The 224,346-nt window shown below is 73.4% G+C and carries 214 protein-coding genes, 6 tRNA genes, 1 other RNA gene and 1 riboswitch (2 of these 222 cut by a window edge); of the genes, 105 read left to right on the forward strand and 116 right to left on the reverse strand.

Annotated features, from left to right (window positions below; all coding sequences use genetic code 11):
- Both AC3X7R_RS10255 and AC3X7R_RS10260 read left to right on the forward strand, forming a co-directional pair.
- Positions 1-737, forward strand: partial view of a sigma-70 family RNA polymerase sigma factor gene (locus AC3X7R_RS10255; RefSeq protein WP_489965537.1) — the 3' portion only. 166 nt of this gene lie to the left of the window's left edge; only the last 737 of its 903 coding nucleotides appear in the window; its start codon lies beyond the left edge, outside the window; its stop codon occupies positions 735-737.
- Positions 738-813: 76 nt separating this feature from the next.
- Positions 814-1,050, forward strand: coding sequence for a hypothetical protein (locus AC3X7R_RS10260; protein WP_489965538.1), 237 nt, complete (start codon positions 814-816; stop codon positions 1,048-1,050).
- 20 nt (positions 1,051-1,070) lie between these two features.
- Here AC3X7R_RS10260 and AC3X7R_RS10265 read toward each other — a convergent pair whose 3' ends face one another.
- Both AC3X7R_RS10265 and AC3X7R_RS10270 read right to left on the reverse strand, forming a co-directional pair.
- On the reverse strand, positions 1,071-2,837 hold the full coding sequence (locus AC3X7R_RS10265) for a thiamine pyrophosphate-requiring protein (RefSeq protein ID WP_489965539.1): 1,767 nt from the start codon (positions 2,835-2,837) through the stop codon (positions 1,071-1,073).
- 125 nt (positions 2,838-2,962) lie between these two features.
- Positions 2,963-3,832, reverse strand: coding sequence for a hypothetical protein (locus AC3X7R_RS10270; RefSeq protein ID WP_489965540.1), 870 nt, complete (start codon positions 3,830-3,832; stop codon positions 2,963-2,965).
- Positions 3,833-4,001: 169 nt separating this feature from the next.
- Between AC3X7R_RS10270 and AC3X7R_RS10275 the strand changes: the two genes are divergently transcribed.
- The 6 genes from AC3X7R_RS10275 (at position 4,002) to AC3X7R_RS10300 (ending at position 9,022) form a co-directional block, all read left to right on the forward strand.
- Positions 4,002-4,835: a hypothetical protein gene (locus AC3X7R_RS10275; RefSeq protein ID WP_489965541.1), complete on the forward strand. Its 834-nt coding sequence runs from the start codon at positions 4,002-4,004 to the stop codon at positions 4,833-4,835.
- A gap of 77 nt (positions 4,836-4,912) precedes the next feature.
- Positions 4,913-5,137 carry an amphi-Trp domain-containing protein gene (locus AC3X7R_RS10280; RefSeq protein WP_489965542.1) on the forward strand — a complete coding sequence of 75 codons (225 nt, stop codon included), beginning with the start codon at positions 4,913-4,915 and terminating at the stop codon, positions 5,135-5,137.
- A gap of 47 nt (positions 5,138-5,184) precedes the next feature.
- Positions 5,185-6,465, forward strand: coding sequence for a hypothetical protein (locus AC3X7R_RS10285; protein WP_489965543.1), 1,281 nt, complete (start codon positions 5,185-5,187; stop codon positions 6,463-6,465).
- Entirely contained in the window at positions 6,462-7,667 is a 1,206-nt protein-coding gene (locus AC3X7R_RS10290; protein ID WP_489965544.1) for a hypothetical protein, read from the forward strand. The genes AC3X7R_RS10285 and AC3X7R_RS10290 overlap by 4 nt, the downstream gene beginning before the upstream one ends.
- The gene (locus AC3X7R_RS10295) at positions 7,664-8,320 is read left to right on the forward strand and encodes a hypothetical protein (protein WP_489965545.1); all 657 of its coding nucleotides are present in this window, start codon (positions 7,664-7,666) and stop codon (positions 8,318-8,320) included. The genes AC3X7R_RS10290 and AC3X7R_RS10295 overlap by 4 nt, the downstream gene beginning before the upstream one ends.
- A 39-nt stretch (positions 8,321-8,359) precedes the next feature.
- Complete coding sequence (locus tag AC3X7R_RS10300; protein WP_489965546.1) at positions 8,360-9,022, forward strand: GNAT family N-acetyltransferase; 663 nt, start codon at positions 8,360-8,362, stop codon at positions 9,020-9,022.
- A 62-nt stretch (positions 9,023-9,084) separates the two neighbouring features.
- Here AC3X7R_RS10300 and AC3X7R_RS10305 read toward each other — a convergent pair whose 3' ends face one another.
- The 3 genes from AC3X7R_RS10305 to AC3X7R_RS10315 all read right to left on the reverse strand — a co-directional run bounded on the left by AC3X7R_RS10305 (position 9,085) and on the right by AC3X7R_RS10315 (position 11,522).
- The gene (locus AC3X7R_RS10305; RefSeq protein ID WP_489965547.1) at positions 9,085-10,137 is read right to left on the reverse strand and encodes an NAD(P)-dependent alcohol dehydrogenase; all 1,053 of its coding nucleotides are present in this window, start codon (positions 10,135-10,137) and stop codon (positions 9,085-9,087) included.
- Positions 10,138-10,149: 12 nt separating this feature from the next.
- Positions 10,150-10,632, reverse strand: coding sequence for a GNAT family N-acetyltransferase (locus AC3X7R_RS10310; protein ID WP_489965548.1), 483 nt, complete (start codon positions 10,630-10,632; stop codon positions 10,150-10,152).
- Positions 10,633-10,730: 98 nt separating this feature from the next.
- Positions 10,731-11,522, reverse strand: coding sequence for a class I SAM-dependent methyltransferase (locus AC3X7R_RS10315; RefSeq protein ID WP_489965549.1), 792 nt, complete (start codon positions 11,520-11,522; stop codon positions 10,731-10,733).
- A gap of 82 nt (positions 11,523-11,604) precedes the next feature.
- Here AC3X7R_RS10315 and AC3X7R_RS10320 point away from each other — a divergent pair, with 82 nt between their 5' ends.
- The 5 genes from AC3X7R_RS10320 to AC3X7R_RS10340 all read left to right on the forward strand — a co-directional run bounded on the left by AC3X7R_RS10320 (position 11,605) and on the right by AC3X7R_RS10340 (position 16,228).
- On the forward strand, positions 11,605-12,003 hold the full coding sequence (locus tag AC3X7R_RS10320) for an MmcQ/YjbR family DNA-binding protein (protein ID WP_489965551.1): 399 nt from the start codon (positions 11,605-11,607) through the stop codon (positions 12,001-12,003).
- Between the two features lie 42 nt (positions 12,004-12,045).
- The gene (locus AC3X7R_RS10325; protein WP_489965552.1) at positions 12,046-12,792 is read left to right on the forward strand and encodes a GAF and ANTAR domain-containing protein; all 747 of its coding nucleotides are present in this window, start codon (positions 12,046-12,048) and stop codon (positions 12,790-12,792) included.
- 213 nt (positions 12,793-13,005) lie between these two features.
- Positions 13,006-14,277 carry a GAF domain-containing sensor histidine kinase gene (locus AC3X7R_RS10330; protein WP_489965553.1) on the forward strand — a complete coding sequence of 424 codons (1,272 nt, stop codon included), beginning with the start codon at positions 13,006-13,008 and terminating at the stop codon, positions 14,275-14,277.
- Positions 14,278-14,327: 50 nt separating this feature from the next.
- Positions 14,328-15,263 carry a hypothetical protein gene (locus AC3X7R_RS10335; protein ID WP_489965554.1) on the forward strand — a complete coding sequence of 312 codons (936 nt, stop codon included), beginning with the start codon at positions 14,328-14,330 and terminating at the stop codon, positions 15,261-15,263.
- A complete protein-coding gene (locus tag AC3X7R_RS10340) occupies positions 15,257-16,228 on the forward strand; it encodes a methylenetetrahydrofolate reductase (protein WP_489965555.1) in 972 nt (323 codons plus the stop codon). Before AC3X7R_RS10335 ends, AC3X7R_RS10340 begins: the two co-directional genes overlap by 7 nt.
- 33 nt (positions 16,229-16,261) lie before the next feature.
- Here the strand turns inward: AC3X7R_RS10340 and AC3X7R_RS10345 are convergent, their stop codons facing one another.
- Positions 16,262-17,407 (reverse strand): AI-2E family transporter, encoded by a 1,146-nt coding sequence (locus AC3X7R_RS10345; protein ID WP_489965556.1) that lies wholly within the window; start codon positions 17,405-17,407, stop codon positions 16,262-16,264.
- 161 nt (positions 17,408-17,568) lie between these two features.
- Entirely contained in the window at positions 17,569-18,603 is a 1,035-nt protein-coding gene (locus AC3X7R_RS10350) for an LLM class flavin-dependent oxidoreductase (protein ID WP_489965557.1), read from the reverse strand.
- 170 nt (positions 18,604-18,773) lie between these two features.
- Here AC3X7R_RS10350 and AC3X7R_RS10355 point away from each other — a divergent pair, with 170 nt between their 5' ends.
- The gene (locus AC3X7R_RS10355; RefSeq protein WP_489965558.1) at positions 18,774-19,025 is read left to right on the forward strand and encodes a hypothetical protein; all 252 of its coding nucleotides are present in this window, start codon (positions 18,774-18,776) and stop codon (positions 19,023-19,025) included.
- A 19-nt stretch (positions 19,026-19,044) separates the two neighbouring features.
- Entirely contained in the window at positions 19,045-19,599 is a 555-nt protein-coding gene (locus AC3X7R_RS10360) for a DsbA family protein (RefSeq protein ID WP_489965559.1), read from the forward strand.
- Positions 19,600-19,630: 31 nt separating this feature from the next.
- Here the strand turns inward: AC3X7R_RS10360 and AC3X7R_RS10365 are convergent, their stop codons facing one another.
- Complete coding sequence (locus AC3X7R_RS10365; RefSeq protein ID WP_489965560.1) at positions 19,631-20,479, reverse strand: SDR family oxidoreductase; 849 nt, start codon at positions 20,477-20,479, stop codon at positions 19,631-19,633.
- A gap of 116 nt (positions 20,480-20,595) precedes the next feature.
- Between AC3X7R_RS10365 and AC3X7R_RS10370 the strand changes: the two genes are divergently transcribed.
- A complete protein-coding gene (locus tag AC3X7R_RS10370; protein WP_489965561.1) occupies positions 20,596-20,772 on the forward strand; it encodes a helix-turn-helix domain-containing protein in 177 nt (58 codons plus the stop codon).
- Here AC3X7R_RS10370 and AC3X7R_RS10375 read toward each other — a convergent pair.
- Positions 20,754-21,227, reverse strand: a complete 474-nt coding sequence (locus tag AC3X7R_RS10375; RefSeq protein WP_489965921.1) for a GNAT family N-acetyltransferase — start codon at positions 21,225-21,227, stop codon at positions 20,754-20,756. The genes AC3X7R_RS10370 and AC3X7R_RS10375 overlap by 19 nt on opposite strands.
- 64 nt (positions 21,228-21,291) lie before the next feature.
- Here AC3X7R_RS10375 and AC3X7R_RS10380 point away from each other — a divergent pair, with 64 nt between their 5' ends.
- Positions 21,292-21,891 (forward strand): GNAT family N-acetyltransferase, encoded by a 600-nt coding sequence (locus tag AC3X7R_RS10380; RefSeq protein ID WP_489965562.1) that lies wholly within the window; start codon positions 21,292-21,294, stop codon positions 21,889-21,891.
- A gap of 31 nt (positions 21,892-21,922) precedes the next feature.
- On the opposite strand, the gene AC3X7R_RS10385 is transcribed toward AC3X7R_RS10380, so the two are convergent.
- Both AC3X7R_RS10385 and AC3X7R_RS10390 read right to left on the reverse strand, forming a co-directional pair.
- On the reverse strand, positions 21,923-23,629 hold the full coding sequence (locus AC3X7R_RS10385; RefSeq protein ID WP_489965563.1) for an alpha/beta-hydrolase family protein: 1,707 nt from the start codon (positions 23,627-23,629) through the stop codon (positions 21,923-21,925).
- A 34-nt stretch (positions 23,630-23,663) separates the two neighbouring features.
- Entirely contained in the window at positions 23,664-24,188 is a 525-nt protein-coding gene (locus AC3X7R_RS10390; protein ID WP_489965564.1) for an acyl-CoA thioesterase, read from the reverse strand.
- 129 nt (positions 24,189-24,317) lie between these two features.
- Between AC3X7R_RS10390 and AC3X7R_RS10395 the strand changes: the two genes are divergently transcribed.
- Together AC3X7R_RS10395 and AC3X7R_RS10400 are read left to right on the forward strand one after the other, a co-directional pair.
- Positions 24,318-24,680, forward strand: coding sequence for a YciI family protein (locus AC3X7R_RS10395; RefSeq protein ID WP_489965565.1), 363 nt, complete (start codon positions 24,318-24,320; stop codon positions 24,678-24,680).
- Between the two features lie 44 nt (positions 24,681-24,724).
- Positions 24,725-25,996, forward strand: a complete 1,272-nt coding sequence (locus AC3X7R_RS10400) for an RNA polymerase sigma factor (RefSeq protein ID WP_489965922.1) — start codon at positions 24,725-24,727, stop codon at positions 25,994-25,996.
- Between the two features lie 59 nt (positions 25,997-26,055).
- On the opposite strand, the gene AC3X7R_RS10405 is transcribed toward AC3X7R_RS10400, so the two are convergent.
- On the reverse strand, positions 26,056-27,411 hold the full coding sequence (locus AC3X7R_RS10405; RefSeq protein WP_489965566.1) for a DUF222 domain-containing protein: 1,356 nt from the start codon (positions 27,409-27,411) through the stop codon (positions 26,056-26,058).
- A 211-nt stretch (positions 27,412-27,622) separates the two neighbouring features.
- On the opposite strand from AC3X7R_RS10405, the gene AC3X7R_RS10410 reads away from it, so the two are divergent.
- The 4 genes from AC3X7R_RS10410 to AC3X7R_RS10425 are packed head-to-tail and all read left to right on the forward strand — an operon-like array spanning position 27,623 to position 32,025.
- Complete coding sequence (locus AC3X7R_RS10410) at positions 27,623-28,282, forward strand: ABC transporter ATP-binding protein (protein WP_489965567.1); 660 nt, start codon at positions 27,623-27,625, stop codon at positions 28,280-28,282.
- The gene (locus AC3X7R_RS10415) at positions 28,279-29,787 is read left to right on the forward strand and encodes a DUF6297 family protein (RefSeq protein ID WP_489965568.1); all 1,509 of its coding nucleotides are present in this window, start codon (positions 28,279-28,281) and stop codon (positions 29,785-29,787) included. The genes AC3X7R_RS10410 and AC3X7R_RS10415 overlap by 4 nt, the downstream gene beginning before the upstream one ends.
- Positions 29,788-29,806: 19 nt before the next feature.
- Entirely contained in the window at positions 29,807-31,180 is a 1,374-nt protein-coding gene (locus AC3X7R_RS10420; protein WP_489965569.1) for a cytochrome P450, read from the forward strand.
- A 56-nt stretch (positions 31,181-31,236) separates the two neighbouring features.
- Positions 31,237-32,025, forward strand: a complete 789-nt coding sequence (locus AC3X7R_RS10425) for an MBL fold metallo-hydrolase (RefSeq protein ID WP_489965570.1) — start codon at positions 31,237-31,239, stop codon at positions 32,023-32,025.
- Between the two features lie 81 nt (positions 32,026-32,106).
- Here AC3X7R_RS10425 and AC3X7R_RS10430 read toward each other — a convergent pair whose 3' ends face one another.
- Positions 32,107-32,526: a VOC family protein gene (locus tag AC3X7R_RS10430; RefSeq protein ID WP_489965571.1), complete on the reverse strand. Its 420-nt coding sequence runs from the start codon at positions 32,524-32,526 to the stop codon at positions 32,107-32,109.
- A gap of 114 nt (positions 32,527-32,640) precedes the next feature.
- On the opposite strand from AC3X7R_RS10430, the gene AC3X7R_RS10435 reads away from it, so the two are divergent.
- Positions 32,641-33,111 (forward strand): VOC family protein, encoded by a 471-nt coding sequence (locus AC3X7R_RS10435; RefSeq protein WP_489965572.1) that lies wholly within the window; start codon positions 32,641-32,643, stop codon positions 33,109-33,111.
- Between the two features lie 296 nt (positions 33,112-33,407).
- Positions 33,408-34,343 (forward strand): hypothetical protein, encoded by a 936-nt coding sequence (locus AC3X7R_RS10440; RefSeq protein WP_489965573.1) that lies wholly within the window; start codon positions 33,408-33,410, stop codon positions 34,341-34,343.
- A 458-nt stretch (positions 34,344-34,801) separates the two neighbouring features.
- Here the strand turns inward: AC3X7R_RS10440 and AC3X7R_RS10445 are convergent, their stop codons facing one another.
- Positions 34,802-35,731 carry an LAPAL motif-containing putative phage structural protein gene (locus AC3X7R_RS10445; protein WP_489965574.1) on the reverse strand — a complete coding sequence of 310 codons (930 nt, stop codon included), beginning with the start codon at positions 35,729-35,731 and terminating at the stop codon, positions 34,802-34,804.
- 189 nt (positions 35,732-35,920) lie between these two features.
- Positions 35,921-36,538 carry a TetR family transcriptional regulator gene (locus tag AC3X7R_RS10450; RefSeq protein WP_489965575.1) on the reverse strand — a complete coding sequence of 206 codons (618 nt, stop codon included), beginning with the start codon at positions 36,536-36,538 and terminating at the stop codon, positions 35,921-35,923.
- Positions 36,539-36,632: 94 nt separating this feature from the next.
- Here AC3X7R_RS10450 and AC3X7R_RS10455 point away from each other — a divergent pair, with 94 nt between their 5' ends.
- Positions 36,633-37,673 carry an NAD(P)-dependent alcohol dehydrogenase gene (locus AC3X7R_RS10455; RefSeq protein ID WP_489965576.1) on the forward strand — a complete coding sequence of 347 codons (1,041 nt, stop codon included), beginning with the start codon at positions 36,633-36,635 and terminating at the stop codon, positions 37,671-37,673.
- A 390-nt stretch (positions 37,674-38,063) separates the two neighbouring features.
- Here AC3X7R_RS10455 and AC3X7R_RS10460 read toward each other — a convergent pair whose 3' ends face one another.
- The 9 genes from AC3X7R_RS10460 to AC3X7R_RS10500 form a co-directional block, all read right to left on the reverse strand.
- Positions 38,064-38,804: a hypothetical protein gene (locus tag AC3X7R_RS10460; RefSeq protein WP_489965577.1), complete on the reverse strand. Its 741-nt coding sequence runs from the start codon at positions 38,802-38,804 to the stop codon at positions 38,064-38,066.
- A complete protein-coding gene (locus AC3X7R_RS10465) occupies positions 38,804-39,373 on the reverse strand; it encodes a SigE family RNA polymerase sigma factor (RefSeq protein WP_489965578.1) in 570 nt (189 codons plus the stop codon). Before AC3X7R_RS10465 ends, AC3X7R_RS10460 begins: the two co-directional genes overlap by 1 nt.
- Before the next feature lie 215 nt (positions 39,374-39,588).
- Entirely contained in the window at positions 39,589-40,821 is a 1,233-nt protein-coding gene (locus AC3X7R_RS10470; protein ID WP_489965579.1) for a CoA transferase, read from the reverse strand.
- Positions 40,822-40,832: 11 nt separating this feature from the next.
- Positions 40,833-41,507 (reverse strand): class I SAM-dependent methyltransferase, encoded by a 675-nt coding sequence (locus tag AC3X7R_RS10475; protein WP_489965580.1) that lies wholly within the window; start codon positions 41,505-41,507, stop codon positions 40,833-40,835.
- 24 nt (positions 41,508-41,531) lie between these two features.
- The gene (locus tag AC3X7R_RS10480; protein WP_489965581.1) at positions 41,532-41,885 is read right to left on the reverse strand and encodes a VOC family protein; all 354 of its coding nucleotides are present in this window, start codon (positions 41,883-41,885) and stop codon (positions 41,532-41,534) included.
- A 62-nt stretch (positions 41,886-41,947) separates the two neighbouring features.
- Positions 41,948-42,529: a TetR/AcrR family transcriptional regulator gene (locus tag AC3X7R_RS10485; protein WP_489965582.1), complete on the reverse strand. Its 582-nt coding sequence runs from the start codon at positions 42,527-42,529 to the stop codon at positions 41,948-41,950.
- Entirely contained in the window at positions 42,516-44,045 is a 1,530-nt protein-coding gene (locus AC3X7R_RS10490) for an MFS transporter (protein ID WP_489965583.1), read from the reverse strand. Before AC3X7R_RS10490 ends, AC3X7R_RS10485 begins: the two co-directional genes overlap by 14 nt.
- A gap of 89 nt (positions 44,046-44,134) precedes the next feature.
- The gene (locus AC3X7R_RS10495; RefSeq protein ID WP_489965584.1) at positions 44,135-45,049 is read right to left on the reverse strand and encodes an NAD-dependent epimerase/dehydratase family protein; all 915 of its coding nucleotides are present in this window, start codon (positions 45,047-45,049) and stop codon (positions 44,135-44,137) included.
- A 102-nt stretch (positions 45,050-45,151) separates the two neighbouring features.
- Complete coding sequence (locus AC3X7R_RS10500; RefSeq protein ID WP_489965585.1) at positions 45,152-46,522, reverse strand: glycoside hydrolase family 6 protein; 1,371 nt, start codon at positions 46,520-46,522, stop codon at positions 45,152-45,154.
- 244 nt (positions 46,523-46,766) lie between these two features.
- Between AC3X7R_RS10500 and AC3X7R_RS10505 the strand changes: the two genes are divergently transcribed.
- Together AC3X7R_RS10505 and AC3X7R_RS10510 are read left to right on the forward strand one after the other, a co-directional pair.
- Complete coding sequence (locus AC3X7R_RS10505) at positions 46,767-47,054, forward strand: hypothetical protein (protein WP_489965586.1); 288 nt, start codon at positions 46,767-46,769, stop codon at positions 47,052-47,054.
- Positions 47,055-47,229: 175 nt separating this feature from the next.
- Positions 47,230-48,756: a S8 family peptidase gene (locus tag AC3X7R_RS10510; RefSeq protein ID WP_489965587.1), complete on the forward strand. Its 1,527-nt coding sequence runs from the start codon at positions 47,230-47,232 to the stop codon at positions 48,754-48,756.
- A 100-nt stretch (positions 48,757-48,856) separates the two neighbouring features.
- On the opposite strand, the gene AC3X7R_RS10515 is transcribed toward AC3X7R_RS10510, so the two are convergent.
- A complete protein-coding gene (locus AC3X7R_RS10515) occupies positions 48,857-49,657 on the reverse strand; it encodes a class I SAM-dependent methyltransferase (protein ID WP_489965588.1) in 801 nt (266 codons plus the stop codon).
- A 28-nt stretch (positions 49,658-49,685) separates the two neighbouring features.
- Positions 49,686-50,717: a methylenetetrahydrofolate reductase gene (locus AC3X7R_RS10520; RefSeq protein ID WP_489965589.1), complete on the reverse strand. Its 1,032-nt coding sequence runs from the start codon at positions 50,715-50,717 to the stop codon at positions 49,686-49,688.
- Between the two features lie 228 nt (positions 50,718-50,945).
- Between AC3X7R_RS10520 and AC3X7R_RS10525 the strand changes: the two genes are divergently transcribed.
- A complete protein-coding gene (locus AC3X7R_RS10525; RefSeq protein WP_489965590.1) occupies positions 50,946-52,280 on the forward strand; it encodes an HNH endonuclease signature motif containing protein in 1,335 nt (444 codons plus the stop codon).
- Positions 52,281-52,322: 42 nt separating this feature from the next.
- Positions 52,323-53,540: an MFS transporter gene (locus AC3X7R_RS10530; RefSeq protein ID WP_489965591.1), complete on the forward strand. Its 1,218-nt coding sequence runs from the start codon at positions 52,323-52,325 to the stop codon at positions 53,538-53,540.
- 134 nt (positions 53,541-53,674) lie between these two features.
- Here AC3X7R_RS10530 and AC3X7R_RS10535 read toward each other — a convergent pair whose 3' ends face one another.
- The 4 genes from AC3X7R_RS10535 to AC3X7R_RS10550 all read right to left on the reverse strand — a co-directional run bounded on the left by AC3X7R_RS10535 (position 53,675) and on the right by AC3X7R_RS10550 (position 56,736).
- The gene (locus AC3X7R_RS10535; RefSeq protein ID WP_489965592.1) at positions 53,675-55,201 is read right to left on the reverse strand and encodes a hypothetical protein; all 1,527 of its coding nucleotides are present in this window, start codon (positions 55,199-55,201) and stop codon (positions 53,675-53,677) included.
- Between the two features lie 282 nt (positions 55,202-55,483).
- Complete coding sequence (locus tag AC3X7R_RS10540; protein WP_489965593.1) at positions 55,484-55,852, reverse strand: VOC family protein; 369 nt, start codon at positions 55,850-55,852, stop codon at positions 55,484-55,486.
- A 49-nt stretch (positions 55,853-55,901) separates the two neighbouring features.
- Positions 55,902-56,084 (reverse strand): hypothetical protein, encoded by a 183-nt coding sequence (locus AC3X7R_RS10545; protein WP_489965594.1) that lies wholly within the window; start codon positions 56,082-56,084, stop codon positions 55,902-55,904.
- A gap of 337 nt (positions 56,085-56,421) precedes the next feature.
- A complete protein-coding gene (locus AC3X7R_RS10550; RefSeq protein ID WP_489965595.1) occupies positions 56,422-56,736 on the reverse strand; it encodes a DMT family transporter in 315 nt (104 codons plus the stop codon).
- A gap of 12 nt (positions 56,737-56,748) precedes the next feature.
- Positions 56,749-56,812, reverse strand: a riboswitch (guanidine-III (ykkC-III) riboswitch).
- Positions 56,813-56,975: 163 nt separating this feature from the next.
- Here AC3X7R_RS10550 and bla point away from each other — a divergent pair.
- The 5 genes from bla to AC3X7R_RS10575 all read left to right on the forward strand — a co-directional run bounded on the left by bla (position 56,976) and on the right by AC3X7R_RS10575 (position 61,228).
- Complete coding sequence (bla, locus tag AC3X7R_RS10555; RefSeq protein ID WP_489965596.1) at positions 56,976-57,908, forward strand: class A beta-lactamase; 933 nt, start codon at positions 56,976-56,978, stop codon at positions 57,906-57,908.
- Between the two features lie 101 nt (positions 57,909-58,009).
- A complete protein-coding gene (locus AC3X7R_RS10560) occupies positions 58,010-58,306 on the forward strand; it encodes a hypothetical protein (RefSeq protein WP_489965597.1) in 297 nt (98 codons plus the stop codon).
- A gap of 153 nt (positions 58,307-58,459) precedes the next feature.
- Complete coding sequence (locus AC3X7R_RS10565) at positions 58,460-59,407, forward strand: SRPBCC family protein (protein WP_489965598.1); 948 nt, start codon at positions 58,460-58,462, stop codon at positions 59,405-59,407.
- Positions 59,404-60,588, forward strand: a complete 1,185-nt coding sequence (locus tag AC3X7R_RS10570) for a zinc-dependent alcohol dehydrogenase (RefSeq protein WP_489965599.1) — start codon at positions 59,404-59,406, stop codon at positions 60,586-60,588. The genes AC3X7R_RS10565 and AC3X7R_RS10570 overlap by 4 nt, the downstream gene beginning before the upstream one ends.
- Positions 60,589-60,607: 19 nt before the next feature.
- Positions 60,608-61,228 (forward strand): GyrI-like domain-containing protein, encoded by a 621-nt coding sequence (locus AC3X7R_RS10575; protein ID WP_489965600.1) that lies wholly within the window; start codon positions 60,608-60,610, stop codon positions 61,226-61,228.
- A gap of 57 nt (positions 61,229-61,285) precedes the next feature.
- Here the strand turns inward: AC3X7R_RS10575 and AC3X7R_RS10580 are convergent, their stop codons facing one another.
- A complete protein-coding gene (locus AC3X7R_RS10580; RefSeq protein ID WP_489965601.1) occupies positions 61,286-61,879 on the reverse strand; it encodes a TetR/AcrR family transcriptional regulator in 594 nt (197 codons plus the stop codon).
- A gap of 152 nt (positions 61,880-62,031) precedes the next feature.
- Between AC3X7R_RS10580 and AC3X7R_RS10585 the strand changes: the two genes are divergently transcribed.
- On the forward strand, positions 62,032-62,763 hold the full coding sequence (locus tag AC3X7R_RS10585; protein ID WP_489965602.1) for a hypothetical protein: 732 nt from the start codon (positions 62,032-62,034) through the stop codon (positions 62,761-62,763).
- A gap of 10 nt (positions 62,764-62,773) precedes the next feature.
- The gene (locus tag AC3X7R_RS10590) at positions 62,774-64,393 is read left to right on the forward strand and encodes an FAD-binding oxidoreductase (RefSeq protein WP_489965603.1); all 1,620 of its coding nucleotides are present in this window, start codon (positions 62,774-62,776) and stop codon (positions 64,391-64,393) included.
- Here AC3X7R_RS10590 and AC3X7R_RS10595 read toward each other — a convergent pair.
- Positions 64,368-65,510, reverse strand: coding sequence for a DNA glycosylase AlkZ-like family protein (locus AC3X7R_RS10595; RefSeq protein ID WP_489965604.1), 1,143 nt, complete (start codon positions 65,508-65,510; stop codon positions 64,368-64,370). The genes AC3X7R_RS10590 and AC3X7R_RS10595 overlap by 26 nt on opposite strands.
- Before the next feature lie 28 nt (positions 65,511-65,538).
- On the opposite strand from AC3X7R_RS10595, the gene AC3X7R_RS10600 reads away from it, so the two are divergent.
- Together AC3X7R_RS10600 and AC3X7R_RS10605 are read left to right on the forward strand one after the other, a co-directional pair.
- The gene (locus AC3X7R_RS10600) at positions 65,539-66,102 is read left to right on the forward strand and encodes a DinB family protein (protein ID WP_489965605.1); all 564 of its coding nucleotides are present in this window, start codon (positions 65,539-65,541) and stop codon (positions 66,100-66,102) included.
- A gap of 93 nt (positions 66,103-66,195) precedes the next feature.
- Complete coding sequence (locus tag AC3X7R_RS10605) at positions 66,196-66,492, forward strand: UBP-type zinc finger domain-containing protein (RefSeq protein WP_489965606.1); 297 nt, start codon at positions 66,196-66,198, stop codon at positions 66,490-66,492.
- A gap of 4 nt (positions 66,493-66,496) precedes the next feature.
- On the opposite strand, the gene AC3X7R_RS10610 is transcribed toward AC3X7R_RS10605, so the two are convergent.
- From AC3X7R_RS10610 to AC3X7R_RS10625, 4 genes are all read right to left on the reverse strand, one after another.
- Positions 66,497-67,603, reverse strand: a complete 1,107-nt coding sequence (locus tag AC3X7R_RS10610) for a winged helix DNA-binding domain-containing protein (protein WP_489965607.1) — start codon at positions 67,601-67,603, stop codon at positions 66,497-66,499.
- A 53-nt stretch (positions 67,604-67,656) separates the two neighbouring features.
- Positions 67,657-68,997 (reverse strand): HNH endonuclease signature motif containing protein, encoded by a 1,341-nt coding sequence (locus tag AC3X7R_RS10615; RefSeq protein WP_489965608.1) that lies wholly within the window; start codon positions 68,995-68,997, stop codon positions 67,657-67,659.
- Positions 68,998-69,147: 150 nt separating this feature from the next.
- Entirely contained in the window at positions 69,148-69,678 is a 531-nt protein-coding gene (locus tag AC3X7R_RS10620; RefSeq protein ID WP_489965610.1) for a Clp protease N-terminal domain-containing protein, read from the reverse strand.
- The gene (locus AC3X7R_RS10625; RefSeq protein ID WP_489965611.1) at positions 69,678-69,887 is read right to left on the reverse strand and encodes a helix-turn-helix domain-containing protein; all 210 of its coding nucleotides are present in this window, start codon (positions 69,885-69,887) and stop codon (positions 69,678-69,680) included. The genes AC3X7R_RS10620 and AC3X7R_RS10625 overlap by 1 nt, the downstream gene beginning before the upstream one ends.
- Before the next feature lie 74 nt (positions 69,888-69,961).
- On the opposite strand from AC3X7R_RS10625, the gene AC3X7R_RS10630 reads away from it, so the two are divergent.
- Positions 69,962-70,390, forward strand: coding sequence for a nuclear transport factor 2 family protein (locus AC3X7R_RS10630; protein WP_489965612.1), 429 nt, complete (start codon positions 69,962-69,964; stop codon positions 70,388-70,390).
- A gap of 22 nt (positions 70,391-70,412) precedes the next feature.
- Here the strand turns inward: AC3X7R_RS10630 and AC3X7R_RS10635 are convergent, their stop codons facing one another.
- From AC3X7R_RS10635 to AC3X7R_RS10645, 3 genes are read right to left on the reverse strand one after another with little or no spacing between them, the layout of a single operon-like run.
- A complete protein-coding gene (locus tag AC3X7R_RS10635) occupies positions 70,413-70,769 on the reverse strand; it encodes a VOC family protein (protein ID WP_489965613.1) in 357 nt (118 codons plus the stop codon).
- 9 nt (positions 70,770-70,778) lie between these two features.
- A complete protein-coding gene (locus tag AC3X7R_RS10640) occupies positions 70,779-71,750 on the reverse strand; it encodes a succinylglutamate desuccinylase/aspartoacylase family protein (protein ID WP_489965614.1) in 972 nt (323 codons plus the stop codon).
- Positions 71,747-72,256, reverse strand: a complete 510-nt coding sequence (locus AC3X7R_RS10645; protein ID WP_489965615.1) for an ATP-dependent zinc protease family protein — start codon at positions 72,254-72,256, stop codon at positions 71,747-71,749. The genes AC3X7R_RS10640 and AC3X7R_RS10645 overlap by 4 nt, the downstream gene beginning before the upstream one ends.
- Positions 72,257-72,296: 40 nt before the next feature.
- Here AC3X7R_RS10645 and rimK point away from each other — a divergent pair, with 40 nt between their 5' ends.
- From rimK to AC3X7R_RS10665, 4 genes are all read left to right on the forward strand, one after another.
- The gene (rimK, locus tag AC3X7R_RS10650) at positions 72,297-73,487 is read left to right on the forward strand and encodes a 30S ribosomal protein S6--L-glutamate ligase (protein ID WP_489965616.1); all 1,191 of its coding nucleotides are present in this window, start codon (positions 72,297-72,299) and stop codon (positions 73,485-73,487) included.
- Between the two features lie 135 nt (positions 73,488-73,622).
- Positions 73,623-74,441, forward strand: a complete 819-nt coding sequence (locus AC3X7R_RS10655; protein ID WP_489965617.1) for an alpha/beta fold hydrolase — start codon at positions 73,623-73,625, stop codon at positions 74,439-74,441.
- Positions 74,442-74,564: 123 nt separating this feature from the next.
- A complete protein-coding gene (locus AC3X7R_RS10660; protein ID WP_489965618.1) occupies positions 74,565-75,095 on the forward strand; it encodes a hypothetical protein in 531 nt (176 codons plus the stop codon).
- Positions 75,074-76,060 (forward strand): hypothetical protein, encoded by a 987-nt coding sequence (locus tag AC3X7R_RS10665; protein ID WP_489965619.1) that lies wholly within the window; start codon positions 75,074-75,076, stop codon positions 76,058-76,060. Before AC3X7R_RS10660 ends, AC3X7R_RS10665 begins: the two co-directional genes overlap by 22 nt.
- A 36-nt stretch (positions 76,061-76,096) precedes the next feature.
- On the opposite strand, the gene AC3X7R_RS10670 is transcribed toward AC3X7R_RS10665, so the two are convergent.
- The 3 genes from AC3X7R_RS10670 to AC3X7R_RS10680 form a co-directional block, all read right to left on the reverse strand.
- Positions 76,097-78,025, reverse strand: a complete 1,929-nt coding sequence (locus AC3X7R_RS10670; protein ID WP_489965620.1) for a sensor histidine kinase — start codon at positions 78,023-78,025, stop codon at positions 76,097-76,099.
- Between the two features lie 139 nt (positions 78,026-78,164).
- Positions 78,165-80,135, reverse strand: coding sequence for a sensor histidine kinase (locus AC3X7R_RS10675; RefSeq protein WP_489965621.1), 1,971 nt, complete (start codon positions 80,133-80,135; stop codon positions 78,165-78,167).
- A gap of 123 nt (positions 80,136-80,258) precedes the next feature.
- Positions 80,259-81,107 (reverse strand): prephenate dehydratase, encoded by an 849-nt coding sequence (locus AC3X7R_RS10680; protein ID WP_489965622.1) that lies wholly within the window; start codon positions 81,105-81,107, stop codon positions 80,259-80,261.
- Positions 81,108-81,135: 28 nt separating this feature from the next.
- On the opposite strand from AC3X7R_RS10680, the gene AC3X7R_RS10685 reads away from it, so the two are divergent.
- The 3 genes from AC3X7R_RS10685 to AC3X7R_RS10695 all read left to right on the forward strand — a co-directional run bounded on the left by AC3X7R_RS10685 (position 81,136) and on the right by AC3X7R_RS10695 (position 82,414).
- Entirely contained in the window at positions 81,136-81,534 is a 399-nt protein-coding gene (locus AC3X7R_RS10685; RefSeq protein WP_489965623.1) for a DUF4446 family protein, read from the forward strand.
- A gap of 93 nt (positions 81,535-81,627) precedes the next feature.
- A complete protein-coding gene (locus tag AC3X7R_RS10690) occupies positions 81,628-81,849 on the forward strand; it encodes a hypothetical protein (RefSeq protein ID WP_489965624.1) in 222 nt (73 codons plus the stop codon).
- Positions 81,836-82,414, forward strand: a complete 579-nt coding sequence (locus tag AC3X7R_RS10695; RefSeq protein WP_489965625.1) for a hypothetical protein — start codon at positions 81,836-81,838, stop codon at positions 82,412-82,414. The genes AC3X7R_RS10690 and AC3X7R_RS10695 overlap by 14 nt, the downstream gene beginning before the upstream one ends.
- 19 nt (positions 82,415-82,433) lie before the next feature.
- On the opposite strand, the gene AC3X7R_RS10700 is transcribed toward AC3X7R_RS10695, so the two are convergent.
- Positions 82,434-84,008, reverse strand: a complete 1,575-nt coding sequence (locus AC3X7R_RS10700) for a bifunctional phosphatase PAP2/diacylglycerol kinase family protein (protein WP_489965626.1) — start codon at positions 84,006-84,008, stop codon at positions 82,434-82,436.
- A gap of 90 nt (positions 84,009-84,098) precedes the next feature.
- On the opposite strand from AC3X7R_RS10700, the gene serS reads away from it, so the two are divergent.
- The 4 genes from serS to AC3X7R_RS10720 are packed head-to-tail and all read left to right on the forward strand — an operon-like array spanning position 84,099 to position 87,806.
- Complete coding sequence (gene serS / locus AC3X7R_RS10705) at positions 84,099-85,388, forward strand: serine--tRNA ligase (RefSeq protein WP_489965627.1); 1,290 nt, start codon at positions 84,099-84,101, stop codon at positions 85,386-85,388.
- A gap of 4 nt (positions 85,389-85,392) precedes the next feature.
- Entirely contained in the window at positions 85,393-86,340 is a 948-nt protein-coding gene (locus AC3X7R_RS10710; protein ID WP_489965628.1) for an HAD family hydrolase, read from the forward strand.
- 6 nt (positions 86,341-86,346) lie between these two features.
- Positions 86,347-87,186, forward strand: coding sequence for an HAD family hydrolase (locus tag AC3X7R_RS10715; RefSeq protein WP_489965629.1), 840 nt, complete (start codon positions 86,347-86,349; stop codon positions 87,184-87,186).
- A gap of 41 nt (positions 87,187-87,227) precedes the next feature.
- Entirely contained in the window at positions 87,228-87,806 is a 579-nt protein-coding gene (locus tag AC3X7R_RS10720) for a hypothetical protein (RefSeq protein ID WP_489965630.1), read from the forward strand.
- 126 nt (positions 87,807-87,932) lie between these two features.
- Here AC3X7R_RS10720 and AC3X7R_RS10725 read toward each other — a convergent pair whose 3' ends face one another.
- Genes AC3X7R_RS10725 through mobA form a run of 4 tightly spaced genes read right to left on the reverse strand, consistent with a single transcriptional unit; the run spans position 87,933 to position 90,626 of the window.
- Positions 87,933-88,619, reverse strand: coding sequence for a bacterial proteasome activator family protein (locus tag AC3X7R_RS10725; RefSeq protein WP_489965631.1), 687 nt, complete (start codon positions 88,617-88,619; stop codon positions 87,933-87,935).
- Positions 88,620-88,623: 4 nt separating this feature from the next.
- Positions 88,624-89,613, reverse strand: a complete 990-nt coding sequence (locus AC3X7R_RS10730; protein WP_489965632.1) for an NAD(P)H-quinone oxidoreductase — start codon at positions 89,611-89,613, stop codon at positions 88,624-88,626.
- A 47-nt stretch (positions 89,614-89,660) separates the two neighbouring features.
- On the reverse strand, positions 89,661-89,981 hold the full coding sequence (locus AC3X7R_RS10735; protein WP_489965633.1) for a DUF6457 domain-containing protein: 321 nt from the start codon (positions 89,979-89,981) through the stop codon (positions 89,661-89,663).
- Between the two features lie 18 nt (positions 89,982-89,999).
- Entirely contained in the window at positions 90,000-90,626 is a 627-nt protein-coding gene (gene mobA, locus AC3X7R_RS10740; RefSeq protein WP_489965634.1) for a molybdenum cofactor guanylyltransferase, read from the reverse strand.
- Positions 90,627-90,652: 26 nt separating this feature from the next.
- Between mobA and AC3X7R_RS10745 the strand changes: the two genes are divergently transcribed.
- From AC3X7R_RS10745 to AC3X7R_RS10760, 4 genes are read left to right on the forward strand one after another with little or no spacing between them, the layout of a single operon-like run.
- Positions 90,653-91,420 (forward strand): carbon-nitrogen hydrolase family protein, encoded by a 768-nt coding sequence (locus tag AC3X7R_RS10745; RefSeq protein ID WP_489965635.1) that lies wholly within the window; start codon positions 90,653-90,655, stop codon positions 91,418-91,420.
- Between the two features lie 9 nt (positions 91,421-91,429).
- Positions 91,430-92,776 carry a hypothetical protein gene (locus tag AC3X7R_RS10750; RefSeq protein ID WP_489965636.1) on the forward strand — a complete coding sequence of 449 codons (1,347 nt, stop codon included), beginning with the start codon at positions 91,430-91,432 and terminating at the stop codon, positions 92,774-92,776.
- Between the two features lie 57 nt (positions 92,777-92,833).
- Positions 92,834-93,064 (forward strand): biotin/lipoyl-binding carrier protein, encoded by a 231-nt coding sequence (locus tag AC3X7R_RS10755; RefSeq protein ID WP_489965637.1) that lies wholly within the window; start codon positions 92,834-92,836, stop codon positions 93,062-93,064.
- A 27-nt stretch (positions 93,065-93,091) separates the two neighbouring features.
- Positions 93,092-95,359 (forward strand): SCO7613 C-terminal domain-containing membrane protein, encoded by a 2,268-nt coding sequence (locus tag AC3X7R_RS10760; RefSeq protein WP_489965638.1) that lies wholly within the window; start codon positions 93,092-93,094, stop codon positions 95,357-95,359.
- Between the two features lie 90 nt (positions 95,360-95,449).
- Here the strand turns inward: AC3X7R_RS10760 and AC3X7R_RS10765 are convergent.
- From AC3X7R_RS10765 to AC3X7R_RS10775, 3 genes are all read right to left on the reverse strand, one after another.
- Positions 95,450-95,539: transfer RNA gene (locus AC3X7R_RS10765), tRNA-Ser, on the reverse strand.
- A 44-nt stretch (positions 95,540-95,583) separates the two neighbouring features.
- The gene (locus tag AC3X7R_RS10770; protein WP_489965639.1) at positions 95,584-96,051 is read right to left on the reverse strand and encodes an NUDIX hydrolase; all 468 of its coding nucleotides are present in this window, start codon (positions 96,049-96,051) and stop codon (positions 95,584-95,586) included.
- A gap of 56 nt (positions 96,052-96,107) precedes the next feature.
- Positions 96,108-97,646, reverse strand: a complete 1,539-nt coding sequence (locus AC3X7R_RS10775; RefSeq protein WP_489965640.1) for a sulfatase family protein — start codon at positions 97,644-97,646, stop codon at positions 96,108-96,110.
- Between the two features lie 61 nt (positions 97,647-97,707).
- Between AC3X7R_RS10775 and AC3X7R_RS10780 the strand changes: the two genes are divergently transcribed.
- Together AC3X7R_RS10780 and AC3X7R_RS10785 are read left to right on the forward strand one after the other, a co-directional pair.
- A complete protein-coding gene (locus AC3X7R_RS10780; protein WP_489965641.1) occupies positions 97,708-98,043 on the forward strand; it encodes a hypothetical protein in 336 nt (111 codons plus the stop codon).
- A 130-nt stretch (positions 98,044-98,173) separates the two neighbouring features.
- The gene (locus AC3X7R_RS10785; RefSeq protein ID WP_489965642.1) at positions 98,174-99,115 is read left to right on the forward strand and encodes an SPFH domain-containing protein; all 942 of its coding nucleotides are present in this window, start codon (positions 98,174-98,176) and stop codon (positions 99,113-99,115) included.
- Here the strand turns inward: AC3X7R_RS10785 and AC3X7R_RS10790 are convergent.
- Positions 99,096-99,545: a nucleoside deaminase gene (locus tag AC3X7R_RS10790; protein ID WP_489965923.1), complete on the reverse strand. Its 450-nt coding sequence runs from the start codon at positions 99,543-99,545 to the stop codon at positions 99,096-99,098. The genes AC3X7R_RS10785 and AC3X7R_RS10790 overlap by 20 nt on opposite strands.
- A gap of 32 nt (positions 99,546-99,577) precedes the next feature.
- On the reverse strand, positions 99,578-100,069 hold the full coding sequence (locus tag AC3X7R_RS10795; RefSeq protein ID WP_489965643.1) for a tRNA adenosine deaminase-associated protein: 492 nt from the start codon (positions 100,067-100,069) through the stop codon (positions 99,578-99,580).
- A 141-nt stretch (positions 100,070-100,210) separates the two neighbouring features.
- Between AC3X7R_RS10795 and upp the strand changes: the two genes are divergently transcribed.
- On the forward strand, positions 100,211-100,852 hold the full coding sequence (upp, locus tag AC3X7R_RS10800; protein WP_489965644.1) for a uracil phosphoribosyltransferase: 642 nt from the start codon (positions 100,211-100,213) through the stop codon (positions 100,850-100,852).
- Between the two features lie 3 nt (positions 100,853-100,855).
- On the opposite strand, the gene AC3X7R_RS10805 is transcribed toward upp, so the two are convergent.
- Positions 100,856-101,467, reverse strand: a complete 612-nt coding sequence (locus tag AC3X7R_RS10805) for an ArsR/SmtB family transcription factor (RefSeq protein ID WP_489965645.1) — start codon at positions 101,465-101,467, stop codon at positions 100,856-100,858.
- Positions 101,468-101,567: 100 nt separating this feature from the next.
- Here AC3X7R_RS10805 and AC3X7R_RS10810 point away from each other — a divergent pair, with 100 nt between their 5' ends.
- The 5 genes from AC3X7R_RS10810 to pntB all read left to right on the forward strand — a co-directional run bounded on the left by AC3X7R_RS10810 (position 101,568) and on the right by pntB (position 109,036).
- Positions 101,568-102,854 (forward strand): MFS transporter, encoded by a 1,287-nt coding sequence (locus AC3X7R_RS10810; RefSeq protein WP_489965646.1) that lies wholly within the window; start codon positions 101,568-101,570, stop codon positions 102,852-102,854.
- 128 nt (positions 102,855-102,982) lie between these two features.
- A complete protein-coding gene (locus tag AC3X7R_RS10815; protein ID WP_489965647.1) occupies positions 102,983-103,516 on the forward strand; it encodes a TetR/AcrR family transcriptional regulator in 534 nt (177 codons plus the stop codon).
- Positions 103,517-103,577: 61 nt separating this feature from the next.
- A complete protein-coding gene (locus AC3X7R_RS10820; protein WP_489965648.1) occupies positions 103,578-105,881 on the forward strand; it encodes an MMPL family transporter in 2,304 nt (767 codons plus the stop codon).
- A 155-nt stretch (positions 105,882-106,036) separates the two neighbouring features.
- Positions 106,037-107,566 (forward strand): Re/Si-specific NAD(P)(+) transhydrogenase subunit alpha, encoded by a 1,530-nt coding sequence (locus tag AC3X7R_RS10825; protein WP_489965650.1) that lies wholly within the window; start codon positions 106,037-106,039, stop codon positions 107,564-107,566.
- A 3-nt stretch (positions 107,567-107,569) separates the two neighbouring features.
- Positions 107,570-109,036: a Re/Si-specific NAD(P)(+) transhydrogenase subunit beta gene (gene pntB / locus AC3X7R_RS10830; RefSeq protein ID WP_489965651.1), complete on the forward strand. Its 1,467-nt coding sequence runs from the start codon at positions 107,570-107,572 to the stop codon at positions 109,034-109,036.
- Between the two features lie 22 nt (positions 109,037-109,058).
- On the opposite strand, the gene thpR is transcribed toward pntB, so the two are convergent.
- Entirely contained in the window at positions 109,059-109,655 is a 597-nt protein-coding gene (gene thpR / locus AC3X7R_RS10835) for an RNA 2',3'-cyclic phosphodiesterase (protein WP_489965652.1), read from the reverse strand.
- A 123-nt stretch (positions 109,656-109,778) separates the two neighbouring features.
- Here thpR and AC3X7R_RS10840 point away from each other — a divergent pair, with 123 nt between their 5' ends.
- Positions 109,779-110,780 carry a sulfotransferase family protein gene (locus tag AC3X7R_RS10840; protein ID WP_489965653.1) on the forward strand — a complete coding sequence of 334 codons (1,002 nt, stop codon included), beginning with the start codon at positions 109,779-109,781 and terminating at the stop codon, positions 110,778-110,780.
- 34 nt (positions 110,781-110,814) lie between these two features.
- On the opposite strand, the gene AC3X7R_RS10845 is transcribed toward AC3X7R_RS10840, so the two are convergent.
- From AC3X7R_RS10845 to AC3X7R_RS10855, 3 genes are all read right to left on the reverse strand, one after another.
- Positions 110,815-111,702 carry a glycoside hydrolase family protein gene (locus AC3X7R_RS10845; RefSeq protein WP_489965654.1) on the reverse strand — a complete coding sequence of 296 codons (888 nt, stop codon included), beginning with the start codon at positions 111,700-111,702 and terminating at the stop codon, positions 110,815-110,817.
- Between the two features lie 71 nt (positions 111,703-111,773).
- Positions 111,774-112,526 carry a VIT1/CCC1 transporter family protein gene (locus tag AC3X7R_RS10850; RefSeq protein ID WP_489965655.1) on the reverse strand — a complete coding sequence of 251 codons (753 nt, stop codon included), beginning with the start codon at positions 112,524-112,526 and terminating at the stop codon, positions 111,774-111,776.
- A gap of 66 nt (positions 112,527-112,592) precedes the next feature.
- Positions 112,593-113,738: an acyl-CoA dehydrogenase family protein gene (locus AC3X7R_RS10855; protein ID WP_489965657.1), complete on the reverse strand. Its 1,146-nt coding sequence runs from the start codon at positions 113,736-113,738 to the stop codon at positions 112,593-112,595.
- A gap of 109 nt (positions 113,739-113,847) precedes the next feature.
- Between AC3X7R_RS10855 and AC3X7R_RS10860 the strand changes: the two genes are divergently transcribed.
- From AC3X7R_RS10860 to AC3X7R_RS10875, 4 genes are all read left to right on the forward strand, one after another.
- Positions 113,848-115,629 (forward strand): sensor histidine kinase, encoded by a 1,782-nt coding sequence (locus AC3X7R_RS10860; protein WP_489965659.1) that lies wholly within the window; start codon positions 113,848-113,850, stop codon positions 115,627-115,629.
- A 93-nt stretch (positions 115,630-115,722) separates the two neighbouring features.
- On the forward strand, positions 115,723-116,091 hold the full coding sequence (locus AC3X7R_RS10865; protein WP_489965660.1) for a hypothetical protein: 369 nt from the start codon (positions 115,723-115,725) through the stop codon (positions 116,089-116,091).
- Positions 116,088-117,380, forward strand: a complete 1,293-nt coding sequence (locus AC3X7R_RS10870) for a putative T7SS-secreted protein (RefSeq protein ID WP_489965661.1) — start codon at positions 116,088-116,090, stop codon at positions 117,378-117,380. The genes AC3X7R_RS10865 and AC3X7R_RS10870 overlap by 4 nt, the downstream gene beginning before the upstream one ends.
- A gap of 32 nt (positions 117,381-117,412) precedes the next feature.
- On the forward strand, positions 117,413-117,952 hold the full coding sequence (locus tag AC3X7R_RS10875; protein WP_489965662.1) for a hypothetical protein: 540 nt from the start codon (positions 117,413-117,415) through the stop codon (positions 117,950-117,952).
- A 32-nt stretch (positions 117,953-117,984) separates the two neighbouring features.
- Here AC3X7R_RS10875 and AC3X7R_RS10880 read toward each other — a convergent pair whose 3' ends face one another.
- The 12 genes from AC3X7R_RS10880 to AC3X7R_RS10935 form a co-directional block, all read right to left on the reverse strand.
- The gene (locus tag AC3X7R_RS10880; protein ID WP_489965663.1) at positions 117,985-118,509 is read right to left on the reverse strand and encodes a hypothetical protein; all 525 of its coding nucleotides are present in this window, start codon (positions 118,507-118,509) and stop codon (positions 117,985-117,987) included.
- A gap of 1 nt (position 118,510) precedes the next feature.
- Positions 118,511-119,026, reverse strand: coding sequence for a DUF4333 domain-containing protein (locus AC3X7R_RS10885; RefSeq protein WP_489965664.1), 516 nt, complete (start codon positions 119,024-119,026; stop codon positions 118,511-118,513).
- Positions 119,027-119,067: 41 nt separating this feature from the next.
- Positions 119,068-119,751, reverse strand: coding sequence for an NAD-dependent deacylase (locus AC3X7R_RS10890; RefSeq protein WP_489965665.1), 684 nt, complete (start codon positions 119,749-119,751; stop codon positions 119,068-119,070).
- Positions 119,752-119,777: 26 nt separating this feature from the next.
- Positions 119,778-121,700 (reverse strand): ABC transporter permease, encoded by a 1,923-nt coding sequence (locus AC3X7R_RS10895; RefSeq protein ID WP_489965666.1) that lies wholly within the window; start codon positions 121,698-121,700, stop codon positions 119,778-119,780.
- Positions 121,697-122,488, reverse strand: a complete 792-nt coding sequence (locus AC3X7R_RS10900) for an ABC transporter ATP-binding protein (protein ID WP_489965667.1) — start codon at positions 122,486-122,488, stop codon at positions 121,697-121,699. Before AC3X7R_RS10900 ends, AC3X7R_RS10895 begins: the two co-directional genes overlap by 4 nt.
- 145 nt (positions 122,489-122,633) lie before the next feature.
- Entirely contained in the window at positions 122,634-123,299 is a 666-nt protein-coding gene (locus tag AC3X7R_RS10905) for a response regulator (protein ID WP_489965668.1), read from the reverse strand.
- A complete protein-coding gene (locus AC3X7R_RS10910; protein WP_489965669.1) occupies positions 123,296-124,591 on the reverse strand; it encodes a sensor histidine kinase in 1,296 nt (431 codons plus the stop codon). The genes AC3X7R_RS10905 and AC3X7R_RS10910 overlap by 4 nt, the downstream gene beginning before the upstream one ends.
- Before the next feature lie 140 nt (positions 124,592-124,731).
- The gene (locus tag AC3X7R_RS10915) at positions 124,732-125,211 is read right to left on the reverse strand and encodes a hypothetical protein (protein ID WP_489965670.1); all 480 of its coding nucleotides are present in this window, start codon (positions 125,209-125,211) and stop codon (positions 124,732-124,734) included.
- Positions 125,212-125,296: 85 nt separating this feature from the next.
- A complete protein-coding gene (locus AC3X7R_RS10920) occupies positions 125,297-125,905 on the reverse strand; it encodes a signal peptidase I (protein ID WP_489965671.1) in 609 nt (202 codons plus the stop codon).
- Between the two features lie 3 nt (positions 125,906-125,908).
- A complete protein-coding gene (locus AC3X7R_RS10925) occupies positions 125,909-126,454 on the reverse strand; it encodes a hypothetical protein (RefSeq protein ID WP_489965672.1) in 546 nt (181 codons plus the stop codon).
- 556 nt (positions 126,455-127,010) lie between these two features.
- A complete protein-coding gene (locus tag AC3X7R_RS10930) occupies positions 127,011-127,319 on the reverse strand; it encodes a putative quinol monooxygenase (protein WP_489965673.1) in 309 nt (102 codons plus the stop codon).
- Between the two features lie 77 nt (positions 127,320-127,396).
- The gene (locus tag AC3X7R_RS10935; protein WP_489965674.1) at positions 127,397-128,341 is read right to left on the reverse strand and encodes a 1,4-dihydroxy-2-naphthoyl-CoA synthase; all 945 of its coding nucleotides are present in this window, start codon (positions 128,339-128,341) and stop codon (positions 127,397-127,399) included.
- A 117-nt stretch (positions 128,342-128,458) separates the two neighbouring features.
- Here AC3X7R_RS10935 and AC3X7R_RS10940 point away from each other — a divergent pair, with 117 nt between their 5' ends.
- Both AC3X7R_RS10940 and AC3X7R_RS10945 read left to right on the forward strand, forming a co-directional pair.
- Positions 128,459-129,670 (forward strand): cysteine desulfurase-like protein, encoded by a 1,212-nt coding sequence (locus AC3X7R_RS10940; protein WP_489965675.1) that lies wholly within the window; start codon positions 128,459-128,461, stop codon positions 129,668-129,670.
- Between the two features lie 463 nt (positions 129,671-130,133).
- Positions 130,134-131,462: an HNH endonuclease signature motif containing protein gene (locus tag AC3X7R_RS10945; RefSeq protein WP_489965676.1), complete on the forward strand. Its 1,329-nt coding sequence runs from the start codon at positions 130,134-130,136 to the stop codon at positions 131,460-131,462.
- 20 nt (positions 131,463-131,482) lie between these two features.
- On the opposite strand, the gene AC3X7R_RS10950 is transcribed toward AC3X7R_RS10945, so the two are convergent.
- The 6 genes from AC3X7R_RS10950 to AC3X7R_RS10975 all read right to left on the reverse strand — a co-directional run bounded on the left by AC3X7R_RS10950 (position 131,483) and on the right by AC3X7R_RS10975 (position 145,322).
- A complete protein-coding gene (locus AC3X7R_RS10950; RefSeq protein WP_489965677.1) occupies positions 131,483-132,127 on the reverse strand; it encodes a LysE/ArgO family amino acid transporter in 645 nt (214 codons plus the stop codon).
- Positions 132,128-132,199: 72 nt separating this feature from the next.
- Entirely contained in the window at positions 132,200-133,414 is a 1,215-nt protein-coding gene (locus AC3X7R_RS10955) for a glycosyltransferase (RefSeq protein WP_489965679.1), read from the reverse strand.
- Between the two features lie 4 nt (positions 133,415-133,418).
- Positions 133,419-134,243, reverse strand: coding sequence for an alpha/beta fold hydrolase (locus tag AC3X7R_RS10960; RefSeq protein ID WP_489965680.1), 825 nt, complete (start codon positions 134,241-134,243; stop codon positions 133,419-133,421).
- Positions 134,244-134,247: 4 nt separating this feature from the next.
- Positions 134,248-134,571: a hypothetical protein gene (locus AC3X7R_RS10965; RefSeq protein WP_489965681.1), complete on the reverse strand. Its 324-nt coding sequence runs from the start codon at positions 134,569-134,571 to the stop codon at positions 134,248-134,250.
- Positions 134,564-137,749, reverse strand: a complete 3,186-nt coding sequence (locus tag AC3X7R_RS10970) for a type I polyketide synthase (RefSeq protein ID WP_489965682.1) — start codon at positions 137,747-137,749, stop codon at positions 134,564-134,566. The genes AC3X7R_RS10965 and AC3X7R_RS10970 overlap by 8 nt, the downstream gene beginning before the upstream one ends.
- Positions 137,742-145,322: an SDR family NAD(P)-dependent oxidoreductase gene (locus tag AC3X7R_RS10975; protein WP_489965684.1), complete on the reverse strand. Its 7,581-nt coding sequence runs from the start codon at positions 145,320-145,322 to the stop codon at positions 137,742-137,744. The genes AC3X7R_RS10970 and AC3X7R_RS10975 overlap by 8 nt, the downstream gene beginning before the upstream one ends.
- A gap of 310 nt (positions 145,323-145,632) precedes the next feature.
- Here AC3X7R_RS10975 and AC3X7R_RS10980 point away from each other — a divergent pair, with 310 nt between their 5' ends.
- Positions 145,633-147,051, forward strand: a complete 1,419-nt coding sequence (locus AC3X7R_RS10980; RefSeq protein ID WP_489965686.1) for a wax ester/triacylglycerol synthase family O-acyltransferase — start codon at positions 145,633-145,635, stop codon at positions 147,049-147,051.
- A complete protein-coding gene (locus AC3X7R_RS10985) occupies positions 147,051-148,457 on the forward strand; it encodes a wax ester/triacylglycerol synthase family O-acyltransferase (protein ID WP_489965687.1) in 1,407 nt (468 codons plus the stop codon). Before AC3X7R_RS10980 ends, AC3X7R_RS10985 begins: the two co-directional genes overlap by 1 nt.
- On the opposite strand, the gene AC3X7R_RS10990 is transcribed toward AC3X7R_RS10985, so the two are convergent.
- The 10 genes from AC3X7R_RS10990 to AC3X7R_RS11035 all read right to left on the reverse strand — a co-directional run bounded on the left by AC3X7R_RS10990 (position 148,454) and on the right by AC3X7R_RS11035 (position 163,316).
- Positions 148,454-149,173, reverse strand: coding sequence for an ACT domain-containing protein (locus AC3X7R_RS10990; protein WP_489965688.1), 720 nt, complete (start codon positions 149,171-149,173; stop codon positions 148,454-148,456). The two genes, AC3X7R_RS10985 and AC3X7R_RS10990, sit on opposite strands and share 4 nt — an antisense overlap.
- Before the next feature lie 144 nt (positions 149,174-149,317).
- Positions 149,318-151,069, reverse strand: coding sequence for an exodeoxyribonuclease V subunit alpha (gene recD, locus AC3X7R_RS10995; RefSeq protein ID WP_489965689.1), 1,752 nt, complete (start codon positions 151,067-151,069; stop codon positions 149,318-149,320).
- Positions 151,066-154,551 (reverse strand): UvrD-helicase domain-containing protein, encoded by a 3,486-nt coding sequence (locus AC3X7R_RS11000; RefSeq protein WP_489965690.1) that lies wholly within the window; start codon positions 154,549-154,551, stop codon positions 151,066-151,068. The genes recD and AC3X7R_RS11000 overlap by 4 nt, the downstream gene beginning before the upstream one ends.
- The gene (gene recC, locus AC3X7R_RS11005) at positions 154,551-157,970 is read right to left on the reverse strand and encodes an exodeoxyribonuclease V subunit gamma (protein ID WP_489965691.1); all 3,420 of its coding nucleotides are present in this window, start codon (positions 157,968-157,970) and stop codon (positions 154,551-154,553) included. Before recC ends, AC3X7R_RS11000 begins: the two co-directional genes overlap by 1 nt.
- Before the next feature lie 70 nt (positions 157,971-158,040).
- Positions 158,041-159,384, reverse strand: a complete 1,344-nt coding sequence (locus AC3X7R_RS11010) for a hypothetical protein (RefSeq protein ID WP_489965692.1) — start codon at positions 159,382-159,384, stop codon at positions 158,041-158,043.
- Between the two features lie 89 nt (positions 159,385-159,473).
- On the reverse strand, positions 159,474-159,695 hold the full coding sequence (locus AC3X7R_RS11015) for a hypothetical protein (RefSeq protein WP_489965693.1): 222 nt from the start codon (positions 159,693-159,695) through the stop codon (positions 159,474-159,476).
- A gap of 19 nt (positions 159,696-159,714) precedes the next feature.
- Positions 159,715-159,852: a hypothetical protein gene (locus AC3X7R_RS11020; protein WP_489965694.1), complete on the reverse strand. Its 138-nt coding sequence runs from the start codon at positions 159,850-159,852 to the stop codon at positions 159,715-159,717.
- A 74-nt stretch (positions 159,853-159,926) separates the two neighbouring features.
- Entirely contained in the window at positions 159,927-160,889 is a 963-nt protein-coding gene (locus AC3X7R_RS11025) for a TIGR03557 family F420-dependent LLM class oxidoreductase (protein ID WP_489965695.1), read from the reverse strand.
- Positions 160,890-161,118: 229 nt separating this feature from the next.
- On the reverse strand, positions 161,119-162,360 hold the full coding sequence (locus AC3X7R_RS11030) for an exonuclease/endonuclease/phosphatase family protein (RefSeq protein ID WP_489965696.1): 1,242 nt from the start codon (positions 162,358-162,360) through the stop codon (positions 161,119-161,121).
- A gap of 107 nt (positions 162,361-162,467) precedes the next feature.
- Positions 162,468-163,316, reverse strand: coding sequence for an SGNH/GDSL hydrolase family protein (locus AC3X7R_RS11035; RefSeq protein WP_489965697.1), 849 nt, complete (start codon positions 163,314-163,316; stop codon positions 162,468-162,470).
- Positions 163,317-163,425: 109 nt separating this feature from the next.
- Here AC3X7R_RS11035 and lhgO point away from each other — a divergent pair, with 109 nt between their 5' ends.
- A complete protein-coding gene (gene lhgO / locus AC3X7R_RS11040) occupies positions 163,426-164,625 on the forward strand; it encodes an L-2-hydroxyglutarate oxidase (protein ID WP_489965698.1) in 1,200 nt (399 codons plus the stop codon).
- On the opposite strand, the gene AC3X7R_RS11045 is transcribed toward lhgO, so the two are convergent.
- A complete protein-coding gene (locus AC3X7R_RS11045; RefSeq protein ID WP_489965699.1) occupies positions 164,609-165,196 on the reverse strand; it encodes a hypothetical protein in 588 nt (195 codons plus the stop codon). The genes lhgO and AC3X7R_RS11045 overlap by 17 nt on opposite strands.
- 103 nt (positions 165,197-165,299) lie before the next feature.
- Positions 165,300-166,088, reverse strand: coding sequence for an isocitrate lyase/PEP mutase family protein (locus AC3X7R_RS11050; RefSeq protein WP_489965700.1), 789 nt, complete (start codon positions 166,086-166,088; stop codon positions 165,300-165,302).
- A gap of 261 nt (positions 166,089-166,349) precedes the next feature.
- Between AC3X7R_RS11050 and nadE the strand changes: the two genes are divergently transcribed.
- On the forward strand, positions 166,350-167,165 hold the full coding sequence (gene nadE, locus AC3X7R_RS11055) for an NAD(+) synthase (RefSeq protein WP_489965701.1): 816 nt from the start codon (positions 166,350-166,352) through the stop codon (positions 167,163-167,165).
- A 6-nt stretch (positions 167,166-167,171) separates the two neighbouring features.
- Here nadE and AC3X7R_RS11060 read toward each other — a convergent pair whose 3' ends face one another.
- Complete coding sequence (locus AC3X7R_RS11060) at positions 167,172-167,927, reverse strand: AfsR/SARP family transcriptional regulator (RefSeq protein WP_489965702.1); 756 nt, start codon at positions 167,925-167,927, stop codon at positions 167,172-167,174.
- Positions 167,928-168,166: 239 nt separating this feature from the next.
- Here AC3X7R_RS11060 and AC3X7R_RS11065 point away from each other — a divergent pair, with 239 nt between their 5' ends.
- The 3 genes from AC3X7R_RS11065 to AC3X7R_RS11075 all read left to right on the forward strand — a co-directional run bounded on the left by AC3X7R_RS11065 (position 168,167) and on the right by AC3X7R_RS11075 (position 171,227).
- Positions 168,167-169,084: a manganese catalase gene (locus tag AC3X7R_RS11065; protein WP_489965703.1), complete on the forward strand. Its 918-nt coding sequence runs from the start codon at positions 168,167-168,169 to the stop codon at positions 169,082-169,084.
- A gap of 27 nt (positions 169,085-169,111) precedes the next feature.
- Positions 169,112-170,293 (forward strand): putative manganese transporter, encoded by a 1,182-nt coding sequence (locus AC3X7R_RS11070; RefSeq protein ID WP_489965704.1) that lies wholly within the window; start codon positions 169,112-169,114, stop codon positions 170,291-170,293.
- Between the two features lie 223 nt (positions 170,294-170,516).
- Positions 170,517-171,227 (forward strand): hemerythrin domain-containing protein, encoded by a 711-nt coding sequence (locus tag AC3X7R_RS11075; RefSeq protein WP_489965705.1) that lies wholly within the window; start codon positions 170,517-170,519, stop codon positions 171,225-171,227.
- Positions 171,228-171,241: 14 nt separating this feature from the next.
- Here the strand turns inward: AC3X7R_RS11075 and AC3X7R_RS11080 are convergent, their stop codons facing one another.
- Entirely contained in the window at positions 171,242-172,129 is an 888-nt protein-coding gene (locus AC3X7R_RS11080; RefSeq protein ID WP_489965706.1) for a universal stress protein, read from the reverse strand.
- A 155-nt stretch (positions 172,130-172,284) separates the two neighbouring features.
- Between AC3X7R_RS11080 and AC3X7R_RS11085 the strand changes: the two genes are divergently transcribed.
- Complete coding sequence (locus tag AC3X7R_RS11085) at positions 172,285-172,881, forward strand: helix-turn-helix domain-containing protein (RefSeq protein WP_489965707.1); 597 nt, start codon at positions 172,285-172,287, stop codon at positions 172,879-172,881.
- A complete protein-coding gene (locus tag AC3X7R_RS11090; RefSeq protein ID WP_489965708.1) occupies positions 172,878-174,206 on the forward strand; it encodes an MFS transporter in 1,329 nt (442 codons plus the stop codon). The genes AC3X7R_RS11085 and AC3X7R_RS11090 overlap by 4 nt, the downstream gene beginning before the upstream one ends.
- Here AC3X7R_RS11090 and AC3X7R_RS11095 read toward each other — a convergent pair.
- On the reverse strand, positions 174,104-174,811 hold the full coding sequence (locus AC3X7R_RS11095) for a histidine phosphatase family protein (RefSeq protein ID WP_489965709.1): 708 nt from the start codon (positions 174,809-174,811) through the stop codon (positions 174,104-174,106). The two genes, AC3X7R_RS11090 and AC3X7R_RS11095, sit on opposite strands and share 103 nt — an antisense overlap.
- Positions 174,812-174,936: 125 nt before the next feature.
- On the opposite strand from AC3X7R_RS11095, the gene AC3X7R_RS11100 reads away from it, so the two are divergent.
- Positions 174,937-176,718, forward strand: coding sequence for a hypothetical protein (locus tag AC3X7R_RS11100; RefSeq protein ID WP_489965710.1), 1,782 nt, complete (start codon positions 174,937-174,939; stop codon positions 176,716-176,718).
- Positions 176,719-176,737: 19 nt separating this feature from the next.
- On the opposite strand, the gene dprE2 is transcribed toward AC3X7R_RS11100, so the two are convergent.
- The 4 genes from dprE2 to AC3X7R_RS11120 all read right to left on the reverse strand — a co-directional run bounded on the left by dprE2 (position 176,738) and on the right by AC3X7R_RS11120 (position 180,429).
- Positions 176,738-177,493 (reverse strand): decaprenylphospho-beta-D-erythro-pentofuranosid-2-ulose 2-reductase, encoded by a 756-nt coding sequence (gene dprE2, locus AC3X7R_RS11105; protein ID WP_489965711.1) that lies wholly within the window; start codon positions 177,491-177,493, stop codon positions 176,738-176,740.
- 11 nt (positions 177,494-177,504) lie between these two features.
- Entirely contained in the window at positions 177,505-178,875 is a 1,371-nt protein-coding gene (dprE1, locus tag AC3X7R_RS11110; protein ID WP_489965712.1) for a decaprenylphosphoryl-beta-D-ribose oxidase, read from the reverse strand.
- The gene (locus tag AC3X7R_RS11115; protein WP_489965713.1) at positions 178,868-179,734 is read right to left on the reverse strand and encodes a decaprenyl-phosphate phosphoribosyltransferase; all 867 of its coding nucleotides are present in this window, start codon (positions 179,732-179,734) and stop codon (positions 178,868-178,870) included. Before AC3X7R_RS11115 ends, dprE1 begins: the two co-directional genes overlap by 8 nt.
- Positions 179,735-179,838: 104 nt before the next feature.
- Positions 179,839-180,429 (reverse strand): TetR/AcrR family transcriptional regulator, encoded by a 591-nt coding sequence (locus AC3X7R_RS11120; RefSeq protein ID WP_489965714.1) that lies wholly within the window; start codon positions 180,427-180,429, stop codon positions 179,839-179,841.
- A 136-nt stretch (positions 180,430-180,565) separates the two neighbouring features.
- On the opposite strand from AC3X7R_RS11120, the gene AC3X7R_RS11125 reads away from it, so the two are divergent.
- Together AC3X7R_RS11125 and AC3X7R_RS11130 are read left to right on the forward strand one after the other, a co-directional pair.
- On the forward strand, positions 180,566-181,150 hold the full coding sequence (locus tag AC3X7R_RS11125) for a hypothetical protein (protein ID WP_489965715.1): 585 nt from the start codon (positions 180,566-180,568) through the stop codon (positions 181,148-181,150).
- The gene (locus AC3X7R_RS11130) at positions 181,147-182,631 is read left to right on the forward strand and encodes a dihydrolipoyl dehydrogenase family protein (RefSeq protein ID WP_489965716.1); all 1,485 of its coding nucleotides are present in this window, start codon (positions 181,147-181,149) and stop codon (positions 182,629-182,631) included. The genes AC3X7R_RS11125 and AC3X7R_RS11130 overlap by 4 nt, the downstream gene beginning before the upstream one ends.
- A gap of 93 nt (positions 182,632-182,724) precedes the next feature.
- On the opposite strand, the gene AC3X7R_RS11135 is transcribed toward AC3X7R_RS11130, so the two are convergent.
- Both AC3X7R_RS11135 and AC3X7R_RS11140 read right to left on the reverse strand, forming a co-directional pair.
- Positions 182,725-182,797 (reverse strand) — tRNA-Arg (locus tag AC3X7R_RS11135).
- A gap of 60 nt (positions 182,798-182,857) precedes the next feature.
- Positions 182,858-183,187 (reverse strand): ArsR/SmtB family transcription factor, encoded by a 330-nt coding sequence (locus tag AC3X7R_RS11140; RefSeq protein ID WP_489965717.1) that lies wholly within the window; start codon positions 183,185-183,187, stop codon positions 182,858-182,860.
- Between the two features lie 141 nt (positions 183,188-183,328).
- On the opposite strand from AC3X7R_RS11140, the gene AC3X7R_RS11145 reads away from it, so the two are divergent.
- The 3 genes from AC3X7R_RS11145 (at position 183,329) to AC3X7R_RS11155 (ending at position 188,335) form a co-directional block, all read left to right on the forward strand.
- Complete coding sequence (locus tag AC3X7R_RS11145) at positions 183,329-185,173, forward strand: phosphoenolpyruvate carboxykinase (GTP) (protein WP_489965718.1); 1,845 nt, start codon at positions 183,329-183,331, stop codon at positions 185,171-185,173.
- 218 nt (positions 185,174-185,391) lie between these two features.
- Positions 185,392-187,245: a phosphoenolpyruvate carboxykinase (GTP) gene (locus AC3X7R_RS11150; RefSeq protein WP_489965719.1), complete on the forward strand. Its 1,854-nt coding sequence runs from the start codon at positions 185,392-185,394 to the stop codon at positions 187,243-187,245.
- A 91-nt stretch (positions 187,246-187,336) separates the two neighbouring features.
- Positions 187,337-188,335, forward strand: a complete 999-nt coding sequence (locus AC3X7R_RS11155) for a LuxR family transcriptional regulator (RefSeq protein WP_489965720.1) — start codon at positions 187,337-187,339, stop codon at positions 188,333-188,335.
- Between the two features lie 153 nt (positions 188,336-188,488).
- On the opposite strand, the gene AC3X7R_RS11160 is transcribed toward AC3X7R_RS11155, so the two are convergent.
- The 3 genes from AC3X7R_RS11160 to AC3X7R_RS11170 all read right to left on the reverse strand — a co-directional run bounded on the left by AC3X7R_RS11160 (position 188,489) and on the right by AC3X7R_RS11170 (position 189,413).
- On the reverse strand, positions 188,489-188,611 hold the full coding sequence (locus AC3X7R_RS11160; RefSeq protein WP_489965721.1) for a hypothetical protein: 123 nt from the start codon (positions 188,609-188,611) through the stop codon (positions 188,489-188,491).
- 195 nt (positions 188,612-188,806) lie between these two features.
- Positions 188,807-188,900, reverse strand: a tRNA-Ser gene (locus tag AC3X7R_RS11165).
- A 69-nt stretch (positions 188,901-188,969) separates the two neighbouring features.
- Entirely contained in the window at positions 188,970-189,413 is a 444-nt protein-coding gene (locus tag AC3X7R_RS11170) for a hypothetical protein (protein WP_489965722.1), read from the reverse strand.
- 112 nt (positions 189,414-189,525) lie between these two features.
- Between AC3X7R_RS11170 and AC3X7R_RS11175 the strand changes: the two genes are divergently transcribed.
- Together AC3X7R_RS11175 and AC3X7R_RS11180 are read left to right on the forward strand one after the other, a co-directional pair.
- Entirely contained in the window at positions 189,526-190,014 is a 489-nt protein-coding gene (locus tag AC3X7R_RS11175) for a hypothetical protein (RefSeq protein WP_489965723.1), read from the forward strand.
- Between the two features lie 37 nt (positions 190,015-190,051).
- Positions 190,052-190,136 (forward strand) — tRNA-Ser (locus AC3X7R_RS11180).
- 73 nt (positions 190,137-190,209) lie between these two features.
- Here the strand turns inward: AC3X7R_RS11180 and AC3X7R_RS11185 are convergent.
- A complete protein-coding gene (locus AC3X7R_RS11185; protein ID WP_489965724.1) occupies positions 190,210-190,494 on the reverse strand; it encodes a hypothetical protein in 285 nt (94 codons plus the stop codon).
- A gap of 70 nt (positions 190,495-190,564) precedes the next feature.
- On the opposite strand from AC3X7R_RS11185, the gene AC3X7R_RS11190 reads away from it, so the two are divergent.
- Complete coding sequence (locus tag AC3X7R_RS11190) at positions 190,565-191,437, forward strand: AAA family ATPase (RefSeq protein ID WP_489965725.1); 873 nt, start codon at positions 190,565-190,567, stop codon at positions 191,435-191,437.
- Between the two features lie 7 nt (positions 191,438-191,444).
- Positions 191,445-192,839, forward strand: coding sequence for a VWA domain-containing protein (locus AC3X7R_RS11195; RefSeq protein WP_489965726.1), 1,395 nt, complete (start codon positions 191,445-191,447; stop codon positions 192,837-192,839).
- Positions 192,840-192,859: 20 nt separating this feature from the next.
- Here AC3X7R_RS11195 and AC3X7R_RS11200 read toward each other — a convergent pair whose 3' ends face one another.
- The 6 genes from AC3X7R_RS11200 to eccCa all read right to left on the reverse strand — a co-directional run bounded on the left by AC3X7R_RS11200 (position 192,860) and on the right by eccCa (position 200,712).
- A complete protein-coding gene (locus AC3X7R_RS11200; RefSeq protein WP_489965727.1) occupies positions 192,860-194,230 on the reverse strand; it encodes a hypothetical protein in 1,371 nt (456 codons plus the stop codon).
- Complete coding sequence (locus AC3X7R_RS11205; RefSeq protein ID WP_489965728.1) at positions 194,227-195,156, reverse strand: hypothetical protein; 930 nt, start codon at positions 195,154-195,156, stop codon at positions 194,227-194,229. Before AC3X7R_RS11205 ends, AC3X7R_RS11200 begins: the two co-directional genes overlap by 4 nt.
- A gap of 96 nt (positions 195,157-195,252) precedes the next feature.
- The gene (locus AC3X7R_RS11210) at positions 195,253-195,684 is read right to left on the reverse strand and encodes a hypothetical protein (RefSeq protein ID WP_489965729.1); all 432 of its coding nucleotides are present in this window, start codon (positions 195,682-195,684) and stop codon (positions 195,253-195,255) included.
- Between the two features lie 126 nt (positions 195,685-195,810).
- Positions 195,811-196,329, reverse strand: a complete 519-nt coding sequence (locus AC3X7R_RS11215; protein WP_489965731.1) for a LytR C-terminal domain-containing protein — start codon at positions 196,327-196,329, stop codon at positions 195,811-195,813.
- Positions 196,329-196,634 carry a type II toxin-antitoxin system VapB family antitoxin gene (locus AC3X7R_RS11220; RefSeq protein ID WP_489965732.1) on the reverse strand — a complete coding sequence of 102 codons (306 nt, stop codon included), beginning with the start codon at positions 196,632-196,634 and terminating at the stop codon, positions 196,329-196,331. The genes AC3X7R_RS11215 and AC3X7R_RS11220 overlap by 1 nt, the downstream gene beginning before the upstream one ends.
- Before the next feature lie 82 nt (positions 196,635-196,716).
- Entirely contained in the window at positions 196,717-200,712 is a 3,996-nt protein-coding gene (gene eccCa / locus AC3X7R_RS11225; protein WP_489965733.1) for a type VII secretion protein EccCa, read from the reverse strand.
- A 129-nt stretch (positions 200,713-200,841) separates the two neighbouring features.
- Between eccCa and AC3X7R_RS11230 the strand changes: the two genes are divergently transcribed.
- From AC3X7R_RS11230 to AC3X7R_RS11260, 7 genes are all read left to right on the forward strand, one after another.
- On the forward strand, positions 200,842-202,206 hold the full coding sequence (locus AC3X7R_RS11230; protein ID WP_489965734.1) for a hypothetical protein: 1,365 nt from the start codon (positions 200,842-200,844) through the stop codon (positions 202,204-202,206).
- Between the two features lie 132 nt (positions 202,207-202,338).
- Positions 202,339-202,653, forward strand: coding sequence for a WXG100 family type VII secretion target (locus tag AC3X7R_RS11235; protein WP_489965735.1), 315 nt, complete (start codon positions 202,339-202,341; stop codon positions 202,651-202,653).
- Between the two features lie 29 nt (positions 202,654-202,682).
- Complete coding sequence (locus AC3X7R_RS11240) at positions 202,683-202,976, forward strand: WXG100 family type VII secretion target (RefSeq protein ID WP_489965736.1); 294 nt, start codon at positions 202,683-202,685, stop codon at positions 202,974-202,976.
- 163 nt (positions 202,977-203,139) lie between these two features.
- Positions 203,140-204,522 carry a type VII secretion integral membrane protein EccD gene (gene eccD, locus AC3X7R_RS11245; RefSeq protein ID WP_489965737.1) on the forward strand — a complete coding sequence of 461 codons (1,383 nt, stop codon included), beginning with the start codon at positions 203,140-203,142 and terminating at the stop codon, positions 204,520-204,522.
- A 4-nt stretch (positions 204,523-204,526) separates the two neighbouring features.
- A complete protein-coding gene (locus tag AC3X7R_RS11250) occupies positions 204,527-205,942 on the forward strand; it encodes a type VII secretion protein EccB (RefSeq protein WP_489965738.1) in 1,416 nt (471 codons plus the stop codon).
- Between the two features lie 10 nt (positions 205,943-205,952).
- On the forward strand, positions 205,953-207,215 hold the full coding sequence (locus AC3X7R_RS11255; protein WP_489965739.1) for a S8 family serine peptidase: 1,263 nt from the start codon (positions 205,953-205,955) through the stop codon (positions 207,213-207,215).
- A gap of 95 nt (positions 207,216-207,310) precedes the next feature.
- Positions 207,311-207,523 (forward strand): hypothetical protein, encoded by a 213-nt coding sequence (locus tag AC3X7R_RS11260; protein ID WP_489965740.1) that lies wholly within the window; start codon positions 207,311-207,313, stop codon positions 207,521-207,523.
- 18 nt (positions 207,524-207,541) lie between these two features.
- On the opposite strand, the gene AC3X7R_RS11265 is transcribed toward AC3X7R_RS11260, so the two are convergent.
- The 4 genes from AC3X7R_RS11265 to AC3X7R_RS11280 all read right to left on the reverse strand — a co-directional run bounded on the left by AC3X7R_RS11265 (position 207,542) and on the right by AC3X7R_RS11280 (position 210,178).
- Entirely contained in the window at positions 207,542-208,618 is a 1,077-nt protein-coding gene (locus tag AC3X7R_RS11265) for an NYN domain-containing protein (protein ID WP_489965741.1), read from the reverse strand.
- Positions 208,619-208,627: 9 nt separating this feature from the next.
- Complete coding sequence (locus AC3X7R_RS11270) at positions 208,628-209,584, reverse strand: DUF1648 domain-containing protein (RefSeq protein ID WP_489965742.1); 957 nt, start codon at positions 209,582-209,584, stop codon at positions 208,628-208,630.
- Complete coding sequence (locus tag AC3X7R_RS11275) at positions 209,581-209,946, reverse strand: GntR family transcriptional regulator (RefSeq protein WP_489965743.1); 366 nt, start codon at positions 209,944-209,946, stop codon at positions 209,581-209,583. The genes AC3X7R_RS11270 and AC3X7R_RS11275 overlap by 4 nt, the downstream gene beginning before the upstream one ends.
- A gap of 146 nt (positions 209,947-210,092) precedes the next feature.
- Positions 210,093-210,178 (reverse strand) — tRNA-Ser (locus tag AC3X7R_RS11280).
- A gap of 130 nt (positions 210,179-210,308) precedes the next feature.
- Here AC3X7R_RS11280 and ffs point away from each other — a divergent pair.
- From ffs to AC3X7R_RS11315, 7 genes are all read left to right on the forward strand, one after another.
- Positions 210,309-210,398: signal recognition particle sRNA small type (gene ffs / locus AC3X7R_RS11285), an RNA gene on the forward strand.
- An 89-nt stretch (positions 210,399-210,487) separates the two neighbouring features.
- Positions 210,488-212,671, forward strand: coding sequence for a DNA polymerase III subunit gamma and tau (locus AC3X7R_RS11290; RefSeq protein ID WP_489965744.1), 2,184 nt, complete (start codon positions 210,488-210,490; stop codon positions 212,669-212,671).
- Between the two features lie 58 nt (positions 212,672-212,729).
- On the forward strand, positions 212,730-213,086 hold the full coding sequence (locus tag AC3X7R_RS11295; RefSeq protein ID WP_489965745.1) for a YbaB/EbfC family nucleoid-associated protein: 357 nt from the start codon (positions 212,730-212,732) through the stop codon (positions 213,084-213,086).
- Between the two features lie 6 nt (positions 213,087-213,092).
- Positions 213,093-213,692 (forward strand): recombination mediator RecR, encoded by a 600-nt coding sequence (gene recR / locus AC3X7R_RS11300; protein ID WP_489965746.1) that lies wholly within the window; start codon positions 213,093-213,095, stop codon positions 213,690-213,692.
- On the forward strand, positions 213,685-214,311 hold the full coding sequence (locus tag AC3X7R_RS11305) for a DUF5063 domain-containing protein (protein WP_489965747.1): 627 nt from the start codon (positions 213,685-213,687) through the stop codon (positions 214,309-214,311). The genes recR and AC3X7R_RS11305 overlap by 8 nt, the downstream gene beginning before the upstream one ends.
- Positions 214,312-214,374: 63 nt before the next feature.
- Positions 214,375-215,646, forward strand: coding sequence for an aspartate kinase (locus AC3X7R_RS11310; RefSeq protein ID WP_489965748.1), 1,272 nt, complete (start codon positions 214,375-214,377; stop codon positions 215,644-215,646).
- A complete protein-coding gene (locus AC3X7R_RS11315) occupies positions 215,643-216,680 on the forward strand; it encodes an aspartate-semialdehyde dehydrogenase (protein WP_489965749.1) in 1,038 nt (345 codons plus the stop codon). Before AC3X7R_RS11310 ends, AC3X7R_RS11315 begins: the two co-directional genes overlap by 4 nt.
- 160 nt (positions 216,681-216,840) lie before the next feature.
- On the opposite strand, the gene AC3X7R_RS11320 is transcribed toward AC3X7R_RS11315, so the two are convergent.
- A tRNA-Pro gene (locus tag AC3X7R_RS11320) sits at positions 216,841-216,914 on the reverse strand.
- 98 nt (positions 216,915-217,012) lie between these two features.
- Positions 217,013-217,936 (reverse strand): metallophosphoesterase, encoded by a 924-nt coding sequence (locus AC3X7R_RS11325; protein ID WP_489965750.1) that lies wholly within the window; start codon positions 217,934-217,936, stop codon positions 217,013-217,015.
- 26 nt (positions 217,937-217,962) lie between these two features.
- Here AC3X7R_RS11325 and AC3X7R_RS11330 point away from each other — a divergent pair, with 26 nt between their 5' ends.
- Positions 217,963-218,421 carry a GatB/YqeY domain-containing protein gene (locus AC3X7R_RS11330; protein WP_489965751.1) on the forward strand — a complete coding sequence of 153 codons (459 nt, stop codon included), beginning with the start codon at positions 217,963-217,965 and terminating at the stop codon, positions 218,419-218,421.
- Between the two features lie 6 nt (positions 218,422-218,427).
- On the opposite strand, the gene AC3X7R_RS11335 is transcribed toward AC3X7R_RS11330, so the two are convergent.
- Entirely contained in the window at positions 218,428-220,785 is a 2,358-nt protein-coding gene (locus AC3X7R_RS11335) for a transglycosylase domain-containing protein (protein WP_489965752.1), read from the reverse strand.
- A 241-nt stretch (positions 220,786-221,026) separates the two neighbouring features.
- On the opposite strand from AC3X7R_RS11335, the gene AC3X7R_RS11340 reads away from it, so the two are divergent.
- The gene (locus AC3X7R_RS11340) at positions 221,027-221,332 is read left to right on the forward strand and encodes a WhiB family transcriptional regulator (RefSeq protein ID WP_489965753.1); all 306 of its coding nucleotides are present in this window, start codon (positions 221,027-221,029) and stop codon (positions 221,330-221,332) included.
- A 24-nt stretch (positions 221,333-221,356) separates the two neighbouring features.
- Here AC3X7R_RS11340 and bagB read toward each other — a convergent pair whose 3' ends face one another.
- The 3 genes from bagB to AC3X7R_RS11355 form a co-directional block, all read right to left on the reverse strand.
- Positions 221,357-222,529, reverse strand: coding sequence for an ATPase BagB (bagB, locus tag AC3X7R_RS11345; protein WP_489965754.1), 1,173 nt, complete (start codon positions 222,527-222,529; stop codon positions 221,357-221,359).
- Positions 222,526-223,551: an ATPase BagA gene (bagA, locus tag AC3X7R_RS11350; protein WP_489965755.1), complete on the reverse strand. Its 1,026-nt coding sequence runs from the start codon at positions 223,549-223,551 to the stop codon at positions 222,526-222,528. Before bagA ends, bagB begins: the two co-directional genes overlap by 4 nt.
- A gap of 89 nt (positions 223,552-223,640) precedes the next feature.
- A protein-coding gene (locus tag AC3X7R_RS11355; protein WP_489965756.1) for an IclR family transcriptional regulator crosses the window boundary here: on the reverse strand, positions 223,641-224,346 show its 3' portion. Its footprint extends 77 nt past the window's final position; the window shows 706 of its 783 coding nt (coding positions 78-783); the start codon falls outside the window, past its right edge — the gene reads right to left on this strand; the stop codon is at positions 223,641-223,643.

Below are 224,346 nucleotides of genomic sequence, written 5' to 3' on the forward strand. Positions count from 1 at the left end.
ACGCCGGGGACCCGGGCCAGCCCGGTGGGGCGCCGATCGACAACCTGCCCGGCTGGCTGACCACGGTCACCACCCGCCTCTGCCTGGACCGGCTGCGCGCCCGCACGCCCGTCCCCGTCGACGACCTCGCGGTGACGTCGCACGCGCCCGACCCGGCCGACGAGGTCGCGATGGCCGACACCGTCGGCGTCGCGCTCCAGGTCGTCCTGGACCGGCTGACCCCCGGCGAGCGGGTGGCCTTCGTCCTCCACGACACCTTCGGCTTCGAGTTCGCCACGATCGCGTCGGTCCTCGACACCACCCCCGCCGCGGCCCGCAAGCTGGCCTCCCGGGCCCGCGCCAAGGTGCGGCAGCCGGTGCCGGAGGACACGCTCGCGCAGTGGCAGGTGGTGGACGCCTTCATGGCCGCCGCCCGGGAGGCGCAGTTCGAGCGCCTGCTCCAGCTGCTCGCCCCCGACATCGAGGTCACCGCCGACGACGCGGCGCTGCTCGCGGGGACCCCGCAGCGGATCGAGGGCGCGCAGCAGGTCGCGGAGTTCTTCAACGGCAGCGCGCAGGCGGCCCTCCCGGTCCTCCTCGACGACCGTCCGGGCGCCGCGTGGTTCCACCGCGGCGAGGCGCGGGTGCTCTTCGACTTCGTCGTCGAGCGGGGCGCCGTACGCCGGATCACCTTCCGCGCCGACCCCGCCGTCCTCGCCCGCGTGGTCCGCCGCGACGGAGCCGGACCGCGCGGCTGAGCGGCAGCCGGTCACACCCGGGCGACGCCACTCGTCAACCAGGCAGAGAGAAACCGACACCAGGAGGAAGAGCACCATGAAGACCATGACCTGCCGTCAGCTCGGCGGCCCCTGCGACCTGGCCCACCACGGCGAGACCGCCGACGACGTGATCAACGCCCAGGACCAGCACCTCAAGGAGGCGGAGAAGGCCGGCGACGCCAGCCACCAGCCGGCCCGCGACGAGATGAAGGGGCGGTGGCGCCACCCGAAGAAGTCGCTGGGCTGGTACCGGGGCATGAAGCAGGCCTTCGCCGACCTGCCCGCGGACTGACGCCACGCCCGGGAGGGGGCTCAGTCCCCCTCCTGCGCGGCCTGCTCGTCGAGCAGCGCTCGGGCGTGCTCGCCGTGCTCCTCCTGCGCCAGCGCCCGGCGGAAGCTCGCCAGCTTCTCCGCGCCCCCGGGGAACGGCGGGAGGAGCGGCACGTCCGGGTCGACCACCGCCTCCAGCACCACCGGCCGGTCGGCCGAGAGCGCCCGCTCCCAGGCGGCGTCGACCTCCTCGGGCCGCTCCACCCGGATCCCGGTGAGGCCCAGGAGCTCGGCGTAGCCGGCGTAGGGGAAGTCGGGAAGCGACTGGCTGGCGTCGTAGCGCGGGTCGCCCTCGGTCTCGCGCTGCTCCCAGGTCACCTCCGCGAGGTCACGGTTGTGCAGGACGAGCACGACGAACCGGGGGTCGGCCCACTCCCGCCACCGGTGGGCGACGGTGATCAGCTCCGCGACGCCGTTCATCTGCATGGCACCGTCGCCGGCCAGCGCCACCAGCGGCCGGTCGGGCGCATCGAGCTTGGCGGCCAGGCCGTAGGGCAGGGCGGAGCCCATCGAGGCCAGGGTCGAGGAGAGGTGCGCCGGTACGCCGGGCGGCAGCGTGAGGTGCCTGGCGTACCAGTAGGTGATCGACCCGACGTCGACGCTCACCCGGGCGTCGTCGGGCAGGCGAGCGGTCAGAGCCCGGACCACCCGCTCGGGACTGAGCGGCACGGCGGTGCTGCCGGCCCGCTCCTGCGCGATCGAGTGCCAGCGGGTGACCTGCTCGGCGACCTCGTCGCGCCAGGTCAGGTCCTGCCGCTCCGCGAGGAGCGGCAGCAGCGCCGTCAGCGTCTCGGCAGCGTCGCCGACCAGCCCCACCTCGACCGGGTAGCGGTTGCCAAGATGCCGGCCGTCGAGGTCGACCTGGACCGCCCGCGCCTGCCCGGGGGCCGGGTAGAACTCCGTCCACGGGTCGTTGCTGCCGACGATCAGCAGGGTGTCGCAGCGGTCCAGCAGCCAGCCCGACGCGGTGGTGCCGAGGTGGCCCATCACCCCGCAGCTGGTCGGCAGCGTCTCGTCCCACCACGGCTTGCCCAGCAGGCTGGTGGTCACCCCCGCCCCGAGCCGCTCGGCCACCGCGCGCACCTGGTCGCCGGCGTCCCGGGCGCCCTGGCCGACCAGCAGCGCCACCCGCTCCCCGGCGTTGAGCACCGCGGCCGCCTCGGCGAGGTCGTCGTCGGCCGGCACCACCCGGGGTGGCCGCCACTGCGGCACCGTCGGGACCACCCCGTGCTCGTGCGGCAGCTCCTCGGGGGCCGGCTCGACCTGCACGTCGTGGGGGAGGATCACCACGCACGGGGAGCGGGTCGCCAGCGCGGTGCGGAAGGCGCGGTCCACCACCATCGCCGCCTGCTCCGGGGCGAGCACGGCCTGCACGTACTGCGCCGCGACGTCCTTGAAGAGGCTGGTCAGGTCGATCTCCTGCTGGTACTCCGCGCCCAGGGCGGTGGTGGGCTGCTGCCCGACGATCGCGACCACCGGCTGGTGGTCGAGCTTGGCGTCGTAGAGGCCGTTGAGCAGGTGGACCGCCCCGGGGCCCTGGGTGCTGATCATCACCCCCACGCCGCCGGTGTACTTCGCGTGCCCCACGGCCATCAGTGCGGCGTTCTCCTCGTGCCGCGCCTGCACGAACTCCGGGTCGCCGCCGGCCCGGCGCAGGGCGCCCATCACCGGGTTGATGCCGTCACCGGAGTAGCCGAAGAGGCGCCCGACGCCCCAGGCGCGCAGCCGCTCCACGACCAGGTCGGCCACCAACCGTTGCTCCGCCATCGCTGCTCCAGTGCTCGGGGACCACCCAGGGACCACCCAGGGACCCACTCGGTGCCCGCCCGGCGCGCCCGGCATGCGCGGGCTGGGCGCCGTCCCCAGATGCCGCCTCAGGCGGTGGACCGGTTCCGCCGTGCCAGGACCCAGAGCATCGAGACCACCGCGACGGCCAGCCCCGCGGCGCCGACGCCCAGCGTGGTGGCGCGCAGCGGCGCGGTGAGCGCGTCGAAGACCTCCCGGGCGGCGGCGGTGGAGCGCCCGGCGTCCTCGATCTCGCCCAGGTAGCGGAACCGGAGCAGGGCGAGCGCGACCAGCACCCCCGCCATCGCCACCGCGACCCCGAGCCCGCCCCAGCCCAGCGCGCGGGCGCGCGACCGCGCCGCCACCACGGCGAGGAGGAGCACCAGCACGCTCGCCGCCAGCAGCCACGGCGCCCAGGCGTCCACCAAGCGCGCCGCTCGCACCGCCTCGCCCACCTCGGGGGAGTCCACCAGCACGAACGACGCCTCGACCTCGGGGATCAGCTCCGCGAACGGCACCCCGGCGTCGACCAGCCGCCGCTTGGCCTCGGCGATCAGCGGCGCCAGCTCGACCCGCACGGTCGTGTCGCCGACCCGCACCCCCTCGTCCTCCCCGCGGACCGCGGCCACGGCGCGACGGTGTGCGGACTCCACCGCTGTCCGCCAGGTGTCGGCGAAGGCGTCGGTGGCGACCAGTCGCTCGAAGGAGGACGCGACCGCCTGCCGCGCGGGCGCCAGGGCGGGGACGCGCTCCAGGACGGCGTCGGTCATCCCCGCGGCCACCTCGTCGCGGACCGCGGGCTCCTCGATGACCGGGGCGACGGCGGCGCTGAAGCGCGCGTCGTCGAGCAGCGTCCGGTCCGCCCACGTCGCGGGGACGGCGACGGCGAGCAGCAGCAGGCCGACGACGAGCAGCAGCGCCGAACCCGCGCCCACCCTCCTCGACCCCGCGGCTGCCATGCGTCGAGTCTGCCCCGGCGACCCTGGGCCACGCGTGGGCGACCCTGAGTCACGCGTGGGCGACCCTGAGTCACGCGTGGGCGACCCTGGGCCGCGTCACGGCGGTCACCGTAGGCTCACTGTCACCGCCGCGCCCGCCCCGCGACCGATCCGCGCCCCAGGAGGCCACGTGCCCGACCCCGTCTCCCGTCCCACCGCCGCCCGGATCCGCAGGCTGCTGCCCGCCGCGGGCCGCGGCAGCAGCCGGTCGGCCCTGGGGGTCACCGTCGCGGGGGGTGTCCTCACCGGCCTCGCCGCGGCCCCGGAGCGGGTCGGCCGGCTCTTCCGCCGCCGCTTCCCGGTCGTCGCGGTCACCGGGATGACCGGCGTGGGCAAGACCCAGCTCGCCGACCGGCTGACCCGGCGCACCACGAACGCCGGCGCCGCCGAGGTCGGCTCGGCGGTGATGGAGCGCCGTACCCGCCGCTCCCGGCGGCTCCAGGGGTTCCGCTTCCTGGTGGTGCCGGGCGACAACGCCGCCACCAGGCTCGGGGCGCTCGACGAGGTCTTCCACGACGAGCCGGTCGACGGCGTCGTCCACGTGGTGGCCTGGGGCCACGCCACCCCCCGGCGCACCGCCGGCACCACCGGCGCCGCGAGCGCCACCCGGGAGGAGCAGCTCGCCGCCGAGCTGGAGGACTGGACCATCACCGCGCACCGGATCGCCTCCATGGCGGTACGCCGCGACCGGCCGGTGTGGCTGATCGTCGCCGTCACCAAGACCGACCTCTTCCCCGACCGGGTGGAGGAGGCGCTCACCTACTACTCACCCGGCAGCGGCTCGCCCTTCGCCGACCGGCTCGACGAGCTGCGCGCCCTGGCCGGCGGGGCGCGGCTCTCCGTCGACGTGCTCCCGGTCTCCAGCGAGGGCGGCGACCGGCGTGCCGCGGTCACGGCCAAGCAGGCGAGCGCCCTGGTCGACGCCCTGGCCGCACGCATGGCCCAGCTCAGCGGCCACGTCTGAGCCCGGGTCTCCCGCGCCGCGGGATACGGTCAGGGCAACATCGGGACCCATCCGGGCCGGCACAGAGGGAGAGACACGTGAGCGACGACCTGTTCGACATCGACCAGTCCCAGAAGATGCGTCGCGAGGAGGCTGCCGCCAGGCTGCACGCGCTGGCCGACGCGCTGGCCCGCCACAACTCCGTGGAGTTCGAGAAGAACGGTCACCGGATCACCGTCGACGTGCCCGACGAGGTCACCCTCAAGATCGAGGTCGAGATCGGTGGCGACGAGAACGAGCTGGAGATCGAGCTCACCTGGTGACCGCGACCTGGTGACGAACCAACCCCTGTGACCCTGAGGAGACCCGCGTGTCCGACCGCGACATCGAGGCGATCGTCGCAGACCTCGAGGCCGGCGGGGTGCACGTCGGTCCGGGCGCCGAGGGCTGGATCCCGCCCGAGCAGCTCGACAAGATCCGGACGGCCGCCCGCGAGGGCGGCGTGCCGCTCAACCTGGTCCTGGTGCAGCCGCCGGAGGAGGGCATCCACGGCGGTTCCGACCTGCTGGTGCGGGTGCACGACGCCGGCGGACCCGACGGGCTCTACCTGGGCGTCAACAACGTCTGGCGCACCCGTGAGGGCGAGGCCTTCTACCCGCGGCTGCCCGACGGGAGCGAGCTCAACCTGGCCGTCCTCCAGTGGGGAGAGGTCGCCGGCTCGGCTGACCTGACCGACGACGTGGAGCTGGTGCTCTCCGAGGGCGACCGCGGCCCCGACGGCGTCGGCTCCCCGCACGAGCTGGGCGAAGGACTGCTGCGCATCGTCGAGGGACTCGGCGCCGGCACCTTCGACGAGCTGGTCGCCGACGCGCGGGAAGGCCGGACCGCCTCGCTCGAGCAGACGCGCAAGGAGCGGGAGGAGGACCAGGGTCAGACCGCCACTCCCGCCGACCGGCCCGACCGCGACGCCGACGACGACTTCGGGGTGGCCGAGGGCCTGCTCGTCGTGCTGGCGACCGCGGCGCTGGTCGTCGGCGTCAAGGTGGCCGTCGAGCGCGTCCGGGGCCGTGGCCAGCGGTCCCGGACCTTCGTGCTGCCCGACTCCGTCCTCGAGCGGGTCCGAGCGGCGGGCGACGTCGAGCTGGTCCGCCGGGCCAGGAACGACGTGCTGCTCCTGGGCGAGAGCATCGACGCCGCCGAGATGACCGGGTCCGACAGCGCCGCCTGGGCCGCGGCGCTCGACCACTACGAGGCGGCGGGCCGGGTGCTGCCGGCGGACGACTCCCCGGGCTCCGTCGACCCGCTCGACGCCGTGGGGGCCGTGGTCCTGGCGGCCCGTGGCCAGGAGGCGCTGGCCGCCGCGAAGCGGGGCAGGCCGTTCACCCCCACCACCCCGTGCTTCCTCAACCCCTTGCACGGGCGCGCGGGCCGCGACCGCACCCTTGAGCACGACTCGCGCACCGTGACGGCGCCGATCTGCGAGGCCTGCCGCCGCGACCTCCAGGCCGGCCGTCGCCCCGACGTCCTCGACGTCGTGGTCCACGGCACCCCGCGTCACTACTTCGAGACCGACCGGGAACCGTGGGCCTCGACCGGCTTCGGGTCGCTGGAGCCCGACCTCGTCACCCGGATCCACCGGGAGCTGCGGTGAGCGCCCCCGCCGGCCCGACCCCCGACCAGCTCGCCGAGGCGCTGCTGGAGGACCCGGTGCAGGTCGACGTCCTCTTCGGCAACGGCCACACCGAGGAGGTGCGCGAGGGCCTGCGCGAGATCGTCGAGGAGGCCGACTTCCCGGCGTACGTCGTGATGATGCCGGCGCCTGACGGCCTCTCCGGCAACGACCCCGACCGCGAGCTCGCCACCCTGCTCCACGAACGGATCGGCGGTGATGCGGTCTTCTGGGTCCAGACCGACCCGATGAGCTACGGCCACGCGTTGGCGACGTTCGGCGACGTCCCCGACGAGTCGCTGCTCTACCGGGCCCAGGACGAGCACGCCCCCGGGGGAGGGGCCAACGGGGAGGTCAGCCTGGCCGGCGTGGCCGCCCGCGACCTCACGGTGCTCGCCCAGGACGGCGACCTCACGGCCGAGGAGTGGGGAGCCTTCGCCGAGGAGGAGGTCTGGCGTGACCCCCCCGAGTGGGACCTCGACTACGAGCACCCGATGCCCGGCACCTACGCCGTCTGGTCGACGACGGCGTTCCTGGTGGTGGCCGGCTGCGCCTGGCTGGTGCTGCGCTTCGTGCACCGCTGGCGCACCCTCCCCGGTCGCTCGCCGCGGCGCCGCCCGGTCGAGCCGGAGCTCTCGGTGGAGCCGCTGCCCGGCCCCGCCGAAGTCCGCGCCCTCGCCGAGCGCGAGCTCGACGAGCTGGCCGAGCGGTTGGCGTCCCCGACGGGGACGGCGCTCACCGAGGAGACCCGCATCCGGGTGGACGGGTCCTACGACACCGCCCGGACGGTGCTGGAGCGGGTCGGCAGCGACGACGCGGACCTCGACGACCTGGTGGGCGCGCTGGTGCTGACCCGGACGGCCGATCGGGCCCTGGACTTCGCCGCCCGGTCGCGGAAGGGCCGTCCCAAGCCCTACCGCCCCTGCTTCTTCGACCCCCGGCACGGCGAGGGACAGCACCGCCGACGGGTGCCGGTCGCCGACCGCGAGCTCACCGTGCCCGTCTGCGCGTGGTGCCGTGACGCCCCGGAGGGTGCGCTGGTGCCGATGCGGGTGCCGGTGGGAGTGCTCGGCCGCCGCCGCCCCTGGTACGAGGCCGAGACGGTGTGGGCGCGGACCGGCTACGGCGCCTTCGTGGACGACCTGTGGCACCCGGTCGCCGCCGAGCAGCGGGAGCTGCGATGAGGTGGTGGACCCGGCTCCCCGTCTCCCTCGCGCTGGGGGCGCTGGCGGTCGTGGTGGTGGTGGTCCGGATCGACGGCGGCGCCGACCGGACCCTCGGCGGTGCCGGCGACCGGGTGGAGGTGGCCGTCGAAGGTCTCCGCGACGACCGCGTCCACGTGGCGGACGACGGTCGCCACCTGCTCGACGAGAAGGGCGAGGCGGCCGTCGCGGCGGCGATCGCCGAGCGCGACCTCCCGGTCCACGTGGTCGTCTGGCAGGAGAGCCGCTCGGCCGGCTACGACCACTACGTGCTGGCCGCACAACAGATGCTGCACCTGCTCGACGAGCCGGGGATCGTGGTGCTGTGGCAGGGCCCGGAGCAAAGCACCACGCAGGTCTCCGAGGGATACGCCCTGGTCGACGGCCCCTACGACGGGCCCCGGGTCGAGCAGGAGCCGGAGTACCTGGGCGAGGCGGCCCTGCGGTTGCCGGAATGGATCGCGCAGCTGCCCGACGAGCCGCTCGAGCGTCGGGCGTTCGACTACTACGGCGGCCCCGTCGGCGGGTTCTTCGCCGGGCTTCTCTACGCCTCGCCGATCCTGCTGGGCGTGTGGGCGGTGCTGGCGCTCGCCCTGCGCTGGCGCCGTAGAGCGGTGACCCGCGAACCGGCCTAGGCTCGGGGGAGACGCCGTTCCGCCGACCGGGGAGGTCCGATGGCGCAAGAGGTGATGCTGCGTGACGGCACCGACGCCTGGGTCGTCGCACTCGAACGCACGGACAAGCAGCGGCTCGCGGAGGCGTTCGAGCAGCTCTCGCCGGAGTCGCGACGCCTGCGCTTCCTGGCACCCATGACCCGGCTCAGCGACGCGATGCTCTCGCACCTCGTCGACGACGTGGACGGGGTGGACCACGTCGCCCTGGTCCTCTGCCCCGAGGTCGAGGACCACGTCTACGCCCCGGTCGCGATCGGCCGCCTCGTGCGCTATCCCGACCTCCCGGACGCCGCCGACCTGGCCGTGACGGTCAAGGACGAGTGGCAGGGCCGGGGAGTCGCCTCCGCGCTGCTGCCGGAGCTGGTCCGCAGCCGCCCTGCCGGGGTGACCAGGGTGCTCACCGAGGTGCTGCAGGACAACCCGGCGTCCCTGGCGATGCTGCGCAGGCTGGGACCGATGACGATCCTGGACACCGGCTCCGGCGTCCACGACGTCGAGGTGGTGCTCGACGCGGCCGCCCCGGCCGCGGGCCCCGAGGTCTCGCTCGTCGCCGGGAGCGTGGGGGAGCGGTTGCACCCGGTGCTGGCGGATCCGCGACGCAGGAAGCTGCGCAGCCGCGACCTGCTGTGCCACTGGTTCGCCGACGCCCCGCGCCGTCGCTGAGGCCCCACCGGCCCGGGAGCGGGAGGTGGTGACCTCGGCGAGGTGACTTCTGGCCGGGTGGGTCAGCCCAGCGTCGAGGTGTCGATCACGACCCGGTAGCGCACGTCGCCGGCGACCACCCGGTCGTAGGCGTCGTCGACCTGGTCGGCCGAGATGGTCTCGACTTCTGCGCCGATCCCGTGCTCGGCGCAGAAGTCGAGCATCTCCTGGGTCGCCGGGATGCCGCCGATGTTGGAGCCGGCCAGCGTCCGGCTGCCGCCCACCAGCATCCCCGGCGGCACCTCGAAGGCGCCCGGCGGGAGGCCGACGTTGACCAGCGTGCCGAGCGGCTTGAGCAGCTTGAGGTAGGTGCCGATCGGCAGGTCGGCGCTGACGGTGTTGACGATCAGGTCGAAGCTGTTGCGCAGGGGCTTCAGCGCGGCCGGGTCCTCGGTGGCGGCGTACGACGTGGCGCCGAGCTCCTTGGCGTCGTTCCGCTTGGCGTCGCTCCGGCTCAGCACGGTGACCTCGGCGCCCAGCGCCGCGGCCAGCTTGACCGCCATGTGGCCGAGGCCGCCCAGGCCGATGACCGCGACCTTGCTGCCCTCGGTGACGCCGTAGCGGCGCAGCGGGGTCCAGGTGGTGATGCCGGCGCAGAGCAGCGGTGCCGCCTCGTCGAGGCCGACGCCCTCGGGGATCCGGACGACGAAGCGCTCGGAGGCGACCACGCGCTGGGCGTAGCCGCCCTTGGTCTCCTCGCCGTCGTAGCCACGGCCGTTGTAGGTCATCACCGCACCCTGGGCGCAGAACTGCTCCTCGCCGGCCACGCAGAACTCGCACTCGCCGCAGCTGTCGACCATGCAGCCGATGCCGACCCGGTCGCCGACCCGGTGGCGGGTGACCCCGGCGCCGACCGCGGCGACGGTGCCGGCGATCTCGTGGCCGGGGACCATCGGGAAGATCGCCTTGCCCCACTCCTCGCGGACCTGGTGGATGTCGCTGTGGCAGATGCCGGCGAAGGCGATGTCGATCAGGACGTCGTCGTCGCGAAGCTCGCGGTGCTCGACGGTGCGCTGCTCGAAGGGCGCGCCGGCCGAGGGGGCGACGAGGGCTCGGGTGGAGGTCTGGCTGGTCATCTCGCCAGTGAATCAGACCGGCCCAGAAGCCTCCGAGCGGCGGGCCTCTCCGGGCAGCAGCAGCTCCATCGGCAGGTGCGGGATCCCGTCCTCCAGGTAGTCGGGCCCGGTGCGGGTGAAGCCGAAGCGGGCGTACCACGCCTCCAGGTGGGCCTGGGCGCCGATCCGGACCAGTCCCGTCCCGATCAGCCGCAGGGCCTCCTCGACCAGCCGGGCCGCGTGCCCCTCACCCCGGTGGTCGGCCCGGGTGACGACGCGGCCGATCACGGCGGCGTCCGGATCCCGCAGCACCCGGAGTGCCGCGACCACCTCGTCGTCGGCCTCGATCCACAGGTGCCGGGTGGTCGGCTCGTCGTCGCGGCCGTCGAGCTCGGGGTAGGCGCACTCCTGCTCGACCACGAAGACGTCGACGCGCAGGCGCAGCAGCGCGTAGAGCCGGGCGGCGGTCAGCTCGGAGAACGCCGCGACGTGCACGGGGTGAGCGGGGCCGTTCATGACGCGGCCGCCTCGAGCACGAACGAGGCGCGGATCTCGTCGGCGGTGAGTGGTTCCACGCCAGCCAGCCTGTCACGCCCCGGAAAGCGGCCGGCGCCTCAGGCGCGGCAGAGGATCTCGCCGTGCAGGAGGGAGATCCACCCGTCGGCCGAGTCCGCCCACCGCCTCCAGGCCGCCGAGATCCGCTCCAGGTCCGCCCGCGCGGCGCGCCCCTCGTCGAGGAGCTGAGTGGCCATCGCAGACTCCAGGATCCGGTCAGCCCACATCCCTCCCCACCACTGCCGGTCCCGGTCGTCGGCGAAGCACCAGGTCGAGGAGGTCGCGGTGACCTCCTCGAACCCCGCCTCGCGGGCCCAGGAGAGAAGCCGGCGCCCGGCGTCCGGCTCCCCGCCGTTGGCTCGCGCGGCGGCCTGGTAGAGGTCCATCCACTCGTCCAGCTCCGGCAGGGCGGGGAACCAGGTGAAGCCGTGGTAGTCGCTGTCGCGAACCGCCACCAGGCCGCCCGGCCGGGTCACCCGGCGCATCTCGCGGAGCGCCTGGACGGGATCGCCGACGTGTTGGAGCACCTGGTGTGCGTGGACCACGTCGTAGGTGTCGTCGGGGATGGCCAGGGCGTGCACGTCCTGGACCTCGAAGCGCATGTTGGTGACGCCCCGCTCGGCCGCCAGGTCCCGGCTGAGCGCCAGCTCGGGCTCGCCGACCTCGGTGGCGGTCACCGAGGCCACCCGCGAGGCGAGGTCCACGCTGATCGTCCCCGGACCTGCGCCGACGTCGAGCAGCACCATGTCCGGCTCGAGATGGGGCAGCAGGTGGGGCGCCGAGTTCTCGGCGGTGCGCCACCGGTGGGACCGCAGCACGGACTCGTGGTGGCCGTGGGTGTAGGTGTTCACCCCACCATGGTGGCGCAGCGCCGGCCGCGCCCCGCGAGGCCGACCGACTGCTGGGCCCAGAGTCTCTGGCACGCTCTGTGCCATGGCGCTGGCTGACCGACCGCTGGTCCCCGAGGAGTGGGTGGCCCGGATCGACGCGATCCTCGGGGCCCTCCCGGGCTGCGCCAAGGAGCCGGCCTGGACCGGGACCCGCTGGCGGGTGGGCAGCGCCACCGTCGCGCACGTCTTCGGGGGCGAGGACCAGCGCTTCCGGATCACCTTCCGGGGGGAGCCCGACGAGGTGGCTGCCTTCGAGCACCTCGGCGAGCCCTACTTCCGTGCCGGGTGGGGCGGGAACCTGATCGGCATGCTGCTCGACGAGCAGACCGACTGGGAGGAGCTGGCCGAGGCGCTCATCGACTCCTACTGCGTGCAGGCGCCCGCTCACCTCGCCGCGCAGGTCGAGCGCCCGGTCCCGGAGCCGACCGACGGGGACAACTGACAGGAAGGTGCGTCACATCCGTCCGTGGCGCATACTCCTTGGGTGCCTGACGAGATTCCGGGTGAGATCACCCGAGCGCTCTCCGCCCTTGCGGAGATCGTCTACGAGCGCCCGGACTACGAGGAGATCTACGCCGCGATCACGCGGACGGCGGTCGAGGTCGTGCCGGGCTGCCACCACGCCGCGATCAGCATCCTGACCGGTGGCGGCGAGATGACGGTGCACGGTCCCACCAGCCCCGTGGCCCAGCTGATCGACGACCTCGAGGCCGAGCTGCGCGAGGGCCCCTGCTTCGACGCCATCGTCGAAGAGGCCTTCCAGATGGACAGCGACCTGACCAACGGCTCCACCTGGCCCGAGCTGGCCCGGCTGGTGCTGGAGCGGACGCCCGTGCGCGGGATGATCGGGTACCGCATCCGCGTGGGACAGCGCAAGGGTGGGGCGCTCAACCTCTTCTCCGAGGTCCCCGGCGAGCTGGACGAGGCCTCCGCGCGTGCCGGTGCGCTCATCGCCGCCTTCGCCTCCGTCGCCCTCGGGGCCGCCAGCCACCACGCCCAGGCGCAGACGCTGCGGGAGGGGCTGATCAGCAACCGCGAGATCGGCAAGGCGACCGGGCTGCTCATGGCGGCGCACGGGATCTCCTCCGACGAGGCGTTCGAGGTGCTCCGCACAGCGTCCCAGGAGCTCAACCTCAAGCTGGCCCTGGTCGCCCAGCGGGTGATCGAGGACCAGGCCCAGAGCGTCCGCCTCCAGGCCGCCTCAGAAGGACAGCCTTCGCGGATTGAATAGTCGCGGGTTCGGCGCGGAACGCTCGGGTACCAATGCTTCACAGTGGTCGTCGCGCTCCAGCAGCGGGGCGCGGCGACCGCTTCCCACGTTCCGTGGGAGCCGGGATCTTCGGCCGAGCACTGTTCCAGGTGTTCTCTGGACGACTACCCGACGGTAACCGTACCCTCGAGCAGGCGTGCCCTGCAGCGGGGCGCACGTGAGAGGCCGTGGGCGATGACCACCACGTTGGACGTCGAGCTGACCGAGCGGGTCAGGCTCGCCAGTGTGTCCCGGACGATCGTGCGCGCCGTCAGCTCCGAGCTCACCCTCTCCCGGGTCGTCGAGGTCTGCCAGACCGCGATCCTGGCCGGGTTTCGGGCCTCCGGCGTGTGGATCCAGGCCTTCAAGGGCGACGAGCTCGGTCACGACGCGGTGCGCGACGACAAGGGCCGGACCATCGACCTGCCGCACGAGCTCAAGCTCACCGGCCGGGTGGTCGCGCGCGCGATGTGGGACGTCCAGGGCGTCGCCATCTTCGACGGGGCGACCACCCCCGACTGGGTGCTGCCCGAGGGCGACCAGCAGCGGGTCTACGAGATGATGGCCGAGCTCGGGATCACCCGGCTGCTGAGCGTGCCGATCGGCGGCGGCCGCGAGTGCCTGGGCAGCCTGGTGCTCAGCAGGCACGATTCCGACAACGGCTGGACCCCGGGTGAGCAGCGGGCCGCGCTCGACATCGGCCGCGACCTGGGGCGCGCGCTGGCCACCGCCCGCGCCTTCGAGAAGGAGCGCCGGGTCGTCGCCGAGCTGCGCGAGGTCAACGGCTACAAGGCGCGCCTCATCTCCACCCTGGCCCACGAGCTGAAGAACCCGCTCACCGCGATCCTGGGCCACGTGGAGATCCTCGACGGCGACACCGAGCTGCCCCACGGCGTCCTGCACTCCATCGAGGTGATCGAGCGGGGCGGCAAGCGGATGCAGCAGCTGGTCGAGGACCTCCTCGTCCTCTCCCGCTCCGACCAGGAGGTCCAGCCCTTCGAGCCCGCCGCGGTCGACCTGGTCACGGTGGTCGACGAGGTGCTCGACCTGCTCGGCGTCGAGGTGCTCCGCAAGGGCCTCGCCGTCCACCGGGAGCTGCCCGGCGGCGTGGTGGCTGCCTGGGGCGAGCGCCAGGAGCTCTACCTCGTGGTCACGAACCTGGTCAGCAACGCCGTCAAGTACACCCCCGAGGGGGGGAGCGTGACGGTGCGCCTGGAGCAGGGCGACGGGTCGGCGGCACTCCAGGTCACCGACACCGGACTCGGCATCTCGGAGCAGGACCAGGAGCACCTCTTCGAGGAGTTCTTCCGGTCGACCAACCCCGCGGCTCTCTCCTCGCCGGGCAGCGGCCTGGGTCTCTCGATCGTCCAGCAGGCCCTGGAGCGCCACGACGGCACGATCACCCTCAGCTCCCGGCTCGGTGAGGGGACGACGTTCCGCGTCACCGTGCCGGCGCCCCCGGCATGAGCGGCCGGACGAGGACGGAACCGAACGCGGGCCAGGCACGTCCCACCCCCATGAACGCCATCCCGCGCCTCCGTTCGGTCAGCACCCGGGCGGCCGCCGTCCCTCTCCTCGCGCTCCTGCTCGCCCTCGGTGCCTGCGGCACCGAGGACGGCACCGCCGCCGACGAGCGCACCGGTCCGGTCGAGCCCGACCCCGCGGCGGGCGTCGACGAGATCGCCGCGCAGGGTGGAGAGGTCTGCCCCGCCCGGCTGCCGGAGCCGGCCGACCAGGACGCCGAGGAGCTCGGCGCCCCGGCCGCGGCCGCGCCGCAGCTCTCCCCGGCCCAGGAGGCGTGGGTCTGCCGCTACGACGCTTCGGGCTCCGCTTGGCAGCGGGTGGGCGGGCCGCAGCCGGTCGCCCAAGAGCTCCTCGCCGGCCTCGACCGCGACCTCGGCGCGCTGGCCCCGGCGGCGCAGGACCGCATGTGCACCCAGGAGCTCGGCCCGCGCTGGCTGCTCGTCACCGCGCAGGAGAAGGACCTGACCGGGGTGCTCGTCGACGGCTTCGGCTGCCGGGAGGTACGCCTGACCAGCCGCCCCGCCGACCGCGTCGCCGGGCTCGATGAGGAGGCCGGCGTGGTCCCCGGCGTGCTCGAGGCGCCCGAGACGCTGCTGAAGACGCTGCGCCAGGTCGGCGAAGCCGTCGACGCCGCGCCCGGCGACCCGGCCGGGGGCCAGCAGGAGCGCTGGGACGCGATGGTCGAGCGGCTCGGCTGCCAGGGGATGGCGTCGGTCTTCATGAGCGGCGCGGGCGAGCCCGACCCGGGCACCACCGTGCGTCGGGCGGTCGCCGGCTGGTCGCGACCGGGCGGAGAGGTCCGGATCGACTCCCGCGCCGGCGACCGGGCCGAGGCCTCGGTGGTCGTCGACGGCAAGGCGGTCGTCGTCCTCGCGCTGCTCAGGCACCAGAACGGCGGCTGGTTCGTGGAGGGCGGGGCCGAGTGCTGAACGCCGGTCTGGTCCGCCGTCTCGCGGACCGCCGCGGCGGCATGGTGCTCTTCGGGCTCACCCCGCCGCGCACCGAGAGCCCGCCGGAGAAGGTCAGGCAGGTCGCCGAGCGCACCTTGGAGCGGCTGGCCGGGCTCGACCTCGACGGGATCGTCCTCTACGACATCGACGACGAGAGCGACCGCAACCCCGACGAGCGGCCCTTCCCCTTCAGCTCGACCCTCGACCCGGCCGAGTTCGCCGAGGAGTTCGCGGCGTGGGAGAAGCCGCTGGTGATCTACCGGTGCGTCGGCAAGTACGACGAGGAGGAGCTCGCCGGCTGGATGAAGGCGCAGGACCCCGCCCGGGTGCTGACGGTCCTGGTCGGAGCCTCGTCACGCGAGAAGCCGGTCCGGACCACGCTGCCCCGGGCCCACGAGCTGCACCGTGAGCTGCAGCAGGAGCTGCCGCAGGAGCCGGGCAGCGACCGGCCCGGCGGCCCGGCCGGGCTGCTGCTCGGCGCCGTGGCGATCCCCGAGCGGCACGCGGAGCGCGGCGCGGAGCACGCGCGGCTCCTCGCCAAGCAGGCCCGGGGCTGCTCGTTCTTCGTCACCCAGGTGGTCTACGACGTCAACGCCGCCAAGGACCTGCTCTCCGACTACGCCTACGCGTGCCGCGCCGACGCGGTGGAGCCGGTCCCGCTGGTCTTCACCCTCTCGGTCTGCGGCTCGGCGAAGACGCTCGACTTCCTGCAGTGGCTCGGGGTCCGGGTGCCGCGGTGGATGCAGAACGAGCTGCGCCACACCGACGACACCCTCGCCGAGTCGTTCGACCAGTGCCTGGCCACCGCCGCCGAGCTGGTCGCCTACGCGGAGCGGCTCGGCGCCCCGATCGGCTTCAACGTCGAGAGCGTCTCGGTGCGCCGCGCCGAGATCGAGGCGTCGGTGGAGCTGGCGGCCCGGGTGCGCGCGCTGCTGCCCCGCTGAGCGGGCCCCGCGGGCGCGGCGCCGGCCGGTCGGCTAGAGCTGGATCGCCGGGCCCCGCGGGTCGACCTCGTCGGGCTGCCGGGCCTTCTCCTCCACCATCTCCCTGGCGTAGCGCAGCAGCGCCACGGTGACCGCCAGCAGCGGGACGGCGAGGAACATGCCGACGATGCCGGCGAGGCCGCCGCCGGCGGTGACCGAGAGGATCACCAGCGCGGGCTGCAGGTCGAGGGTGCGGCCGACCAGCATCGGCTGGAGCACGTTGCCCTCCAGCTGCTGCACGACGACGATCAGCAGCACCACGATGAGGGCGTTGGTCGGACCGTCGGTGACCAGCGCGACCAGGGCGGCGATCGCCCCGGTCAGGAAGGCGCCGATGATCGGGATGAAGGCGCCGAAGAAGATCAGCACCGACAGGGGCAGCCAGAACGGCACCCCCAGGATCACCAGGCCGATGCCGATGGCCACCGCGTCGACCAGGCCCACCGCGGCCTGGGCCTTGATGAAGCCGCTCAGTGTGACCCACAGCCGCCGTGAGACCTCGACCGCGTGGGGTGCCGCCCGCGGCCCGGCCAGCTCGCTGATCCACGGGACGAACTTGGGCCCGTCCTTGAGGAAGAAGAAGCAGAGGACCAGCGCCAGGATCCCGGTGATCAGGAACGAGGTGGCCGTGCTGACGCCGGTCAGGACGCCGCCGGCGATCGAGCCGGCATTGCCCTGGGCTTGCTCGAGGATCTGGTCGAAGACGTCGTCGAGCTGCTCGCTGCTGACGTTGAAGGGCTCCTCGGCGATCAGGTCCTGGAGCTCCCGGATGCCGTCGAGCGCGGCGTCGCGGACCTCCTCCCACTGACCCATCACCTGGGGCGCGAGCACGAAGACCAGGCCGACCATCGCGCCGAGCCCGGCGAGCAGGGTGATCAGCGCCGCCAGGGCCGCCGGCATCACCTTGCGGAGCAGCTTCGTCGGCGGCCAGAGCACGGTGGCCAGCAGCAGCCCGAGCACCACCGGGAGGGTGACGTCCCAGATCTTCCCGAGGATCCAGAACCCCACTACCGTGGCGGCACCGATCAGCAGCAGCCGCAGCGACCAGGTCGCCATCCGGCCGCCCACCCGGTCGAGCACCTCGCCGCGGGTCGGCGGCTTGGGGGGTGGGAGCGGCGCCGCGGGGGGCAGACTGGGCACGACGGCCTGAGGGGGTGGCGTCCTACGTCTGCCGAGCACGTCTCTCTCCGTCACTGGTGTCCTGCGGGATCCGGGCGTGTCCCGGCCCGCCAGTGCCCAACCCTGCCTGACTTCATCCCCGTCGGGCGCGACGCCCCGCCGAAGTGGGCTCAGCCAGCCCCTCAGCGCCAGCCCAGCGCCGGCGCCACGTGGGTGAGCAGGCTCTCCAGCACGTGGGCGTTGTAGTCGACCCCGAGCTGGTTGGGCACGGTGAGCAGCAGCGTGTCGGCCGCGGCGATCGCCTCGTCCTCGGCGAGCTGCTTGACCAGCACGTCCGGCTCCGCGGCATAGGTCTTGCCGAAGCGGGCGCGGCCGCCGTCGATGTGGCCGACCTGGTCCTGGCCGGTGCCCTCGTGGCCGAAGTACGCCCGGTCGGTGTCGTTGACCAGCGGGAAGATGCTGCGGCTCACCGAGACGCGGGGCTCACGCGCGTGGCCCGCGGCCTGCCAGGCGTCGCGGAACCGCTGGATCTGCTCGGCTTGGAGCTGGTGGAAGGGCACACCGGTGTCCTCGGTGAGCAGGGTCGAGCTCATCAGGTTCATCCCCTGCGCGGCGGTCCACTCGGCGGTGGCGCGGGAGCCGGCGCCCCACCAGATCCGGTCGCGGAGCCCGGGCGAGTGGGGCTCGACGCGGAGCAGCCCCGGCGGGTTCGGGAACATCGGCCGCGGGTTGGGCTCGGCGAAGCCCTGCCCCTCGAGCACCTGGAGCAGCACCTCGGTGTGCTGACGGGCCATCTGGGCGTGGTCACCCTCCTGGCCGTCCGGGCCGGGCGCGGGCTGGTAGCCGAAGTAGCGCCACCCGTCGATCACCTGCTCCGGTGACCCCCGGCTGATGCCGAGCTGGAGCCGGCCGCCAGAGATCAGGTCGGCGGCCCCGGCGTCCTCGGCCATGTAGAGGGGGTTCTCGTAGCGCATGTCGATCACCCCGGTGCCGATCTCGATCCGGCTGGTCCGGGCGCCGACGGCGGCCAGCAGCGGGAACGGCGACGCGAGCTGCCGGGCGAAGTGGTGCACCCGGAAGTAGGCCCCGTCGGCGCCGAGCTCCTCGGCGGCCACCGCGAGGTCGATCGACTGGAGCAGCGCATCGGCCGCCGTCCTGGTCTGCGACTGCGGGGACGGCGTCCAGTGGCCGAACGAGAGGAATCCGATCTTCTTCATGCCGCCCACAACACCGAGTCGGCGAGAACCCTTCCGCGTGACCGGGGCCACGTCCGGCGCCGCCGATGCCCAATTGTGTCGATGCCCAATTATGTCGATGACTGGTGCACGCGCGTGCTGCGACGCTTCACCCGGGCGGCACCACCGGTGTCCGGGAAAGCGAGGGACATGTGGCTCGGGCACACCTGGCCGCGCTGGCGTGCGCCGGACTCCTGATCGGCGTGCACGACGAGGTCGGCTCGGCGGCGACACAGACCGAGCTGGCGCCCGTGGTCCGGTGCTGGCAGGAGGCCTCGGCCGACGTGCGTCAGCGCCTGGAGTCGCTTGAGCGGCTGCGCGACGGCGTGGGCGACCCGACGCTCTTCCAGCGGGCCGCCGTCACGCCCCAGGTGACCCCCGCGTGGCTCTCCTGCTTCCCGTGAGGGGCGTACCGTGGGGGCCGTGATCATCGACATCTGGGCCGATCTGGCCCACCTCGACAGCTACCTTGCGAAGGTCGCCCTGGAGTCCGCGCTGGCCGAGTGGGAGCACCGCGACGAGGTGGAGGTCGTCTGGCACGCCTACCAGGTGGAGCGCCCCTCGACGTACGACGCGCACCGCCTGGTGCACCTCGCCGAGACCCGGGGCCGGGCGGGAGTGCTCCGCGAGCTGATGATGAAGGCGTTCGTGACCGAGGAGGAGTCGGCCACCGACCGCGCGGTGCTGCTGCGCCTGGCGACCGAGGCGGGGCTGCCGGCCGGGGAGGTCGCGGAGCTCCTCGGCTCCGACGACCACGGCTACGACGTGCGGGTGGACGAGGCGACCGCGGCGCAGATCGGCTTCGAGGCCGCGCCGTACCTGGTGATCGACCGCAAGTACGGCGTGGGCGGCCCCCAGCCGAGCGCCGTCTACGTCTCGGCGCTGGAGTTCGCCCGCGAGCACGCCGACGAGTCGCCCGAGGAGCGCGCCGCCTCGGTCTGCGGCGGGGCCTGCGGCTCCTGCGCCTGCGGCGCCTGAGCGTCCCCGCAGGGCCGGCTGAGCATCACCGCTACGGGTAGTTCCGGTAGCCCTCGCGGTAGGTGGGGTAGGCCGGCTCCCAGCCGGCCTCGCGCAGCCTGCGGTTGGAGAGCCGCTTTCCGTGCGCGTGGGCCGACTCCGGCCTGGGCGGCCGTGGTCCCCCGAGCCGCTGGGCGAGGTAGCCGGCGACGTCGCCCATGCTGGCCGGCTCGTCGTCGGAGCCGATGTAGAGCGACTCCGGCGCCTGCTCGCGGGTGAGCAGGTGGACGATCGCCCCCGCCGCGTCGTCGCGGTGCACGCGGTTGGTCCACCGGTCGGGGTCGGTGATCCCGCCCGCCATCACCTTGGCGGCCAGCCGGCTGGGCCCATGGCCGTAGAGGCCGGAGAGCCGGAGCACGGTGCCGCCCGGCACCAGTGAGAGGAACGCCTGCTCGGCCTCGAGCAGCACCCGGGCGCGCCCGCTCGCGGGGCGGGCGACGGTCTCCTCGTCGACCGGGGTTCCCTCGGCCACCACCCCGTAGACGGCGGTGGAGGAGACCAGGACGGCGCGGCGGGGGCGCTGCCCGGCCGCCTCGAGGGCGGTGAGGGCGCGGCACATCCCGTTCACGTAGGTCTCCCGGTAGGACTCCTCGGTCCGCGGGTGGGCGGTCAGGGCCACCACCAGGTGCTCGAGATCGAGGTCGGGCAGGACGGGGGCGTCGCGGGTGAGGTCGGCGGAGATGCCGATGAGCGGGGCCGGCACCCGGTCCGCGTGGCGGCGGATGCCGAGGACCCGGTGGCCGTGCTCGGCGAGCAGCTGTCCCACGCGGGAGCCCAGACCGCCACAGCCGACCAGCAGGGCGTCGCCGCGCGGTGCGGGCGGGCTCGTGTCGTCGACCATGACGCCACGGTACGTCCGCGGACCACACGTGCCCGGCGCCGGGCGCCCCCCTCACGGGGCCTCCGTCACCCCTGCTGGGCCGCCCACGCAGGTACGTCGGCGTCCCGCCGGCCGCGATGATCCGTCGCCGTCGCCTCCAGGAGGCCGCCGAGCGGGTGCGCGACGACCCGACGATCGAGCTCGCCACGGTGGCGGCCGAGCTGGGGTACGCCGACCACGCGCACCTGACGGCCGACTTCCGGACCGTCCTGGGCTTCACCCCCAGCAGCTACCGTCACAGCTCGCGCAGGTAGCAGAGCATCCGGTAGTCGGTGCCCGGCTCGACGTTGACGAAGCCGTGGCGCTCGTAGAAGCGCCGGGTGTCGACGTCGACCTCGTCGACGTTGATGTGCACCTCCCCGGCGCCGTGCTCGTCGACGGTCTCGAGGGCCCGGGTGAGCAGCACCGTGCCGATCCCGTGGTCGCGCAGCCGGGGGCGCACGTAGAGCTCCTCGAGCTGGGCGAGGGGTCCGTCGTAGTAGGGCGTGGGGCGAAGGGTGAGCAGCGCGAAGCCCACCGGCTCCTGCCCACCGCCCTCGCCCTCGCCGAGGGCGAGCAGCAGGAAGACGTCCTCGCGGGCCAGCAGCGGCCGGAAGCGTTCGGCGAGGACGGCGGCCGAGGGCGTCGGGGTCTCGAACTCGGTGTTGAAGTCGAAGAGGAGACGGCCCGCCACCTCGGCGTCGGTGGGGGTGCCACGCCGTACTGTCACGTCCTGGGCTGCCACGACCACGACCCTTGCACGACCTGGCCCTGCGTGGAAGAACAGGTGTGAGATGACGTCCCCCCAGGAGCAGCCGATGGGCATCGAGATCCGTCCCGCCACGCTGGCGCGGTTCGACGACGTGGCCACCATGCTGGGGCCCAAGCGTCCGGACGCCAGCGTCTGCTGGTGCCTGAGCCACCGCGTCGACTCGCGGACCAACCGCGAGCTGACCGGCCCGGCTCGCGGCGAGTACGTCCGGGGGCTCTGCTCGCGCGAGGTCTCGCCGGGCGTCCTGGCCTACGACGGCGACGAGGTGGTCGGCTGGGCGGCGGTCGCGCCCCGGGCCGGGCTCCCGGTCGCCCGCTCCACCAAGATCCCCGCGATCGACGACCAGCCGGCGTGGTCGATCTTCTGCGTCCGTGTCCGGCCGGGGCACCGACGCCGCGGCATCTCCCACCACCTGGTCGCCGGCGCCTTCGACTACGCCGCCGACCACGGCGCCCCGGTGGTCGAGGGATACCCGGTCGACAACCGGGGCGAGCGGGTCGACCTCACGATGGCCTTCGTGGGCACCCGCAAGCTCTTCGAGGACGCGGGCTTCGAGATGGTGGCGCCGACCGACGCGGTCGCCGGCGGCTTCCCGCGCGTGGTGGTGCGGCGCTGGACCTGACCTGACCTGACCTGGCTGGACCTGACCGGGCTCAGCGGGGCAGCCGCGCCAGCCGCTCCCGCAGCGCCGCCACCCGCTCCGGCTCCCACCCCTCCGGCTCCAGCATCGCCACCCAGGCGGTGAGCGGCTGGGTGCCGTACTTGTGGCCGAAGTCCTCCTCGAAGGCGGTGCTCACCGCCATGTCGACCGCGAGGTTGAGGAAGGTCGTCATCGGGGACCACTCCATCGCCGGGTTGACCGCCGGGTCCAGCGGCTCGGCCAGCCAGTCGGGCTCGTCGTAGGCGGTGCCCCAGTCCCACCAGACGATCGGGTCGTCGGCCTGCTGGAGGAAGACGGTGTGCGGCCGTCCGGTGACGTCGGAGTCGCGGTTGGCGAAGAGGACGGTCGTGCCGTCCCCGACCACCGGCCTGACCTGCGGCGAGCCGGCCCGGCGCTCCCGCTCGGCCTCGCGGCGCAGCGGCATGGTCTCCGGAGGGCCGACCCAGAGCGAGGCGGAGGTCCGGTCGACCAGGTCGTCGAGATCGGCGAAGGCAGCGCTGCCGCCGAACGAGCCGAGGCTCTCGCCCGCCACCAGCAGCGCGGGGCGCTGCCGCGCCGGCTCCTCGTCGATCCGCGCCTGCACCGCCTCGACCAGAGCGCGCCCCGACTCCCGGGCGGCCTCCGCCTCGGTGAGGAAGGCCAGCGGGCTCGGCAGGTGCGAGTACTGCATCGAGACGGTGGCCACGTCCCCGGCGTAGAGGTGCTCGACCGGCTGCACGATCTGCTCGTTGACCCACCCCGTCCCGGTCGGCACCACCACCAGGACGGCCGCCCGGTCGAAGGCGCCGAACGTCTCGAGCTCGGCGAGGGCGAGGGCGGCGCGCTCGTCGGGGTCGTCGGTGGTGGCCCGGCCGACGTAGACGCGGACCGGCTCCACCGGCTCGACGCCCTCGGGGGCCAGCTCCGCGAGCTGGTCCGGCGTGGCGCCGCGGCGCAGGAAGCGGCGTCCCTCGTCGCCCACCTCCTCCCACGCCACCGCCGAGGCCGGGCCGGCGGAGCGGAGCAGCGAGGTGGGTGGCTCGGCGCCGCCGTCGATCTCGAGGTCGGAGAGGGTGAAGGCCTCGTTGAGCGCATCGAGGGTGCGTTGGTAGACCCAGGTGTTGAGGGCGGAGACCACCGCCCACAGCACCAGCACGGTGGCCAGCCCGGCCGCGATCCAGCGGGGGAGCAGGCGGTCGCCCAGGTTGGTGGCCCGCCGGCGCAGCCACCGCACCGGCCACGCCAGACCGAGCAGCGCCACGGCGACCACGAGCGCCACGCCCACTGAGCCGCCGTAGAGCAGCGGGGCGCTGGCCGGCTCGTGGCCGAGCCGCTCCCAGGTCCACCGGTGGGCTTCCACCGCCCGGGCGCCGGACCACCCCACCCAGCCCAGCACCAGGACACCGAGGGCCACGCGGAGCCGCAGGTCGGCTTGGGCAGAGAGCGGCCCCGGGCCGGCGGCGAGGCGGTCGCGCAGCAGGCGCACGCACCAGGTCAGGAGGGCGCCCACGGCGTAGCCGACGGTGAGAGCCACCCCGGAGACGACGCCCTGGAGCAGCCAGTCGCGCGCCAGCAGCGTCGGCTGCCACGACTCCACCAGCAGCAGCGCCCCGAGCAGGACGCCGAGCAGCCGCGGCCGCCGGACGAGCCGGGTGAGACGCCCCGCGGCCGGTGCGGGACCGGTGGCCGCCGGGGTGCCCTCGTCGCTGCTGGGGGGCATGGGCCGAGCGTAGTGCTGTTTCAGGCGCCCTGGCTCAAGCGCTCTGGCGGACCCCGAGCGCCCAGTCCTGCACCCACTGCGGCAGGGTCAGGTCGCGACCGGCGGGGACGCCGCCGATCGCCTCGACCACCTCGGCGGCCGGCACCGAGCCGTCGCGCTTCGACAGCACCCGGCACTGCACCACGGCCTGGGCGTACATCTCGCCCGCGACCAGGAACGTCTGGGTGAAGTACATCGCCTTCTCGTCGATGCCGAGGACCTCGGTGCGCAGCTCGAACCGCTGCCGGGGCTGGAGCGAGCGTCGGTAGCGGATCGTCTGCGCGGAGACCACGGCGTACCAGCCGCGCCGGCGGGTCGAGGCGAAGAAGCCCGAGCGCAGCATCAGGTCGACGCGGCCCAGGTCCATCAGGGCCAGGTACTTCGCGTTGTTCATGTGGCCGACCGTGTCGAGGTCGGTCGGCTGCACGCGGAAGGGGGAGGTCACGCCGTCCCAGAGGTCGACGCGCCTGCGGCGCCGCGAGGTGAGCAGCATCCTGAGCAGGCGGAAGTAGAGGTTCACGAGGGAGAAGTCTGCGGGCCGGCGAAAAGAACTTCGCCGGGGGGTGTCGCAAGCGACGGGTGCCGTTCGTGGAAGGGGTGAGGGCACGGCACTAGCGTCGTGCTGACGTCGAACGAGAAGGAGAACGTCATGGCCGAGTACCTGCTGTCCGTCTGGGGCGAGACCGAGCCCGCCGGCGACTACGGTCCGTATGCGAGCAAGGAGGAGATGGAGCAGGCCTTCGAGGAGACCGGCCGCTTCAACGAGAGCCTCCGCGAGCGCGGTCACTGGGTCTTCGCCGGCGGCCTCCAGCCCGCGCACACGGCCACCGTCGTCGACGGCACCAAGGACGACGCGGTCACCACCGACGGCCCCTACCTGGAGTCCAAGGAGCTGATCGGCGGCTTCTGGGTGATCAACGCCGCCGACCTCGACGAGGCGCTCGCGCTGGCGGCGGAGGGCTCGAAGGCGTGCCGGGGCAAGGTCGAGGTCCGGCCCTTCCAGTCGGAGTGAGCGGGGCGGTGAGCGAGCGCGGCCCCGACCCGTCGCACGAGCGGGTGGGCGAGTACTCCGTGGGGCACCGGATCGAGGAGCTCCACCGCGACGAGTTCGGCCGGATCGTGGCGGCCCTCGCCCACCGGTTCGGCGACCTGGGGCTGGCCGAGGAGGTCACCCAGGACGCCTTCGCCGAGGCGGTACGCCGCTGGCCCGCCGACGGCCTGCCCCCGCACCCGGCCGGGTGGCTGGCCACCACCGCCCGCCACCGCGCGCTCGACCGGGTGCGCCGCGAGTCGACCCGGCAGGCCCGTCACCAGGAGGCGATGGTGCTCCACCCTCCCGACCAGCCCGGTGACCCGTGGGGGCCGCCCAGCTCGATCCCCGACGAGCGGCTGCGGCTCCTCTTCACCTGCTGCCACCCGGCGCTCGCCCCGGCGGCCCGGGTGGCGCTCACCCTGCGGCTGCTGGGCGGGCTGACGGTGCCCGAGATCGCCGCCGCCTTCCTGGTGGAGGAGCGGGCGATGGCCCAGCGGATCACCCGGGCCAAGCAGAAGATCGCCGCCGCCCGGATCCCCTACCGGGTGCCCGCCGACGCCGACCTGCCCGACCGGCTCGGCGCCGTGCTCGCCACCCTCTACCTGGTCTTCAACGAGGGCTACCTGCCGCGCAGTGGCGACCAGCCGGTGCGCATCGACCTGTGCGTCGAGGCGATCCGGCTCACCCGGGTGCTGCGCGTGCTGATGCCCGACGAGCCGGAGGTGATGGGGCTGCTGGCGCTGATGCTGCTCACCGAGGCCCGTCGCCCGGCCCGGGTGGTCGAGGGTCGCCTGGTGCCCCTGGCCGAGCAGGACCGCTCCCGCTGGGACCAGGCACTCGTCGCGGAGGGGCACGCGCTGGTGCGCGAGTGCCTGCGCCGCAACCGGGCCGGGCTCAGCCATCCCGGTCACCACCAGCTGCTCGCCGCGATCAACGCGGTGCACACCGACGCCGTGAGTGCCGAGGAGACCGACTGGGAGCAGGTGGTCGCGCTCTACGACCAGCTGCACGCCGTCACCCCGACCCCGGTGGTCGCGCTCAACCGGGCGCTCGCGCTCGCCGAGCTCGACGGCCCGGCCGCGGCCTTGCCGGTGGTGGACGAGCTGGGCGGTGCCGGCTTGGGCGGTGCAGGCTCGGGCGGTTCGCTCGCGGCGTACCAGCCGTTCCACGTCGCCCGCGCCGACCTGCTCCGGCGGCTCGGCAGGAGTGACGAGGCGCGCGCCGCCTACGACCGGGCGATCTCGATGACCGACAACGAGGCCGAGCAGGCGTTCCTGCGCGGTCGGCGCGGCTGAGCGGGCTTCGGCCCGGCTGCGGGGGTCACGGCATGTGAGCATGCCACGCGGGCGCACGCTCACCGCCTCCTGCGGAACCGGACGTCGCCGTTCGGCATCCTCGTCGTCGCGTAGCCGGGGTCGTGCGCCCGGTGGTGGTGCCACGACCAGAGGAACTCCAGGTCGGCCAGGTCCGAGGTGCCCCCGACGCCCCAGGGGTCCCGAGCGTGATGGGCCTCGCACCAGGCGGACGGGATCGTGCATCCCTCCGCCCCGCAGGTGCGTTGGGTGAGCGTCCTGGCGTCTCGTTGCTGCGGGGTGAAGAGTCTCGACGCCCGCCCCAGGTCGAGCGGGACCGAGTCGGTACCGAGCACGGCCGGGATCAGCGTGGCCTGGCACGCCATCCGCCTGGCCTGGGCCGCGGAGATGGTGGTGACGTCGTCGCCGTTGCTGAGGATCGACCCGGTGCCGAGGCCCGTGCGCAGCGCCTCGAGACCGATCGTCACCAGGATGCGGGTGGCGGAGCCGCCGTGCCTGGGCATCCGGGCGGGGTCGGCGGCCTCGAGGAACGCGCAGAACGCCATCCCGTGCAACCGGTCCTGCGGCAGCCGCTCGCCAGTGGACGGGTCCCGGTGCCCGAACGCCGCCAGCCCGGTGGCCGCACCGGTGGCCCTGCCGTCGTCCTGCTTGGGCGAGGTCCAGGAGTCGAGGAAGGTCCGGAACCTCGCAGCGACATGGTCGGGGATCCGACCCTTGACGTCCGTCGAGCCGTCGCCACGCCGGTGCAGGGTCAGCCTGGTCGCGGCGTTCGCCCGGCGCTCGGCGCGTTCGAGGAGCTTCCGCTCGTGCTCGTCGTAGGTCTCGGGCGCCACGACCTGGAGGATCTTGGCGCCCAGTGCGGCGAGCTGGGCAGGACCGAACCTCGCCGCGTCCGCGACCAGCTGGGCCTCGGCTCGGTCCAGCACCTCCGCGGGCACCTCCTCTCCCGGCAGCGGGTCGCAGACCAGCGCGTCGAGGGCCTTCACGACAACCCGGGCCTGGAGGAGGTTGACCGAGCCGTCCTCGAGTGCCGCGCCCACCCGTGGCCACCGCGCGTCGACCGCCTCGGCCAGTCGCTCGGCCGCCCGAGCCGGGCCGAAGCCGGAACGGGTCCGGGCGGCCAACCAGTCGGCGGCCGACCTGGCACCGTCGTCCTCGGCGACCCCTCCCGGACCGCCCGCGGACCGGAGCAGCCGCATCCGCAACGACTCGACCCGGTCGCCGAGATGGGAGAGCTCGAGGAGCGCCTCGCGCTGCGCCTGCCCGGAGAGGTAGCGCGGGTCCGCCTCCTTGGCGAGGTCGAGAGCACTCGCGATCAGCCCCACCGCACGCGTGATCGGGTGCTGGTCGACACCGTGTTGGTCGACCCCGTGTTGATGGACGCCGTGCTGGCACATGCGGACCTCCGCCCCGACGTTCGTCGCGGAGCCCGATTGCCTCGCGACACCACCGAGTCAACCGTCCGCCACCGACAAGTCGCCCCCCTCGAGCCGCCCATCCCAGAGTCCGGACATGTGTTCGAAAATAGACGAAAGTCCCAGATTTTCTCTCCCCAGGACCCTCCGAGCAAAACGGCCGGAAAGGGGGCGTACCCCTAGGATCACCCGCGTGCTGAGTCTGCGGGGGTTGACGAAGGAGTTTGGCGGGCGCGTGGTGGTCGACGGGTTCGACCTCGACGTCGAGCCCGGCGAGGTGGTGGCCCTGGTCGGCCCCAACGGGGCGGGAAAGACCACGGTGATGCGCTGCGTGGTGGGGATCGAGCAGCTCGACGCCGGTGAGGTGCTCCTCGACGACAAGCCCCTGGACACCCGCGACGCCGAAGTGCGCGGCGACGTGCTGGCGCTGCTCGACGACAACGCCTGGTTCCCCGACCTCACCGTGCTGGAGCACCTCGACCTGCTGGCCCGCGCCGACAGCGTGGTCGACCCGACGGTGGTGGCCGGTGAGGCGCTGGCCGAGGTCGGGCTGGCCGCGGTGGCCGACCAGGTGCCGGGCACCCTCAGCTCGGGCCAGCGGCAGCGCCTTTCCCTGGCCGTCGCGCTGGTCCGGCCGTGGCGGCTGCTGCTGGTCGACGAGCCCGAGCAGCGGCTCGACACCGAGGGCCGCGCGTGGCTGGGGCGCTGGCTCGCGGAGCAGGCCGACCAGGGGCGCTCGGTGCTGATGGCCTGCCACTCGGAGGAGCTGGTCGCGGCGGCGGGCGCCCGGGTCGTCTCGGTGGACGCCAGAGACGCCAGCGACGCCAGCGACGCGGGCCTGGACGCCGGGTGAGCGCACACGGGGCCGCCACCGCCGACCGCGGTGGCGACGACGTCGCGGCCCGCGAGGTGGCTCGTGAGCTGGCGCGGGCCCGCTCGCGCGCCCACGACACGGCCGAGCGGTTCAGCGACCTCTACGTGTGGGTCTTCAGCATCGCCCTGATCACGGTCTGGATCCTCTCCTTCGCCCGCGAGACCTTCGCCGGACGCACCTGCCAGGCGACGGGCTGCGTGCTGCAGGAGCACCCGACGTACGCCGCCGTGGCGGTCGGCTGCCTGGGCCTGGGGGTGCTGCTGGGGGCCGTGGGTCAGGTCGGCCCCGTCTCGGCCGACCGGGCGGTGGCGCGGTGGCTGCTCTCCACGACGGCCGACCGGGCGGTGCTGCTGCGCGGCCCCTTCGGCGGGGCGGTCGCCGGCTCGGCCCTCGGCGGGGTGGTCGTGGGCCTGCTCGCCGCGATGGCGGCCGAGGGCGGGGGACTCGAGCCCGCCACGCTCACCGTCGGCGCCGCGCTGGGCGCCGTGGTCGGCTCCCTCGTCCCGGTGGCGCTGCTGCTGTCCCAGGCGGACGCGCCGCGGGGAGTGGCGCCGGGCACCCGGGTGGCCGCGTCGCTGGGCCTGGTGGGGGTGGGCCTGCTGAGCTGGGTGCTGCTGGGCGGCGAAGGGCTTCCGGGCCTGCCCGGCGCTCCCGACGACGGGGTGCTCGCGGTCGCGTGGGGGGTGGCCGCGGCGCTCGCCGTGGTGCTGGTGGTGACGCTGCCCGTCCTGCTCCGCGCCTCGGGCCGGCTCGCCGAGCTCTCCGACGCCCAGCTGGCCCGCGGCCGCGAGGTGGTCGACGCCGTGGCCGGCTCCGCCCTGATGATGGACGCCGCGCTGCTCAGCGGCCTCCAGCGGCGCCGCTCCGACCAGCGGCGCGGGCGGCACCGCTCCCGGCCGCTGCGGGGGCGCGGCGCGGTCGCCTTCCTGGTCGCCGACGTGCGGCAGCTGCGCCGCCGGTGGCGGTCGGTCGCCCTCACCTTCCTGGCGCTGCCCGCGGTGCTGGTCGCCGGGGAGGGGTTCGGCTACGGCGCGGCGATCCTGTCCGGCTCGATGGTCGTCGCCTGGGCGGGGCGCCAGGCCGGTCAGGGCCTGCGCACCTGGCTCGGCTCGGCCGGCCTGCGCCGCTCGGTGCGGGCCGCCTCGTGGCAGGTGACGGCGGCGCTCACCCTCCCTCCGACGCTGGCGTGCGCGCTGGTCGCCGTCCCGGCCGTGGTCCTGGTGGACGGCCCCTGGTGGGGCGGGATCCACCTGGCCGTCGCCGGCCTCGCGGCCACGATGCGCGCCGCCGACCCGGTGCCCCTGGAGCTCGGCGCGGTGGTGACCACCCCGGCCGGGGCGCTGCCCACCGGGCTGATCCACGCCCTGCTGCACGGCCCGGACCTCGCGCTGGTGCTCGGGCTGGCGCTCGTCCTGCTCGGTGAGCCGTGGGTGCTGGTGCCGGCGGTCGCCGCGCTGGGATGGCAGGTGGCCAGGGACCGCTGACCGGGGGCAGGATGGCGAGGTGTCCACCACCCGCGACCCCTCCGCTCCGGCCGTCGGCCCCTCCGGGCCCACGCTCCGGCTGCCCCGCGTGCCGGCCCAGGGTCTGCACTGGGGTGTCTCCCACGGTCTGCCCCGGCTGGCGCTGCGCACCGCCGCCCGCCGCGGCGACCTGCAGGGCCTGCTGGTGCGCGCCACCTCGCAGCCCGACCCGCAGGTGGCGTGGGAGGTGATCGAGCAGGTGCGCGCCCGCGGTCCGCTGCCGGCGACCGCCTTCGGCCGGATCACCGCCCACCACGCGGTGGTCAAGGAGGTGCTCACCAGCGGAGCCTTCGGCGCCGGGCTCCCCGGGCCGCCCCAGCCGCTGCTGATCAAGCTGCTCGACCTGTCGGCCCCGCCGACGATCCACCCGGTCCGCCCGCCGTCGCTGCTGGCCACCGAGCCGCCCGACCACACCCGCTACCGGCGCCTGGTCACCCGCGTCTTCACCGCCCGTGCGGTCGAGAAGCTGCGCGAGCGCACCGAGGAGATCGCCGCCGACCTCCTCGACCGGCTGGCCGCGCGCGCCGCGGACGGGCCGGTCGACCTGGTCGAGGCCTACTGCGCGCCGCTGCCCGTCGCGGTGATCTGCGAGGTCCTCGGCGTCCCGGAGCACCAGCAGCAGCACGTGCTCCAGATGGGCTCTGCCGCCGCCGCCAGCCTCGACATGGGTCTGCCGTGGGCCGAGTACCGTCAGGTCGACGCGGCGCTGGCCGAGTTCGACGGCTGGCTCACCGACCACCTGGCCCGGCTGCGCTCCCGCCCCGGCGACGACCTGATGAGCCAGCTGGTCCGGGCCCAGGAGGACGGCGTCGGGCTGGACGAGAAGGAGCTCAAGGCGACCGCCGGACTGGTGCTCGCCGCCGGGTTCGAGACGACGGTCAACCTGCTCGGCAACGCGGTGGTGCTGCTCAGCCAGGACGCCGACGGCCGGCGCCAGGCCGAGCTGCTGCGCCAGGACCCCACGCGGTGGACCAACGCCGTGGAGGAGGCGCTGCGGGTCGACCCGCCGGTGCTGCTGACGGCCCGGACCTGCCGGGAGGAGACGGAGGTCGCGGGCACCCGCGTCGCCCCGGGCACCCTGGTCGCCACCCTCCTCGGCGGCGCCAACCGGGACCCGGCGGTCTTCACCGACCCCGCCCGTTTCGACGTGACCCGCGCCAACGCCCGGGACCACCTGGCCTTCTCCGCGGGCCGCCACCACTGCCTGGGGGCCTCGCTGGCGCGGATGGAGGGTGAGGTGGGCCTGCGGGCCCTCTTCGACCGGTTCCCCGACCTGCGGCCCGCGCCCGGCGCCGTACGCCGGACCACCCGGATCCTGCGCGGCTACGACCGGCTGCCGGTGCGGCTGGGCTGACCCGGGCGAGCCGGCGGCGCGGGTTGCCGGCGTTCGGGGGTGGGTACCGCCGACGGGTGGACTCCCTGACCTTCCTCGGCACCGCCACGACCCTGCTCAGGCTGGGCTCCTTCACGCTGCTGACGGACCCCAACTTCCTGCACCGCGGCCAGCGGGCCTACCTGGGGAAGGGGCTGTGGAGCAAGCGGCTCACCGAGCCGTCGATGCAGCCGGCCGACCTACCGCCGCTGGACGCGATCGTCCTCTCCCACCTGCACGGCGACCACTTCGACCGCATCGCCCGCCGCGAGCTGCCCCGCGAGCAGCCGGTGTTCACCACCACCAAGGCGGCCGCCACGCTCCGCCGCTGGGAGTTCGAGGCCCACGGACTGAAGACCTGGCAGCAGGAGGTGCTGGCCAAGACGGGGGAGACGGGCGAGGAGTCGCTGACCGTCGAGTCGCTGCCCGGCATCCACGCCCGCGGGCTGATGGGCGTCCTGCTGCCACCCGTGATGGGCAGCCTGCTGACCCATCGGGCCGCGGGTCAGGTGACGCGGCGGGTCTACCTGAGCGGCGACACGCTGACCGGCGACCACCTCGACGAGATCGCCCGGCGTCACCCGGAGATCGACGTCGCGGTCGTCCACCTGGGGGGCACCCGGGTGCTCTTCCACACCGTGACGATGGACGACGCGCAGGGGGTCGACTTCCTGGAGCGGGTGCAGCCGAAGAGGGCGATCCCGGTGCACCACGACGACTACCGGGTCTTCCGCTCGCCACTGGTCGACTTCGAGCGCCGGGCGCGGCAGTCGGGGTGGGGCGAGCGGGTGCAGACCGTGCAGCGCGGTCAGACGGTGCTGCTGTGAGCGCCGACCTGCTGGGCGCGGCGCGGCCCGGACAGGCACGTCGCCGCCGCAGGTCCGTTCATCACCTCGCACCTCGGAGGGCTAGGACTGACTGGACGGGCCCTGTGCAGCCAGCCACGCCGGGTCCGGGTCGACGACCTGGAGGATCTCGACGACGATCCCCTCCGGCCCGGTGACCTGCAGCCGCCGCTGGCCCCACGGCTCGGTGACGAGCGGCTTGATCATCGTGGCGCCGGCGGCGACCAGTCGCTCGTGCTCCGCGTCGACGTCCGGCACCACCAGGGCCAGCATGGCCCCGTGGACGCGGGGGGTGGGCTCGACCCATGTGTCGTGGTCCTGCTGCACGAAGTCGACGCTGAGCTCGGGGTGATCGGGGTGCTGCGTGCTGGCATACCAGCCCAGGTCCACCAGCACCCGGAAGCCGAGGTGCTCGGCGAACCAGGCGCCGGCGCCCGAAGGATCTTGGGCGGCGTAGACCGCGCCGATGCGAGTGGCGTGCATGGTGACTCCCTTCCCCAGGAGCCGGTCAGTCTGGCACGCGTCTCCACGTCCCTGCCACGGGTTTGGGCGCGGGCAGACCTTGACTGCGTCAGCGGCTCCCTTAGCGTGCCAGGCATGGATATCAAGCTCGAGAACGTCGGGATCGCCGTCCGCGACCTCGAAGCCACCATCGCCTTCTTCACCGACCTGGGGCTCACCGTCCTTGGACGCGCCGAGGTCAGCGGGGAGTGGACGGAGACGGCCGTCGGCCTCGACGGCAACCACGCCAAGATCGCCATGCTCCAGACGCCGGACGGCCACGGGCGGCTCGAGCTCTTCGAGTACCTCCATCCCGAGGCGATCGAGACCGAGCCCACCCAGCCCAACGAGATCGGCATGCACCGGGTGGCCTTCTCGGTCGACGACCTCGACGCCGCGCTCGAGATCGCCGCGAGGCACGGCTGCCGCCCGCTGCGCGGTGTGGCGACGTACGAGGACGTCTACAGGCTCACCTATGTCCGTGGGCCCAGCGGGATCATCGTGATGCTGGCTCAGGAGCTGAAGCCGGCCGCTGGGGGAGCGGGCGGCGATTCTCGGGGCGGGTAGGTCGACAGGGTGGCTGGACGGGTGCGTCCAGCGTCAGTGGCGTTGTGTTGAGTGTCTTTTCCCGAGGATCAGGCAGCGGCGGCGGGCAGCCTGCCAGCTGTTCAGGTGCTGCACTTCGCCCACTGTGACGCACCACCACTGCTTTCCTGAGACCTGTCCCGGGTTTAGCGCGGAAGTGGGAACTCGTTCGGGCGCGGATCCCACACCGGGACAACTTGCCAGGCCCCGAAGTGCGGCGGCCACTACGCTGCCCCCACCCGCGTGGCGGGCTCGAACGCGCGAGGGGAGAGCGAGCAGTGGCAGCGGTGGAGACGGCGGCGGAGTGGTTGCAGCTGGGACTGAACGCCGCTGCGGTGGTCGGCGGCGGCGTGGTCTGGAAGATGTACTTTGAGAACCTCAAGTCCGCGGTCAACTCCAAGCAGGCCGAGGTCGATTTGGCCAACAAGCAGGTGGACATCCTGAAGGACAGGATCACCGACTTGGAGAAGCGCAGCCCGGAGGTCGTTGAGCAGGTGCTGGCCGAACGCATCTCGATCCGCGAGAGCGAGATCGAGAAGTTAAGGGCGGACAAGGACCAAGGCTCGCAGGAGTTGGAGCGAGTCGAACAGGAGGTCGCCGTCCTCCGACGCAGCCTCGACCAGACGGAGGGCTTCCGCGAGATGTTGGCAATGGAATCCGAGCCGCCGCAGCCGGGCGACCCGGACTACCACGCGTACCTGCGATGGGTGGACGAGCATGGCGACGAGGGCGACGAGGGCGACGACGACGAGCAGGTGGTCGAGATCGCGGTGGAGCACCTTGGCAATGTGGGCGTTGACAGCGGCCAGCTCTTGATCACGGACCCGTGCTACATCGACAGCGAGTGGCAGGACGAGCCGTACCAGGGCAACCGCGTCTACCGAGACAGCGAGACGGGCTCGATCGTGAAGTGGGGCGAGCACTTCCAGCGTTTCAACGAGTCCCTGCAGGGCTACGGCGAGACCCCCAACGCTCTCATCGAGTCGGGCCGGTTGGTCCAACTGCCGCCGCCCCCCACGCCGGAGGCCTTCCCATACTCGTACAACGGAGCCTGTCAGGCGACATTGACCACCGGACACGGCGAACTCGTCTACAGCAAGGGTCACCCGGGGGCGGGAGTCGTGTTCAGCACAGCCTGGGGCGACGGGATCTATCCCATCTATGGCGAGAAGCACGACGGCAGGATCGTCCGCGTGTACGTCAACGTGGGCTGAACTGCTGAAGAAGGCTCAGCGCGTCGCATGGTCGTGGACACGTCTCTGACAAACCTCGTTGGTTCAGGAGAGCCAGTGCCCGCCTGCTGCTCCCGCCGCGGCCGTCCAAACTGTCTCGAGCATGTGCTGGAGATAGTGACGTTGATGTGGTGCCTCGGGGTAGTTCTTGCTGGTTGAACCTCTGTGCTTGCCTCTGTTCATCGGCTTCTCCTTCCTAGAGCGCCCTGGACGCTCTGATAGAAGACGAACCGCTGAGAGCAGTACAACGACTAGCACTCCCGCTACGAACTGAAGGGGTTGCACCCTCCAGCACTGGCGCACCTCAACCAACGAGGTCTACACCAAGTCTAGGGGTCCGCACCGACAGCCCGACCCCAGCCGCCCGTCCTTCCGCGGCGTATCCCCAACAGACGAGGGTGGACGAGGCAAGCAGCTGCCACTACTGAGTGTTGAAGGCATTAGCTGTCGTCGAACGGAAGTTCATCTGGCGGCGGCGTGATGCGGTGCTCGAGAACCCGCTCTATGGAGCGCTCCATCACGAAGCCGCTGCCGCCATCGCGGAACTGACGATCACGCATTTCGACGACGAGCACATCGGACGGCGCGAACCGCTCTTCACCCGACCCCATCTTGTCGACGAAGCCGAGGTCGTTGACGCTCACCCACACGCTGCCGGACCCGTCGTTGACACGCCACTTATTGCCGGGGTTCATCCCGAGTGTCTCGATACGGATGGTCACAACACGCGTGTTGTCGCTGATGAGGTTCGGATCCTCAGGCGGCGCGTTGAACGCTCGCAGGTCTTCGCGGCGGATGATCGCGTGTCGGTTCTGGGACCGCAGATCGATCTCATCGACGCCCTGCTGGCGCAGCGGTTCGAAGACGCGGCCAGAGATACGGCGGAAGTCCATGCTTTCGATGAGCTGTTGAGCTTGAACTGGTGCTTCGATCTCTGTGCCGTCGGCCCACTTCACGCGAATCTGATCCGGCGCGATCGGCTCCACGGATTGCTCGCCGCCAACTTGATCCCGTTTGACGACCCAGCGAAGGCCAGCAATAACGACTGCCGCCAACTCGGCGGTGTTCGCTGCTGCGCTCGCGCCGTCGCTCGACATGATCCCGATCAGGGTCTGGCGCTGCTCTGCCCAGGCAAGCCACATGTCGACGACCAGCGATCCGTCGCGCTGCGCGGTGATCTCAAGCGCGGGAGGCAACCCGAATGGCGACCCGACGCGATTGTGAGCGACGACGAAGAGATCGGCGAGCGCGAGCAATGACGGTGCCAACAGCCGCACGTCCATGCCGTTCGACACGAGCGCTGCACCTGCGTAACGAATGCTCAGCGGCTCATGCCGAGGCGCGTCGCCTTCGGCGGGTGCGTCAGACATGTCCGCAACATAGGGGCACGCGCTTCGGCGCGTCTGGCAATTCGTAAAGAACTGGCGTAACAGGGTGCGGTCGCCCGTCGCCTCGCGCGTCGACTCTCGGGGTCCTCATCGCTCGGTTCGTGCGCCCGCGTCTATCCGCCGCCTATGCCAGCACCAACCGGCTCGCCGACGTACCGGAACGGCCGGCAGCTAATGGCCCGGTGGTGCGAAGGCGCGCCGTACCGTCTCGCGGAGTAGATCGCGGCGCTTTTGGTGGACCGCGGCCGGCTCGTCCGCGGTCGCGGCGTAGACGTTGCTCACGGGCGACCACGCCATCGACATCGCGATCACCAGTGCCATCACGTCGAACGGGTCGGCCCGGCCAGCGACGTCGCTGATGGCGCCCGACCGCTGTGCCGACGCGATCGCCGTGAGTTTGGGCTCGTCGATGCGGTTGTCGCCCAGGAGGTGCCCCGTCGGTTGTCGTTCGAGCCGGGCCCAGGTCGCGAGCCGGATCAGGTCGGGGCGGTCGAGGTACTCGTCGTACAACCGCACCGCCCAATCGGCGAGGTCGTCGGCGGAGATCGGTACGACCTCCATGATGCGCTCCAGCGAGGCCGCGAAGACGGCGTCGAAGAGCCGGTCCTTGCTTCCGAAGTACGAGTAGAGCTGGCCCTTGTTCGTGGCAGCGGCGGCGGCGATCCGGTCGACCCGCGCCCCGGCGATCCCGTGCCGGGCGAACTCGTCGGCCGCCGCCTCGAGGATCCGTTGTCGGGTGGCCTCACCCTTGCTCGTCAGGGAGATGCCCGAGGATCGCGGCGTGTTCACGAGCCAAGAGTACCAACCGGTCTGTTTGGAAATTGGAACTCCGTCCGCCTAGAGTTGACCGGACAAACTAACCAGTTGGTTTTAGGAGCTCGAAATGCGAAGCACCACCGCCTACCAGGCAGCAACCCCCGGCGCGAGCCTCGAGCAGGTGACGATCGAGCGACGCGACCTGCGATCCGACGACGTGGCGGTGCGGGTGACGCACTGCGGGGTCTGCCACTCCGACTTGCACGCGCTCGGGGCCTCGGAGTCGAGCGCCTTCCCGGTCGTGCCCGGTCATGAGTTCGTCGGGGAGGTCGCCGCTGTCGGTGCCGCGGTGACGGCGTTCGCCGTCGGCGACCCGGTCGCCGTCGGCAACATCGTGGACTCCTGCGGCTCCTGCCCGATGTGCCGGGCCGGCCAGGAGAACTTCTGCCGGGAGTTCCCCACCCTCACCTACGGCGGACGCGACCGGCTCGACGGCTCGGTGACACAAGGCGCGTACGCCGCGGAGTACGTCGTGCGCGACCGGTTCGTCTACCACCGTCCGCCCGGCCTGGACCCCGCCGCCGTCGCACCGCTGATGTGTGCCGGCATCACGGTCTGGGAGCCGCTGCGCCGCTGGCAGGTCGGCCCGGGAACCCGGGTCGGCGTGGTCGGTCTGGGCGGGCTGGGCCACCTCGCGGTCAAGCTCGCGCACGCGCTCGGCGCCCAGGTCACCGTCTTCACCACCTCGCCGAGCAAGTCGGAGGACGCGCGCGAACTGGGCGCTCACCAAGTCGTCGTCTCAACCGACGAGTCCGCGATGGCCGCGGTCGCCGACTCCCAAGACCTGGTCATCGACACCGTCTCGGCCGCCCACGATCTGACGCCTTACGTTGCAGCCGTCGCCCTCGACGGCACTCTGTGCTCCCTCGGGCACCTCGGCACGGTGACCATCGAAACCACGGCGCTCCTGATCGGTCGCAAGAGCCTGTCGTCCGCCGGCAGCGGAGGCCGACCAGCCACCCAGGACCTCCTCGACTTCTGCGGCCGACACGGCATCACTGCCGACGTCGAAGTGCTGCCGTCGAGCGCGGTCGCGATCGCGCTGGACCGGCTCGCCCGCAACGACGTCCGCTATCGGTTGGTCCTGGACCTCACGGACCTCAGCTGAGACAGAGTCGTCGGTCCACGACTCCCCTATCGATGCCGGGGGCAGCCCTAGAGCCGCACGGATCTGTCGATGAGCGGACGGGCTAGGTCCATAGGGAGTTTCCCGGTGCGAATGACGCGAGCGCCGCTTCGCGCGTACCTCCATCTAGCCGGAACACACCTACGTCGGCTGCCACGACCTTAACCACTACAGCGGATGACGAATCCGAGCCTCGTCATTGGGTGGCGTCATCAGGGCGTAGAGGACAAGGTCGAAGCGCAGAACTACCGTGCGTTTGTCCCGGTCGCTGGGGTGGGGCCGCAGAGCGAGCGCGCCGCGCCCGAAGTCGCCTGAGAGCAAGACCGCTTCCGGAGCGTTCGGATCCCAGGTGACGGCCTGGTCGCACGGTCTTTACTGGCGCCAGGTCACAGGTTGTCCGTCGGGGAGGCCGTAGCTGGTCGAGAACTGGCCCCAGCGGAGTCCGACGACGTCGGCGCCGGTTCTGGTCTGGAAGACCACGCAATCTTTCACGGTCTCCCCGGCTTTGGGGGCACCCGAAAGGCCACGCGGCGGGCACGGGGCGAAGTCGGGCCCCATGGTCCACTTGCTGATCTTCTTCCCCCCACGCAGCACCGGCTCGACGTCGGGGTCGAGGTAGTAGCCGCCGATCCGACCCGATAGGTAGGTCATCGTGATGTCGACGTACCAGAACTCGCCGCGACCCGCACGCGACCGTTGTCTGGGGTCCATGCCGGGGGACAGGATGTCGTTGCGGTCGCCACGTCGCACTCCGGTCACGGTGAGCTCTACCTCGCCTCCTCGAGGGGAGACGTGCTGGACCGGGACGGTGGCGGTCTCGCCGATGTTCAGCTGCGTGCCGGGAGCCGTGATCGGGGGGGCGGTCCGGTCTGGCTGGGGTGTCGGTGTCGGGTCGGCCGGAGCGACCGGGTCCAGCCCGCGTGTGTCGCCCGTCTCCCAGGGGCGGAGGGTGAAGGCCGTGGCGGAGACGACCAGCACCAGGACGAGTGCGGCGCCGCGTACGAGTCCACGGCGACGGACACGCCGGCGACCAGCCAGGACGACCTCCCGGGGGTCGACAACGTGCCAGTCCTGGCGGCTGGCGTCGTCCAGCAGATTGCGGAGATCGACCATCACTCACTCACTTCCAGTTCCACCTCGTGGTGCCAACCTGCCTCGACCAGAGTGCGGCGCAAGGTGTCGAGCCCCCGTGCGGTCTGGCTCTTGACGGTGCCGTGCGAGCAGCCCATGACCTGGGCGGTCTGTTCGACGCTGAGGTCCTCGAAGTAGCGCAGGACCACCACGGCTCGTTGTCGTGGGGCGAGCGAGCCGAGCGCCGCCATGATCATCGTTCGTTCGGCGTGCGCGCCCGCGACGTCGGGCACCGGGTGCGGGACGGGTTCCTGGGACTCGTAGCGCTCACGCGTGCCCCGTTTGCGCGCGGCGTCGATGGCGACGTTGACCACGGTGCGACGCGCGTACGCGAGCAGGCTCTCCAGGTGGTCCAGCCGGGGCAGGGCCACGTAGAGCCGCACCAGCGCCTCCTGGGTGACGTCATCGGCCGACGACCAGTCGCCCGTGATCAGGAAGGCCGCTCGTCGCAGGCGCCCCTGGTGGGCGGCGACGAACTCCACGAAACTGCGCTCGTCTCTGCGCGTCATCAAGAATCCTTCCCGAGGGTCGAGCATCGCTCCCTCAACCATGGTGACGTGCGCCGCGGGAAGGTGGTTGCATCAGCGGCCGCGATCGTCGCGGGACGGAAGGGGAGCCCTGCCGGTCCTATCGGCTCGCCCTCTCCAGCCAGCGGTGCTGCGCCTAAGCGATGTGGCGCTCGGTCTCGGGGCAAGGCCGGCTACGCGGTTCAAGCGGCGCGACGCAGAGCCCACAGCAGGGCCCTTGAACGGCGGCGGGACCGGGGTCACCAGACGGCTCGGTCGAGCCCCCAGGGTCGTGACGGCGCCGGGTAGTCGTCGAAACCGGGAACCGCGGGGCGGGCCGTGGTCACCCCGTCGTGGGTCACCACCGGGCTCGGGGTCGCCGGCGCCGGGTGCTCCGGGGTGCGGCCGGGCGCGTCCAGCAGCCACGACGCGGTCCGCGCGAGAGACGAGGACAGGTCCCTTCCGTGGCCGTCGGCGGCACGGTCGACGAGTGCCAGGATGGTGGCCGCCGCGAGGAAGTAGCCGGTCGCGTGATCGAGCGCCTGGGCAGGCAGCGCTCCCGGTTGCTCCCCGTCGTCGCTCTCCAGCATCGCGATCCCGGAGGCTGCCTGGACGATGGAGTCGAAGCCGCGCCGCCCGGCCCACGGGCCCCGGTCGCCCCAGGCGTTGAGCCGGGCATGCACCAGCCCCGGCGGGGGCGCCAGCCCGAACGCCTCGACCGCGCCGAGCCGGTAGCCGGTCACCAGGACGTCGGCCTGGTCGAGCAGCTCCTGGGCGCGGGGGCGATCAACCCGGAGGTCGAGCACCGCCGACCGCTTGCCCTGGCCGGTGTCGAGGTGCTGCGCGGCGATCTCCGGCAGCTGCGGGGGGTCGATCCGCAGCACGTCCGCACCCAGCAGGGCGAGGGTCCGGGTGCAGACCGGACCGGCGATCACCCTGGTCAGGTCAAGGACCTTGACCCCGGAGAGCGGCCGAGGGCCGCCGGCCAGGGTGGCGCTCCGGACGTCGTCACGGCCGTGGCTCACCACGAGGGGGCCCTCGGCAGCTCGTCGGCCGGGCTCGCTCGCCCGCCACTCCCGCTCCGTGCGGACCCGGACGAGGAGCGCGCCGGCGGCTGCCGCGGCGTCCTCCAGCTCCTGACCCCGGCGCTCCGCCAGTGCCGCCGCCACCTCGTCACGGCCGGCATCCGGTCCCTGCCCGAGCAGGACGCGCAGCCGCTCCGCGTGGTGCGGGTAGTTGCCGTGCGTGCGCACCCACCCGTCCGCGGAGGCGAAGAACCCCGACAGCGGCGCGAAGCCCTCGACCCTGCGCCCGTGGACCCGCAGCAGCCGGTCGCTGCCGAAGGATCCGGCGACCCGCTCCGGGTCCAGCGGGGCGTCGACCACGGCTCCGGTCGCTCCGGCAGCGATCGCCGCCCGACGCACCGCCTCGACGGACGCGGTGGCCAGGTCGAGAGCCGGGAGTGTGCCGGCGAGCCAGGAGCGACCATCCATGCCGGGTGACCCTAGCGCCCGACCCGGGTGACCGCCGGGCCTGATCCGCCCTCCCGAGTGCCCGTGAACCCGCCGAGGAGGTGGCACGTGGTGAAGCGATTCGCCCCGTCCGGCTGAGCCACGATCCGCCAGCCCTCCCGGATGCCGACGTTGCTCAGCGCGGAGGCCATCGCGTCGGGGTGCCAGCGCCAGGCCCGGGCGACCGCGTGGTCGAACTCGATCACCGGCTGGGCCGGATCGTCGCTGCACTGGAACGCCACCATGACCTGGGCTCCGGGCCGGAGGCGGCCCGCCCAGGTGGCGAGGATGCTGGGGACCAGCGCCGGGTCGACGTGGATCAGGCTGAACCGAGCGACGATGCCTGCCCAGCCCGGCCGGCCGTCGGGGAGGTCGCCCAGGGTGGCATCGCTCAGGGCCCAGCGCAGCTGAGGGTAGTGACGCTGCGCCCGCCTCAGCATCCCCACGGACGGGTCGATCCCCACGACGTCCAGTCCACGCTCGGACAGGTCGTGGGTGACGTGCCCGGTCCCGCAGCCGACGTCCACCACCGTCCCGGGCGGCCCGCTCGCCAGCACGGCCTCGGCGAAGAGGGCAGTCGCCTGTCGCTCGAGCGCCGAGACGTAGCCCGCCGGGAACGCCTCGTCGTATTCGGCAGCCAGCGCGTCGTAGCCGGGTTGGACTGTCATCGGCTCATCATCGCAACCGGGCGGCTACTCCTGCCGCTCGCCGAGCACGCAGAACTCGTTGCCCTCCGGGTCGGCCAGCACCACCCACCGCACGTCCCCCTGGCCGATGTCGACGCGACGCGCGCCGAGGGCGAGCAGGCGCGCCACCTCGGCCTGCTGGTCGTCCGGCCTGAAGTCCAGGTGGAGCCGGCTCTTGGCCCGCCTGGGCCCGCTGGCGGGCACGAAGTCGATCCCCGGCATCCGGTCCGGGGCGGGACGGATCTCGAACTCGTCGGCCGTGTCGTGGACGACCACCCAGCCGAGGGCCTCGGCCCACCACTGCCCCAGCGACCGGGGGTCGGCGGCCTCGACGATCACTTGCTCCCATTCCAGGCTCATCGCGCGATGCTAGGGCCGAGGGCCGCTCGCTCGCCAGACGACCGGTCGAGCAGAGCGCACGGTCAGCCCGGCTCCACCTCGGTGAGCGCCAGCAGCTCCTCGCGGGCCTGCGTCAGTTGCTCGCCGGTGAGGTACGCCGTCCCGATGGCCGCGGCGAGCCCCTCGGCGGCGTGCCGCACCACCAGCGCCCGCCCGGCGGGGAGCCCGTCGGCGTCGAACGCCTCGTCCCAGGCGCGGGCATCGGCCTCCTCGAAGGCGGCGGTGAGCTCGGCGGAGCCCATCGCGCCCAGCGCGGCGAGCAGGCCGCTGGGGCTGAAGACGACCTGGGCGATCTCCTCGCTGCCGCCGGTCAGGGCCCGGACGTAGCCGCGGGTGAACTTGCCGGGCCGGTTCTCGGCGAGGTCGACGTGGGCGCGCACCTCGTCCCACATCCGCGCGATGGTGTGCTCCACGAGGCTGGCGATCAGTTCGTCGCGGGTGCGGAAGTGGTGCATCAGGCCGCTCTTGGTCACCCCCGCCTGCTCCGCGATCTCGGCGAGGCTGACCTTCGCGCCCTTCTGCACGATCGCCCGCTCCGCCGACGTGAGGATCGCCCGCCTGGTGCGCTCCCGGTCGCGCAGCAGCTCCCGCTCAGGCGGCGTCATGGGCCACCACCACCTCCTCCGACCTGGAGACCGAGGGGATCACCCGCCAGGCGATCGCCGCCGCCACCAGCAGGACGGCGGCGGCCACCCACGAGGTGGTCTGCATCGCCGCGGCGAAGGCGTCCTGGGCGGCGACGACCACCGACTGGTCCTCGACCCTGGTGACCGCGGCCGCCAGCGAGTCCCGCACCGACGCGGCCGTGGCGGGGTCCAGGGACGCCGGCAGGTCGAGCCTGGCCCGGTAGGTCGCCATCTGCAGGGAGCCGAGCAGCGCGATGCCGAGTGCCGCGCCCAGCTCGTAGGCGGTCTCGGAGATCGCCGAGGCGGCACCGGCCCGCTCCTTCGGGACCGCGCTGACCACCGCGTCGACCGACAGCGTCATCGCCACCCCGATGCCGAGGCCGACCACCGCCAGCGCCGCGCCCAGCCCCCAGTAGGAGTCCCAGGTCGCGGTCGCGCCCACCCCGGCCAGGCCGGCGGCGGCGACGCCCAGGCCGAGCCCGATCGACCGGCCCGCGCCGAGGCGGCCCATCAGCACCCCGATCAGGAGCACCACCAGCATCGACGCGATCGTCGCCGGCAGCTCGGCGAGGCCCGCCTTGAAGGGGCCGAAGCCGCGGACCAGTTGGAGGTACTGGGAGAAGAAGAAGAGCAGGCCGAGGAAGGCGAAGATCGAGAGCAGGTTGGCGGCGACCGCGCCGCTGAAGGCGGGGACGCGGAAGAGCGAGATGTCCACGAGCGGCACCGTGAGCCGCGACTGACGGCGTACGAAGGTCCACGCCGACGCCACGCCCACGGCCAGGGCGCCGACCACCAGCAGGTCGAAGCTCTCCGCGATCCAGTGCTTGACCGCGAAGACGACCGGCACGATCGCCAGGATCGAGAGCGCGGAGGAGACCAGGTCGATCGGCTGGGTGGAGCTGCCCCGCGACTCCGGCAGCAGGAACCAGCCGGCGACCAGGGCGAGGATCATGATCGGCACGTTGATCAGGAAGACCGAGCCCCACCAGAAGTGCTCGAGCAGCACCCCGCCCACCAGCGGCCCGAGCGCCGCGCCGGCGGTGGCGCCCACCGACCAGATGGCGATCGCCCGGGTGCGCTGCGTCGCGTCGGCGAACATCGCGCGCACGATCGAGAGCGTGGAGGGCATCAGCGTGGCGCCGGCGACGCCGAGCAGGGCGCGTGCCGCGATCAGGGTCCCGGGGTCGGGGGCGAACGCGGCCAGCACCGAGGCGGCGCCGAACGCCGTGCTGCCGATCAGCAGCAGCTTCTTGCGTCCGATCCGGTCGGCGACGTTGCCCATGGTGACCAGCAGCCCGGCCAGCACGAAGGAGTAGATGTCGCCGATCCACAGCAGCTGGCTCGAGGTCGGGTCGAGGTCCTGGGTCAGCGACGGCACCGCGAGGTAGAGCACCGTGCCGTCGATCGCCAGCAGCATCACCACCAGCACGAGCACGCCGAGGGCGGCCCACTCGCGGGGGCCGGCCATCCGGGGGGTCACGTCGTCATGAGGCACGCAGAGGATTTAACAGTCCAGATGGACTGTTGAACAAACCAATAAGACGTCGTCCTCGTCACAGACGCGCACCTCCCGGGACCTTCGGGTCAGCGCAGGCCGTCCCGCAGCTCGGCCAGCGCCGCGTCCAGGTCCACGCGCGGCTGCCAGCCCCACCGCCGGGCCCGGTCGGCCAGGATCCGCCCGGTCCACGCCGGGCCCTCCTCCCACACCGGCTCGACACCGAGTGCCTCGGTGACCGTGCCGAGGTAGTCCTGCCAGGTCGCTGGACCGGAGGCCACGTTGACCGGCGTGCAGGCGCCGGCGACCGGACCGTGCTCCGGGTCCTCGGCGTCGGCGACCACGCCGGTGGCCACGTCGGCCGCCAGCGCCGCCAGGTCGTCGACGTGCACCCAGGCGAACGACCGCTCCGGGATCGCGTGCCGCTCCGTCTCGTCCTTGCCGATGTCGGCGGGCCGCAGGGCGTTCCAGACCGAGGAGCCGCCCGCCCCGAGGATCGCCGGCGGACGCAGCAGCACCCTCGTCGTCCCCGCCAGGTCGGCGAGCGCGAGGTCGAGGTCGCGCTTGATCACCGCGTAGTCGCCGGCGTCGTCGGTGGCCAGGTCCGAGGCCTCGTGCACGTCGCCCACCCCGGGGCGCCGGTCGTAGACGGCGGCCGTCGACACGTGCACCAGCCGGCTCACCCCGGCGTCGGTGGCAGCCCGCGCCAGCACCAGGGTGCCGTCGTACCCGACCGAGCGCTGGGCGTCGGCGTCCCCGTCGAGCGGGTGCACGGTGGTGACCACCGAGTCCGCGCCCGCGACCACCTCGGCGGCGAAGGCGGGATCGGTGAAGTCGCCGACCCGCTCCTCGACCCCTGGCAGCTGAGGTGCCGTGCCCGGGCGGCGGACCACGGCCCGCACCGTCGCGCCGCGCTCGCTCAACGCCGCACAGACGTGGCTGCCGACCAGACCGTTGGCTCCGGTGACCACGACGACGGGCAATGGCAGGCTGGGAGACGTCATGGACCCACCCTGGCAGGTGCGCCCAACGAGCTCGCGGCGTCGAGCGCGCCGACAGGGCGCCGCGTCGTCCTGCCGGCGCCGCGTTGTCCTACCGGTCTCGCGTCACCAAGGCGTGGTGCGGGCCATCGCCAGCGCGCGGTCGAGGTCGAACGGGTCGTTCTGCATGTGCAGCCACGGGCGGCCGAACCACAGGTAGGCGTCCACGTGCTCCGCGGCCGCGGCCGCCAGCTCGGGGCTCAGGGCCCACCGCGGGTCGGCCACCTCGACGGTGGGCGGGATGCCCAGGGTGACGCAGACCCGCTCCTGCGGGGTGCGGCAGACGTTGGCGTTGTCGGGGTGGGAGCCGCGCCCCAGGTTGAACTCGAACCCGCGGCCGTTGGAGGAGGTGTTGACCACGAAGTGCCGGTCCGGGATCCCGCGTCGGGCGAGCTCGGCGACCACCTTGGTCCCGAACGCGATGTCGTCGGGCAAGGCGACGTAGTGGGTGGAGTTGAGCGCGAACCCGCGCACCCGGTCGACCCCGGCGCGGACCAGGATCTCGGCGGCCTCCGCGGGGTTGTCCTTCGGCCAGTCGGCGGCGCCTGCGTCGATGTAGACGCTGGTGTGGGGCAGGGCGGCGAACTTCGTCGCGGCGTACTTGATCAGCTCCGACGGCAGCCGGGAGCCGCCCGGGGCGCAGAGGGCGAACGGTCCGTCGGGCTGGAGCACGATCGCGGCGTGGGCCGAGCCCACGCCCGCGGCGAACTCGTCGATCCAGAACCGGTAGCTGGCCTGCTCCGCGGGGGTGGGCAGCCGCCGGCACGCCTCGTGCTCCCACGGCACCATCCGGAAGACCGACATCTGCACCAGCACGTCGGGGTCGCCGCCGGTGCTGTTGGCGACGTAGGCCGCCACGTTGGCGCGGATCTCGCGGTCGGGGATCCAGGCGCCGAACCACTTCGCCTTGGGCCGCAGCGCGATCTTGGCGAGCAGCTCCCGGTTGACCCCGCTGGAGCTCTCGTACGGCGCCCACGCCTGGTCACCCGGCCCCTGGTAGACGCCCATCGGGTGCCCGGCGAGCGGGTTGTCGGCGGCCGAGGCCCTCGCCTGCTTCTTCGCCTGCCGCTCCGCCTTGCGCTCCGCCTTCTTGCGCGCCTGCTTCTTCGCCTTCTTCTCGGCCTGCCGCTCGGCCTGCTCCTTCGCCTTGCGAGCGGCCTTCTTCTCCGCCCGGCGTTCTTGGCGCTCGGCCTTCCGCTCCGCGGCGTCGTCGGAGTCGGCTCCTCCGGGGCCCGGCAGCTGGTCGGGGTTGGTGGCCGTCGTCTCGGAGGTGGGGGACCAGGAGGCGGGGAGGTTGGTCGCCACCGCGACCAGTCCCACCAGCAGGACCACCACCACGGCCAGCGCGACCCCGCCGCGGATGAGCGCCTCGCGGCTGCGGCCGGGCGTGGGGCCGGGCGGCGTGGGGCGGGACGGTGGGGACGGTGTGGACGGCACGGGGACTCTCCGAGGACGGTGACGGGACGCCGTGCAAGGTTCGCACGCTCCGGCGGTCCGCGCACCCGGAGCGCCCCACACCGTGGCCCGATCCCGCGGGAGGCCGCCGCGGCCGGTCGACGAGATACCGCATTTCGGGCGTTTGGCGGAGGACGTCAGGGGGCACTGTGCGGTGCGCCCCACTCGGGGGCCTCGCACTTGAGACCACAGGTGTCTGACGATCATTCGAATCCCAGGAGCATCTGTGTCCAATCACACCGCCACCGCCGACGTCAACCAGCACCAGCGCACCGGCGCGCGCGACAGCCGTCGCATCAGCACCGAGACCAAGGCGTCCGTCAAGACCACCGAGCTCATCGCCTACGTGGTGGCCGTCGTCGGCGTCCTGATCGCCTCGGCGCTCGTCGACGCGAGCGACTTCGGGCCCCAGGAGGCGTGGTTCTACGTCACCCTCCTCACCATCGGCTACATGGTCAGCCGCGGCTTGGCGAAGTCCGGCAGCCGCGACTTCTACGACGACGACCACCGCTGAGCAAGACCGCACAGCACGCCGCCTGAGCGCCGCCCTCCGTACTGGGGGGCGGCGTTCTCGTCTGGGGCGGCTAGCCGTCAAAAGGTGAAGATCCCCCTGGTCGCCGTCCGGAATCCGGGAGAAGATGTGGCGGGCGTCCGAGCTGGGCGCCAACTCTTTCTCGGAAGGATCATCCATGACCTCCAGGTCCATGAGGCGGCGAGCTGCGCTCGCCGCCACCACCACGGGCATCGTCGCCGCTGCCGCGCTCGTCTCGGTCACCAGCGCCGGCGCCGCACCCACCACCGGGCAGGCCTCCACGCCCGTCCCCATCGCCACGCCCGACGGCGCGGTCTCCAGCTACCTCCTCAACGCCCGGAACGCCAACCCCGGCCACACCAAGCAGCTCGAGCGCGCGGTCGAGAAGGCCGGCGGCGTCGTCATCCAGAGCTGGCCGCAGATCGGTGTCATCGTCGCGCACGCCGACGTCTCGACCTTCCGGGCCGACGTGGCCAGGGCCGCGGGCAACAAGCTGGAGTCCGTCGGAGCCACCCGCACCGTCCCGGTCTCCGAGGGCACCCCCGAGGGCCTCGGCGTCTCGTGGGGCCCCGGCGCCTCGGGCTACAAGCGTGAGGCCAAGAAGCCCGCCAACGGCGACATCGGCTCCGAGCCCACCGTCGTCACCTCCGCCGACCCTCGTGAGAACGAGCAGTGGGCGCTGCGGATGATCAAGGCCGACCAGGCCCACAAGATCACCGAGGGCAACCGCAACGTGCTGGTCGGCGTCCTCGACAGCGGCATCGACCCCGACCACCCCGACCTGGTCCCCAACCTCGACGTCTCCGAGTCGGTCAACTGCACCGACGCCGGCCGGCCCGACCAGTCGCCCGAGGGCTGGGCGCCGACCACCAGCGACCACGGCACCCACGTCGCCGGCACCATCGCCGCCGCCCGCAACGGGGTCGGCGTCGTCGGCGTCGCGCCCGGCGTCCGGATGGCCTCGGTCAAGGTGGTCAACGACGCCGGCTACATCTACCCGGAGTACGCCGTCTGCGGCTTCGTGTGGGCCGGTCAGCGCAAGATGGACGTGACCAACAACAGCTACTACGTCGACCCGTTCCAGTTCTGGTGCGGCGACCAGCCCGACCAGTACGCCGCGATGGAGGCGGTCCGCCGCGCCGTCGCCTGGTCGACCGACCGGGGCGTCGTGCACGCCGCGGCCGCTGGCAACTCCTCCTACGACCTGGCGAACAAGACCGTCGACACCAGCGCACCCAACGACAGCACCCCGATCACCCGCACGCTCAACGACACCTGCAAGAAGGTGCCGGGCGAGTTCGACGGCGTCGTCACGGTCTCCTCGGTCCAGCAGTTCCCCGCCGGCACGACGGACAGCCGCCTCTCCGGCTTCTCCAACCGCGGGCTCGGCGTCATCGACGTCGCCGCCCCCGGCTCGGCCATCCTGTCGACGATCGTCCGCGACAACGGCTGGGGCTCCAAGAGCGGGACGTCGATGGCCTCCCCGCACGTCGCCGGCGTGCTGGCGCTGATGAAGTCGGCCCACCCGGAGCTGACGCCCGCGCAGATGATCGAGCGGCTGCGCGCGCAGGCCGACGACAAGCCGTGCGGCACCACCACCGCCGGCGCCCCGTGCGTCGGCACCGACGCCGACAACAGCTACTTCGGTGAGGGCATGGTCGACGCCCTCGACGCCGTGAGCTGACCTCGGGTCACCGCATCACACCACATCACCCGGCCGGCGCCGGTCCCGCACGGGATCGGCGCCGGCCGCGTCGTCTCTGCCTGCGTCGTCTCTGCCTGCGTCATGCCGGGGGGTCGTCCGGCGCTCGGCAGCTGACCAGCACCCCGGCGACGAGCCCGTCCCCGATCAGAGCGCCGATCGTCTCCTGCTGGGCCCGGGCCCGCTGCCAGCGTTCGTCGCCCCGGTGGTCGCGGGCGACGACCTCCTCGACGCGGTCGGCGGCCTCGTCCCACTCCTCGGGGGTGCCGGGCAGGTCGGCCAGCGGGATCTCCTCGACGAGCCGGAGCCCCGTCGCCCTCAGGTCGTGGCGCAGCTCGTCGCGGCTGGGGAAGAAGTTGCCCTCCGGCTGGTCGGGGAGCGAGTCGACGGTCCGGGTGTAGACCAGCAGCCCCACCGGTCCGCCCGGCCGCACGACGCGCTGCAGCTCGGCGAGGTAGGCCCGCTTGTCCTCGACGGTGCAGAGCACGCCGAGCGACCAGGCGGCGTCGAACGCCGCGTCGGCGAAGGGGAGTGCGAGCCCGTCGGAGACCACGACTGGCCGGTCGAAGAGGCGCCGGGCGGCTCGGCAGGCCCCCTCCATCGGTTCCGCCAGCGTCGGGTGGACGCCGTACGAACGGGCGGCGTACTCCGCCGGGCCGCCGACCCCGGCGCCGGAGTCGAGGAGTCGGGCGCCGTCCGTCAGCCCCATCGCGGTGGCCAGCCAGTCGAGCCCGGCCGGGCTGCCGCTACCCCGGCACGCGGCGGGCACGGCATGGTCGTCGCCGAGCTCGGCCACCGCGGCCGCCGTCCACCAGGCGACCGTGTCGAACTCGTCGGCCATCGACTCCGGTGTCTCTTCACCGGTCGGTCCTGTCTCGCTCATCGGCTCCGTCTCCTCTGTGCTCGTCTCCTCATGCGCCGTGGCGGATCCGCCGCGCGATCTCGGCCTTGACCTGTGCTCCCGCCAGCGGTCCGGCTCCGGAGCCGAGCCCGGAGAGGTTGACTCCCGCCACGCCCTCGATCGCCAGCAGCGCCCGGGCCTCGGCGACCGCCGTCTCGATGCCCGCCGACCGTACGTCGCCCGACCCCAGCACCCGCGCCACCTGGGCCGGATCGAGGCTGAGACCGGGGAAGCGCTGGAGCACCCGCGCCGAGCGCCCGTCGGTGTAGGCCGCGACCGAGGCGATCACCGGGATCGTCAGCCCCAGCGCCCGCGCGGTCGCCACGAAGGCCGCCACCTGCGCGGCGCTGCCGACGTGGTTGAGCACCGCCAGGTGGGCCCCGGCCCGTTGCTTCTCCACCAGCCGCGCGGGCCGGAGGTGGTGCGGGGGTGCGGAGGGTGCCTCCGGGACGGCGACCGCGTGCCCGGCCTCGGCGGCCATCGCGGCCAGCCGGGTCCCGTCGAGGTCGAAGACCTGGGTGACCTCGGGCCGCACGCCCGGGGTTCGGATGTCCCCGGTCACGCAGAGCACCCCGTCGACGCCGGCGACGGCGAGCCCGGCCAGCTCCTGCTCGAGGACCAGCCTGTTGCGGTCGCGGCAGGCCAGCGTGACCCAGGGGACGCCACCGGCCTCGGCGACCAGCGTCGCCATCTGGGTGGGCGGGAGGTCGGGCCGGTTCTGGTGCTCGCCCACGAGCACCGCGTCGCAGGAGTCCGCGAGGGTCCGGGTGACGGCGGCCAGCCCGTCGGGGTCGTAGGCCGGGACGGTGAGGTCGGCGAGCACCACCGGGCGCTCCCCGGCGGCCGCGAGGAGGGCGCTCCGGGGTGCGGTGCGCGGCGTCTCGTGCTGCCAGCGCACCGGCTCGGCGTCCGGTCCGGCGAACGGGCACGGGCGCCCGTCCAGCTCGCAGCCGTCGTCGTCCCGGACACCGCCGCACGGCCCGTAGGTCATCAGCTTGGGACAGGCGGTGTGTCCCTCGGCCTCGGGTCGCGGCGCCGTCACGCGCCCTCCGGGGAGGGGGACGGACGCCGACGGCAGGGCATCCCCAGACTCTAGTGGGGCCGGGCGCCACCCGTGCTCGCGAAGGGATGGGGGACTTTTTTCGAACAGGTGTCCACTGCTCGGAATGGTGGCGTGATCGGCGGCAGAAGTGTCGGTGGGACCGGGTTGACTGGCTCCGTCGGGAGGGCATCGGGGCTCTGCCGAGCGGCACGGGACGGGGGGCCGACGATGTGGGAGCAGGCGGGAGACGCACACCCGATCAGCCGCGCGGTCGCGCTGATCGGCGGGGCGCTCGACCTGGCGAAGGACGCCGACCCGGTGCTCCTCTCGGAGGCTGCTCACCGCGAGGCGCTGGTGGAGCTTTCCCGGCTGGGCGACCGGATGGAGTCGTTGCGGATGCGGGTCCTGCACGCCGCCGGGGCCGCGGGTGGGGTGGCCGAGGAGGACGGGGCGCGGAGCGGGGCGAGCTGGCTGGCCGGCCGCACCCGGTGCGGGTTCGCGGCGGCACGGGCCGCGGAGAGACTCGGTGAGGCGGTGGCCTGCCGCTGGCACCGGGTCGGCGTCGGGCTCGAGGCAGGCGAGCTCAACCTGCAGCAGGCCAGGGTGATCGTGAAGGCCCTCGACGCCCTGGTCACGGACCCGGTCCCGGGCGAGGAGGTCCCGCCCGAGGTGCTGGCCCGCGCCGAGGCCCACCTGGTGGAGGCGGCGGCCACGTTCGACCCGAAGGCCCTCGAGACGCTGGGGGAGAAGATCCTCCAGGTCGTCGCCCCCGAGACCTACGAGGAGCACGAGCGCAAGGCGCTGGAGCGGGCCGAACGCCGGGCGCACGCCGCCACCCGGCTGACCCTGCATCGTCGCGGCGACGGAGCCACGGACGTGAAGGCGCGGATCCCCGACCAGGTGGCCGCGAGGTTGCGCACGGTCCTGGAGGCGTGGACCTCCCCGAAGCAGGACGACGGGTCCACGACCGGTGGAACCGGCGCGGCGACCCCGTTCGGGGGGTTCGCGCACCGCGACCCGGCCACCGGGGTCCGGCTGCCGCAGGAGCGGCTGCTCGGGTTGGCGTTCTGCGCGTTCCTGGAGGCCGCCGACCCGGCCCGGGTGCCCTCCCAAGGAGGCGGGGCGACCCGGGTGCTGGTCACCATCGGGTTGGCGGAGCTGCGTACCGGGCTTGGCACGGCCGCGATCCTCAGCAACGGCGACGACGTCACCACGATCAGCGCGGGGCAGGCCCGGCGGTTGGCGTGCCAGGCCCAGCTCGTGCCGGTGGTCCTCGGGACCGACTCGGTGCCGCTGGACATGGGCCGGGCGGCCCGGCTGTTCACCCCGGCCCAGCGGGATGCGAAGACGTTGACCCAGCGGGTCTGCGGAGCCGAGGGGTGCACGATCCCCTCCACCTGGTGCGAGGCCTACCACGCCCGCGATCCCTGGGGCCACGGCGGCCGGTCCGACCTGGCCGACCTGCTCTTCCTCTGCTCCTGGCACCACCACCGCGCCCACGACCCGGCGTACAGCACCGAACGGATGCCCGACGGCGGGGTCCGGTTCGCCCGGCGCACCTAGGTACAACTGGACCCTGTCGGTGAGCGTCACTAGGTTGCCGAGGTGCGTACCCCCGCCCCTCTCCAGCACGCGAACTTCCGCAGGCTGACGGCGGGCACCACGACCAGCGCGCTCGGCAACGCGATCACACCGGTGGCCCTCGCCTTCGCCGTCCTCGACCTGGGGGGCTCCGCCACGCAGCTCGGGCTCGTCGAGGCGGCCTACGCGCTGACCAACGTGCTCACCACCCTCTTCGGCGGGGTGCTGGGCGACCGGGTGCCGCGTGCCGTGCTGCTTCAGGGCTCGGCCCTCGGCGCCGCCGCCACCCAGGCGTTCATCGCCGCCAGCCTGCTCGGGGGCTGGGCGAGCATCACCTTGATCGGGGCGGTCGGCATGGCCAACGGCGCGCTCGCCGCCCTGAGCGGCCCCTCCTCCTCGGCGCTCACCCGGGAGACCGTCCCCGAAGACGTCCTGCCCTCGGCGATCGCCCTGCGACGGCTGCTGCAGAACACGGCGATGATCGTCGGCTTCGCCGGAGCCGGGATCCTGGTCACGGTGGCCGGCTCCGGGTGGGCGATCGCGGTCGACGCGGTGGCGTTCGCGCTGGCGGCGTACTTCTTCCACCGCCTCGACCTGCCCTCCACGCTCGCCGACCCAGCCCTGGCCCGTTCTCTGCTGGGCGACCTGGGCGAGGGTGCCCGGGAGGTGCTGCGGCACGGGTGGCTGTGGATGCTCATCCTCCAGGCCACGCTCTACCACCTCTTCTACGGCGGGGTGCAGGGCGTGCTCGGGCCGATCGTCGTGCGCGACACCTGGGACGCGGCCGCGTGGGGCTGGGCGCTGGCCGTGCTGATGGCCGGCTTCATGGCGGGCGGGCTGGTCTCGCTCCGCTGGCGTCCGCGCCGGGGCCTGCTCGTGGGCACGCTGCTGCTCACCCTCACCGCGTGCTTCCCGGCCGCGATCGCGCTGGGGGACAGCCTCACGGTGCTGCTCGTCGGGGCCTTCCTCCACGGATTCGGGCTGGAGATCTTCTCCGTCAACTGGGATCTGGCCATCCAGCAGAACATCGCACCCGACAAGCTCGCCCGGGTCTACTCCTTCGACCTGGTCGGCTCCTTCCTGGCCCGCCCCCTCGGGCTGGCGCTCGTGGGTCCGGTCAGTGCGGCGACGGGCGTGACTGCCTGGCTGTGGGTCTGCGTCGCGGTGATCGCCGGCGGGTCCCTCGTCGCGGCCGCGCTGCCCTCGGTGCGCCGAGTCGAGCGGGCGGTGGCCGACCCCTAGGTGGGCGGTCCCGGCCGCACCGCACACGTCGGCCCTGCGGGGCACGGTGGTCGCTCCGCGTCTTGATCTTCCCCCGGCCCCCGGCCCCGGCCCCCGGCCGCAGCAGTCATGACTGCCAGGTACCCGGGGCGGGGTCACGAATCCTGCGCGCCGCAGCGCGTGGTGACCTCCGCGGCGCAGTGGTCCCCGATGCCGGCGACCTTGTTGTCGCGACCGTCGGCCCGGTCGCGTCCGGGGCCACCGACGAGCCGGTCGCCGCGCCGGGCCAGCGTGGTGCCCCGGAGGTCGTCGTTGCCCGGTCCACCGAACGCGACGGCCCGGCCCGAGGGATCGCTCGGCGCACTCCACGGCCACCGTCCTGACGGCGCGTGGAGGCTGACGATGTCCGCCCCGGATCCGAGACGGACGAGCAGGTCCAGTCCGTAGACGCGGACCCCGTCCTCCCCGGTACCACCGTCGACGCGGACCTTGGAGCCCGAGCCCAGCACCGTGTCGTCGCCCGGCCCGGCGTGCACCCGGACCGAGGTGCCCCGCGCGCTGTCCACGTCGTCGTCACCGCCCCCCGCACGCACCGTCACCCGGTCAGCGATCGCCGAGATCGACTCATCGGCGTCGGTCCCGACCACCGTCACGTGGCCGCCGTCCGCGCGGCTCGTGGCTCCCACGCGCTCGAAGCCGGTGAAGGGAGCGGTGGTGCCGTCGCAGCTCGCCTCTCCCGCCAGGCGCACGGTCAGGACCGAGCACCGGGTGAGGAAGCCGCTGGTGTCGACGCCCGGGCCGCCGTCCATCGTGCGGAACCGCAGCCCTTCGCTGAACCCGAACCGTCCCGAGCCCTCCAGGGCGTCGTTCCCGGCGCCGAGCCGGACGTCGCCGTACTGCCCGCCGTAGAACGTCAGGGTCTCGTCGGCGTCGGAGCCCTGGAAGGAGACCGGCAGCGGCCACCGGCGGCCCTCGGTGCCCAGCACGAAGCGCGAGACCTGACCCTGCCAGGCCAGCACCTGCGTGCCGGCCACCGAGGCGCGGCGTGCCACGTTGTCGATCAGGACCTCCCCGGCCGTCAGCGGATCGGTGACGCCCGGCCGGGGCAGGTGCAGCGACACCTCGGTCGCGGGCTCGAAGTCGATGCTTCCCTCCGGCGCCATCGCCCCGTCGTAGTGGAGCTCGGGCGTCCCGGTCCCGAACGTGATCCGGTCAGGGTTGGTCGCGCCGGCCGGTGCCGCCGACCACAGCACCTCTCCGCCCTCGTTGCCGTACTCGTCCGTGCCGCGCCCGTTGCCCATGTCGATCATGTCCTGGTGCCCGCCGACCGGGTCGACCGCCGGCGGCTTCTCGTCGTATTCGACGAGGTCGGTGTCGGCGTAGACCTCCTCGGTCATCTCCGGAGCGCTGCTGCCGGTGAAAAGGTCGTCGCCGCTGCCGAGCCCGACGGTCATGAAGCCGAATGACGCCGCCTGGTTGATCACCACGTCGTCGCCCGCGCCGGCGTCGACGGAGCCCGACGAAGGGATGATGTCGCGCCCGGCCTCCACCCACCCGAGGTCGAGGCAGATGGTGTCGTCGCCGCCCAGGGCGTCGAAGTAGTCCCAGTCCAAGGGCTTCATCGCGACCACGTCGTCTCCCTCGGTGCCCAGCTGGACCCGCTTGCTGGCGACGATCGTCACCGGCTTGCCGGCACAGGTGGACGCCGCGGGGGGCTCGGGCGCTGAACCGGACCCCGTGCCCGAGGCCGTGCCCGAGGCCGAGGCTGACGCAGCGGCGAGGACGACGCCGGGTACGACGGCTGCCAGCGCAGCAAGTGCAGCCAGCGTGGGACGTAGGACGAGGACGGGCCGGACTCGCTTCACAGGACCCCCGTGGTCGTTCAGCTCCCCGGGCGATGGCACCGGGAGACCCATGGGAGCACGCCGGGAGGCCTGCGGCCAACGGCCTGCCTGAGGGGTGGGTCAGGAGGAGGCCGGAGGCTCCGACTCTTCCTGGCCCGCCACGCAGAACTGGTTGCCGTCGGGGTCGGCCAGCGTGACCCAGCGGAAGGAGTCGTCGCCGCGGCGCGCCACGAGCGTCGCTCCGGCGCCGACCAGCCGCTCGACCTCCCCGTCGAGGTCTTCGGCGATGAGGTCGAGGTGGACCTTGTTCTTGCCGGACGTCGGGTCGCCGACCTGCTGGAAGGCGAGCGTGACCGGGCCGCCGGTGACCATCAGGAAGCTGCCGTCGTACGGGTCGGCGACCTCGCCGCCCACCTGGTCGGCCCACCAGCGCGCGAGGGGCGCCGGGTCGCGGGAGTCGAAGTTGACCATGCCGAGTCGAAGAGTCATGTGCCGACGGTAGAGGCCCGCTCGGGAGGAGGCTAGGTGTGAGGTCCCGCTAGGGGTCCAGCAGGTCGCGGACCGCAGCAGCGATGGCGGCGGTCTCCGCGGCACGGACGCCGGGCCGTCCGGCGACGTGGCCGAGCTCGGAGTCCAGGAGACGCAGCTCCGCGCCGGGGACCAGCGCCGCCTCGACGGCGGAGTCGGCGGGAGTGAAGTACAGGTCGGTCGCCGATGGCATCACGATCGTCCGTGCCGTGATCGAGGCCAGCACGTCGCCGACCGAGGCGTAGCCCAGGGCGCGGAAGCCCCGGTCTGCCCCCTTGCGCGCCCCTCGCCCGCCGCCTCACCCGCGTCGAGGAAGAACTCGCGGGTAGGTGGTGGCCCACTCGTAGGCCTGCATCGCCCCCATCGACCAGTCCGTCACCAGGCGGAGCCGGACGTCGACCCCTGGCGGACCAGTCGCTTGTAGCTGTTGACCGTCGGCGCGATCACCGCACCGCCCACGCCGGCCCTGCGAGGCACCGTGGTCCCTCCGCGTGTGGCGCGCGTGCTGGTCACGGGCGAAAGGTCCTGAGTCAGTGCACCAGCTTGAGCCCGACGATGCACCCGACCAGCCCCAGGAGCAGCAGCACCTTCGCCACGCTGAAGGACTCCGCCCCGGTGGCCATCCCGTAGGCGACGGTGAGGGAGGCGCCGATGCCGACCCAGGCGGCGTACGCCGTGCCCACCGGGAGGGTGCGCAGCGCGTAGGCCAGGCCGGCCATGCTCAGCACGATCCCGACCAGGAAGACCAGCGACGGCCCGAGCCGGGAGAAGCCCTCGGACTTGCTCAGGGCCACCGCCCACACCGCCTCGAGGATGCCGGAGAGGACGAGCACGATCCACGCCATGACGGACTCCACCCTGGCCGTCTTGTCGCGTTCCGGGTACGGCTCCCTCGTCCGGTGGAGCCGGCCGGCTCCACCCGCAACTTTAGGCACCGCACCCCACGCGTGGCAGATTCGGGACCTCACCGAGGCCGCACTGATCGCGAGGAGGAGTCATGCACCGCGCCCCGCACCGCCGTGCACCGCACAGCCCATCCCCGCGCACGCAGCCCCGCCCAGCCACGCGCCGGCGGAGCCGGCCGATGCGTCTGCTGACGGTGGCGGCCGCGGTGCTGCTGGCGCTCGGAGCGGCCGGGTGCGGGGAGGATGAGTCGCCGGACGGCACGAGCCGGGTCCAGCAGCCGGAGACCCGCGACCCCTCCCGGTCGTCAGGACCGGTGGCCCGGGGGCACGCACCGACCGCGGCCGACTTCGCCGCACTCGAGGAGCGCTACGACGCGCGGCTCGGCGTCCTCGCGGTCGACACCGGCACCGGGGCGACGGTGGCGCACCGGGCCGACGAGCGCTTCGCCTACGCCTCGACCGCCAAGGCGCTGATGGCGGCGGCCCTGCTCGACCGGCTCGCGCCCCGCGCGTGGGACGAGGTGGTCCGCTACGACGAGTCCGACCTCGTCGCCCACTCGCCGGTGACCGAGCGACACGTGGCGACCGGGCTGACCCTCGCCCGCCTCGCGGAGGCCGCGGTGCGGGAGAGCGACAACACCGCCGCCAACCTGCTCCTCGCCGAGCTGGGCGGGCCGGCCGGGTTCGACCGCGCGCTGGAGGCGCTCGGTGACGAGGTCACGGTGGCGGCCCGGACGGAGCCTGATCTCAACGCGACCGAGCCCGGCGACCCCCGGGACACCACGACGCCGCGGGCGTTCGCCGAGGTGCTGCGCGCCTACGCCGTCGACGGCGGCCTGGCGCCGGCCGAACGCCGCACCCTGCTGCGCTGGATGAGCGGCAACGCCACCGGCGACAACCTGGTCCGCGCCGGCGTGCCCGCCGGGTGGCGGGTCGCGGCCAAGTCCGGGGCAGCGGCGTACGGGACCCGCAACGACCTCGCGCTCGTCCGTCCGCCAGGCCGGCCGCCGATCGTGGTCGCCGTCTTCTCCGACCGCAGCGGGCCCGACGCGGAGCACGACGACGCGCTGGTCGCCGACGCGGCGCGGGTCGTGGTCGGCGCCCTGCGCTGAGGGAGGGCCAGGGTCCGGGGCGAGCCCCACGTGCCCGGCTCGCGTGCCCGGCTCACGTAGCCGGCGCATGCCCGGCCCCGGGTCCGGGCACTGTCCTGGACATGAAGGCCCCGAAGCTCGCGGGCATCGCAGCGACCGGCTCGTGGGTAGACCCGGACGGCTACCGGACCCCGTCCGGTGAGGTCCACGCGTGGGTCCCTGGCGCCAATCAGACCCTCTGCGGACTCTCGATCCACCGCTCCGGCCTGCGCCGGTTCTCGCAGGTGGAGTGGGCCGACGTGCAGCCCGCTTCCGGCGGGGAGGCCGACCGGGTCACCGACGTCTGCCGCCGCTGCGCCGCCGGCATGGGTGAGCGCCGCGACGAGCGTCCCTGGCAGCGGATCAACCCCCGGCCCTGACCCCCGGCCCTGACCCCCGGCCCTGACCCCCGGCCCTGACCCCCGGCCCTGACCCCGCCTGAGTCGCCGAGGCATGGGCTGGCCCCGCACCTGGCCGGCCGCGGACCCGGAGACCTGGGGGAATGGGCTCTCCTGACGCGGGTACGTCTTCGCATGAAGTCGACCCAGAACCCCGAACGCCGGACCGGCCGCCTGGTGCGCGGCCTCGGTGTCGCCAGCCTCGGCCTCGGCGTCCCGATGATCTGGAAGCCCGACGCGGTGGCCCGGCTCGCCGGAGTGGACGACGATGCGACCGCCCCGGCGGTGATCCGCGCCGTCGGCGCCCGCGAGCTCGTCCACGCGGCTGCCTGCCTCGTCGGTCCGCAGCGCTCGGTGTGGACCCGGGTGGTCGGCGACACCCTCGATCTGGCGCTGCTGGGCCGGGCGATGGGCTCGCGGAAGGGCGAGCGGCTGACCCGCGTCAACCTGGCCACCGCGGCGGTCGCCGGGATCGCCGCGCTCGACCTCTATGCCGCGGTGCGCAGCGCTCGCTCCCAGCACGGCAGCGGGCGCCCCGGCCCGCTGCAGCTGGAGGCCTCCACCACGGTCAACCGACCCCCCGACGAGGTCTACGCCTTCTGGCGGGACCTGGCCAACCTGCCGTCGTTCATGCTCCACCTCGAGTCGGTGACCCCGAAGGGGGACGGCACCAGCCACTGGGTGGCGAAGGGTCCGGCCGGCAAGAAGGTCTCCTGGGACGCCGAGATCACCAGCGAGGAGACCGGACGCCGACTGGCCTGGCGCTCGCTGAAGGGTGCGACCGTGGACAACTCCGGCACCGTCCTCTTCGCGCCGGCTCCCGGCGACCGGGGCACCGAGGTCCGGGTGGTCCTGCACTACGACGTCCCCGGCGGACTGCTGGGCCGGGCCGCCGCGCGGCTCTTCGGCGAGGAGCCGGAGCAGCAGGTCCGCGACGACCTCCGCCGCTTCAAGCAGGTGATGGAGACCGGCGACGTGGTGCGTACCGAGATCCTGCCCCAGGGCACCGAGGCGAAGCGGCAGTTCCTCCAGGGGCCCGCGCAGCCCAGCGAGAGCACCAGCACCGAGGGGAGCATCCGATGAAGGCGGTCGTCTGGCAGGGCCCCAGCAAGGTCAAGGTCAAGGAGGTCCCGGACCCCGCGCTGCTCAACCCGCGCGACGCGATCATCAAGGTCACGTCGACCGCGATCTGCGGCTCCGACCTGCACCTCTACGACGGCTACATCCCGACGTTCATGCCCGGCGACATCTTCGGCCACGAGTTCATGGGCGAGGTCGTCGAGCTCGGGCCGGGCTCGACCGAGCGCCGACCGGACCTCAAGGTCGGCGACCGGGTCGTCGTCCCGTTCCCCATCGCCTGCGGCGCGTGCACGCCGTGCCAGCGCGGGCTGACCTCGCTCTGCGAGAACTCCAACCCCAACGCGGGGGAGGCGGAGAAGGTGATGGGCCACTCGCCGTCCGGCATCTTCGGCTACTCCCACATGCTCGGCGGCTACCCCGGCGGGCAGGCGGAGTACGTCCGCGTCCCCTTCGCCGACGTCGGGCCCTTCAAGGTCGACGACGACCTGACGGACGACCAGGTGCTCTTCCTCACCGACGTGCTGCCGACCGGCTGGATGGCGGCCGACATGTGCGACATCCAGAGGGGCGACGTCGTCGCGGTCTGGGGTGCCGGGCCGGTGGGCCAGTTCGCCTGCCTGGCCGCCGAGATCATGGGCGCGGCCAAGGTGATCGTGATCGACCGGATCCCCGAGCGGCTCGAGATGGCTGCCGAGCACACCGGCGCGCACCCGCTCAACTACGAGGAGACCTCCGTCCTGAAGGAGCTGCGCGAGCTCACCGCCGGGCGCGGCCCCGACCGGGTGATCGACGCGGTCGGCATGGAGGCCCACACCGACGTCACCGCGATCCACGCCTACGACAAGGCCAAGCAGGTCGCCAAGCTCTCCACCGAGCGGCCGCACGCGCTGCGCGAGGCGATCCTCTCGGTGGCGAACGGCGGCACGGTCTCGATCGTCGGCGTCTACGGCGGGCTGGTCGACAAGTTCCCGATCGGCTCGTTGATGAACCGGTCGGTGACGGTGCGGACCGGTCAGGCGCACGTGCACCGCTACCTGCCCGACCTCTACCGGCGGATCCGGGCCGGGGAGTTCGACCCGCGGTTCATCATCAGCCACCACCTGCCGCTGGCCGACGCCGCACACGGCTTCGACCTCTTCAAGCACAAGGAGCAGAGCTGCACCAAGGTGGTGCTCAGGCCCTGAACCCGGCCATGCTCGGAGGGTGAAGGTCGACCTGAAGAAGACGCTGGACTCCTACCGGGCGCGGCGGGGCGAGTTCCGGGTCCTCGACGTGCCGCCGCTGCGCTACCTGGCGGTGGACGGTCACGGCGACCCGAACACCTCCCCGGCGTACGCCGACGCGCTCGCGGCGCTCTACCCGGTCGCGTACGCGGTGAAGTTCGCCAGCAAGCGTGAGCTGGCCCGCGACTACGTGGTGCCGCCGTTGGAGGGCCTGTGGTGGGCGGACGACATGGAGGTCTTCACCTCCGCGCGGGACAAGGCGCGGTGGGACTGGACGATGCTGCTGCTGGTCCCCGACGGGGTGCCGGCCGAGATGGTCGACGCTGCGGTGGAGCAGGTCCGGGCCAAGCGCGCGCCCGCTCGCCTCGACGACGTACGGCTCGAGACGCTGGAGGAGGGCCGCTGCGTGCAGACCCTGCACGTCGGGTCGTACGACGACGAAGCGGGCGTGCTCGCCGAGCTCCACGACCGCGTCATCCCCGAGGCCGGGTTGCGGATGACGGGCCGGCACCACGAGGTCTACCTCAGCGACCCGCGGCGCACCGACCCGGTGAGGCTGCGGACGATCCTGAGACAGCCCGTCGCGCCGGTCCGGGAGTGAGAGCCCCTCCCAGGTGGCCGGCAGCGTGGCCCGGCAGCGCGGCTCCGGAGCCGCGGGTCAGGGCGCGAGGAGTCGGCGGACGGCGTCGCGCAGCGTGGCGCTCTCGGCGCCGCCGTCGAAACCTGGTTCGGTGACCACCACCCCGAGGTAGCCGTCGAGCAGCGCCTGGAGCCAGACGACCAGTCGCTCGGGCGGCAGGTCGCCGCGCACGTCGCCGGCGGTCATCGCCGCCCGCACCCAGGGCAGCAGCCCGTCGCGGATCGCCGCGGTGTCGCGCGCGAGGGCGGCGGCGACCTCCGGCTCGGTCATCACGGCGCCGACGGCACGGACCAGCCCGGCCACCCGGGTGTCGGCCATCTCCTCGGCGGTGTGGGCCACGTAGTCGTCGAGGACGGCCCGGGCGTCGTCCCGGCCGGCCTGGGCGGCGAACCACTCCTGCTCCTCGCGGGTCCCGAGGTCGAGCATGGCGAGCAGCACCTCGAGCTTGGTGGGGAAGTAGTGGAAGAAGGTGCCCGACCCGATGCCCGCCTCCCGGCAGATCGCGGCGGTGGTCGCCCGGTCGTAGCCGTCCCGGGCGAAGCAGGTGAGCGCGGCGTCGATGATCTGCAGGCGGCGTGCCTCGTGGCGCGCGGGGTCGACGGTGCGTGCCATGGAACCTCCCGGTCGGGATGACATTCGTGGAGTGATGACTCTAGTATCACCAAGATGAGCACACAGGGTGACAGCGGGCGACCCCTCGAGGACACCGTCGAGCTCGGCGCGTCCCACGCGGAACTGATCGTCGACACGCGCCGGGCCCCGTGATGCCCTCGACCCCGGAACGCTGGTTCCTCCACCACGACGGCACTGCCCACCGCGTGGAGATCGTCGACTCCGGCCTGGGTCGCCGGCTCACCTGGACCGTGGACGACGCGGAGGTCGCGACGAAGAAGACCTCCGACGAGCGGGTGGTGCTCGACGGCGGCGACCGCGGCGCGATCGGGGTCCGGCTGCCGATGATGTTCGGTCCGGCGCGGCGCGTGACGTGGTGGGGACGCGACGCCGAGCTCGGCGCCGCCGCTGCCGCTCACACCGGGGTCGGCGGGCTCGACCTCGACCCGGAGCCCGGGTCGAAGGCCGCCGCGCGCGAGAGGTGGATCCGCGAGCACCCCCGGCAGTACGCCGCTCGGCGGACCGCCGCGGCCGTCGCCGGGGTGGTGGTGCCGCTGCTGCTGATCTGGCTGCTGGGCCGGTTCGCGCTGCCCAACATCCCGTGGCCCGACATCCCCTGGCCCTCGATCCCGTGGCCCAACTGGTCCATCCCCTGGCCCTCGATTCCCTGGCCCTCGATCCCGTGGCCGGACTGGAGCCTCCCGGACTGGAGCCTGCCGGCGTGGCTTCGCCGCCTCCTCGACCTGCTGAAGTACGTCTGGCCGGTCCTGCTCGCCGCTGCCCTGGCCCAGCGCGAGGTGAAGCGGCGCCGCGACCAGGACGCGCGCAAGCGGCTCGCGGCCGAGCGTGCCAAAGCCGAGGCGGAGGACCCCGATCACCCCTAGGGTCGCCCGCATGACGCGATCGTGGTGGGGCTGGGGCAACGTCGAGGACGCAGTGGTCGGAGCCGAGGCGGACGAGCTGGTCGCCCGGGTGGCGGCGCTGCTGCCCGACCACGACTTCACCCCGCACGAGCCTCCGGCCGTCGCCGACCTCGACCTGCGGGCGCCGCGCGTCGACGTCCCGGACTCGCTCGCGCCGATCGCCTCCGCCGACCCGCACGACCGCGCCGGGCACACCCACGGCAAGGCCTACCGCGACGTCGTCCGCAACCTCCAGGGGCAGCTGACGCACTCACCCGACCTGGTGCTGCGCCCGCGGCACGAGCAGGACGTCGTGGACGTGCTCGACTGGGCGGGTGGCTCGGGCGTGGCGGTGGTCCCGTTCGGCGGCGGCACCTCGGTGGTCGGCGGGGTGGAGGCGCGCTTCGACGGACCAGCGGTGAGCCTCGACCTCGGCGCGCTCGCCCGGGTGCTGGAGATCGACCCGGTGAGTCGGGCGGCGCGGATCGAGGGCGGCGTCCTCGGCCCGGCGCTGGAGGCCCAGCTGAGGCCGCACGGGCTGACGCTGCGCCACTTCCCGCAGTCCTTCGAGTTCTCCACGCTCGGAGGCTGGCTCGCCACCCGGGCCGGCGGTCACTACGCCACCGTGCTCACCCACATCGACGACCTCACCGAGAGCCTGCGGGTGGTCAGCCCCGCCGGGATCGGGGAGTCGCGGCGGCTGCCTGGCTCGGGAGCCGGACCCTCGCCGGATCGGATGTTCCTCGGCTCCGAGGGCACGCTCGGGATCATCACCGAAGCCTGGATGCGGCTCCAGGACCGGCCGCGCTGGCAGCAGACCTGCACGGTCGACTTCGACCGCTTCGACGACGCGGTGGCCGCCACCCGCGCGGTCGCGCAGAGCGGGCTGCACCCGTCGAACTGCCGGCTGCTCGACCCGATGGAGGCGACGCTCAACGCCGGCTCCTCGACCCGTGGCGGGCTGCTGGTGCTGGCCTTCGAGTCGGCCGACCACCCGGTGGGGCCGTTGCTCGATCGCGCGCTGGAGCTGGCCCGCGACCACGGCGGCAGGCCCGGCCCGGTGCGCGGCAAGGGTGAGCCGACGCGCAGCGACGGCGACGGCAACGGCGACGGGGCAGCCGAGGGTGCAGCCGACGGGGCGGCGGACGCGTGGCGCTCCTCGTTCCTGCGGATGCCCTACCAGCGCGACGCCGTCACCCGCCGCAGCCTGATCGCGGAGACCTTCGAGACCGCCTGCACCTGGGACCGGTTCCCCGTCCTGCACGCGGCGATCACCAGCGCGGCGTACGACGTGATGCGCGACCTCGGCGCACCCGGCGTGGTGACCTGCCGCTTCACCCACGTCTACCCCGACGGCCCCGCGCCGTACTACGGCGTCTACGCCTCGGGCCGGTGGGGCTCGCTGCTCCCGATGTGGGACGAGATCAAGGCCGGGGTCTCCGAGGCGATCGCCACCCACGGCGGGACCATCACCCACCACCACGCCGTCGGCAGGGACCACGAGCCCTGGTACTCCCGCCAGCGGCCCGACCCCTTCGCCGCGGCGCTGCGCGGTGCCAAGGACGCCCTCGACCCGCACGGCATCCTCAACCCCGGCGTCCTCGGTCTCTGACTGAGAGGCCGAGCCAGCGCGCCAGCGCCCGCAGCTCCCGGTCGACCGCCGTCCGCAGCGTCCGGCTGAACGGCGCGTCCTCGTGCACCGCGTCGACCCGCAGCACGCCGGCGTCCCGGTCGGCGGTCGCGTCGACCTTGCCGACCAACCGGTCGCCGTGCAGGACCGGCATCGCCCAGTAGCCCCACCGCCGCTTCGCCGCGGGCTTGTACATCTCCAGCTGGTAGTCGAAGTCGAAGAGCTCGGCCATCCTGGTCCGGTCGAAGACGAGCCGGTCCAGCGGGGAGAGCAGGACGGTGCGGCCCTCGAAGCGCTGGTTCCCTGAGTTCGGAGCCTCGGGGTCGGCCTCCAGGTAGACCGGGTCCACCCGCCAGGTGCCGCGGACCCCGGCCACGGTGACCACCCGGCCGGCGGTACCCACGTGGTCGGGCTCGCCGGGCACCGCCCGGCTCTTGGCGCGGGCGATGCCGAGGGCGCGGAGCCGGCGCCGCTCGCGCTCGGCGAGCGCCTCCTCCAGCGGGACGGCGGGCACCTCGGGATAGACGCGCTCCGCGAGGTCCCAGAGCGGCTCGCGGCCCTCCCGGCCGGCGACGGCGACCTCGCCACGGCGCACCAGCTGGTTGAGGAGCATCCGGACGTTGCGGTCGTGGTTCCAGCCGCTCGACTGCCACGGCACCACCGTGGTGTCGGGGAGGGCGCCGGCCGGCAGCGGTCCCTCGTCGCGCAGCTTCTCCAGGATGTCGCGGCGGCAGCCGTCGTTGGCCTCCAGCCAGCCTGCCGTCTCCACCTGCCACTCCTTGAGCGGTCCGGGTCCGGGCCACGCGGCCATCTCCGCGCGGAAGAGTGCCACGTCCTCGGCCGGGCGCAGCCTCCCGTCGAGCTCGACGAGCTGTCCGGAGGCGAGCGCCTGCCCGAGCTCCGCGGGGTCGTGGTCGTCGCCGAGCCGGCTCCAGAGCACCAGGTCGGCGTTGCGCTCCACTGCCCGGGTCAGGTCCGCCTGGAGGAAGGTCAGGTGGCGGACGACCTCGAGCACGCCCGTCGGTCGGGGCGCCGCGAGCAGCTGTGCGCGGACGGCGATCCGGCGGGCGTCCCGCTGGGAGAGCTCGAGGGTGTCCACCCCCGCAGGGTAGGACTACGTTGGCCAGATGACCGACCAGCTGCCCCCGTGGGAGCCGCCGTTCGCCGGGACCGAGACCGAGCACCTGCTGGGTGCCCTGGAACGGCTGCGGGCCACCTTCCGCTGGAAGGCGGACGGGCTCGACGCGAAGGGCCTCTCGACTGCGATCGCCTCCTCGTCGCTGACCCTGGGGGGCCTGCTCAAGCACCTGGCCCTGGTCGAGGACCACACCTTCGCCGCCAAGCTGCGCGGCGCCTCGCCGGGCGAGCCGTGGTCGCGCGCCGACTGGGGGGCCGACCCCGACTGGGAGATGACCTCCGCCGCCTTCGACACCCCCGCGTCGCTCTACGCCCTCTATGACGGCGCCGTCGCCCGCGCCCGGGACCAGGTCGCGGCCGCCCTGGCGGACGGCGGCCTCGACCACCCGACCGCGCTCACCGGTCCGCACGAGGAGCCGGTCAGCCTCCGTCGGCTGCTCTTCGACCTCGTCGAGGAGTACGGCCGGCACACCGGCCATGCCGACCTGCTCCGTGAGGCCGTCGACGGCCGGGTCGGCGAGGACCCGCCGCCGGACTGGCGCCCGCACGCCTGACGTCCCCGCCGGTCGCCTGCCCCCGGGCGGCGTGCTCTCCCCACGCCGGCAGAACCCCTTGGCAGGCGAGCCGAGGACGCGCACACTCGGGGGATGGCCGAGCCGTGCGCACATGCCCAGGACCTCACCTTCGAGGCCGCCCCCTCCGGCGACGGGTGCGTGGAGTGCCTGCGCGACGGCACCGGCTGGGTGAAGCTGCGGATGTGCCAGGAGTGCGGGCACGTCGGGTGCTGCGACTCCTCCCCGGGCAAGCACGCCACGGCGCACTTCGAGGAGACCGCGCACCCGGTGATGCGTTCCTTCGAGCCTGCCGAGTCGTGGTTCTGGTGCTACGTCGACGAGGCCGGGTTCGAGATGCCCCACGCCCCCGAGGCGGCGTCGCACTCCTGAGCGGTCAGGCCTCGACCACGACCTGCGGCTCCAGGCCGAGGAAGCCGCCGTACCGCTCCGCTGCCCCGTCGATAGCCCCGCGCTGCTGGTCGGTGAGCGGGCGGTAGGGGGTCAGGTCGAACCGCACCGACCCGCGAGCGACCGTCCGTTTCATCCGCGCCACCAGCTGCGCGTCGACGAGGGCGACCCCGACCGCGGTCTCCCGGCCCCGGGGGACGACGCCGTCGGCGTCGAGCACCCAGCGGGAGTCCTGGTAGCCGCGGTAGGTCTCGTCCAGCAGCTGGAGCAGGTGACCGGCCGGCTCCACCGGGTGGTCCGCGGCGGGCGGCTCGTCGCCGTCCAGGTGCCAGTAGGTGCGGCCGTCGTGCTCGAACGCCCGGAGCCGGTCGCCGAGCGACTCGACGCCGCGCCGGGCCTCGGTGGGGGTCAGCGTGGCCCAGTAGGCGAGGTCCTTCGTGGTGGCCGGGCCGTGGCCGGTGAGGTAGCGCAGCGCGATCCGGGCGAGCGCCTCCTCGCGGCCGGCCTCGTCGAGCTCCACCGTCGACGGCACCCTGCTCTCCCAGGTGGCATAGGTGTGCTCCCCGTCGCGGGGCCGGCCGCTGCAGACCAGCCGCCCCATCTCGAGGTGCGCCATCAGCAGCATCACGGCTCGGCCGTCGATCCGGTCGCGGAGCTCTGGGGCGCTCTCGCGCAGGGCGGCGGCGACCTCGGAGCGGACCCGGTCCGGCTGCTCCGCCAGCAGCTCGACGACGAGCCCTCCCAGGCGCTCGACCTCGGGTCGCTCGAGGTGGACGTCCCCGCGGAGCTGGCGGTCGGTGAGCTGCTGGAGTCGCGGTCCGGTCAGGGCCAGCAGCCAGTCGAGGTCGTCGCGGCCGGCGTAGTGCCAGGTGGAGCGGAGCACGTGGGTGCGCAGCACCTCCCCGGACGTCAGCAGGCCGGCCAGGTCGTCGGGGTCCGGGTGCTGCGTCCGGGTCGCCACCGCCCACGCGGACTGGCCCGGGTTCTCGGCCTGCACGCAGGTCAGCAGGCGGACGACGTCCGCGGCCGAGGCGGCCTGGGGAGCGGTGAGCCGCTGGTTGCGGAGCCGCCAGGCAGCGATCACTCGATCCATGACGGGAGCGTAGTAGCGCGCGGCCTCCGGGGGCCTGTCCCACGTGGGCCCGTTTACGTGCGCCTGGTGAACCTGACGTCTCCGTTCGGGAACCTGTGGGTGGTGTAGGCGGTGTCGTGGGCGCGGTGGTGGTGCCAGGGGCACAGGAAGGTCAGGTCGGCGAGGTCACTGGTCCCGCCGTAGCCCCAGGGGTCCCGCCCGTGATGGGCCTCGCACCACGTCGACGGGACCGTGCACCCCTCGGTCGCGCAGACCCGGTGGGTCAGGGTTTTCGCGAGCCGCTGCTGTGGGGTGAAGAACCGGGTCGACCTCCCCAGGTCCAGCGGGACCCCGTCCGAGCCCAGGACGGCGGGGATGATCCCCGCCTGACAGGCCAGCCTGCGTGCCTCTGAGGCGGTGATCGGGGTGGCCTGGTCACCGTTGCTGATGATGGTCCCGATCCCCAGGTCTTCGCGGAGCTGGGCGAGGTCGATGGTGACCACCACCCGGGTCGCCCCACCGCCGTGGATCGGCATCCGGTTCGGGTCGGCGGCTTCCAAGAACGCCAGGAACGCCTGCCCGTGCAACCGTTCCTGGGGGAGCCGGATCCCGGTCGCGGGGTCGCGTTGGGCGAACCCCCCGAACGGGGTCGCCGCCCCGGTCTCCTTCCCGGCGTCCTGCTTGGGTGAGGTCCAGGCGTCCAACACGGTGCGCAACCGGGCGGCGATGGCGTCGGGGACCCGGGCTGCGATGTCGGTGGCGCCGTCACCCCGCTTGCGGAACACCAACCGGGTCGCGGTGTTCGCCCGGTGTTGGGCCCGGTCCAGGGCCCTCTTCTCGTGCTCGTCGGCGGTCTCGGGGGCCACGACCTCGAGGATCTTCGCACCGAGCCGTTCCAGGTGGACCGGGTCGAAGAGGGCCGCGGCCTCGACCAGGTGGGCTTCGGCCCGGGCCAGCACGTCGGCGGGGATCTCTTCGCCGGGGATCGGGTCGGTGACCAACGCGTCCAACGCCTTGGCGATCACCCGCGCCTGCGGCAGGGTGACCCGCCCGTCCTCCAACGCCACGGACACGAGCTGCCAGCGGGTGGTCAGGGCGTCGGCGAGCTTCTCCGCGGCCCGGGCGGGTCCGAACCCCGACCTCGTCCGGGCCGCCAACCACGCCGCCGGGGACCGTGCCCCGTCGGCTTCGGCGATGCCACCCGGGGTGCCGGCGGCGTGGATGACCCGCATCCGCAGCGACTCCACCCGGTCACCCAACCGGGTCAGCTCCAACAACGCTTCCCGGTGCGCGGCCGGGGAGAGGAACACCGGGTCGACCTCGACGGTGGTGTCCAACGCGGCCGAGATCACGAGGCAGGCACGGCTGATCGGATGCGTCCCCGTCCCGGCCCCCGCTGTGTCGTCGACGTACATCCCGAACCCCCCGTCACCAGCGACCGGAGCCACCCCGAACCGGGCTCCGACCGATGTGACGAGTCAACCAGGCACCACCGACAACTTACGCTCAGAACAGCCCGCATATGCCACTATATGGACATACGTTCGAAAGACGTGAAAGGTCGGTCACGCCGCCTCCGACTGCTCCTCCAACGCCGCCCGCAGTGCTTGCAGGTCGATCCCCGCCTCCTCCAGCGCGGTGCGCCCCGGGCACTCACCCCTCATGATCCCCAGCAGGAGGTGCTCGGCGCGGATCGACCGCTGCTTCAGCCGGCTGGTCTCGCGGAGTGCGAGCTCGAGTGCCTTCTTGGCGTCGCGGGCGAAGGGGATGTGCCCGCCGGGGGTGCGGCCGGCCCGCTCCAGGGCACCGGCGCCGAAGACCGCGTCGGTCTGTCGGCGGACGGCCTCCAGGTCGATGCCGATGCCTGCGAGCGCGTCCGCGTCGAGGCCGTCGGACCGCAGGTCGGCCCGGGTTCCCGCAGCCACCGCGCGCACGTCGGCGCCCACGTCGGCGACCGCGCGGGACGGCGGCCCGGCCCGTTCCAGCAGGACGACGAGCAGGTGCCGGGTGTCGATGGCCCGTGAGCCCGTCTGTCGGGCGACCTCCTGGGCGGCGACGACCGTGGCGCGGGCGTCCTTGGTGAATCGTTCGAACATCAGCCTCTCCTTCCGTGCTTTTTGTGCACTGCCTGCCGAGTCACGCCCAGCGCGTCGGCGACCTCCTGCCACGACCACCCCAGTTCGCGGGCTCGGGCCACCTGGAGGGTCTCCAACCGGTCGGCCAGCTCGCGCAGCGAGCGGATCGCCCGCAGTCCGGTGCCCGGGTCGTCCCCGGCGGCCTGGCTGGTCAGCGTCTGGTTGCTCATCTGTCAACCGTAGTTGACGTCCTGGCGTGTGTCAACCAACGTTGACGCGGTCGGGGATGTCAGACTCGCCTCCCATGGACGCCGCGAGCCTGCTGGCCGCCCTCTGCCGGGCGATCGACGACCGCCGCTGGGACGACCTCCCGGGGCTGCTGCACCCTGACTTCACATGCCGCTACGTGCACACGGGGGAGACGTTCGACCGCGACGCGTGGGTACGGGTCAACGCGGAGTACCCCGGCTTCGACCGCCTGGTCCTGGAGGAGCTGGTCGGCGACGGCGACCGTGCGGTGGCGCGCTGCCACGTCACGGGCCACGTCACGGGCCACGTCACCGGCCAGCACATCGGCCAGGACACAGGCGAGCCCGGCGGAGCGCTCCAGCACTTCGAGGTGGCCACCTTCGTGACCGTGCAGGACGGCCTCGTCCGCGAGATGACCGAGGTCTGGGCCGACGTCGGTCAGCCCGCGCCGGCCGCCGCCCGCCCCGCCGAGCCGCCGCACTGACCTCGCGGCCGACGGCGGTCCCTCAGCTGAGGCAGAGGCAGAACGGGTGACCGGCCGGGTCGAGGAAGACCCGGAACGTCTCGCCCGGCTGGTGCTCGTGCTTCCGGGCGCCCAGGGCCACGACGGCCGTCTCGGCCTCGTCGAGGTCGTCGACCACGACGTCGAGGTGCATCTGCTGCGGCGCCCGCTGGCCGGGCCACTCGGGCGCGCGGTAGTCGGCGACCCGCTGGAAGGAGAGGCACTGGCCGTTGTCGGCCTTCACGTCCTTCCAGTCGTCGTCGCCCTCGACCTTCCAGCCGAGCAGCTCGGCGTAGAAGCCCGCGAGCACGGCAGGGTCGGGACAGTCCAGGACGGTGGTGGGGTAGCGCGCGATCGCCATCGCCGCAGACTAGGACGGAGTGGCGACGTGCACCACCGCGTCGCCGGAGTTGACCAGCGGCGCCTCGGTCCGCCCGATCACGATCCCGCGCCGCCGGGCGCGCACCACCCGCAGGGTCCGGCCGAACGAGTTGGAGAGGTGGCCGAGGCGGTCGCCCTCCTCGACCTCCTGACCCAGGGCCACGTCGAGGTGGAGGAAGCCGGTGTGCCGCGCGCGGACCCAGTAGCTCTCGCGGCATTCCACGCTCGGCGCCTCGGCCGGCGCCACCCCGAGCTCGTCGGCGTCGACCATGCCGAGCGAGGCCAGCACCCGGCGTACGCCGTCGACGCCCGCGGTGATCGCCCACTCGTCGAAGCGCCACGCCTCGCCGGCCTCGTAGAGCAGCACGGTCGCCCCCACCTTGCCCCCGGCGTGCCGCAGCGAGCCGTCGCGGAGCTTGGCGTGCAGCATCACCGGGGCGCCGAACGCCTCGGCGAGCTCGCGGGTCCGGGGGTCGTCCAGGTCGGCGCGGACCTGCGGCAGGTTGGTCCGCCGGTCGGAGCCGGTGTGCAGGTCGATGCCGACCGAGCACTTGGCGACCACCTCGGTCATCATCAGGTGGGCGATCCGGGCGGCCAGCGAGCCGCGCGCCGAGCCGGGGAACGACCGGTTGAGGTCGCGGCGGTCCGGCAGGTAGCGGTCGGCGGTCATGGCGCCCAGCACGTTGACCACCGGCACGGCGATCAGGGTGCCGCGCAGGGTCTTGGGGGAGAGGCCGGCGAGCACCCGGCGCACCACCTCGACGCCGACCAGCTCGTCGCCGTGGATGGCGGCGTTGATCCAGACCGTCGGACCGTCCTCGCGGCCGTGGAGCACCCGCACCGGCAGGCTCACCTCGGCGCCGGTCACCAGCCGGGTCACCGGCAGCTCGAGCTCGCGCGCCGACCCGGGGCGGATCCGGACCGAGCCGATGGCGAACGAGTCGCGGGTGGTGCGGGTCACCGTGCCCCCTCCTCGGTGCGTCCTCTGTTCTTGCGCCGGGTGCTCCGTTTGGGGCGGCCGCCGAGGTAGGAGCGGGCCGGGTCGACGAGGAAGCCCTGTCGCAGCGCCTCGCGGCCGATCAGCATCCGGAAGCCCATCTCGTCGCGGCGGCTGAGCGTCATCTCCGCGGTCACCAGGCGACCGACCAGGGAGAGATCCATCAGCACCACCAGGCGTTCCTCGGAGTGCCCCGAGGAGCTGCGGACCAGGCGCCGGTCGTGCACCGGGCTCTCCACCACGACCAAGTCGTCGGTCGAGCGCTGCCACGGGTGCAGCGAGTAGCGAACCCAGGGCGCGCCGTCGCGGCGCAGCTCCTCGATGTCGAAGGCGTGCAACGCGGAGGTCCGTGCGCCGGTGTCGAGCTTGGCCTTGAGCCACGGCACACCGGCGTCCGGGAGGCTCACCCACTCACGCCACCCGGCGACGATGTTTGAATGGCCGCTGTCGGCGGTACTCGCGCTCGTCACCCCACCCCGCTCCTCACAACGCTCTCCAGAGGGAATCTCGTTGAAGCTGGCAATCCTGTCCCGGGCGCCACGCGCCTACAGTACGCAGCGCCTGCGGACCGCCGCGCTGGATCGGGGGCACACGGTCAAGGTGCTGGACACCCTGCGCTTCGCGATCGACATCTCCCACGACGAGCCCGACCTGCAGTTCCGCGGCAAGCAGCTCTCGCACTACGACGCCATCCTTCCCCGGATCGGCAACTCGATCACCTACTACGGGACCGCCGTGGTGAGGCAGTTCGAGCAGATGGACGTCTACACCCCCAACCCGTCGTACGGCATCTCGAACTCCCGCGACAAGCTCCGCGCCACCCAGATCCTCTCCCGCCACGGCATCGAGATGCCCGCCACGATGTTCGTGCGCAACCGCGCCGACGTGATCCCCGCGATCGAGCAGGTCGGCGGGGCTCCGGTGGTGATCAAGCTGCTCGAGGGCACCCAGGGCATCGGGGTCATCCTGGCGCCCGAGCTCAAGGTCGCCGAGGCGATCATCGAGACGCTGCAGAGCACCCGCCAGAACGTGCTGATCCAGCGCTACGTCAAGGAGTCCCGAGGCCGCGACATCCGCGCCCTCGTCGTCGGCGACCGGGTGGTCGCGGCGATGCGGCGCAGCGCGCAGGGCGACGAGTTCCGCTCCAACGTCCACCGCGGCGGGTCGGTGGAGGGGATCGACCTGCCCCCGGAGTACGAGCGAGTGGCGGTGCGGTCCGCGCAGATCATGGGCCTGCGGGTGGCCGGGGTCGACATGCTCGAGGGCGACGACGGGCCGCTGGTGATGGAGGTCAACTCCTCGCCCGGCCTGGAGGGCATCGAGACCGCCACCAAGCTCGACGTCGCCGGCGCGATCATCGACTACATCGACAACCAGGTCGCCTTCCCCGAGATCGACGTGCGGCAGCGGCTCACCGTCTCCACCGGGTACGGCGTCGCCGAGATCGTGGTGCTCCCGGGGGCCGACCTGGTGGGCAAGAAGCTCGGCGAGTCCGGCCTCGACGAGCGCGACATCAGCGTGCTCACCCTGCACCGCGGCACCACGGTGATCCCCAACCCGCGCAACAAGACGCTGCTCGAGGACGGTGATCGGCTGCTCTGCTTCGGCAAGCTCGAGGAGATGCGCTCGATGATCCCCGAGCGCAAGCGCCGCCGCGCCCGGGTCCGCAAGCTGCCCAAGCAGCCCATCCACGACAGCTGAGGGCCGCGCCGGGTCGCCGCCGGTGGTGCCGCGCGGGACCTTCCTGGCCCGCGGTGACCACCCGCGGGTGACCGAACGGCCACGGGGTCGCCGTTCCCGCCTCGGAGAGGGCGCTCCGCGCCTAGATTGCGGGCCATGCACGTCATCCTGGTTCCCGGCCTGTGGATGGACGGGTCCTCCTGGGACCAGGTCGCTCCGGTCCTCGCGGCCGCCGGCCACCGCCCTCACCCGGTGACCCCGCCGGGCATGGGCTCGCGCCGGCTCGATCGCTCCCAGATCACGCTGCGCCACCACGTCGACGACCTGGTCGAGCGGGTCGACGCCCTGGCCTCCCAGCGGGGCAGCCAGCGCGGCCGTCCGGGCTGCAGCCTGGGCAGCGGTCCGGGCAGCGGCCTGGGCGGCGGACTCAGGGGAGAGGGCATCGCCCTGGTCGCCCACGCCGAGGGCGGCGCGGTGGCCCACGCGACCGCCGACGCGCGCCCCGACCTGGTCTCCCGGGTCGTCTACGTCTCCGGCACACCGCGCAGCGACGGGCAGACCGGTCCGGCCCTGCCCGCCGTCCGGGGCGAGGTCCCGATGCCGGAGTGGTGGGAGCTCGAGGAGGGGATGGCCAGCGGCCTCGACGACGAGACCCGGACTGCGATCCGCGCCCGGGCCGTCCCGTCACCCGAGGGGGTGCTCACCGAGCCCCAGCGGCTGGGGGACCCCCGTCGGCTCGACGTGCCCGTGACGATCGTGGCGACCACCAGGCCCACCTCGGCGCTGCGGCACGACCTGATGCGCGCCCGGCCGGGCTCCGACGACCTCGCGCTGCTGCGCGACGTCACCTGGGTCGACCTGCCGACCAGCCACTGGCCCCAGCTGACCCACCCCCAGGAGCTCGGGGTGGTGCTGCTCGCAGCGCTCTCCGCCTCGGCGCGGCCCACCGCGGTGCGCGTGGGACGGACCGGCTGACCGCTCCTGCTGAGCACTCCCGACCGCTTCCGGGTCGCGCGCTCCGCTGAGCCCGTGGACGACCGGTGCGCGCCAGGCCTCGCCTGCGGCACACTGGCCGGAGAAGAGGATCGGGGGCCAGTGATGAGCACACAGCACCAGCAGCAACCGGATGCGGCGGCGCTGCGCCGGATGGCGCTCCTCGAGAGCGCGACCGGCGCGGTGACGCTGATCGGTGCCATCGCCTCCGCCGGCCACTTCGTGGCGCGGATGCCTCTGCTCGAGGCCCTGCTGTGGGGTCTGCTCGCCGGGACCGTCAGCGCCACGGGGTGGATGGTGTTCCGCTCCAGGGTCCCCGCGGAGCCCGCCCCGGCCGGAACTGCGACCGACCAGGCGTCCGACCAGGCGCCGGGGGGCCAGCAGGACGAGGAGGGCGGCTGGGACGTCACCGGCCTGCTCCTGGCTCTCACCGTCGTGCCCGCCTTCGTCGTCGTGGCGATCCTGCTCCAGGCGTGGCCCGTCTGGCTGGTGGCCGGCGCCTTCGCCGTCGCCTCGTCCGGGGTCTCGGCCGGCGACGTGGCGCTCGCCGTGGCCGGCGGCCTCGCGGTGATGCTCCTCTTCGAGCTCCTCGTCAGCCTGCCCCTGATGCGCCGATGGGGCCTGGACCCCGGCTGAGCCGCAGCGCACGGTCGGTGCCGCTCCCGCGGCGTACCGCCCTCGCGCTGACCACCTGCCTGCTGCTGCTGGCGGGGGCGTCCGCCTGCCGCGGGGATCCCGAGCGGTCCCCGGCACCTCAGAGCGACCAGTCAGCGGGCCAGTCGGCCAGCCCGTCGATCCGCACCCTCCCGCCGATGCCGGCGGTCGACGACGATCCCCCCGCGGGCCGGCTCGTCGCCGACCTGCGGCAGTCGTCGCGCGACGTCGCGGCCGGCCAGTTCCAGGTGTGGATCGGCAACGGGCTCGGCCGGCCGGTGCTCCCGACCCGGGTCTCCTACCTCGACCAGCGCTATCCCCGGCCCCTGCCGGGTCAGCGGCTGCGCAGCATCCCCGCCGGCACCGAGCGCGGGTTCCTGCTCGCCCTGCCTGCTCGGCCGCGGTGCGCCGGCGGTCGGGGTTCCACCCGGCCGTCCCCCGCCGTCGAGGTCCGGTTCGGCGGCAGGCGGGTGCGGGTGCCGGTCGAGGACGAGGCCGACGTGGTGGCCAGGCACGTGGCCACCCGCTGCTTCGAGCTGGAGCTCGACCAGGCCCTCGCCCTCTCCTTCGCCGACACGGTGACCACTGCGTCCGACGGGGCCGCCGACGGGGTCGGCACGCTGACGCTGCGGGTCACCCCGTCGGGGCGCCCGGGCCGGCGGGTCGTGCTCCGCACCGTGGCCGGCACCCCGGTGCTCACCCCGGTCGGGCAGCCCTTCTGGCGGACGGCGGTCACCGTGATGAGCGACGGCGAGCCCGTGGAGCTGGCCCTGCCGGTGATGCCGGCGCGCTGTGACGGGCACGCGTTCGCGGAGTCCGGTGGGGCCACCGCCTTCCGCGTCCGGCTGCGGCTGGACGGCGAGCCGGGCGAGGTCGTCGTACGGATGTCGGACCGTGGCGCGGCGGCCGCGCTCGACTTCGCCCAGGAGGCGTGCGGCCGCGGCTGAGCGCCGGGCCGGGTGCCACCCAGGCCGGGGTGCGGCTCAGGCCGAGATGCCGAAGCGGCTGAACTGCAGGTCCAGCGGGATGGAGACCGCGAAGGTGGTGCCGCGGCCCGGCGCCGACATCACGGTGACCTTGCCGTCGTGGCCGGCGACGATCGCCTGCACGATCGAGAGACCCAGGCCGGTGCCCGGGACGGCCTTCTTGTAGGACTCGTGGGTGCGGAAGAACCTCTCGAAGAGCCGCTCCTGGTCCTCCGCGGAGATGCCCACCCCGGTGTCGGAGACCAGCAGTCCGGCGCTGCCGTCGCGCGCGTAGGCCTCGACGGTGATCCGTCCGCCGGCGGGGGTGAACTTGACCGCGTTGCTGACCAGGTTGAGCACCACCCGCTCCAGCGCGGAGTGGTCGCCCTTGATGTGGATCGCGCCGTGGCCCAGCTCGAGGCGCAGCTCGAGGTCGCGCCCGCGGACCATCTCGGCCAGCATGTCCTCGACGTCGTGGACCACCTGGCGCAGGTCGATGTGGGTGAGGTCGAGCTGGAGCAGTCCGGACTCCGCCCGCTCCAGGACCAGCAGGTCCTCGACGAGGCTCTCCAGCCGCTCGGTGTTGCGGATGACCCGGCGCAGGGCGTTGGCCTGCTTGTCGTTGAGCTCGCCGAACACCCCCTCCTCGAGCAGCTCGGTGTAGCCGGTGATGCTGGTGATCGGGGTCCGCAGCTCGTGGCTCACCGTCGAGACCAGCTCGTGCTTGACGCCCTCGGCCTCCTGGAGGGCCAGGGAGGCGGTGTGCTCGCGCGACATCGCCTGCAGCATGGCGCGCTCGCTGCGCACCCGGCTGGTGACGTCCTCGCCGGCCGCCAGGTAGCCGACCACCCGGCCGCCGGCGACGATCTCGCTGATGCTGAGCGAGACGATGTGGCGCTGCCCGTCCTTGCCGACCAGCTCCCACTCCCGGCGGCCGCCGTGGCCGATCTGGGCGTGGGTGAGCACGTGGAGGTCGGCGCTGCCGGTGCCCAGGGCCATCGCGTGACGTAGGCCCTCGTCCCGGTCGACCAGGAGGCCGGTGGTCCGACCCCGCATCTCGTCGGCGGTGAAGCCCAGCAGCTGCTCGGCGCCGACGTTGAAGTGGGTGATCCGCAGGTCGGTGTCCATCGCGATCAGGATGGTGTTGACGGCGGCGTCCAGGATCCGCTCGACGGTGGCGGTGGCCCGGCCCAGGAGCAGCTCGTCGCGGGAGAGGCGGCCCAGGGCGTCGAGCTTGAGGGGCTCGTTCTCGAAGGCCAGCACGAGGTGGCGGTAGAGCGCGACGAAGATGAAGATCGGCATGAGCAGGCCCCACGCCAGCAGCAGCCGGGCGCCGGTGGCCTGCTGGACCTGGTCCCAGAGGGGCGTCCCCGCCTGCTGGATCACCAGCGGCTGGACCAGCCCGTCGAGGAGCAGCGTGACGGCCATCGCGGCGGGGTAGACCAGGACCATCGCCAGCGAGGGGAGACGCCGCTTGCACATCTCGAGCAGGCTCACCAGGAGCACGATCTCGGCCACCACGAGGACCCCGGCGAGCAGCACCGCCAGCGGCGGCCCGGAGGCCAGCTGGGAGGGGATCGGCCGGGCGTCGTGGAGCTCGGGGTGACTCTGCGCCAACCCGTCGATCACGTAGACGATCAGGAGCAGCGCATGGACCCCGAAGAGCAGGACGACGACGTTGCGCACCACCTGCAGGTCACGGCCCGCCACGACGGTCACCAGCACCGCGAAGAGCAGGCCGGCGTAGGCGATCTCCCCCGAGGTGACGCTGAGCGAGTCGGAGAGGGGGATCTCGTGGGAGAGGCTGATGAGACCGGTGACCGCCGCGAGGGTGGCGATGTAGGCGTAGAGGAGGACGAACTGGAAGACGGTCTGGCGGATCGCCAGCACGAGTGGCGCGATGGTGTAAGCCGCGACGCATGCGACGAAGAGTTCGGGCCCTTCCATGGCTACCTTCTGAGTCTGGTCCGGGTCTACCGGAGGAACGTAGAGCGAGTCGTCCGGCAGCGTCCCGGAAACGGCGACAAGAGATCCGTTCGGCCACCGCCCGGTCCAGACCAGCGGAGCGGCTCCGCCGACGGGTCGCTCAGCCGGCCCGGACGGCTTCGGTCACGGCCTCCATCGGGAGGCTGACCGTCACCGTGGTGCCCTCGCCCGGGGCCGAGGCCAGGGTGACCTCGCCGCCGTGCCCGGCCACGACCGCCTGCACGATGCTCAGGCCCAGGCCCGAGCCGGGGATGGCGAGCTCGTTGGCCTGGTTGCTGCGGAAGAACCGGGAGAAGACGTGCGGCTGGTCCGCCTCGGGCACGCCCAGGCCGGTGTCGCTGACCGTGAGCCACGCCTGGCCGGAGTGGGAGGCGACGCGCAGGGTGACGGTGCCGCGGCCGGGGGTGAACTTCACGGCGTTGGAGAGCAGGTTGATCACCAGCCGCTCCAGCGCGGCACGGTCGCCCTCGAGGATGACGGGGCTGGCGGGCAGCGAGACGTTGAACTTCAGGTCCCGGCCGCGGACCATCTCCGCGATGATCGACTTGGTCCCCCGGACGACGTCGCACAGGTCGATCGGCTCGCACGTCAGCGGGAGGGGGGCCTGCTCGACCCGCTCGAGGACGAGCAGGTCGTCGACGAGCTGCTCGAGCCGCGAGGTGTTGCGCAGCACCCGGTCGAGGGCGGCGACCTGGTCCTTGCTCAGTGCGCCGTAGGCGCCGTCGTGGAGCATCTCGGTGTAGCCGGTGATGCTGGCGATCGGGGTGCGCAGCTCGTGGCTGACCGTCGAGACGAGCTCGTGCTTGACCCGGTCCGCCTCCTGGAGGCGCACCAGGGCGTCGTGCTCGCGGCTCAGCGCCGTCATCATCGCGGACTCCACCCGGAGCCGGGAGGTCACGTCCTCGCCGGCCAGGATGTGGCCGACCAGCTGACCGTCGACCACGACCTCGCTCACGCTCATCGAGATGGTGGGGCAGGCCTCGTCACGCGCCAGCATCAGCCAGTCGCGCCGGGCGTCGACCGCCATCTGCACCTTGAGCACCTGGACCAGGTCGGGCTCGGTGCCCAGCGCGGCGGCGTGACGGGCGATCTCCTCGGCCGGCAGCAGCACCTCGAGGCCCTGGCCGCGGACCTCGGCCGGGGTCCAGCGGAGCAGGCTCTGCGCGCCGGCGTTGAAGTGGGTGATCCGCAGCTCCTCGTCGAGCGCGATCAGGATCGTGGTGGTCGCGGAGTCGAGGATCCGCTCGACGGTCGCGTTGACCCGGCCGATCGACGCGGTGCTCGCCAGCGTGAGGGAGCGCTGCTCGTCGAGCTCGTGGGCCTTGTGCTCCAGCTCCTCCAGCAGGGGGTTGTGCGAGGTGGAGGCGAGGTGGCGCAGGTGCAGGGGGCGGGCCTCGAAGGCCGAGACGGGGCCGCGGTAGAGCCCGACGAAGATCAGCAGGGCGGGCAGGAAGAACGCCGCCAGGACCAGCTTGTCGAGCAGGTCGCCCGCCACCGACTGGCCCGAGACCATCGAGCTGAGCACGCCGTGCACCAGCAGCACGGCGACGAAGGCGAGGGGATAGACCCCCGGCATCAGGACGCCGGGCAGGCGACGCTTGGCGGTCTCGAGCACGTTGAGCAGCAGCAGCAGCTCGAGCACGATGAAGAGCAGGAAGAGCACGGCTCCCGCCGTGCTCTGGCCGAGCGAGGGGAGGTCCTCCGCGACGAGGCCGGCCGTGCCGGAGTCTCCCGTCGCCCGTCGGGCGACGCTGAAGAAGACGAGTCCCAGTGCCCCGACCACGGCGGTCAGGGCGATGATGTTGCGCACGACCTGCAGGTCGCGCCCGACCACGATGGTGATCATCACGGTGAGGACGAAGCCGGCGTAGGAGATCTCGCCGGGCAGCAGCACCAGGCCGTCGGCGAGGCGCACCTCGTAGAGACCCCCGAGGATGGAGCCGAACGCCAGCAGCGCGCCGAGGTGGGTGTAGAGGAGCAGGAACTGGACGTTCCAGCGACGCAGTGCGTAGCCGAGCGGCAGCGCGGCGTACGCCACCACGCTCCAGGCGACGACCGCAGCGCCCTCCATTGGTTCCTCCGAGTGGACCGGCGCTGCGAACCGTCCTGCGGTCACACGTCACCGCGCCGAAGCCTGCCACAGCGTGGCGCCGCGCACGGCGAAATCCTGCCAACCCGCCGCAGGACCCGCGATTCAGCGGGCGCGGTCGGGGGAGGCGGGGTAGACCCCGAGCACCTTGATCTCGGTGGTGAAGAAGGCCAGCTCCTCCAGGGCGCGGGCGACCGGCGGGTCGGCGGGGTGGCCGTCGACCTCGGCGAGGAACTGGGTGGCGGCGAACTCTCCGCCCACCATGTAGCTCTCCAGCTTGGTCATGTTGACCCCGTTGGTGGCGAACCCGCCGAGCGCCTTGTAGAGCGCGGCGGGCAGGTTGCGGACGTTGAAGATGAAGCTGGTCACCACCGGCCCGTTGCCGGCCGGCGCCTCCACCAGGTCGCGGGAGAGCACCACGAAGCGGGTGGTGTTGTGGTCCTCGTCCTCCACGTCGGTGCGCAGCACCTGCAGGCCGTAGATCTCCGCGGCCAGCGGGGGCGCGAGCGCCGCCTGGGTGACGTCGCCCGCCTCGGCCACCTCGCGCGCCGCGCCGGCGGTGTCGCCCGAGATGACCGGGGTCAGACCGAGCTCGCGGATCACCCGGCGGCACTGGCCCAGGGCGTGCACGTGGCTGTGCACGGTGCGGATCGTCTCCAGGCTCGCCCCCTCGACGGCGACCAGGTTGAAGACGATGCGCAGGAAGTGCTCGCCGATGATGTGCAGGTCGGAGGCGGGTAGGAAGTGGTGGATGTCGGCGACCCGCCCGGCCAGCGAGTTGTCGATGGGGATCATCGCGAGGTCGGCGTCCCCGCCCTCGACGGCGGCGAAGACGTCCTCGAAGGAGGCGCACGGCACCGCCTCGGCATCCGGGTAGTGCTGCACGCAGACGATGTGGGAGTTGGCGCCCGGCTCGCCCTGGTAGGCGATGCGGGGGCGTGGGGGACGGCTCACGCAGCGATGGTCCCATAGGGTGCGGGGCGTGTGGTTCGTCGTGGTCCCAGCCCTGGTCCTGGCCGTCGTCTCGGTCGTCTTCTCCGTCGTCGCCATGCGGCGCACGGCGTCGCTGCGACCGCGGGCCGGTGCCGCTCCGCTGCCCGACGACGTGGTCGGGCTGCGCCGTGAGGTGGCGGCGCTCCAGGCGGTCGCCGAGGGGGCGCTGCGCCACCTCGCGGTCGTCCGGTACGACGCCTTCGGCGACGTGGGCGGCCACCTCTCCTGGTCCGTGGCCCTGCTGGACGACGCCGGTGACGGGGTGGTGCTCACCACCATCCACGGCCGCAGCGAGGCCCGCACCTACGCCAAGACCATCTCCTCCTGGACCAGCGAGCAGCAGCTCTCCCCCGAGGAGGAGGAGGCGGTGGTGCACGCCAAGGCCTGAGTCTCGGCGCGAGTTTCTCGTCGCGAAGTCCGGGGGCTATCCCATTGTCAACAAATGGTTGACACCCCGGGGATGTCAACTTACTGTTGACGCATGAATCTATCCGACACCTCCACGAACAGCGTGCTCCTCGTCCTGCTGTCCGGAGTACTTCTCGCCAGCGTGGGCCTGCAGTTCGACGGCTTCCTCGGCGGGATGGCCCAGGGCGCGGGAGTGGGACTCATCCTCGCCGGCGCCTGGCTCTTCGGGGCGCTCTGGCGTCACCGCCACCGCAGTGACGACGACACCTGGTTGCCGAGCCGTGACGAGCGCTGAGCGGTCGCCCCGCGGTCTGCCCGAGGCGATCGGCGCGGCCATCCTCGAGGGGATCCAGACGGACGGGGACGAGCAGGACCATCTCGCGATCGTGCGCCGGACCGCGCAGGCGGAGAGAGAGGTTCGTGCCCTGCTGCGCCAGTCGGTCGCCGCGGCTCGCGCGGCCGGGCAGAGCTGGGCGACGCTCGGCGCCGAGCTGGGGATGAGCCGGCAGGCCGCCCAGCAACGCTTCGGTGAGTCCGACCGCGGCTCGGACCCGACGGAGCTCGGCGACGCGGTGGGCGAGGAGCGCTGGTTGGGCCCGATCACGGCGTTCGACGAGATGGCCGAGCTGGAGATCGCCGGCCGCCTGGGCTGGCGCACGGTAGGCGCCGCGATGTTCAAGCACCGGGTGCGCCGTACTCCCACGCAGTGGGAGCACAAGCGGGTGGTGTGGACCGGCAGCGTCGCCCGGCACCGCCGGGAGGGCTGGGAGGTCGCCTTCCACGCGTTCCCGTGGGTCTACCTGGTGCGCGACACCGGGTTCCCCGCGGAGAGCGACGCCCTCGACCAGGCGGCCGGGTAGCCGCCCTCGGGGATCCGGCTCAGCGGGGCACCCGGACCAGCAGCCGGCCGGGGATGCACTCCATCACCAGCTCGCGGCCCAGGCCGATCGAGTCGCCGTCGAGCTGACGGGGCGTCTCCGCCGTCGCGCGCAGCGTCACGGTGGCGCCGGTGAGCCGGTCGATCGTGTCGTCGACGCGCGAGCTCTTCGCCATCACCCGCCAGGCCAGGGGCACCCAGGAGAGGAAGCGCTTGGGGTGCAGGATGACGACGTCGAGGAGACCGTCGTCGATGGCGGCGTCGGGCAGCAGGGGCATGCCGGCCTGCAGGTAGCCCACGTTGCCGACCACCACGGTGCGCGCCCGGTGCGTGGTGAACTCGGCGCCGTCGACGGAGATCTCGATCCGGTAGGCGGGGAACATCAGCGACTTCAGGCCGGAGAGCACGTAGGCGACCCAGCCGATCCGCTTCTTGATGTCCTCGTTGACGCCCTCCATGATGGCGGCGTCGAAGCCCATCCCCGCCATCACCATGAAGTGGGTGTCCTCGATCCCGTCGCCGCTGACGCGGACCATGTCGATGGCCCGGTCCTGCCCGTTGAGCCCGACGTCGATCGCCGACCTGATGTAGAGCGGGATGTCGAGGTTGCGGGCCAGCAGGTTGCCGGTGCCGGCGGGGATGATCCCGACGGGGACGCCGGTGCCGGCGAGCTCGGCGCAGACCTCGCGGACGGTGCCGTCGCCGCCGCAGACGAGGACCAGGTCGACCCCCGCCGCCGCGGCCTTCGCCGCCATCCCGGTGCCCGGGTCCTCCACGGTGGTGTAGTGCCAGGTCGGCTCCTGCCAGCCGGACTCCTGGGCCATCGAGGCGACCAGGTGACGGAACTGCCCGATGTCCTCGACCTTGATCGGGTTCAGCACGACGGCGAGCCGACGCTCCGAGACGTAGACCTCCGGCAGCGGCTCGCTGGTCGACGCGATGCTGCGGGGCCGCGGGTCCACCAGCGTCAGGCCGACCATCACCACCGCGACGCCGACCAGGGTGCCGGCGATCACGTCGCTGGGGTAGTGACGCCCCAGCAGCACCCGGTCCAGGACGACGACCAGCCACAGTGCCGCCAGGCCGAGCGCGGCTGCCCGGCGCATGCTCGCGCGGCGGACGAAGACCGAGGCCAGCACCCAGAGCAGAAGGGTGAACGTCGCGATGGAGGAGGCGTGACCCGAGGGGAAGGAGTGGGTGTCGTGCAGGCCGACCGTCTCCTGCCAGTCGGGCCGGGCCCGGCTCAGCAGGAGCTTGAGGCCGCCGGTGACCAAGGCGGTGGTCAGCATCGTCCCGGCCACGAAGCCCGCGGCCCGCGGATGCTGCTTGAGCAGCAGCAGGCCGGCGACCAGGACCGTGAGCACGGTCATGCCGACGGTGTTGAAGCCGTCCTCGATCCACAGCAGCAGCTGGTGGAGCCAGCCCTGGTCGTCGGCCCAGCCCTCGGCGTCACGGCCCCAGGTGTCGAAGCCCTCGAGCGGCGCCCGGTCCCAGGTCACCAGGACGGCGAGCACGACGAAGACGGCCGCGCACCCGGCGGCCCGGGCGAGGTGGTTCCCGCGAGATCGATCCAGCACGGAGGTGAGTATGCCTGCCCGAGCCCGCCGGGGTCGCCTCGCGGCGCCCGCCACCGCGGCCGGCGCAGACCTGGCGGATAGCCTGACCCCATGATCGATCCGCGCCTGCTCCGTGACGACCCCGACCGTGTGCGCGCCTCCCTGACCAAGCGCGGCGCCCCCACCGACCTGGTCGACCGCGCGGTGGCCGCCGACTCGGCGCGCCGCGAGGCGATCGTGCTCTTCGAGCAGAAGCGCGGCGAGCAGAAGCAGCAGGGCAAGCTGATCGCCCAGGCGCAGGGCGAGGAGAAGCAGCAGCTGCTCGCGCGCACCAAGGAGCTCGCCGCCGAGGTCAAGGCCGCGGAGGCCGCCCAGGGCGCCGCCGAGCAGGCCTGGCAGGACGCCATCCGGGCGATGCCCAACCTGGTCCACGACCAGACCCCCGAGGGCGGGGAGGACGACTTCGTCGTGCTGGAGACGGTCGGCACCCCCCGCGACTTCGCCGCGGAGGGCTTCGAGCCGCGCGACCACATCGAGCTCGGCCGGCTCCTCGGGGCGATCGACCTCGAGCGGGGCGCCAAGGTCAGCGGGTCGCGCTTCTACTTCCTCACCGGCGTGGGCGCCGAGCTCGAGCTGGCGCTGGTCAACATGGCGATGGAGCAGGCCCGGGAGGCCGGCTTCACCCAGGTGATCGCGCCGTCCCTGGTCAAGCCGGCCGCGATGGAGGGCACCGGCTTCCTCGGCCAGGCGGCCGACGACGTCTACCGGATCGAGGGCGAGGACCTCTACCTGGTCGGCACCTCGGAGGTCGCCATGGCGGCGTACCACTCCGACGAGATCCTCGACGCCGAGTCGTTGCCCCGGCGCTACGCGGCGTTCAGCCCGTGCTTCCGCAAGGAGGCAGGCTCGCACGGCAAGGACACCAAGGGCATCATCCGGGTGCACTGGTTCGACAAGGTGGAGATGTTCGTCTACACGACGCTGGAGGACGCCGAGGCCGAGCACGCCCGGCTGCTCGGCTGGGAGAAGGCCTTCCTCGACAAGCTCGAGCTCGCCTACCAGGTGGTCGACATCGCCGCCGGCGACCTCGGGGCGAGCGCGCTGCGCAAGTTCGACTGCGAGGCCTGGATCCCGACGCAGGGCAAGTACCGCGAGCTCACCTCGACCTCCAACTGCACCGACTTCCAGTCCCGCCGGCTCGACATCCGGACCCGCGGCGAGTCGGGCACCGTCCCGGTGGCGACCCTCAACGGCACGCTCACCGCGGTGACCCGCGCCATCGTCGCGGTGCTGGAGACGCACCAGCAGGCCGACGGCTCGGTCCGGGTGCCGAAGGCGCTGCAGAAGTGGATGGGCCGCGAGGTGCTGGAGCCGGTGGTCGCCGGGGGCTCCGGTGGCTGAGAAGGTGGCTGAGAAGGTGGTGGGGAAGGTGGTGGGGAAGGACGCCGGCTGGCAGCCGAAGATGGTCGCCCTCGACATCGACGGCACCCTGCTGGCCTGGGTCGAGGGGTCGGGGCAGGTCTACGAGACCATCCGGCCGGAGCTCTACGAGGCCGTCCACCGCGCCCGGGCCGCGGGCGCCCACATCGTGCTGGCCAGCGGCCGGTCCCCGCACGCCATGACCTCCATCGCCGACCTGCTCGACCTGCCGCTCGACCCGCCGGCGGAGGGCTCGGTGGAGGGCTCGGCGGACGACGGCGCCTCCGAGTCGGACGACCGGCTCTGGATCGTGGCCTCCAACGGGGCGGTGATCCTGCGCTACCCGCCGATGGAGGTCGTCCACGAGGAGACGTTCGACGCCGCCCCCGCCGTGGCCGCGGTGCTGGAGCACCACCCCGACGCCCTGGTGGCGGTCGAGGAGCGCGGCATCGGCGGCTACCGGGTCAACATGGTCTTCCCCGAGGGCGAGCTCACCGGCGAGCAGCTGGTCACCGAGGTCGACGAGATCATCGGGGAGCCGGTCAGCCGCGTCGTCGTCCGCGACCCGCACGCCACCGCCGAGGACTTCGTCGACCTGGCCGCCCGGCTGGGCCTGCACGGCACCGACTACGTGGTCGGCTGGACGGCGTGGATGGACCTCTCGCCGGTCGGGATCTCCAAGGCCTCCGGTCTCCAGCACGTCTGCGACAACCTGGGCATCGACGCTGCCGACGTGCTGGCGATCGGCGACGGCCGCAACGACATCGAGATGCTCAGGTGGGCCGGCCGAGGGGTGGCCATGGGCCAGGCGGTCGAGGAGGTCCGGGCCGCCGCCGACGCGGTGACCGCGACCGTCCACGACAACGGCGCCGCCGTCGAGATCGACCGCTGGTTCCCGGCCGAGCGCTCCGGCGCCGGACGGCAGGGGGCGTGAGCGCCGGTGACCACCGGTTCAGCTGACGGCTCGGGGAACGTCCCGGCGCCGCTCCCTCGCCTGGTCGCGACCGACCTCGACGGGACCCTGCTCGACACCGCCGGTGCGGTCACCGCGCGCACCCGCGAGGTGATCACCGCGCTGGACGAGATGGGCGTCCCCGTGGTCTTCGTGACCGGGCGCCCGATGCGCTGGATGGAGACCCTCTGGGAGGCGGTGGGCGGCCACGGGCTGGCCATCTGCAGCAACGGCGGGATCGTGTACGACGTCCCGACCCACTCGGTGCGCAAGGCGCGGGCGATCCCGCACGAGGTGCTGCTCGACGTCGCCCGCACGCTGCGCCGGACGGTGCCCGGCACCGCCTTCGCCCTGGAGAAGACCGGCGGCTTCGCGCTGGAGGACGACTTCGCGCGCCACGTCGACGACCGGACCGTGCCGCTGGTGACCCGGGGCCCGTTGGAGCAGATCGCCGACGGCACGGTGGTCAAGCTGCTCGCCCGGCACGAGGAGCTCGCCCCCGAGGCATTCTGGGCCGTGGTGGAGGAGGCCGTGGGCGCGCAGGTGACCACCACCTGGTCGTCGGTGGGCGCCCTGGTGGAGATGAGCGCCGCCGGGGTCACCAAGGCCTCCACCCTCGCCGAGCTCTGCGCCGAGCTGGGGGTGGCTCCCGGGGAGGTGGTCGCCTTCGGCGACATGCCCAACGACCTGCCGCTGCTGGAGTGGGCGGGCACGTCGTACGCGATGGGCAACGCCCACCCCACGGTGCTCGAGCTGGCCCACCACGTCGCCCCGCGGCACGACGAGGAGGGCGTCGCGCGCACCCTCGTGGAGATCTTCGGCCTGTGAGACTTGATCGTGCGCGCCGCGTGGCGGCTAGTCTTCGGGCCATGTTCGCCCGTGCCCTGCGCCCGCTCCTCGCGCTCCTGCTGGCCGGCCCCCTCGCCCTGGTCGGCGTGCTGGCCACCGCCGCTCCGGCCGCCGCGTGCAGCTGCGCGTCCGCGCCGTTCAAGGAGCACGTCAAGCGGGCCGACACCGTCTTCCTCGGCCGGGTCGCCGCACCGGGCACCCTGGCGGGCGGCGATCTCGTCTACGACGTGGTCGCCTCCCGTGTCTTCAAGGGCGAGATGGCGACCGCGGAGGTGCAGGTCTCCTCGGCGGCCAGCGAGGCGGCCTGCGGGATCGGGCCGGTGGAGCCCGACGAGAACTGGCTCTTCCTGACCTCGAAGGGCACGACCAACAGCTGCGCGGGGTCGGCGCCGGCCTCGACGCGGGTGATGGAGCGCGTCCAGCGGCTCCTGGGCATCGGCACCCGGCTCGCCTCGCCGCCGCCGACCGAGGCCACCCGCACCCGGGTGGAGACCTCGCAGCCCCCCGAGCTGGCCAGGCTGGCGGCGCCGGGCGCCGCGCTCGTCCTGCTCGGACTGCTCGGCCTCGCGGTCGTGGCCCGGGTGGGCCGCCCGCACTGAGCCCCGCCCCCGCCCCGGACGTCATCGGAGGTGGCTTTCCCGGCCACCGCTCGCGATGACGTCCCCAGGGGGACGGGGGGACGGGGGACGGCGACCCCGGCAGGTCACCTCAGAGGTGCGGGGCGGTCAGAGGTACATGCCGCCCGAGCCGGCGCTGCCCTCCTCGCGGGGGGCGTGCGGCTGGACGCCGGGCTGACCCGCCGCGCCGAGACCCGGCCCGCCGGGCGGACCGCCCGCCACACCCGGCGGCAGCGCCCGGCGCATCTGCTCGAGCTGGGCGCGGCTCACCATCTGCTGGGCGTAGATCGCGGTCTGGATGCCGTGGAAGAGGCCCTCGAGCCAGCCGACGAGCTGGGCCTGGGCGATCCGCAGCTCGCTCTCCGAGGGGGTCTCCTCCTCGGTGAAGGGCAGCGCGATGCGCTCGAGCTCCTCGATCAGCTCGGGCGCCAGGCCGGTCTCCAGCTCCTTGATCGAGGCCCGGTGGATGTCCTTGAGCCGGGCCCGGCTCGCCTCGTCGAGCGGGGCGGCCTTCACCTCCTCGAGGAGCTGACGGATCATGCTGCCGATCCGCATCACCTTGGCGGGCTGCTCGACCAGCTCGGTGAGCCCGCGCTCCTCGTGCTCCCGGCTCGGCTCCTGCGCCTCCACCGCCTGGGCGACCATCTCCGCGGGGACGCTGCCGACGGGCTCGCCGTCTGGACCGATGACCAGCACGTGGCCCTCTGGGACCTCCGCGCCGGCGGCGTCCGGGCTGGTAGGGGCCCCGCCAGGGCCGGTGGGAGTGGCGTCTGGGGTCGAGGAGCTCTGAGTCATGTCCTCAGCGTAGTTCGCGGACCGTGAGCAGGATCTTTCCGACGTGTCCGCTCCCGTCCATCAGCGCGTGGGCCGCGCCGAGCTCCTCCAGCGGCAGGGTGGTGTGCACCACCGGCTGGACCTGCCCGTCGGCCACCAGCGGCCACACGTGCTCCACCACCTCGCGGCAGATCTCGGCCTTCTGCGCCAGCGGCCGGCCCCGCAGGGCGGTGGCGGTCACCGAGGCCCGCTTGCGCAGCAGCCGGCCGAGGTCGAGCTCGGCCTTGGTGCCGCCCTGCATGCCGATCACGACCAGGCGGCCGTCGGGGGCAAGGGCCTCGACGTTGCGGGCCAGGTACTTCGCGCCCATGTTGTCGAGGATGACGTCGGCGCCGCGGCCGTCGGTGGCCTCGCGCACCACCTCGACGAAGTCCTCCTCGCGGTAGTTGACGGTGACGTCGGCACCGAGCGCGGCGCACGCGGCCAGCTTCTCGGCCGACCCCGCGGTCGTCACGACCTTGGCGCCGAAGGCGGAGGCCAGCTGGATGGCGAAGGTGCCGATGCCGCCGGCGCCGCCGTGCACCAGGAAGGTCTCGCCGGCCTGGAGGCCGGCGGTCATGAAGACGTTGGACCAGACCGTGCACGCCACCTCCGGCAGCGCGGCCGCGGTGACCAGGTCGACCCCCTCGGGCACCGGCATCAGCTGGCCGACGGGGACCGCCACCTGCTCGGCGTAGCCCCCACCCACGAGCAGGGCGCACGCCTCGTCGCCCACCGACCACCCGGTCACGCCCTCGCCGAGGGCCGCGACGCGGCCGCTGCACTCGAGGCCCAGGATCTCCGAGGCGCCCGGCGGCACCGGGTAGTGCCCCTGGCGCTGCAGGGTGTCGGCCTTGTTGACGGCCGTGGCCACCACGTCCAGGAGCACCTCGCCCGGGCCGGCCACGGGGGCGGCCACGTCGGTGACGGAGAGGACCTCGGGCCCTCCGGGCTCGGAGATGTGAGCTGCTCGCATGGCGCCCACCCTAGTCAGGGACGCCGACGCCCCAGCCGGTCGATCCGTCACTCCATCCGGTCGGTGGTGTGGTCGACCTCGCTGTCGTCGGGCACCGGGACCGTCACGTCGTCGGGGTCGGGGGCGTCGGACGGCCGGTCCCAGCTGAGCGCGAGGAGCTGGGCCCGGGCGGCCAGCCGCTCGAGCCCCTCCGGGCTCGCGCCGGCGGCGCCGGCGGCGTACCCGAGCATGAAGGTGCTCACCGGGGCGGCCTTGCGCTCCACGTTGTGCGCGACGTCGCGGGCCAGGTCGAGGATCAGTGCCTCGTCGACCTCGAGCTCGAGGTCGAGCGCGTCGCACAGCTCGTCGATCCAGTCGTGGAGGTTCACCTCTCCACCCTCCGCCACTCAGGAGAGGTCCCGCAAGTCCTCCCAGGTGTCCACGTCGCGGGCCTCGGTGCCCTCGGCGGCCACCCGGGCCAGGTCGAGGGGGGCGAGCAGGCGGCGCATCGACAGGCCGTGCCCCGACGCGTCGGCGGCGTCGGGGGTGACGGGAGGCCGCACCTGGTCGAGTCGTCGTACGGCGACCACGCCGCACAGCGCCCGCCCGCCGGTGTCGTCGTGGAGGAAGGCCCCGTCGTGGCCCCGGGCGGCGGAGAGCAGCCGGCGGAGGGTCGCGGCCCGGACCGCGGGCATGTCGACGGCGAGCACCACCAGCCACGCCGGCTCCCGCGCCCGCCGCGCTCCCCGGGACTGCTGGGCCGCGAGCGCGTCACGGCCGGCCAGGAGACCGGCTGCCGGTCCGCCGGACGGCGGGTCCTCGCGGGTGAAGAGCACCGGCCGGGAGGTGGGTGCCCGCGGCCCGACCACCACCACGTGGGCGGCCTCGGCGACCGCCTCCAGCGCCCACGCCAGGAGGGGGCGGCCCGCCAGCTCGAGGCCCGCCTTGTCGACGCCGCCGAGCCGGGCCCCGGTGCCGCCGGCGAGGACCACGGCGTCGAACGGGTCGGGGGCGGGGTCGTCGGCCTGCTCCATCCGGGCAGTCTGTCAGGCTGGACGCCATGGCCGACCAGCTGCGCGTCACCCTCGTCCAGGAGCCCTCCGACCTCGACCCGGCGGTCAACCGGGAACGTCTCGCCGCCCTGGTGCCCCACGGCAGCGACCTGGTGGTGCTGCCGGAGGCCTTCGCCCGCGACTTCGGCGCGCCGGGCTCCGACGTGGCTCCCTTCGCCGAGCCGCTGGACGGCCCCTTCGCCACCGAGCTCGCCCGGGTCGCCGCCGACCGGGGGACCACGGTGGTGGCCGGGATGTTCCGGACCGGCGACGACCCCGCACGCCCCTTCAACACGCTGGTTCTGCGCGGGGACAGCGAGGCGACGTACGACAAGATCCACCTCTACGACTCCTTCGGCTACCGCGAGTCGGACCGGCTCAGCGCGGGTGACTGGAAGCCGGTCGTGGTGGAGGTCGCGGGGTTCGCGGTGGGCCTGATGACCTGCTACGACCTGCGCTTCCCCGAGCTGGCCCGGGAGCTCGTCCTGGCGGGCGCGGAGGTCCTGGTCGTCCCGGCCGCCTGGGTGGCCGGCGAGCGCAAGGTCGACCACTGGCTCACGCTGCTGCGGGCCCGGGCCATCGAGAACACCGTGCACGTGGTCGGCGTGGGCCAGCCGGCACCGCGCTACACCGGGCACTCCGCCGCCTTCTCACCGCTCGGGGACGTGCTGGTCCAGACCGGGCCGGACGCCGCCCGGGCCGAGGTGGTGCTCTCCCGGGACGACCTGGAGACCGCTCGCCGCATCAACCCGTCGCTGGCCAACCGGCGCAGGTAATCTCCTCTGGTGTCCACCTCACGCCCAGGCCGCCGCGCCGCGCCCAAGACCTCCAGGTGGTCGCGGGTCCGCGTGAGCCGGGGCGGTGGCCGCACCCAGGGCCGTCGGGCAGCCGTCCCCGAGGCGAAGCGGGGAGCTCCCGAGGTGGCGCCGCCGGAGTCGGAGCCGGTCCTCGAGCCCGCACCGGTCCTCGAGCCCGCGGCACTGCCCGAGCCCGCGCCGGTGCCCGAGCCCGTACCGGTCCTGGAACCCGCGGCGATCCTCCACTCCCCACCGAGGGAGGAGCCGGCGCCGGTGATCGAGGCCGCGCCGGTGATCGCGCCCGGCCCGGTGATCGAGGCCGCGCCCGTGCCCCGGCCCGCGCCGCCGACGGGCCCCGCCGCGCCTGCCGGGCGGTCGCGGTCGCTGCTGGCCGGCGCCGCCCTGCTGCTGCTGGCGGGCTGCGTCGCTCTGGCGCTCGCCGCCCTCCACCTCGGCCCCGGCTGGCTGGACGGAGCCGGTGCCGTCGCCGTGCTCACCACCTACTCCTGGGCCCTGATGGCGCGGGTGGGCGGCCGCGAGGTCGTCTTCAGCGTGCTCGCCCTGGCGATCGGCGTGACCGCCGTGCTGGCGGAGAGCGAGGTGATGAGGAGCGGCGCCGCGGTGATGACCTGCGTGGCCAGCGGGGTGCTCGCGGTGGTGCTGACCGTGCCGGCGCGGACCTACGTCGCCGTGGTGCGGGAGCTGGTGGTGGCCACGACGGTCGCCTCCGTGGGGGCGTTCGCCACCGTCGGGTTCGAGCCGGTCGCCAGCTCGGTGCGCTTCGAGTACATCACCTTGGCTCTCGGCTTCGCGGTCGTCTCCATCCTGGTCTGGCGCTTCGGGGCGGGGTTCCACGGCCTCGGCACCCGCGGCCTGCTCACCGTCGTGGTGGGCACCGTGCTGCTGGGCGCCAGCCTGCTGTACGCCGAGGCGCTGCGCCGCTACGACGTCGCGGGCGTGGTCGAGCCGACCAACGCCGCGGTGGAGTGGAGCCGGGACAACCTCGGGGCCTTCCCCAACCCGGTGATGGCGCTGCTCGGGGTGCCCGCCCTCGCCTGGGGTGTGCACATGCGGGCCCGGCGTCGGCAGGGCTGGTGGGTCTGCGTCTTCGGTGCCGCCGCGACGCTGGCCGTGGCGCAGTCGCTGGTCACCTGGGACACGTCCTACGTGGAGGCCGGTCTGCAGCAGGTCTACGGCGTGGCGCTCGGCCTGCTCGTCGGCTACGCCGTGATCCGGCTCGACCTGCGCCTCACCGGCCGGCGGGGCCGACGGGCCCGGGCGGAGGAGGCCGAGCACGCGCTGCGGCCCGAGCCGAGCCGCTTCAGCTCCCTGTGACCTTCCCGGTGAGCCTCGGTTCCCCGGTACCTCCCGGTAACCCCTAGCGTCGCTGCCATGGCACGAGAGCGAACGACCGAGGTGCTCGCCGAGATGGTGGCCGCGGTGATGGAGGTGGCGGTGGGACCGGGCGACGAGGTCGCTGTCGGTGACGCCGTCGTCCTGCTGGAGTCGATGAAGATGGAGATCCCGGTGCTGGCCGAGACGGCCGGCACGGTGGTCGCGGTCCGGGTGGCACCGGGAGACGTGGTCCAGGAGGGCGACGTGCTGGTGGTCCTCGGGGCCTGACGGCCCGCGGTGCAGGAGGATGAGCGCGTGAGCACCCCACCCGCCGTCCCGTGTCCCCAGTGCGGGACCGCGCTGCCGCCCGCCGCCACGCAGTGCCCGAGGTGCGGTCTGCGTCTCGTCGGCCCCGAGGCCACCCGGCTCTGGCAGGTCAACCAGCAGATCTCCGCCCTGCGCGCCGAGGCCGACCACCTGATCGCGCGGCTGCGCCAGCCGGTCCCGTCCGCGCCGTACCCGGGCCAGGCGCCGTACCCGGGCCGGCCGCAGTACCCCGCGCAGGCGCCGTACCCCGCGCAGGCGCCGTACCCGGGCCGGACGCCGTACCCGGCGCCGCGCCGTCGTCTCTCCGGCCAGCAGCTCCTGCTCGGTCTCGGGGCGCTGCTGCTGCTCTCCGGGGCGTCCTTCTTCCTGGTCGTGGTGTGGGTGGTGGTCGGCCTGGTCGGCCAGGCGGTGATCATGCTGGCGCTCACCGGGTCCGCCGCGGTGGCGACCGCGGTGGCGACCCGGCGCCGGCTCCCGGCCGCGGCGGAGACGTTCGCGGTGGTCACGGCCGGCCTGCTGCTCCTCGACCTCGCCGCCGCGCACGGTCTGGACCTCGCCGGGCTGGGGGGCCTGCCCGAGGACGGCTACTGGGCCGGGGCCGGCCTGCTGGGCGGGCTGCTCCTCCTCGGCGTCGACCGGCTGGTGCCCCGGGAGCGCGACGGCCGGCCCCTGCGGCCGGTCGTCGTCCTCCGACCCGCGGCGGCCGCGTTCCTTGCCGGTGCGGGTGCCGCGGCGGTCAGCGCGCTCTCCGGCGGCCTGCTGAGCCTCTCGGTGCTCTGCCTGCTGCTGGCGGTGCTCTGCGCGGGCGGCGCGGTGGCGGCGTTCCGTCTCGACCGGCCGGCGCCGGGCCTGCCGCGCGGCCTGCCGTGGTCCGTGGTGCCGCCCGCCCTGGTGGGGGTCGGTGCACTCGCCGGCCACGTGGCCAGCGGCCTCACGCTCGGGCTCGACCCGGACACCGGAGCGGCCCAGCGGTACGCCGCCGTGGCGGTGCTCCTGGTCGGGCCGCTGGCGGCCCTGGTGGCCGCCCTGGTGCCGCCGGTGCGTCGGCCGCTCGTCGTCGCGGTCGAGCGGCTCGGGGTGGACGGTCGTGGCGTGGATCGCCGGCGGCTCCTCGACGTCGCCGTCGTCGCCGTCGTGCCGGCGGGGTGCGTCGTCCTGGCCGACGCCGACCGGTGGCTGCTGGCCGGCCTCTCGGTGGTGGTCGCCGCGGCGCTGGCCGCCGAGCTGGCGATCCGTCGCAGCCGCCCCTCGACCGCCGGGGTGCTCGGCTGGGTCCTGCTCCCGGTCCTCGCCTGGGTGACGCTGCGGCTGACCGAGGGTGCCGCGGTGGACGTGCTGGCCCTGAGCCGGGGGGAGAGCGGGAACCCCGCGCCGGGCTGGCTCCCGGTGGTGCCGGCGCTCGCCTGGACGCTGGCAGCCGTGGCCGGGATCGTCCTCACCCGCGCCGTGCTGTGGCAGCTGCTCGCCCAGGTCGGGGCGCTGCTCACCCTGGCCCTGCTGTTCCGCGACGCGCAGCCGGCGGTGCTGGTCGTCGTCGCCCTCGTCGGCTGCGCGCTCAGCCTGCTGGTGGCGTCGCTGGTCTGGTCGCTGCCCGGGGCGCGGCGGCCGGTCCTCGTGGAGACCGTGGCGCTGGTGCTGGCCGCGGTCTACGCCGTCACCGCGATCGGGCAGAGCCTCGAGGTCTCGGCGGGCGTCACCGCGGCCTGCCTGGTGGTCGTCGGCCTCTGCACGGGCGCCCACGCCGCCAGCCCGGACCGGCTGGTGCTCGCCTACCCGGCCGCGCTGCTGGTCTCGGCCGGGGTCTGGGTGCTGGTGAACGAGGCGGGCGTGGAGATCGTGGAGGCCTACACCGCGCCGCTGGCGCTGCTCCTCGCCGGGATCGGCCTGGTGCAGGCGTGGCGGAGCCCCGGTATGCCGACCGCGGTGACGATGGGCCCGGCGCTGAGCACAGCGCTGCTGCCCAGCGCCGCGGTCGGGATCGAGCAGGGCGACGCGCTGCGGCTGGCCCTGGTCTCCCTGGCGGCGACCGGGATGCTCGTGGCCGGGCTGGCGAAGCGGTGGCGGGCGCCGGTCACCGTCGGTGCGGTCGTGCTGACGGTGCTCGCCGTCACCCAGGGCGGGCCGCTGCTGGCCTACGTCTCCGGCTGGATCCTGCTGATCGGCTCCGGGGCCCTGCTGCTGGCGGTCGGTGTCTCGTGGGAGCGGGCCGTGCTGGCCGGGCGCCGGGCGGCGGGCTGGTACGGCACCCTGGCCTGAGCCTGGCTGCCCACCGCGACGCCACAAAGACGAACACCCGGACCCACGTTTCCGTGGGTCCGGGTGTCCGGGATGTCCTGAGACATCACATGGCGGTGGCGGTGGGATTTGAACCCACGGTGGGTTTGACCCCACACAACATTTCGAGTGTTGCACCTTCGGCCGCTCGGACACGCCACCGCCGGAGAATGTACCGGAAGCGGGTCGGGCGGCAGAAATCCCCCTCATGAGAGGAAGCGGGCGCGTTCCTCCAGCGCGAGAGCGGCGTCGATCCGCGCCCGCATGCTCGCCGACATCGCGGGCAGCCCGTCGACCGGCCACCACCGCACGTCGGTCGACTCGTCGTCCGCGACGTGCGCCTCCCCGCCGACCCAGGTGCACGCGAAGGTCAGGTCGAGGTACGACGCGCGGTCGCCGTTGGCGTGCACCACCCCGGGCAGCACCGAGGTGGAGGCGAGACGGTCGACGGTGATCTCCACGCCGGTCTCCTCCAGAGCCTCCCGGCGCGCGCAGACGGCCGGCTCCTCCTCGGGGTCGATGATCCCCGTCACCGGCGCCCACCGGCCGTCGTCCGAGCGGCGCACCAGCAGGATCTCGTCGCCGCGCCGGATCACCGCGGTGACTCCGGGGAGCCACAGGGGCAGGTCGCCGACGCGCTCGCGCAGGGCCAGGACGAACTCGGGGATGGGCACCCGCCCACCCTAGGGGCGCGGCAGACCCCGACGCCGCCCTCCGGACGAGCGGCGGCTCACCCGAGGGCGGGCTCGGGGAGCTCGGGCACCGCCGCCCGGCAGGCCTCCCCGCGGCAGTCGGCCAACGATCCGGTCAGGAACGTCTCGAGCGCGTCGCGGACCTCGGCGTAGCGCGGGTCGTCGTAGACGTTGACCAGCTGGGCCGGGTCCTCGACCCGGTCGTAGAGCTCCCGGAACTTCGGCACCTTCCAGCGGGAGAGGGTGTAGCGGTCGGTCCGCACGCCCCGGTGCTTCCAGGCCCGTGCCTTCACCTTGCCCGAGGAGCCGGCCTGCACCAGCAGGGCGCGGTCGTCCTGGGCCTCGTCGGAGACGGCGAAGGGCAGCATGCTGACGCCGTCCATCTCCCGGGCGGGGGTGGCGCCGGCCAGCTCGGCGATGGTCGGCGCGAAGTCGATCATCGAGACCGTCTGGGAGCGGCGCTCCCCGGCCGGGATCCCGGGCCCGCGCATCACCAGCGGCACCCGCAGCGCACCCTCGTAGGGCACGTTCTTGCCGACCAGCCGGTGCTCGCCGAAGAGGTAGCCGTTGTCGGAGGTGAACATCACGACGGTGTTCTCCAGCCGGCCCGCCGCCTCGAGCTCGGCGACGATCCCGGCGACCCCCTCGTCGAGCGCGGCCAGGGCGCGGAGGCGCTGGGTGAAGAGCTCCTGCTGCTCGGCGGGGAGGACCTTCTTCCCCTGGCTGTGCTTGGGCTTGTCCGAGACGTCGTCCTCGTTGAAGGCCGGCGACTCCAGCGACGGCAGCGCGACGTCGCCCAGGAGGTCGGCGTGCCGGTCGGCGGCCGGCGGCGGACCCGAGCAGTCCTTCTTGGTATAGCCCTCGCAGGTGCCGTGCGGGGCGATGAAGCTGGACCAGAGGAAGAAGGGCTTCTCGCCGGCGCTGAAGTCGCGGATCATCTCGCGCGACTGCTCCGCGACGGTGTCGGTGTGGTAGTCCTCGGGCCCGAACCGCACCAGCTCGCCGTCGTCGTACTGGAGGAAGTTGCGGTAGTTGGAGAGCACGCCGATGATCGGCCGCCACCGGTCCCAGCCGGGCTCGATGCCGTCCTGGTCGTCATAGCCGTGCAGGTACTTGCCTACGAAGCCGGTCGCGTAGCCGGCCCGCTGCAGCCAGACCGGCAGCGCGGTCTCGGGGTCGAAGCCCTCGTGGCCGCCCCACGGCGGAGAGTTGGTCCGCACCCCGTTGTTGTGGGCGTACTGCCCCGAGAGGATCTGGGCCCGCGCCGGGCAGCAGTTGGGGTGCGGCGCGACCATCTCGTCGAAGCGGACGCCGGCCTGTCCCAGCAGTCGGCGGGTCCTCGGCATCCAGCGCAGCTCGGGCGCGGTCTGGTCGTCGGAGGTGATCAGCACGATGTTCGGCGCGTCCGCGGCGGCGGCCTTCGACGGGGCGAGCGACGGCGCGTCACGGCCCTCGTCCCCGCCCCGGGGATCCCCGCCGTCCCCGGACGACGTGCACCCGGTCGCCAGCAGGAGCGCGGAGCAGGCCAGCAGGGCGAGGCGGTGGAAACGGGGGAGGCGGTGGAGACGGTGCGGCACCCGAGCAGGCTAGCCGCCGTGGCGGCCCCGGCTCCCGCGACGGCTCGCTAGGCTTCCCGACGTGATCCGGCTCCTGCTGCTCCTCCTCGTGGTCGCCGCCCTCGTGGCGGTGGCGGTGACGCTGCTCGCCGGGCAGCGCCGCGAGTCCGGGCGCCACGCCGGGGCGCTGGCCCGGGTGCGGCAGGTGACCGACCTGGCCTACCACCACGACGAGATCTCGTCCGGCCTCGCGGGCGCCGTCATCGAGCGCACCCGTGGCCTGGGTCCCGACTCGGCGGTCCACGAGCTCGAGGCCGCGCTGGACGACGTGCTGGCCCTGGCGCGCGAGCACCGGGCGGCGGAGCCCGACCTGGCGACCATCGTGATCGACACCGTGCGGACCCGCGAGCTGCCCTGAGGCGGGTGCCGCCCCGGTCGATCTCGCCCTGACCGAGCCGCCCTGACCGAGCAGCCCCGGCGGTCCCTCGGCATGATGTCCCCCGTCCCGGGGGGTCCGGGGGCTCGTAGAACGCAGGGGGAACCGCCGCATGTCCAAGAACCCGTCCGTCCCGCAGGGCGCGCCCAGACCGCGTCGTGGACTCGCCAAGGGGGGTGCGGCAGTCGGCGTCCTGGTCGTCGCGCTGCTGATCACCGTGATGTTCGTCCGCCCCACCACGGTCTCGACCGGCCCCGACCAGGTGGCCCTCCACTACACCGGCGGCGCCTTCACCCCCACCCGGTTCGGCGACTGCGTCGGCACCTCCTCGCGTGCCTGGCACGGCCCCGGCGACAAGCACTTCTCCTACCCCTCGTCGCAGCGCAACTACGTCTTCGGCGCCGGCGGCGACCGCGAGGGCATGACCTTCGTGACCAAGGACGGCATCGAGATGAGCGTCGACGGGGTCGCGTCGTTCATGCTCAACACCGACTGCCAGACGCTGCGCCGCTTCCACGACCTGATCGGCAACCGCTACAGCGCCTACATGGACTCCTCCGACGGCAACGGCTCGCTGGGCTGGCTCAACATGCTGGCCGTCTACCTCTCCAAGCCGCTGGAGACGGCCGTCGACCGCGCCAGCCAGAACTACACCTACACCGACCTCTACATGGACCCCAACGTCAAGGCCCAGTGGGAGCGCGACGTGCTGGAGCAGCTCCCCGACCTGGTCGGCCGGCAGATCGACGGCGACGAGGAGTTCTTCACCAACTTCTCCATCACCCTCCAGAAGCCGGTCCCGCCGGAGTCGGTGAAGGCCGCGCTGACCGCGCAGCAGGAGGCGGTCGCCAAGGCCAAGGCCAAGGAGGCCGAGGCCGACGCCCAGGTCAAGGCTGCGCGGGCGCAGGTCGAGGTCGAGAAGGCCGAGGCGCAGAAGATCCAGCAGCGGATCAACGTGCTGGGTCGCGAGGGGTACCTGCGCCAGTACGCGATCGACAAGGGGCTCAACCCCTACCAGCCGACCACCAGCGGGATCATCCAGAACCGCGAGTGAGCCGCTGGCCGCGGAAGAAGCCGTCGAGCAGGGCGGTCGACTCCGCGGCCAGCACCCCGGCCACCACCTCGGGGCGGTGATTGAGGCGACGGTCCCGGACGACGTCCCACAGGCTGCCCACGGCGCCCGCCTTCTCGTCGAACGCCCCGAAGACGACGCGGTCGACGCGGGCCAGCACCGCCGCGCCCGCGCACATGGTGCACGGCTCCAGGGTCACCACCAGGGTGCAGCCGTCGAGCCGCCACTCGCCACGGGCGCGGGCCGCCTCGCGCAGCGCCACCACCTCGGCGTGCCCGGTCGGGTCGGCCTCGACCTCGCGGATGTTGCGGCCGGTGCCGACCACGGCTCCGCCTGCGTCGAGGACCACGGCGCCGACCGGCACGTCGGCCGAGCCCAGCGCCTCCTCGGCGTGGCCCAGGGCGAGGCGCATCGCCTCGTCCCAGCGGGAGGTCGTCACGGGGCTCAGACCGAGCTGAGCCCGACGGCGTCGTCGAACTCCGGTCCGAAGCCGAGGCGGCGGGCGATGGCGGAGAGCATCTCGTCAGGGTAGAGCTCGACGTCGTCGAGCAGCACCCCCATGTCGACGGCGTGCATCCCGAGGTCGCCGAGCAGGTCCAGGTCGCCGGCCGGCTCCTGCTCGTCCTCGTCCTCGGGCATCACCCCGAGGGTCTCGACCGCCGAGCGCGCCAGCTCCCACTCGGTGGCCGCGCTCACGTCGGAGAGGAGGACCCGGGTGGTGGACCCCGCGACCCGCACCAGGAGGAAGAAGTCCTCGTCGATGGCGACCATGCCGAGTGCGCCGGCGTCGCCGGGGAGTCGTCGCAGGCCGTTGGCCAGCGTCTCGACCGACTCGCAGGCGGTCTCCGCGAGCTCGGCGACCCGCCAGGTGCCGTCCTCGCGGTAGGCGGCCAGGGCGAAGTCGATCCCCTCGGCCTGATCAGGAGTCAGCGCCATGGTGGACCCCTTCCAGCACCCGTGGTCGTGTGGCGAAGGTCCCAGGGTGACACGGAAGGAGACGGCGGCCAACCCCTGTGGAGCCCTCTGGAGCAGAGTGCGGGGGAGGCTTCGCGGGGCTTCCTCGACTAAGGTTCGCCCATGCACACCCTGGTCGTCGACCACCCCTTGGTGGCCCACAAGCTCACCACCCTGCGCGACAAGGGCACGGACTCCCCGACGTTCCGTCGCCTCACCGACGAGCTCGTCACGCTGCTGGCCTACGAGGCCACCCGCGACGTGCGGGTCAACCCGGTCGACATCACCACGCCGGTGGGTCCCACCACCGGGGTGAAGCTGGCCACCCCCAAGCCCCTGGTGGTGCCGATCCTCCGCGCCGGCCTCGGCATGCTCGACGGCATGATGCGGCTGCTGCCGACCGCGGAGGTCGGCTTCCTCGGCATGGTGCGCAACGAGGAGACGCTGCAGGTCGCGACGTACGCCGAGCGGCTCCCCGACGACCTCTCCGGTCGCCAGTGCTACGTGCTGGACCCGATGCTGGCCACCGGCGGCACGCTGGCCGCGGCGATCCGCTTCCTCACCGACCGGGGCGCTGACGACATCACCGCGATCTGCCTCCTGGTCGCCCCCGAGGGCTGCGCCAAGCTCGAGGAGCAGCTCGCAGACCTCACGGTCCCGGTCACGGTGGTCACCGCCGCGATGGACGAGCGCCTCGACGAGAAGGGCTACATCGTGCCCGGGCTCGGGGACGCCGGCGACCGGCTCTACGGCATCGCCGGCTGACCCTCAGGCGTCGTCGCCGGTCTCGCCCGGCTCGCCCGGCTCGTCCGGCTCGCCCGGCTCGCCCGGCTCGTCCGGGTGGGGCTGCAGCAGGGCGAGCATCACGTAGGTGCGCCGGGAGGCGTCGCGTCCACGGGTGCGTCGTACCCACGTCTGGAGGACGCCGCTGAGCTCCTCGGTGAGCTCCCGCGCCTCCTGCTCGGTGAGCCGCAGGGCCTGCTCGGTGACAGTGCGATACCCGCTGTCGGGCTTGGCCCCGGCGTGGGCCGCGTCGACCAGCACGTGCGCCCACGCCGCGGCCTGCGACCGGAAGACCGCCGCGGCGGCCGCGCCGCCGGGCTGCGCCTCCATGTCGCGCAGGTCCAGGTCGAGCGACTCGTCGTCCACCAGGCGCCAGACGCGGTCGCGGCGGTCCCGGCCCTCTCCGACCGCCTCCTCGACCAGCCCGTACTTCGCCAGCTGACGGAGGTGGAAGGAGGCCTGGTTGGCCGGGATCCCGAGGTCGTGGGACAGGTCGGCGGCGCGCAGCGGGCCCTGGGCCGAGAGCTCCCCGAGGATCCGGTTGCGGACCGGGTGCGCGAGGGCGCGCAGCACGCGGGGGTCGTGGACCTGGGGCATGCCGGGGAGCCTACCGAGGTCGTGCGCCGCACGCGGAGCCCGCAAGAATAGTTGCGCACGAACCATTGCGCAAGAATACGTGCGCGATTATCGTCGTCCCGTGACCGGATACCGCAGCCTCGCGGGCAACCGTGACTTCACCCGGCTGTGGGTCGGGGAGGCGGTCAGCCAGCTCGGCACCACCGCGAGCGTCTTCGTCCTGCCGCTGCTCGGCCACGCGCTCACCGGCTCCAGCCTGCTCGCGGCCCTCCCGGTGGCGGCGCACATGCTCGGCATCTCGCTCTTCCTGCTGCCCGCCGGGGTGCTGGCCGACCGGGTCGACCGGCGCCGGGTGCTGCTCCTGGCCAGTGCGGCGGGGCTGCTGCTGAGCGGCTCGCTCGCGGTCGCCGGGCTGCTGGGCGAGCTGACGCTGCCGCACCTCGTCGCGGTGGCGCTGGGCACCGGCGCCGTCACCGGCCTCTACATGCCGACCGAGCTCTCGGCGGTGCGCAGCGTGGTGAGCCGCGAGGAGCTGCCGACCGCGATCAGCCAGAACCAGGCCCGGCACCACCTCGCCAACCTGCTCGGCGGTCCCCTCGGCGGGGTGCTGTACGTCGTCGCCCGTCCGCTGCCCTTCCTCGTCGACGCCGCGACGTTCGCGCTCTCGCTGGTCGCGGTCGGCGGAGTCCGGGCCGACCTGTCGCCGCCCGAGCGGCCCGCCGGCCAGTCGCTGGGGACTCCGGGCCGCGAGCTCGTCGACGGCCTCCGTCACCTGCTGGCCCACCCCTACTTCCGGGCGACCGCCGCCTTCTCCGCCGCCTCCAACCTGGTCGTCAACGCGGTGATCTACGTCGCCGTCCTCCGGCTGGTGGAGGTGGGCGAGGCGCCGACGACGATCGGGCTGGTCGAGTCGATGGCCGGCGTCGGCGGGGTGGTCGGCGCGATCGCGGCGCCGTTCCTCATCGACCGGATGGCGACGGGCCGCCTCACCGTGCTGATCGCGTGGAGCTGGGTGCCGCTGCTGGCCATCCTGGTCCTCGGGTCCTCACCGTGGCTGGTGGGCGCGGTGCTCTGCGCCGGGCTGCTGCTCAACCCCGCCGGCAACGCCGCGACCCAGTCCTACCGGGTCGCGATCACGCCCGACGAGCTGCAGGGCCGGATCGCGTCCTCCTCGATGTTCCTCTCCTTCGCCACGATCCCGCTGGCCCCGCTGCTGGCCGGCTGGCTCCTGGAGGCGTACGGCGCCACGACGGCCACCACGGCCCTGCTCGTCGCCGCGGCGCTCACCGCCCTGATCCCCACGCTGTCCCGGTCCGTCCGCGAGGTGCCGCGTCCGCGGGACTGGCCGGTCCTGTCGCAGAGCCCGACCCGGGAGGAGCTCCTCGACGGCCCGACCACGCCGGTGTGAGGAAGGAGACAGCCGGCTATCTCCGATCTGGACTGCACTCTCACCAACAGAGTGCAAGGATGCACTCTGTGTCCGAAAGTGCAACAGGCTCCCGAGAGACGAGGCGTCGAGCGACGAGTCGCCGGATCATGCGGGCGGCCAACACCCTGACCCTCGAGCGCGGGCTCGACGGCTGGACCATGGAGGAGCTGGCACAGGCGTGCGACCTCTCGCGCCGCACCCTGTTCAACTACTTTCCGCACAAGCTGGACGCGGTGCTGGGGCCGGTCCCCGAGTTCCCCCCCGAGGCCCTCGAGCTCTTCCGGGCCAAGGGTCCCACCGGTTCGCTGATGGAGGACTCCCGCCTGCTGGCCCGCCGGATCCTGGAGGCCGAGGAGATCGACCGCCGGGACCTGCGCCTGCACCGCGACGTGATCGTGGCGCACCCCCGGCTGCTCCTCGCCGTGCACGAGCGCTTCGAACAGCTCGCCACCGCGCTCACCGAGCACGTGGTGGCCCGGGAGGGGCCGGAGTTCGGCACCGAGCGCGCCAGGATGCTGGTGCGCCTGATGGTGTGCCTCTTCGACACCTGCTTCACGGGGTTGGCCACCGACCCCCAGGGCCGCCCCCCGGCCGACCTCTTCGACGAGGCCCTCGACACCGCCCGGGAGCTGCTCACCTGAGACGCCGCGCCGTCCGGCGCCCCCGACCCCACCCCAGCACGACACTCCCCAGGAGACCCGCATGGCAACCCTGCTCTACCGACTCGGCAAGACGGCCTACCGGCGCTGGCCGTTCTTCCTGCTCGCCTGGCTGATCGCCTTCCTGGCGATCGGTGGCTTCTCGGCCACCCAGTCCAAGCCGATGAGTGACGCGCTGACCATCCCGGGCATCCCGTCGGAGAAGGCCTCGGACCTCCAGCAGGAGCTCTTCCCCAACGCCGAGGACCCGTTCGCCGAGGCGACGGTCAACATCGTCGCCGTCGCGCCAGCGGGCACCACGCTCGAGGACCCGGAGAACGTCGAGGCGCTCGAGCAGCTGCTCGCCGGCATCCCGGACCTGCCCCAGACGCCGCCGGCCAAGGAGCTGCAGCTGGTCGACCCCGCCACCGCGGCGGCCGGCCAGCAGAAGATGGTCCTCGACGCGGCCAAGGAGAGCGGCATGCCGCTCGACGTGGCCCGGGAGAACGCCCAGGTGCTCTCCCCGCTCTCGGAGGACAAGACCACCGGCATCGTCAGCTTCGAGTGGGACGTCGAGTCGCCCACCGAGGTGGAGGGCACCTCCATCGAGCAGCTCGAGGAGCTCATGGCCGACGTCGAGGACTCCAGCGGCCTGCGGCTGGAGATCAACGGCTCCGGCACCAGCGCCATCACCGAGCTCGGCCTGACCTCCGAGGCGATCGGCGTCGCGGTGGCGCTCCTGGTCCTGCTCATCACCTTCGGCTCGCTGGTCGCCGCGGGCATGCCGATCCTGATCGCGCTGGTCGCGGTGGGGCTCACCAACATCGGCATCATCGGCATGACGGCGTTCACCGACATCGGCTCCACCACCCCGCTGCTGGCCACCATGATCGGCCTCGCGGTCGGCATCGACTACACGCTCTTCATCCTGGCCCGCTACCGCAGCGAGCTGCACCACACCGACGACCGGCAGGAGGCCGTCGGCGTCGCGGTCGGCACCGCCGGCTCCGCGGTGGTCTTCGCCGGCCTCACCGTGATCATCGCGCTCGCCGCGCTGGTCGTCGTCGACATCCCGTTCCTCGCCTCGATGGGCTTCGCTGCCGCCTCCGGCGTCGCGCTGGCGGTGCTCGCGGCGCTCACCCTGCTGCCGGCGTTCCTGGGCGTGCTCAAGTCCAAGGCCTTCGGCGGCCAGGTGATCAAGCACAACCCCAAGCGCGAGGACGACGGCCACGTCATCAACAACGGCGTCCGCTGGGCCCGGCTGATCGGCAAGGCGCCGGCCGCCTTCGCGCTGCTCGTCGTGGTGATCCTGGGCGCGCTGGCCTTCCCGATCAAGGACATGCACCTGGCCTTCCCGACCGACGGCACCAAGCCGGCCTCCACCACCCAGCGGCAGGCCACCGACCTGACCTCCGACGCCTTCGGCGCCGGCCGCGAGGGACCCCTGGTGGTGGTCGTGGACGCCCGCGACCTGCCCGAGGAGGAGCGCGGCCAGGCCTTCGGCGCGGTCGCCGGGTGGGCGGCCGAGATGGACGGCGTCGCCAACGCCCAGGTCGTCATGTCCAACGAGGAGGGAACCGGTGCCCAGGTGCTGGTGACCCCCACCACCGGGCCGGACGAGGAGGAGACCACCGACCTGCTGGAGTCGCTGCGCGAGGGCCAGTCCGACATCGAGGAGGAGACCGGCGCCACCACCGGCGTCACCGGCCTGACCGCGATCACCACCGACGTCTCCGACCGGCTCAGTGATGCGCTGCCGGTCTACCTGGCGGTCGTGATCGGGCTGGCGTTCATCCTGCTGGTCCTGGTCTTCCGCTCGATCCTGGTCCCGCTGACCGCCACCCTGGGCTTCCTGCTCTCGGTGCTGGCCACCCTGGGCGCCACGGTGATGGTCTTCCAGAAGGGCACGTTCGGCATCATCGAAGGGCAGCCGATCGTCTCCTTCATGCCGATCATCCTGATCGGCATGGTCTTCGGCCTCGCGATGGACTACCAGGTCTTCCTGGTGACCCGGATGCGGGAGGCGCACGTGCACGGCATGTCGACCCGCGACGCGGTGGTCGACGGCTTCCGCAACAGCGCGCGGGTGGTGACGGCCGCCGCGGCGATCATGATCGCCGTCTTCGCGGCCTTCATCCTGCAGACCGAGCCGATCATCAAGTCGATGGGTTTCGCGCTCGCCGCGGCGATCGTCTTCGACGCCTTCATCGTCCGGCTGGTGCTGATCCCGGCGCTGCTCTACATGATGGGCGAGAAGGCGTGGTGGATCCCTCGCTGGCTGGACAAGGTGCTGCCCAACGTCGACGTCGAGGGCGAGAAGCTCGACCGTCCGCACCTGCGGGACGGGGCCGACGACGCCGTCGTCTGATCCACCGCACGTCCTCCGCGACGAGACGGCCCACGGGCCGCGGCACCCTCAGGGGCCGTGGCCCGTGGGCCGTTCGGGTATCCCGGTGAGTGGACGGAGGGGAGCTCGCGCAGGAGCCGATGTACGGTGACCCCGCCCACACCTAGGAGGAATTCTTGCGCATCGGTATCCCCCGTGAGTCACGCGACGGCGAGACCCTCGTCGCGGCGACGGCGAAGACGGCGGAGCAGCTCACCAAGCTCGGCTACGAGGTCGTGGTGGAGTCCGGCGCCGGGCAGGCCGCCGACCTGCGCGACGAGTCGTACGCCGAGGCCGGCATCCGGGTGACCGACTCGGCCGAGGTCTGGGCCAGCGACGTGGTGGTGAAGGTCAACGCGCCGTCCGCCGACGAGATCGGCCGGATGCGCCGCGGGGCCACCGTGGTCTCGCTGATGGCACCGGCGCGCAGCCCCGAGCTGCTCGAGCAGCTGCAGGCCGCCGGCGTGACGGGCCTGGCGATGGACGCGGTGCCGCGGATCTCGCGTGCCCAGTCGATGGACGTGCTCTCCTCGATGGCCAACGTCGCGGGCTACCGCGCGGTCGTCGAGGCCGCGCACTCCTTCGGCCGCCAGTTCACCGGCCAGGTCACCGCGGCCGGCAAGGTGCCGCCCGCCCGGGTCTTCGTGGTGGGCGCCGGCGTGGCCGGTCTTGCCGCCATCGGTGCCGCCGGTGCGATGGGCGCCATCGTGCGCGCCTTCGACGTGCGCCCCGAGGTGGCCGAGCAGGTCCAGTCGATGGGGGCGGAGTTCGTCACGGTCGACATGGAGGCCGAGGTCTCCACCGACGGGTACGCCCGTGAGATGACCGCGGAGCAGGAGAAGGCCACCGCGGTGATGTACGACGCGGAGGCGCGCGCCGCCGACATCGTGATCACCACCGCCCTGATCCCGGGGCGCCCGGCGCCACGGCTGATCAGCGCCGAGACGGTGAGCAAGATGAAGCCGGGCTCGGTGATCGTCGACATGGCCGCCGCCAACGGCGGCAACTGCGAGCTCACGGTCAAGGACGAGAGGACCGTCACCGACAACCTGGTCACGATCCTGGGGTACACCGACCTGGCGGGCCGGCTCGCCGCCCAGACCAGCCAGCTCTACGGCACCAACATCGTCAACCTCTTCAAGCTGCTCACCCCGGGCAAGGACGGCGAGCTGGTCCTCGACATGGACGACGTCGTCCAGCGCGGCATCACCGTGGTCCGTGACGGCGAGTCGATGTGGCCGCCGCCGCCGATCCAGGTCTCCGCCGCCCCGGCCGCCGCCCCCGCGGCCCCGGTGGAGCCGAAGGCGCCGAAGCCGCCGCCGGACCCGCGCCGCAAGCTCTTCGCCGCCGCGCTGGCCGCGGTCGCGTTCGCCGCCCTGGCCACCGTCTCGCCGGGGGCGTTCCTCAACCACTTCACCGTCTTCGCGCTCGCGGTCTTCGTCGGCTACTACGTGATCTCCAACGTGGCGCACGCGCTGCACACCCCGCTGATGAGCGAGACCAACGCGATCTCCGGGATCATCGTGGTCGGCGGGATCCTGCAGGTGGGCTCCGAGAGCCTGCTGGTCTCCGCGCTGGCCGTGGTGGCCGTGCTGGTGGCGAGCATCAACATCTTCGGTGGCTTCCTGGTCACCCTCCGCATGCTCGAGATGTTCCGGAAGGACTGACCCGTGACCGACTTCCTGACGTCCTCGGAGCTGGTGGGCTTCGTCCAGGGGCTCTACATCATCGCCGGCGTGCTCTTCATCGCCGCACTGGCCGGACTGAGCAAGCACGAGACCGCCAAGCGCGGCAACCAGGCCGGGATGGCCGGCATGGGCCTGGCGCTGGTGGCCACGATCCTGCTCGCCGCCCGGCAGAGCCAGTACGCCGGCTACCGCGACCTGCCGATCACGCTGGTCCTGATCGCCGTCCCGATGCTGATCGGCGGCGCCATCGGCGCCTGGAAGGCGCGCACGGTCGAGATGACCGGGATGCCCGAGCTGATCGCGCTGCTGCACAGCTTCGTCGGCCTGGCCGCCGTGCTGGTCGGCTTCAACTCCTTCTTCGAGCACGGCAGCGGTGACAAGGTCCACGCCGTCGAGGTCTTCCTCGGCGTCTTCATCGGCGCGGTCACCTTCACCGGCTCCATCGTGGCCAACCTCAAGCTGAGCGCCAAGATGAAGTCCTCGCCGCTGACGCTGCCGGGTCGCCACCTGCTCAACGCCGCGATCCTGCTGGTCTCGCTCGGCCTGATGGTCTGGTTCATGTCGTCGCAGGAGATCCTCACCGGCGACGTCCAGGTCGGGGTGCTCCCGCTGGTGATCATGACGGTGCTGGCGCTGGTCCTGGGCTTCCACCTGGTGGCGGCGATCGGCGGCGGCGACATGCCGGTCGTGGTCTCGATGCTCAACTCCTACTCCGGCTGGGCCGCTGCGGCCGCCGGCTTCATGCTCAGCAACGACCTGCTGATCATCACCGGCTCCCTGGTCGGCTCCTCGGGTGCGATCCTGAGCTACATCATGTGCAAGGCGATGAACCGCTCGTTCATCTCCGTCATCGCCGGCGGCTTCGGCTCCGACGGCGGCTCCGCCGGTGCGGACCGCGACTACGGCGAGCACCGCGAGGTGCAGGCCGACGAGGTCGCCGAGCTGCTGGCCGGCGCGGGCTCGGTGGTGATCACCCCGGGCTACGGCATGGCGGTCGCCCAGGCGCAGTACCCGGTCGCCGAGCTCACCGCGGCGCTGCGGGCCAAGGGCGTGGACGTGCGGTTCGGGATCCACCCGGTCGCCGGCCGCCTGCCCGGCCACATGAACGTCCTCCTCGCGGAGGCGAAGGTCCCCTACGACATCGTCCTGGAGATGGACGAGATCAACGACGACCTCGCCCAGACCGACGTGGTCCTGGTGATCGGCGCCAACGACACCGTCAACCCGGCCGCCGTCGAGGAGCCCGACTCGCCGATCGCCGGGATGCCGGTCCTCGAGGTCTGGAACGCCCGCGAGGTCATCGTCTTCAAGCGCTCGATGGCCACCGGCTACGCCGGGGTCCAGAACCCGCTCTTCTTCAAGGAGAACACCCGGATGCTCTTCGGGGACGCCAAGGAGCGGGTCGAGGACATCCTCCGGTCGCTGCCGCGCGAGGCCGCGCTGCGCTGACGGCGCGGCCGTCGTCGGCACCTCAGCCTGCGGGGCGCACCGCGGGTCCGGGGGCGTCGCCGACCGGCAGCTCGGCCAGCACCTCGTAGCGCGGGCGGTTGCGCGGCCCCTCACCGAGGTGGGAGCGGACCAGGGTGAGCGTCTCCACGGACCAGGCCGGGCCGGCGTAGGTGTCGAGCAGCCGGACCCACGGGGTGACCTCGGTGGGGCGGCGCATCCGGGCCACGGTGAGGTGGGGCCGGAACCGTTGCCCGTCCACCGCGATGCCGGTCCGCGAGGCGGCGGCGCGGGCCCCCTCGGCCATCCGGCGCAGCTCCAGCGCGCCGGGCTCGTCGAGCTCCAGCCCGGCCCAGAGCACCTTCGCCCCCGCGACGTGGGGGAAGGCGCCGCCCCCGGCGATCCGCGTGCGGAACGGCGTGCGCCGGGCGGCGGCCCGCGTCAGGCGCTCCAGCAGCTCGTCGAGGTGCCGGTCGGCCGCCTGGGCCAGGAACGCCAGGGTGAGGTGGAGGTGCTCGGCGGGCGCCCAGCGGAAGCCGGCGGCGTCGCGGCGGACCTCCAGGAAGGCGTCGAGGTCCTCGACCGCGGCCTCCGGCGGCACCACCGCGACGAAGAGCCTCACCCGACCAGTGTGCCCGACGTCGAGTGCCCGGGCCCCGATCCCCGTGTCCGCCGGGTGGACCTGATCCGTCTCGCGGTGTGACCCCTTCTTGCAAAGTCGCCCGAGTCACTAGACATTTGTGAGGTGGAGCGTCTGCCAGATTTCTTCCTCGTCGGTGCGCCCAAGGCCGGCACCAGCGCCTTGCACGCCGCACTCGTCCAGCACCCCCAGCTCTTCATGAGCCCGGTGAAGGAGCCGAAGTACTGGATGTGCGGGGACTCCCCGCCGCCCGCCTACAAGGGACCGGGTGACGCGCACAGCAACCGGGAGTGGATCTGGCAGCGTCAGCGCTACCTCGACCTCTTCCGGGAGGCGCCGAGCACCTCGCTGCTGGGGGAGAGCACGCCGTTCTACCTCTACAACCGAGACGCCCGGCGGCGCATCGCCGCCGACCGGCCGGACGCCCGGCTGATCGCCGTGCTCCGCGACCCCGTCGACCGCGCGTACTCCAACTGGATGCACCTGTGGACCGACGGACTGGAGCCGAGGGGCGACATCCTGGACGCGGTCGGCCGGGAGCAGCAGCGCATCGACGCCGGCTGGGCGCCGTTCTGGCACTACCGGAGCCTGGGGATGTACGGACGGCAGCTGGCGGACCTCTTCGACCACTTCCCCCCCGAGCAGGTGCTGCTGCTGCGCTACCGCGAGCTGGTGGAGGAGCCGTCGCACGCCCTGGACCGGGTCTTCCGGTTCCTGGGAGTCGACACCGTCGACGTGACCGGCATCCCGCGGGACAACTCGCGGCCGTTCGTCCGCGACGGGCCCCGGGTCCGGGCCATCGGGCCGGTGATCCGAGCCGGCGCCACGGTGGGGCAGTTCATGCCGCCCGAGGTGTGGCGCCGGGTCAGCCGCCCTCTGGTCGCCCAGCTGCACCGCGGTGGAGGCGAGGCGCGCCCCAAGCTCACCCCGGCGCAGCGGGCGGCCCTCCTGGAGCCGCACCTGGCCGACATCGAGCTGCTGGAGCGGCTGACGGGGGAGTCGTTCGCGGACTGGAAGACCTATCGCGACGGGGGGACCTTCTCCAGCCGGCTGGGAGAGGGCCGCACGAGCGAGCGCCACCCCGGCGCGTCGGTCATGGCCGACTGAGGGTGGTGAGCCCCGGGTGGTGAGCCCCGGGTGGTCAGCCCAGGGTGGTCACCAGGTCGTGGGCCCCGTCGGGGCGGGCGACCTCGAGGTAGAAGCGGGTCGCGCCGTCGGGGAGCTGGACGGCCGAGGCGTAGCGCAGCGCCCCGTCGGAGTACGGCGAGCGCAGCGGCGCGACGGCCTCGTCGGCGACCAGCATCCCGTCGCGCTCCCGGGCGACCCCGGTGATCTCGTGCCAGTTGTCCTGGGCGCGGGCGCGACCGTCGTAGAGCACCACGAGCGGGTCGTGGGAGAGGACGGTGGTGACCCGGGCGCCCCGGGCGTCCCACGCGCCGGGAGTGGGGCGCAGCACGGTGCGGTGGCGCTGCCAGACGAGGCCGTCGTCGCTGGTCAGGTGGGCGGTGCTCATCCGGTCCTCCTCGCCCGGCTCGGTGAGCGGGTGCTCGCAGACCCACATCTCCCAGCGGCCATCGCGCACCGTGATCACCGGGTCCTTCACCGCGACCCGGTCGTCGCCGGCCAGCACGACGGTGCGCCGGCCGGTGGGCAGGTCGCCGGGGGTGTCGGCGTCGAGCGCCTCGATCCACCAGTGCTTGGAGCCCGGCGTGGCGCACGAGAGGTAGAGCCGCCAGCCGCCGTCGGGACGCCGGAGCACCACCGGACGCTCGAACGACTCCGCGCCGAAGTCGTCGCGGCGGACCTGCGCGACCGTGGTGAAGGCGACCCCGTCCGTCGAGCTCGCCACCACGGTGGCGACTCCGCGACCGGCCTCCAGCGGCCTGCGCAGGCGGTAGGTGAGCCAGAAGGTGCCGTCCACCCAGGTCACGGTCGCGGCGCCGGCCCAGTTGCCGGGGCCGTCGCCCGGGGCTGGGACGACCACCTCGGCGCCGGCGAGGTCGGGCAGCGGCAGCGTGTCGAGGCTCATGCATGAAAGTGTATCGAATTTGTCCGGTTTGTGGGGGAGCGAGATCGCGGCAGCCGGGTCGGGAGCCGCCCTCAGGCGCCGATCAGCAGGCCCACGGCATAGGTGGCCGCCATCGCCAGGACGCCGCCGGCGACCGTGCGCACCACGGCGCGGCCGACCGGGGAGTTGCCCAGCCGGGCACTGATCAGGCCGGTGAGGGCGAGGGCGACCGCCACCGTGGCGGCGGTGATCCCCACGCGCAGGTCCCGGGGGGAGAAGGCGATCACCAGCAGGGGCAGCAGGGCTCCCAGCGTGAAGGCCAGCATCGAGGCCCCGGCGGCGTGCCAGGGGTTGGTCTGCTCCTCGGCGTCGATGCCGAGCTCCACCTCGGCGTGCGCGGCGAGCGCGTCGTGCGCGGTGAGCTCGCGGGCCACCTCCAGCGCGACCCGCTCGCTGACCCCCCGCTCGACGTAGAGACCGGCCAGCTCGGCCAGCTCGGCCTCGGGGTCCTCGAGGAGCTCGCGCCGTTCCCGGGAGAGCAGGGCCAGCTCGGAGTCGCGCTGGGTGCTCACCGAGACGTACTCCCCGGCGGCCATGCTGATGGCCCCCGAGATCAACCCGGCGACACCCGCGAGGACCACGGTCGGGGTGGTCGCGGTGGCACCGGCCACGCCGACGACCAGGCCGGCGGTCGAGACGATCCCGTCGTTCGCGCCCAGCACCCCGGCCCGCAGCCAGTTGAGCCGGCTCACGAAGCTCTCCCCGTGCGGCTCGTCGGCGTGCCCCCCCAGGGCGTCGGCCCTGGCCGGGTCGGATCCGGTGGCGCCGGGGCCCTGGTCGGTCACCCGCCCATAGTGGGCGCCGCCGCGCCCCCGGGCAAGGGACGCGGCGGCGACCCGCTCAGGACCGCGTCACAGGCCGAGGTCGCGGCCGATCAGCATCTTCATGATCTCGTTGGAGCCGGCCCAGATCTTGGTGACCCGGGCGTCGCGCCAGGCGCGGGCCACGCGGTACTCGTTCATGTAGCCGTAGCCCCCGTGCAGCTGGACGCAGTGGTCGAGCACCTCGCTCTGCACCTGCGAGGTCCACCACTTCGCCTTGGCCGCGTCGACCGGGGAGAGGACGCCCCGGGTGTGCTTCATGACGCACTCGTCCACGTAGGCCTGGGTGACCTCGACCTTGGTGACCAGCTCGGCCAGCAGGAACTGGTTGGCCTGGAACTTGCCGATCGGCTGGCCGAACGCCTGCCGGTCCTTGGCGTACTGGACGGTCTCGTCCAGGATCTGGCGCGCGTGGGCCAGGTTGGTCACCGCGGAGCCGAGGCGCTCCTGGGGGAGGAACTGCATCATCGAGATGAAGCCGGTGTCGAGCGGGCCGATCAGGTCGGCGTTGCTGACCCGCACGTCCTCGAAGGCGAGCTCGGCGGTGTCGGAGTCGTCCTGCCCGACCTTGTCGAGCACCCGGCCCACCGAGAAGCCGGGCAGGGAGGTGTCGACGCCGAAGAGCGAGATGCCCTTCGCCTTCTTCTCCGGGCTGGTGCGGGCGGCGACCACGACCAGGTCGGCGCTGCCGCCGTTGGTGATGAAGGTCTTGGAGCCGTTGATGATCCAGTCGTCGCCGTCGCGGACCGCCGTGGTCTTCAGGTTGGCCAGGTCCGAGCCGCCGCCGGGCTCGGTCATCCCGATGGCGGTGAGCAGCTCGCCGGTGCAGAACCTGGGGAGCCACCGCTCCTTCTGCTCGTCGTTGGTCAGGTGGACCAGGTACGGAGCGACGATGTCGGCGTGGATGCCGACGCACGAGGGGAGCGTCATGTTGATCTTGGCGAGCTCCTCGGTGAGGACCGCGTTGAAGCGGTAGTCGCCCGCCTCGGAGCCGCCGTACTGCTCCGGTACCTCCAGGCCGAGGAAGCCCTGCTTGCCGGCCTCGAGCCAGAAGTCACGGGTCAGCCCGTGGTTCTTCTCGTACTCCTCCAGGTGGGGGACGACCTGGCGGTCCAGGAACTCCTTGACCGAGGCACGGAACGCCTCGTGGTCCTCGTCGTAGATCTCGCGCGTCATGCCACACAGGTTACCCACCAGTCAGGGGGTCGGACACGCGCCGTGAGGAATACAGTGCCTGGCGGGACGGCCACCCCGGTCACGAGGCGGCAGGTGGGGGGAGTGTTCGGTGCAGGACAGTGAGGGTGCGGATCGGCGGGCGGCCGATCCCCGAGCCGGAGCCTGGGGCGGGCCGGCGGACCGCCAGGCGCTCCAGCAGATCGCCGCCGACGTCGCCGAGCGCTCCGGCTTCGCCGTCTGCGCGATCGAGGTGCTGCGAGCCGACGGCATGCTGGAGACGGTCGCCGCCGCCGGCCGGCCCGACCTCCAGGAGTGGCGACTGGGCCGAGGGGTGCCGCTGGAGGCGAAGGCCGCCGCGTTCACCTGCGGCGCGACCTTCGGGCAGCTCACCTTCGTCGCCGCCGAGTGGCTCTCCCGGGAGGCCATCGAGCTGGTGGCCCGGTACGCCTACGTCCCCGACCTCCCCGACTCGCCGCACCAGGACGCCTGGCGGGCCCAGGACATGCTGATCGCGCGTCTCCTCGACGACGCCGGGGAGCTGCGCGCCGTCCTCCACCTCGACGAGCCGTCCGGGGGCCGGCGACCCTCGCCCCGCGAGCTCCTGGCGCTCTCCGACGCGCTCCAGCTCGCGTTCCGAGCCGTCGTCACCACGGTCGAGCGCGAGGGACTGGCCCAGCAGGTCCGGATGGCGCGGGCCGCGCGGACGATGATCCGCAACGCCAGCGGCCGGCTCGAGCTGCCCGAGGTCCTCGAGATGGCCACGCTGGAGCTGCGCGACGCCTTCTGCGCGGAGCGGCTCGAGATCCACGTCCTCGACCCCCAGTTCGAGGCGGCCGGTGCGCCGGCCGCCGGCCGTCACCTCTTCCGGGGCATCGAGCAGGCGATGATCCGGGCCTGGCGCCACGAGCGCGTCCTGATCGTGGAGCCCGAGCAGGTCTGGGGTGACCCCGACCTGGCGGCCGAGCACCACGAGATCCTCGGGCGGAGCCTGGTGGAGACCGGCATGGCCGCCATGGTCCTGGTCCCGATGGGCACCGCCGGCCGGCTGCTCGGGGCCCTGGTCATCCACCGCCGGCCGGGGGGCGCGCGGTGGACCGACAGCGAGAGCTCGGCGGCGTTGGACGTGGGTCAGGACCTGGCGAGCGCGATCCTGCAGGCGCGCGCGCTCGAGAGCGAGCGCCAGCTCAACGAGGAGCTGCGCCGGATGGACGACTACCGCCAGGAGCTCCTCACCACCGTCTCCCACGAGCTCAAGAACCCCATCAGCGTCATCCTGGGCCACCTGGAGATGCTGGACGTCGACGCGCTGCCGCAGGTCCGTGGCGAGGAGAGCCTGCGCTCCATGGCGCGGGCGGCCAGACGGCTGCAGGCGCTCGCCGAGGACCTGCTGATCCTGAGCCGCCTGGGAGCCCAGGGCCTGGCACGCGATCCGACGCCGCTCGACCTCGGGGCCCTGCTGGCGGAGGTGGTCGACGACCTGCGTGTCGAGGCCGACCAGCACCAGGTCAGGCTGGTGCTCCGGCCCTCCTCCGCCGCCCACGTGCTCGGTACCCCCGACGACCTCGCCCGCGTCCTCCTCAACGTGGTCGGCAACGCGGTCAAGTACTCCGGGCCGGACGGGACCGTCCACCTGTCGCTCGACTCCGTCGGTCGCGGCGTCCTCTTCACCTGCGCGGACGACGGGCTGGGCATCAGCAAGGCCGACCAGGGGAGGCTCTTCGCGGACTTCTTCCGGTCGACCAACCCCGAGGCGCTCGCCCGTCCGGGCAGCGGGCTCGGCCTGCCCATCGTGCAGCGGATCGTGGAGAGCCACGGAGGCAGGGTGAGCGTGGAGTCGGAGCTCGGTCGCGGGACCGTCGTGCGGGTCTGGCTCCCCGCTGCGGGAGAGTAGCCCTGCCGGACGCGCGCGTGAGCGGCGTTTGGGCCCCCCGGACCGGGGGGATACCTGTGCTCGACCGAGCTGGACAGAGGGGACGGAGGGGCGATGTCGCTCTGGGTGGAACCGGAGGAGCTGCGTGGCGCCTCGAAGAAGCTGGCCGCCGCGGCCGGGGTGCTCGAAGGGCTCGAGGCTCCTTCGACCGGGGTGAGTGCGAAGAGCTTCGGCCATGTCGAGCTGGCGGAGTGGACCCTGACCGCCCTGGCCTACTGCGAGGCGGCGAACGAGCAGTTGGGCAGCGCCGCCGCGGCGCTGGGGGAGCAGCTGCGCGGCACCGCCGACGACTTCGAGTCCCAGGACCGCTCGGTGGGCACCCTCTTCGACCCGTTCCAGTCCCGGCTCGGGTCCCCCCTCGTCCCGGCGTCCGGCACGGCGACCGGCGGAGCCGGTCTCCCCGCCGCGACGAGCGGCCCGTGACCGCCCCTGCCGCCAAGCAGCTGGGCGAGACCCAGGACCACCGCGAGCTCGTCCCCGGGGAGCCGACGACGGTCCGCGGCACCGCCACCCGTCTCACCCGTCTGCACGGCAAGGTCGACGGCGCCTTCGACGACTTCTCCGGCGCCCGGGTCGCGGAGTGGACCGGGCAGGCGGCGTGGGCCTACGAGCGGGGTCACGAGGAGGAGCGGGAGCGCTGGAAGCTCTACCTGAAGCTCCTCGACTCCTCCGCGAAGGCGCTGGAGACCTACGCCGGCGCCCTCGAGGCCGGGCAGGGCAAGGCGGCCGAAGCGCTGGCCAAGTGGAACGAGGGCGAGCAGAAGCGCCTCGCGGCCCTCGAGTCGTGGGAGCAGGACCGGACGGCGTGGAACGCCGCGGTCGCCGAGGGCCGGCCGGCCGACCGGATGCCCCCGCACCCGGGCATGTCGCCCGGCGACCCCGGTGCCTCGCTGCGGGCGGAGGCGGAGGAGATCCTGGAGGACGCACGGACCGCCGTCGACGAGGCGGGCGCGGCCGCGGCCGCCACGCTGGGCGGGCAGGACGGCTCGCGCACCGACGGCGAGAGCGACAAGTGGGGTGCGGAGGGCGAGCTGACGGGCCCCTCCTTCAACTGGGGCCCGCTCGGCGAGGCGTTCGGCGACGACCCGCGCTCGGGCTACCGCGAGCGCAGCTGGGACGACTTCGCGCTGACCCTCGGCGAGGCGAGCGGCTCGGCGTACTACTTCCGCGGCAAGGGCAGCTGGGAGGACTACTGGGGCGGCGCCCGGATGAACGCCGACGGCACCTTCACCGTGGGGGAGGCCCGGGGCAGCGCGAGCGCAGGGGTCGACTCGGACGGGGCGCGCGTCAACCTCGAGGCGAAGGTCACCGCGGTCGGCGCCGACGGGGAGGTCCGCGGGGAGTACGGCGCCCTCGACGGCAAGGCCTCGGCCAGCGCCGAGGCGGCCGCGCTGGCCGAGGCCCAGGTGCTGGTGGGACGCAACGGTGCGCACGCCGCCGGCGAGGTCTTCGCCGGAGGGCGGGTCGAGGCCAAGGGCGAGGCGAGCGTCGGCGGCGTCGGGGTCGAGGGGGGTGCCGAGGCGTGGGCGGGCATCGGCGCCGGCGCGTCGGCGAACTTCGGCTACGACTCGGGCCGGTTCTCCATCTCCGCCTCCGGCGGACTCGCCTTCGGGGTCGGTGGCAAGGTGAGTGGCGGAGTGACCCTGGACTTCCCGAAGATGTACGAGACCGGCAAGGACATCGTCGACGGCATCGGCGGATGGTTCCCGTGACCCACTCACCCCACACCAGAGAGGCCCACCCTGTGAGCAAGCTGCCCGTCCCCCTCGAGTTCCGGCTGCCGGAGGGCTGGGAACCGGTCCGTCCCGAGGAGTGGGGCGTGGCCAACGCCGCGTTCATGGCGGTGCGCCGCGACGCACCCGGCGACTACGTCCCGATCCTCTCGATCAGCGGCGACTGGCGCCTGGACTACGTCACCCTCGACCAGATCGCCGACGAGTCGGCGGAGCTGGCCCGCGCCCAGGCCGACACCGTCCAGGTCCTGGACCGCAAGGAGATCGGCAGCGAGGGCGCGCCGGCCGTGCTCCAGCTCCTGGGGCTCCGCGCGACCGTCCAGGGACGCGAGTGGGAGCTCCGCCAGGGGCAGGTGCTGGCCGGGCTGCACGACGTGGAGGACCCGAGCCGACGGGTGGTGGTGATCTACACCGTCACCTGCGCGGTCGACCAGTTCGACGTGGTGGGCCGGGAGTTCCAGGCCTTCATGGGCACGGTGGTGCCCGGTGCGCCCAGCGCGGACGGCGCGCAGGCGACGGACGGGCCCGCCGGAGCGCCCGGCACGGAGTAGGCCTCGCCTGGTCCTCGCCTGACTTCTGGCGCTCAGAGGATGAAGAGGTCGACCAGGACGACCAGGCCGACGAGGACCAGCAGCGCCAGGGTGCCGAGCCCGGCGTAGAGGCCGGTCTTCTCCGCCGCTCCGCGCTTGGGGGCGAGCCCGAGCTCCTTGCCGACCAGGGTGATCAGGTCCCGGCCCTCCTCGGAGTTGAAGCGGTAGTCCAGGACCCGGCCCACGGTGCCGTCCTCGCGGATCGCCCAGATCTTCTCCTGGCCGAGCTCGATGGTGCGCCCGCGGGTGCGGGTCGCGGAGCCCGCGATCTTCGGGTGGCCGGCCTCCCACCGGATCTCGGTGGAGTCGTCGGTGACCGTGAACGTCTCGGGGGTGACCTTCACGTGGTTGACGAAGGTCTTGCGCAGGCCCGCCTTGTTGAAGAGCCCGTACCACTGGGCGTCCGCGACGTCGAGGGAGAGGTCGAAGCCGGTCGGGGTGCGGCGCACCACGTAGGGCGTGCCCGCGGTCGCGGCTTCGACCCGACGGACGAACTCGTCGGTGATCGAGGCGCTCACGTCAGCTGACGACCTTCCAGTCGAACCCGACGCGCAGCCCGTCGATCTCGGTCGTGGTCAGCTCGACGACGCCCTCCTCGCCCCCGGAGACCGCGGTGCACTCGGTGGTCGCGTCGGGGATCCCCTCCAGCACCTCGGGGCAGTCGATCTCGGTCACGTCGATCCCCTGCTCGCCGAGCTGGCCGGCGAGGGTCTGCTCCAGCGTCTCCGGCTCGAGGAACGGGGAGGTGTCGTAGGAGAGCTCGTCGCCGTCGACCTCGGTGGTGGTGAACCGCACCCCGGTGCGGCCCCCTTCCGCGTCCTCGACGACGCAGTCGGCCGTCGCGTCGACCTCGGCGTCGAGGTCCTCGGAGCAGGTGACGGTGAGCTTGTCGGCGTCCTCCCCGGTGATGCCCTCGCTGACCCGCTCCTCGAGCGTGTCGGCGTCGATCGCGGAGGCCTCGGCGCTGCAGGCCCCCAGGCTCAGGAGGAGGGCGGCGCCCGCGGCGGGCAGGAGGCGGGAGAGGGTGCGTCGCATGGCGCCAAGTCAACCAGACCGCGGCGCGACCCCGGCACGCCTCAGCGGTCGGTGAGCAGCTCGTCGACCCACGCCGGGACCAGCTCGGTGGCCGGGCCCTGGCGGGCCCGGGCGAAGTCGCCGGCGCCCGCGCTGGCGTCCAGGTTGAGCTCGAGGGTGTCGTGGCGCGCCCAGTGCACGAAGGCGGCGGCCGGGTAGACGAGCCCGGAGGTGCCGATGGCGACGAAGAGGTCGCACTCCCACAGCGCCTCCTCCACCAGGTCCATGCCGTAGGGGATCTCCCCGAACCAGACGATGTCGGGCCGCAGCTCCCGGGCGCCGCAGGCCGGACAGGGCGGCCGGTCCCCCAGCGGCCCGTGCCACTCGTGGCGGGCGTCGCAGGCCGTGCACCAGGCCGCGCGGAGGCGGCCGTGCATGTGGTGCACCCGCTCCGAGCCGCCGCGCTCGTGCAGGTCGTCGACGTTCTGGGTGACCAGCAGGAGGTCGTCGCCCAGCGCCTCCTCGAGCCGCGCCAGCGCCCGGTGGGCCGCGTTGGGCTCCACCCGCCCCAGCGCCGCCCGGCGCTCGTCGTAGAACCGGTGCACGAGCTCCGGGTCGGCGTCGTACGCCTCCGGGGTGGCCACGGTCATGGGGTCGTGGCCCTCCCACAGCCCGTCGGCGTCGCGGAAGGTGGGCACTCCGCTCTCGGCTGAGATGCCCGCCCCGGTGAGGACCACGACCTTCATGGTCACGAGTAGTACCACGGGGGCCGTCATCCGGCGGTGGACCGGGCCATGGTGCGCACCACCGGCACCATGGTCAGCAGCGGCACCAGGAAGACGGCCAGGGTGAGCGCGCCGTAGGTCGTCAGGTCGACCGGAGGCACCGTCGGACCGAGGAGGCCCAGCCCCACACCCAGCGTGGCCGGGACCACCGCCACCGTGCCGATCACCCAGGCCGCCACCCCGACCACCAGCGCCTCCACGCCGGCCATCGCGACCAGCTGGCGGCGGGTGGCGCCGGTCCTGCGCAGCAGGTGCAGCTCGCTGCGCCGGCCGGCCGTGGTGAGCGCCAGGGTGTTGGCGCCCGCCACGCCCACGAAGACCAGCAGCGCGAGGAGCAGCACCGTCGACAGCGTGTTGCTGGACCCCGCCCCGCGCGCGGCGGCGACGTACTCCTCCTCGGTCATCGCGGCGAGGCCGAGGCCGGCGACCGCGTCGCGCAGGCCGGCGGCGGCCTCGGCGCCCCCGGGGTCCGCGGCGCTCAGCAGCACGCTCTCGAGACGGGAGTCGACGCCGTGCGCCGCGGGGGTGGCACCGCCGACCAGGTAGTCGCCGAAGCCGAGGCCCCGGTCGTAGACCGCGACCACCGTCGCCTGCGCCTCGGGGCCGTCACCCCAGCGGACGGCGAGCGTCTCGCCCATCCCCTTGCCGGTCTCGAGCCGGGCGTCGACGCTGAGGGCCACGGTGTCGGGGCGGTCCAGGCCGGCGAGGTCGCCGTCGACGACGCCCACGTCGAGCGTCCCCGCGACGCCGCCGGCCGGGAGGGCGGAGAGCCGCAGGGACTCCCACGCCAGGGCGCTCGTGGAGTCGCCCCCGAAGCTCGCCATCTCGTCGTCGGTGCGCACCCGGGCGGCGACCGAGGAGAGGGGGACGGCCGCGCCGACGCCGGGCAGGGCCGCGAGGTCGGCCAGGCGCTTCTCCTCCCCGGTGCCGCTGCTGGTGCGGCTGTCGGGGGTGACGACCAGGTCGGCGTGGAGGCCGTCGGCCAGCTGCTGGGCGGCGGCCTCCACCACGGTGTCGTCGACGGTGCTCTGCACCGTGCCCACGGAGACCGCGAGCGCGAGCGGGACCACCGCGGTGGTCAGCCGCCGCGAGAAGCCGCGGGTGTTGGCCAGGGCCAGTCGGGTGGCGGGGCCGCCGCCGAGCCGGCTGGTCGTGCCGAGCAGCCAGCCGACCAGCAGCGGTCCGGCGAGCGCCGCCGCCCCCACCAGCAGGAACGCCGAGACCGCGGCGGTCGCGCTGCCGATCGTCCCGGGGACCACGAGAGGGGTGAACGCCGTGGTCAGACCGGCGGCCGTCAGGGCGACCGCGGAGACGCGGCGGGCCCGGTTGAGCCCGCGGGGCTCGACGACGCTGGCGCGGACCGCGGTGGTGGGCGGGGTCCGCAGCGTCTCCCGGGTGGCCAGCCGGGCCGCCAGGTAGGCGATGGGGAGCAGGATCAGCGTGGCGGCGACCACCGGGAGCGGCGAGGTCGTCGTGGTGAAGCCCGGCGCCACCACCTGGTCGTCGACCAGCAGCGGCGTCAGCAGCCGGACGGCGAAGAGGCCGGGGAGCGCGCCCAGGGGTGCCGCGACCAGGGTGACCAGGACGATCTCCAGGCCGACCATGCGCCGCACCTGACGGCGGGTCGCCCCGACGGCGCGCAGCAGGGCGAAGTCGCGCTGCCGCTGCCGCAGCGCCAGCGAGACGGTCGCGGCCACGACCAGGACGACCATCATCAGCGCGGTACCGGAGAAGGAGGTCGCCAGCGCGATCAGCAGCCCGGAGTCGCCGCCGGAGCGGAGCCCGGACTCGATCAGCACGCCGGTGCCGGAGAGCAGGGCACCCGCCAGTGCGAGCACCAGGAAGGTGCCGGCCAGGCCGGGCAGGTGCGCGGTCGCGCCGGAGCGGGCCAGGCGCCACATGGCGCTCATCGGCCCAGTCCGAGCATGCGGGCCGCGACCGTCTCGGCGGTCGGGGCGTCGAGCTGGTCGACCAGCCGGCCGTCGGCGAGGAAGAGGACCCGGTCGGCGGTGGCGGCCACCTGGGCGTCGTGGGTCACCACGACCACGGTCTGCCCGAGCCGGCGGGCGGTGTCGCGGAGGAGGGCGAGCACCCCGGCGCCGGTGCGCGAGTCGAGGGCGCCGGTCGGCTCGTCGGCGAAGACGACGGTCGGCCGGGTCAGCAGCGCCCGCGCGATCGCGACCCGTTGGGCCTGTCCGCCGGAGAGCTCGCCCGGCCGGCGGTCCTCCATCCCGGCCAGGCCGACGGTCTCCAGCAGCTCGGCCTGCCAGGCCAGGTCCGGATCGCGACCGGCCAGCACGACCGGGAGCTGCACGTTGTCGGTCACGCTGAGGTGGGCGACGAGGTTGTACTCCTGGAAGACGAAGCCGACGTGCTCGCGACGGAACCGGGTCAGGGCGTCGGGCGAGAGGAGGCTGATGTCGTGGCCGCCGACGACGACGCTGCCGCTGGTCGGCACGTCGAGCCCGGCCGCGCAGTGGAGCAGGGTCGACTTGCCCGACCCCGAGGGGCCGGTCACCGCGGTGAACGAGCCGGTGGGCAGGGTCAGGGAGACGCCGCGCAGGGCGTGGACCGGCCCGGCGGCGCCGTCGTACTGGCGGTGGACGTCGAGCAGCCGGACAGCGTCGGTGCCGGCGTCGGTGCCGGTGCCGGTGCCGGTGCTGTGGACCGGGCTCCGGTCGGGGGTGGAGGTGGTCATCGGGGGCTCCTGGGTCGAGGCGGGGGAACGCCTTCGACGCTAGGGATCCGCCGACCCCTGCCGCGAGCGCCGCAGGATGGAGATCGCCGGGTTGCATCCTTCGATGCAAGCGGCCGGGTGCGACCCCTCGGCACCCCGGTCGGGCTCACTCGGGGATGGCGACGACCTTGTTCTGGTAGGCCCAGACCGCGGCCTGGAGACGTGAGCGCACGCCGATCTTGGGCATCATCCGGGCCAGGTGCGACTTCACCGTCGAGGTCTCCAGGAACAGCTCGGCGGCGATCTCGTCGTTCGACATCCCCTGGGCCAGCAGCAGCAGGATGTCGAGCTCGCGGGCGGTGAGCAGCTCCGAGGCCCGCCCGGCGGTGACCGGCCGGGTCTCGCGCCGGGTCACCACCTCGCGGAGCACCCGCTTGGTGAGCGCGTCGTCCAGGGTGCCGTTGCCGCGGGCCACGCTGCGCACCGCGGCGACCAGCACCTCGGGCTCGGCGTCCTTGAGCAGGAAGCCCGACGCCCCGGCCTCCAGCGCGCCGAAGAGGTGCTCGTCGATGTCGAAGGTGGTCAGCACCAGCACCGGGATCGGGTCCTCGACCCCGGGGCCGCAGAGCTCGCGGGTGGCGCTGATGCCGTCCTGATGGGGCATCCGGACATCCATGCAGACCACGTCGGGGCGGAGTCTCCGCGCGGCCTCGACCGCCTCGCGGCCGTCCGCGGCCAGCGCCACGACGGTGAGGTCCGGCTCGGCGCCGAGCAGGGTGCCGAGCCCGGCTCGCACCAGCGGCTGGTCGTCGGCGACGACGACTCGGATCATCGGTCCTCACTCTCGATCTCGCTGCGGGGGGCCTGGTCCAGGTCGGGGTGGTCGGCTCCGAGCGCACCCTCGCGCGGCATCCGCAGCACCACCTGCCAGCCGCCCTCGGGCGTGGGTCCGTGCTCCAGCTGCGCCCCGGTGAGCTCGGCCCGCTCGCGCATGCCCAGCAGCCCGAAGCCGCTGCGAGCCGCGGTCTCCGGCGGCGCCGGGGGCGGGCCGTTGCGCACCGTGAGCTGGGCCACGGCCGGGTCGCGGTCGTCGACGACCACGGTGACCTCGGCGCCGGGCGCGTGGCGGGCGGCGTTGGCCAGGGACTCCTGCACCATCCGGTAGCCGGCCAGCTGGGCCAGCGGGCCGATGCCGGCGCCGAGCGGGTCGGGCCCGGAGAGCACGGTCAGGCCGACCGTGCGGCCGGCGGCGACGGCGTCCTCGACCAGGGCGGTGACGCCGGTCAGCGACTCCGGGCGCACCCGCGCCGGATCGGCCGGGTGGTCCTGCTCGCGGAGCAGCCCGACCAGGCGGCGCAGGTCGCGCAGCACGGCGGTGCTCTGCCGGCGTACCTGGGCGACCCCTTCCTTGGCGGCCGCGGGGTCGGAGTCGATCTGGGTGCCGATGGCGGCCGTCATCACCGCGATGCCGGAGAGGTGGTGCGCGGCGATGTCGTGCAGCTCGCGCGCCATGGCGGTCCGCTCGCGGGCGACGGCGGCGGCCAGGAGCGCGTCCTGCTCGCGGGCGACCGCGGCGGCTTGGCTCTCCCGCGCCAGCCGGGTCTCCCGCCTGGCGGTGAGCACGACCGCGAGCACCAGCGGGAGGGCGACGCTGCCGACGCCTTGGAGCAGGCCGCCACCGAGCGCGGCCCCGGTGGCCTCGCCGGCGTCCAGGGCGCTCAGGGTGATGCCGACGGCGACCAGCAGACCGGCGCCCAGCAGGGCGGGCCAGGAGCGGGAGGCCGGCAGCGCCAGCCCCAGGGTGAGGACCGCGATCAGGACCGCCAGGGTGGCGAGGCCCGTCACGTCGCCCAGCCCGCAGACGGCGGCCACCGGCACCGCCGCCGCGGTCAGCAGGAGCACCGCCCGCGGCGCCGTACGGCGCAGCAGCAGGGCGGCGGCCTGGGCCAGCAGCGTCCCGGCGCCCAGCCACCATTCGGTCCCGCCCAGGGCAGGGAGCGCCAGGTCGGCGGAGGGGTCTGCCGCCGCGAGGGCGGGGGCGGCGGCCAGCCCGGCGAGCGTGAGCGCGCCGCAGGCCCCGGCGACGCTCAGGTCGACCGCGGTGAGGCGCACGTGGGTAGTCACCGGCCTCGGTCCCCGACCAGGAGACGCGCGGCACCGGCTCGCGACTGATCTACCTCCCACACGGGGACATCATGCCCGGCGCCGCGCCCGCCCCGCGCCAGGCAGGTCTTGGTCGTGCGCGCCGGTGGCGACCCGATCCGCTACTGGGGCTGGAAGTAGGTGCCGCCGAACGGGGAGAAGCCCGACGGGTACGTCGTGAAGGTCACGACGGGCGCGGACCAGTCGACGTTCTGCGCGCTGTCCATCTGCACGATGCCGGTGGGCCAGTCCCAGGCGGAGCTGTACTGCGACAGATCGACGCTCACCCTGGCCACCCTGTTGTTGCTCGGCTGGAACCCGCTGATGGCCACGTTGAACCTGGTGCCGTCCGCCCACGGGTCACTGAAGGTCACCCCGTCGACGGTGCAGGTTCCGACGACCTCGCCGGTGGTGGTGTTCAGCACCTCGCAGCTGTCGCCGCCCACGGTGGCCCAGGTGCCGGAGGTGGCCCGGGCGGCGAACGCGGCCCCGTCGGTCCACGCCGCGAACGTTCCGGGCGCGGTGGTCGCGACGAGGAGAGCGACGGCCACGAGCGCGCCCGTCGCGGCGAGCAGACGCCGGCGCGTGGCGGGCCAGGTCATGCGCTGGCTCCCTTCTTCATCACGTTGTCATGGGTGGAGTGGGACTGGGCGCGGCCGTGCCTGGACGGCCGCGCCCAGGAGCCCCTTACGGGGCCTGGTTCGACGAGGCGGCGACCAGGTCGCGTGCACCTTCGTCGTCGTGCGGGTCGCGCGCTTCGTCCTGGCGCCTGCCCGCCGGGGCGGGGCCGGGGCGGGGCATCAGGCTCAGGGCGAGGATCGCTGCGACCGCGATCACCAGGGGTACGGCCACGCTCGGGCGCGTCAGCCGCAGCCAGGCATCACCCACGCCGGCGAACTGCCAGCGCGGGGAGAGCACCGTGTCGTCGGTGACGACGTACTCACCGGCGTCCGGGCTGTCGTTGGCGTCGCCCTGCATGCGGACGTGCCACGACCCGTCGTCGTGCTGCGCCACGTCGATGACGCGGTGCGTGACGAGCCGGTCCGAGACGTCGTTGCGCAGGGACAGCACGTCCCCGACCTCGACCTCCTCGATCGGGACGGGTGTCGCGACCACCAGGTCGCCGGTCATGATCTCCGGCTCCATGGACCCGGAGACGACGATGAGTGGCTTGATCACACCCATCGTGGTCGCCAACCAGACCCCCAGGCTGAGGACCCCGATGACCGCGAGAGCCCAGACCAGGACGTCAGCGGCCGTGCGCAGGATGCGCACGGCCGCCGCGCGGCCCGTCATCTATCAGGACTCTCCGGTGAACTGCAGGGTCATCGTCCCCTCGGCGCCCTGGTACTCCTCGGGCCAGTCGTCTGGGGTGGTGACCTGCAAAATCACCGTGTCGGTGGCACCGGCGTCGAGCTGGAACGTCGACGGGTCGTGGATCGTGGCGTTCGCCGGAGCGGATCCCTCGAACAGGGCTCCGTCCGTGGTCAGCACGCCCCGACCCAGCGTCAGCGGCACGCTGCTGGCGTTCTTCAGCTGCAGGGCGATGGTCTCGTTGGCGCCCTGGTTGAGGTTCTCGAACGCGGTCGCAGGGATCGACACGGCCTGGTTGGACGTGTCCGCGTCGTGCCAGGTGTCACCACCGTCGACGCTGGCCTGCAGCTCCACCTTCTCGACGGCGCTCGCGGTGCCGTCGAACCACGCGTCGTCGGTCCAGACCGCACTGGTCAGGGCCGCTCCGACGCCCAGCACGGCGACGCTGGCCAGCCCGAAGCGGACGATCGCTCCGCGGCGGCGACGCTTGTCGCGGTCCTGGTCGACGGTTACGACGTCAGTCGTAGTCATGTCTGCTCCTTTCTTCGGTTCGGCGTATGCCGGTCACGGTCGGCGCGCGCCAAGACCTCCGGGCATGACCTACCGACCGCCCGCTGGTGTTCCAGGCGGTGCTCCCGCGGGCACGCCCGGCGGGAGGGGTCGCTGCACGACCGGGGCGGGGGAGCCACGACCCGGCGGCCGTCATGGACGCTCGCGCGACACGAAGGATTTTTACGCGGCCGGAGGCACGGTCCAAATGCGTCGGGCGTGACGTTGGTCATCCCCGGGAGGTCCCGTTCCCGCCTGCCGGGCAGCACGGCGCACAGCCGGCGGCGGCGCCGGACGGGGCCAGTGTCGACTTGGCGCAGCCTGGCCCGGTTGTCCGTGACTGCGACCTGGCTGGTGTAGCGGCCCTCGACTTCGCTCCTCCAGTCATCGTTGACCGTTGCTGGCTGATACGTGCCGCTCACGAACTTCTTGCGGACATTTTGCGGACTGACTCACGTGAGTTCGGCGCGGTGGTGCATACCGCCGCGAGTCGGGCGCCGTCCCCCGTGTCGGATCGGCCGCGAGGTCGCTCGACCCGCTACGCCGACTTGTTCCACACAGGGGTGAGCGCAGTGACCTGCGGAGGGCCGGACAACAGCGACTCGACATCCTGCAAGTACGCACGATAGGCGTCGGTCTCGAGGAACTGCTGCGACGACTCAGCGCTGTCGTACACCTGGAAGGCGCTGATCGCATCAGGATCGGCGTTGTCGAAGCAGTAGAAGTATGCGAGGTGACTGTGGTTGCCCGCCACGGCGGGCGCCATGTGTGCCTCCCAGACTTTACGCACGTCCTCCCTCTTCCCGGGCAACGTCTTGTGTCGAATGATCAGAGCAAGTTGAGTCATGCAGCGATCGTGGCAGCACCCGCCGACATGCCATGGCCATGCCGACGCGCGCCTCTGACCTGCGATACACCAAGAACTCAGTAGTACCAGGGGAACGGCGACCAGTCCGGCTCGCGCTTCTCCAGGAACTGGTCGCGACCCTCCTGAGCCTCGTCGGTCATGTAGGCCAGGCGGGTGGCCTCGCCGGCGAAGAGCTGCTGGCCGACCAGACCGTCATCGAGGAGGTTGAAGGAGTACTTCAGCATCCGCTGGGCGGTCGGCGACTTGCCGTTGATCTTGGCGCCCCACTCCAGCGCGACCTTCTCCAGCTCGGCGTGCGGCACGACGCGGTTGACCGCGCCCATCTGGTGCATCGCCTCGGCGTCGTACTCCTCGGCGAGGAAGAAGATCTCGCGGGCGAACTTCTGCCCGACCTGGCGGGCGAGGTACGCCGACCCGTAGCCGCCGTCGAAGGAGCCCACGTCGGCGTCGGTCTGCTTGAAGCGGGCGTGCTCCGCGCTGGCCAGGGTCAGGTCGCAGACCACGTGGAGGGAGTGGCCGCCGCCGGCCGCCCAACCGGGCACCACGCAGATGACCACCTTGGGCATGAAGCGGATCAGCCGCTGGCACTCCAGGATGTGGAGCCGCGCCAGCTTGGCCTTGTCGATGACGCTCGGCTCCTCGGCCCCGGTGTCGGCGGCGCCGATGGTCTTGTCCTCGTACTGGTAGCCGGCCTTGCCGCGGATCCGCTGGTCGCCGCCGGTGCAGAAGGCCCACTTGCCGTTCTTGGCGCTCGGCCCGTTGCCGGTGAGGATCACGCAGCCCACGTCGGCGCTGGTCCGCGCGTGCTCGAGGGTGCTGAGCAGCTCGTCGACGGTGTGCGGCCGGAAGGCGTTGAGCACGTCGGGGCGGTCGAAGGCGATCCGCACCGTGCCGTGGGCCTTCGCCCGGTGGTAGGTCAGGTCGGTCAGGTCCTCGAAGCCGGGGACGACGTCCCAGTCGGCCGGGTCGAAGATCTCGGAGACTCCGTCGATCGCGCTCATGGCGGCGAGGCTACCGGTGCGTGGATCCCCGCTCAGCCGGGGATCCACGACGTTCGCGCAGCATGCATGCCCCACGAACCCCACGGAGTCCCCCCGAACCTCGTGCAGGATGGCGCCATGACCGACACCGCCCCCTTCGACGTCGCGCGGGTGCGCGCGGACTTCCCGGCCCTCGACCTCGGGGTCGCCCACTTCGACGGCCCCGGTGGCACCCAGGTGCCGCGCCAGGTCGCCGACGCGGTGGCGGGCACGCTGACCGCCGGGCTCTCCAACCGCGGCACCGTCACCGACTCCGAGCGCCGCGCCGAGGACGTCGTCCGGGAGGCCCGGTCGGCCGTCGCCGACCTGCTCGGCTGCGACGCGGCCGGCGTGGTCTTCGCCCGCTCGATGACGCAGGCGACGTACGACGTGGCGCGGGCGCTGTCTCGCCAGTGGCGGGCCGGCGACGAGGTGGTCGTCACCCGGCTCGACCACGACTCCAACATCCGCCCCTGGGTCCAGGCGGCCCAGGCCGTCGGGGCGACGGTGCGGTGGGTGGGGTTCGACCCCGTCACCGGCGAGCTCGACCTCGCGGGTCTGCTGGCGCTGCTGTCGGAGCGGACCCGTCTGGTCGCCGTCACGGCTGCCTCCAACGTGCTCGGCACCCGCCCCGACGTGCGCGCGGTCGCCGACGCCGTCCACGCGGCGGGGGCGTTGCTCTACGTCGACGGGGTCCACCTGACCCCGCACGCGCCCGTCGACGTGGCGGAGCTGGAGGCGGACTTCTTCGCCTGCTCGCCCTACAAGTTCTTCGGGCCGCACCACGGACTCGTGGTCGCCGACCCGGCGCTGCTCGAGACGTTGCACCCCGACAAACTGCTGCCCTCCTCCGACGCGGTGCCCGAGCGGTTCGAGCTCGGCACGCTTCCCTACGAGCTGCTCGCCGGGACCACCGCGGCGATCGACTACCTCGCCGGGATGGCGCCGGGCTCGGCGGCGGCTGACCGGCGGAGCCGGATCACGGGGTCGATGCGGGCGGCGGAGGCGCACGAGGAGCGGCTCTTCGCCCGGCTCCTCGCCGGGCTGGAGGGGCTGGAGCGGGTGCGGCTGCACGGCAGTCCGGTACGCCGGACCCCCACGGTCTACTTCTCCGTCGAGGGGGTGCCGGGTCGCGAGGTGCACGAGCGGCTGGCGGCCGTGGGGGTCAACGCGCCGGCCAGCCACTTCTACGCGATCGAGGCGTCGCGCCACCTCGGGCTGGGGGATGAGGGAGCGGTGCGCGCGGGTCTGGCGCCCTACAGCGACGAGCGAGACGTCGACCGGTTGCTCGAGGGGCTCGCCAGTCTCTGACGACCCGGTCGCGCGTTTGCCTCCGGCTAGAGGGCCGGGGGCGTGGCAGTGACCGGCGGACGTCTGCGAGCACCGTGGCGAGCGGCCGGTCGGCGTCCACGACGGTGAAGGTGGGCCACTCCGGCAGAGAGCGGTCGGGCGCCGGCGTTCTCGAAGGAGCGGGTGCGGCTGCGCCGTCGCAGCTCCGTGGTCAGCGCCCTGGCCAGCGTCGTCTTCCCCGAGCCGTCGATGCCGACGAGGGCGACGAGGGTCGTCTGGCGGGGCGCGGGGGTAATCCTGTCGAACGGAGGGGCCTCATGGTTTGTGGCGAGGGAACCCGTGCGGCAAAAGGTTCGAACGGTTGTCCAAATAGTGGCACCAGCGGGCTGTTCTGAGCGTAAGTTGTCGGTGGCGCTTGGTTGACTTGTCGCATAGGTCGGGGCCCGTTCGGGGTGGCTCCGGTCACTGGTGACGGGGGGCCGGGATGTACGTCGACGACACGGCGGGGACGCATCCGATCAGCCGTGCGTGCACCGCGATCTCGGCCGCGTTGGACGCCACCGTCGACGTCGATCCGGTGTTCTTGTCCGCGGTCGCGCACCGGGAAGCACTGTTGGAGCTGACCCGGTTGGGTGACCGGTTGGAGTCGTTGCGGATGCGGGTCATCCACGCCGCCGGCACCCCGGGTGGCCTCGCCGAAGCCGACGGGGCACGGTCCCCGGCGGCGTGGTTGGCGGCCCGGACGAGGTCGGGGTTCGGACCCGCCCGGGCCGCGGAGAAGCTCGCCGACGCGGTCGCCACCCGCTGGTTGCTGGTCGGGGCCGGGTTGGAGGACGGGCGGGTCACCCTGCCCCAGGCGCGGGTGATCGCCAAGGCCCTGGACGCGTTGGTGACCGACCCGATCCCCGGCGAGGAGATCCCCGCCGACGTGCTGACCCGGGCCGAAGCCCACCTGGTCGAGGCCGCCGCCATGTTCGACCCGGTCCACCTGGAACGGCTCGGGGCGAAGATCCTCGAGGTGGTCGCTCCCGGCACCGCAGACGAGCACGAGAAGAGGGCCCTGGACCGGGCCCAACACCGCGCGAACACCGCCACCCGGCTGACCTTCCGCAAGCGCGGTGACGGCGCCACCGACCTCCACGCCCGGGTCCCCGACGCGGTCGCCGCCCGGCTACGGACGGTGCTGGACGCGTGGACCTCACCCAAGCAGGACGCCGGGAAGGATGCTGGGGCGGCGACCCCGTTCGGTGGGTTCGCCCAACGCGACCCCGCCACCGGGATCCGGCTGCCCCAAGAGCGGTTGCACGGGCAGGCGTTCCTGGCGTTCCTCGAGGCCGCCGACCCCAACCGGATGCCGATCCACGGCGGTGGGGCGACCCGGGTGGTCGTCACCATCGACCTCGCCCAGCTCCGCGAAGACCTGGGGATCGGGACCATCATCAGCAACGGCGACGACGCCACCCCGATCACCGCCTCAGAGGCCCGCAGGCTGGCCTGTCAGGCGGGGATCATCCCCGCCGTCCTCGGCACCGACGGGGTCCCCCTGGACATGGGGAGATCGACCCGGTTCTTCACCCCACAGCAGCGGCTCGCGAAGACCCTGACCCACCGGGTCTGCGCGACCGAAGGGTGCACCGTCCCGTCGACGTGGAGCGAGGCACACCACGGGCGTGAACCCTGGGGCCACGGCGGAACCAGCGACCTCGCCGACCTCACCTTCCTCTGCCCCTGGCACCACCACCGCGCCCACGACACCCACTTCACCACCCACAAGCTCCCGAACGGCGACGTCAGATTCACCCGCCGCACGTAGACCGCCGGCAGCGGGATCTGTCACCAGTCGAAGGCCAGCTTGGCCGCCACGAAGAGCATCGTCGCCGCGATCACCAGCTCGAGCACCTGCCAGGCCCGGGGGCGGGCCAGCAGCGGGGCGAGCCCGCGGGCACCGAAGCCGAGTCCGCTGAACCAGACGACGCTCGCGACGACCGCCCCCGCGCCGAAGGCCCAGCGCCCATCGACCAGGCCCTCGCCGAGCCCGCTCACGGGACCGCTGTGGGTGGCCGCGATGGAGCCCACGAGCAGGACGGTGTCGAGGTAGACGTGCGGGTTGAGCCAGGTCAGCGCGACCGCCTTGCCGACCACGGTCCTCCGGGACTCCGAGGAGTCGGACCCCGCGCGGTCGGCGCGCAGCGACTCGCTCGCGAAGGCCCGGCGCAGCGAGTGAGCGGCGTACCAGAGCAGGAAGGCCACACCGAGCCATCGGACGACGTCGACGACCCATCCCGCGCGGTCGACGATCGCCCCGATCCCGCTGACCCCGGCCGCGATCAGCACCGCGTCGGAGACCGCACAGACGAGCACCACCGGGCCGACGTGCTGCCGCAAGATCCCCTGCCGGAGCACGAACGCGTTCTGCGCCCCGATGGCGACGATGAGCGAGCCGCCGGTCAGGAAGCCGGCCAGGAGAAGTGCGAGCACGTGCGCACGCTAGAGCGTGGACGCGTCCGACCGACAGCGACTCCTGCTTCAGCCGGTGAAGGAGCCCTTCATTCAGCCGAGCCCCGAGCCCCGAGCCCCGAGTCGGGCCAGCGCCGCCGCCGCGGCTGCCGCGCCGCCGGCCGACGCGAACGACTTGGCGATCCGGGTTGCGGCGGCCCGTAGGTCCTCGTCGGTCAGTGCGGTGCCGATCGCGGTGCGCAGCTCCTCGGCGCGTACCCGGGCGAAGCGGACCCGGAGCCCGGCCCCGGCCTGCACCACCTGGTCGGCGACCACCGGCTGGTCGTCCCGGATCGGCGCCACCACCAGCGGCAGCCCGGCGGCGAGCGACTCGCAGACCGTGTTGTGGCCCGCGTGCGAGACCACCGCGTCCACCCGCTGCAGCAACGCGAGCTGCGGCACCCGGGGCCGGACCACGACGTTGTCGGGGGCGCCCGGGACCAGCTCGGGGGGCGCCACGAAGATCGCCTGCCACGGCTGGTCCCGGCACGCCTCGGCGGCGACCCCCCAGAAGCGTGCGCCCGCCTCCGCGTTGAGGGTCCCGAGCGAGACCAGCACGGTCGGGCGCGAGGCGTCGAGGAGCTCCCAGGGGAAGTCGTCCTCCTCCGGCCGTCCGGCGACGGCGGGGCCGACGAAGGTGACGGGGGAGTCGACCGCCAGCGGGCCGACCAGCTCGGCGGTCGTGTAGGCCAGCAGCAGGTGCTCGGAGACCCGCAGGTCACCGGTCTCGGCCACCTCCGCGGGGATCCCGTGCGCCAGCTGCAGCTCGACCCGCTTGCGGTGCATCGCCTCCGCGACCAGCGGCAGACCCGACAGCGGGTCGACCAGCTCGGCCGAGGTGGTCGCCGACGTGGCCCACGGCAGACCGCGGCGGCGGCCCACCACCGCACCGGCCAGGGCCTGCTGATCGACGACCAGGACGTCGGCGCCGAACGCGTCGACGGCCGCGTCGACGCCTTCGACCATCGCGTCGGCCAGCGGGAGCAGCACGTCCTCCTGGAGGAACTTGAACGCCGCCGCCCCGCGCAGGTCGCTGCGCCGCGCGCCCATCTCCTCGGCGTAGCCGGTGACCTCCGTCGCGGTGGCGGGCAGGAAGGCGGCCCCGGCCGGGAGCAGGTGCTCGACCGTCCCGGGCACCCCGGTCCACGCCACCTGATGACCGGCGGCGACCAGCTCGGCGGCGACCGGCACGGTCGGGTTGACATGCCCGGTGAACGGCGGGACGACGAAGAGGAAGCGCAGCGTGCCGGTCGGGGTCGCCTCGGTCATCGGCTCAGGCTCCAGCGGTCGCGGCGGTCGCAGCGGTCGCGGCCGCGCGCTGGCGCGCCATCCACTCCAGGGCCCGCTCGCGGACCAGCTCGCTCCGCTCGGTGAGGAGCGAGTGCGTGGTGCCCGGCACGATCTCGAGCTCGCAGTCGGGGATCTGGGTCTCCAGCGCCTCGGCGAGGTGGAGGATGTCGGACTCGCTGCCGTACATCGCCCGCACCGGGCAGGAGATCCGCGGGAGCCAGCCGATCGCCTGCTCCACCTTGAGGTCCTGGATGAGCGTGGTCTCGGCCAGGAACTTCTCCGCCCGCCGGGCCAGCCGCGACATCCTGCGGTCGCCGTTGTTCTCGATCCACTCCTGAGAGGTGTTCTCGTCGAGGCCGAACGCCGCGAGCGCGAGACTGCCGGCCATGTGCTCGGCCCACCCCTCGACGGCGAAGTGGGCCTCGACCAGGAAGAGGCTCGCCACCCGCTCGGGGTGGCGGTTGGCCAGCGCCAGCGCCACCACGGCGCCGAAGCTGTTGCCGAAGAGGTGGGCCGGCTCGTCCACCCCCCACTCGTCGAGCAGGGCCACCAGGTCGTCGACCTGGTGCTCGACGCCGTACCCCGACACGGGCTGGTCGCTGCGCCCGTGACCGCGCAGGTCGTAGAGGTGCACGTCGCAGGTGAGCGCCAGCGGGTGGGCGAGGGTGTAGAACCAGCTCGAGAGGTTGTCGATCACCAGCCCGTGCAGCATCACCACGGGCGGCCGCGGACCGCCGTCCGCCGGCTCGCCGTCGCCACGGATCACCTGGACGTGGAAGCTCAGACCGTTGGCCTGCACGTGCGGCACGCCGTCAGCCCTTCACGGAGGTGACCACGAAGTCGACGACCTGGCCGACCGTGAGCCCGATGACCTCGTCGAGCTGCATGCCGGCCATCCAGCCGACGAAGTCGACCCGGTCGCCGTAGGTGGCCAGCAGCTGGTCGGCGAGCGCGACGAACTCGATGCTCTCCAGCTGCAGGTCTGCGTCGAACGACGTCTCGTCGGTGAGCGGCTCGTCGAGCAGCAGCTCGTCGCCCACCACGTCGGTCAGGATCCGTTCGAGGTCGGCGAGCACCTGCTCACGGGTGGGGACGCCGGCCGCCGGCGGGGCGACGGCCCCGGTCGGCTCAGTCATGGTCGGGGGCGGGGACTGTCCAGGCAACGATGTACTCCTCACGTGCGGCGGCCGCCGCGGTGGCGGCCGCTGGGTGGTGTTCGGGATCGGGGTGGGTCAGGGAGCGGGTGGCGACCCACTGGTCCCCGACGCGCAGGTGGTGGAAGTCGACCTCGACGACCTCGAAGTCCTTGGGCCGGCCCTGCAGCCCGGTGCCCCGGGCCTTGGCCGCGGCCTCCTTGGCGGCCCACCAGCGGGTGAGCTCGCGGTCCCGGTCGCCCCCGGAGACGCGCTCGAAGAGCTCGTGCTCCTCCGCGGAGAGGGAGGCGGCCTCGAAGATCGCGGAGCGCTCGGCGACCAGCTCGATGTCGATGCCGACCGGCTCGCCCAGCGAGGTCAGGGCGACCCCCACGGAACCCGAGTGCGCGATCGAGACCCCCAGGTCGAGCTCGGTCGGGGTGGTCACCACCGGCCGGCCGGACTCCTCGTTGCGGACCTGGACCTCGACGGGGAAGAGCGGCGGGAGTCCCCGCTCGAGCACCTCCCGGCGTACCGCGTCCTTGGCCGCGATCCGCCCCAGCAGCCAGGTCCGCTGGGCGCGGGGGTTGCGCGAGTGGTACTCGGCGCGCTCGGCGACGCCGAGGAAGCGGCGCATCACCAGGTCGCGCGACGGGGAGTCGGGCCACCCCTCACGGACCAGCATCCAGCCGCCCGGCTGCGGCTGGGCCAGCAGGTGGGGGCGTGGCGTCTTGAGCACCGAGAAGAGCCGGTCGTCGGACTGGAACCGACGGTCCTCCCAGCCCTCGATCCGGCACCACAGGACGCCGTCGACGAGGAGCTCGAGGTCGGCGCGGACCGAGTCGTCGGTGAGCTCGGTGCAGTGCGCCACGCAGTCGACCAGGGTGCCGGGCTCCGGGGGCGGGCCGAAGTAGCTGATCGAGTCCATGGTGGTCGGCAGCACCATCCGGTCCTTGTCGACCGCGCAGGCGAACCAGTAGCCGAAGAGCTGGCCGGCGTTGTCGAGCAGGGCGCCGGTCGCGGTCTGGGTCTCCAGGGTCCCGCGCACGCCGTCGCCGCCGAAGACCTCGATCGAACGGATCCCCTGGTAGGCCGGCCCGTGGAAGAGGTGACGTCGCGAGTAGATCTCGGAGACCGGGCAGGGCATCTCGAGGCGGCCGCGGATGAACCTGTTCCACGGGCGCGGCGGCGCCGGGTGGCGGGCGGCCAGGTGGACCACCGCGCGGGCGTGCCCGTCGACGCTGGTCCGGACGACCGTCGTTCCCTCGGGAGCCTGGGCGGTGGCGGTGGCGTCGATCGCGGCGCGGACGGTCACCTCGACCGGCGGGTCGACCGCCAGCCACTTGAAGGCGCGGACCGACTCGACCCGGACCGTCACCGCGCCCGGGACGAGGGCCTCGGCCTCCTCCACCAGCATCTGCACGATCCCGGTCATCGGCACCAGCGGGAAGGTGTCCTCGGAGTCGGGCCAGTCGTGGGGCTGCTCGAAGAAGGCGTGGTCGAGCCACCACGGCTGCTCGGTGACCGAGAGGCGCAGCGTGCGGTGCCGGGTGGTGGCCGGTACGCCGGGTGGCGCTGCCGCGGTGCTCCCTGCCGCCGTGGCGGGCGCCACCGGTGCGGCGGGCACCGCCGCGGGCACGGACAGGTCGGCTCCCGGGCGGTCCGGGTGCGTGCGTGGGGGAGGGGTCCCGAGGGCGGCCGGGCGGCTTGTGGCGGGGGCAGCGTGGCGACGCACCCGCCGGGCCGGCGCGGTGGCGGCCGCGTGCAGCACCGCCCGGGCGGCGTCCGCGCTCTCGGCGAGGAACGCCTCGTACTCCGCGAGGAGGGCAGCCGGGACGCCGACCGCGCCGACCGCGCCGACCGCGGCGGGCTCGGCGGGGGCGGCGGTGACCCCGACGGGCTCCGCGGCCAGCGGGGCGGGCGGCGTGGTGGGCGGCGTGGCGGGAACCGAGACGGGTGCGGGCGCGGGCGCCGCCGGACCGGGGTGCCCCAGCGCGGTGAGATCGACCGCGGCGCCGGTGCTCCAGAGGGCGGCGGCGACCCGGCGGAGCTGGTCCAGCCCGCTGGTCCTGGCACTGGCCGCCGCGACGGTCAGCACGTCCTCGTGGCGCAAGGTGTCGTCGACGAACCCCAGGAGGCTGCCGGTGCCGACCTGGACGAAGGCCCGGACCCCCTCGGCGTGGAGGCGCTCGGTGAGGCCGCGGAAGCGGACCGGCTCGACGAGGTGGCGCAGCGAGAGCGCGGTGATCCCCTCGGCGTCGTCGGGGTACGGCGCGCAGCTGGTCGCCGACCAGAGCGGGACGCGCGGGGGCAGCAGCGGCAGGTCGCTGAACTGCGACCACATCGCGTCGACGAGCGGGGCGAAGAGCGGGGAGTGGAAGCCGGAGCGGAACGGCAGCTCCTGGGCCAGCACCTTCCGCGCCACCGCGCGCTCCCGGACCACCGCGGCCGCCTCGGCAGGGGCGCAGACGATCGACTGGTGCGGGCAGTTGTCGTGGGAGACGTGGGCGTCGGCGACGCCCGCCACCAGCTCCTCGGTCACCTCCACCCCGCATCCCAGGGCGAGGAAGACGACGTCGGAGAACTGGAGGTCGCCCGGGCGCAGGCCCCCCAGGAGCGCGTCGAGGGAGGCGTCCGGCACCATCCCCGAGACCACCTGACCGGTCCACTCCCCGAGGCTGTGGCCGGCGATGAGGTCGGGAGCCACCCCCATCCGCCGCAGCGCGCCCGCCAGCAGCCGGCCGACGGCGAGGATCCCGCGACCCTGGTCCTGCAGCTCGGTGCTGTCGGGGATCCCGGCCCAGGGGAGGCCGAAGTGGTCGGCCACGTCGGCGACCAGCGGGGCGAACTCCGGCTCCACGCCGGGGAAGAGGAACGCCACCTTCCCACCCGAGGAGATCAGGCCCTCGGGGTCGAACCAGACGTCGTTGCGACCGCGGAACGCCGTCCCGCGGGCCAGCACCTTGGCGGCGAGGGTGAGTCGACGGTTGTCGGGCGCGACGACGGCCAGCCGGGCCGGACCACCGTCGGGGGCGGGGCGCTCGGCGCGCTCCTCGGGTGGGGCCGCCTGCCACGCCTCGAGCTGGGAGGCCAGGTCGGCAGCGTCGTCCCCCGCGAGGAGCAGCAGCTCCTCACGTGCGGGGGCACGATGCCGACCAGCCCGGCCCGTCCGGTCAGTCACGGCCCGGCGAGCCCGGCATCCGTGAGTCCTGCAGGGGGGAGCCGTGCAGGCGCTGTCCGAGGCCGGAGCGGTCCAACGGCGGCGCGAAGGCCTCGGGGTCGCCGCACATCACCACGAGCTGGCACGGGCCCTCCTGCGCCGCGACCTGCTGCAGCAGCGCGCGGACGCCGTCGTCCGGGTCGAGCATCCCGATGCCGCGCCGCGCGTACTCCCGCTCGAGCTCCGGGGAGACCATCCCGCCCCCGGCCCACGGGCCCCAGTCGAGGCTGAGCACCCGGCATCCCTGACGTCCGTCGTGGGCCCGGGCCAGCGTGTCCAGCGCGTCGTTGGCGGCGGCGTAGTCGACCTGACCCTTGTTGCCGAAGACCCCGCTGACGCTGCCGAAGAGGACGACGAAGCGCAGGCCGAGGTGGAGGCGGGAGAGGATCGTGAGGGCGCCGTCGACCTTCGTGCCGTAGACCCGGTCGAAGCTCTCGTCGCTCTTGTCGCGGGCCAGCCGGTCCTCCAGCACGCCGGCGCCGTGGACGACGCCGTCCAGCCTCCCGAACCGCTTGTGGAGGTCGTCGAGGAGCAGGCCGAACCGCGGCGAGCGGACGTCGAGGGCGACGTACTCCACCTCGGAGCCGAGCGCCCGGAGCCGCTCCAGGTTGGCGCGCATCTCACGTCCGGCCAGGATCCGCGAGCAGGTGGCCTCGATCTCGGCGGGGGTGCGCAGCTCGCCGATCTCCAGCAGCGTCCGGCGCAGGGCCCGGGCGTCGCCGGCGGCGGCGGTGCGGGGGTCCTCCTCACCGTCGGGGAGCGGGGAGCGCCCCACCAGGACCAGGCGGCAGCCGGCCCTGCCGGCGATCGCCTCGGCCACCTTGGCGGTGATGCCGCGTGCGCCGCCGGTGACCACCACGACCGACTCCGCCTCGAGCGGCAGGCCCGGGTCCTGGTCGGCCAGGGTGCGGGCCGGGCCGACGGTGCGGCTGGCCCGGTGGCCGCCGACCCAGGAGATCGAGGTCGGCGCGTCCAGGTCGAGCAGCTCGTCGACCAGCGTCGCGGAGAGCGGGGCGAGGTCCTCGTCGCGGAGGTCGGCCTCGCCCACCTCCACCGCGCGGACCAGGACGTCGGAGCGCTCGCGGGCCAGCGAGCGCAGCAGGCCGGCCACCCCCGTGGGCGTGCCGTCGGCGTGCAGCGCGACGCCGACGGTCAGCAGCCGGTGGGCCTTGCCCTCCAGCGCCGGGCGCAGGGCGGCGAAGACGCGACGGGCATCGACCGCGGCGTCGCCGGCGGTCGCGGACAGGTCGACCACCACGTCGGCGGCACGCAGGTCGTCCGAGCCCCGGCTCGAGGTCTGCCCCGACCCGGCGGCCAGATCCTCGCCGGAGAGGGTGGTGACGGCTGCTCCGGCGTTGCCCAGCGCCCGCTCCACACCGGAGGTGAGACCGGGGTGCCCGGCGAGCACCACCACCCGGGACTCGGTCAGGTCGCCGAGCGGGACGGTGGGCCCCAACGGGTGGCTGCGCACCTCGAAGAGGTGGGTGGCGGCGCGGACGACGGTGACGTCCTCGTCCGGGGCGGCCGCGGCGTGCTCCGGGACGCTCTCCGGGGCGGAGGCGGGGGGCGTGGCGGGGGGCGGGGCGGGGGTCGCGCCGGTGCTCTCTGCGCTGACGCCGCTGCTCTGCTGGGACTCGATCCAGCCGACGAGGGCGCGGAGCGTCTTGTGCTTGGCGAGCTCCTCGACGACCGACTCGTCGAGGGCGGCGCCGGCACCGCCGTCGCCGGTGGGGAGGCCGCCGAGGCCGATGCGCTCGGCGAGCTCGCCGACGATCTCGATGCGCTTGATGGAGTCGATGCTGAGGTCGGCCTCGAGGTCGAGGTCGGGGTCGAGCATCTCCACCGGGTAGCCGGTGCGGTCGCTGACCACGCCCTGCACCGCCGTCAGCAGCTCGGCGCCCGACAGGGCGGCGGGGCCCCCGGCGGGGGCCTCGCCGGCGTCCGTCGGGACACCTGCGGCGGCGACCGCGGGTGCTTCCGTGGGCGGGGCCGCGGGGGTGGCCGCGGGGGCGCTGCCCTGCTGGGACTCGATCCAGCCGACGAGGGCGCGGAGCGTCTTGTGCTTGGCGAGCTCCTCGACGACCGACTCGTCGAGGGCGGCGCCGGCACCGCCGTCGCCGGTGGGGAGGCCGCCGAGGCCGATGCGCTCGGCGAGCTCGCCGACGATCTCGATGCGCTTGATGGAGTCGATGCTGAGGTCGGCCTCGAGGTCGAGGTCGGGGTCGAGCATCTCCACCGGGTAGCCGGTGCGGTCGCTGACCACGCCCTGCACCGCCGTCAGCAGCTCGGCGGTGCTGCGCACCCCCGCCTGCTCCACCGCGGGTGCGACGGCCGCAGGGGCGGCCGGAACCGCGCCCTCAGCCGGAGCCGGAGCCGCAGCCGGAGCGGCCTGAGGAGCCGGCGCAACGGCGGCGGGCATGGCGACCGGGTGGGCCGCCGGGAGCGCCGGGAGCCCGGGCGTCCCGCCGGCGGGAGCCTCGGCGCCGAGGTAGCGCAGCATCACGTCGCGCTCCGCGGCGACCATCTCGCGCAGACCGCGCAGGTACTCCTGGACGACGGTCGAGACCGCGTCGTCGGGGGCTGGGGCGGTCAGGATCGGCTCCGAGCTCACGGGTGCTCCCTGCGGGTAGGCGGTGGGCGCGGCCGCGACGGTGGACCCAGCGGGGGTGCCGGCTGGCGTGCCGGTGGGGGCGGCGCCGGGGACGGCGAGCGGCGGCATCGTGTCCGCGGCCTGGAAGCTGCCCCGGACGGGCGTGCCGTCGACGCCGCGGACGAACGCGCCGTCCACCGACCAGGCGGGGGCGCGGGCCGGCAGCCGGTGCAGGTCGAGGACCTCGGCGCGGCCCTCGAAGAGCGCGGTGGGGTCGACCGGCACGCCGAGGGTGGCGAGCTGCCCGACGGCGGTGAGGAAGCGGCGCAGCCCCGGCTCCCCGGAGGCGTCGGTCGCGACCATGGCGTGCGGGCGGTCGCCCAGGATCTTGGCGACCTGCTGGCTCAGCACCCGCCCGGGGCCGGCCTCCACGAAGACCCGCACGCCGGCGGCGTACATCGACTCGACCTGCTCGACGAACCGGACGCCGGCGGTCACCTGCTCGGCCAGCAGCCGGCGTACGGCGTCGGGGTCGTCGCCCGGGTAGGGCTCGGCCGTGGTGTTGGACCAGACCGGGAACCGCGGGGCGCGGACCGGCAGCTCGGCGAGCCTGCCGGCGAGGAGCTGCCCGGCCTCGCCGACCAGCGGCGAGTGGAAGGCGCAGGCGACCGGGATCACGGTCGCCTTGACGCCGTCGGCGTGCAGGGCGGCGACGGCCTCGTGGACGGCGTCGGTGGGGCCGGAGACGACCACCTGGCGCGGGCCGTTGTGGTTGGCCACCACCAGGGTGGGCCAGGCCTGGAGGCGGGCGGTGACCTCCTCGACCGGGAGCGCGATCGCGGCCATCGTGCCCGGGTCGCCGCCGGTGCGCTCGACGGACTCCAGGATCGCCCCGCCGCGGGCGGCGCTCAGCTCGAGCAGGGTGGCGTCGTCGAAGGAGCCGGCGGCGGCCAGCGCCGCGAGCTCGCCGTAGCTGTGGCCGGCGGCGACGTCCGGCTCGACGCCGAGGCGCCGCAGCAGCCGGGTGATGGCCAGCGAGGCGATGCCCAGGGTCGGCTGTGCCACGTCGGTGGCGGTGATCGCGGCCTGCTGGGCGGCCCGCTCGTCACGGGTGAAGGCGGTCGGCGGGAACATCGTGCCGGTCCACCGGGACCCGAGCCGCAGCAGGTCGTCGAGCCCGCCGAAGGTGACGAAGAGGTCCTGCAGCATCCCCGGGCGCTGGCTGCCCTGCCCGGGGTAGAGGAAGCCGACCCGCGGGGCGCCGCACGGGTCGAGCCCCTCCTCGGGCGTCGCGACGAAGACGCCGTGCCGGGCGTCGGTCCCGCCGGCGACCCGGCCGAGCTGGGTGGCCAGCTCCTCCAGGCTGTCGGCGACCAGGGCCACCTGGACCGGTCCGCGGCCGCTCCGGGAGACGGTGGCGGCGAGGTCGCGCAGGCGGTGCCGCTGCCCCGAGGGGTCGCTCTCGCGGATCGCGGCGACCTTCTCGGCGAGCTCGGCGACGGCCGTGGCCGCCGCGTCGGCGTCGGGGGCGCGGAGCAGGAAGAGCTCGTGCGGCCAGTGGTCGGCGCCGAAGCCGGGACGGTCGCCCTCGTCGTAGGAGGAGACCAGGGCGTGGAAGTTGGTGCCGCCGAAGCCGAAGGCGCTGACCGCCCCCCGACGGCTCTCCTGCGGCCAGGGCGCCGGCTTCTCGTGGAAGCGGAAGGGGCTGGTCGTGGCGTCGTAGTAGGGGTTGGGCTCGACCATCCCGGCCGTCGGCGGCAGCACCCCGTGGTGCACCGCCTTGACGACCTTGATCAGGCCCGCGAGTCCGGCGGCGCACTTGGTGTGCCCGATCTGGGACTTCACCGAGCCCAGGACGGCGGCACCCGGCTCGACGCCGGCCTCGGCGAAGAGCTCGGTCAAGGTCGCCATCTCGGTGCGGTCGCCCACGACCGTGCCGGTGCCGTGCGCCTCGACCAGGCCGATCTCGGCGGCGCTGCGGCCGGCCAGGCTGAGCGCGCGGACCACCGCGCGCTGCTGGCCCTCCTTGCGGGGGGCGGTCAGCCCCAGGTGGCGCCCGTCGCTGGAGCCGGCGACGGCGTCGATCACCGCGTAGATCCGGTCGCCGTCACGCTCGGCGTCGACCCGGCGCTTGAGCACCACGCAGGCGATGCCCTCCCCGAGCGCGATGCCGTCGGCGCTGGCGTCGAAGGTGCGGCAGCGACCGGTGGGGGAGAGCGCCTTCACCGAGGAGAACATCAGGTAGTCGTTGAGGCCGTTGTGCAGGTCGGCGCCGCCGGCCAGCACCAGGTCGGACTGGCCGGTGCGCAGCTCCTTGCAGGCGGCGTCGAGAGCGGCCAGCGAGGAGCCGCAGGCGGCGTCGACGGTGAAGTTGACCCCGCCGAGGTCGAGGCGGTTGGCGATCCGCCCGGCGATGACGTTGGCCAGCACGCCGGGGAAGGAGTCCTCGGTGAGGGTGGGGAGCCACTCGTCGAGGTCGCCGGGGAGCTCGCCGAGCAGCTGCGGCAGGAACGAGCGGACGCCGTACGCGCTGCCCAGCTCGTTGCCGGACTCGGCGCCGAAGACTACCGAGGCGCGTTCGCGGTCGAAGTGGCGCGCGGCGTAGCCGGCGTCGGCCAGCGCCCGGCGGGCGACCTCGAGGCTCAGCAGCTGCACCGGCTCGATCGCGGCCAGCGAGGCCGGCGGGATGCCGTAGGCGAGCGGGTCGAAGCCGATCGCCTCGAGGAAGCCGCCCCACTTCGAGGGGGTGTGCCGCCCGGCCTTCTTCGAGTACGCCTCGGTGTCGTGGTAGAGGTCGGCGTCCCAGCGGTCGGCCGGCACCTCGGTGACCTCGCTGCGACCCGAGAGCACGGTCGCCCAGAACTCCTCGGCGCTGGTCGAGCCGGGGAAGAACGACTCCATCCCGATGACGGCGATGTCGAACGGGTCGGGCTCGGGCTCGGAGACGGCCAGCGACGCCGAGGTCGGGGCCGCGGTCGGCTCGGTCGCCAGCGCGGCGCTGCCCAGGCTGATCTCGGCGTGCAGGGCGGCCACGGTGGTGACCTGGTCGCGCAGGGTGGCGACCTCGCCGATCATGTACATGCCCTGGGCGCGCTGCCGGGCGGCGTCCACGGACTCCAGGCCGGCCTCGGTGCGGACCAGGCCCTTGGAGGCGATCCGCAGCCGGCCGAGGTTGAGCTCCTCGAGCTCGGCCCACCGCGCGTTCGCCTCGGTGCCGGCGCTCTCGAGGTCGGCCTTGCGGCGGGCGAAGGCCCGGACGAAGTCGGTCTCCACGCAGCGGGTGGCGTGGCCGGGGGCGGTCTCGAGGAGCACGGTGGTCGAGCAGTCGACGGCGACCTCCTGGAAGGCCGGCTGGATCGCGCCGGCGGCGACCGCCTCCTCGGTGAAGAGGTAGGCGGTGCCCATCAGGACGCCCACCTGGGCGCCCCGCGCGGCGAGCGGGGCGAGCACCGCGGCGGCCATCGCGGCCGACCGGGCGTCGTGGATGCCCCCGGCGAGCATGACGCGCAGCTCGGCGGGGTCGTCGACCTGCATGAGCCGCTCCACCTGGGCGTCCCAGAGCGCGAGGCTGGAGCGGGGACCCACGTGGCCGCCGCACTCGCGGCCCTCGAAGATGAACGAGCGTGCACCGTCCTTGAGGAAGCGGTCCAGCAGACCGGGCGAGGGGACGTGGAGGTAGGTGGCGATCCCGGCGTCCTCCAGCGGAGCCGCCTGGGAGGGCCGGCCGCCGGCGATCAGCGCGAGCGGCGGCGCGACCTCGTGGATGACCTCCAGCTGCTCGGCGCGCAGCTCGGCCGGGGCGAACCCGAGCACCCCGACACCCCAGGGGCGGTCGCCGAGGAGCTCGGCGGTCTCGCTGAGCAGCGCCCGGACCTCGTGGCCGGACATCAGCGCCAGCGCGAGGAAGGGCAGCCCGCCGCCCTCGGCGACGGCCGCCGCGAACGCCGCGCGGTCGCTGACCCGGGTCATCGGGCCCTGGGCGATCGGGTAGCGGGTGCCGTGGGCGGCGGCGATCCCCGTGCCGGGGGCGAGCGGCGGCGCGGTCGCGGCGGCCTCGAGGTGCTCCGCGACGGCGGCTCGCAGCGCCTGGACGACTCCGCCCACCGTGACGTACCGCTCGGCGAGTGCGGCGGCCGACCCGCTGTCCTGGCCGAACGGCACCAGGTGACGGTGGAGGTCGGGCCCGAGCATGGCGCGCACCGCGGCGGGGTCGCTCTGCTCCTCCAGGGAGGCGGCCGGCAGGTCGGGGCGGGCGTAGAACCGCACGCCGGCGACGACCCGGGTCTCGCTGCCGTCCATGGCGGCCAGCGCCTGCCGGGCCTCGGCCCCCAGGGACGACTCGCGGAGCAGGCCGAGCTGGGTGTCGAGGACGACCCCGGCACCGCCGCCGGCGAGGACGGCCGACGCGGTGCGCAGTCCGATGCCACCGCGCAACCAGACCGGGACGCCGAGCCCGACGACCTGCTGGAAGAGGATGAACGCCTCGGTCGGGCCCACCACACCGCCGGCCTCGCGGCCGGAGGCCAGCAGCCCGTGGAACCCGGCCGCCACGGCGACCTCGGCCTCCTCGCGGCTGGTGACCTGGGCGACCAGCGTCCGTCCGGGGGCGGCCCAGGCGGAGGCGAGTGCGGACACGAGGGTGAGCGTCGCGGCGGCGTCGTCGGGGCCGGCGGCCGCCGGCCCGGTGAGCGGCAGCACGACGACGGAGAAGAGCTCGGGGGCGGCTGCCTCGGGGCTCACCGCGGGCCCGGGACGCAGCCAGCACGACGGCGTACGACGCCGGCGCAGCTCGGCTGCCGCGGTGGAGAGGGCCGTGTCGTCCGACGCGTCGAGGAGGCCGGTGCCCCCGGCCCGGTGCGCGGCAGCGACCAGGCCCGGGTTCGGCTGGGCGCACGGGTCAGCGGCCACGATCACCTGCTGTGTTCCGGGCTCGACACCGCTCATCGCACGACTCCCTCCGCCTGATGTGACCTCCGCCCTCCGCGGATCGAAAGCCCGGCAACCTCCCTAGTTACCAGACAGTCACATTCGGTGAGGAGCCACTGTAGGTCGAAACCTACGCAGGCGTAACCTATGTGACGCAGGTCACATTTCGCCTCGCGGGAGCCTTCTCGAGAGGTCCACCGTTCGGAATGGATCCCGTGACGCGGCTCACCTGACGTGCGATGCTCGGCGGTCACTGTGCGCCACCCGGACGTCGGGCGGCCGCCCGCCTGACACACCGGTCAGGCGCTCCGGAGGAAGTAGTCACGGCATGCATCGACTGGTCGGCAGCGACACCGGTTTCCTGGCGATCGAGAGCGAGAGCCAGACGTCGACCTGCGTCGACGTCGTGATCCTGGACCCGGGAGGGCGCGGCCCGCTCGACCTCGCGGGGCTGCGGGAGCGGCTCGCCGCGCGCCTGCCCTCCACCCCGGCGCTGGGGCGCAGGCTGCGCGAGGTGCCCTTCGGTATCGGCCACGGGATCTGGGTCGACGACCCCTCCTTCGACCTCGCCGAGCACCTGGGGCACGCCGTCCTCCCCGCACCGGGTGGCGAGGAGGAGCTGCGGGGCCTGCTCGCCGAGATGCTCCCGGGCCTGCTCGACCGGTCCCGGCCGCTGTGGCGGGTCACCCTGGTCGACGGCCTCGCGGCGGGGCGCCAGGCGCTGGTCTTCCAGTTCCACCACACCCTCGCCGACGGGGCCGGGCTGGTGGAGACGATCACCCGGCTGCTCGACGACGGCGCCGACGGCCGCCCGCCGGCGCCGGGCTCCGAGCCGGCCGCCGTCAGCGCCCCCGACCCGGGTGCCGCCCGCCTGTTCCTGCTGACCCTGGGGAGCCAGCTGGTGGCGTGGCTGGCCGCGCCCGCGCTCCTGGTCCGGACCGTGCGCCGGTTCCGCGCCGTGGAGCGCCGCAAGGAGGTGGCCGAGGTGCGGGTGCCGAGGTCGCTGCGCGGCTCCCCGCCCTCGATCCTCAACCGGTCGGCCGACGACGCGCGCGACTTCGCCAGGGCGCGGCTGGCCATGGACGACCTGCGCGCGGTGCGCAGCGTCGCGGGCTGCACCCTCAGCGACGTGGTGCTCGCGGTGGTGGCCGGGGCGCTCCGCACCTACCTGCAGGACCGGGAGGAGCTGCCGGCGGCTCCGCTGGTCGCCAACGTCCCCGTCGGCAACGACCCGGCAGGCGCCGGTCCGCGGACGACCGGCAACCACTTCTCCAACTACTTCACCCTGCTGCCCACCGACCTGGCCGACCCCCGCGCCCGCCTGGCGGCGGTCGCGGCCGGCACCGCCGAGGCCAAGCTCCAGCTCGAGCTGCAGGGCAAGGACACCGTCCCGGCCTGGATCGACCGCGTCCCGCCGGCGCTGGCCGCCCGGCTCGCCGGCCGGATGTCGGCGCGGCAGCGCGAGGGCGCGGTCGCCCCCGACTGCAACGTGCTGATCTCCAACATGCGGGTGCCGGCCCGGTGGACCTTCCTCGGGCAGGAGGTGCCGGACTTCTTCATGAGCGGCCCGGTCGCCGACGGTGCTGGTCTCAACATCACCCTCACCGGCTACGGCGACCACATCACGCTCGCGCTGGTGGTCAACCCCAGCGCCGTGGACCGTCCCGTCGAGCTCGCGCACCGGATCGACGAGGCCATGGCCCAGCTCCGCGAGGCCTGTGCCGGCGGCCGGGGAGAGGTGGCCTGATGCGGCGGCTCAACGGTGAGGACGCCGGCTTCCTCTACATGGAGCAGCCCGAGCAGCCGATGAACTCGATGGCCGTGGGGGTCCTGGCGGCCGGCGAGGCGCTGACCCTCGCCGACGTGCGCCGCCACCTGGCCTCCCGCCTCGACGAGCTGCCCTCCTTCCGGTGGCGCATCCTCCCGGTGCCGCTGCGACTCCACCACCCGGTCGCCGTGCCCGACCCCGACTTCGTCCTCGACCAGCACCTGCGCCACGTGACCCTGCCCCCCGGGGAGGGCACCGACGCCGGCCTGGAGGCGCTCTTCGCCCGTCTCGCCGAGGAGCACCTCGACCGCCGCCGCCCCCTGTGGCAGGTGGTGCTGGTGGACGGTCTCGAGGGGGACCGGCAGGCGCTCATCGCGAAGTACCACCACTGCCTCGCCGACGGGGTGGCCGGGATCTACAACTTCTCCCGTCTCTTCAGCGACGCCGAGCACCCCCCGGCAGAGCTTCCCCGGTTCGTGCCCGCCCGGCTGCCGGGCCGGGTCCGGTTGGTCGCCGGCGCGCTGGCCGACCATGCCCGGGCGCTCCTCCGGTTCCCCGGACTGCTGCTGCGCACCGCCCTGGGCGTCCGCGCGGTCCGCACCCGGCGGCGGACGGCGACCGTGGAGGTGCCGGGCTTCGCCGCCCAGGCACCGTGGACGCCCCTCAACGACGCGTTCACCCCGGCCCGCCGCTACGTCCGGGCCGAGATCCCGCTCGACGGGGTGAAGCGGATCAAGGACGTCTCCGGGGGGACCCTCAACGACGTGGTGCTCGCGGTCGTGGCCGGGGCGCTCTGCCGCTACCTGCCCGCCCGCGGCGGGCTGCCCGAGCGGCCGCTGCTCACCACCGTCCCGGTGAGCACCGAGGAGACGCACGCGCTGACCCGGCAGTGGGGCAACCACTTCTGGAGCTTCACCACCACCCTGGCCACCGACGTGGCGGACCCCTGGGAGCGGCTGGCGGCGATCGGGGCGAGTGCCCGGGAGGGCAAGCAGCGCCTGGAGGCGCTCGGCGTGGGCCTGGTGCCGGACTGGCTCGACGTCCTGCCGCCGCTGGTCGTGGAGCCCGCCGCGCGCGGGATGCTGGAGCGCGGCCGGCAGGCGCAGGAGTCCGTCGACGCCACCATCCTGGTCTCCAACGTGCGCGGGCCCGCGGAGCCGTGGTCGCTGCTCGGCCGCACCGTGGTGGACCTGCACGTCGACGGTCCCCCGAGCAACGGCGTGGGGGTCAACGTGATGGTCTGGAGCTACGGCGACCGGCTGCTGCTGGGCTGCCTGGCCTTCGCCGACGCCCTCGACGACCCGGCGGAGTTCCGGCAGGCGCTCGGCGAGAGCTACGCCGAGCTCAGCGCGCTGGCCGACGAGCGCGCCGGACGCGTCGCCTAGGCCTCGGGCGACGCGGCGCCGTCATCCGGTGCGAAGCCGGCGGCGGCGGCCGCGGCGCTGGCCGCGGCGGCGGCGGCGCTCTCCGCCGCGGTGCGGGCCAGCTTGGCGGCCTGGGTGATGGAGGTGGCGAGGTTGACCAGGTGGCCGATCCGGGCGAGCTCGGAGTCGAGGAACTCCGGACCGCCGCGACGGCCCACGACGTAGAGCTCGTCGCCCACCGGTACGCCGCAGAGCACGAGGTTCTCGTCGGCGGTCTCGAGCCGGGTCGGGTGCTCGATGTCGGCCCAGTCCACGCTGTCCGGTGCTGCCTCGGTGCGGTCGACGATGAGGGCGCCCTCGGGGGTGTTGCGGAGCCGCACACCCCAGTCGACGCGGAACGACATCGGGATCAGCCCGAGCAGCCGGTGGTGGGCCTCCTCGGGGTGGGTGGTGATCTCCTCGACCACCTCGAGGTCGAGGAAAAGGTTGCCGCCGGCGGCGTACCGGTTGATCCAGATCACCCGGACGCCGTCGAGCTGGCTGCACGCCGAGACGATCGAGTCGGGCATCGTGCCGTGCACGATCTCGAGCAGGACGTCGTCGACCGCGGTGCCGTGGCTGGTCTTCTCCACGATCTCGATCGCCTCGATGTCGCCGCCGGCCTCACCGATCGCCGTGGCCACCCGCCCCAGGGACCCGGGGACGTCGGGCAGCTCCACGCGCAGCAGGAAGGGCATCGATGAGGCTCCAGGATGTCGGGGTCAACGGGTCTGGCGGTCGGGCGCGCCCACCGGGCCACCGTGCCGGCGACCGAGGGCGACGCTGACGACAGTAACGAAGACGTGTGTCATCCGGGTTTCGAGTCCGCCCGGTCGACCGGCTCACCGGTCGCGCAGCCGGTCGGCCAGCCCGGTCGCCCGCATCGCGCGGCGCGTCACCGCGGCGCGGACCTCGGCCTCGGAGCCGACCACCCGCACCCGCTCCCGGGCCCGGGTGACCGCGGTGTAGAAGAGCTCGCGGGTGAGCAGTCGGGAGTCCTCCGGCGGGAGCAGCACCGTCACCTCGTCGGCCTGGCTGCCCTGGCTCTTGTGGATGGTCATCGCGTGCATCGTCTCCACGTCGCCCAGGCGCGAGGGGGCGAAGTCCCGGGGGCCGCCACCGGAGTCGATGAAGACCCGCGGCCCGGCGGGGGTCGCCACCACCACGCCGGTGTCGCCGTTGTGGACGCCCAGCGAGTAGTCGTTCGCCGTGACCAGCAGCGGCCTCCCGAGGTAGGAGGTCTCGTGGAGCGGGTCCTGGGTCTCGGCGGTGATCCACTGCTCGACCCGGCGGTTCCAGTGACGGACGCCGTAGGGCCCGTCACGGTGGGCGCAGAGCAGGCGGTGACGGTCGAGGGCGCGCAGCGCGCGGGGCGCGTCCCCGGCCTCCGCCGCGTCCCGGACGGCGAGCGCCGTCCCCAGCGCCGCCCCCCGGATCCGGGAGGAGGGATCGGCGTCGCGCACCCACTCGACGCGGGGATGCCCGGCACCGAGCACCTCCACCGCGTGGTCGGCGTCCCCGGTGCGGAGCGCCTCGGCCAGCTCCCCGATCTCGGCGCCGAACCGGTGGACGGTGCGCAGCGAGGCGACCGGTGAGTCGTCGCGCCCCTCGAAACCGCGGACCAGGTCGCTGAGCACCGCGCCCGCGTCGACCGAGGAGAGCTGGAACGGGTCGCCGACCAGCACCAGGCGGGCGTCGGGGCGCACGGCCTCCAGCAGCCGGGCCATCATGGTCAGGGAGACCATCGAGGCCTCGTCGACCACCACCACGTCGTGCGGGAGGCGGTTGCCCCGGTGGTGGCGGAAGCGGGTGCTGTTGCCCGGGTCGCGCCGGAGCAGGCGGTGCAGCGTGGAGGCGTGGACCCCGGTCAGCTTGGCCCGGTCGGCGGGGGTGAAGCGCTCCGCGGAGTCGTGGACCGCCTGCTGCAGGCGGGCGGCTGCCTTGCCGGTGGGCGCGGCCAGGGCGATCCGGAGCGTCTGCCCACGGGCGGCGGCCTGGTCCTGGAGGGCGACCAGGAGCCCGGCGACGGCGGTGGTCTTGCCGGTGCCCGGGCCGCCGGTGATCACCGAGGTCCACCGCTGGGCCGCGCGCAGGCAGGCGTCGCGCTGCTCGGCATACCCGGGGCCGGGCAGGACCCGCTCCAGCGTGGCCTGGACGAGCGTCGCGTCGAGGGAGGGCGCCGTGCCGCCGCGCGCCCGGAGGTCGTCGAGGACCTGCGTCTCCTGCTCGTGGTAGCGGTCCAGGTAGAGCAGCCCGCGCTCCCAGCGCAGCACCTGTTGGGCGACCAGCGGGCTGGCGGCCAGCGCCCGCTCCCAGGCGGCCGTCTCGGGCCACGGCAGGAGGTCGCGCAGTGGCAGCTCGGCGGCGGCGGCGAGGTCGAGGCAGACCGACCCGGAGCGGACCGCGCGGCTGGTGAGCGCCACCGCCAGCAGGACAGCCTGGTCGCGCTCGCCACCGAGCTCACCGAGGTTGCGCGCCACGTTGACGTCACCGGAGGTCAGCAGCCCCGCCCTGTTGAAGGTCGCGAGCAGCCCCTCGACGCCGAGCGCGAGGCGGGCGTCCTGGGCGTCGACGGGCTCGAAGACGTCACTCATCCGGCGTCACCTCCGAGGTCTCGTCGGCGCTCGGCGCCGTTGGTCGGGGGGACGCCGCCGGCGCGCTCCCCGTCCAGCAGCGCGGAGAGCTCCTCCACCAGCGGGACCGGGGGCCGCCAGGCGAAGACCCCGCACGGCGACCCGTCGACCACCGGCGTCCGCGGCCCGCACATGCCGCGGAGGTACAGGTAGAGCACGCCGCCCAGGTGCTGGGCCGGGTCGTAGCCGGGCAGTCGCCAGCGCAGGTAGCGGTGGAGGACCACCGTGTAGAGCAGCGCCTGGAGCGGGTAGTCGGAGTGGCTCATCGCCTCGGCCAGCACCGAGGGCCGGTAGGAGTGGGCGGTCAGCGGGGCGGAGGTGTCGCCGAGCCAGTTCGTCTTGTAGTCGACCGTCAGGTAGCGGGTGGTCCCGTCGACCGGCACCCGCAGCACGACGTCGATGGAGCCGGTGAGGTAGCCGCGCAGCACCTGCCCGGCCAGGACGGGGTCGTCCTCGAGGGTCTGCGCGTAGCCCAGGAGCGGGTCGCCGGCGGGCAGGTGGCGGCGGAGCAGCGGCGCGAGGTCGCCCAGACGCACGGGCCGCGCACCGCGCCCCGAATCACCGGGACGGTGCTCGTCGCCCCCGACGAGCGGGAACTCGAAGTCGAGCTCGGCGAGCCGGTCCCGCAGCGACAGGTCCATCCATGTCACGTCACCGGCGAGCGGGCCCAGCGGGCTCGCGCAGACGGTCACCAGGGCGTCGGCCAACGCCTCGGCCTCGACGTCGACCGGCCACCAGACGCGGTGCTCCTCGACCAGCTCGAGCAGGTGGGCGCGGAAGTCCGGCGCGGCGGGGTCGGCGTGCTCCAGCACGGCGTGCACCAGCGAGCCGAAGGTGGCGCCCATCGGCAGGTCGGCCATCGGGGAGGGGACCGCGGCCAGCTCGGGGTGGTCGGGCTCGACGGCGAGGATCCCCAGCTCGGCCTGGTCGTCCATCTCCGGCACCTCCTCGGGCTCGGAGAGACCACGAGCGCTGGCGCCGTCGACCCCGACCGGCGCGGAGGCGGCGGCGGAGAGCGCGGAGTAGGAGGTGCGGCGCCAGTCCGTGTCGACCCGCCGGGTGAAGACCCGTGCCGCCAGCCGGTCCCGCGAGGGCTCGATCGGGGTGGGGTCGGGCGGGTCGTGGGCGGCCAGCTCGGGGTGGAAGCCGCCCGCGTCGCGCCAGTGGCCGAAGATCTCCACCGCGCGGGCGTCGTCGACCAGGGCCTGCTCCTCCGGGACGGCGGCGCCGCCGGGCCGGCGTCCGAAGAGCATCCGGTGCAGGGCGGAGCCGGAGGTGTTGCGCTGGGTCGGGGCGTACCAGGCGACCACCTGGGACTTGGCCCGGGTAAGGGTGACGTAGAGCAGGCGCAGGGACTCCCCGGCGTCCTCGCGCCAGTGCCGGGCCACCGCGTCGGCGCGGTGCGGACCGGGGCCGCCGACGTCGCGGCAGCGCTGGTCGTCGGCGTCGTGGAAGAGCGGCACCTCGGGCTCGGAGCCGGTCCACCGGTTCCACAGGGTCGGGGCGTAGACGACCGGGTACTCCAGGCCCTTGCTGCCGTGGATCGTGACGAGCTGGACCGCGGCGGCGTCGGAGTCCAGGCGCCGGGTCCGCTCCGAGGCCACCTCGAGCTTCTCGTCGGCCACCTGGCTGCGCAGCCAGGCCACCAGGCCGACCGGTCCGAGGCGCTGCTCGACGGAGACCTTGTGCAGCGCCTCCCCGATGTGCCGGACGTCGGTGAGGAGGCGCTCGCCGCCCAGCCTGGCCAGGACGCGCTCGGTCATCCCGTCGAGGACGGCGCACTCCAGCACGGCGGCGACCCCGCGGTCGGCGAGCACCTCGGAGAGCACCCGGACCTGGTCGGAGAGCTCGTCGGTGAGCCGGTCGGAGGCCTCGGTGCTGCCGGCGTCGAGCTCCGTGGCGGAGAGCCCGACGAAGCAGGTGAGGGCGGCGGCGCGCACCCGCTCGGTGCGGTGCGGCTGCTCGAGCGCCTCCAGGAAGGTGAGCCACTCCGTCGCGGCGGGGGTGTGGAAGACCGAGCCGCCGGCGTTGACCACCGACGGGACGCCGACGTCGGCGAGCGCGCGCTGGGCGGCCTGCAGGTCGACCCGGCGGGCGGCCAGGACGGCCACGTCGCCCGGGACCAGGGGGCGACCGTCCCAGGTGGCGCCGCTGGTGAGCAGCTTCTTGATGTCGCGGGCCATGTCGGTGATGACGTGGTCGCGCCACAGGTCCACCGGCGGCTTGGCCCTCGGTCCGACGCCGAGCTCGTCGCGCCTCACCAGACGCATCCGGAACGGGGCGCCGGCGCCGACCAGCCGGGACTCCTGGTGGTGGGCGCCGACGGGGTGGACGACGATCCGCGGGTCGCCGAGCTGGGCCCCCTCCAGGACGGCGTGCAGCGACTCCAGCAGCGGCCGGTCGGCGCGCCAGTTGGTGCCGAGGGTCTGCCGGGTGGTGGCCCGGTCGGCGGCGTGCAGGTAGGTGACGACGTCGCCGCCGCGGAAGGCGTAGATGGCCTGCTTGGGGTCGCCGATGAGCACCAGGGTGCAGGCGCCGTCGAAGGCGCGTTCGAAGACCTGCCACTGCACGGGGTCGGTGTCCTGGAACTCGTCGATCAGCGCGACCTTCCAGCGCTGCTGCATCCGCCGCCGGGCGGGGGAGCCCGGCGCGGCGAGGGCGTCGGCGAGCTGGCCGAGCAGGTCGTCGTAGCTGAGGATGCCGAGACGGCGCTTGCGCCGGTCGACTTCGGCCAGGACGTCGCGGGCGAACCGGACGCGGGCGGCGGCCTCCGACTCCGGCGCCACCTCCAGCGCCGCGGCGGGCTCGACCCGGGCCCGGGGGTCGCCGACCACGGCGCGGGCGATCCGGCGGGCCACGTCGTGGCCCCACGGGGGGTGCTGCTCGCCGGCGAACCGCGCCAGGTAGAGGTCGTCGACGACCTCGTCGGTGAGGAGCTCGAGGTCCTCCACCAGGACGGCGTCACGGTCGGTGTCGCCGGCGACCCCGAGGCTGCGCAGCACCAGCTGGCAGAACTGGTGGATGGTCGCGATGGTGGCGGCGTCGAAGTCGGTCAGCGCCGCCGTCACCCGGGCTAGCCGCACCGCCCGGTCGGCGTCGTCGGTGGCGAGCAGCCAGCCGTGCAGCTCGTTGGCCGGGTCGGCCGAGGCCGGGTCGGCCAGCACGGCGACGGCGTCGTCGAGCTGGGCCCGGACCCGCTCGCGCAGCTCCTGGCTGGCGGCCCGGGTGAAGGTCACCACCAGCAGCTCGTCGAGACCGGCGACCCCCTCGGCGACGTACCGGGTGACGAGGGCGGCGATGGTCCAGGTCTTGCCCGTGCCGGCGCTGGCCTCGAGCAGCGTGGTGCCGGTGGGCAGCGGCCCGGTGATGTCGAAAGGGGTCGGGGGCAGGGGCGCCGACGGTGGGGTGACCGACTGGTCGGCGAACTGGGTCGGGGTCTCCATCAGATCCCCCTGACCAGCTCGTGGCCGGCGAAGACGAGCGGACCCCAGACCCGCCACGCGTAGTGGCCGAGGCGGTGCGGCGCCGGCTCCGCCGCGTCGTCGGCCAGGGGCGGGAGTGCCTCCTCGTCGGCACGCAGCGGGCCGGCCAGCTGCTCGTACGGCGCCTGCTCGCCGAAGGCGCGGACGTGCCACCGGTCGGCGTCCTCCTTGGGGAAGCCGCTGTCGCTGAACCGGGGGGTCTCCCACTCGCGGCGGCCCTTGGCGTCGGGGTCGGCGTCGCGGCCGCGGAGCACGTGGACCCGCTCCTCCGCCCAGGCCAGCGAGGTGCGCGGGGGCACCGGGAGCGGCTCGCGCAGCCCGCGCTCGTAGACGTCGACCAGGTCACGCAGCCATCGGCGGGCGTCGGGCTCGGGCAGCGGCGCGACCTGGGCGACCTTGCCGCTGGTGCGGTACTTGCCGATGGTGTGGACGGTCCAGTTCTCGTCGGGGTGCCCGGCCGCGAGGGCGAGGGCGTCGAGCCAGGAGACGATCCGCTGCTTGGCGCCGAGGTTGGAGTAGCCGACCCGCACCACCTGGTTGCCGAAGATGTCGGAGACCGTCCCGGTGACCCGTCGGTCGCCGAGGTCGATGTCGACGTCGAGGGTGCGCGGCGTCCCGGTGCGCAGCGAGAGCGCCTTCTCCACCAGGGGGCGGACCTTGCCGACCACGTCGGTGAGGACCCCGACCCCGAGATCGCGGGGCGGCAGCAGGCCGCGCAGCTGCTCGGCCACCATCGCCGACCGGGGGTCGGCCCCGGCCAGCACGTCGTGGACCAGCCGGTTGCCCACGTCCCACTGCTCGAGCGCGTCGAGGGTGATCGGGATGGCGTCCTTGGCCTCGTCGGCCTCGTAGGGGGTGGTGATCCGGAGCCGGTTGACGAAGAACCCCTTCACCGGGTGGCGGAGGAAGTCGTGGAGCTCGGCCAGCGAGACCTCGGGGACCAGGTCGCCGGGGGGCAGCGGCTCCGGGACCAGGTCGCGGACCACCGGGACCGGGCTCCGGGCCGCGACCGCCCCGGCGAGGGCGGAGTGGTCGAAGGTGAACGGCTCGTCGCCCACCAGGCCGCCCGGCACGAGGTTGGCCTCGTCGAACGGCTGGAGGGGGTGGTGGACCAGGACCCGGTCGCGCACCGGCTCCGCGGCGGTCCGGTCGAGGGCGTCGAGCAGCTCGCCGAGCGGCACCGCCGGGGGGCGCGCCGCACCGGTGTGCTCGCCGCGCCCGGTGTAGGTGACCACCAGCGTCTCCCCGGCGGCGCCGATCGCGTCGAGCAGGAGCTGCCGGTCCTCGGAGCGGACGTCGCGCTCCCCGGTCAGCGGGCGCCGGGCCAGCACGTCGTCGCCGTCGACGGAGGCGACCCGCGGGAAGACACCGTCGTCGAGCCCGACGAGGCAGACCACCCGGTGTGGCACCGAGCGCATCGGCACCATCGTGCAGACGGTCAGGGTGCCGGTCCGGAAGTTGGAGCGGCTCGGTCGGCCGCGCAGCCGGTGGGCCAGCAGCGACCGGACGTCGGCGTGCCGCAGCCGGGTGTCGTCGTCGCCGCCCGCGCTGGCCGCGATGCGGGCGAGCTCGCGGTCGAGCTGGGCCGACTGCCAGGCGTCCTCCGGGGAGGTGGCGGTCAGCTGGTGCACCCCGTCGCCGAGCGCGGCGGTCCACTCGGTGGCGGTGCGGGCCACCCGGGCGCGGTCGACGAAGGTGTGCAGGCGCTCGACCAGCTCGGTGAACCGGCCGACGAGGTCGAGGTCGGAGTCGCCGACGTCGTCGAGGGGGAGGGTGCCCCCGACGTGGCGGTGGCCCAGCCCCGAGACCGCGGCGCCGAGCAGCACCCGGCGCAGTCCGGAGCGCCAGGTGTTGGCGTCGAGGTCGAGGCCGAAGTCGGCCCGGTGGGCGGCGTCGTACCCCCAGCGGATCCCCGCCTGCCGCACCCAGGTCGCGATCCGCTCGAGGTGGTCGTCACCGAGGCCGAACCGGGCGCGGACCGGGTCGGTGCCGGCGAGGTCGAGCACCTGGGTGGCGGTCAGCCGCCCGTGGGCGAGCTCGACCAGGGTGGCCGCGACGGCGAGCAGCGGGTTGGTCGCCCCCGGGGACCGGTCGGCGAGCCGGACCCGCAGCTGGTGCGCCGGGTGGCCGAGCCGGGGCCCGGCCACGTCGGCCAGCCCGAACCCGGCGGAGACCAGCGGCGCGTAGCTCTCGATGTCCGGGCACATGACGAGGATGTCGCGCGGCTCCAGGGTCGGGTCGTCCTGGAGCAGGCCCACCAGCACCTCGCGGAGCACGTCGACCTGCCGGGCCTGGCCGTGAGCGGCGTGCACCTGCACCGACCGGTCGCCCGCGGCCAGCAGCCGGGTGGCCCGGCCGGCGGCGTCGGGAGCCCGGTTGGCCCGGAGATCGGACTGGAGCCAGCCGAGCAGCGTCTCGCGCGATGCCGGGGCCGGCGGTGCGGGTGGCTCGACCACCTCGGCGAGGGCGGTGGCCACCCCCAGGGTGCGGCGCAGCTCGCGGGCGTCCCGCCCGAGCGAGGCCAGCAGCGGGTGGCCCACCCGCGCGACGGAGTCGTCCTCGGCCCGCGGGACCGGACCGGGCACCCCGCCCGGGCCGCCGCGCGCGGTCGGGGCCAGGTCGTCCCACAGGGCCGCGGAGACCTGCGGCAGCCACAGGTGGACCTCACGGGTGCCGGCGAGGGCGGCCAGCAGCTCCACCTCGGTCGCCGGCAGCCGGGTGTGGCCGAAGAGGGAGAGCCGGGTGGGGAGCTCCAGGCTCGGGTCATCGGCGCGGAGCCGCTCCAGGGTCCGGGCGTGCCGCTCGTCGGGCGCGGGCAGCCCGACGTGGACCACCAGCCGCCGCCACAGCTCGGCTTGCCAGAGCAGGTCGTCGTCGAGCGGGGTCGTCGTCCCGTCGGTGTCGCGCCCGGCCCGCCAGTCGGTGAGGAGCTGCGGTCGCTGCACGGCGTAGGAGGCGAAGAGGGAGGCGAGACGGTGGGCCACCGAGAAGCGCCGGGAGCGCCGCAGCTCGTCGTCGTCGTGGTGCCCCAGATGAGCCGAGAGCGCCTCGAACCCCGGCTCGCCCAGCGACTCGTCGATCGCCTCGAGCAGCGGCCAGACCAGCTGGTCGGGCGCCCACGGGTCGTCCCGCTCCCGGCCGAGCAGCAGCGCGACCAGCGACGAGGGCGCCAGGAAGCGGACGCCGGCGCAGACGCCGTCGCCGCGGGTGCCGGCGCCGAGCCGGTGGGAGAGGCGCTGGGTCAGCCACCGCTCCATCCCCTTGACCGGGACGACCACGACCTCCTGCTCGAACGGGTCGGGCAGGGGCGTGCTCAGCAGGCCGCCCAGCTCGTCGGCGAGCTGGGCGGTGCTGGTCGCACGGTGCAGGTGGAGAGGCACGCGCCGAGCATGCCACGCGGTGCCGACACCCAGCCGTCAGGCACGGCCCCGGGTCGGGCGGGTCCCCGGATCAGTCCCGCGAACGGCGCGTGAGGGTCAGGGTGAGCCCACCGCGGGCCTCGTGCCCGAGCTTCACCAGCAACGCGTAGGGCTCGCGGTACAGCAGCTGTCCGGTCGCGACCGGCCTGACCGCGCTGACGGAGGTGTAGCCGCCGGGACAGTCGCGGTAGCACGGCCCGCTGAGCGCCGCGGACCACTCGCTGCCGGTGACGGTCACGTCGCTGGCCGCGAGCTGGATCGACGCGGGTCCGTCAGCCGGCACCCGGGCGGTGAACCACTGCCCGGGCTCGGTCGACTCGAAGCGGACGGGCGGTCCGCCCAGCACCAGGTCGGGTGCCTCGCGGATGGAGCGGACGCGCAAGGTCCGGTCCTGGGGTGCCGCGTCCGGGTCGGTCGCCACCACCAGGCGGTGGGTGCCGCCCTCGGCCGGGACGGTGGGCGCGGGACGCAGCCAGGTGGCGGAGCCCTGTCGCCACCACTCCTCCTCGGAGTCGAGGAAGGTGCTCACGCCCGCGGGCAGCGCCACGGTGAGGACGTGCTCCCGACCGCGTCCGGCGGGCAGGGTCACCGGCGGTCCGTCGAGCTCGACGACGTGGGTGGACGCGCTCCGGGCGTCGACCCAGGCGCGGGTGGGGGAGGTGAGTCCGATCCGCGTGCCGCGCCGGACCACGGGGTCCTCCTCACCGCGTACGTCCCAGGCGACGACGGGCTGCCCGTGCTCGAACGAGGCGCCCTCCCAGCCGTACCAGCGCAGCTCGTCGCCGACCAACAGCTCGCCCGTCCGGATCGCCCGGCCGCGGGCGTCGCGGCCCGTGAGCTTCACCCGGCCGGTGCGCGGCACCTCGACCCAGGCGACGTCGAGGTAGCCCCGCCGGGGCCTGTCGAGCCGGACCGCAGCGCCGTCCACCGGGGCCTCCCGCCCCCGCAGCTTGGTCAGCTGGAGGCGCGTCGCGGCGATGCAGGCTCCGCGGAACCCGATCGTCGCCCGGCCGGTCGACCTCACTCGGAAGACGTGGTGGAGCTTCTCCCGCCGTGCGCCGCGACGGTCCGTCAGGGTCAGGTGCCCCCGACAGGTGCCCCTGACGCGCAGGGTGACCTCGTCGCCGCGACGCGCCCGGAAGGTGATCTCACCGGGCTGACGGGATGCGACGCGGAGGGGACCGTCGCCGTAGGCGCGGACGGCTCGCTTGACCGGCGGCCGCGGGGCCGCCGCCGTCGCCCCGGCAGACGCCTCGGGGGACGCCAGGCTCCCGGCCGACGTCCCCTCCACCAGGGTCCCGCCCGCGGGGGCGGCGGACGCCAGCAGAAGTCCTGCGCCCAGGGACACTACGACGGTCGCGACGGCTCGTCGCATGGCTCCCCCACCCGTGCGGACGGCCCGGAGCGCCGTCAGGTGCTCGGACTCTAGTGCGCACGCGCGCTCCGCGGGGAGGCCGTCCGGTCCTAGGTGTCCTCGCCCGGATCCGGTCCCGAGTCCTCGACGTCACCGGCCAGCTGACCCGGATCGGCGTCGGCGAGGTTGCGCTGCTCCTCGGGATCCTCCTCCAGGCCGGCTGGCACGTCGTCGACCGGCAGCTCCGCCGCCGGGGGCAGGTCGCTCTCCTCGAGGTCGGTCGACTCCGGGACGAACCTCTCGCCGTCGGGGTCGGTCGGGATCTCGGTCATCAGGTCTCCTTTTTCCGAGTCAGCGGACGACGAGCCAGACGATCAGCATCGCGATCATGCCGAGGAAGATGAGTCCGAAGAGCGCCATCACCAGGAACGGCCGTCCCGACTGCTGGGTCGGATCGATCTTGTCCGGGTCCTCACCATGCGTGCTCATGGGCGTTCCGTACCCGGCTCCGGCCTGCCCATGCCCTGCTCATGCCCTGCTCATGCCCTCCTGGTCATGCCTGGTCACGCCCCCGCGCGACGTCGCAGCTCCGGCAGCACCTCGGCGCCGTACTGGGTGATCATCTCGCGGTAGTGACGCCCCATGTTGCTGACGTAGAGCTCCTCGAAGCCCGCGTCGAGCGCCGGCTGCAACGTGTCGAGGTGCCTCTCCAGGTCGGGGCCGCACGCCACGGTCGAGGCGGTGGACTCCTTGGTGACGAGCTCGGAGACCTGCTCGAAGTGCTTCGGCGAGGGCAGCACCTGGGCGAGCTCGCCGGGGACCCCGGAGTTGGCCCACAGCCGGTGGGCCTCGTCGACGCCCTGCTCCTCCGTCGGCGCCCAGCAGACCTTCATCCCGATCTGGGCGGGCTTGCCGCCGGACTTCTCCCGGAACCGGCCCAGCAGCTCGGTGTCGGGCGAGGTGGTGATGTAGCCGTCACCGATCCGGGCCGCCAGATCGGTCGCCTTCGGCCCGAAGCCGGAGACGTAGATCGGCGGCGGGGCGTCGGGCAGGGTGTAGATCCGGGCGCTGTCGCAGGTGAAGTGCTTGCCGTAGTGGGAGACGACCTCGCCCGTCCACAGCTCGCGGATCAGGCCGACCGCCTCCTCGAGCCGCTCGAGCCGCACGTCGGCGGTGGGCCAGGGCTCGCCGTGGATGTGCTCGTTGAGCGCCTCCCCCGACCCGACCCCGAAGGTGAACCGACCGTCCAGCATGACGGCGCTGGTGGCGGCCGCCTGGGCCAGCACGACGGGGGAGATCCGGTACGACGGGCAGGTGACCGCGGTGGTGACCGGCAGCAGGGTGGCCTGGCTGATCGCCCCGATCAGCGACCAGACGAACGGGCTCTGCCCCTGCTCGTCGTTCCACGGATGGAAGTGGTCGCTGATCCAGAGGGCGTCGAAGCCGGCCACCTCGGCCAGCACGGCCTGCTCGACCAGCTCGGCGGGAGTGAACTCCTCGGTGGACAGGAAGTATCCGAAGCGCATGGCCGCGTCGTACCCATCGCGCCTCCTGAGGAACCGGGAAGGTCCAGTCCGTCCACGCCCGTCGACGCCCACCTGGCCGAGATGCAGCACACCGCCCCGGAGGCGGCAGGCACGCCAAGGCGCTGCTTCGGTGGGTACGTCGAGGACCCGAACAGCGTGTTCATGTCGCGAGCGGTCTAGTGCTGCGGCGCACGCCACCGCGATCCACGCCGCGCGCCGGACGCCCGCGTCAGCCGCGCTTCTTGCCCTTCTTCTCCTTCCCAGGCTTCATCGCCTTGAGCGTGGCGACGACGCCCGCGTGGTCGGAGGGCCACAGGCCCGAGGCGGAGTCCCGGTCCTTGAGCTCGTCGCCGGTGACGTCGGCCTTCTTGACCGCCATCGCCTTGCCGTTGGGGGTGCGGGTCAGCACGAGGTCGATCCGGTGGTCGAAGCCGGCAGCCGTCGCGTCGTTGACCAGCTCCGAGAGTCCGGAGGTCCACCCCTTGCGCGCCGGCGCCCACTCCAGCCACTGGTCGACGAAGCCGACCTCGTCGGTGAGGTAGTCGTAGGCCGCCTTGTGCGGCACGGTGTCGCCCGGCTTCACCGACGAGTCGAGGGGGTCGGAGTTGCAGTCGCAGACCATGATCGTGGTGCGCTTCGGCTTGACCAGCGCGCTGCCGATCTCCTGGGCCTGCGCCAGCGCCAGGTCGGAGCCGGCCGCCTCGAGGTGGGTGTTGATGAACCGGTACTTCTCCTTGCCCGACTTGAAGTCGACGTACTGCCAGCCGCGGTCGAAGTTCATCGGCAGCACGCCGCCGAGCTTGACCTCCAGGTTGGTGGTGAAGATCCCGTCGGCGCTGCCCAGGACGCGTCCGGAGCCGACCCGCTGGAGGATCGCGTCGTGCATGGTCAGGCGGATGTCGCGCTGGTTCTGCTGCGCGGCGTCCCAGGCGGGTGCCTCGACGTCGGCCCGCTGGCCGAGGGCGGCCACCCGGTACGCGGCGCCGATGTTGCGCAGCTCCTGGTTGAGCAGCGCGAGGAAGTCGTAGGCGACGGTGGTCGAGTTGGGCTGCGCCAGCTGGCCCAGCCCGGTCTCCACCGGGCCGGTCCGCCAGAGGGCGACCTCCTGGAGGCCGACGAGGTCGGCCTTGGAGCGCTTGATCTCCTTGGCCAGCAGCTTGGCGCGCAGCGGGAAGTTGGTGGCCACGACGTTGGCCCAGGTGGCGTCGGCGGCGGTGGCGACCGCGTTGAGCACCTCGGGGAACGGCTTGCCCGCCGCGAGCGCCTCGTTGGCGGCCTGGACGGGGCGGAAGATGTCCCCGCCCAGGTAGATGTTGCGCGTCATCACCGTGATCGGCTTGCTCTTGGCTTTCTGCGCCTGCTGCTTCTCCGGTGCCGCGCTGGCCGTGGACAGGCCGAGCGGGACGGTGAGCAGCAGGGCGAGCAGCGTGGCGAACAGCCCGACCGCGGTGAGGTGCGTGCGTGTGGTCATCCGTGAGTTCCCTTCCCAAGGTGTGCCCCGATCCTGTGGCCGGGCAGACCCGGTGGCAAGAGAGGGAAGGGAAAATTTGTGATGTGGGTCATACGACCCCGGTCGTGTCAGCGCCGCGTGTGGAGCTCCTCGGCCACCGCGTCGGCGTACGCCGAGTAGCCGGCCGCGTTCGGGTGGAAGGCGCCAGGGTCGGTGAGTCCGAGGATCCACGGATCGGCTGCGTTGGCCCCGTGCCCGAGGAAGCGCCCGGTCACGTCGACGAAGACGAACCCGTGCCGCCGAGCGGCTGTGCGGATCCTCGCGTTGAGCAGGTCCGCGCCCTCGTTGAGCTGCTGCTGCTCGGCGGGCGAGGCGCGGAGGTAGTCGCCCGCCTCCGGGGAGAAGAGCCGCGGGTAGCCGGTCACCACGACCACCGAGAGCGGCGCCCGGCGGCGCACCTTGCGGTAGACGCCGTCCAGCAGCGCGGGGAGCTCGTCGCTGATCCGGGTCCGGATCACGTCCTGCGTGGCGGCGCACGCCTCGTCGGTGCCGAGCAGGCAGTCCCGGACAGCCGCGCTCCAGCCGATGTCGTTGCCGCCGATGCTCAGGGTGACCAGTCGGGTGCGCAGGTCGAGGGCCTCGAGCTGGCTCGGCTCGACCCCGCCGGGGGCGCCGTCGACCAGGCTGGTCGTCGTCGCCCCGGCGCACGCCACGAAGTCGTCGAGCGCGAACCGGAACCACCACCACCGCAGGCCGTCGAGCAGGCCGGCGTAGGAGGAGTCCGAGCGCCCGCACGTCGCGGTGTAGGGCGGCACGCCGTACCCCGAGCCGTAGGAGTCGCCGAGAGCGTCGTAGTCGAGGGCGAGCACAGGCGGTCGCAGAGGCGTCCGAGAGGCGGCGGCCGGGCCCGGCGACGGGAGCAGGACGACCAGCAGCGCCGTCATCAGGGCCGTGAGCGGAGCGCGGGGGGTGGTCATGCTCGACGGTAGGCCGCCGGCCGGGCCGGTGAGAAGGTCCGGGACTCCTCGGATGTCGGCCGTGGACCGGAATTGTCATCAGCGCACGAGCGATGGTGGGATCTGCGTCATGGCGCAACAGACGATCGGCGTGGTCGGCGGCGGCATCGTGGGCCTGGCGATCGCCCGCGAGCTGACCCGCCGCTTCCCGGCCGCGCGCGTGACGGTGCTGGAGAAGGAGGACCGGCTGGGCGCGCACCAGACCGGGCACAACTCCGGGGTGGTGCACGCCGGCATCTACTACCGGCCGGGCAGCCTCAAGGCCGAGCTCTGCACCCGGGGCAGGCTGCTGCTGCGTGAGTACGTCGCCGAGCGGGGCCTCCCCTACGAGGAGTGCGGCAAGCTCGTGGTCGCCGTCGACCACTCCGAGCTGGGCCGGCTCGACGCTCTGGAGCGCACCGCCACGGAGAACGGCGTACCCGGCCTGCGCCGGGTGCAGGGCGCGGACCTCACCGACGTGGAGCCGCACGCCGCCGGTCTGGTGGCCCTGCACTCGCCGGCGACCGCGATCACCGACTACGTCGCGGTGGCCGAGGCGTTCGGCCAGGACGTCGTCGCGGACGGGGGCCAGGTGCTCCTCTCCACCACGGTGACCGGCATCCGCCGCCGCGTCGGCGGGGTCGAGGTGGCCACCGACCGGGAGCCACACGTCTTCGACCGGCTCGTGGTCTGCGCCGGCCTGCACGCCGACCGGGTCTCCCGCCTGGCCGACGGCGAGGACGGCCCGCGCATCGTCCCCTTCCGCGGCGAGTACATGTCCGTGAAGGGCCCGAAGCGCGACCTCGTCCGCGGCATGGTCTACCCGGTGCCCGATCCCCGCTACCCCTTCCTCGGCGTCCACTTCACCCGCCGGGTGGGCGGGGGACTCGAGGTCGGGCCCAACGCGGTGCTGGGCCTGGCCCGCGAGGGCTACCGCCGTGGTGACGTCGACCTGGCCGACCTGCGCGACATGGCGTCCTGGCCCGGCGCCTGGCGGCTCGCCGCCCAGCACTGGCGGACCGGGGCCAAGGAGCTGCGGGGCAGCCTCTCGGTCCGTGCCTACATGCGCGTCGCCAGCCGGTACGTGCCGCAGATCGGGCCCGACGACGTGGTGCGGGCCGGCGCGGGCGTCCGCGCCCAGGCGGTGGACCGGGACGGCTCCCTGGTCGAGGACTTCAGGATCGGCCACGAGGACGGCGTGACCACCGTCCGCAACGCGCCGTCACCGGCGGCGACCTCGAGCCTGGCGATCGCCGAGCACGTGGTGGACCGGATCACTCGGCAGGCCTGAGCGCGCGCACCTGCTCCGGCGTCCGGAAGAGGCACGACCAGGAGTCGCCCGTCCAGAACTCGAAGCCGCCCTGCCGTCCCGGGGACGGGTACCAGCCGGGCGGGAGCACGTCGCGGTCCGGGGCACGGAGGACTCGACCGGCGGCGCTGAGGTGCCAGGTGCCGGACCAGTCCCAGTCGGGTCCCTCGCGGACGGTCCGGAACCGCTTGAGCGAGGCCCAGTCGGGTGCGCCGGACTGGATGCCGCAGGTGGTGTAGCCGCGGGTCGACTCGAGCGCCGCGAGGCGTAGGAACCTGGCCAGCCGACGGACGGAGACCACCAGCAGTGCTGCGGCCAGCGCCCCGCTCAGGTAGGAGCCGGGGGGAGAGGCGAAGGCGTCCGGGAGACAGAACAGCAGGATGATCCCGCCGACGAAGAGAGCCAGCGCCTGCACCAGTGCGTTGCGCGGCAGGTCGCCGCTCGGCACGGGTGGCTGCGCCGGGACGTCGGGCAGCAGACCGTCGGCACGTGCCCGGGCGAACTCCGGTACCTCCGGGGGCAGCGGGCGCCGGTAGTCGGCGGAGTAGCTCACCCGACGAGTATGGAGAGCCGGCGACGCGGTGGGTGCCCTTTTCGCGGAGCTCGCAGGAGTCCCTGCCGCTCCGGGCGGGCCGGCTCCCCGGCAGCACGACCGCCTAGTTGAGCGGGCGCATCGAGTCGGGCACCCCGCCGCCGGCGTGCACGTCCTCGACCAGCTCCTGCAGGGCGGTCAGGGCCACCCGCTGCGACATCGGGCCGTAGGAGACCCGAGCCACGCCGAGCTCTTCCAGCCGACCCAGCGGCGGCACTCCGGGGAGGCCGATCAGGGTCAGGCGCTGCGGGCCGAACGCCTCGACCAGGGTCGCGACCTCCCGCTCGTCGAGGACGCCCGGCACGAAGACCACCGGGGCGCCGGCCTCCAGGTAGGCGCGGCCACGCTCCACCGCGTCGGCCAGCACCTCGCTGCGGTCGCGGTCCTTGCCGAGCACGAAGGCGTCGGTGCGGGCGTTGAGGACGAAGTCGGGTACCCCCTCGGCGCGGGCGGCCTCCATGACCTGCTCGACCACCCGGACCGCTTCGTCGAGGGGCTTCATCTGGTCCTCGATGTTGGCGCCGACCACGCCGACGCCGATGGCCCGGCGCACGGTGTCGCCCGCGTCGCCGTACCCGGCCTCCAGGTCGGCGCTCACCGGGAGCGTGGTCGCCTCCACGATCCGCGCGACCTCACCGAGCATCTCGTCGACCGGGATCCGCTCGCCGTCCTCGTAGCCGCGGGAGGCGGCGATCGAGTGGCTCGCGGTGGCCAGCGCGACGGTCCCCTCCGTCCCGGCCACGACCTTCGCGGAGATCACGTCCCAGACGTTGACCACGGTGAGCAGCCGCGGGTCGGTGTGCAGCCGCAGCAGCTCGGTGGCGCGCGCGGCGATCTCCGGCAGCGCGGTCACGGCCGACCCAGGATCAGGCTCGCGGCCGCTCGGCGGAGCCGCCACGGGAGCACGGGGACGGTGTCGGCGATGCGGTGGACCACGGGTGGTGCCTCTCTGCTGATGTCCCGGGGCTGATGTCCCGGTCTCGGCGCGCGCCGAGAAACTGCCTCGGCGGCGCCCCGGTCGTACCCGCCCGCCGGGCGGCCAAACTTCCAGGGCAGCATGAACCGCGCCGGGTCGGGAACAGGACCCGCGCACCGCGACCACCGGGAGGACCAGATGACGCACGGCTCCAGGCAGCAGGAGGTCGCCGAGGCCCTGGGGGTGGTCCCGGAGCTCGACCCGGCGGCCGAGGCCGAGCGGCGGATCGCCTTCCTCGCCGACTACCTGACCGGCGCCCGCGCCTCGGGCTACGTGCTCGGCATCTCGGGGGGCGTCGACTCCACGGTCGCCGGCAGGCTGGCCCAGCTGGCCTGCGAGCGGGCGGGCGGGCACTTCACCGCGATGCGCCTGCCGCACGGCACGCAGGCCGACGAGGACGACGCCCGCGCCGCCCTGGACTTCATCGCGCCGCACGAGGTGCTGACCGTCGACATCAAGCCGGCCGTGGAGCCGTTGCACGCCGCCACCACCCCGAGCGGCGGCTACCCCGACCGCGGACTGGCCGACTTCGTGAAGGGCAACATCAAGGCCCGGCTGCGGATGACGGCCCAGTACGCCGTGGCCGGCCGGCTGGGTGCGCTGGTGATCGGCACCGACCATGCCGCGGAGGCGGTGATGGGCTTCTTCACCAAGTACGGCGACGGGGCAGCCGACGTCACCCCGCTGGCCGGCCTCACCAAGGGTCAGGTGAAGGCGATCGGCAGTCACCTCGGCGCCCCTGACCAGCTGGTCCAGAAGGTGCCCACCGCCGACCTGGAGGAGGACCGCCCCGCGCTCCCCGACGAGACGGCGTACGGCGTGACCTACGCCGAGATCGACACCTACCTGACGGGCGGCGAGGTCTCCGAGGAGGCGCGGCGCGTCATCGAGTCCGCCTACGCCCGGACCGCCCACAAGCGTGCCCTGCCGGCGGCGCCGGTCGAGCTGGGCTGAGCCGCCTCAGGCGGTCCGGCGCGGGGCCCGCCGGTCGACCGGGCGACCCAGCAGGGGCGCCACCAGGTCCCTGATCGCCGGCGACGGCGGCAGTCCCAGCTCGTCGGCGAGCAGGCGGCGGTATCCGTCGAACTGGCGCAGCGCCTCCGCCTGGTTCCCCTCGGCCAGGTGCACCTCGATCACCCGACGGTGGGCGCTCTCCCGGAGCGGCTCGGACTGCACCGCCGCCAGCCCGGCCCACAGGGCGTCGACGAAGCGGCCCTGCTCGCGCAGCCGTCCGGAGTAGCGCTCGAGGGCGTGCAGCCGCCGCTGCCGGTAGCTCTCCCGCTCCACCACCAGCCACTCGTCGTACCAGTCGGGGAGCAGGTCCTCGGCGAGGATGGCCAGCTGCGCGGTCGTCGGGTGGTGCGGTGGGTCCTGCGCCAGGAGTGCGACCGTGAGCCCTTCGCCCTGCCACAGGTCGACCTCGAGGTCGGGAGAGAGGGAGACGGTCGAGGCCTCGCTGCGCACCAGCTGCCGGCCGCGGGGACGTGGCAGCCGCCACAGCACCGAGCGCAGGTTGGAGGCGGCCTGGGCGCCGGGGGTCTCCGGCCACAGGCGCTCGGCCAGGGGGGTGCGCCGTGCCCGGTGGTGCCGGCAGCTGATGGCCAGGTGTGCCAGCAGCCGCTGCGCCGGTGCGGAGAGCCGCACCGGTTCGTCGTCGAAGTCGAGCTCGAAGCCACCGAGGAGGGAGAGCCGGAGAACGGGTGCGAAGGGGGCCATGGCTGCCTCGCGGAAGACGTGCGCGGGGAGTCCCCTGGTCTGGAGCCTCCGTGCCAGACGACGTACCCCGTGTCGGCGGGGCCCATGCCCGACCGGACCGGTGGGGGCGACCCGCCGCCACGCGTCGGAGGCGGCACGGCAACGGTCGCGTCCACGCCGGGCCACACCCCCGGGAGGCGGCCGTCCGGGAGCGTGCTGGTCGGGGAGCGAGAGGCGCTCCCACGACCGAGAGGCTCGACATGTACCGGCACACCAAGCAGCTCCAGAACCAGGTCAAGCCCGAGCGCCCCGATGCGCTCTTCGCCGCGAAGCTCCAAGAGCTCGTGGGCGGTCAGTTCGGCGAGATGACGGTGATGATGCAGTACCTCTGGCAGGGCTGGAACTGCCGCATCCCCGGCAAGTACAAGGACATGATCCTCGACATCGGCACCGAGGAGATCGGCCACGTCGAGATGCTGGTGACGATGATGGCCCGGCTCCTCGAGGGCGCACCGTCGGAGACCCAGGCGCAGGCCGCCGCCGCCAACCCGGCGCTGGCCGCGGTGCTCGGCGGGCAGAACGTGCAGCACGCGATCGTCACGGGTGGCGCCGCCATGCCGACCAACAGCCAGGGGGTGCCGTGGAACGGCGGCTACATCGTCGCGAGCGGCAACCTGCTGGCCGACTTCCGCAGCAACGTGGCGGCCGAGGCCCAGAGCCGGTTGCAGACGGCGCGCGTCTACCAGATGACGGACGACCCGGGGGTCAAGGAGACGCTCCAGTTCAACCTGGCGCGCGACACCTACCACCAGCAGCAGTGGCTGCTGGGGATCGAGCAGCTCATCGAGGACGGCTTCACCGACGGGCTGGAGGACTCCCTCAAGGAGGTGGAGGACGACGAGCCGGGCCGCACGTTCTACTCGTTCACCGAGGGCAGCCGCGCCGGCGAGGGCCGCTGGGCCCAGGGCACCACCCTCGTCGGCGACAAGGAGCTGATCTTCACCGAGGGCGTGCCGCTGGCCGATGACATCAACCAGGTCCCGGCGCCGGACCCGCTGCTCTTCGCCACCTACGACGGCAGCATGGGCCCCGGCACCCCGGGCAACGCGGCCGGCTCGCTGAAGCAGGGGGCGGAGAACCTCATGCACAAGGCCAAGGAGAAGCTGACCGGGGAGTGACCCGGTCCGCGGACGAGGGGTCTCGCCATGCTCGAGCTCGTGATCCGGCCGATGGCCGACGCCTTCATGCAGGTCGGTGTCTTCGTCGCCCTGCTCGCCGTGCCCTTCGGCTGGGCACGCTACCGCTGGGGTGAGAGGTTCGACTCGGTGCTGGAGCGTCACCGCGGCTGGGGACCCGTGGTGGCGGCGCTGCTCACCGTCCCTCCCGGGTGCGGGGGCGCCATCGTCGTGATGGCGGTCTACGCCCGGGGGGCGGTGAGCTACGGCGCCGCCGTCGCCGCGCTGGTGGCCACCATGGGGGACGCCACCTGGGTGCTGCTCGCCGCTGAGCCGCTGCTCACCCTGCAGCTGAAGGTGCTGCTGGTGCTCACCGGTGTGGTGACCGGGTACGTCGTCGACCTGGTCGGGGTCGATCCCCTCCGCCGTGCGTCCGGCCTGCCGCGGGGTGGCGCGCCGTCCCCGTCCCCGTCCACGGCCGGTGGCGGTGCGCCTCGGGCGTCGCGCCCCGGCACCGGGAGTTCCGGGACCGTGCCGGTGGCGGTGCTGCACCGCGCCGAGGGGAGCGGCACCGGCACCCTCCCGGTCGCCACCTGGCACCAGCTGGGCGTGCTCCCCAGCGCCCTGTGGCTGCTGCTGGCAGCCGGGCTCCTGGTCAGCATGCCGGTGACCTTCCAGCTGCTGGACCCCGCGGCGGTCGGGGAGTCCCTGCTGGGCGGGACCGATCCCTACCTGGCGCTGGGGGCGGTCGGCACGGCGCTCTGCCTGGTGGCCTTCGTGCGCGACGGCTGCGTGGTCGCCGACGACGACGCGGAGTCCGCCAACCCGTCGTCGATGGCGCAGGTCCTGCGGCAGGGGGGCCGGGAGGTCGCCTTCGTGACCATCTGGGTGACGGTCGCGTACGTCGCCTGGGCGCTCCTCTCCACCGTCACCGGCTTCGACGGGTCCCAGCTGCCCCTGCTCGGCGTGGCCGGGGTCGTCGTGGGGGCGCTGGTGGGGCTCGTCCCCGGGTGCGCAGTGCAGATCGTCTTCGCCGGCATCTTCCTCACCGGCGGGATGCCGCTCTCCACCCTGGTCGCCAACACCGTCAGCCAGGACGGGGACGCGCTGATCCCGCTGCTGGCCCTGCAACGACGGTCGGCCCTCCTGGCGACCGTCATCACCACCGTCCCCGCCCTGGTCGTCGGCAGTGCGCTGCTGCTGCTCGGCTGACGACGCCCACGACCCACCGAGGTGAATGAGATGCCCCTGACCCACACCACCCGCCTCCACCTGGCCGCCGCGGTACTGATCGCCGTCGCCGGGGGTACGGAAGGACTCCTGACCGCGCTCGCGGTGACCGCCCTGCTGGCACTGCGGGAAGTGGTCCGGCACCGGATCACCCCCGCGGTCCCCACCCATCCCCACGCCCACACCGACGAGGAGAGGAGCGGAGATGACCTCACTGTCCCTGCAGGACGAGGCCCGGCTCGGCGGCCCCTGGAGTGTCCTGACCCGGCAGAAGCGCGACCACGTGCTGCTTGACGAGCTGCTCGGACGGCTGCCGCGGACGCCCGGGCCCGCGCAGGACGAGGTCCTGCAACGGATCTACCGTCTGGTCTTCCCGCACGCGTTCGCGGAGGAGGCCGTGCTCTGGCCGGTGATCCGCCGGGTGCTGCCCGACGGCGAGCAGCTGACGCGTCAGGTCGAGGAGGAGCACCAGGAGGTCAACGAGCTGGTCAGCCGGCTCGAGGACGGCGCCGCCGGCACCGAGCGCGAGGCGCTGCTGGATCGCCTCGCGGCGGTGCTGCGCGAGGACGTCCGTGACGAGGAGGACGAGCTGCTGCCCAGGCTGCAGGAGAGGCTGACCCCGGCCCGGCTCCGCCGGCTCGGCGTGGCCTGGGAGGCGACCCGCCGGATCGCCCCGACCCGGCCGCACCCGGTCGTCTCGCGGCGCCCCCCGGGCAACGTGCTGTCGGCGCTGCCGCTCTCGGTGCTCGACCGGGGCCGTGACCTGGCCGAGGCGGGGACCCGCCGGGGGCCGGCGTCCCTGCGGGCGCCGTTGGCGACCGGGAGCCGGGCCCTCGCGGCGGCCGCGGGTCGGGTCGAGCGGTGGGGCGTCATGCGCCGGGGCGAGGCGCCGTCGACGAAGGTGGAGGAGCCATAGCCGCCCGCTCAGGCTCAGCCTGCTGGCTTCTCCGTCAGCGGGACGACCATCACCGGGCAGTGGGCGTTGGCCAGCACGGCGCGAGCGCGGGAGCCGAGGCGCGGCGAGATCGGGCCCCCGCGCCCGTGGCGACCGATCACGACCATCCGCGCGCTGCTGGACCGCTCCACGAGCGCGTCCGCCGGCCAGTCGTGGACCACCTCGACCTCGGGCGCGGCCGATCCGGCCGGGGCCACGTGAGCGGCCGCCGCCTTGCTGACCGACTCCTGGGCCGCCTTCTGCCACTGGCCGTCCTTGGCCAGCAGGTCGTCGTACGGGCCCGGGGCGTGCCAGGCGTGCACCAGGCGGGTGGACCACCCGTGCAAGGACGCCTCCGCGAGTGCCGCCTGCACCACCTCGCGTGGTCCGCCGTCCTCGTGCACCCCGACCAGGACCAGGTCGGACCGGTCGCCCTCCTCCTGGCCTCCGGCCGGCACCGAGACGACCGGGCAGTGCGCGTGGGCCGCCACCCGCGCGCTGGTCGAGCCGGTCACCAGCCGCACCAGGCGGTGGACACGCTGGTGCTGCAGCACCACCCGGCTGGCGTCGCGGCTCAGGTCGCTGAGCAGGGCGCCGGGTGCGCCGTAGCCGATGGCGGTGGAGACGGGGACGTCGACGCCGAGCTCGCCGGCGAGACCGGCCGCCTCGTCCGCCACCTCGGCGACGAGCGCCTTGCCCAGCTCGCCCCAGGAGTCCTCGTAGGTGACGAGCACGGTGCCGGGCGGTGGCGGGGGCGTGGGCACGACCGCATGCACGAGGGTGAGTCCGGCGCCCAGTCGGCCGGCCTCCCCGAGAGCGAAGCGCAGGGCCTCGGTGTTCTCCTCGGGACCGGTGACTCCCACCAGGACGGGCTGGGTGCTCATGGCTGCCTCCTCGTGCCTAGGGACGGCGCCGCAGGACGATCGCCTGCGTCCTCCTCACACCGTAGCCCTGTGCTTCTTCCGGGATTGCAAGGATGCTTCTTCCGGGATTGCAAGGATCGTTTGCAAATACTCTTTGCAATTGGCAGCATGGCGGCATGAGCACCTCCGAGGAGCGGCAGCCCCGCGAGACCGTCGTCCTGGATGCCGTCGCGCTGGAGACGCTGGCGCACCCGCTGCGGAGCCGTCTGCTCGGGATGCTGCGGGTCGACGGCCCGGCGACGGCGAGCGGCCTGGCGGCCAAGCTGGGGGAGTCGAGCGGGCTGACCAGCTATCACCTGCGCAAGCTCGCCGACGCCGGACTGGTCGAGGAGGACCCGGGTCGGGCGAGCCGCCGCGAGCGGTGGTGGCGTCCCACCCACGAGGTGACCAGCTGGTCGACGGCCGACTTCCTGGGCAACGCCCCGGCGTACCGGGCCACCCAGTCGCTGCGGCGCAGCCTCTACCACTGGCAGCTGGGCCTGCTCGAGAGCTGGCTCGACGAGGAGGCGGAGTGGGACCCGGCCTGGGTGGAGGCCGCGGGGAGCAGCGACGACGTGCTCGAGCTGACCCCGTCGCAGGCACGGGAGATGACCGCGGAGATCTGGGAGGTGGTGCAGCGCTACCGCGCGGCGCCGGTCCCCGAGGACGCCTCGACCGCGCGGGTGATGTGGCTGCAGCACCTGGTGCCGTTCCGCGACGAGCTGCCGCTGTGACTCCCCGGCTGGCGGCGATGGACGACGAGCGCGCGGCGCGCCGGCGGTTCCTGCTGCTCACCGCGCTGCGCTGGCTGCCCACCGGCCTGCTGATCCCCGTCCTGGTGCTGCTCCCGCTGGACCGCGGCCTGAGTCTTGCCGAGTTCGGCCGGGTCGCCGCCCTGCAGGGACTGGTGGTCCTGGCGCTGGAGCTGCCCACCGGCGGGCTCGCCGACACGGTCGGCCGCCGACGGGTCCTGCTCGTGGCCCAGGGCGTCTCGCTGGTCTCCCTCTGCGTGCTGCTCACCGCCTCGTCGCCGGCCGCCTTCGCGCTCTGCTTCGTGCTCCAGGGCGTCTACCGCGCGCTCGACAGCGGGCCGCTGGAGGCGTGGTACGTCGACACCGCCCGCGCCCTGGACCCGCACACCTCGGTGGAGCGCGGCATCGCCGCCCAGGGGGCGGTGCTCGCCCTGGCGATCGCTGTGGGGTCGGCGGGCAGCGGCCTCCTGGTGGCCTGGGACCCGGTGCCCGGCCTGGGCGCCCTGACCTTCCCGGTCGCGGTGGCCGTGGGCCTCCAAGCGCTCGCCCTGGTGGCCACCGCCCTGCTGATGACGGAGCCCGCCGCCGGGCCGGACGGTGCCCCGCGGGCCGGCCTGGGCCGGTCGCTGCTCGCCACGCCGGCCACGGTCCGAGCCGGCTTCGGCCTGGTCCGGGCCGACCGGGTGCTGCTCGCGCTCATCGCGGTGGAGCTCTTCTGGGGCTTCGGGATGGTCACCTTCGAGTCCCTGGTGCCGGTCCGCCTCGCGGACGTGCTGGACGACCAGGAGGCGGCCGCCGCCATCCTCGGGCCGGCCACCACCGGGGCGTGGCTCGCCTCCGCGGCGGGAGCGGCGCTGACGCCGTGGCTGACCCGGCGTCTCGGGGTGGCCACCACCGCGGCCGTGATGCGGGTGCTCCAGGGGCTCACCGTCGCCGCCCTGGGCCTGGTCGCGGGGGTGATCGGACTCCTCACCGCCTACCTGGCCTGCTACGCCGTCCACGGGCTCTCCAACGCCGCGCACCTGACCCTGCTGCACGGCCGGGCGACCAGCGAGGTGCGTGCCACCGTGCTGTCGCTCAACTCGATGGTCGCCCAGCCCGCGGCGGCGCTGGGGATGATCCTGCTGACGGCCCTGGCCGACGGCACCTCGGTGGCGGTCGCGATGACGGTCGGGGCGCTCGTGCTGGCCGTGGCCGCCCCGCTCTACCTCCCCGCGCGGCGCGCCGAGCGTGCGGCCCGCGCGGCCGAGGAGTCCCGGCCGCGCCGGCCCTTGGAGGGCAGCATCTCGGCCGCCGGCTCGGAGTAGGCCACGCTCACCGGCCGGTCGTCCTCGAACCGGACGGAGGTCACCGAGCACAGCGTGCACTCGCGACGGCGCGGGTCGTGCAGCAGACCCCGGCCCTCCAGGCGCCGGCGGGCGATCCAGATGGGCAGCTGGTGGGAGACGAGCACCGCCTCGTGCCCCTCGGCGGCGTCTCGGGCGGCCGCGACGGCCGCGAGCATCCGGTCGGCCACCTCGGCGTAGGGCTCGCCCCACGACGGCCTGACCGGGTTCCACAGGTGACGCCAGGCCGAGGGGGTGCGCAGCACCCCGTGGCCCCCCTCGAGTCGCCGACCCTCGAGGCGGCTCGCTGACTCCGTCATCCGCTCGTCGGTCGTCGCCTCGAGGCCCAGGTGAGCGGTGAGCGCCTCGGCGGTCTGCCGGGCGCGCAGCAGCGGGGAGGTGACGAGGTGGACGATGTCGCGCCCGGTGAGGACCGCGGCCACCCGCTGGGCCATCGCCTCACCCCGCAGGGAGAGGCCGAACCCCTCGAGCCGGCCGTAGAGGATGCCGTCGGGGTTGTCGACCTCGCCGTGACGCACCAGGTGCACCGTGGTCGACGTCCCTGGGCCACCCGGTCCTGTCGTCATGCCTCAGTAGTACTACGCCCGGCACCGCCCCGGCGGCCGATCCCGTCAGGTGCGCGTACCGCATCGCGGGGATAGACGTGCGAGACGCCGGTCCGATGGGGAGGACCTGTGCGACACTCCGGGGCGTGCCAGGACGCCGCCGGATCGATCTCTTCCTCGTCGCAGGGGCCGCCCTCGTGGTGGGTCACCTGGTCTTCCGGGGCTGGGCGCTGTGGGACGCGTGGTACCACACCGACGACCTGGCCTTCATCTCCCGGGCCCTCAACCGGCCCTTCGACGTGGCCTACCTGACCGAGTCCTACTCGGGCCACCTGATGCCGGCCGGGTTCGCGGTCTCGGGCCTGCTCACCAAGTACGCGACCTTCGAGTGGTGGGCCTGGGCGGCCACCCTGCTGCTGCTGCACGCGGGAGCGGCCATCGGCATGTTCCGGCTGCTGATCTCCATGTTCGGGCGCCGGCCGATGGTCCTGGTGCTGCTCGCCCTCTACCTCTCCTGGGTCTTCACCCTCCCTGCGGGCGTCTGGTTCGCCGCCGGCATCAACCAGCTCCCGATGCAGATCGCGCTCACCTTCGGCCTCACCTCCCACCTGGCCTACCTGCGGACACGTCGGCTGCGCCATCTCGTGGCGGCGCTGGCGTGGACCGTCTTCGGCCTGGCCTTCTACGAGAAGGCGCTGCTCCTCTTCCCGGTCTACGGCCTCGTGGCGCTGGGGTGGTTCGCCACCGGGACGATCCGCCAGCGGCTCGGCCAGCTCTGGTCGACCTATCGCGCCGGGCTCATCGCCCACGTGGTGCTGGCCGCCGCCTACTCCGACATCTACCTGCGGTGGGGCTTCAGCGGCGCGACCGACGACGGGTCGAAGGTGCCGTGGGGCGACGTGCTCGCCAACTACGTGCTCGTCACGATGGTGCCGGCGCTGGTCGGCGGCCCGCTCAGCTGGCTGTCCATCGGCGCCGGGTCCATCGCCGACCCCTCCCTGGAGATGGTGGTCGTCGGGTGCGTGGTGGTGGCGGCCGTGGTGCTCTACGCCGATCACTCGCGCACGATCAGCCGCCGGGCGTGGTCGATCCTCGGGGTCACCGTGCTGGCCAACCTGGCGCTGCTCTCCACCGCTCGCGCCTGGCTGGTCGGTGCCGACATCGCCCGGGAGTACCGCTACCAGACCGAGCTCTCCGCCGTGGCCGTCCTCTCCCTCGGCCTGGCCTTCCTCCCGCTTCTCGGCGCCGTGGAGGTCAACACCCCGCGCGAGGGCGTGCCCCGGACCTACGAGAGGAGACGGCTGATCGGCGCCGCCACGATCGCCGTCGTGGCGGTCTCCCTGGTCTCCAGCGTGCGCTACGTCGAGGTGTGGCAGGAACGGAACCCCGCCAAGGGGTACTTCGCCAATCTCCGCGCCGCGATGGCCGCGCACGACGAGCCCCTTCCGCTGGTCAACGGCGGTCTGCCGCAGGCGATGATGTGGGGCTTCAACTTCCCGGAGAACACCCACCGCTACGTGCTCAGGCCGTACGCGGACGAGCTCTCCTTCCCGACCAGCACCGTCGACGACCTCTTCATGTTCGACGAGGAGGGGCACGCCAAGGAGGTCCGGCTCGACCCGACGCGGCGTTCGGAGCCGGCCGACGGCTGCGGCTACCAGCTGGCGGAGCGCGGCAACACGCGCATCCCGCTCGACGGTCCGCTGATCGGTGCCTGGTGGGTCCAGCTCGACTACCGCTCCAGTCGCGCGGCAGAGGTGAAGGTCACCGCCGGGGAGTCCACGCACGACCTCGAGCTGCCGGCCGGCGAGCACACCCTCTTCTTCGAGAGCGTCGGGCCCTACGAGAAGATCAAGCTCTCGGGCGACGGCGGCGCCGGGGTCTGCGTCTCCCGGGTGCTCGTCGGCACCCCCGAGCCCGGCCGCTAGCGGGACCCGGCGGCCGCCCTCAGAGGGGCAGACGACGGAAGAGCGGCCTCGGCACGTGCCGCAGGCCCGACATCACGCCGCGCAGGGGGCCGGGCACCCAGATCAGGTCGTCGCCGCCGGCGACCGCCTTGGTGATGGCCTTCGCGACGTCGTCGGGGTCCACCGACAGCGGAGCCGCCGGCCGCCCCTTGGTCATCTTGGTGTGCACGAAGCCGGGACGCACCACGAGCACGCGCCCGCCGGTGCCGCGCAGCGCCTCCCCGAGGCCGAGGTAGAAGCCGTCCATCCCTGCCTTGGAGGAGCCGTAGACGAAGTTCGACCGGCGTACCCGCTCGCCCGCCACCGACGACAGCGCCACGATCACGCCGTGCCCCTGCCGTCGGACCACCGAGGCGAGGCAGACACCGACGCTCACCGCGGCGACGTAGTTGACCGTCGCGTGCTCGACCGCCGACGCGTGGTCCTGCCAGGCGGTCTCCTCGTCGCCCAGGACGCCGAAGGCCACGAGGGCCACGTCGATGTCGTGCTCCCGGGCGATCGACTCGATGAGCGCGGGATGGGTGTCGGTGGCCTCGGCCTCGAAGTCGACGGCCTGCACCGTCAGGCCGAGGGCGCCGAGCTCGGCGACGGCGGCGTCGCGGCGCTCGCCCGGGCGGGCCGCCAGGACGACGAGCGGCTTCCCCGTGCTCGCCCACCGGCGCGCGGTGGCCAGCGCGATCTCGCTGGTGCCGCCGAGGAGGAGGAGGGTCTGGGGCTGGCCGAGGGCGTCGAGCATGGGGGTCCTTGTCAGAGGTCGAGACGGCGGGACAGGTCGGACTGGAAGGTGCGGGAGGGGTCGACCCGGTCGCGCAGCGCGCGGAGCTCGGGGAGACGCGGGTACATCGCGGCGAGGGCCTCGGGTCGCAGCCGCGAGTCCTTCGCGAGGTAGACCCGCCCCCCGGCCGCCACCACCGCCGCGTCGAGGCTCCGCAGCAGCGGCGCCAGCTCGGGCCGGGCCGGCACGTCGTAGGCGAGGGTCCAGCCGGCGGTCGGGAAGGAGAGCAGGCCCGGGTTCCCCGGACCGAAGCGCTTGAGCACGGCCAGGAAGCACGGCAGCCGGTTCGCGGCGATCCGCTCCAGGATCCGGGCCAGTGCCTCCTCCGCGCCGTCCGGGACGACGAACTGGTACTGCACGAAGCCGTGCGGACCGTAGGCGCGGTTCCAGCCGGCGACCCCGTCGAGGGGGTGGAAGAACTGCCCCAGCGACTGGATCTCACCGCTGCGGTGGCGCGGCGCCTTCCGGTACCAGGCCTCGTTGAAGGCCCGGACGGCGGGGAGGGAGACGAGGTTGACCGGCGGGGTGAGCGGCACCGCGATCCGCGGGTCGCCCGGCAGCGGCAGTGGCTGGGCCGTGCTCCGCCCCGTGAGCTCCTCGCGCCGCGCGTGCTCGCCCAGGGTGAGCACCGAGCGCCCCAGGGAGCGGCCGAGGGCGAGCGTGTCGATCCAGGCGACCGAGTAGGTGTACCGGTCGTCCGCCTCGGCCATCGCCGTCATCACCGGCTCCAGGCCGGGCAGCCGGCGGGTGGTGACGCTGGCCCACCCGGTCTCGACCGGGATGGTGCGCAGGGTGGCGCGGGTGATCACCCCGGTCAGGCCCATCCCGCCGACCGTCCCCCAGAAGAGATCGCGGTCGTTCTCCGGGCCCACCGTGACGGTGCTGCCGTCGGCCAGGACGAGGTCGAGGGAGACCACGTGGTTGCCGAAGCTGCCCACCACGTGGTGGCTCTTGCCGTGGACGTCGCAGGCGATCGCGCCGCCCACCGTGACGTAGCGGGTCCCCGGGGTGACCGGCAGGAAGCGCCCCTGGGGCAGCAGGGCGCGCATCAGCTCGTGCAGGCTGGTGCCGGCCGAGACCTCGACCGTCCCGTCCGCGGCGAGCTCGCCGATCGACGGCTGCAGCGGAGCGAGGACGCCGCCGCCGCCGTTCTGGGCGGCGTCCCCGTAGGAGCGGCCCAGGCCGCGCGCGATCACGCCGCGCGGTCCGGCGGCGCCCACCACCTCCGGTACGGCCGCCTCGCTGACGGTGACGAGCCGCCCGACGCTGGGCGAGGTGCGCCCCCACCCGTGCAGCGACGAGAGGTCAGGCACGGAGAGGTCAGGCACCGAGAGGTCAGGCACTGAGCACTCCCACCACCAGCACCAGGGCCCAGACCACACCGACGGCCTGGAGCAGGCGGTCGCCCCACACGATGTCCTCCGGCTCGGCGGCCTGGCCGGCGTCGATGTCGACGGCGTAGCGCAGCAGGCCGAGCACGAAGGGGACGATGGAGAGCGAGTGCCAGGGGATCCCGCTCGGCGCTGCGTTCTCGAACGCCCACAGGCAGTACGAGGCGATGGTGACCGCCGCGGCGATGCACCACACGAAGCGCAGGTAGGTGTCGGTGTAGCGCACCAGCGACCGCCGGGTGCCCGCCTCCGAGCCCAGGGTGTGCAGCTCGGAGTAGCGCTTGCCGGCCACCACGAAGAGCGACCCGAAGCCCGCCACCAGCAGGAACCAGTCGGAGATGAGGAGGTCGGCGGCGAGCCCGCCGGCGACGGCACGCATCAGGAAGCCGCCGGCGACCAGCGCCAGGTCGACGACCGGCTCGTGCTTGAGCCAGAGCGAGTAGGAGCTCATGAGGACCAGGTAGGCGGCGAGCAGCACGACCAGCTGCCAGCCCGCCAACGACGCCACCGCCAGGCTGGCGACCACCAGGAGGACGGCGACCAGTAGCGCGGCGCGCACCGACAGCTCGCCCGCGGCGATCGGCCTGTTCTGCTTCCGGGGGTGCAGCCGGTCGGCCTCGACGTCGGCGCAGTCGTTGACCAGGTAGACCGCGGAGGAGGCACCGCAGAAGGCGACGAACGCGAACGCGGTGGCGGCGAGCACTCCCGGCTCGGCGATGTCCCCGGCGGCCAGCGGGGCCGCGATGACCAGGAGGTTCTTGATCCACTGCTTGGGGCGCATCGACCGAACGACGGCAGCGGCGGAGATCACCCGGGGCACTCTATGCGCTCCGGGTCGCCCTCGCGGGGAGTCTCGCGAGGGGCCGCCTCCCGGCCTCGAGGCGGCGCATCACTCGATGCGATCGAGGTTGACAGCTATGCCTGCTGCCGTAGAGCTTCTTCCAGATCGTCTCGACTGCGGTAGACGAGCAGCCCCTCGACGCCGCGCAGGAAGGTCTCGCAGACGACCTGGGGGTCGGCGAGGCAGCCGGCGGCCATGGCTCCGTCGCGCAGCATGACGAAGTGGCGGGCGGCAGGCTCCGCGTCAGGCTTGCCGGTCTCGGCGAACAGCTCTTCGACCGTGGCCAGGAACCAGTCGCGGTGCTCGATCACCGCGCGGTGCACCGGGTGGGCGGGGTCCGGGTACTCGGCCGCTGCGTTGAGGAACGCGCAGCCGCGGAAACCCGGCCGTTGGATGTCCTCGGCGATCGCTGCGGCCACGGCCCGGATCACGTCCTCGGTCGTCTCGCCCGACTCTCGCACGGCGTCAACACGTGAGCGAAGCATCTCGTCGCTCTGCGTCAGGTAGGCGACGAGGAGGTCGTCCTTGCTGGGGAAGTGCCGGTAGAGCGTCGCCCGGGTCACCCCCGCTGTGGCAATGATCCGGTCGATGCCGACGGAGTGCAGCCCCTCGGCGTAGAACAGCCGGCTCGCCGTGCTGAGCAGTCGTGCGCGCGCCTCGGACATCAGCCTTCCTTCTCGTTCGTAGGGACCCGACGTTAACAGATAGAACGGTCGGTCTTGACATCCGCGACGTCGTGCCACACTCTGAAAGAGACCGATCGGTCTATCCACCTCATTCACCCCGAGAGAAGAGAATGCGATGTCCCATCACACCGAGACCGAGGCAGTCACCGCCCGGCCCACGCCCGCCGCCAGCACGTCGGCGTTGCGCAACCTCTACGCCGCCCGGTTCGCGTTCGCGATCGCCTGGGCAGGCCTGCTCGCCACCAGCGCGTCCGAGCTGAACCCGTTCACCGTCACGCTCCTCGTCCTCTATCCGCTCGTCGACCTCGGCGCCGCCGTCTACGACCTCCGCTCGTCGGGCGCCACGCGACAGCGGGTCCCGCTCCTCGTGAACATGGCCCTGAGCCTGGCCACCGCCATCGGGCTGGGCCTCGCGATCGGTTCTGGGATCCCCGACGTCCTGCGGGTGTGGGGCGCCTGGGCGATTGCCGCCGGCGTCGTGCAGCTGATCGTCGCGGTCCAGCGCCGCGGCCTCGGCGGTCAATGGCCGATGATCCTCAGCGGCGGGCTCTCGGTCCTCGCCGGCGGCAGCTTCGTCGCCATGGCCTCGAACGGCAACGCCTCGCTGGCCAGTCTCGCCGGATACGCGACCCTCGGCGGCATCTTCTTCGCGGTCTCCGCGTTCCGGCTGCACCGCAGCAACGCGAGCGTTGAGCGATGACCGCCACGACTCCGGGTTCCGACACCGGTGCGGCAGGGGCCCCCGAGACGTACGACGTGGTCGTCATCGGCGCCGGCCCGGTCGGCGAGAACGTCGCCGACCGGGTGGTGCAAGGCGGCCTGACCGCAGCTGTCGTCGAGCGCGAGCTCGTCGGCGGGGAGTGCTCCTACTGGGCCTGCATGCCCACCAAGGCGCTGCTGCGCGACGCCGCCGCCCTCCGTGCCGCCCGAGCGCTCCCCGCCGCCGGTCGGGCCGTCAGTGGCGAGCTGGACGTCGACGCCGTACTGCGTCGCCGCGACCGGTTCGCCTCGGACTGGAACGACGCCGGTCAGGTCGGCTGGCTCGAAGGGGCGGGGATCACGCTGGTCCGCGGCAACGGGCGCATCACCGGCAGCCGCAGCGTCACGGTGACCCACGCCGACGGCACGATCACCGAGCTCGCGGCGCGACACGCGGTCGTGATCGCCACAGGCACCTCGGCCCAGGTGCCCCCGATACCAGGTCTGGCCGAGGTGAAGCCGTGGACCAGCCGGGACGCCGCTGCCGTCCGGACGGTGCCGGAGCGGCTGGCGATCATCGGGGGTGGTGTCGTCGGCTCGGAGATGGCCACCGCGTTCAGCGCGCTCGGCTCTCGGGTGACGGTGATATCCCAGACCCGGATGCTCCCGGGCGTCGAGACGTTCGCCGGCGAGCACGTGGCGACGGCTCTCGAGGCCGCTGGAGTCACCCTTCACCTGGAGGCCGAGGCCACCGCGGCCCGTCGTGACGCCGCGGGCGCTGTGCACCTCACCATGGGCGACGGCGGGGTCGTCACGGCCGACGAGGTCCTGGTCGCGACCGGACGCACGCCCAACACCAAGGACCTCGGCCTCGACCACCTCGGCCTTGCCGCGGGCGGCTGGCTCGCCGTCGACGAGTCCCTCGCTGTCGTTGACGAGGCTGGAATGCCGGTCGACGGCGGATGGCTGTACGCCGCGGGCGACGTCAACGCGCGGGCGCTGCTGACCCACCACGGCAAGTACCAGGCGCGTGCCCTGGGCGACGCCATCGCCGCACGGGCGCGCGGCGACCGTCCCGACCTGAGCGCCTGGGGACGGCACGCGGTCACCGCGGACGAACGTGCTGTCACGCAGGTGGTCTTCACCGATCCCGAGGTCGCGGCCGTCGGCCTGTCCGCCGAGACCGCGGCAGCGGCCGGCATCGAGGTACGGGTCGCCGACTACGACCTGGGGGCCGTCGCCGGCGCCTCGCTGCACGCGGACGGCTACCGCGGCCAGGCCCGGATGGTCATCGACGCCGAGCGAAACGTCCTGGTCGGCTTCACCGCGGTCGGCCCCGACGTCGCCGAGCTGTTGCACGCGGCCACGATCGCCGTCACCGCCGAGATCCCGCTCGAGCGGCTCTGGCACGCCGTACCGGCGTACCCGACCCTCAGCGAGATCTGGCTCCGCCTGCTCGAGACCGACGGCCGCGACCACTGATCCCCCCACCCCGCGAGACGGAGAAGGGCCGCTCCCCGGATGGGGAGCGACCCTTCGACGTGCCTGCCCAGGTGGTGCGGTGCAGGTGATCTGCGCGCCTGTAGGGATTCGAACCCCAAACCTTCTGATCCGTAGTCAGATGCTCTATCCGTTGAGCTACAGGCGCCCGTCCTTGCACGTGGCACGGACTCGAAGAGAGTAGCCGATGGGGTGCGGGTGGGCGAAATCAGGAGCTCTCGCGCAGCTCGTTGAGCAGTCCCTCGGTGTCGCTCCACACGGAGGCGAGGATCTGCCGGCCCGCGGCCAGTAGGTCGGCCAGCTGTGGGCTCGCGACGGCGTACGTCACGGTCGCTCCCTGGCGCGAGGAGGTCACCAGGCCGGCGCGGCGGAGCACCGAGAGCTGCTGGGAGAGGTTGGAGGCCTCGATCCCGATGTCGGCGAGGAGGTCCTTGACCGGCATCGGCCGCTCCACCAGGAGCTCCAGGACCCGCACCCGGGTCGGGTGGCCCAGGGTGCGGAAGAGGTCGGCTTTGGCCTCGTAGAGAGGTACTGCCATGATGCCCTCACCTCCTCCGGGGGTAGTCTCACCGATCGTGCAGACTACATGACTTGAAGAAGTCTTCAAGTATGGTCTCCACCACGACCCGGACGAAGGTGTTCGGGCACCAGCACTTCCACAGGTAGGGAGCAAGGCACGATGGCAGACTTTGAGGCAGCCCTGGACGCAGCCGGGCTGACGAACCCGCACGTCCGTGACTACGTGAAGTACTACGCAGAGCTCACGGGCGCAGAGCGCATCGAGGTCGTCAACCAGGCGGACGACGAGCGGCTCGTCGCCGAGGCCCTGGAGGCCGGCGAGCTCCTGCCTGCGGGCAAGGACCGTTACTACTCGCGCAGCTACTACAAGGACACGGCGCGCTCCGAGGAGCGCACGATCGTGGCCACCAACGATCCCAAGGACAAGGGCGTCTACAACAACTGGCGCCCGGCCTCGGAGATGAAGCCCCTGCTGGAGGACCGCATGCGCGGCGCCTCCGCGGGCAAGACGATGTACGTCGTCCCCTACCTGATGTCGCCCCCCGGCAACGAGCTCGCCCCCTGGGCGGCCGGCGTCGAGCTGACCGACACCCGGACCGTCGTGCTCCACATGATCCGGATGGCGCGGGTCGGGGTCGAGCACGTCAACGAGCTCGAGGACCAGAACAGCTTCGTCCGCGCCGTCCACGTGACCGGTGACCTGGAGAACCTCGGCCAGGGCACCCCGGACGACATGCGCTACTTCGTCACCGTCGGTGACGAGCGGACCATCCTGCACTTCGGCTCGTCGTACGGCGGCAACGCGCTGCTGGGCAAGATCGCCCACGGCCTGCGCCAGGGTGCCTACGACGGCTGGGCCAGCAAGAAGTTCCTCGCCGAGCAGTACATGCTCATCGGGATCCACGACAAGGAGACCGGCAAGGACTACCACATCTGCGGCGGCTTCCCGAGCGCCTCGGGCAAGACCAACCTCGCGATGATGCTGGCCCCCGACGCCCTCGGCGACCGCTTCCACGTCTCCTTCTACGGCGACGACATCGCGTGGCTGTGGGTCGACGAGAAGACCGGCCGCCTGATGGGCATGAACCCGGAGTACGGCGTCTTCGGTGTCGCCAAGGACACCAACGAGAAGACCAACCCGATCGCGCTCAAGTCGCTCGGCGAGGGCACCCGGACGATCTTCACCAACGTCGCCTACAACCCCACGACCCAGGAGGTCTGGTGGGAGGGCCGCACGGCGGAGCCGCCGGCTGACGTCGACGGGTGGCTCGACTGGAAGGGCCACCCGATCGCGGAGCGCTCCGAGGCCGAGAAGAACGACCCGTGGGCGCACCCCAACAGCCGGTTCACCACCACGCTGGACAACGTCCCCAACATCGCGAAGGACTACAACGCCCCCGCCGGCGTGCCGATCGACGCGATCATCTTCGGTGGCCGCACCCGCGACCGCGAGCCGCTGATCCGGGCGATCCACGACCTCGCCGAGGGCGTCTACGACGGCCTCACCCTGGGTGCCGAGGCGACCGCCGCCGCTGAGGGCAAGGAGGGCGTGCTCCGCTACGACCCGATGTCCAACCGGCCCTTCATGGCCTACGGCGAGGGGGACTACGCCCAGCACTACCTCGACGTGGTGGGGGCGGCCAAGGAGCAGCCGATCTTCGCCCACGTCAACTGGTTCCAGCGCGACCCCGAGGACGGCCACTTCCTGTGGCCCGGATACCGCGACAACCTGCGCCCGCTGCTGTGGCTGCTGCAGCTCAAGAACGGCGAGGTCAAGGGCAACCGGACCCCGGTCGGCATCATCCCCACCGAGGAGGAGCTCAACCTCGAGGGCATGGACCTGCCGGCCGAGGACCTCGAGCGGATCCTGACCATCGACGTGGCTCGCTGGAAGCAGGAGATGGGCTACCGCGAGGAGCACCTCAAGCAGTTCGACCGGATGCCCGAGGCCATCTGGGAGGCCCACCGTCGCGTGGCTTCCGAGCTGGAGCAGGGCGAGGCCTGACCTCACCCCCGCGCACCCCACGGTCCCCCGTCTCCTGACCAGGAGGCGGGGGACCGTCGTCTTCACCCGACCCCTCCGGACCGCCCGCATTCACCTCGCGAACGGTGGATCGATCCAATTCTGCTCCGCGCGCCAGCGGGCTAACCTCGCCGCACCCACCACGCCGGGCAAAGGTGCCGGGCGAAGCCCATCACCGTGCACGCGCGAGAGGGACAGGCATGACCGCCACCACCGACACCGCCGCGACCAGCCAGCCGGCCACCACCCACCGGGGCATCCTGGCCTGGGTCGAGGAGATCGCCCAGCTGACCCGCCCCGCCGACATCCACTGGTGCACCGGCTCCGACGAGGAGTGGCAGCAGCTCACCGCCGCCCTCGAGGCCACCGGCACCTTCACCCGGCTCGACCCGGCCATCAAGCCGAACTCGTTCCACGCCGCCTCCGACCCCACCGACGTGGCCCGGGTCGAGGACCGCACCTACATCTGCTCCGTCGACGAGCGCGACGCGGGTCCCACCAACAACTGGATGGACCCCGAGCAGATGAAGGAGCTCATGCGCGGGCTCTACGACGGCTGCATGGCCGGTCGGACCATGTACGTGATCCCCTTCGTCATGGGCCATCTCGAGGCCGAGAAGCCGATGTTCGGCGTGGAGATCACCGACTCCGCCTACGTCACCGTCTCGATGCGGGTGATGGCGCGGATGGGCAGCGACGTGCTGCGCCGGATGGAGGAGCTCGACGCCGCCGGCCAGGACGTGCAGTGGGTGCCCGCGCTCCACTCGGTCGGGATGCCGCTGGCCGACGGCCAGGCCGACGTCGCCTGGCCGTGCAACGACACCAAGTACATCGTGCAGTTCCCCGAGGAGCGGATGATCTGGAGCTTCGGCTCCGGCTACGGCGGCAACGCGCTGCTGGGCAAGAAGTGCTACGCGCTGCGCATCGCCTCGGTGATGGCGCGCGACGAGGGCTGGATGGCCGAGCACATGCTGATCCTCAAGCTCACCAGCCCCGCCGGGACCACCAAGTACGTCGCCGCCGCCTTCCCGTCGGCCTGCGGCAAGACCAACCTGGCGATGCTCAAGCCGACCATCCCCGGGTGGAAGGTCGAGGCCATCGGCGACGACATCGCCTGGATGCGGATCGGCGAGGACGGCCGCCTGTGGGCGGTCAACCCCGAGTTCGGCTTCTTCGGCGTCGCCCCGGGGACCAACGAGCACACCAACCCCCACGCGATGAGCACCATCAACAAGGGCAACTCGGTCTTCACCAACGTGGCGCTCACCGAGGACGGCGACGTCTGGTGGGAGGGGCTGGAGAACCCGCCGGCGAAGGCGACCTCCTGGAAGGGCGAGCCGTGGACCCCGGAGATCGGTGCCGCCACGGGGGAGCTCTCCAGCCACGCCAACAGCCGCTACTGCACGCCCATCAAGCAGTGCGACATCCTGGCCGCCGAGTACGACGACCCGCGCGGCGTGCCGATCGACGCCATCCTCTTCGGCGGTCGTCGTCGCACCACCATCCCCCTGGTCACCGAGGCCCGCGACTGGACCCACGGCACCTTCATGGGGGCCACCCTCTCCTCGGAGACGACCGCCGCCGCCGTGGGCGCCGTCGGTGTGGTGCGCCGGGACCCGATGGCGATGCTGCCGTTCATCGGCTACAACGCCGGCGACTACTTCGGCCACTGGATCACCATGGGCAAGGAGAACGACGAGTCCAAGCTGCCCCGGATCTTCTACGTCAACTGGTTCCGCAGGGGCGAGGACGGCGACTTCCTGTGGCCGGGCTTCGGGGAGAACAGCCGAGTCCTCAAGTGGGTCATCGACCGCCTCGAGGGCCAGGCGGCCGCGATCGAGACCCCGATCGGCCACGTGCCGGCGCCGGGCTCCCTGGACGTGGAGGGCCTCGACGTCTCCGCCGAGCAGCTCGCCGCGGCCCTGGCGGTCGACACCGAGGAGTGGAAGGCCGAGCTGCCGCAGATCCAGGAGTGGTTCGAGAAGTTCGGCGACGACCTGCCGACCGTCCTGTGGTCGGAGCTGGACACCCTCAGGGCTCGCCTGGAGGCCTGAGCCGCCTTCCCCGCCGAGGGCGTCCGGGCGCTGTGGAAGGATGCCGTCCGGGCGCCATCGGGCGCCGCCGACCGCTGGGGAGGGCGAGGACGTGGCGCAGTTCGGGCCTGAGGACCGTGACCTCTTCGAGCGCGTCGCCACCGACCTCTACGACCTGGTCGTGAGCTCCGGCGGCATCTCCGCGGACGACCCGCGGCTGCGCGGCGACGACGAGCAGGCCGCCGCCCTCGACCTGCTGGCCCGCATCGGCCTGGTGGTGCGCGAGGAGAAGCGGTGGGTCGCGGTGGACCCGAGCACCGTCTCGTCCCTGATCGTGGCGCCGATGGGTCAGCAGGGCGCCCAGCTGATCGCCGAGTCGTCGAGGTGGGCGCAGGCGTTCAACGGGCTGGCGCACGTGTGGCGCAAGGCGCCGGGGGAGTCCAGCGGCCTCTTCACCGAGGTGCGCGGGGCGGCGATCAACCCGTTCATCGCCTCGGTGGTGGCGGACGCGGAGTTCGAGCTGCTCACCGCCCAGCCGCAGTTCGGGCGCAACGCGCCCACCCTGGCCGCGGCCACGCAGCGCGACCTCGCGGCCCTGGAGCGGGGCGTGCGGATGCGCACGCTGTACCAGCACTCGGCGCGCCGCAGCGCGACCACCTACAAGTACGTCGCCGCGGTGGGCTCGCGCGGGGCCGAGGTGCGCACCCTCGACGAGTTCTTCAACCGGCTCATCGTCGTGGACCGCCGGCTGGCGGTGATCCCCGGTCACGAGGGGCTGGCGGTGGCACTCGCGATCAGGGAGCCCTCGCTGGTGGCCTACCTGGTCGACATGTTCGAGCGCACCTGGGAGCGGGCCCGGCCCTTCACCCACCGCGAGGCGTCGATGAGCCGTGGGGTGGCCGCCGAGCAGCGGGCCATGACCATCCGGATGCTGATCGCCGGCTACGCCGACCCGGCCAGCGCGAAGCGGCTCGGGGTCAGCCCGCGGACCTACGCCGGCTACGTGGCGGAGCTGAAGGACGAGTTCGACGCCCAGACCAGGTTCCAGCTCGGCTACGCGATGGGGCGCCTGGGGGTCTCCGGGCACGAGTCCCCGGAGGCCGACGAGTGACACGGCATCCCGGCCCGGTGGACCCGGTGGGAACGAAGAAGGCAGCGACCGAGGTCGCTGCCTTCTTCCGTTGAGCGGGACCGGCCCTAGATGGCCCGATCAGGTGGCTCGGCGGGGGGATCCGAGTCTCCCGGGTCCCGCTGGCCCCATGGGTCAGCGGTTGGAGCCGCTGATGTAACCCCAGCTGGTGTCCGCAGCCTGCGCGGGCGCGGCCATCGCGCCGAGCGCGAGCATGCTGGAGCAGAGAGCAATTGCGGTGAGGCGGAGGAGCTTCATCTTGGTGTCACCTTTCGGTCAGGGTCTGGGGAGGACCCGGTCTCCCCGATTCTGGGCAATCGGGAGGAGAACGTCACCAATATGGGGGTGCATCTTTGTGCACTGCAGATTGCTGCAGTCCAGCACCGGGTGCCGCTCGGGGCGGGCGGAGAAGGGTTCGGGCCTCGCACGCAGTCGCACGAGGCCCGAACACGCTGGCGGAGGCGGAGGGATTTGAACCCTCGATGGGGTTGTAGCCCCAAACCCGCTTAGCAGGCGGGCGCCATAGACCGGACTAGGCGACGCCTCCTTGCAGCGAGCACAGGCTACAAGGCCCGGCCGCGATGTGCCGAATCACCCCCGGGAGGTGGAGAGCCGATCAGGGTCGGGTGATGCCGTGCCCGCGCTGCAGGTGGTCGATGACGTCCCGGGCGAAGGCCTCCCGGTCGGCGTGGAGTGCCTCGGTCGGGATGGTCGTGGTCCGGCCGTCGCGCAGGCGCAGCACGACGCAGGGGGAGCCGTGCCGGTGCGTGGTGACCGCGTCCTCCACGTCCTTCCACCGCGCTGCGGGCACGCCGGCACCGCGGATCCGGCGCACCTGGTAGCCGTCGTCCCCCAGGCGCACGACCCAGCCGTTGCTCCAGCCCATCATCGCCACCAGGAGCACCAGCACCAGCACCGCCGGGCCCAGCAGGACGGCGGTGTGGAAGTCCCACACGGCGACGCCGAGGGTGGCCAGCGAGACCAGGACGGCCGACCCGATGAGGGTGAGACCGAGGAGGCGGGCGGTGAGGGCGGGGGAGAAGCGGTAGTCGGAGGCCACGGGTCGATTGAACAAGATGGCCCGAAGTGACTACGAATCGGGACTTGTCCGGGCACAGTGGACCCCGTCACACTCGATGCCCGGCTCCCGTTGCCAGGGAGGAAGCGACCCGATGAGCCCACGTGCCGCCGACTCGGCAGCCGTCGACCCGTCCGCCGTCGACCCGTCCGGCCCCGCGCCGCACGTCGACGAGGTGCGTGGTGGCGACGAGGTGGTGGTCGCCGCGCCCCGCGGCGAGCTGTCGCTCCAGCGGCTCGAGCACGCCCTGACCCATCGTGGCGCGACGACCTCGCTCAGCATCTGGCGCTGGGCGGTGCTGCAGCGGATGGTGGCGGTCCGCGAGGTGCTGGTCCGTGAGTCGCAGCTGCCGGGCGACGGGCTGGCCGCGCGCCGTTCCCGGGTGCTGCGGGAGCGCAACGCCCTGCTGGGCCGGATGAGCGAGCTGCGCTTCCGGGTGATGGGCGACCCCGACGTCGACCAGGCCAACTACGAGATGCGGCGGCTGGTGGTCGACATCCGCGAGTACCTCATCCGCGTCCGTGACCTCGTCCGCGACGAGGGCGAGGATCAGCGCGAGCCCGGGCCCGACGGGTCCCGGTGATCTCCTAGACTGCTCGGCACGCGCGGACCCCGCGCGTGGAGGGGTGCCGGAGTGGCCGATCGGAACCGCCTTGAAAGCGGTCGTAGGGAGACCTACCGCGGGTTCGAATCCCGCCCCCTCTGCCGGAGCCGCCGGTGACGGCTGGCACCCGGCGGGACGTCGAGCACGACGTCCCGCCCGGGGGCGACGAGGAGGTCAGTCCTCGTCCTCCTCGATGGTCGCCTCGTCCAGGAAGTCCGCGGCGATGCGGAGCAGCTGGCCGGCGACCTCCGGCTCGATCCCGCCGATCATGATCTTGAGACCGAGATCCGCGGTGGGGTCCAGGTCCCAGTCGTCGTCGGCCGGCGGGGTGGTGGACAGGTCCACCAGCTCCAGGTGGATGCCGGACCGGGTGCCGCTCACGGTGGCGTCGTGCACGGTCTCCTCGTCGGCGATCAGCTGTGCGGCGACACTGAGGGTCGCGTCCTCTTCGGTGCTCATGGTCTCCCTTTGGTCGGCTGCACATCGAGCCTAGCCGTCGCGTGCAGCACCCCCAGCCTAGAGTCGACCCATGCACAGCAGCTGGTTCGCCTCCCCTGCCGACGCCGTCCGACGCCTGCACGAGGTGGGCTACCTCGCCGACACCCCCACCGCCACCACGGCCTTCCTGACCGGTGCGCTGGAGAAGCCGCTGCTCGTGGAGGGCCCGGCCGGGGTCGGGAAGACCGAGCTCGCCAAGGCGGTCGCCCGCGCCTGCGGCGCCGAGCTGGTCCGCCTGCAGTGCTACGAGGGCCTCGACGAGGCGCGGGCGCTCTACGAGTGGAACTACAGGAAGCAGCTGCTCCGGATCCAGGCGACCGACTCCGCCACCCAGGCCTGGGAGCAGACCCACGACGACATCTTCACCGACGAGTTCCTGCTGACCCGCCCGCTGCTGACCGCCATCCGGCGCTCGGAGCCCACGGTGCTCCTCATCGACGAGGTGGACAAGACCGACGTCGAGGTCGAGGGACTGCTGCTCGAGGTCCTCTCCGACTTCCAGGTCACCATCCCCGAGCTGGGCACGGTCTCCGCGGTCCGCCGTCCGTTCGTCGTCCTCACCTCCAACGCCACCCGCGAGCTCTCGGAGGCGGTCAAGCGCCGCTGCCTCTACCTGCACCTGGACTACCCCGACGTGGAGCGCGAGCTGGAGATCGTGCGCAGCCAGGTCCCCGAGCTGGAGGAGCGGGTGGCCAGGCAGCTGGTGGAGACGGTGGTGCGCCTGCGCGACCTGGACCTCAAGAAGGCGCCGTCCATCGCGGAGTCGGTCGACTGGGCGCGCACCCTGGTCGCGCTGGAGATCGGCGACCTCGACGAGGCCGCCGTGGACGCCACCCTGGGGGTGGTGCTCAAGCACGCCTCCGACCACGACCGCGCGGTCCGCGAGCTCAAGCTGCGCAGGTGAGCCGGCCGTGAGCGAGGAGTCCGGGCTGCTGCACCGCCACGTCGCCTTCCTGGAGGCGCTGCGGACGGCGGGGCTGCCGGTCTCCCTCGCCGAGGGGCTGGACGCCGTGGCCGCGGTCTCCGCGCTCGGCTGGAACGACCGCGCGCTGGTCCGCGACGCCTACGCCGCGACCCTGGTCAAGCGGCAGACCCAGCGGACGGCCTTCGACGCGATCTTCGACCTCTACTTCCCACGCCTGCTCGGCGAGGGGGTGGCCGCGCCGGAGCTCGCCGACGAGCACGGCATCCGTGACTCGGCGGCGACCCTGGAGGAGTTCCGCGAGCGCCTGGCCCCGGCGCTGGCCGCCGACGAGCCGGGGGACGGCGGGGAAGCCCAGTCGCTCCAGACGCTCGCGACCGAGGCGGTCGGGCGGTTCGGACAGATGCCGGGCCGGTCGCCGGGTCGTTCGGGGTGGTCGGCCTACAACACCGTGCGCCGGGTCGCCCCGCAGGAGCTGGTCGCGCAGCTCGTCGAGGCGCTGACCGCCGGCGGGCTGAGCGAGGAGGAGGCGCAGCGCGGCGCCACCCGCCGGATCGCTGAGTTCACCTCTCTGGTGGAGGCTGACGCCGTACGCCGCATCGCCGCCGAGCGCGACGCCGGGGAGGTGGCCCGGATCACCGTCCGCCCGACGATCGACCGGCTCGACTTCACCTCCGCCCGCAGGGCCGAGCTGGAGGAGATGCGCCGCCAGCTCTATCCGCTCTCACGCCGGCTCGCCACCCGGCTGACCAAGGAGCAGCACGCCCGGCGTCGCGGCCCGCTGGACTTCCGGCGGACGGTCCGCGCCTCGATCTCCACCGGCGGGGTGCCCTTGACCACGCACCACCGGCCCAAGCGCCCGCACCGCACCGAGCTGGTGGTGCTCTGCGACGTCAGCGGCTCGGTGGCCAGCTTCGCCCAGTTCACCCTGATGCTGGTCTTCGCGCTGCGCGAGCAGTTCACCAAGGTGCGCGCGTTCACGTTCGTCGACGACGTGCACGAGATCACCGACGCCTTCACGCCCGGCAGCGACCCCGGCGAGGTGATGGCCCAGGTGGCGGCCCGCGCCGCGCACGCCAGCCGCTTCGGCCGCACCGACTACGGGCGCGCCTTCACCCGGTTCGCCGAGGAGCACGCCGACGCCCTCGGGCCCAAGGTCTCCCTGCTGGTCCTCGGCGACGCCCGCTCCAACTACAGCGACCTCGGCGAGGAGGTGCTGGCCGGGCTGGTCGCCTCCTGCCGGGCGTCCTGGTGGCTCAACCCGGAGCACCCGCGCCAGTGGGGGGCCGGGGACTCCGCGGCCCCCGTCTACGGCGCCCTGGTGCCCATGGTGGAGTGCCGCAACCTGGTGCAGCTGGAGCAGTTCGTCCACGACCTGGTCTGAGCACCGGTGGCCCGGCGGCGTCAGCCCGCCAGGAACCCCAGCGCGCGCATCCGCGAGACCTCGGCGACCACGTCGGGGTGGCCGGAGTCGTCCGCGATCCGGCCGGCGGCCACGACCACGTGCTCGTCCTCGCTGCCGGACGCGTCGAGCACCACGGTCACCCGGTTGGTCACACCCTGGTTGACCAGCGTGCCGAGCAGGGCGACGGGATCGGAGCGGTCCTCCAGCGAGAGCACCCGGCACGTCTGGGGGACCACCGGCACCTGGGCGGCGGGGGAGCGGGCCGTCACGACCTGGTCGACGACGAACTTCCGCGACCGGCCGGTCGCGGCGATCTCCGCCGCGGTGGCACCGCCCTGGCCGGTGCCCACCAGCATGACGCGGGCGTCGTCGGCGTGGGCGACGGCGCGCTCGATGGCCTTGACCACCTGCCGGGCATACATGGAGTGGTCGCTGCTGACCAACCGGACGCCGGGGCCGGGCGTGGCGCCGCCCCGCGGTCCGGGCAGGTAGGCGATGAACCGGTCGGCGCCGACGCCGCGGACCGCCACCCCGGCCTCCGTCGCCATCAGCTCGCGCATCAGCGCGGCCAGGCCGTCGGGCCCAGGACCCCCCGGGGCCGGGCCGCCTTCGCCGGTGGGCGCGGCGTCGGCCTCGGCCTCGGTGACGAAGGCACCGATGGAGTCGCGCAGCGCCGAGGCCGAGTCGGTCCCGAAGGGCTGCACCCCGATGGCCCGCAGACCGCCACGGGCGGCCAGCGCGGCCTGGTCGCCGGCCAGGACGCCCGCGGTCAGCATCGACCGCATCTGCAGGCCGTCGAGGAGCCCGCCGCCGCCCTGCACGTGGTCCATCAGCTCGGGGTTGCTCTCGGCGAGCTGGCTCAGGTAGGCCGCCACGCCGTCGCGGTCGAGGTGGTCGGTCTCGATCAGTCCGGCCGAGACGATGGCCCCGCCGAGGGCGACCTCCGGGGCCAGGTAGCCGATGGCGCGCCCGGCGATCGAGCCCAGGGTCTGGTAGGCGGCCAGCTGCAGCTCGTCGATCCAGCGGTAGGTGAGGACGGTGGCCCGCACCACCAGGGCGTCGGCGTCCAGCTCCACCGAGCGCGTCAGCAGGCCGTGCTTGCCGGTCGTGGCGGACCGGATGTCCTCCTCCGCCTCACCGAAGGTGGCGGGGGAGAGGGGAGCGGAGGAGGCGACGTCCTCGTCGGCGAGGATCGCGGCGCCCAGCCGCGCCCGGCTGCGCATCTCGTCGCCGGAGGAGTCGAAGAGGTCGGCCAGGGCGAGCATCTGGTGGTACTTGTCGGCGTTGACCGCCGCGTCGTTGCCGTGCTCGCTCGGCGGCGGGGTGGCGCTCCGCTCCACGTGCGGGATCTGTCCGCGCATCTCGTTCACGAGGTCACCTCGGCCAGCACCGGTGCCAGCGTGACCGCGAGCTCCGCCGGATCGACGCGCCGGACCTCGAGACGCGGGTCCTCGTCCTCGTGGTGCGGGAGGAGCGCGTGCCACCCGTCGGCCAGGAGGGTCCACGAGACCACCCCGACGGAGGTCGTCTCGGCGTCGTCGACCCGCGCGGCCAGCACCCGCAGGCGCCCCTGGGCCTCCTGGTGCAGCGCACCCACCGCCGTGGCGGCCCGGGCGTCGTCCAGGGGGGCGCCGGCGGCGTCGTGCACCGAGCCGCTGCGCTGCCCCACGAGCACCGGGACCAGGTCGCGACGCCCTGCCTTGAGCGCCTCCCCGACAGCGTCGGCGAGGGAGTAGGGCGCGCTGAACACGGCCGGCACCGCGGAGTCGGAGAGAGGCACGTCCTCGGGAGGCACGGCCACCCGAGCCAGCTCGGAGGCCCACTGGTCGGCAGCGAACCAGGCGAGCTCGAAGACGACGCCGTCCACGGTCGCCAGCGTCGCGACGGCGCCGCCGGCCTCCCGGTGCCAGGACTTGACGTGGTTGCCTCCGGCCGAGATGTCGATCTCGAGGGCCAGCTCGGGAGTGGCCAGCAGCCCGACCGCGCCGACCAGGCCCGGCTCGACGCCGTCGGGCCCGTTGAGGCCGCGCCGGGTCAGGGTCTCGGCGGGGTCGTGGAGCGAGGCGAGCGCCGTGGCGTACGCGGTGTCCTCGGCGGAGGAGGAGCTGGCCCCCAGGCGCGCGTCGAGCGCGTTCGGGGTCGAGGTCTGCGGCTCGTCGAAGGGCAGCGGGGCGCCGCCGGCGGCCTCGGCGACGAACCGGAGCTCGGCGAGGGTGACCGCCAGCCGACGGGGCAGGCCCTCCAGGACCCGTTCGGTCGGCGGCGGCGGCGGTGCGGTCAGGTCGACGGTCACCATGGCCTCTGCCCCCCGGTCGGTCCCCGGTCCGCTTCCGGACGGTCCACGGTCGCTGCCTCTCCTCGTCGGTGCATCAGGTCTGTCGTCCCATCCGGTCTAGAGCCCCGGCAGCTCGACGTCGAGCCAGTCCTTGTGACCGGGGGGCGGGGGGACGAACGCGAGGAGCAGCGCGTCCTCGGGTGCCGGCTCGGTGCCCGGGGCGGCCTCCTCGGCGGCCGCGACCCGCGCCCGCGCGTCGGCGACGAGGGAGGCGACCTTGCGCTCGGTCACGGCGATCGCGTCCTGCCGGTGGTCCACTTCGTGGACGTGCCGGCCGAGGCTGTCGGCGGCGGTCTCGTGCAGCCCGGCGGCCTCCCGGAGGTGCGCGGCGCGCTCCTTGATCCGCAGGCGCATCGACTCGGCGGCCCGTCCGTGCCAGGGCACGGCCTCGGCCTGGGCGACGAGCCGGTCGGCCATCCGCCGGATCTCCAGGGCCTGCTCGCGCAGCTGGCCCGCGCGCCGGCGCATCGCAGCCGTCTCGCCGTACATCGGACCCCTTTCCGTGTTCCCCCGATGGCTTACCCGGACCCCGCCGCGGCAAACCCGCTGCGCGGCGGCCCCCGGGGACGCCGTCACGCAGGGCACCGCCCCGCAGGACACATCATCGTGGGCACATCATGGCAGGGCGGCGGGGGGCATGCAGACGACTCCGTTGGTCGGGGTCATCACCGACTTCGGTGCCACCTTCTGCGGGCGCAGGCTCGCGAAGCCGTCGCCGACGACGACCACCACCCCCGGACCGAGCTTCTCGCCGGCCACCACCCGCGCGTTGCGGAAGTGCTTGACCACCAGGTCCACCGCCGGGTTCTTCGGGTCGTCGGCCCAGACCTGCACGCCCTCGACCTCGGTGCCCTGCGGGGCGTTGCCGGTCGAGGCCGGCACGAACCCCCGGGTCACCAGCTGGCTGAGCGTCTTGGAGGCGAGCCCGTTGCGGCGGCTCGCGTTGAAGACGCTCACCGCGACCTGGTCGGTCCTCAGCTGGGTGCCGGCCGAGACGCGGGTGTCGGTGCAGACCGGGACCTCCGCGGACTTGGGCAGGGGCCGGGTCAGGGCGACCCACCCCCACCCCGCGCCGACCAGGACGAGCAGCAGGAGCGAGCTCAGGGTGAGGGCCGAGCGCAGCCGAGGGTGCATCAGTCCGCGGTCCTGACCATGTCGTGGACCCGCGCGTGCAGCACGGGCCGCTGGCGCAGCGCGGCGCGGAGAGCGCGGTGCAGCCCGTCCTCGAGGTAGAACTCGCCCTTCCAGCACACCACGTGGGCGAACAGGTCGCCGAAGAACGTGGAGTCCTCGTCGAGCAGGGCCATCAGGTGCAGGGTGTCCTTGGTCGTCACCAGCTGGTCGAGTCTGACCTGCCGGGGCGGGATCGCGGCCCAGTCACGGGACGACAGCCCGTGCTCGGGATAGGGCCTGCCGTCGCCCACGCGCTTGAAGATCACGTCGCGACTATAACGAGGTGGGGCGCAGGCGCCGTCGAACGAGGCGGATGGGCGTCCTGCGCCCCGTGCTGTCGCCCGGGGCTCACATCGTCGGCTCGGTCCAGGCCAGCTGGACCACCTCGGTGCCGCGGTCGCGGGTGACGAGCCGGGCCCGGCCCGGGTCGGCCTGCTCGGGCCGCACGTTGCCGATCAGCACCCCCTCGTCTCGGGGACCCGACAGCATGACGCCGGGCATCGCCAGGTCCCGCATCGACTGGATGATCGGGTCGTAGAGGGCCCGCGAGGCGCCGCCGGCCCGTCGCGCCAGCACGACGTGGAGGCCGGTGTCGCGCGCCTGCGCCATCAGCGGCTGCAGCACCTGAGCCGGGGAGTTCTGCGAGGTGGCGACCAGGTCGTAGTCGTCGATCACCACGTAGACCTCGGCCCCGGTCCACCAGGTCCGGGTCCGCAGCTGCTCGGGCGTCACGTCGGGGCCGGGGAGGCGGTTCTGCAGGTAGGCCGCGAGGTCCTGCAGCACCGGCGCCGCCTGGGTGGCGCTGGTCAGGTAGTTGAGCAGGTACTCCTCCGGGACCTCGCCCAGCAGCGCGCGGCGGAAGTCGACCACCACGATCTGCGCCTCCTTCGGGGTCCGGGTGCGCATGATCTCCTGGACGTAGTTGCGCAGCAGCGCGCTCTTGCCCGACTGCCCGTCGCCGAAGACGAGCAGGTGCGGCTCGGCGTCGGTGTCGAGGGTGGCCGGGGCGAGCTCCTTCTCGTTGATGCCGAGGATGAGCTCGCGGCCCAGCTGGTCGCGACGCTTGGCGTCGTCGCGGATCGCCTCCAGGGTGACGAGCTCGGGGAGCAGACGCAGCTTGGGTCCGGCCGGGCCGCGCCAGGCCGCGATGGAGCGCTCGACGAGGTGGTCCACCCCCTCGCCCAGGTTGTCCGGGTCGGGCCGGCCGTCGATGCGGGGCAGGGCGGAGAGGAAGTGCAGCTTGCCCGGGACGAGACCGCGGCCGGGGCGCCCGGCCGGGACGAGGGCGGCCACCTTGCGGTCGATCTCGGAGTCGAGCGGGTCGCCGAGCCTGAGCTCGAGCCGCGAGCCGAGGATGTCGCGCATCGCCGCGCGGAAGTCCGCCCACCGGCTCGACGAGGTGATCAGGTGCATCCCGAAGGTCAGGCCGCGGCCCGCCAGCTGCTGGATCTCCAGCTCGAGGTCGTCGAACTCCGCCCGCAGGGTCCCCCAGCCGTCGATGACGAGGTAGACGTCTCCGTAGCCGTCGTCGGCGGTGCCCTGGGCGCGTCGGCTGCGGTAGGTCTCGATGGAGTCGATCCCCCGCTCGCGGAAGTAGGCCTCGCGGCGGTCCACGATGCCGCTCACCTCGGCCATGATCCGGCGTACGACGTCGGGCTCCGCCCGGCTGCCGACCCCGGAGACGTGGGGCAGGCGCGCGAGCGGGGCGAAGGTGCCGCCGCCGAAGTCCATCACGAAGAACTGGGACTCCAGCGGGGTCGTGGTCAGCGACAGGCTGGTCACGATGGAGCGCAGCAGGGTGCTCTTGCCGGTCCGCGGGCCGCCGACCACGGCCACGTGGCCGGCGGCGCCGGTGAGGTTGAGCGTGAGCGTGTCGCGGCGCTGCTCGCGAGGCCGGTCGACGGTGCCGAGCGGGATGACCAGGCCCTTCGTGGCGCGCCAGTGCGGCGAGACGAGCCCCAGCTGGGGGTCCTCCACCAGGTCGGGCATCAGCTCGTCGAGGGTGTCGGGCACGTCCAGCGGGGGCAGCCACACCTGGTGGGCCGCCGTGCCGTGCCCCACCATCCGCGAGACGGCGACGTCGAGCATCGAGGGAGCCTCGCCCTGCTGCTTCGCGGCGGGCGCCTGGTGCTCCTCGACCTCCGGCTCGGCCTCGAGGGTCTGCACCTCGGCGACGGAGAAGGGCAGGATGCCGCGCACCAGCCCGCCCTCGTCACGGATCACCCGGCTGCGGTTCGGCGGCGGGCCGGAGACGTAGGCGGCCTTGAAGCGCAGCAGGGTCGACTGGTCGGGCTTGAGGTAGCCCAGGCCGGGGACGGCGGGCAGCTCGTAGGCGTCCGGGACGCCCAGCACGGTGCGGGACTCCCCGGCCGAGAAGGTCCGCAGGCCGACCCGGTAGGAGAGGTGGGACTCCAGCCCCCGCAGGCGTCCCTCCTCGAGGCGCTGGGAGGCCAGCAGGAGGTGGATGCCCATGGAGCGGCCGAGCCGTCCGATGGCCACGAAGAGGTCGATGAACTCCGGCTTGGCGGTGAGCATCTCGGAGAACTCGTCGACGCAGATGAAGAGGGAGGGCAGGGGGGCGAGGTCCTCGCCCGCGGCGCGCGCCTTCTCGTAGTCGCGGATCGAGGCGTAGTTGCCCGCAGCCCGCAGCAGCTCCTGGCGACGCACCATCTCGCCGGAGAGGGCGTCCTGCATGCGGTCGACGAGGGTGAGCTCCTCGGAGAGGTTGGTGATCACCGCGGAGACGTGCGGCATCTCCGACATGCCCGCGAAGGTGGCACCGCCCTTGAAGTCGACGAGCACCATGTTGAGCTGCTCCGGCGGGTGGGTCATCGCGAGGCCGAGGACCAGGGTGCGCAGGAACTCCGACTTGCCGGACCCGGTCGCCCCGATCACCAGGCCGTGCGGGCCCATGCCCTGCTGGGCGGACTCCTTGATGTCCATGTGGATCAGCGAGCCACCGTCGCCGAGGCCGATCGGCACCCGCAGGCGGTCCCGCGCGGGCCGCGGCCGCCAGGCCGAGGGGGGGTCGAAGGTGTGGACGTCGCCCATCCCGAGCAGCTCCATGAAGTCGGCCGGTCCGGTGATGTCGGCGCTGGTCTCGGTGCCACCGGCGGAGACCACGTGCAGCGGCGCCAGCCGGCGCGCGAAGGCCTCCGCGGTGGCCAGGTCGCACTGGTCGACCAGCGCCTTGACCGGCTCGGCCCGCAGGCGCACCGCGAGGACCGGGGCCTTGCCCTGCTGCTGGGGGGCGCCGGTGAGCTCCAGGCGCAGCCGGTCGGCGTCCTCGAGCTCGTCCCAGCGGGCGGGGAGGTCGAGCAGGGTGACGCCGTGGAGGCCGTCGGGCGGCACGACGTGGTTGCCGGGCGGCAGGTGGCCGCCGTCGATGATCAGCAGGATGTGGGGCGTGGCGGGCCGCTCGTCGGCGCCGAACCGGGGGCGCTCGCTGAGGTCGGGGGGGAGCAGGGCGCCGAGGTCGTCGAGCGAGGTGCTCACCATCCGCATCGGCCCGACCGCGTCGGACTCCTGCGCGCTCTGGGCGTGCGGCAGCCACTTGACCCAGTCCCAGTGCGCCAGGTTCACGTCGGAGGTGAGCACCGCGACGATCAGCTGCTCGGGGTTGTGGAAGGCGGTGGCCGAGCAGACCAGGGCGCGGGCCAGCGCGCGGGCCTCCTCCTCGGGCCCGCAGACCTCGATCCGGTCGAAGGCGCGCAGGTCGAGGGAGGCGGGCAGGTGGGGCTGCGTCCGGTGGACCACCAGGAGCCGGTGGAGCGCGGAGGCGGCCGCCGGGTCGACCTGGTCGATGGGCGCGCTCTCGGGCGGGACGAGCTCGAGCGAGAGCGGCTGCGAGCAGAGGCCGTAGCGCACGTGGAGGTAGTGCGGGTCGCCCGGACCGTGCTCCCAGATCCGTGACCGCTCCTCGGCCAGGGAGGGGAGCGCGCTGGGGTCGGGGTGGCGCCAGGTGAGCGCCATCCGCTGCTGGGCCGCCGCCTCGCGGGCCACCTTGCGCACGCCGGAGAGGTAGCGCAGGTACTCGGTGCGCGACCCGGTGACCTGCTGGGCCCGCTGCTTCCGCTGGCGGTCGATCTGGACGACGATGAAGCCGAGCGTGGCGAAGAGGAACATGCCGGCGGCCAGGAAGCTGCGCCCCCGGCCCGCTCCGCCGCCGCCCATCGTGGCGACGAGCACGATCGAGCCGAGGCTGCCCAGCATCGGGATCGCGTTCATCAGGACGCCGGAGGCGCCCTCGTGCTCCTGGATCGCCGGGGGTGGCTGCAGGACGATCTGACCGGTCGGCATCTCGGGCTCCTCGAGCCGGTGCCCGTTGCGCAGTGCGGTGCTCACACGTCCCCCTCCGTGACCACTGGCTGGTCGCCGAAGATGATAGGCCGAAGCGGCGGCCGAGCGGCTACCCTGCGGTGGTCGGCGACCTGGCAGCGGCGTCGGGGGACGGGATCGAGGACGGGGGACGAGGTGTCGGAGACCAAGGCCGGGCCGGGCAGGACGGCGACCGTCATGCTCAGCATCCACGGCCCGCTCGGTGTCCTGGACCTCGTCGTCCCGGCCGCGGCGACCGCGCACGACGTCGCCCGGGCCTACGCCACGGAGTCCGGGCTCGCCTCGATCCCGCTGATCCAGACGCCGCTCGGCGAGCTGGTGGTGGCGGACCGCCCACTGCTCCAGATGGGGCTGGAGTCCGGCGACGTGCTGGTCGCGGTCACCGGCTTCCACCGCGGCCGGCCGCCTCAGGACGAGGTGCCCGACGGGCCCAGCGGCAGTTCCGGGCCGATGCCCGCCGCCGTGACGACGGCCGCCGCGCTCTGTGCGGTGCTGGCCGGCTGGTTCGCCTCCTACGCCGACTCCGAGCAGCTGCGCTGGCTGGTGGCCGCGGTGCTGCTGGGCAGCGGCCTGGTCGCCGTCCTTCCCGTCGGCCGGCACGCGCGCCACCGCCACGTGGCGGCGCCCGCGTTCGCGATCGGGGCGACCTACGCGGTGCTGGCGGCCGAGGGCCTCTACCAGACCCCCGCGGTGGTCGCCGCCTGCGCGCTGGGAGCCGGCGTGCTGGCCGCCCTGGCCCGGGCGATGGCCGAGGAGGAGGACCAGGAGCTCGTCGTCTGGATGGTCGCCGGAGCGGTGGTCGCCGGGGTCTGCGCCACGGTGCCCCTCCTCGAGCTGGACGCGGCCGTGGCGTGGGCGGTGCTGGTGCTGCTGGCGATGCTCGGCACCCGGGTCGCGCCGTCCATGGCGGTCGACGTCCCCGACGAGGCCCTGCTCGACCTGGAGAAGCTCGCCGTCACCGCCTGGTCGGCCCGTGAGCAGACCAGGGGACGCCGGGGCCGGATGGTCGTCCCCGAGGCGGCGGTGCGCGAGCTGGTGGTCCGGGGCAGCCGGACGGTGACCGCCTCGGCGGCGGCCGTCCTGGTCGTGCTCCTCGTCGCGGTGCCGCAGCTGGTGGCCACCGCCACGCTCGACCCGGACCGGATCGGCGCGCGGTGCCTGCTCTTCTTCGCCGGGGGTGCGGTCCTGCTCGCCGCGCGCAGCTACCGGCACGGGACGGCGCGGATCCTGCTGCGCCTCGGCGGCCTGTGGTGCTGGCTCTTCTTCGCCGTGGAGGTGCTCGCGGTCTCCGGTCCCTCGTGGCGGGTGGCGCTGCTGGTCATCGTGGTCGGGCTGGGACTGATCGCCCTGGCCTCGGCGATCGCCACGGGCCGGGGATGGCGGTCGGTGTGGTGGGCGCGCCGGGCCGAGGTCGCCGAGACCCTGTGCGGCTCCTTCGGCATCGCCGCGACGGTGGTGGCCTCGGGCCTGTTCAGATTCTTCTGGGAAATGAACTCGTGAGTGTTTATCTCCGTACCCCGGGGGTAGATGCTGCGTGTCCGGAGGGCCGGGACGTCTCTCTGGAAACAACAGTCCGTCACGGACTCCAACAAGACTCTTGCGGCACAGGGCCGCTGAGGGGGAAGGAACAACATGTCTGAAGCAGGTCTGACAGCGGCCGAAGCGGCCCTCAGCAAGGCGGCCGACGCCGTTGACACCGCCCGCAACGACGTCACCCAGCGCTGCAACTCGCTGAGTGGCCAGATCGACGCGATCGGCGCCAAGTGGGGCGGTCAGGGCGCGGTGGCGTTCCGTCAGCTGCACAACGCATGGCAGGAGAAGCAGCGCAAGATCGTCGGCGCCCTCGACCAGTTCTCCGAGTCCCTCCGCCAGACCGAGAAGGACAACGTCGCGACCGACCAGGCTCGCGCCGACGCGTCCGCCAACCTCATGAACCGCCTCGGCTGACGCCGGCCCTGACCGCTAGGAGAATGACTATGTCTTTCGACGGAATCCGCGTTGACCACGGCGCACTCGACCAGGCCTCCATGGACCTCAAGGCGGCGGCCAAGAAGATCGAGGGCCGCCTCGACGAGCTGGAGAACCAGCTCAAGCCCCTCGCCTCCGACTGGACCGGTTCGGCGCGGGAGAGCTACCGCCACGCCAAGCAGACCTGGGACACCGCCATCAACGAGATGGTCGTCCTGCTGGACCAGGTGGGCATGGCCGTCAACTCCTCCAACGAGGAGTACAAGGCCGCCGACTCGCGCGGCGCGGGCCGCTTCAGCTGATCGCACCGCAGGAGGCCGGCCGTCCGTCTGGACGGTCGGCCTCCTTCGTGTCTGCGCCGGCCCCCCTCACCCTTAAGGTGGGCTCTGCGTCACCGGGGGCCGGCCCGCTCACGGGCCGCTGGACCCCGGCCGCCGGGCTGGGATCGACGAGGGGGAGGACGAGATGAGCCAGACTGCCGCGAGCGCCTCGGGACTGGTGCGGGTGACGGTGACGTCCGGTTCCCGCCGGGTCGACCTGGTGCTCCCCTCCGCCGTCCCGGTGGCCGAGCTGGTGCCGGAGCTGGCCCGCAGCGTCGGGCTGCTCGACGCCTCCACCGTCTACGGCGGCTACCAGCTGGTGACCCAGGACGGGCGACAGCTGACCAACGAGGTCGGCCTCACCCTCCAGGGGGTCGAGGACGGCGGCGTGCTGGCCGTCACCGCGGGCTACCGCGAGAAGCCTCCGCAGGTCTACGACGACGTGGTCGAGGCGATGGCCGACGTCGTGGAGCACGAGCTCAACCCCTGGGAGCCGGAGACCGGCCGGCGGACCGCCCTGTGGGCGGCGAGCCTGCTGCTCGGCCTCGGCGCCCTCGCGCTCCTGGTCCAGGGTGAGAGCCTGCTCGGTGGCATCGCCGCCGCCGTCATCGCCGGCCTCCTCGTCTCCGGCGCGGTGGTGCTGGCCCGCGCCCAGGAGGAGCCCCAGGCGGCCGTGGCGGTCGCGCTGCTCAGCGGGGTCTACGCCGCCGTGGCGGGGCTGGTGCTGGCGCCCGGCGTGCTGGGCGGCTGGCAGTGGCCGCTGCCGAGCGACACCTTCGCCATGCCCCTGCTCTGCGCCGGCGCCGGGGTCCTGCTGGTGGGGATCGTCGCGCTGGTCGGCATCGACGAGGGGCGCGCCCTCGTGCTCCCCGTGGGGGTCGTGGGCGCGGTGCTGACCGCCGTCGGGGCCGTGGTCCAGGTGGTCGGCGGGGAGCCCTCGGTCGTGATGACCGTGGTGCTGACGGTCGTGGTCCTGCTGGGCAACGTCTTCCCGTGGCTGGCCCTGGGGCTCACCTCCACCAAGGTGGAGCAGGTGGTCACCCTCGCCGACGTGACCAAGGATCCCGACGAGATCCACCCCGAGCGGGTCGCCGCCGACGCCCGGATCGCCCACGAGATCCTGCTCGCGGTCGCCGCCACGGTCGGGGTGCTGATCACCCTCATCGCCCCGTTCGCCGTCGACCGGGGCGTCACCGGGACGCTGCTGGTGGTGATGTGCTGCCTGGCCGTGATGCTCCGCACCCGGCAGTACCGCACCCGCTCCGAGGTGCTGGCCGGACTGGTCTCGGGGATCTCCGGGCTCGTCGCGGTGGCGGTCTCGGTGCTCTTCCTGCACCCGCAGTGGCGCGCGGGGTCGGCCGTGGCGCTGGCCGTGGCGGGCGCGGTGCTCCTGGTGCTGACGCTGGCACCGCCGTCGCCGTCGGTGCGCCGTGGGCGGATCGGCGACGTGGTCGAGTCGATCGCCCTGCTCTCCCTGCTCCCGCTGACGGTGCTCGCCGTGGGTCTCTTCGAGCGGATCAAGGGCTGACCTCGTGGCGACCAAGAAGGAGCTCGTCGAGGCCTACCAGTTCAGCCGGCGCCGACTGGTGACCGCCTTCCTCAGCGGCGCGCCCGGCGGGCGCGAGGTCGAGCCGACCAAGCCGGGCCGCAGCCTGGTCGGCGGGATCGCCCTGGCCGTCCTGCTCTGCGCCGGTGCCGGGGTGGCCGGCTACCTGGGGGGCCGTCCCGACTCGAGCTGGAAGGCCGAGGGCAGCTTCGTCATCTCCAAGGACACCGGCGAGCAGTACGTCGTGCTGCGCGGTGGCGACGAGCAGACGATCCAGCGGGTCCCCAACTTCCTCTCCGGCCAGCTGCTGCTCGGCACCGCCGAGCCGGACGTCTACACGGTGAAGGACGAGCACATCCGCACCGTCACGCTCGGGGGCGACCTCGGGATCGAGGGCGCGCCGGCCGGCCTCCCCGGACCGGGTGAGCTGATGAACAGTGGGTGGACCGCCTGCACGGCCCAGGGGCAGGGGATCCGGGTGCACATCGACGAGGCGTCGGGCGCCCGGACCGACAGCGCTCCCGCCTTCGTCGTCCGCTCCCGCAGCGGCGCGCTCTGGCTGCTGGCCACCAGCCCCCAGGGGCCGTCCTACCGGTTCCAGCTCCCCGGCGGGGACACCGCCCAGTCGACCCTGCTGGACTCCCTGGGGTTCGGCGCCAGCTCGCAGGCCCCGGAGGTCGACGACGCCTGGCTCAACCTCTTCCCGCTGGGTCCGGCGCTCTCCCAGAAGGCGTTCGGGGTGACCCGTGCCGGCGAGCCCGTCGACTACGCCTCGCAGGGCCAGGAGGGCACCACCGACCTCCGCGCCTACCCGATCGGCACGCTGCTGGAGGAGGGCGACAACCACTACCTGCTCGGTGACTCCGGGCCGCAGATCCTGCGGCCCTTCGCCGCCGCGGTCTATGCCGCGCTGGTCGGCGACCCGGTCCAGCTGCCCACCCGGCTGCGCGCGCCCACCGAGGAGGCCGGGCACCCCCAGGAGTGGCCGCAGGAGCAGCCGACGGCGGTGGTGGGCACCGAGATGTGCGCCGTGCAGGAGGTCGTCGACGGGCAGAGCCGCACGCTGGTGGGCACCGAGCCCGACGCCGCGTCGTCCGTCGTGGAGAACGGGGTGTCGCCCGGCTCGCACGAGGTCGTCGTCGAGCCCGCGGGGGGCGCCTACGTGCTGGCGGGCGGCAGCACCTCCCGCGAGGGCGGCACGCCGTACGTGGTGGACGCGAAGGGCTCCAGGTACGAGCTGCTCGGGCCGATGGTCCCGGAGTACATCGGCTACGGCGAGGTGGACCCGCCGGTGGTCCCCGACGCGTGGCTCGTCTTCTTCGCCGACGGCGTGCCGTTGTCGGTGAACGCCGCGCGCGGTCTCCCCGAGGACGCGCCGGAGAACGCCGAGGCAGCCTCGTGAGGGCGTCCTGATGGCACCGGACCCCACGACCGGCGGCGGGTCGCGACGCGGCGGCGCGCGGTGGCGGGGCACGGCCGCGGCGGCGGCGGCGTTGTCGCTGGCGGTGCCGATGCTGGTGGCCGGGCCCGGCGCTGCCCCGCCGGCCCGTGCGGCCGGGGAGGACGCGTGCAGCCGGGACATCCTGCCGGAGACCGAGCGGACCGAGGACGTCGGTGACGGCGTGCGCAACCTTCCGCTGGAGCGGATGAACGTGAAGCTCGCCCACCGGGTGACGCGCGGCGCGGGCAGCACCGTGGCCGTCGTCGACAGTGGGGTGGGGTTCCTGGGCGGCAAGCAGGTGCGCCAGGAGTCGATCGGGTTCAACGGACCGCTGGCCTCCGGTCACGGCAACATCGTGGCGGGGCTGATCGCCGGCCCGGACGGCGTCGCTCCCGAGGCCAGGCTGATCTCCGTGCGGGTGCTGGACAAGGACTCGCCCGACCTCCAGCAGGGGCAGCGCGGGCTCAACTCCAACGCCGTGGAGGCCGCCCTGCTCCGGCTGGCCCAGGTGCACGCCACCGACCCCATCGACGTCGTCAACATCTCGCTGGCCCTGCCGGCCAGCGACCCGGGCGTGGCCGCCGCGGTCCAGCGGCTCCTCGACCGAGACATCGTCGTGGTGGCCGCCTCCGGCAACGTCGACCCGGAGAAGGCGAGCACCTCGCAGGGTGATGCGGACGTCTTCCCCGCCGACTACGAGGGCGTGGTGGCGGTCGGTGCCGTCGGGGCGTCCCGCTTCGTCGACGTCCGCGACCACGTGCTCCCCAACAAGGAGACCGTGGTCGCCGCGCCCGGCGGGGGTGGCCTCTCCTACAACCTCAACGGGCAGCGCTGCCAGGTCTCCACCGAGGAGGTCGCCACCTCCTGGGCGGCTGCCTCGGTCACCGGCGTGGTGGCGCTGCTGCGCGCGGCCTACCCCCGGGAGAACCGCCAGCAGATCGTCGCCCGGCTCACCCGGACGGCGGAGGGGTCGGAGCTCAGGCCCAACCCGTGGACGGGGGCGGGGGTCGTGCAGGCCGCCGACGCCCTGACCCACGAGCTGTCACCGCGGAGGAACGGCGAGCTGCGTCGCACCGAGACGGTGGTGCGCAGCGACGCCCAGGCGCCGCCACCCCCCGACCGTCCCGACGTCTTCGGCCCCTCGCGGACCATGCTGCTCTGGTTCGCGCTGCTCTCGGGGGCACTGGTCGCGCTCGCCTTCGTGGTGCGCCCCCTGCTGCGCCGCGGTGCCTGAGTAGTCGACGTCTCGCCGACCGGACCTGCCCGGAGATTGAAACGGACGCGCCGGGGTACGGCGGGCGCACGGTTCACCGAAGCGAGGAGACAGTCGTGCGCAAGCTCATCTCATTGATTCTGGTCATCTGGCTGGTGATCGGTGTCGCGGCCGCCTGGCAGCGCGGCTACTTCGGCGACGACCGGGACGTGAGCTGCAAGTCGCTGGGGGACACGGCGCTGACGATCGTTGCCGGTCCGCTGAACTACGCCGGGGTGAACCCGAAGATCAAGTGCCAGGACGTCGACGTCCCCGAGCCCTCGAAGTAGCGGGACGTCCCGCTCCCGTCAGGCCGAGGGCTCCGACACCCTCTTGCGGGCGCTCCTGGTGGTCTTCGTGACGACCGGAGCCGGCGGCTCGACGGGCTCGGCCTTCTTCTCGGGCGCGGGCTTCTCGGCGGCCGGCTTCTCGGTGGCGGGCTTCTCGGCGGCGGGGCTCGCCTTCTTCGCGGTGCGCCGAGTGGCGGGGGGAGCGGTCTTGGTCGTCTCCTTCTCCTCCTGGGCCTCCTTGCTCGCCTTGGTGGTCCGCGTCCTGCGGGCCGGCTTGGCCGGCTCGGCCTTGGCTCCGCCCTTGGACTTCTCCCGGATCCGCACCTGCTGGCCGGGCGGCCGCTCGACGTCGAAGAGCCCGATCTCGGTGACCAGGTCGACCAGCTTGGCGTAGCCCCAGTTGCGGGAGTCGAAGTCGGGCGCCTGCTTGGCGACGTGCGACCCGACACCGCCGAGGTGCGCCCACCCGTCGTCGTCGGAGCTGGCGGAGATGGCGTCGCGCAGCCAGCGGACCAGCTGGGCGTCGCTGCGCAGCTCCTGGCCGGTGCTCCGGCGGCGGGGGGTGCCGCCGCGGGAGGCGCCGGTCTCCGGGTGGTGCTCGGCCTCGTCGGCGTCGACCGTGTCGCCGGGGACGGCGTCCCCGTTGCGGTCGGAGGAGCGGAGCACGTCGAGGTAGACGAACTTGTCGCAGGCCGCGACGAGCGGCTTGGGGGTCTTCTTCTCCCCGAACCCGTAGACGGTCATCCCGGACTCGCGCAGCCGTGAGGCGAGCTTGGTGAAGTCGGAGTCGGAGGAGACCAGGCAGAAGCCGTCCAGGTTGCCGGTGTAGAGCAGGTCCATCGCGTCGATGATCAGCGCGCTGTCGGTGGCGTTCTTGCCCGTGGTGTAGCTGAACTGCTGCATCGGCTGGATCGCGTGGGAGTTGTTGGCGTCCTTCCACCCGGCGAGCCGCGGCGTCGTCCAGTCGCCGTAGGCGCGACGGACGGTGGCTGTCCCGTACTTCGCGATCTCGACGAGCAGCGACTCGACGATCGTCGGGGTGGTGTTGTCGGCGTCGATGAGCACCGCGAGCTTGGGGGAGTCGGAACGGGCCATTGGGCGAGCCTAGTGCGCGTCCCCGGTCGCCCGCGGGCCGGTGGTCACCAGGGCGTTGACGAGGTCGGCGGCGCCGTCGGGCCGGTCGACCGTGGCCGCGAACTCGCGACCCCCTCGCAGCGACAGCACCAGCCCGGGACCGCGGCGTACGACGGCGGCCCGGCCGCGGGTGCTGACCCGGTAGCCCCAGCCGCCCCAGCGCACCGGCTCGACGTGCTCGGCCCGGGCGGACGCGATGGTCTCCAGGGGCAGGCGGTGTCGCGGGAACGGGAGCGGCCCCCAGCGCACCGTGACGGCCTCACGATCGACGCGGACCGTCAGCGTGTGCATCAGGGCCAGCAGCAGACCGACGCCCACCAGGACCAGCCCTTGCTGCGCGAACCGGGCCGCAGCCACGGCGCCGGCCGCGACCAGCACCGCCGCGACCAGCAGCAGCGCCGGGGAGGAGGCCCGCCCGACCCACACCACCCGCTCCCCGTCGGAGATCTCGAGGCTCGAGGGGGCGGCGGGAGGAGCCGGGCGCTGGGCCGCGGTGCCCCGCGCCAGGCGCCAGAGCAGCCAGGCGGCCGCGGTCGGGAGGAGCGCGACCACCGCGACCCAGGCGTGTCCCAGGCTCACCTCGTCGGCCGAGGCGGCACCGGCCGCGTTGACCATCACCGTGAGGTAGACGCTCGTCACGAGCCACGCCACCCACCCGGCGCCGAGGGCGACCTCCGGCGCGATCGTCAGGTGGGCGCGCCCGGCGAGTGCCGCCGCTCCGACGAGGCCGCCGGCGGTGGAGACCACGGCCGACAGCAGGGTCAGCGCCAGGAGGGAGGAGGTGCCGTCGACCTCGCCCGCGGCGTTCCAGTGCCGCGGCAGCGGATCCGGCACCGAGTCGGCGTACCCGAGCCAGAGGAGCAGGACGAGGACCGGCGCGGCCAGCAGGAGGGTGGCCGCGGCGGCGATCCGGGCGGTGGTGGTCATGGGAGGGCCTTCCTGATCTCGTCGGCGAGCTGGTCACGGGTCATCCCCAGGCGCGACGCGGCCCGCACCAGCTCGTGGATCTGCTGCTGGAGCTGCGCGCGGCCGGCGGCGTCGCCCGGGGCCGGGTCGCTGCGGACGTGGACGCCGCGACCGCGGCGGATGTCGAGCAGGCCCTCGTCGCGCAGTGTCGCGTAGGCGCGCAGCACGGTGTGCATGTTGACCGCCAGCCCCTTCGCGAGCTCGCGCGCCGCGGGGAGCCGCTCACCTGGGGCGAGGGCCCCGGACGCGATCGCCGCCCGTACCTGCCCGGCGATCTGCTCGGCCAGGCCGGCCGGGCTCGACGGGTCCAATCGGATCAACATAGTTCGCATCGTACTAGAACAATGCAACCAAGCGGCGGTCGGGACGAGACCCCGGGTGGCGCGGGAGGGCGGCGCCGCCCCCCGAAATGCAGAGCAGGCCGGACCCGAGGGGTCCGGCCTGCTGTCGGTCTCAAGGAGACCAGCGGCGGAGGATAGGGGATTCGAACCCCTGAGGGCTGTTAACCCAACCCGCTTTCCAAGCGAGCGCCATAGGCCACTAGGCGAATCCTCCGCGGAGGAGGCTACCTGCACCCGGCCGGTGCCGGGAAATCGCCTCCCGCCTGCCGGTCCGGTGCCGACCGGTGGGACGGCGGCGCGGCCCGCTTTGTCGCCGTGCCTCCGGTTCACCTAGACTCTGCGGCAACCCCCCGTGCGGCGGCATCTCCTCGAATCCCCCAGGGCCGGAAGGCAGCAAGGGCAGAGGGGCTCTGTCGGGTGCACGGGGGGCCTTTGCGTCCCCGGCGGAAGCCGGCCCGGGCCCCGCCTCTCCTCGGCGGCCTCCGCGGTGGTCCCTGTCGTCCCTGGTGGTTAGGGTTCAGGCGTGGACTCACCCCTCGCGCTCTACCGCCGCTACCGGCCGGAGACGTTCGCCCAGGTCATCGGCCAGGACCACGTCACCGAGCCGCTGCGCAACGCCCTCGCGGGGGACCGGGTCAACCACGCCTACCTCTTCTCCGGTCCGCGCGGCTGCGGCAAGACGACCTCGGCCCGGATCCTGGCGCGCACCCTCAACTGTGCGGCGGCGCCGGTGGCCGAGCCGTGCGGCACCTGCGACAGCTGCCGCGAGCTGGCCACCGGGGGGAGCGGCTCGATCGACGTGATCGAGATCGACGCGGCCTCCCACGGCGGTGTCGACGACGCGCGCGACCTGCGCGAGAAGGCCTTCTTCGCGCCGGTGCGCGACCGCTACAAGATCTACATCATCGACGAGGCCCACATGGTCTCCAACCAGGGCTTCAACGCCCTGCTCAAGCTGGTGGAGGAGCCGCCTCCCCACCTGCGCTTCATCTTCGCCACCACCGAGCCGGAGAAGGTCATCGCGACCATCCGCTCCCGCACCCACCACTACCCGTTCCGGCTGATCCCGCCGCGGATGCTCGCCGACTACGTCGTCGAGCTCTGCCAGCGCGAGGGGGTGGCGATCGAGGCCGCCGCCGTGCCGCTGGTGGTGCGGGCGGGCGCGGGCTCGGCGCGCGACACCCTCTCGGTGCTCGACCAGCTGATCGGCGGCTCCGGTCCCGAGGGCGTCACCCACCAGCTCGCGGTCAACCTGCTCGGCTTCACTCCCGACACCCTGCTCGACGAGGTGGTGGACGCCTTCGCCGCCGCCGACGGTGCCGCCGTCTTCGGCGTGGTCGACAAGGTGATCGAGTCCGGCCAGGACCCGCGTCGCTTCGCCGAGGACCTGCTGCGCCGCCTGCGTGACCTGGTGATCGTCGCCGCGGTGCCGGACGCCCCCGTCACCGGCCTGATCGACGTCTCCCAGGACCAGGGCGAGCGGCTGGTGGCCCAGGCGGCCCGCTTCGGCGGCGCCGACCTCTCACGCGCCGCCGACCTGGTCGCCAGCGGGCTGATGGACATGAAGGGCGCGATCTCCCCACGCCTGCTGCTCGAGCTCATCTGCGCCCGGGTGCTCCTCCCCGGCGCCGACCACGGCACCGAGGGGGTCCTGGCCCGCCTGGACCGGCTGGAGAAGCGCTTCGCCATCGTGGGCCCCGGCACCCCCGCCGCGGCGCTCTCCGCGCAGCCCGTCCTCCCTCCGGAGCGGACCGCGCCCGCCACCCCGCCGACCGCGCCGACGCAGGCCCCCGCCCAGCAGCCGCCGGCCCAGCCCGTGCCGCAGGCGCAGGCACCGGTCGCGCAGGCACCCGCCCAGCAGCCGCCGGCCGCGCAGGCACCCGCCCAGCAGCCGCCGGCCCCGCAGGCGCCGCCCGAGGCGCAGGGGCAGGCCGAGCCGACGGGCTGGGAGCAACCCGACTGGCCCACGCCGGCTGAGCCAGGGTCGGCCGCCACCCCGCCCCCGGCCGCCGCGCCCCCGGCGCCTCCCGCTCCCTCCCAGCCCAGCGACACGCCCACGGCTCCGCCGGGCGCCCCCTCCGGCGGGCTCTCGCTGGTCGACGTGCGCCGCCTGTGGCCCGACGTGGTGGAGGCGGTGAAGGGACGCCGACGGCTGGCCTGGATCCTGCTCACCCAGAACGCCCAGGTCACCGGCGTCGACGACCGGACCCTCACCGTGGGCTTCAACAACCCGGGCGCCCGGGACTCCTTCGTCGCCGGCGGCAACGACGAGATCCTGCGCCAGGCCGCGATCGACGCGGTCGGGGTCGAGTGGCGCATCGACTGCGTCGTCGACCCGGGGGCGCTGCCCTCCGGCGCCACCGCCGCCTCCCACGTGGTGCGGGAGCCCGCCATCGAGAGCCGGCCGCCGGCCGAGCCCGCCGCATCGCCGCAGTCGGCGCAGTCGGCCCCGGCGCCCGAGCCTCAGGCCCCGGGGGAGCAGCCCGCGTCGCCCGCGGTCGACCCCCAGGGGCTGGCCGCCGCGCGGGGGGCGATCCAGCAGACCCGCACGGGCGGCCGCCCACGGCCCGACACCGACCAGCGCGCCCTCGCCGATGCGGCGGCGCACCCCGACGACCCCGACGCCGACTCCCAGGGCCTCGACAGCGCCGAGCTGCTGCGCCGCACCCTGGGTGCCGAGGTGATCGAGGAGATCGAGCACCGATGACCGTGCTCCAAGAGACCGCGTATCGTCCCACCCCCACACCCGGAACGAGGACCACCCGATGACCCAGAACCCCTTCGACGCCCTCGGCGGGGCCGGCGGCTTCGACATGAACGCCCTGCTCGCCCAGGCCCAGCAGATGCAGGAGCAGCTCGCCTCCGCCCAGGAGCGGCTCCAGGAGGTGCGCGTCGACGGCACGGTCGCCGGCGGCGCCGTCACCGTGACGCTCAGCGGCGCCGGCGAGCTGGTCGCGGTCGCGATCAAGGCCGGCGAGTTCGACGGCAACGAGTCCGACGAGCTCGAGGACCTCGGCGACATGATCGTGGCCGCCTTCCGTGACGCCAAGGCCAAGGCCGACGCGATCGCGGGGGAGGCGCTCGGACCGCTGGCCGGCGGCGGCATCCCCGGACTGGGCTGACTCCCTTTGTATGAAGGTGTCGTCCAGGACCTGATCGACGAGCTCGGTCGGCTGCCGGGTGTCGGTCCCAAGAGTGCCCAGCGGATCGCGTTCCACCTGCTCCAGGCCGAGCCTGCCGACGTGCGTCGGCTCGCCGACGTCCTCATCGAGGTCAAGGCCAAGGTGAAGTTCTGCTCCATCTGCTTCAACGTCTCCCAGGACGAGCAGTGCCGGATCTGCCGCGACCCGCGGCGCGACCCCTCGGTGCTCTGCTGCGTGGAGGAGTACAAGGACGTGGTGGCGATCGAGCGGACCCGCGAGTTCCGGGGCCGCTACCACGTGCTGGGCGGCGCGATCTCACCGATCGACGGGATCGGCCCCGACCAGCTCCGGATCCGCGAGCTGATGGTGCGCCTCGCCGACGGCACCGTCCAGGAGGTGATCCTCGCCACCGACCCCAACCTGGAGGGCGAGGCGACCGCCACCTACCTGACCCGGATGCTCAAGCCGATGGGGTTGCGCGTGACGCGACTTGCGAGTGGACTGCCAGTGGGTGGTGACCTGGAGTACGCCGACGAGGTCACCTTGGGCAGGGCGTTCGCGGGAAGGCGGTCAGCTGATGACTGAGACGACCTCGACCACCGGGCTCGCCGGCGCCCCGACACCGGTCACCGGCGACCTGGAGGAGTTCGCGGGACAGATCGCCGACCAGGTCGAGACCTTCCTGGTCGCCGTGCAGGCGGTCGCGGCGGAGGAGGACGGCAGCCGGGCGATCCCGCTGCTGCTGCTCGAGACCGCACAGATCTCCCTGGCCGGTGCCCGGCTGGGCGCGCAGGTGGACTTCCGCCCCCGGGCTGAGTACCAGCCCGACGTGGGGCCCGAGCCCGACGTGGACCCGCTGCGGCTGGGACTGGCCCGCACCCTCGGACCGGTCGACACCTACAGCTTCGTGAACGACCCGTACCAGCCGGAGGTGGTGACCAGCCAGCTCTCCGACGACCTCACCAGCGTCGCCACCGACCTGGCCAACGGGCTGCGTCACTACGCCGCCGGCAACCTGACCGAGGCGCTGTGGTGGTGGCAGTTCTCCTACGTCTCCTCCTGGGGCAACCTGGCCGGCGCGGCGCTCAACGCGCTCTGGTCGGTGGTGCACCACGACCGGCTCGACGTGGAGTTCTCCGGCGAGGACGAGCAGCTGACGGCGGCGAATGAGATGTTGGAATCCGACGCGATGGGCGGAAGTTAGACTGGATCCTTGGTCGGCACGGTCGACCGGGTCAGGTGCAGTCGATCGAGCAAGGGGTGTGGCGTGGGCATTGTCGTGCAGAAGTACGGCGGCTCCTCGCTTTCCGACGCCGACGCCGTCAAGCGGGTCGCGCGACGGATCGTCGAGATGAAGAAGGCCGGGCACGACGTGGTCGTGGCCGTCTCCGCCATGGGCGACAAGACCGACGAGCTGATCGACCTCGCCCACGAGGTCTCTCCGCTGCCGCCCGCCCGTGAGATGGACATGCTGCTCACCGCCGGCGAGCGGATCTCCATGGCCGTGGTGGCGATGGCGATCTCCGACCTGGGCTACACCGCCCGCTCGTTCACCGGGTCGCAGGCCGGCGTCATCACCGACGCGGTCCACGGCAAGGCCAAGATCATCGACGTCACGCCCGGCCGCATCACCGCCGCCCTGGCCGAGGGCCACATCGTCATCGTGGCGGGGTTCCAGGGCGTGAGCGCGGACACCAAGGAGATCACCACCCTGGGCCGCGGCGGCACCGACACCACCGCGGTGGCCCTGGCCGCCGCGCTGGGCGCCGACGTCTGCGAGATCTACACCGATGTCGACGGTGTCTTCACCGCCGACCCGCGGATCGTCAGGACGGCCCGGAAGCTCGCCAAGGTCTCCTACGAGGAGATGCTCGAGCTGGCCGCGTGCGGGGCGAAGATCCTGCACCTGCGCTGCGTCGAGTACGGCCGCCGGCACGGCATCCCCATCCACGTCCGCTCGTCGTTCAGCCAACTGCAAGGCACCTGGGTCGTGGACGACCCCAGTGAGGGAGGCACCATGGAACAGCCCATCATCGCCGGAGTGGCCCACGACCGGAGCGAGGCCAAGATCACGGTCGTCGGCGTGCCCGACAAGGTGGGCGAGGCGGCGCGGATCTTCGAGGCGCTCGCCGACGCGCAGACCAACCTGGACATGATCGTGCAGAACGTCTCCGCCGTGGCGACGGGGCTGACCGACATCTCCTTCACGCTGCCCCGCACCGACGGGCAGACCGCGATGGCCGCCCTGGCGCGGATCCAGGCCGAGGTCGGCTACGAGAAGCTCCTCTACGACGACCGGATCGGCAAGGTCTCGCTGATCGGCGCCGGGATGCGCTCGCACCCGGGGATCACCTCGAAGTTCTTCGGCTCGCTGGCCGGGGCCGGCGTCAACATCGACATGATCTCCACCTCCGAGATCCGGATCTCGGTGATCGTGGCCGAGGCGGACGTCGACGACGCGGTCCGCGCCACGCACACGGCGTTCGACCTGGACGCCGACGAGGTCGAGGCCGTCGTCTACGGCGGGACCGGCCGATGACCAGCCTCGGCATCGTCGGCGCGACCGGCCAGGTGGGGGTGGCGATGCGCCAGATCCTCGAGGAGCGCGACTTCCCCGCCACCCAGGTCCGGTTCTTCGCCTCCGCCCGCTCCGCCGGCAAGGTGCTGCCCTTCCGCGGCGAGGAGATCGTCGTCGAGGACGCGGCCACCGCCGACCCGACCGGGCTCGACATCGCCCTCTTCTCGGCGGGGGCCACCACCTCCCGCGCCCAGGCGCAGCGGTTCGTCGACGCCGGCGTCATCGTCATCGACAACTCCTCCGCCTTCCGCAAGATCCCGGAGATCCCCCTGGTGGTCTCCGAGGTCAACCCGGAGGCGATGGACGAGGTGATCGCCGCCGGCCGCGGCATCGTCGCCAACCCGAACTGCACCACGATGGCCGCCATGCCGGTCCTGAAGGTGCTGCACGACGCGGCCGAGCTCAAGCGCCTCGTGGTCTCCACCTACCAGGCGGTCTCCGGCTCCGGTGTCGCCGGCGTGGAGACCCTCGCCTCCGGTGTGGAGAACGCCGGGGACGCACGCGGGCTGGCCTACGACGGCACGGCCGTGCCGGCCGGGGACGCCGGGCCGTACGTCGAGCCCATCGCCTACAACGTGCTGCCGCTGGCAGGCTCGATCGTGGACGACGGCCTCAACGAGACCGACGAGGAGCAGAAGCTGCGCCACGAGTCCCGCAAGATCCTGGGGCTCCCCGACCTGAAGGTCTCCGGCATCTGCGTCCGGGTCCCGGTCTTCACCGGCCACTCGCTCGCGGTCAACGCCGAGTTCGGCTCCGAGCTGACCGCCGACGCCGCCCGCAAGCTGCTCGCCGACGCCCCCGGGGTCTCCCTGGAGGAGATCCCGACCCCGCGGAAGGCTGCCGGCCAGGACCCGTCGTACGTCGGCCGCATCCGGCAGGACGAGGGCGTGGACGGCAACCGCGGCCTCGCGCTCTTCATCAGCAGCGACAACCTGCGCAAGGGCGCCGCCCTCAACACCGTGCAGCTCGCGGAGATCATCGCCGCCGCTCGCTGAGCCCACCCCCTCTCGCGAGGGGAAGCAGAAGCACCGTTCCCGTGCCGGGGACGGTGCTTCTGCTTCCCGTCACCGAGCGTGCAGACATGTGGGTGGAGAAATGCAGAAGGCTCCCGGACCCACTGGGTGGATCCGGGAGCCTGCTGCCGGGAAAACTCTGTCGGGCTGACAGGATTTGAACCTGCGGCCTCCTCGTCCCGAACGAGGCGCGCTACCAAGCTGCGCCACAGCCCGATCGTGGGCGTCACCGTGCGAGGCACGACTGCTCACGAGCAACGCGAGCATAGCGGAGCGCCCGGGGCGTGCCGAAATCGGGTCCTGGGAGTGGGCGCTCAGAGGCGGGGAAGCAGCGTGATCAGCGTCGCCTCCGGCCGGCAGGCGACCCGCAGCCGGACGTAGGGGTTGGTGCCCAGCCCCGCCGAGACGTGCAGCCAGGACGAGCCCGGGTCGCCGTCGACCGACTCCGCGGGGTGGCGGTGGAGCCCGCGGGCCCGCTCGGGCTCCAGGTCGCAGTTGGTGGTCAGCGCCCGGCCGCCGGGCAGGCAGACCTGGCCGCCGTGCGTGTGGCCGGCGATGATCGCGTCGTAGCCGTCGGCGGCGAACTGGTCGAGGACCCGCAGGTAGGGCGCGTGGCAGACCGCCAGCCGCAGGTCGGCGTGGGCGTCGGCCGGCCCCGAGACCCGGTCCAGGTCGTCGTAGCCCAGGTGGGGGTCGTCGACACCGGCGAACGCGATCCGGGTGCCGGCCACCTCGAGCGCACCGAAGCCGTTGGTGAGGTCGAGCCAGCCCGAGGCGTCGAACGCCGACTTCAGCTCCGGCCACGGCAGCTGCGGGACGTCGGTGTGACGGGTCCCGTCGTCTGGCAGCAGGTAGCGCAGCGGGTTGCGCAGGGTGGGCGAGAAGTAGTCGTTCGAGCCCAGGACGTAGGCGCCCGGCACGTCCAGCAGCCCGCCCAGCGCGTCGAGGACGACCGGCACCGCGCGCCGGTGGGCGAGGTTGTCCCCGGTGTTGATCACCAGGTCCGGCGCCAGGTCGGCGAGGGAGGCCAGCCACTCCTGCTTGCGGCGCTGGTCCGGGGTCATGTGGATGTCGGAGAGGTGGAGGAGCCGCAACGGGCCGTGGCCGGCGGGCAGCACCCGGACCTCGAGCTCACGGAGCGTGTAGGCGCGCGCCTCCCAGGCGGCGTACGCGGTGAGGCCGGCGCCGGCCGCCACTCCGAGGCCGGCGGTGCGGGAGAGGATCTCGCTGGGGGTCACCGCGCCTAGGCTGCCACACTGGGGTCATGAGCACTCTCAAGGACCGCCTCCGCGCCGACCTGACCACCGCGATCAAGGCACGCGACGAGCTGCGCTCCTCCACCCTGCGGATGGTGCTGACCGCGATCACCAACGCGGAGGTCGCCGGCAAGGCGCACCGCGAGCTCTCCGACGACGACGTGATCGGCGTGCTGAGCAGCGAGGCGAAGAAGCGGCGCGAGGCCGCGGTCGCCTTCGAGGACGGTGACCGTCCCGAGCAGGCGGCCAAGGAGCGGGCGGAGGCCGAGGTGCTCGCCGACTACCTGCCGACCCCGCTGACCGAGCAGGAGATCGCCGACCTGGTGGCTTCCGTCATCGCCGAGACCGGTGCGGCCGAGCAGGGGATGCGCGCCATGGGCCAGGTCATGGGCCGGGTGCAGGCGCAGACGAAGGGACGCGCCGACGGCGGCGTGGTCGCCGCCGAGGTGCGGCGCCAGCTCGGCTGAGGCCGGTCAGCCGCGGCCGCGGCGCCCCTTCTTCTTCTTTTTCTTCTTCGGCGGCTCCGGGACGAAGCCGGTCGAGGGGTGGTAGACGACCGTGTCCCCGGCGCTCAGCTGGGAGCCGCTCTCGGGTGTCGTCGCGGCCACCGAGCCGTCCGGGACCTCGGAGTTGAGGTAGCCGCCCAGCGACGGGTTGAAGCCCGCGGCACGCAGCGCTGCCTCCGCCTCGGCGACCGGCATCCCGACCACGTCGGGGACGGAGGTGAGCACGCCGGCGATCTGCGTGGAGTCCGGCCGCTGGAAGTCCTCGTCGGCCAGGGCCGGGGCCACCGTCCGCATGGCGTCACCCCAGATGGGTCCGGCGTTGCCGGAGCCGGAGGCGGAGCTGATGTAGCTGCCGCCGACGAGCTGGCCGTTGAGGGTGACCCAGTGCCCGACCTCGTTGGCGCCCGCGATCATCGCGGCGGTGGCGAGGTTGGGGGTGTAGCCGACGAACCAGACGGCCATGTTGCCGTTGATCGTCCCGGTCTTGCCGGCGGCGGGCTGGCCCGGCGTGAGCGCGGCGCCGAAGCCGCCCGGCTCGATCACGCCTCGCAGCACGTCGTTGACGGCGTCGGCGACCGCGCCGGGGAGCACCTGCTGGCACTTCTCCGGGTACTCCTTGAGCAGGTTGCCCTGGGCGTCCTCGATCGCACTGACCGGGCGGGAGTCGCAGTGCAGACCGCGGCCGGCGAAGGTCGCGTAGGCCTCCGCCATCTCCAGCGGGCTGGTGCTGGGGATGCCCAGGGTGAAGGAGGCGACGCGCTCGGCGCCGAAGCCGTTCTCGTCGCCCTCGGGGTTGGTCAGCCGGATGCCCATCTGCTTGGCCAGGTTGAAGGGCTCGCAGATCCCGGTCTCCCGGATCAGCTGCACGTAGAAGGTGTTCACCGACTCCCGGGTGCCGGTGTACATGTTCTTGACACCCGACGTGGTGGAGTTGCCCACCGTCCAGGGGCCGTAGTCGTAGGGCTTGTCGTCGCAGTCGATGAAGTCCTCGCGCCGGAACGTCATCGACGGCGGCGAGTTGAACGACTGGGTCAGCGAGATGCCCTGCTTGAGGGCGGCGGCGAGGACGAACACCTTGAACGTCGAGCCCGCCTGGAACCCTCGGGAGTCGCCGTACTCCTCGGGGACCACGTAGTTGAGGTAGGTCTGGCCGGCCTTCCGGTTGGCCCCCATCGGCCGCGACTGGGCCAGGGCCTTCACGTTGCCGGTGCGCGGCTCGACCATGGCCAGGCCGCCGATGGCGTTGTCGGTCGGGTAGACGTGGCTCTGGACCGACTCGTCGGCCGCCTTCTGGAAGTCCAGGTCCAGGGTGGTGCGGATGGAGAGCCCGCCGGACTTGATCAGGCGCTCGCGGTCCGCCTTGGTCTTGCCCAGGGAGCGGTCCTCGAGCAGGTACTTGACCACGTAGTCGCAGTAGAACGGGGCCGGGGAGTTGACGCACCCGTTCGCAGCCGGCTGGATGTCGAGGCCCAGCTTCTGGCCCTTGATCTTCTCGGCCTTCTCCGCCGGGATCACGTTGAGCTCGGCCATCCGGTCGAGCACCACGTTGCGACGCGACAGCGCCCGCTCCGGGTAGTTGGTCGGGTCGTAGCCGGTGGGGTTCTTCACCAGACCGGCCAGGGTGGCGGCCTGCTTGAGGTTGAGCTGCTTGGCGTTCTTGTTGAAGAAGTGCTTGGCCGCGGCCTGGATGCCGTAGGCGCCGTCGCCGTAGTAGGCGATGTTGAGGTAGCGCTCGAGGATCCACTCCTTGGAGTAGTTCTGCTCGAACGCGATGGCGTAGCGCAGCTCCTTGAACTTCCGCGCGTAGGTCTCGTCGGTGGCCGCGTCGGCCTCCTCCTTGTCCTCCGCCTGGTCGACCAGGGTGAGCTTGACCATCTGCTGGGTGATCGAGGAGCCGCCCTGCACCACCCCGGCGCTGGCCTGGTTGGTGATCAGGGCGCGCAGCGTGCCCTTGAGGTCGAGGGCGCCGTGCTCGAAGTAGCGGTAGTCCTCGATGGCGACGATCGCCTCGACCATCTTCCGCGAGATCTGGTCGAGCCCGACGGTGATCCGGTTCTCGTCGTAGAGGGAGGCGATGAGGTTGCCGTTGATGTCGTAGACCGACGTCTTCTGGGCCAGTGGCTTGGCCTCGAGCTCGGCGGGCAGCTCGTCGATGCCGCGGGAGACGTCCTCGCTAGCCGACCCGAGCACCGCCGCGAAGGGCAGCACGAGACCGGCGGTGAGGAGGCCGATGACGACGGCGACCGCGGCCATCACCCCCAGGTGGGACAGGACGCGACCGGTGCGCGGGTCGCCCTCGGCGGACTCCGGGGCAGGCTGAGACATGTGCTCCAATGTACGGGAGGGCCGGGCTCCCGCCTACCTCCGCGACGACCCCCGGGGGCGGCCTGGGCACAGGACGACCGGCCGCAGGTCCCGACGGGACTAGTCCCAGATGACTAGTCGAAGTGGACCATACGAGTCTGGCTAGCGAGGGCGCTGGTCCATACCTTTACTACAGGTCACAAAGCGTGAGTGGACTTCATGGGGATGTCCACCCGCATATTGAGGATCTGGGGAGTAAATCATGTGGGTCGAGGACTGGACGTCGAAGGCAGCATGTCGGGATTCAGCCCCCGACCAGCTGTTCGTGCGCGGCGCCGAGCAGAACAAGGCCAAGCAGCTGTGCAACGGCTGCCCCGTGCGCACCGAGTGCCTCGCCGAGGCCTTGGACAACCAGATCGAGTGGGGCGTCTGGGGCGGCATGACCGAGCGTGAGCGCCGCGCCCTCCTCCGCCGCCGGCCCGGTGCCAGCTGGCGCAACGTGCTCGAGAGCGCCCGCGAGGAGCACACCCGTACGGCGTCTCCCCTCACCGCGTCCGTCGACGTCTGAGCTCGCGGGAGTGAGGGGCGTCCCTCACTCCTCGCCGGCGAGCAGGTCCCCGATCCGCCGCAGGCCGTCCAGGTCGTGCACGTCGGTCGGCAGCGCCCGGACCACCACGGCCGGCACGGTCGGGTGGGCGGCCGCGAAGCGCGTCACCAGACGCCGCTCCCGGTCCACCATCGCCAGCCGGTCGGCATGGAGCCGCAGCAGGCCGGCGGTCAGCGACCCCTGGTCGGAGCGGCGCAGCCGGTCGGCGGCGGCGCCGGCCTCCTCGGCCGTCAGCGTGGTGCTGGTCGCCGGGCTCGCCCGGTTGACGACGAGCCCGGCCAACGGCATGTCGTCCTCGCTGAGCCGCTCGACGAAGTAGGCGGCCTCGCGCAGCGCGTCCTCCTCGGGGGCGGCCACCACCAGGAACGCCGTCCGGTCGTCCTGCAGGAGGGCGAAGGTCTTCTCCGCGCGGGCCCGGAACCCCCCGAAGAGGGTGTCGAAGGCCGCGACGAAGATCTGCATGTCGCGCAGCACCTGGGTGCCGAGGATCTTGGTGAGCGCCCCGGTCATCACGCCCACGCCCGCCGACATCAGCCGGGCCGGGCCCCGCGCGGGGGCCGTCAACAGCCGGATGAAGCGGCCGTCGAGGAAGCTGGAGAGCCGCTCCGGGGCGTCGAGGAAGTCCAGCGCGGAGCGCGAGGGCGGGGTGTCGACCACGATCAGGTCGTAGGAGCCGTCGGCCTCGGCCTTCCGGTAGATCTGGCCGAGCTTCTCCATCGCCATGTACTCCTGGGTGCCGGCGAAGGAGCTGGACAGGGCCTGGTAGAAGGGGTTCTCCAGGATCTGCCTGGCCTTCTCGGGGGTGGCCTGGCTGCTCACCACCTCGTCGAAGGTGCGCTTCATGTCGAGCATCATCGCGTCGAGGGAGCCGCTGCCCTGCACGGTCGGCACCGGCCGCGGGGTGTTGTCGAGCTTCTCGACCCCCATCGCCTGGGCGAGCCGCCGGGCCGGGTCGATGGTCAGCACCACGACCTTGCGGCCCCGTTCGGCCGCCCGCAGCGCCAGCGCCGCGGAGGTGGTCGTCTTGCCGACCCCGCCCGACCCGCAGCAGACCAGGATGCCGATCGCCGGGTCGTCGAGGAGGGCGTCGACGTCCAGCACCGGGGCGTCGATGGGGTGGGCGGCCAGCGGGCCGACCCGGGTGCGTCGCTCGCTCATCGTCCCATCCCCTGTTCCTTGAGGCAGGCGGCGAGCTCGTAGAGCCCGCCCAGGTCCACGCCCCCGGCGAGCAGGGGCAGCTCGTACGTCGGCCGGTCGAGGTCGGTCACCAGCTTGCGCTGGCTCTCCTCGAGGTCGCGGCGGGCGGCGTGCTCGTGGGCCTCCACGGCCAGCTCGTCGACCAGGGCGTCGAGGTCGTCGTCCTCGACCCCGGACTCGCGCAGGTCGTCGGCGATCCGGGCGGTGTCCAGCGCGCCGCGCGCGGCGGCGGAGAGGGCCTCGTCGTCGAGGTCGCGGGAGCGCACCAGGTTGACCACGATCCCGCCCACCGGCAGGTCGGCCCTGCGGAGCTCGGCGATCCCGTCCGCCGTCTCCTGGACGGGCATCTCCTCCAGCAGGGTGACCAGGTGCACCGCGGTGCGTGGCGAGCGGAAGAGGGTCATCACGGTGTCGGCCTGGCTCTTGATGGGGCCGACCTTGGCCAGCCCGGCGAGCTCGCCGTTGACGTTGAGGAACTGGGTGATCCGGCCGGTGGGCGGCGCGTCCAGCACCACGGCGTCGTAGGTCACCGCGCCCTTGCTCCGGGCGTTGCGCTGGACGGCCTCGTAGACCTTGCCGGTCAGCAGCACGTCGCGCACCCCCGGCGCGATGGTGGTGGCGAACTCGATCACCCCGAACCGGTCCAGCGCCCGGCCGGCGCGGCCGAGCTTGTAGTACATCGCCAGGTACTCCAGGAGCGCGGCCTCGGCATCGATGTGCAGCGCGTGGACCGCTCCGGCGCGGCCCCTGCTGTCGGCGAGGCCGCGGGCGACCCGGGTCTCGGCGTACGGCAGGGGGTCGACGTCGAACATCCGGGCGATGCCCTGGCGCCCCTCGACCTCGCAGAGCAGGACGTGGCGACCCGAGGAGGCCAGGGCCAGGGCCAGGGCCGCGGCCACGGTGGACTTCCCGGTGCCACCCTTGCCCGTCACGACGTGCAGGTCGACACCGGGCCAGTCGGGGGAGACGCTCTCGTCGCTCACCCCTGCAGGATAGGCAGGCGGGGGTCGTCCGGGGTCGTGCGGAACCAGGGCGTGGACGACCGACCCGTCGGTCCGGTCAGCTGGCGGCGCTACCGCCGCAGGATCCGGGTGAGGGCGTGCGCCTCCTCCAGCAGCAGGGCTCCCAGCTCGCGCCGGCGCGCGGCGGAGAAGCGCCGCTCGATCCCGGTCAGGCTGAGCGCCCACGCCGGGCGGTCCTGCGGGTCGAAGACGGCCGCGCCCATCCCCCAGCTGCCCTCGACGAGGAGCCCGGGGTTGACCGCCCACCCGTCGGCCCTGGTCCGGGCGACGCGCTCGCGCACCTGCGAGGCCGCGTGCGGCTCGCCGTACGCGGGGACCAGGTCGGCGCGCCGCAGGTAGTCGTCGACGTCGGGGTCCGGCAGGTGGGCGAGGATCGCCAGGCCCGCCGAGGCGACCCCGAGGGGGAACCGGATCCCCTCGTGCAGCACGTGGGAGCGGATCGGGAAGCTGCCGTCCTCGCGGAGCAGGCAGACCGTCTCGTCGCCGCGGCGCACGGAGAAGAAGGCGCTCTCGCCGGTCGCCACGCTGAGGCGCCGGACGACGGGCTGGGCCAGCGCGGTCACGTCGTACCGCTCGGCGGCGGCGGCGCCCAGCAGGTAGAGCTCGGGTCCCAGCACCCACCGCCCGGAACCGGGGTCGCGTTCGGTCAGCCCCTGGTCGGCCAGCGAGACCAGGAGCCGGTGCGCCGTGGGGCGGGCCAGGCCGGTGGCGCGCGCCAGCTCCGAGGTCCCGGTGCCGTGCGGCTCGTGCGCCGAG

Source organism: Nocardioides sp. Z22_16 (assembly GCF_058134365.1).

Coding starts and splice junctions, on each gene's coding strand:
- AC3X7R_RS10260 (WP_489965538.1), top strand. CDS start 814: ATGAAGACCATGACCTGCCGTCAGCTCGGCGGCCCCTGCGACCTGGCC.
- AC3X7R_RS10270 (WP_489965540.1), bottom strand. CDS start 3,832: ATGGCAGCCGCGGGGTCGAGGAGGGTGGGCGCGGGTTCGGCGCTGCTG.
- AC3X7R_RS10295 (WP_489965545.1), top strand. CDS start 7,664: ATGAGGTGGTGGACCCGGCTCCCCGTCTCCCTCGCGCTGGGGGCGCTG.
- AC3X7R_RS10300 (WP_489965546.1), top strand. CDS start 8,360: ATGGCGCAAGAGGTGATGCTGCGTGACGGCACCGACGCCTGGGTCGTC.
- AC3X7R_RS10305 (WP_489965547.1), bottom strand. CDS start 10,137: ATGACCAGCCAGACCTCCACCCGAGCCCTCGTCGCCCCCTCGGCCGGC.
- AC3X7R_RS10310 (WP_489965548.1), bottom strand. CDS start 10,632: ATGAACGGCCCCGCTCACCCCGTGCACGTCGCGGCGTTCTCCGAGCTG.
- AC3X7R_RS10320 (WP_489965551.1), top strand. CDS start 11,605: ATGGCGCTGGCTGACCGACCGCTGGTCCCCGAGGAGTGGGTGGCCCGG.
- AC3X7R_RS10330 (WP_489965553.1), top strand. CDS start 13,006: ATGACCACCACGTTGGACGTCGAGCTGACCGAGCGGGTCAGGCTCGCC.
- AC3X7R_RS10335 (WP_489965554.1), top strand. CDS start 14,328: ATGAACGCCATCCCGCGCCTCCGTTCGGTCAGCACCCGGGCGGCCGCC.
- AC3X7R_RS10350 (WP_489965557.1), bottom strand. CDS start 18,603: ATGAAGAAGATCGGATTCCTCTCGTTCGGCCACTGGACGCCGTCCCCG.
- AC3X7R_RS10365 (WP_489965560.1), bottom strand. CDS start 20,479: ATGGTCGACGACACGAGCCCGCCCGCACCGCGCGGCGACGCCCTGCTG.
- AC3X7R_RS10370 (WP_489965561.1), top strand. CDS start 20,596: ATGATCCGTCGCCGTCGCCTCCAGGAGGCCGCCGAGCGGGTGCGCGAC.
- AC3X7R_RS10380 (WP_489965562.1), top strand. CDS start 21,292: ATGACGTCCCCCCAGGAGCAGCCGATGGGCATCGAGATCCGTCCCGCC.
- AC3X7R_RS10385 (WP_489965563.1), bottom strand. CDS start 23,629: ATGCCCCCCAGCAGCGACGAGGGCACCCCGGCGGCCACCGGTCCCGCA.
- AC3X7R_RS10395 (WP_489965565.1), top strand. CDS start 24,318: ATGGCCGAGTACCTGCTGTCCGTCTGGGGCGAGACCGAGCCCGCCGGC.
- AC3X7R_RS10405 (WP_489965566.1), bottom strand. CDS start 27,411: ATGTGCCAGCACGGCGTCCATCAACACGGGGTCGACCAACACGGTGTC.
- AC3X7R_RS10430 (WP_489965571.1), bottom strand. CDS start 32,526: ATGCACGCCACTCGCATCGGCGCGGTCTACGCCGCCCAAGATCCTTCG.
- AC3X7R_RS10435 (WP_489965572.1), top strand. CDS start 32,641: ATGGATATCAAGCTCGAGAACGTCGGGATCGCCGTCCGCGACCTCGAA.
- AC3X7R_RS10445 (WP_489965574.1), bottom strand. CDS start 35,731: ATGTCTGACGCACCCGCCGAAGGCGACGCGCCTCGGCATGAGCCGCTG.
- AC3X7R_RS10455 (WP_489965576.1), top strand. CDS start 36,633: ATGCGAAGCACCACCGCCTACCAGGCAGCAACCCCCGGCGCGAGCCTC.
- AC3X7R_RS10460 (WP_489965577.1), bottom strand. CDS start 38,804: ATGGTCGATCTCCGCAATCTGCTGGACGACGCCAGCCGCCAGGACTGG.
- AC3X7R_RS10465 (WP_489965578.1), bottom strand. CDS start 39,373: ATGGTTGAGGGAGCGATGCTCGACCCTCGGGAAGGATTCTTGATGACG.
- AC3X7R_RS10470 (WP_489965579.1), bottom strand. CDS start 40,821: ATGGATGGTCGCTCCTGGCTCGCCGGCACACTCCCGGCTCTCGACCTG.
- AC3X7R_RS10475 (WP_489965580.1), bottom strand. CDS start 41,507: ATGACAGTCCAACCCGGCTACGACGCGCTGGCTGCCGAATACGACGAG.
- AC3X7R_RS10480 (WP_489965581.1), bottom strand. CDS start 41,885: ATGAGCCTGGAATGGGAGCAAGTGATCGTCGAGGCCGCCGACCCCCGG.
- AC3X7R_RS10485 (WP_489965582.1), bottom strand. CDS start 42,529: ATGACGCCGCCTGAGCGGGAGCTGCTGCGCGACCGGGAGCGCACCAGG.
- AC3X7R_RS10495 (WP_489965584.1), bottom strand. CDS start 45,049: ATGACGTCTCCCAGCCTGCCATTGCCCGTCGTCGTGGTCACCGGAGCC.
- AC3X7R_RS10510 (WP_489965587.1), top strand. CDS start 47,230: ATGACCTCCAGGTCCATGAGGCGGCGAGCTGCGCTCGCCGCCACCACC.
- AC3X7R_RS10515 (WP_489965588.1), bottom strand. CDS start 49,657: ATGAGCGAGACAGGACCGACCGGTGAAGAGACACCGGAGTCGATGGCC.
- AC3X7R_RS10525 (WP_489965590.1), top strand. CDS start 50,946: ATGTGGGAGCAGGCGGGAGACGCACACCCGATCAGCCGCGCGGTCGCG.
- AC3X7R_RS10540 (WP_489965593.1), bottom strand. CDS start 55,852: ATGACTCTTCGACTCGGCATGGTCAACTTCGACTCCCGCGACCCGGCG.
- AC3X7R_RS10545 (WP_489965594.1), bottom strand. CDS start 56,084: ATGCCATCGGCGACCGACCTGTACTTCACTCCCGCCGACTCCGCCGTC.
- AC3X7R_RS10550 (WP_489965595.1), bottom strand. CDS start 56,736: ATGGCGTGGATCGTGCTCGTCCTCTCCGGCATCCTCGAGGCGGTGTGG.
- bla (WP_489965596.1), top strand. CDS start 56,976: ATGCGTCTGCTGACGGTGGCGGCCGCGGTGCTGCTGGCGCTCGGAGCG.
- AC3X7R_RS10560 (WP_489965597.1), top strand. CDS start 58,010: ATGAAGGCCCCGAAGCTCGCGGGCATCGCAGCGACCGGCTCGTGGGTA.
- AC3X7R_RS10565 (WP_489965598.1), top strand. CDS start 58,460: ATGAAGTCGACCCAGAACCCCGAACGCCGGACCGGCCGCCTGGTGCGC.
- AC3X7R_RS10570 (WP_489965599.1), top strand. CDS start 59,404: ATGAAGGCGGTCGTCTGGCAGGGCCCCAGCAAGGTCAAGGTCAAGGAG.
- AC3X7R_RS10580 (WP_489965601.1), bottom strand. CDS start 61,879: ATGGCACGCACCGTCGACCCCGCGCGCCACGAGGCACGCCGCCTGCAG.
- AC3X7R_RS10585 (WP_489965602.1), top strand. CDS start 62,032: ATGCCCTCGACCCCGGAACGCTGGTTCCTCCACCACGACGGCACTGCC.
- AC3X7R_RS10590 (WP_489965603.1), top strand. CDS start 62,774: ATGACGCGATCGTGGTGGGGCTGGGGCAACGTCGAGGACGCAGTGGTC.
- AC3X7R_RS10600 (WP_489965605.1), top strand. CDS start 65,539: ATGACCGACCAGCTGCCCCCGTGGGAGCCGCCGTTCGCCGGGACCGAG.
- AC3X7R_RS10605 (WP_489965606.1), top strand. CDS start 66,196: ATGGCCGAGCCGTGCGCACATGCCCAGGACCTCACCTTCGAGGCCGCC.
- AC3X7R_RS10610 (WP_489965607.1), bottom strand. CDS start 67,603: ATGGATCGAGTGATCGCTGCCTGGCGGCTCCGCAACCAGCGGCTCACC.
- AC3X7R_RS10615 (WP_489965608.1), bottom strand. CDS start 68,997: ATGTACGTCGACGACACAGCGGGGGCCGGGACGGGGACGCATCCGATC.
- AC3X7R_RS10620 (WP_489965610.1), bottom strand. CDS start 69,678: ATGTTCGAACGATTCACCAAGGACGCCCGCGCCACGGTCGTCGCCGCC.
- AC3X7R_RS10625 (WP_489965611.1), bottom strand. CDS start 69,887: ATGAGCAACCAGACGCTGACCAGCCAGGCCGCCGGGGACGACCCGGGC.
- AC3X7R_RS10630 (WP_489965612.1), top strand. CDS start 69,962: ATGGACGCCGCGAGCCTGCTGGCCGCCCTCTGCCGGGCGATCGACGAC.
- AC3X7R_RS10635 (WP_489965613.1), bottom strand. CDS start 70,769: ATGGCGATCGCGCGCTACCCCACCACCGTCCTGGACTGTCCCGACCCT.
- AC3X7R_RS10655 (WP_489965617.1), top strand. CDS start 73,623: ATGCACGTCATCCTGGTTCCCGGCCTGTGGATGGACGGGTCCTCCTGG.
- AC3X7R_RS10660 (WP_489965618.1), top strand. CDS start 74,565: ATGAGCACACAGCACCAGCAGCAACCGGATGCGGCGGCGCTGCGCCGG.
- AC3X7R_RS10665 (WP_489965619.1), top strand. CDS start 75,074: ATGGGGCCTGGACCCCGGCTGAGCCGCAGCGCACGGTCGGTGCCGCTC.
- AC3X7R_RS10670 (WP_489965620.1), bottom strand. CDS start 78,025: ATGGAAGGGCCCGAACTCTTCGTCGCATGCGTCGCGGCTTACACCATC.
- AC3X7R_RS10675 (WP_489965621.1), bottom strand. CDS start 80,135: ATGGAGGGCGCTGCGGTCGTCGCCTGGAGCGTGGTGGCGTACGCCGCG.
- AC3X7R_RS10690 (WP_489965624.1), top strand. CDS start 81,628: ATGAATCTATCCGACACCTCCACGAACAGCGTGCTCCTCGTCCTGCTG.
- serS (WP_489965627.1), top strand. CDS start 84,099: ATGATCGATCCGCGCCTGCTCCGTGACGACCCCGACCGTGTGCGCGCC.
- AC3X7R_RS10720 (WP_489965630.1), top strand. CDS start 87,228: ATGTTCGCCCGTGCCCTGCGCCCGCTCCTCGCGCTCCTGCTGGCCGGC.
- AC3X7R_RS10725 (WP_489965631.1), bottom strand. CDS start 88,619: ATGACTCAGAGCTCCTCGACCCCAGACGCCACTCCCACCGGCCCTGGC.
- AC3X7R_RS10730 (WP_489965632.1), bottom strand. CDS start 89,613: ATGCGAGCAGCTCACATCTCCGAGCCCGGAGGGCCCGAGGTCCTCTCC.
- mobA (WP_489965634.1), bottom strand. CDS start 90,626: ATGGAGCAGGCCGACGACCCCGCCCCCGACCCGTTCGACGCCGTGGTC.
- AC3X7R_RS10745 (WP_489965635.1), top strand. CDS start 90,653: ATGGCCGACCAGCTGCGCGTCACCCTCGTCCAGGAGCCCTCCGACCTC.
- AC3X7R_RS10755 (WP_489965637.1), top strand. CDS start 92,834: ATGGCACGAGAGCGAACGACCGAGGTGCTCGCCGAGATGGTGGCCGCG.
- AC3X7R_RS10785 (WP_489965642.1), top strand. CDS start 98,174: ATGTCCAAGAACCCGTCCGTCCCGCAGGGCGCGCCCAGACCGCGTCGT.
- AC3X7R_RS10790 (WP_489965923.1), bottom strand. CDS start 99,545: ATGCGCCTCGCCCTGGGCCACGCCGAGGAGGCGCTGGGCTCGGCCGAC.
- AC3X7R_RS10795 (WP_489965643.1), bottom strand. CDS start 100,069: ATGGCGCTGACTCCTGATCAGGCCGAGGGGATCGACTTCGCCCTGGCC.
- upp (WP_489965644.1), top strand. CDS start 100,211: ATGCACACCCTGGTCGTCGACCACCCCTTGGTGGCCCACAAGCTCACC.
- AC3X7R_RS10805 (WP_489965645.1), bottom strand. CDS start 101,467: ATGCCCCAGGTCCACGACCCCCGCGTGCTGCGCGCCCTCGCGCACCCG.
- AC3X7R_RS10815 (WP_489965647.1), top strand. CDS start 102,983: ATGCGGGCGGCCAACACCCTGACCCTCGAGCGCGGGCTCGACGGCTGG.
- AC3X7R_RS10820 (WP_489965648.1), top strand. CDS start 103,578: ATGGCAACCCTGCTCTACCGACTCGGCAAGACGGCCTACCGGCGCTGG.
- AC3X7R_RS10845 (WP_489965654.1), bottom strand. CDS start 111,702: ATGAGCCTCGACACGCTGCCGCTGCCCGACCTCGCCGGCGCCGAGGTG.
- AC3X7R_RS10855 (WP_489965657.1), bottom strand. CDS start 113,738: ATGACGCGCGAGATCTACGACGAGGACCACGAGGCGTTCCGTGCCTCG.
- AC3X7R_RS10865 (WP_489965660.1), top strand. CDS start 115,723: ATGTCGCTCTGGGTGGAACCGGAGGAGCTGCGTGGCGCCTCGAAGAAG.
- AC3X7R_RS10885 (WP_489965664.1), bottom strand. CDS start 119,026: ATGCGACGCACCCTCTCCCGCCTCCTGCCCGCCGCGGGCGCCGCCCTC.
- AC3X7R_RS10890 (WP_489965665.1), bottom strand. CDS start 119,751: ATGAAGGTCGTGGTCCTCACCGGGGCGGGCATCTCAGCCGAGAGCGGA.
- AC3X7R_RS10895 (WP_489965666.1), bottom strand. CDS start 121,700: ATGAGCGCCATGTGGCGCCTGGCCCGCTCCGGCGCGACCGCGCACCTG.
- AC3X7R_RS10900 (WP_489965667.1), bottom strand. CDS start 122,488: ATGACCACCTCCACCCCCGACCGGAGCCCGGTCCACAGCACCGGCACC.
- AC3X7R_RS10905 (WP_489965668.1), bottom strand. CDS start 123,299: ATGATCCGAGTCGTCGTCGCCGACGACCAGCCGCTGGTGCGAGCCGGG.
- AC3X7R_RS10915 (WP_489965670.1), bottom strand. CDS start 125,211: ATGACCTGGCCCGCCACGCGCCGGCGTCTGCTCGCCGCGACGGGCGCG.
- AC3X7R_RS10920 (WP_489965671.1), bottom strand. CDS start 125,905: ATGACGGGCCGCGCGGCGGCCGTGCGCATCCTGCGCACGGCCGCTGAC.
- AC3X7R_RS10925 (WP_489965672.1), bottom strand. CDS start 126,454: ATGACTACGACTGACGTCGTAACCGTCGACCAGGACCGCGACAAGCGT.
- AC3X7R_RS10930 (WP_489965673.1), bottom strand. CDS start 127,319: ATGACTCAACTTGCTCTGATCATTCGACACAAGACGTTGCCCGGGAAG.
- AC3X7R_RS10935 (WP_489965674.1), bottom strand. CDS start 128,341: ATGAGCGCGATCGACGGAGTCTCCGAGATCTTCGACCCGGCCGACTGG.
- AC3X7R_RS10940 (WP_489965675.1), top strand. CDS start 128,459: ATGACCGACACCGCCCCCTTCGACGTCGCGCGGGTGCGCGCGGACTTC.
- AC3X7R_RS10945 (WP_489965676.1), top strand. CDS start 130,134: ATGTACGTCGACGACACGGCGGGGACGCATCCGATCAGCCGTGCGTGC.
- AC3X7R_RS10955 (WP_489965679.1), bottom strand. CDS start 133,414: ATGACCGAGGCGACCCCGACCGGCACGCTGCGCTTCCTCTTCGTCGTC.
- AC3X7R_RS10965 (WP_489965681.1), bottom strand. CDS start 134,571: ATGACTGAGCCGACCGGGGCCGTCGCCCCGCCGGCGGCCGGCGTCCCC.
- AC3X7R_RS10975 (WP_489965684.1), bottom strand. CDS start 145,322: ATGAGCGGTGTCGAGCCCGGAACACAGCAGGTGATCGTGGCCGCTGAC.
- AC3X7R_RS10980 (WP_489965686.1), top strand. CDS start 145,633: ATGCATCGACTGGTCGGCAGCGACACCGGTTTCCTGGCGATCGAGAGC.
- AC3X7R_RS10985 (WP_489965687.1), top strand. CDS start 147,051: ATGCGGCGGCTCAACGGTGAGGACGCCGGCTTCCTCTACATGGAGCAG.
- AC3X7R_RS10990 (WP_489965688.1), bottom strand. CDS start 149,173: ATGCCCTTCCTGCTGCGCGTGGAGCTGCCCGACGTCCCCGGGTCCCTG.
- recD (WP_489965689.1), bottom strand. CDS start 151,069: ATGAGTGACGTCTTCGAGCCCGTCGACGCCCAGGACGCCCGCCTCGCG.
- AC3X7R_RS11000 (WP_489965690.1), bottom strand. CDS start 154,551: ATGGAGACCCCGACCCAGTTCGCCGACCAGTCGGTCACCCCACCGTCG.
- AC3X7R_RS11010 (WP_489965692.1), bottom strand. CDS start 159,384: ATGCGACGAGCCGTCGCGACCGTCGTAGTGTCCCTGGGCGCAGGACTT.
- AC3X7R_RS11015 (WP_489965693.1), bottom strand. CDS start 159,695: ATGACCGAGATCCCGACCGACCCCGACGGCGAGAGGTTCGTCCCGGAG.
- AC3X7R_RS11020 (WP_489965694.1), bottom strand. CDS start 159,852: ATGAGCACGCATGGTGAGGACCCGGACAAGATCGATCCGACCCAGCAG.
- AC3X7R_RS11025 (WP_489965695.1), bottom strand. CDS start 160,889: ATGCGCTTCGGATACTTCCTGTCCACCGAGGAGTTCACTCCCGCCGAG.
- AC3X7R_RS11030 (WP_489965696.1), bottom strand. CDS start 162,360: ATGACCACACGCACGCACCTCACCGCGGTCGGGCTGTTCGCCACGCTG.
- AC3X7R_RS11035 (WP_489965697.1), bottom strand. CDS start 163,316: ATGACCACCCCCCGCGCTCCGCTCACGGCCCTGATGACGGCGCTGCTG.
- lhgO (WP_489965698.1), top strand. CDS start 163,426: ATGGCGCAACAGACGATCGGCGTGGTCGGCGGCGGCATCGTGGGCCTG.
- nadE (WP_489965701.1), top strand. CDS start 166,350: ATGACGCACGGCTCCAGGCAGCAGGAGGTCGCCGAGGCCCTGGGGGTG.
- AC3X7R_RS11060 (WP_489965702.1), bottom strand. CDS start 167,927: ATGGCCCCCTTCGCACCCGTTCTCCGGCTCTCCCTCCTCGGTGGCTTC.
- AC3X7R_RS11065 (WP_489965703.1), top strand. CDS start 168,167: ATGTACCGGCACACCAAGCAGCTCCAGAACCAGGTCAAGCCCGAGCGC.
- AC3X7R_RS11070 (WP_489965704.1), top strand. CDS start 169,112: ATGCTCGAGCTCGTGATCCGGCCGATGGCCGACGCCTTCATGCAGGTC.
- AC3X7R_RS11075 (WP_489965705.1), top strand. CDS start 170,517: ATGACCTCACTGTCCCTGCAGGACGAGGCCCGGCTCGGCGGCCCCTGG.
- AC3X7R_RS11080 (WP_489965706.1), bottom strand. CDS start 172,129: ATGAGCACCCAGCCCGTCCTGGTGGGAGTCACCGGTCCCGAGGAGAAC.
- AC3X7R_RS11085 (WP_489965707.1), top strand. CDS start 172,285: ATGAGCACCTCCGAGGAGCGGCAGCCCCGCGAGACCGTCGTCCTGGAT.
- AC3X7R_RS11095 (WP_489965709.1), bottom strand. CDS start 174,811: ATGACGACAGGACCGGGTGGCCCAGGGACGTCGACCACGGTGCACCTG.
- dprE2 (WP_489965711.1), bottom strand. CDS start 177,493: ATGCTCGACGCCCTCGGCCAGCCCCAGACCCTCCTCCTCCTCGGCGGC.
- AC3X7R_RS11120 (WP_489965714.1), bottom strand. CDS start 180,429: ATGTCCGAGGCGCGCGCACGACTGCTCAGCACGGCGAGCCGGCTGTTC.
- AC3X7R_RS11125 (WP_489965715.1), top strand. CDS start 180,566: ATGTCCCATCACACCGAGACCGAGGCAGTCACCGCCCGGCCCACGCCC.
- AC3X7R_RS11130 (WP_489965716.1), top strand. CDS start 181,147: ATGACCGCCACGACTCCGGGTTCCGACACCGGTGCGGCAGGGGCCCCC.
- AC3X7R_RS11140 (WP_489965717.1), bottom strand. CDS start 183,187: ATGGCAGTACCTCTCTACGAGGCCAAAGCCGACCTCTTCCGCACCCTG.
- AC3X7R_RS11145 (WP_489965718.1), top strand. CDS start 183,329: ATGGCAGACTTTGAGGCAGCCCTGGACGCAGCCGGGCTGACGAACCCG.
- AC3X7R_RS11150 (WP_489965719.1), top strand. CDS start 185,392: ATGACCGCCACCACCGACACCGCCGCGACCAGCCAGCCGGCCACCACC.
- AC3X7R_RS11160 (WP_489965721.1), bottom strand. CDS start 188,611: ATGAAGCTCCTCCGCCTCACCGCAATTGCTCTCTGCTCCAGCATGCTC.
- AC3X7R_RS11175 (WP_489965723.1), top strand. CDS start 189,526: ATGAGCCCACGTGCCGCCGACTCGGCAGCCGTCGACCCGTCCGCCGTC.
- AC3X7R_RS11185 (WP_489965724.1), bottom strand. CDS start 190,494: ATGAGCACCGAAGAGGACGCGACCCTCAGTGTCGCCGCACAGCTGATC.
- AC3X7R_RS11190 (WP_489965725.1), top strand. CDS start 190,565: ATGCACAGCAGCTGGTTCGCCTCCCCTGCCGACGCCGTCCGACGCCTG.
- AC3X7R_RS11205 (WP_489965728.1), bottom strand. CDS start 195,156: ATGGTGACCGTCGACCTGACCGCACCGCCGCCGCCGCCGACCGAACGG.
- AC3X7R_RS11210 (WP_489965729.1), bottom strand. CDS start 195,684: ATGTACGGCGAGACGGCTGCGATGCGCCGGCGCGCGGGCCAGCTGCGC.
- AC3X7R_RS11215 (WP_489965731.1), bottom strand. CDS start 196,329: ATGCACCCTCGGCTGCGCTCGGCCCTCACCCTGAGCTCGCTCCTGCTG.
- AC3X7R_RS11235 (WP_489965735.1), top strand. CDS start 202,339: ATGTCTGAAGCAGGTCTGACAGCGGCCGAAGCGGCCCTCAGCAAGGCG.
- AC3X7R_RS11240 (WP_489965736.1), top strand. CDS start 202,683: ATGTCTTTCGACGGAATCCGCGTTGACCACGGCGCACTCGACCAGGCC.
- eccD (WP_489965737.1), top strand. CDS start 203,140: ATGAGCCAGACTGCCGCGAGCGCCTCGGGACTGGTGCGGGTGACGGTG.
- AC3X7R_RS11255 (WP_489965739.1), top strand. CDS start 205,953: ATGGCACCGGACCCCACGACCGGCGGCGGGTCGCGACGCGGCGGCGCG.
- AC3X7R_RS11265 (WP_489965741.1), bottom strand. CDS start 208,618: ATGGCCCGTTCCGACTCCCCCAAGCTCGCGGTGCTCATCGACGCCGAC.
- AC3X7R_RS11270 (WP_489965742.1), bottom strand. CDS start 209,584: ATGACCACCACCGCCCGGATCGCCGCCGCGGCCACCCTCCTGCTGGCC.
- AC3X7R_RS11275 (WP_489965743.1), bottom strand. CDS start 209,946: ATGTTGATCCGATTGGACCCGTCGAGCCCGGCCGGCCTGGCCGAGCAG.
- AC3X7R_RS11295 (WP_489965745.1), top strand. CDS start 212,730: ATGACCCAGAACCCCTTCGACGCCCTCGGCGGGGCCGGCGGCTTCGAC.
- AC3X7R_RS11305 (WP_489965747.1), top strand. CDS start 213,685: ATGACTGAGACGACCTCGACCACCGGGCTCGCCGGCGCCCCGACACCG.
- AC3X7R_RS11315 (WP_489965749.1), top strand. CDS start 215,643: ATGACCAGCCTCGGCATCGTCGGCGCGACCGGCCAGGTGGGGGTGGCG.
- AC3X7R_RS11330 (WP_489965751.1), top strand. CDS start 217,963: ATGAGCACTCTCAAGGACCGCCTCCGCGCCGACCTGACCACCGCGATC.
- AC3X7R_RS11335 (WP_489965752.1), bottom strand. CDS start 220,785: ATGTCTCAGCCTGCCCCGGAGTCCGCCGAGGGCGACCCGCGCACCGGT.
- AC3X7R_RS11340 (WP_489965753.1), top strand. CDS start 221,027: ATGTGGGTCGAGGACTGGACGTCGAAGGCAGCATGTCGGGATTCAGCC.
- bagB (WP_489965754.1), bottom strand. CDS start 222,529: ATGAGCGAGCGACGCACCCGGGTCGGCCCGCTGGCCGCCCACCCCATC.